General features: G+C 71.1%; 226 protein-coding genes, 2 tRNA genes, 3 pseudogenes and 2 riboswitches (2 of these 233 cut by a window edge). Of the genes and pseudogenes, 113 read left to right on the forward strand and 118 right to left on the reverse strand.

The window, feature by feature from the left end; all coding sequences use genetic code 11:
- Positions 1–498, forward strand: partial view of a TetR/AcrR family transcriptional regulator gene (locus QWU11_RS11620; RefSeq protein WP_290105175.1) — the 3' portion only. 66 nt of this gene lie to the left of the window's left edge; the window shows 498 of its 564 coding nt (coding positions 67–564); the start codon falls outside the window, past its left edge; it ends in the stop codon at positions 496–498.
- A gap of 5 nt (positions 499–503) precedes the next feature.
- On the opposite strand, the gene QWU11_RS11625 is transcribed toward QWU11_RS11620, so the two are convergent.
- The 4 genes from QWU11_RS11625 to QWU11_RS11640 all read right to left on the reverse strand — a co-directional run bounded on the left by QWU11_RS11625 (position 504) and on the right by QWU11_RS11640 (position 3,157).
- On the reverse strand, positions 504–1,076 hold the full coding sequence (locus QWU11_RS11625) for a hypothetical protein (protein ID WP_290105176.1): 573 nt from the start codon (positions 1,074–1,076) through the stop codon (positions 504–506).
- Between the two features lies 1 nt (position 1,077).
- Complete coding sequence (gene htpX / locus QWU11_RS11630; RefSeq protein WP_290105177.1) at positions 1,078–2,004, reverse strand: zinc metalloprotease HtpX; 927 nt, start codon at positions 2,002–2,004, stop codon at positions 1,078–1,080.
- A 68-nt stretch (positions 2,005–2,072) separates the two neighbouring features.
- Complete coding sequence (locus QWU11_RS11635; protein WP_290105178.1) at positions 2,073–2,351, reverse strand: hypothetical protein; 279 nt, start codon at positions 2,349–2,351, stop codon at positions 2,073–2,075.
- Positions 2,348–3,157: a PspA/IM30 family protein gene (locus QWU11_RS11640; protein WP_290105180.1), complete on the reverse strand. Its 810-nt coding sequence runs from the start codon at positions 3,155–3,157 to the stop codon at positions 2,348–2,350. The genes QWU11_RS11635 and QWU11_RS11640 overlap by 4 nt, the downstream gene beginning before the upstream one ends.
- Before the next feature lie 124 nt (positions 3,158–3,281).
- Between QWU11_RS11640 and QWU11_RS11645 the strand changes: the two genes are divergently transcribed.
- Both QWU11_RS11645 and QWU11_RS11650 read left to right on the forward strand, forming a co-directional pair.
- Positions 3,282–3,869: a DUF3043 domain-containing protein gene (locus QWU11_RS11645; protein ID WP_290105181.1), complete on the forward strand. Its 588-nt coding sequence runs from the start codon at positions 3,282–3,284 to the stop codon at positions 3,867–3,869.
- A gap of 21 nt (positions 3,870–3,890) precedes the next feature.
- Positions 3,891–4,892, forward strand: coding sequence for an aldo/keto reductase family protein (locus QWU11_RS11650; RefSeq protein ID WP_290105182.1), 1,002 nt, complete (start codon positions 3,891–3,893; stop codon positions 4,890–4,892).
- 42 nt (positions 4,893–4,934) lie between these two features.
- Here QWU11_RS11650 and QWU11_RS11655 read toward each other — a convergent pair whose 3' ends face one another.
- A complete protein-coding gene (locus tag QWU11_RS11655; RefSeq protein ID WP_290105183.1) occupies positions 4,935–5,147 on the reverse strand; it encodes a hypothetical protein in 213 nt (70 codons plus the stop codon).
- A 16-nt stretch (positions 5,148–5,163) separates the two neighbouring features.
- The gene (locus QWU11_RS11660) at positions 5,164–6,054 is read right to left on the reverse strand and encodes a thioredoxin domain-containing protein (protein WP_290105184.1); all 891 of its coding nucleotides are present in this window, start codon (positions 6,052–6,054) and stop codon (positions 5,164–5,166) included.
- Between the two features lie 85 nt (positions 6,055–6,139).
- Positions 6,140–6,222: riboswitch (cobalamin riboswitch) on the forward strand.
- Between the two features lie 112 nt (positions 6,223–6,334).
- On the opposite strand from QWU11_RS11660, the gene QWU11_RS11665 reads away from it, so the two are divergent.
- The 12 genes from QWU11_RS11665 to lipB all read left to right on the forward strand — a co-directional run bounded on the left by QWU11_RS11665 (position 6,335) and on the right by lipB (position 20,557).
- Complete coding sequence (locus QWU11_RS11665) at positions 6,335–6,967, forward strand: SCO2322 family protein (RefSeq protein WP_290105185.1); 633 nt, start codon at positions 6,335–6,337, stop codon at positions 6,965–6,967.
- A gap of 4 nt (positions 6,968–6,971) precedes the next feature.
- A complete protein-coding gene (locus QWU11_RS11670; protein ID WP_290105186.1) occupies positions 6,972–8,012 on the forward strand; it encodes an energy-coupling factor transporter transmembrane component T in 1,041 nt (346 codons plus the stop codon).
- Positions 8,009–9,619 (forward strand): ABC transporter ATP-binding protein, encoded by a 1,611-nt coding sequence (locus tag QWU11_RS11675; RefSeq protein ID WP_290105187.1) that lies wholly within the window; start codon positions 8,009–8,011, stop codon positions 9,617–9,619. The genes QWU11_RS11670 and QWU11_RS11675 overlap by 4 nt, the downstream gene beginning before the upstream one ends.
- A 283-nt stretch (positions 9,620–9,902) precedes the next feature.
- Positions 9,903–10,682 carry an ECF transporter S component gene (locus tag QWU11_RS11680; RefSeq protein WP_290105188.1) on the forward strand — a complete coding sequence of 260 codons (780 nt, stop codon included), beginning with the start codon at positions 9,903–9,905 and terminating at the stop codon, positions 10,680–10,682.
- Entirely contained in the window at positions 10,679–11,659 is a 981-nt protein-coding gene (locus tag QWU11_RS11685; protein ID WP_290105189.1) for a bifunctional adenosylcobinamide kinase/adenosylcobinamide-phosphate guanylyltransferase, read from the forward strand. The genes QWU11_RS11680 and QWU11_RS11685 overlap by 4 nt, the downstream gene beginning before the upstream one ends.
- Before the next feature lie 106 nt (positions 11,660–11,765).
- Positions 11,766–12,551, forward strand: a complete 786-nt coding sequence (locus QWU11_RS11690; protein WP_290105190.1) for an adenosylcobinamide-GDP ribazoletransferase — start codon at positions 11,766–11,768, stop codon at positions 12,549–12,551.
- A gap of 893 nt (positions 12,552–13,444) precedes the next feature.
- On the forward strand, positions 13,445–14,938 hold the full coding sequence (locus tag QWU11_RS11695; protein ID WP_290105191.1) for a leucyl aminopeptidase: 1,494 nt from the start codon (positions 13,445–13,447) through the stop codon (positions 14,936–14,938).
- Positions 14,939–15,130: 192 nt separating this feature from the next.
- Entirely contained in the window at positions 15,131–16,504 is a 1,374-nt protein-coding gene (lpdA, locus tag QWU11_RS11700) for a dihydrolipoyl dehydrogenase (RefSeq protein WP_290105192.1), read from the forward strand.
- 38 nt (positions 16,505–16,542) lie between these two features.
- On the forward strand, positions 16,543–17,991 hold the full coding sequence (gene sucB / locus QWU11_RS11705) for a 2-oxoglutarate dehydrogenase, E2 component, dihydrolipoamide succinyltransferase (RefSeq protein ID WP_290105193.1): 1,449 nt from the start codon (positions 16,543–16,545) through the stop codon (positions 17,989–17,991).
- Positions 17,992–18,041: 50 nt separating this feature from the next.
- Positions 18,042–18,929, forward strand: coding sequence for a TIGR01777 family oxidoreductase (locus tag QWU11_RS11710; RefSeq protein ID WP_290105194.1), 888 nt, complete (start codon positions 18,042–18,044; stop codon positions 18,927–18,929).
- 117 nt (positions 18,930–19,046) lie between these two features.
- The gene (locus tag QWU11_RS11715; protein ID WP_290105195.1) at positions 19,047–19,784 is read left to right on the forward strand and encodes a peptidase E; all 738 of its coding nucleotides are present in this window, start codon (positions 19,047–19,049) and stop codon (positions 19,782–19,784) included.
- An 80-nt stretch (positions 19,785–19,864) separates the two neighbouring features.
- Complete coding sequence (gene lipB / locus QWU11_RS11720) at positions 19,865–20,557, forward strand: lipoyl(octanoyl) transferase LipB (protein WP_290105631.1); 693 nt, start codon at positions 19,865–19,867, stop codon at positions 20,555–20,557.
- On the opposite strand, the gene QWU11_RS11725 is transcribed toward lipB, so the two are convergent.
- Entirely contained in the window at positions 20,539–21,030 is a 492-nt protein-coding gene (locus tag QWU11_RS11725) for a DUF1877 family protein (protein ID WP_290105196.1), read from the reverse strand. The two genes, lipB and QWU11_RS11725, sit on opposite strands and share 19 nt — an antisense overlap.
- 321 nt (positions 21,031–21,351) lie before the next feature.
- Between QWU11_RS11725 and QWU11_RS11730 the strand changes: the two genes are divergently transcribed.
- Positions 21,352–21,759, forward strand: coding sequence for a PaaI family thioesterase (locus tag QWU11_RS11730; protein WP_290105197.1), 408 nt, complete (start codon positions 21,352–21,354; stop codon positions 21,757–21,759).
- Between the two features lie 58 nt (positions 21,760–21,817).
- Here the strand turns inward: QWU11_RS11730 and QWU11_RS11735 are convergent, their stop codons facing one another.
- Positions 21,818–23,128 carry a C39 family peptidase gene (locus tag QWU11_RS11735; protein WP_290105198.1) on the reverse strand — a complete coding sequence of 437 codons (1,311 nt, stop codon included), beginning with the start codon at positions 23,126–23,128 and terminating at the stop codon, positions 21,818–21,820.
- A 154-nt stretch (positions 23,129–23,282) separates the two neighbouring features.
- On the opposite strand from QWU11_RS11735, the gene QWU11_RS11740 reads away from it, so the two are divergent.
- Complete coding sequence (locus tag QWU11_RS11740; protein WP_290105199.1) at positions 23,283–23,978, forward strand: DUF4191 domain-containing protein; 696 nt, start codon at positions 23,283–23,285, stop codon at positions 23,976–23,978.
- Here the strand turns inward: QWU11_RS11740 and QWU11_RS11745 are convergent.
- Complete coding sequence (locus QWU11_RS11745) at positions 23,975–24,445, reverse strand: RDD family protein (RefSeq protein ID WP_290105200.1); 471 nt, start codon at positions 24,443–24,445, stop codon at positions 23,975–23,977. The two genes, QWU11_RS11740 and QWU11_RS11745, sit on opposite strands and share 4 nt — an antisense overlap.
- Before the next feature lie 136 nt (positions 24,446–24,581).
- On the opposite strand from QWU11_RS11745, the gene glnA (QWU11_RS11750) reads away from it, so the two are divergent.
- From glnA (QWU11_RS11750) to QWU11_RS11780, 7 genes are all read left to right on the forward strand, one after another.
- Complete coding sequence (gene glnA / locus QWU11_RS11750) at positions 24,582–26,006, forward strand: type I glutamate--ammonia ligase (RefSeq protein ID WP_290105201.1); 1,425 nt, start codon at positions 24,582–24,584, stop codon at positions 26,004–26,006.
- A gap of 147 nt (positions 26,007–26,153) precedes the next feature.
- Positions 26,154–26,348 carry a hypothetical protein gene (locus tag QWU11_RS11755; protein ID WP_290105202.1) on the forward strand — a complete coding sequence of 65 codons (195 nt, stop codon included), beginning with the start codon at positions 26,154–26,156 and terminating at the stop codon, positions 26,346–26,348.
- A 192-nt stretch (positions 26,349–26,540) separates the two neighbouring features.
- Positions 26,541–27,026, forward strand: coding sequence for an HAD domain-containing protein (locus tag QWU11_RS11760; RefSeq protein WP_290105203.1), 486 nt, complete (start codon positions 26,541–26,543; stop codon positions 27,024–27,026).
- Between the two features lie 41 nt (positions 27,027–27,067).
- A complete protein-coding gene (locus QWU11_RS11765) occupies positions 27,068–27,466 on the forward strand; it encodes an OsmC family protein (protein ID WP_290105204.1) in 399 nt (132 codons plus the stop codon).
- A 346-nt stretch (positions 27,467–27,812) separates the two neighbouring features.
- Complete coding sequence (locus tag QWU11_RS11770) at positions 27,813–28,268, forward strand: hypothetical protein (RefSeq protein WP_290105205.1); 456 nt, start codon at positions 27,813–27,815, stop codon at positions 28,266–28,268.
- 479 nt (positions 28,269–28,747) lie between these two features.
- Entirely contained in the window at positions 28,748–29,518 is a 771-nt protein-coding gene (locus QWU11_RS11775) for a phosphatase PAP2 family protein (RefSeq protein WP_290105206.1), read from the forward strand.
- A gap of 55 nt (positions 29,519–29,573) precedes the next feature.
- Positions 29,574–30,332 carry a phosphatase PAP2 family protein gene (locus QWU11_RS11780; protein WP_290105207.1) on the forward strand — a complete coding sequence of 253 codons (759 nt, stop codon included), beginning with the start codon at positions 29,574–29,576 and terminating at the stop codon, positions 30,330–30,332.
- A 413-nt stretch (positions 30,333–30,745) separates the two neighbouring features.
- On the opposite strand, the gene QWU11_RS11785 is transcribed toward QWU11_RS11780, so the two are convergent.
- The 6 genes from QWU11_RS11785 to QWU11_RS11810 all read right to left on the reverse strand — a co-directional run bounded on the left by QWU11_RS11785 (position 30,746) and on the right by QWU11_RS11810 (position 39,378).
- Positions 30,746–31,393: a hypothetical protein gene (locus QWU11_RS11785; protein ID WP_290105208.1), complete on the reverse strand. Its 648-nt coding sequence runs from the start codon at positions 31,391–31,393 to the stop codon at positions 30,746–30,748.
- Positions 31,390–32,421 carry a DUF4135 domain-containing protein gene (locus QWU11_RS11790; RefSeq protein WP_290105209.1) on the reverse strand — a complete coding sequence of 344 codons (1,032 nt, stop codon included), beginning with the start codon at positions 32,419–32,421 and terminating at the stop codon, positions 31,390–31,392. The genes QWU11_RS11785 and QWU11_RS11790 overlap by 4 nt, the downstream gene beginning before the upstream one ends.
- Positions 32,422–32,783: 362 nt before the next feature.
- A complete protein-coding gene (locus tag QWU11_RS11795) occupies positions 32,784–33,578 on the reverse strand; it encodes an AfsR/SARP family transcriptional regulator (RefSeq protein WP_290105210.1) in 795 nt (264 codons plus the stop codon).
- A 308-nt stretch (positions 33,579–33,886) separates the two neighbouring features.
- Positions 33,887–36,892, reverse strand: a complete 3,006-nt coding sequence (locus tag QWU11_RS11800) for a bifunctional [glutamine synthetase] adenylyltransferase/[glutamine synthetase]-adenylyl-L-tyrosine phosphorylase (protein WP_290105211.1) — start codon at positions 36,890–36,892, stop codon at positions 33,887–33,889.
- Positions 36,893–36,967: 75 nt separating this feature from the next.
- A complete protein-coding gene (locus QWU11_RS11805) occupies positions 36,968–37,759 on the reverse strand; it encodes an NAD(P)H-binding protein (RefSeq protein ID WP_290105212.1) in 792 nt (263 codons plus the stop codon).
- A 77-nt stretch (positions 37,760–37,836) separates the two neighbouring features.
- On the reverse strand, positions 37,837–39,378 hold the full coding sequence (locus QWU11_RS11810; protein WP_290105213.1) for an MDR family MFS transporter: 1,542 nt from the start codon (positions 39,376–39,378) through the stop codon (positions 37,837–37,839).
- A gap of 169 nt (positions 39,379–39,547) precedes the next feature.
- On the opposite strand from QWU11_RS11810, the gene QWU11_RS11815 reads away from it, so the two are divergent.
- Together QWU11_RS11815 and QWU11_RS11820 are read left to right on the forward strand one after the other, a co-directional pair.
- Positions 39,548–40,114 carry a TetR/AcrR family transcriptional regulator gene (locus QWU11_RS11815; RefSeq protein WP_290105214.1) on the forward strand — a complete coding sequence of 189 codons (567 nt, stop codon included), beginning with the start codon at positions 39,548–39,550 and terminating at the stop codon, positions 40,112–40,114.
- A 117-nt stretch (positions 40,115–40,231) separates the two neighbouring features.
- Positions 40,232–40,867, forward strand: a complete 636-nt coding sequence (locus QWU11_RS11820; RefSeq protein WP_290105215.1) for a hypothetical protein — start codon at positions 40,232–40,234, stop codon at positions 40,865–40,867.
- A gap of 399 nt (positions 40,868–41,266) precedes the next feature.
- On the opposite strand, the gene glnA (QWU11_RS11825) is transcribed toward QWU11_RS11820, so the two are convergent.
- The 5 genes from glnA (QWU11_RS11825) to QWU11_RS11845 form a co-directional block, all read right to left on the reverse strand.
- Positions 41,267–42,625 carry a type I glutamate--ammonia ligase gene (gene glnA, locus QWU11_RS11825; protein ID WP_290105217.1) on the reverse strand — a complete coding sequence of 453 codons (1,359 nt, stop codon included), beginning with the start codon at positions 42,623–42,625 and terminating at the stop codon, positions 41,267–41,269.
- A 111-nt stretch (positions 42,626–42,736) separates the two neighbouring features.
- On the reverse strand, positions 42,737–43,498 hold the full coding sequence (locus tag QWU11_RS11830; RefSeq protein ID WP_290105218.1) for an amino acid ABC transporter ATP-binding protein: 762 nt from the start codon (positions 43,496–43,498) through the stop codon (positions 42,737–42,739).
- Positions 43,495–44,316 carry an amino acid ABC transporter permease gene (locus QWU11_RS11835; protein ID WP_290105219.1) on the reverse strand — a complete coding sequence of 274 codons (822 nt, stop codon included), beginning with the start codon at positions 44,314–44,316 and terminating at the stop codon, positions 43,495–43,497. Before QWU11_RS11835 ends, QWU11_RS11830 begins: the two co-directional genes overlap by 4 nt.
- Positions 44,317–44,318: 2 nt before the next feature.
- Positions 44,319–45,125 carry a transporter substrate-binding domain-containing protein gene (locus QWU11_RS11840; RefSeq protein ID WP_290105221.1) on the reverse strand — a complete coding sequence of 269 codons (807 nt, stop codon included), beginning with the start codon at positions 45,123–45,125 and terminating at the stop codon, positions 44,319–44,321.
- A gap of 109 nt (positions 45,126–45,234) precedes the next feature.
- Positions 45,235–46,041 carry an ABC transporter substrate-binding protein gene (locus QWU11_RS11845; protein ID WP_290105222.1) on the reverse strand — a complete coding sequence of 269 codons (807 nt, stop codon included), beginning with the start codon at positions 46,039–46,041 and terminating at the stop codon, positions 45,235–45,237.
- A gap of 289 nt (positions 46,042–46,330) precedes the next feature.
- Between QWU11_RS11845 and QWU11_RS11850 the strand changes: the two genes are divergently transcribed.
- Positions 46,331–47,599 carry an MFS transporter gene (locus QWU11_RS11850; protein ID WP_290105223.1) on the forward strand — a complete coding sequence of 423 codons (1,269 nt, stop codon included), beginning with the start codon at positions 46,331–46,333 and terminating at the stop codon, positions 47,597–47,599.
- Between the two features lie 40 nt (positions 47,600–47,639).
- Here QWU11_RS11850 and QWU11_RS11855 read toward each other — a convergent pair whose 3' ends face one another.
- Positions 47,640–48,251, reverse strand: a complete 612-nt coding sequence (locus tag QWU11_RS11855) for a TetR/AcrR family transcriptional regulator (protein WP_290105224.1) — start codon at positions 48,249–48,251, stop codon at positions 47,640–47,642.
- A gap of 14 nt (positions 48,252–48,265) precedes the next feature.
- Positions 48,266–49,825 carry an MFS transporter gene (locus QWU11_RS11860; protein WP_290105226.1) on the reverse strand — a complete coding sequence of 520 codons (1,560 nt, stop codon included), beginning with the start codon at positions 49,823–49,825 and terminating at the stop codon, positions 48,266–48,268.
- 198 nt (positions 49,826–50,023) lie between these two features.
- Here QWU11_RS11860 and panB point away from each other — a divergent pair, with 198 nt between their 5' ends.
- Together panB and QWU11_RS11870 are read left to right on the forward strand one after the other, a co-directional pair.
- Positions 50,024–50,866: a 3-methyl-2-oxobutanoate hydroxymethyltransferase gene (panB, locus tag QWU11_RS11865; protein WP_290105227.1), complete on the forward strand. Its 843-nt coding sequence runs from the start codon at positions 50,024–50,026 to the stop codon at positions 50,864–50,866.
- Positions 50,867–50,968: 102 nt separating this feature from the next.
- Positions 50,969–51,955 (forward strand): asparaginase domain-containing protein, encoded by a 987-nt coding sequence (locus QWU11_RS11870; RefSeq protein ID WP_290105228.1) that lies wholly within the window; start codon positions 50,969–50,971, stop codon positions 51,953–51,955.
- Position 51,956: 1 nt separating this feature from the next.
- Here the strand turns inward: QWU11_RS11870 and QWU11_RS11875 are convergent, their stop codons facing one another.
- Positions 51,957–53,762, reverse strand: coding sequence for an NAD+ synthase (locus QWU11_RS11875; protein ID WP_290105229.1), 1,806 nt, complete (start codon positions 53,760–53,762; stop codon positions 51,957–51,959).
- Positions 53,763–54,069: 307 nt separating this feature from the next.
- Between QWU11_RS11875 and QWU11_RS11880 the strand changes: the two genes are divergently transcribed.
- Complete coding sequence (locus QWU11_RS11880) at positions 54,070–56,133, forward strand: SpoIIE family protein phosphatase (protein ID WP_290105230.1); 2,064 nt, start codon at positions 54,070–54,072, stop codon at positions 56,131–56,133.
- A 44-nt stretch (positions 56,134–56,177) separates the two neighbouring features.
- Here QWU11_RS11880 and ppgK read toward each other — a convergent pair whose 3' ends face one another.
- Complete coding sequence (gene ppgK, locus QWU11_RS11885; RefSeq protein ID WP_290105231.1) at positions 56,178–56,927, reverse strand: polyphosphate--glucose phosphotransferase; 750 nt, start codon at positions 56,925–56,927, stop codon at positions 56,178–56,180.
- 111 nt (positions 56,928–57,038) lie between these two features.
- On the opposite strand from ppgK, the gene QWU11_RS11890 reads away from it, so the two are divergent.
- A complete protein-coding gene (locus tag QWU11_RS11890) occupies positions 57,039–57,620 on the forward strand; it encodes a hypothetical protein (RefSeq protein ID WP_290105232.1) in 582 nt (193 codons plus the stop codon).
- Between the two features lie 26 nt (positions 57,621–57,646).
- Here QWU11_RS11890 and QWU11_RS11895 read toward each other — a convergent pair whose 3' ends face one another.
- Entirely contained in the window at positions 57,647–57,820 is a 174-nt protein-coding gene (locus QWU11_RS11895; RefSeq protein WP_290105233.1) for a hypothetical protein, read from the reverse strand.
- A 58-nt stretch (positions 57,821–57,878) separates the two neighbouring features.
- Between QWU11_RS11895 and map the strand changes: the two genes are divergently transcribed.
- The 4 genes from map to QWU11_RS11915 all read left to right on the forward strand — a co-directional run bounded on the left by map (position 57,879) and on the right by QWU11_RS11915 (position 61,744).
- Entirely contained in the window at positions 57,879–58,727 is an 849-nt protein-coding gene (map, locus tag QWU11_RS11900; RefSeq protein ID WP_290105234.1) for a type I methionyl aminopeptidase, read from the forward strand.
- Between the two features lie 34 nt (positions 58,728–58,761).
- Positions 58,762–59,727, forward strand: a complete 966-nt coding sequence (locus QWU11_RS11905) for a DNA polymerase ligase N-terminal domain-containing protein (RefSeq protein ID WP_290105235.1) — start codon at positions 58,762–58,764, stop codon at positions 59,725–59,727.
- A 112-nt stretch (positions 59,728–59,839) separates the two neighbouring features.
- Positions 59,840–60,583, forward strand: a complete 744-nt coding sequence (locus tag QWU11_RS11910; protein WP_290105633.1) for a metal-dependent hydrolase — start codon at positions 59,840–59,842, stop codon at positions 60,581–60,583.
- 96 nt (positions 60,584–60,679) lie between these two features.
- On the forward strand, positions 60,680–61,744 hold the full coding sequence (locus QWU11_RS11915) for a trypsin-like peptidase domain-containing protein (RefSeq protein WP_290105236.1): 1,065 nt from the start codon (positions 60,680–60,682) through the stop codon (positions 61,742–61,744).
- On the opposite strand, the gene QWU11_RS11920 is transcribed toward QWU11_RS11915, so the two are convergent.
- Positions 61,741–62,289 (reverse strand): retropepsin-like aspartic protease, encoded by a 549-nt coding sequence (locus QWU11_RS11920; RefSeq protein WP_290105237.1) that lies wholly within the window; start codon positions 62,287–62,289, stop codon positions 61,741–61,743. The genes QWU11_RS11915 and QWU11_RS11920 overlap by 4 nt on opposite strands.
- A gap of 202 nt (positions 62,290–62,491) precedes the next feature.
- On the opposite strand from QWU11_RS11920, the gene QWU11_RS11925 reads away from it, so the two are divergent.
- A complete protein-coding gene (locus QWU11_RS11925; protein WP_290105238.1) occupies positions 62,492–63,319 on the forward strand; it encodes an MOSC N-terminal beta barrel domain-containing protein in 828 nt (275 codons plus the stop codon).
- A 7-nt stretch (positions 63,320–63,326) separates the two neighbouring features.
- Here the strand turns inward: QWU11_RS11925 and QWU11_RS11930 are convergent, their stop codons facing one another.
- On the reverse strand, positions 63,327–63,710 hold the full coding sequence (locus tag QWU11_RS11930; RefSeq protein ID WP_290105239.1) for a helix-turn-helix domain-containing protein: 384 nt from the start codon (positions 63,708–63,710) through the stop codon (positions 63,327–63,329).
- Positions 63,711–63,924: 214 nt separating this feature from the next.
- On the opposite strand from QWU11_RS11930, the gene QWU11_RS11935 reads away from it, so the two are divergent.
- The 4 genes from QWU11_RS11935 to QWU11_RS11950 are packed head-to-tail and all read left to right on the forward strand — an operon-like array spanning position 63,925 to position 66,836.
- Complete coding sequence (locus QWU11_RS11935) at positions 63,925–64,464, forward strand: NAD(P)H-binding protein (protein ID WP_290105240.1); 540 nt, start codon at positions 63,925–63,927, stop codon at positions 64,462–64,464.
- A gap of 19 nt (positions 64,465–64,483) precedes the next feature.
- Positions 64,484–65,158, forward strand: a complete 675-nt coding sequence (gene npdG, locus QWU11_RS11940) for an NADPH-dependent F420 reductase (RefSeq protein WP_290105241.1) — start codon at positions 64,484–64,486, stop codon at positions 65,156–65,158.
- Positions 65,155–66,117, forward strand: coding sequence for a 2-dehydropantoate 2-reductase (locus tag QWU11_RS11945; RefSeq protein ID WP_290105242.1), 963 nt, complete (start codon positions 65,155–65,157; stop codon positions 66,115–66,117). The genes npdG and QWU11_RS11945 overlap by 4 nt, the downstream gene beginning before the upstream one ends.
- 5 nt (positions 66,118–66,122) lie before the next feature.
- Positions 66,123–66,836 carry a helical backbone metal receptor gene (locus tag QWU11_RS11950; RefSeq protein WP_290105243.1) on the forward strand — a complete coding sequence of 238 codons (714 nt, stop codon included), beginning with the start codon at positions 66,123–66,125 and terminating at the stop codon, positions 66,834–66,836.
- Positions 66,837–66,884: 48 nt separating this feature from the next.
- Here the strand turns inward: QWU11_RS11950 and QWU11_RS11955 are convergent, their stop codons facing one another.
- Both QWU11_RS11955 and QWU11_RS11960 read right to left on the reverse strand, forming a co-directional pair.
- Positions 66,885–68,912 carry a cytochrome c oxidase assembly protein gene (locus QWU11_RS11955; protein ID WP_354670837.1) on the reverse strand — a complete coding sequence of 676 codons (2,028 nt, stop codon included), beginning with the start codon at positions 68,910–68,912 and terminating at the stop codon, positions 66,885–66,887.
- Between the two features lie 163 nt (positions 68,913–69,075).
- Positions 69,076–70,374, reverse strand: a complete 1,299-nt coding sequence (locus tag QWU11_RS11960) for a helix-turn-helix transcriptional regulator (RefSeq protein ID WP_290105244.1) — start codon at positions 70,372–70,374, stop codon at positions 69,076–69,078.
- Between the two features lie 44 nt (positions 70,375–70,418).
- Between QWU11_RS11960 and QWU11_RS11965 the strand changes: the two genes are divergently transcribed.
- The 7 genes from QWU11_RS11965 to QWU11_RS11995 all read left to right on the forward strand — a co-directional run bounded on the left by QWU11_RS11965 (position 70,419) and on the right by QWU11_RS11995 (position 79,547).
- Positions 70,419–70,556: a hypothetical protein gene (locus QWU11_RS11965; RefSeq protein ID WP_290105245.1), complete on the forward strand. Its 138-nt coding sequence runs from the start codon at positions 70,419–70,421 to the stop codon at positions 70,554–70,556.
- Positions 70,557–70,797: 241 nt separating this feature from the next.
- Positions 70,798–73,101, forward strand: a complete 2,304-nt coding sequence (gene pucD / locus QWU11_RS11970; protein WP_290105246.1) for a xanthine dehydrogenase subunit D — start codon at positions 70,798–70,800, stop codon at positions 73,099–73,101.
- Between the two features lie 57 nt (positions 73,102–73,158).
- Positions 73,159–73,800 (forward strand): FMN-binding negative transcriptional regulator, encoded by a 642-nt coding sequence (locus tag QWU11_RS11975; RefSeq protein WP_290105247.1) that lies wholly within the window; start codon positions 73,159–73,161, stop codon positions 73,798–73,800.
- An 80-nt stretch (positions 73,801–73,880) separates the two neighbouring features.
- Positions 73,881–75,350, forward strand: a complete 1,470-nt coding sequence (locus tag QWU11_RS11980) for a potassium/proton antiporter (protein WP_290105248.1) — start codon at positions 73,881–73,883, stop codon at positions 75,348–75,350.
- Between the two features lie 100 nt (positions 75,351–75,450).
- Positions 75,451–76,566, forward strand: coding sequence for an alanine dehydrogenase (gene ald / locus QWU11_RS11985; protein WP_290105249.1), 1,116 nt, complete (start codon positions 75,451–75,453; stop codon positions 76,564–76,566).
- Between the two features lie 101 nt (positions 76,567–76,667).
- Complete coding sequence (locus QWU11_RS11990; RefSeq protein WP_290105250.1) at positions 76,668–78,935, forward strand: FdhF/YdeP family oxidoreductase; 2,268 nt, start codon at positions 76,668–76,670, stop codon at positions 78,933–78,935.
- Positions 78,936–78,944: 9 nt separating this feature from the next.
- A complete protein-coding gene (locus QWU11_RS11995) occupies positions 78,945–79,547 on the forward strand; it encodes a histidine phosphatase family protein (RefSeq protein WP_290105251.1) in 603 nt (200 codons plus the stop codon).
- Between the two features lie 127 nt (positions 79,548–79,674).
- On the opposite strand, the gene QWU11_RS12000 is transcribed toward QWU11_RS11995, so the two are convergent.
- From QWU11_RS12000 to ggt, 3 genes are all read right to left on the reverse strand, one after another.
- The gene (locus tag QWU11_RS12000; RefSeq protein ID WP_290105252.1) at positions 79,675–80,517 is read right to left on the reverse strand and encodes an oxygenase MpaB family protein; all 843 of its coding nucleotides are present in this window, start codon (positions 80,515–80,517) and stop codon (positions 79,675–79,677) included.
- Between the two features lie 94 nt (positions 80,518–80,611).
- Positions 80,612–80,935, reverse strand: a complete 324-nt coding sequence (gene cutA / locus QWU11_RS12005; RefSeq protein ID WP_290105253.1) for a divalent-cation tolerance protein CutA — start codon at positions 80,933–80,935, stop codon at positions 80,612–80,614.
- A gap of 99 nt (positions 80,936–81,034) precedes the next feature.
- Positions 81,035–82,846: a gamma-glutamyltransferase gene (gene ggt / locus QWU11_RS12010; RefSeq protein ID WP_290105254.1), complete on the reverse strand. Its 1,812-nt coding sequence runs from the start codon at positions 82,844–82,846 to the stop codon at positions 81,035–81,037.
- Positions 82,847–83,061: 215 nt separating this feature from the next.
- Here ggt and QWU11_RS12015 point away from each other — a divergent pair, with 215 nt between their 5' ends.
- From QWU11_RS12015 to QWU11_RS12040, 6 genes are all read left to right on the forward strand, one after another.
- Complete coding sequence (locus QWU11_RS12015; RefSeq protein ID WP_290105255.1) at positions 83,062–84,627, forward strand: amino acid permease; 1,566 nt, start codon at positions 83,062–83,064, stop codon at positions 84,625–84,627.
- Positions 84,628–84,711: 84 nt separating this feature from the next.
- A complete protein-coding gene (locus QWU11_RS12020) occupies positions 84,712–85,530 on the forward strand; it encodes an NUDIX domain-containing protein (RefSeq protein WP_290105256.1) in 819 nt (272 codons plus the stop codon).
- Positions 85,527–86,495 carry a molecular chaperone DnaJ gene (locus tag QWU11_RS12025; protein ID WP_290105257.1) on the forward strand — a complete coding sequence of 323 codons (969 nt, stop codon included), beginning with the start codon at positions 85,527–85,529 and terminating at the stop codon, positions 86,493–86,495. The genes QWU11_RS12020 and QWU11_RS12025 overlap by 4 nt, the downstream gene beginning before the upstream one ends.
- Before the next feature lie 13 nt (positions 86,496–86,508).
- A complete protein-coding gene (locus QWU11_RS12030) occupies positions 86,509–87,477 on the forward strand; it encodes a hypothetical protein (RefSeq protein WP_290105258.1) in 969 nt (322 codons plus the stop codon).
- Complete coding sequence (locus QWU11_RS12035) at positions 87,474–88,724, forward strand: adenylosuccinate synthetase (protein ID WP_290105259.1); 1,251 nt, start codon at positions 87,474–87,476, stop codon at positions 88,722–88,724. The genes QWU11_RS12030 and QWU11_RS12035 overlap by 4 nt, the downstream gene beginning before the upstream one ends.
- A 139-nt stretch (positions 88,725–88,863) precedes the next feature.
- Complete coding sequence (locus QWU11_RS12040; RefSeq protein WP_290105260.1) at positions 88,864–90,033, forward strand: cytochrome P450; 1,170 nt, start codon at positions 88,864–88,866, stop codon at positions 90,031–90,033.
- On the opposite strand, the gene hemC is transcribed toward QWU11_RS12040, so the two are convergent.
- Positions 90,020–90,979, reverse strand: coding sequence for a hydroxymethylbilane synthase (gene hemC / locus QWU11_RS12045; protein ID WP_290105261.1), 960 nt, complete (start codon positions 90,977–90,979; stop codon positions 90,020–90,022). The genes QWU11_RS12040 and hemC overlap by 14 nt on opposite strands.
- Positions 90,980–91,090: 111 nt before the next feature.
- Here hemC and QWU11_RS12050 point away from each other — a divergent pair, with 111 nt between their 5' ends.
- Complete coding sequence (locus tag QWU11_RS12050) at positions 91,091–92,113, forward strand: hypothetical protein (RefSeq protein ID WP_290105262.1); 1,023 nt, start codon at positions 91,091–91,093, stop codon at positions 92,111–92,113.
- Here QWU11_RS12050 and QWU11_RS12055 read toward each other — a convergent pair.
- Positions 92,097–92,330, reverse strand: coding sequence for a hypothetical protein (locus QWU11_RS12055; protein ID WP_290105263.1), 234 nt, complete (start codon positions 92,328–92,330; stop codon positions 92,097–92,099). The genes QWU11_RS12050 and QWU11_RS12055 overlap by 17 nt on opposite strands.
- Before the next feature lie 106 nt (positions 92,331–92,436).
- Here QWU11_RS12055 and QWU11_RS12060 point away from each other — a divergent pair, with 106 nt between their 5' ends.
- The 3 genes from QWU11_RS12060 (at position 92,437) to QWU11_RS12070 (ending at position 94,523) form a co-directional block, all read left to right on the forward strand.
- Complete coding sequence (locus tag QWU11_RS12060; protein WP_290105264.1) at positions 92,437–92,748, forward strand: hypothetical protein; 312 nt, start codon at positions 92,437–92,439, stop codon at positions 92,746–92,748.
- Entirely contained in the window at positions 92,745–93,908 is a 1,164-nt protein-coding gene (locus QWU11_RS12065) for an MFS transporter (protein WP_290105265.1), read from the forward strand. The genes QWU11_RS12060 and QWU11_RS12065 overlap by 4 nt, the downstream gene beginning before the upstream one ends.
- A 159-nt stretch (positions 93,909–94,067) precedes the next feature.
- On the forward strand, positions 94,068–94,523 hold the full coding sequence (locus QWU11_RS12070; protein ID WP_290105266.1) for a hypothetical protein: 456 nt from the start codon (positions 94,068–94,070) through the stop codon (positions 94,521–94,523).
- Positions 94,524–94,530: 7 nt separating this feature from the next.
- On the opposite strand, the gene QWU11_RS12075 is transcribed toward QWU11_RS12070, so the two are convergent.
- From QWU11_RS12075 to QWU11_RS12085, 3 genes are all read right to left on the reverse strand, one after another.
- The gene (locus tag QWU11_RS12075; protein WP_290105267.1) at positions 94,531–96,009 is read right to left on the reverse strand and encodes a PH domain-containing protein; all 1,479 of its coding nucleotides are present in this window, start codon (positions 96,007–96,009) and stop codon (positions 94,531–94,533) included.
- Positions 96,006–96,503, reverse strand: a complete 498-nt coding sequence (locus QWU11_RS12080) for a PH domain-containing protein (protein ID WP_290105268.1) — start codon at positions 96,501–96,503, stop codon at positions 96,006–96,008. Before QWU11_RS12080 ends, QWU11_RS12075 begins: the two co-directional genes overlap by 4 nt.
- An 88-nt stretch (positions 96,504–96,591) precedes the next feature.
- The gene (locus tag QWU11_RS12085; RefSeq protein WP_290105269.1) at positions 96,592–97,335 is read right to left on the reverse strand and encodes a response regulator transcription factor; all 744 of its coding nucleotides are present in this window, start codon (positions 97,333–97,335) and stop codon (positions 96,592–96,594) included.
- Positions 97,336–97,774: 439 nt separating this feature from the next.
- Between QWU11_RS12085 and QWU11_RS12090 the strand changes: the two genes are divergently transcribed.
- Positions 97,775–98,941 carry a CocE/NonD family hydrolase gene (locus QWU11_RS12090; RefSeq protein WP_290105270.1) on the forward strand — a complete coding sequence of 389 codons (1,167 nt, stop codon included), beginning with the start codon at positions 97,775–97,777 and terminating at the stop codon, positions 98,939–98,941.
- On the forward strand, positions 98,910–99,545 hold the full coding sequence (locus QWU11_RS12095) for a CocE/NonD family hydrolase C-terminal non-catalytic domain-containing protein (RefSeq protein WP_290105638.1): 636 nt from the start codon (positions 98,910–98,912) through the stop codon (positions 99,543–99,545). The genes QWU11_RS12090 and QWU11_RS12095 overlap by 32 nt, the downstream gene beginning before the upstream one ends.
- A gap of 224 nt (positions 99,546–99,769) precedes the next feature.
- Here the strand turns inward: QWU11_RS12095 and QWU11_RS12100 are convergent, their stop codons facing one another.
- From QWU11_RS12100 to QWU11_RS12150, 11 genes are all read right to left on the reverse strand, one after another.
- The gene (locus QWU11_RS12100) at positions 99,770–101,356 is read right to left on the reverse strand and encodes an FAD-dependent monooxygenase (RefSeq protein WP_290105271.1); all 1,587 of its coding nucleotides are present in this window, start codon (positions 101,354–101,356) and stop codon (positions 99,770–99,772) included.
- Complete coding sequence (locus QWU11_RS12105; RefSeq protein WP_290105272.1) at positions 101,349–101,807, reverse strand: SRPBCC family protein; 459 nt, start codon at positions 101,805–101,807, stop codon at positions 101,349–101,351. Before QWU11_RS12105 ends, QWU11_RS12100 begins: the two co-directional genes overlap by 8 nt.
- A gap of 2 nt (positions 101,808–101,809) precedes the next feature.
- Positions 101,810–103,492, reverse strand: a complete 1,683-nt coding sequence (locus QWU11_RS12110; protein WP_290105273.1) for a tryptophan 7-halogenase — start codon at positions 103,490–103,492, stop codon at positions 101,810–101,812.
- Between the two features lie 22 nt (positions 103,493–103,514).
- Entirely contained in the window at positions 103,515–104,822 is a 1,308-nt protein-coding gene (locus QWU11_RS12115; RefSeq protein ID WP_290105274.1) for a cation:proton antiporter, read from the reverse strand.
- Between the two features lie 19 nt (positions 104,823–104,841).
- A complete protein-coding gene (locus tag QWU11_RS12120) occupies positions 104,842–105,282 on the reverse strand; it encodes an ester cyclase (RefSeq protein WP_290105275.1) in 441 nt (146 codons plus the stop codon).
- On the reverse strand, positions 105,279–105,803 hold the full coding sequence (locus QWU11_RS12125) for a cupin domain-containing protein (protein ID WP_290105276.1): 525 nt from the start codon (positions 105,801–105,803) through the stop codon (positions 105,279–105,281). The genes QWU11_RS12120 and QWU11_RS12125 overlap by 4 nt, the downstream gene beginning before the upstream one ends.
- Before the next feature lie 69 nt (positions 105,804–105,872).
- The gene (locus tag QWU11_RS12130; protein ID WP_290105277.1) at positions 105,873–106,310 is read right to left on the reverse strand and encodes an ester cyclase; all 438 of its coding nucleotides are present in this window, start codon (positions 106,308–106,310) and stop codon (positions 105,873–105,875) included.
- 35 nt (positions 106,311–106,345) lie between these two features.
- Positions 106,346–108,004 carry a tryptophan 7-halogenase gene (locus QWU11_RS12135; protein ID WP_290105278.1) on the reverse strand — a complete coding sequence of 553 codons (1,659 nt, stop codon included), beginning with the start codon at positions 108,002–108,004 and terminating at the stop codon, positions 106,346–106,348.
- Between the two features lie 34 nt (positions 108,005–108,038).
- Complete coding sequence (locus QWU11_RS12140; protein WP_290105279.1) at positions 108,039–108,869, reverse strand: methyltransferase domain-containing protein; 831 nt, start codon at positions 108,867–108,869, stop codon at positions 108,039–108,041.
- A 135-nt stretch (positions 108,870–109,004) separates the two neighbouring features.
- The gene (locus tag QWU11_RS12145; RefSeq protein ID WP_290105280.1) at positions 109,005–109,778 is read right to left on the reverse strand and encodes an SDR family NAD(P)-dependent oxidoreductase; all 774 of its coding nucleotides are present in this window, start codon (positions 109,776–109,778) and stop codon (positions 109,005–109,007) included.
- Between the two features lie 12 nt (positions 109,779–109,790).
- Complete coding sequence (locus QWU11_RS12150) at positions 109,791–111,431, reverse strand: MFS transporter (protein WP_290105281.1); 1,641 nt, start codon at positions 111,429–111,431, stop codon at positions 109,791–109,793.
- Positions 111,432–111,619: 188 nt separating this feature from the next.
- On the opposite strand from QWU11_RS12150, the gene QWU11_RS12155 reads away from it, so the two are divergent.
- Entirely contained in the window at positions 111,620–112,105 is a 486-nt protein-coding gene (locus QWU11_RS12155) for a MarR family transcriptional regulator (protein ID WP_290105282.1), read from the forward strand.
- A 35-nt stretch (positions 112,106–112,140) separates the two neighbouring features.
- Here QWU11_RS12155 and QWU11_RS12160 read toward each other — a convergent pair whose 3' ends face one another.
- The 13 genes from QWU11_RS12160 to QWU11_RS12225 all read right to left on the reverse strand — a co-directional run bounded on the left by QWU11_RS12160 (position 112,141) and on the right by QWU11_RS12225 (position 122,890).
- Positions 112,141–113,892 (reverse strand): biotin carboxylase N-terminal domain-containing protein, encoded by a 1,752-nt coding sequence (locus QWU11_RS12160; RefSeq protein ID WP_290105283.1) that lies wholly within the window; start codon positions 113,890–113,892, stop codon positions 112,141–112,143.
- 20 nt (positions 113,893–113,912) lie between these two features.
- Positions 113,913–114,374, reverse strand: coding sequence for an anthrone oxygenase family protein (locus QWU11_RS12165; protein WP_290105641.1), 462 nt, complete (start codon positions 114,372–114,374; stop codon positions 113,913–113,915).
- 16 nt (positions 114,375–114,390) lie between these two features.
- The gene (locus QWU11_RS12170) at positions 114,391–115,572 is read right to left on the reverse strand and encodes an FAD-dependent monooxygenase (protein WP_290105284.1); all 1,182 of its coding nucleotides are present in this window, start codon (positions 115,570–115,572) and stop codon (positions 114,391–114,393) included.
- A gap of 26 nt (positions 115,573–115,598) precedes the next feature.
- The gene (locus QWU11_RS12175; protein WP_290105286.1) at positions 115,599–115,913 is read right to left on the reverse strand and encodes an antibiotic biosynthesis monooxygenase family protein; all 315 of its coding nucleotides are present in this window, start codon (positions 115,911–115,913) and stop codon (positions 115,599–115,601) included.
- A complete protein-coding gene (locus tag QWU11_RS12180; RefSeq protein WP_290105287.1) occupies positions 115,910–116,236 on the reverse strand; it encodes an antibiotic biosynthesis monooxygenase family protein in 327 nt (108 codons plus the stop codon). Before QWU11_RS12180 ends, QWU11_RS12175 begins: the two co-directional genes overlap by 4 nt.
- 19 nt (positions 116,237–116,255) lie before the next feature.
- Entirely contained in the window at positions 116,256–116,993 is a 738-nt protein-coding gene (locus tag QWU11_RS12185) for an SDR family NAD(P)-dependent oxidoreductase (RefSeq protein ID WP_290105288.1), read from the reverse strand.
- Positions 116,994–117,025: 32 nt separating this feature from the next.
- A complete protein-coding gene (locus tag QWU11_RS12190; RefSeq protein WP_290105289.1) occupies positions 117,026–117,235 on the reverse strand; it encodes an acyl-CoA carboxylase subunit epsilon in 210 nt (69 codons plus the stop codon).
- Positions 117,232–117,963 (reverse strand): SRPBCC family protein, encoded by a 732-nt coding sequence (locus tag QWU11_RS12195; protein WP_354670838.1) that lies wholly within the window; start codon positions 117,961–117,963, stop codon positions 117,232–117,234. The genes QWU11_RS12190 and QWU11_RS12195 overlap by 4 nt, the downstream gene beginning before the upstream one ends.
- A 36-nt stretch (positions 117,964–117,999) precedes the next feature.
- Positions 118,000–119,223, reverse strand: coding sequence for a ketosynthase chain-length factor (locus QWU11_RS12205; RefSeq protein WP_290105290.1), 1,224 nt, complete (start codon positions 119,221–119,223; stop codon positions 118,000–118,002).
- Entirely contained in the window at positions 119,216–120,493 is a 1,278-nt protein-coding gene (locus tag QWU11_RS12210) for a beta-ketoacyl-[acyl-carrier-protein] synthase family protein (protein ID WP_290105291.1), read from the reverse strand. The genes QWU11_RS12205 and QWU11_RS12210 overlap by 8 nt, the downstream gene beginning before the upstream one ends.
- Entirely contained in the window at positions 120,490–120,900 is a 411-nt protein-coding gene (locus tag QWU11_RS12215) for a cupin domain-containing protein (protein WP_290105292.1), read from the reverse strand. Before QWU11_RS12215 ends, QWU11_RS12210 begins: the two co-directional genes overlap by 4 nt.
- Before the next feature lie 25 nt (positions 120,901–120,925).
- Entirely contained in the window at positions 120,926–122,467 is a 1,542-nt protein-coding gene (locus tag QWU11_RS12220) for an acyl-CoA carboxylase subunit beta (protein WP_290105649.1), read from the reverse strand.
- A 96-nt stretch (positions 122,468–122,563) separates the two neighbouring features.
- A complete protein-coding gene (locus QWU11_RS12225) occupies positions 122,564–122,890 on the reverse strand; it encodes a TcmI family type II polyketide cyclase (protein WP_290105293.1) in 327 nt (108 codons plus the stop codon).
- Between the two features lie 223 nt (positions 122,891–123,113).
- Here QWU11_RS12225 and QWU11_RS12230 point away from each other — a divergent pair, with 223 nt between their 5' ends.
- The 3 genes and pseudogenes from QWU11_RS12230 to QWU11_RS12240 form a co-directional block, all read left to right on the forward strand.
- Positions 123,114–123,749 (forward strand): hemerythrin domain-containing protein, encoded by a 636-nt coding sequence (locus QWU11_RS12230; RefSeq protein ID WP_290105294.1) that lies wholly within the window; start codon positions 123,114–123,116, stop codon positions 123,747–123,749.
- Positions 123,750–123,813: 64 nt separating this feature from the next.
- Positions 123,814–124,701, forward strand: a complete 888-nt coding sequence (locus QWU11_RS12235; protein WP_290105295.1) for an alpha/beta hydrolase — start codon at positions 123,814–123,816, stop codon at positions 124,699–124,701.
- A 137-nt stretch (positions 124,702–124,838) separates the two neighbouring features.
- Positions 124,839–125,459: pseudogene (locus QWU11_RS12240) on the forward strand (response regulator transcription factor); the annotation flags it as partial.
- A 1-nt stretch (position 125,460) separates the two neighbouring features.
- Here the strand turns inward: QWU11_RS12240 and QWU11_RS47285 are convergent.
- Entirely contained in the window at positions 125,461–125,772 is a 312-nt protein-coding gene (locus QWU11_RS47285; RefSeq protein WP_354670840.1) for a DUF6059 family protein, read from the reverse strand.
- A 199-nt stretch (positions 125,773–125,971) separates the two neighbouring features.
- On the opposite strand from QWU11_RS47285, the gene QWU11_RS12245 reads away from it, so the two are divergent.
- Positions 125,972–126,931: a questin oxidase family protein gene (locus QWU11_RS12245; RefSeq protein ID WP_290105297.1), complete on the forward strand. Its 960-nt coding sequence runs from the start codon at positions 125,972–125,974 to the stop codon at positions 126,929–126,931.
- Between the two features lie 62 nt (positions 126,932–126,993).
- Here QWU11_RS12245 and QWU11_RS12250 read toward each other — a convergent pair whose 3' ends face one another.
- From QWU11_RS12250 to QWU11_RS12260, 3 genes are read right to left on the reverse strand one after another with little or no spacing between them, the layout of a single operon-like run.
- Positions 126,994–128,022, reverse strand: a complete 1,029-nt coding sequence (locus QWU11_RS12250) for a methyltransferase (protein WP_290105298.1) — start codon at positions 128,020–128,022, stop codon at positions 126,994–126,996.
- Positions 128,023–128,076: 54 nt separating this feature from the next.
- The gene (locus tag QWU11_RS12255) at positions 128,077–128,865 is read right to left on the reverse strand and encodes an AfsR/SARP family transcriptional regulator (RefSeq protein WP_290105299.1); all 789 of its coding nucleotides are present in this window, start codon (positions 128,863–128,865) and stop codon (positions 128,077–128,079) included.
- 30 nt (positions 128,866–128,895) lie between these two features.
- A complete protein-coding gene (locus QWU11_RS12260) occupies positions 128,896–129,414 on the reverse strand; it encodes a flavin reductase family protein (RefSeq protein WP_290105300.1) in 519 nt (172 codons plus the stop codon).
- A 500-nt stretch (positions 129,415–129,914) separates the two neighbouring features.
- Between QWU11_RS12260 and QWU11_RS12265 the strand changes: the two genes are divergently transcribed.
- Complete coding sequence (locus QWU11_RS12265) at positions 129,915–130,784, forward strand: helix-turn-helix transcriptional regulator (RefSeq protein ID WP_290105301.1); 870 nt, start codon at positions 129,915–129,917, stop codon at positions 130,782–130,784.
- 2 nt (positions 130,785–130,786) lie between these two features.
- On the opposite strand, the gene QWU11_RS12270 is transcribed toward QWU11_RS12265, so the two are convergent.
- Complete coding sequence (locus QWU11_RS12270; RefSeq protein WP_290105302.1) at positions 130,787–131,692, reverse strand: helix-turn-helix transcriptional regulator; 906 nt, start codon at positions 131,690–131,692, stop codon at positions 130,787–130,789.
- 518 nt (positions 131,693–132,210) lie between these two features.
- Between QWU11_RS12270 and QWU11_RS12275 the strand changes: the two genes are divergently transcribed.
- The gene (locus QWU11_RS12275) at positions 132,211–132,867 is read left to right on the forward strand and encodes a choice-of-anchor C family protein (protein WP_290105303.1); all 657 of its coding nucleotides are present in this window, start codon (positions 132,211–132,213) and stop codon (positions 132,865–132,867) included.
- Positions 132,868–133,179: 312 nt separating this feature from the next.
- Here QWU11_RS12275 and QWU11_RS12280 read toward each other — a convergent pair.
- Positions 133,180–133,256, reverse strand: a tRNA-Ile gene (locus QWU11_RS12280).
- Positions 133,257–133,501: 245 nt separating this feature from the next.
- Here QWU11_RS12280 and QWU11_RS12285 point away from each other — a divergent pair.
- The 5 genes from QWU11_RS12285 to QWU11_RS12305 all read left to right on the forward strand — a co-directional run bounded on the left by QWU11_RS12285 (position 133,502) and on the right by QWU11_RS12305 (position 141,708).
- Positions 133,502–133,732: a hypothetical protein gene (locus QWU11_RS12285; protein ID WP_290105304.1), complete on the forward strand. Its 231-nt coding sequence runs from the start codon at positions 133,502–133,504 to the stop codon at positions 133,730–133,732.
- An 869-nt stretch (positions 133,733–134,601) separates the two neighbouring features.
- Complete coding sequence (locus QWU11_RS12290) at positions 134,602–135,003, forward strand: ATP-binding protein (protein ID WP_290105305.1); 402 nt, start codon at positions 134,602–134,604, stop codon at positions 135,001–135,003.
- Between the two features lie 230 nt (positions 135,004–135,233).
- Positions 135,234–138,101, forward strand: coding sequence for a LuxR family transcriptional regulator (locus tag QWU11_RS12295; protein ID WP_290105306.1), 2,868 nt, complete (start codon positions 135,234–135,236; stop codon positions 138,099–138,101).
- A gap of 93 nt (positions 138,102–138,194) precedes the next feature.
- Positions 138,195–139,304 (forward strand): alpha/beta fold hydrolase, encoded by a 1,110-nt coding sequence (locus QWU11_RS12300; protein WP_290105307.1) that lies wholly within the window; start codon positions 138,195–138,197, stop codon positions 139,302–139,304.
- A 1-nt stretch (position 139,305) separates the two neighbouring features.
- The gene (locus tag QWU11_RS12305) at positions 139,306–141,708 is read left to right on the forward strand and encodes a GMC family oxidoreductase (protein WP_290105308.1); all 2,403 of its coding nucleotides are present in this window, start codon (positions 139,306–139,308) and stop codon (positions 141,706–141,708) included.
- A 434-nt stretch (positions 141,709–142,142) separates the two neighbouring features.
- Here the strand turns inward: QWU11_RS12305 and QWU11_RS12310 are convergent, their stop codons facing one another.
- A complete protein-coding gene (locus QWU11_RS12310) occupies positions 142,143–143,525 on the reverse strand; it encodes an FAD-linked oxidase C-terminal domain-containing protein (RefSeq protein WP_290105309.1) in 1,383 nt (460 codons plus the stop codon).
- 33 nt (positions 143,526–143,558) lie between these two features.
- Positions 143,559–144,047, reverse strand: coding sequence for an Lrp/AsnC family transcriptional regulator (locus QWU11_RS12315; protein ID WP_290105310.1), 489 nt, complete (start codon positions 144,045–144,047; stop codon positions 143,559–143,561).
- An 82-nt stretch (positions 144,048–144,129) separates the two neighbouring features.
- Between QWU11_RS12315 and QWU11_RS12320 the strand changes: the two genes are divergently transcribed.
- Positions 144,130–144,912 (forward strand): EamA family transporter, encoded by a 783-nt coding sequence (locus QWU11_RS12320; RefSeq protein ID WP_290105311.1) that lies wholly within the window; start codon positions 144,130–144,132, stop codon positions 144,910–144,912.
- Here QWU11_RS12320 and sigE read toward each other — a convergent pair.
- A complete protein-coding gene (gene sigE / locus QWU11_RS12325) occupies positions 144,909–145,511 on the reverse strand; it encodes an RNA polymerase sigma factor SigE (protein WP_290105312.1) in 603 nt (200 codons plus the stop codon). The genes QWU11_RS12320 and sigE overlap by 4 nt on opposite strands.
- 785 nt (positions 145,512–146,296) lie before the next feature.
- Positions 146,297–146,369, reverse strand: a tRNA-Asn gene (locus QWU11_RS12330).
- Between the two features lie 138 nt (positions 146,370–146,507).
- On the opposite strand from QWU11_RS12330, the gene QWU11_RS12335 reads away from it, so the two are divergent.
- On the forward strand, positions 146,508–146,768 hold the full coding sequence (locus QWU11_RS12335; protein WP_290105313.1) for a YtxH domain-containing protein: 261 nt from the start codon (positions 146,508–146,510) through the stop codon (positions 146,766–146,768).
- 438 nt (positions 146,769–147,206) lie between these two features.
- Here QWU11_RS12335 and QWU11_RS12340 read toward each other — a convergent pair whose 3' ends face one another.
- The 3 genes from QWU11_RS12340 to QWU11_RS12350 all read right to left on the reverse strand — a co-directional run bounded on the left by QWU11_RS12340 (position 147,207) and on the right by QWU11_RS12350 (position 149,364).
- Positions 147,207–147,671, reverse strand: coding sequence for a hypothetical protein (locus QWU11_RS12340; RefSeq protein WP_290105314.1), 465 nt, complete (start codon positions 147,669–147,671; stop codon positions 147,207–147,209).
- Positions 147,672–147,694: 23 nt separating this feature from the next.
- The gene (locus QWU11_RS12345) at positions 147,695–148,984 is read right to left on the reverse strand and encodes a hypothetical protein (RefSeq protein ID WP_290105315.1); all 1,290 of its coding nucleotides are present in this window, start codon (positions 148,982–148,984) and stop codon (positions 147,695–147,697) included.
- A gap of 65 nt (positions 148,985–149,049) precedes the next feature.
- On the reverse strand, positions 149,050–149,364 hold the full coding sequence (locus QWU11_RS12350; protein WP_290105316.1) for a TrmO family methyltransferase: 315 nt from the start codon (positions 149,362–149,364) through the stop codon (positions 149,050–149,052).
- On the opposite strand from QWU11_RS12350, the gene QWU11_RS12355 reads away from it, so the two are divergent.
- Entirely contained in the window at positions 149,365–149,547 is a 183-nt protein-coding gene (locus QWU11_RS12355; protein ID WP_290105317.1) for a hypothetical protein, read from the forward strand.
- A 6-nt stretch (positions 149,548–149,553) separates the two neighbouring features.
- On the opposite strand, the gene efeB is transcribed toward QWU11_RS12355, so the two are convergent.
- The 4 genes from efeB to dnaG form a co-directional block, all read right to left on the reverse strand.
- A complete protein-coding gene (gene efeB, locus QWU11_RS12360) occupies positions 149,554–150,777 on the reverse strand; it encodes an iron uptake transporter deferrochelatase/peroxidase subunit (RefSeq protein WP_290105318.1) in 1,224 nt (407 codons plus the stop codon).
- Entirely contained in the window at positions 150,774–151,895 is a 1,122-nt protein-coding gene (gene efeO / locus QWU11_RS12365) for an iron uptake system protein EfeO (RefSeq protein ID WP_290105319.1), read from the reverse strand. Before efeO ends, efeB begins: the two co-directional genes overlap by 4 nt.
- A gap of 217 nt (positions 151,896–152,112) precedes the next feature.
- A complete protein-coding gene (gene rpoD, locus QWU11_RS12370) occupies positions 152,113–153,255 on the reverse strand; it encodes an RNA polymerase sigma factor RpoD (RefSeq protein ID WP_290105651.1) in 1,143 nt (380 codons plus the stop codon).
- Positions 153,256–153,326: 71 nt separating this feature from the next.
- The gene (dnaG, locus tag QWU11_RS12375) at positions 153,327–156,035 is read right to left on the reverse strand and encodes a DNA primase (protein WP_290105320.1); all 2,709 of its coding nucleotides are present in this window, start codon (positions 156,033–156,035) and stop codon (positions 153,327–153,329) included.
- Between the two features lie 217 nt (positions 156,036–156,252).
- Between dnaG and QWU11_RS12380 the strand changes: the two genes are divergently transcribed.
- A complete protein-coding gene (locus QWU11_RS12380; protein ID WP_290105321.1) occupies positions 156,253–157,509 on the forward strand; it encodes an ABC transporter ATP-binding protein in 1,257 nt (418 codons plus the stop codon).
- A gap of 323 nt (positions 157,510–157,832) precedes the next feature.
- On the opposite strand, the gene QWU11_RS12385 is transcribed toward QWU11_RS12380, so the two are convergent.
- On the reverse strand, positions 157,833–159,536 hold the full coding sequence (locus QWU11_RS12385) for a hypothetical protein (protein ID WP_290105322.1): 1,704 nt from the start codon (positions 159,534–159,536) through the stop codon (positions 157,833–157,835).
- A gap of 156 nt (positions 159,537–159,692) precedes the next feature.
- Between QWU11_RS12385 and QWU11_RS12390 the strand changes: the two genes are divergently transcribed.
- The 6 genes from QWU11_RS12390 to QWU11_RS12415 are packed head-to-tail and all read left to right on the forward strand — an operon-like array spanning position 159,693 to position 163,979.
- Positions 159,693–159,995 (forward strand): urease subunit gamma, encoded by a 303-nt coding sequence (locus tag QWU11_RS12390; protein WP_290105323.1) that lies wholly within the window; start codon positions 159,693–159,695, stop codon positions 159,993–159,995.
- Positions 159,992–160,282 carry an urease subunit beta gene (locus QWU11_RS12395; RefSeq protein ID WP_290105324.1) on the forward strand — a complete coding sequence of 97 codons (291 nt, stop codon included), beginning with the start codon at positions 159,992–159,994 and terminating at the stop codon, positions 160,280–160,282. The genes QWU11_RS12390 and QWU11_RS12395 overlap by 4 nt, the downstream gene beginning before the upstream one ends.
- A complete protein-coding gene (locus QWU11_RS12400) occupies positions 160,275–161,972 on the forward strand; it encodes an urease subunit alpha (protein WP_290105325.1) in 1,698 nt (565 codons plus the stop codon). Before QWU11_RS12395 ends, QWU11_RS12400 begins: the two co-directional genes overlap by 8 nt.
- A complete protein-coding gene (locus tag QWU11_RS12405; protein WP_290105326.1) occupies positions 161,972–162,607 on the forward strand; it encodes an urease accessory UreF family protein in 636 nt (211 codons plus the stop codon). Before QWU11_RS12400 ends, QWU11_RS12405 begins: the two co-directional genes overlap by 1 nt.
- A 14-nt stretch (positions 162,608–162,621) precedes the next feature.
- The gene (gene ureG / locus QWU11_RS12410; RefSeq protein WP_290105327.1) at positions 162,622–163,275 is read left to right on the forward strand and encodes an urease accessory protein UreG; all 654 of its coding nucleotides are present in this window, start codon (positions 162,622–162,624) and stop codon (positions 163,273–163,275) included.
- Positions 163,272–163,979: an urease accessory protein UreD gene (locus QWU11_RS12415; RefSeq protein ID WP_290105328.1), complete on the forward strand. Its 708-nt coding sequence runs from the start codon at positions 163,272–163,274 to the stop codon at positions 163,977–163,979. The genes ureG and QWU11_RS12415 overlap by 4 nt, the downstream gene beginning before the upstream one ends.
- A 12-nt stretch (positions 163,980–163,991) precedes the next feature.
- Here the strand turns inward: QWU11_RS12415 and QWU11_RS12420 are convergent, their stop codons facing one another.
- Entirely contained in the window at positions 163,992–164,294 is a 303-nt protein-coding gene (locus QWU11_RS12420; protein WP_290105329.1) for a ribosomal protein L7/L12, read from the reverse strand.
- 46 nt (positions 164,295–164,340) lie between these two features.
- Entirely contained in the window at positions 164,341–164,604 is a 264-nt protein-coding gene (locus QWU11_RS12425) for a hypothetical protein (RefSeq protein ID WP_290105330.1), read from the reverse strand.
- Positions 164,605–165,195: 591 nt separating this feature from the next.
- Between QWU11_RS12425 and QWU11_RS12430 the strand changes: the two genes are divergently transcribed.
- Positions 165,196–165,483, forward strand: coding sequence for a chorismate mutase (locus QWU11_RS12430; protein WP_290105332.1), 288 nt, complete (start codon positions 165,196–165,198; stop codon positions 165,481–165,483).
- Here QWU11_RS12430 and QWU11_RS12435 read toward each other — a convergent pair.
- A complete protein-coding gene (locus QWU11_RS12435) occupies positions 165,462–166,553 on the reverse strand; it encodes an alkene reductase (RefSeq protein ID WP_290105334.1) in 1,092 nt (363 codons plus the stop codon). The genes QWU11_RS12430 and QWU11_RS12435 overlap by 22 nt on opposite strands.
- Before the next feature lie 71 nt (positions 166,554–166,624).
- Here QWU11_RS12435 and QWU11_RS12440 point away from each other — a divergent pair, with 71 nt between their 5' ends.
- On the forward strand, positions 166,625–167,491 hold the full coding sequence (locus QWU11_RS12440; protein ID WP_290105337.1) for a sigma-70 family RNA polymerase sigma factor: 867 nt from the start codon (positions 166,625–166,627) through the stop codon (positions 167,489–167,491).
- On the opposite strand, the gene QWU11_RS12445 is transcribed toward QWU11_RS12440, so the two are convergent.
- A complete protein-coding gene (locus QWU11_RS12445; RefSeq protein ID WP_290105338.1) occupies positions 167,488–167,928 on the reverse strand; it encodes a MarR family transcriptional regulator in 441 nt (146 codons plus the stop codon). The genes QWU11_RS12440 and QWU11_RS12445 overlap by 4 nt on opposite strands.
- A 93-nt stretch (positions 167,929–168,021) precedes the next feature.
- Here QWU11_RS12445 and QWU11_RS12450 point away from each other — a divergent pair, with 93 nt between their 5' ends.
- Positions 168,022–169,458: an MFS transporter gene (locus QWU11_RS12450; RefSeq protein ID WP_290105340.1), complete on the forward strand. Its 1,437-nt coding sequence runs from the start codon at positions 168,022–168,024 to the stop codon at positions 169,456–169,458.
- A gap of 59 nt (positions 169,459–169,517) precedes the next feature.
- On the opposite strand, the gene QWU11_RS12455 is transcribed toward QWU11_RS12450, so the two are convergent.
- The 5 genes from QWU11_RS12455 to QWU11_RS12475 all read right to left on the reverse strand — a co-directional run bounded on the left by QWU11_RS12455 (position 169,518) and on the right by QWU11_RS12475 (position 174,803).
- Positions 169,518–169,958 (reverse strand): carboxymuconolactone decarboxylase family protein, encoded by a 441-nt coding sequence (locus QWU11_RS12455; protein ID WP_290105342.1) that lies wholly within the window; start codon positions 169,956–169,958, stop codon positions 169,518–169,520.
- Positions 169,959–169,986: 28 nt separating this feature from the next.
- Entirely contained in the window at positions 169,987–170,880 is an 894-nt protein-coding gene (gene sigJ, locus QWU11_RS12460) for an RNA polymerase sigma factor SigJ (RefSeq protein ID WP_290105343.1), read from the reverse strand.
- 17 nt (positions 170,881–170,897) lie between these two features.
- Positions 170,898–172,145, reverse strand: a complete 1,248-nt coding sequence (locus QWU11_RS12465; RefSeq protein ID WP_290105345.1) for an FAD-dependent oxidoreductase — start codon at positions 172,143–172,145, stop codon at positions 170,898–170,900.
- A 91-nt stretch (positions 172,146–172,236) separates the two neighbouring features.
- Positions 172,237–173,439: a hypothetical protein gene (locus tag QWU11_RS12470; protein ID WP_290105347.1), complete on the reverse strand. Its 1,203-nt coding sequence runs from the start codon at positions 173,437–173,439 to the stop codon at positions 172,237–172,239.
- A 140-nt stretch (positions 173,440–173,579) separates the two neighbouring features.
- Positions 173,580–174,803 (reverse strand): deoxyguanosinetriphosphate triphosphohydrolase, encoded by a 1,224-nt coding sequence (locus QWU11_RS12475; RefSeq protein ID WP_290105348.1) that lies wholly within the window; start codon positions 174,801–174,803, stop codon positions 173,580–173,582.
- 112 nt (positions 174,804–174,915) lie between these two features.
- Between QWU11_RS12475 and QWU11_RS12480 the strand changes: the two genes are divergently transcribed.
- From QWU11_RS12480 to QWU11_RS12500, 5 genes are all read left to right on the forward strand, one after another.
- Positions 174,916–176,394 carry a M48 family metallopeptidase gene (locus QWU11_RS12480; protein ID WP_290105349.1) on the forward strand — a complete coding sequence of 493 codons (1,479 nt, stop codon included), beginning with the start codon at positions 174,916–174,918 and terminating at the stop codon, positions 176,392–176,394.
- A gap of 101 nt (positions 176,395–176,495) precedes the next feature.
- The gene (locus tag QWU11_RS12485; protein ID WP_290105350.1) at positions 176,496–177,425 is read left to right on the forward strand and encodes a hypothetical protein; all 930 of its coding nucleotides are present in this window, start codon (positions 176,496–176,498) and stop codon (positions 177,423–177,425) included.
- Between the two features lie 7 nt (positions 177,426–177,432).
- Complete coding sequence (locus QWU11_RS12490) at positions 177,433–178,383, forward strand: MmpS family transport accessory protein (RefSeq protein WP_290105352.1); 951 nt, start codon at positions 177,433–177,435, stop codon at positions 178,381–178,383.
- 193 nt (positions 178,384–178,576) lie between these two features.
- Positions 178,577–178,819 (forward strand): hypothetical protein, encoded by a 243-nt coding sequence (locus tag QWU11_RS12495; RefSeq protein WP_290105353.1) that lies wholly within the window; start codon positions 178,577–178,579, stop codon positions 178,817–178,819.
- A gap of 144 nt (positions 178,820–178,963) precedes the next feature.
- Entirely contained in the window at positions 178,964–179,326 is a 363-nt protein-coding gene (locus tag QWU11_RS12500) for an Appr-1-p processing protein (RefSeq protein ID WP_290105354.1), read from the forward strand.
- On the opposite strand, the gene QWU11_RS12505 is transcribed toward QWU11_RS12500, so the two are convergent.
- Together QWU11_RS12505 and QWU11_RS12510 are read right to left on the reverse strand one after the other, a co-directional pair.
- Positions 179,316–180,866, reverse strand: a complete 1,551-nt coding sequence (locus QWU11_RS12505) for a cellulose binding domain-containing protein (RefSeq protein ID WP_290105355.1) — start codon at positions 180,864–180,866, stop codon at positions 179,316–179,318. The genes QWU11_RS12500 and QWU11_RS12505 overlap by 11 nt on opposite strands.
- A 78-nt stretch (positions 180,867–180,944) precedes the next feature.
- Positions 180,945–181,934 carry a chitinase gene (locus QWU11_RS12510; protein ID WP_290105356.1) on the reverse strand — a complete coding sequence of 330 codons (990 nt, stop codon included), beginning with the start codon at positions 181,932–181,934 and terminating at the stop codon, positions 180,945–180,947.
- 265 nt (positions 181,935–182,199) lie between these two features.
- On the opposite strand from QWU11_RS12510, the gene QWU11_RS12515 reads away from it, so the two are divergent.
- A complete protein-coding gene (locus QWU11_RS12515) occupies positions 182,200–182,742 on the forward strand; it encodes an MOSC domain-containing protein (protein ID WP_290105358.1) in 543 nt (180 codons plus the stop codon).
- Positions 182,743–182,748: 6 nt separating this feature from the next.
- Here the strand turns inward: QWU11_RS12515 and QWU11_RS12520 are convergent, their stop codons facing one another.
- Positions 182,749–183,237 carry an Lrp/AsnC family transcriptional regulator gene (locus QWU11_RS12520; RefSeq protein ID WP_290105361.1) on the reverse strand — a complete coding sequence of 163 codons (489 nt, stop codon included), beginning with the start codon at positions 183,235–183,237 and terminating at the stop codon, positions 182,749–182,751.
- Positions 183,228–183,824, reverse strand: a complete 597-nt coding sequence (locus QWU11_RS12525; RefSeq protein ID WP_290105654.1) for an Lrp/AsnC family transcriptional regulator — start codon at positions 183,822–183,824, stop codon at positions 183,228–183,230. The genes QWU11_RS12520 and QWU11_RS12525 overlap by 10 nt, the downstream gene beginning before the upstream one ends.
- On the opposite strand from QWU11_RS12525, the gene QWU11_RS12530 reads away from it, so the two are divergent.
- Entirely contained in the window at positions 183,789–185,147 is a 1,359-nt protein-coding gene (locus QWU11_RS12530) for an MFS transporter (protein ID WP_290105656.1), read from the forward strand. The two genes, QWU11_RS12525 and QWU11_RS12530, sit on opposite strands and share 36 nt — an antisense overlap.
- A 29-nt stretch (positions 185,148–185,176) precedes the next feature.
- On the forward strand, positions 185,177–185,527 hold the full coding sequence (locus QWU11_RS12535; protein WP_290105362.1) for a hypothetical protein: 351 nt from the start codon (positions 185,177–185,179) through the stop codon (positions 185,525–185,527).
- Position 185,528: 1 nt separating this feature from the next.
- Here QWU11_RS12535 and QWU11_RS12540 read toward each other — a convergent pair whose 3' ends face one another.
- Both QWU11_RS12540 and ppdK read right to left on the reverse strand, forming a co-directional pair.
- Complete coding sequence (locus tag QWU11_RS12540) at positions 185,529–186,326, reverse strand: YdcF family protein (RefSeq protein ID WP_290105364.1); 798 nt, start codon at positions 186,324–186,326, stop codon at positions 185,529–185,531.
- A 71-nt stretch (positions 186,327–186,397) separates the two neighbouring features.
- A complete protein-coding gene (ppdK, locus tag QWU11_RS12545; protein WP_290105367.1) occupies positions 186,398–189,043 on the reverse strand; it encodes a pyruvate, phosphate dikinase in 2,646 nt (881 codons plus the stop codon).
- A gap of 231 nt (positions 189,044–189,274) precedes the next feature.
- Here ppdK and QWU11_RS12550 point away from each other — a divergent pair, with 231 nt between their 5' ends.
- Positions 189,275–191,158: a glycoside hydrolase family 15 protein gene (locus tag QWU11_RS12550; RefSeq protein ID WP_290105369.1), complete on the forward strand. Its 1,884-nt coding sequence runs from the start codon at positions 189,275–189,277 to the stop codon at positions 191,156–191,158.
- A gap of 6 nt (positions 191,159–191,164) precedes the next feature.
- Here the strand turns inward: QWU11_RS12550 and QWU11_RS12555 are convergent, their stop codons facing one another.
- A complete protein-coding gene (locus tag QWU11_RS12555) occupies positions 191,165–191,689 on the reverse strand; it encodes a hypothetical protein (protein WP_290105371.1) in 525 nt (174 codons plus the stop codon).
- Between the two features lie 121 nt (positions 191,690–191,810).
- Complete coding sequence (locus QWU11_RS12560) at positions 191,811–192,260, reverse strand: carboxymuconolactone decarboxylase family protein (protein WP_290105373.1); 450 nt, start codon at positions 192,258–192,260, stop codon at positions 191,811–191,813.
- An 83-nt stretch (positions 192,261–192,343) separates the two neighbouring features.
- Between QWU11_RS12560 and QWU11_RS12565 the strand changes: the two genes are divergently transcribed.
- Positions 192,344–193,207, forward strand: a complete 864-nt coding sequence (locus tag QWU11_RS12565) for a sigma-70 family RNA polymerase sigma factor (protein WP_290105374.1) — start codon at positions 192,344–192,346, stop codon at positions 193,205–193,207.
- A 185-nt stretch (positions 193,208–193,392) separates the two neighbouring features.
- On the opposite strand, the gene QWU11_RS12570 is transcribed toward QWU11_RS12565, so the two are convergent.
- Positions 193,393–193,917, reverse strand: a complete 525-nt coding sequence (locus QWU11_RS12570; protein ID WP_290105376.1) for a helix-turn-helix domain-containing protein — start codon at positions 193,915–193,917, stop codon at positions 193,393–193,395.
- A 60-nt stretch (positions 193,918–193,977) separates the two neighbouring features.
- On the opposite strand from QWU11_RS12570, the gene QWU11_RS12575 reads away from it, so the two are divergent.
- Positions 193,978–194,928, forward strand: coding sequence for an alpha/beta hydrolase (locus tag QWU11_RS12575; RefSeq protein ID WP_290105377.1), 951 nt, complete (start codon positions 193,978–193,980; stop codon positions 194,926–194,928).
- On the opposite strand, the gene QWU11_RS12580 is transcribed toward QWU11_RS12575, so the two are convergent.
- Positions 194,843–195,766, reverse strand: a complete 924-nt coding sequence (locus QWU11_RS12580) for a LysR family transcriptional regulator (RefSeq protein WP_290105379.1) — start codon at positions 195,764–195,766, stop codon at positions 194,843–194,845. The two genes, QWU11_RS12575 and QWU11_RS12580, sit on opposite strands and share 86 nt — an antisense overlap.
- A gap of 23 nt (positions 195,767–195,789) precedes the next feature.
- A complete protein-coding gene (locus QWU11_RS12585) occupies positions 195,790–196,716 on the reverse strand; it encodes an NADP-dependent oxidoreductase (RefSeq protein WP_290105381.1) in 927 nt (308 codons plus the stop codon).
- 48 nt (positions 196,717–196,764) lie between these two features.
- On the opposite strand from QWU11_RS12585, the gene QWU11_RS12590 reads away from it, so the two are divergent.
- A complete protein-coding gene (locus QWU11_RS12590) occupies positions 196,765–197,334 on the forward strand; it encodes a TetR/AcrR family transcriptional regulator (RefSeq protein WP_290105382.1) in 570 nt (189 codons plus the stop codon).
- A 266-nt stretch (positions 197,335–197,600) separates the two neighbouring features.
- Here the strand turns inward: QWU11_RS12590 and QWU11_RS12595 are convergent.
- Positions 197,601–197,771 (reverse strand): annotated as a pseudogene (locus tag QWU11_RS12595) (helix-turn-helix domain-containing protein); the annotation flags it as partial.
- Positions 197,772–197,776: 5 nt separating this feature from the next.
- Positions 197,777–198,031 carry an ATP-binding protein gene (locus QWU11_RS12600; RefSeq protein WP_290105384.1) on the reverse strand — a complete coding sequence of 85 codons (255 nt, stop codon included), beginning with the start codon at positions 198,029–198,031 and terminating at the stop codon, positions 197,777–197,779.
- 325 nt (positions 198,032–198,356) lie between these two features.
- Here QWU11_RS12600 and QWU11_RS12605 point away from each other — a divergent pair, with 325 nt between their 5' ends.
- Positions 198,357–199,172: a helix-turn-helix transcriptional regulator gene (locus tag QWU11_RS12605; RefSeq protein ID WP_290105385.1), complete on the forward strand. Its 816-nt coding sequence runs from the start codon at positions 198,357–198,359 to the stop codon at positions 199,170–199,172.
- Positions 199,169–199,324 (forward strand): DUF397 domain-containing protein, encoded by a 156-nt coding sequence (locus tag QWU11_RS12610; protein ID WP_290105386.1) that lies wholly within the window; start codon positions 199,169–199,171, stop codon positions 199,322–199,324. Before QWU11_RS12605 ends, QWU11_RS12610 begins: the two co-directional genes overlap by 4 nt.
- Here QWU11_RS12610 and QWU11_RS12615 read toward each other — a convergent pair.
- From QWU11_RS12615 to QWU11_RS12635, 5 genes are all read right to left on the reverse strand, one after another.
- Positions 199,314–199,961: a DJ-1/PfpI family protein gene (locus QWU11_RS12615; protein ID WP_290105387.1), complete on the reverse strand. Its 648-nt coding sequence runs from the start codon at positions 199,959–199,961 to the stop codon at positions 199,314–199,316. The two genes, QWU11_RS12610 and QWU11_RS12615, sit on opposite strands and share 11 nt — an antisense overlap.
- Positions 199,961–200,914 (reverse strand): GlxA family transcriptional regulator, encoded by a 954-nt coding sequence (locus QWU11_RS12620; protein WP_290105389.1) that lies wholly within the window; start codon positions 200,912–200,914, stop codon positions 199,961–199,963. The genes QWU11_RS12615 and QWU11_RS12620 overlap by 1 nt, the downstream gene beginning before the upstream one ends.
- A 68-nt stretch (positions 200,915–200,982) precedes the next feature.
- Positions 200,983–201,780 carry an alpha/beta fold hydrolase gene (locus tag QWU11_RS12625; protein WP_290105391.1) on the reverse strand — a complete coding sequence of 266 codons (798 nt, stop codon included), beginning with the start codon at positions 201,778–201,780 and terminating at the stop codon, positions 200,983–200,985.
- 309 nt (positions 201,781–202,089) lie between these two features.
- Positions 202,090–204,255: an MFS transporter gene (locus QWU11_RS12630; protein WP_290105392.1), complete on the reverse strand. Its 2,166-nt coding sequence runs from the start codon at positions 204,253–204,255 to the stop codon at positions 202,090–202,092.
- 62 nt (positions 204,256–204,317) lie between these two features.
- Positions 204,318–204,755 (reverse strand): MarR family transcriptional regulator, encoded by a 438-nt coding sequence (locus QWU11_RS12635; RefSeq protein ID WP_290105393.1) that lies wholly within the window; start codon positions 204,753–204,755, stop codon positions 204,318–204,320.
- An 89-nt stretch (positions 204,756–204,844) separates the two neighbouring features.
- A riboswitch (SAM riboswitch) is annotated at positions 204,845–204,932 on the forward strand.
- A 7-nt stretch (positions 204,933–204,939) separates the two neighbouring features.
- Here QWU11_RS12635 and QWU11_RS12640 point away from each other — a divergent pair.
- Positions 204,940–205,551, forward strand: a complete 612-nt coding sequence (locus QWU11_RS12640; RefSeq protein WP_290105394.1) for a GNAT family protein — start codon at positions 204,940–204,942, stop codon at positions 205,549–205,551.
- A 60-nt stretch (positions 205,552–205,611) separates the two neighbouring features.
- On the opposite strand, the gene QWU11_RS12645 is transcribed toward QWU11_RS12640, so the two are convergent.
- The 4 genes from QWU11_RS12645 to QWU11_RS12660 form a co-directional block, all read right to left on the reverse strand.
- A complete protein-coding gene (locus QWU11_RS12645; RefSeq protein ID WP_290105395.1) occupies positions 205,612–205,833 on the reverse strand; it encodes a hypothetical protein in 222 nt (73 codons plus the stop codon).
- A 144-nt stretch (positions 205,834–205,977) separates the two neighbouring features.
- Positions 205,978–207,366 carry a glycine--tRNA ligase gene (locus QWU11_RS12650; RefSeq protein WP_290105396.1) on the reverse strand — a complete coding sequence of 463 codons (1,389 nt, stop codon included), beginning with the start codon at positions 207,364–207,366 and terminating at the stop codon, positions 205,978–205,980.
- A 188-nt stretch (positions 207,367–207,554) separates the two neighbouring features.
- Positions 207,555–208,733 (reverse strand): DUF1906 domain-containing protein, encoded by a 1,179-nt coding sequence (locus QWU11_RS12655; RefSeq protein WP_290105397.1) that lies wholly within the window; start codon positions 208,731–208,733, stop codon positions 207,555–207,557.
- 113 nt (positions 208,734–208,846) lie between these two features.
- Entirely contained in the window at positions 208,847–209,137 is a 291-nt protein-coding gene (locus QWU11_RS12660) for an antibiotic biosynthesis monooxygenase family protein (RefSeq protein WP_290105398.1), read from the reverse strand.
- A 65-nt stretch (positions 209,138–209,202) separates the two neighbouring features.
- Between QWU11_RS12660 and QWU11_RS12665 the strand changes: the two genes are divergently transcribed.
- From QWU11_RS12665 to QWU11_RS12695, 7 genes are all read left to right on the forward strand, one after another.
- Positions 209,203–209,478: a DUF6703 family protein gene (locus QWU11_RS12665; RefSeq protein WP_290105399.1), complete on the forward strand. Its 276-nt coding sequence runs from the start codon at positions 209,203–209,205 to the stop codon at positions 209,476–209,478.
- A 50-nt stretch (positions 209,479–209,528) separates the two neighbouring features.
- Positions 209,529–210,419 (forward strand): metal ABC transporter substrate-binding protein, encoded by an 891-nt coding sequence (locus QWU11_RS12670; RefSeq protein WP_290105400.1) that lies wholly within the window; start codon positions 209,529–209,531, stop codon positions 210,417–210,419.
- Positions 210,416–211,171, forward strand: coding sequence for an ABC transporter ATP-binding protein (locus QWU11_RS12675; RefSeq protein ID WP_290105401.1), 756 nt, complete (start codon positions 210,416–210,418; stop codon positions 211,169–211,171). Before QWU11_RS12670 ends, QWU11_RS12675 begins: the two co-directional genes overlap by 4 nt.
- On the forward strand, positions 211,168–211,989 hold the full coding sequence (locus QWU11_RS12680) for a metal ABC transporter permease (RefSeq protein ID WP_290105402.1): 822 nt from the start codon (positions 211,168–211,170) through the stop codon (positions 211,987–211,989). Before QWU11_RS12675 ends, QWU11_RS12680 begins: the two co-directional genes overlap by 4 nt.
- Complete coding sequence (locus QWU11_RS12685; RefSeq protein ID WP_290105403.1) at positions 211,986–212,354, forward strand: transcriptional repressor; 369 nt, start codon at positions 211,986–211,988, stop codon at positions 212,352–212,354. Before QWU11_RS12680 ends, QWU11_RS12685 begins: the two co-directional genes overlap by 4 nt.
- Positions 212,355–212,508: 154 nt before the next feature.
- Positions 212,509–213,048 carry a transcriptional regulator gene (locus QWU11_RS12690; RefSeq protein WP_290105404.1) on the forward strand — a complete coding sequence of 180 codons (540 nt, stop codon included), beginning with the start codon at positions 212,509–212,511 and terminating at the stop codon, positions 213,046–213,048.
- Positions 213,045–214,352, forward strand: coding sequence for an MFS transporter (locus tag QWU11_RS12695; protein WP_290105405.1), 1,308 nt, complete (start codon positions 213,045–213,047; stop codon positions 214,350–214,352). Before QWU11_RS12690 ends, QWU11_RS12695 begins: the two co-directional genes overlap by 4 nt.
- A gap of 17 nt (positions 214,353–214,369) precedes the next feature.
- Here QWU11_RS12695 and QWU11_RS12700 read toward each other — a convergent pair whose 3' ends face one another.
- Positions 214,370–215,086 (reverse strand): SDR family NAD(P)-dependent oxidoreductase, encoded by a 717-nt coding sequence (locus QWU11_RS12700; RefSeq protein ID WP_290105406.1) that lies wholly within the window; start codon positions 215,084–215,086, stop codon positions 214,370–214,372.
- A gap of 80 nt (positions 215,087–215,166) precedes the next feature.
- On the opposite strand from QWU11_RS12700, the gene QWU11_RS12705 reads away from it, so the two are divergent.
- Together QWU11_RS12705 and QWU11_RS12710 are read left to right on the forward strand one after the other, a co-directional pair.
- Entirely contained in the window at positions 215,167–215,799 is a 633-nt protein-coding gene (locus QWU11_RS12705) for a TetR/AcrR family transcriptional regulator (RefSeq protein ID WP_290105407.1), read from the forward strand.
- 167 nt (positions 215,800–215,966) lie between these two features.
- On the forward strand, positions 215,967–216,167 hold the full coding sequence (locus QWU11_RS12710; protein ID WP_290105408.1) for a hypothetical protein: 201 nt from the start codon (positions 215,967–215,969) through the stop codon (positions 216,165–216,167).
- Between the two features lie 23 nt (positions 216,168–216,190).
- Here QWU11_RS12710 and QWU11_RS12715 read toward each other — a convergent pair whose 3' ends face one another.
- Both QWU11_RS12715 and QWU11_RS12720 read right to left on the reverse strand, forming a co-directional pair.
- The gene (locus QWU11_RS12715) at positions 216,191–216,472 is read right to left on the reverse strand and encodes a hypothetical protein (RefSeq protein WP_290105409.1); all 282 of its coding nucleotides are present in this window, start codon (positions 216,470–216,472) and stop codon (positions 216,191–216,193) included.
- Positions 216,473–216,511: 39 nt separating this feature from the next.
- Positions 216,512–216,643: a hypothetical protein gene (locus QWU11_RS12720; protein WP_290105410.1), complete on the reverse strand. Its 132-nt coding sequence runs from the start codon at positions 216,641–216,643 to the stop codon at positions 216,512–216,514.
- A gap of 109 nt (positions 216,644–216,752) precedes the next feature.
- On the opposite strand from QWU11_RS12720, the gene QWU11_RS12725 reads away from it, so the two are divergent.
- Positions 216,753–217,202 carry a hypothetical protein gene (locus QWU11_RS12725; protein ID WP_290105411.1) on the forward strand — a complete coding sequence of 150 codons (450 nt, stop codon included), beginning with the start codon at positions 216,753–216,755 and terminating at the stop codon, positions 217,200–217,202.
- Between the two features lie 62 nt (positions 217,203–217,264).
- Entirely contained in the window at positions 217,265–217,900 is a 636-nt protein-coding gene (locus QWU11_RS12730; protein ID WP_290105412.1) for a TetR/AcrR family transcriptional regulator, read from the forward strand.
- Here QWU11_RS12730 and QWU11_RS12735 read toward each other — a convergent pair.
- Together QWU11_RS12735 and recO are read right to left on the reverse strand one after the other, a co-directional pair.
- Positions 217,887–218,681, reverse strand: coding sequence for an isoprenyl transferase (locus QWU11_RS12735; RefSeq protein WP_290105413.1), 795 nt, complete (start codon positions 218,679–218,681; stop codon positions 217,887–217,889). The genes QWU11_RS12730 and QWU11_RS12735 overlap by 14 nt on opposite strands.
- A 249-nt stretch (positions 218,682–218,930) precedes the next feature.
- Positions 218,931–219,653: pseudogene (gene recO / locus QWU11_RS12740) on the reverse strand (DNA repair protein RecO); the annotation flags it as partial.
- A gap of 89 nt (positions 219,654–219,742) precedes the next feature.
- On the opposite strand from recO, the gene QWU11_RS12745 reads away from it, so the two are divergent.
- From QWU11_RS12745 to QWU11_RS12755, 3 genes are all read left to right on the forward strand, one after another.
- On the forward strand, positions 219,743–220,093 hold the full coding sequence (locus tag QWU11_RS12745) for a hypothetical protein (RefSeq protein ID WP_290105414.1): 351 nt from the start codon (positions 219,743–219,745) through the stop codon (positions 220,091–220,093).
- A gap of 106 nt (positions 220,094–220,199) precedes the next feature.
- The gene (locus tag QWU11_RS12750) at positions 220,200–221,237 is read left to right on the forward strand and encodes a M4 family metallopeptidase (RefSeq protein ID WP_290105415.1); all 1,038 of its coding nucleotides are present in this window, start codon (positions 220,200–220,202) and stop codon (positions 221,235–221,237) included.
- Positions 221,238–221,239: 2 nt separating this feature from the next.
- A complete protein-coding gene (locus tag QWU11_RS12755; RefSeq protein WP_290105416.1) occupies positions 221,240–221,488 on the forward strand; it encodes a protealysin inhibitor emfourin in 249 nt (82 codons plus the stop codon).
- A 58-nt stretch (positions 221,489–221,546) separates the two neighbouring features.
- Here the strand turns inward: QWU11_RS12755 and leuA are convergent, their stop codons facing one another.
- From leuA to QWU11_RS12770, 3 genes are all read right to left on the reverse strand, one after another.
- The gene (leuA, locus tag QWU11_RS12760) at positions 221,547–223,223 is read right to left on the reverse strand and encodes a 2-isopropylmalate synthase (protein ID WP_290105417.1); all 1,677 of its coding nucleotides are present in this window, start codon (positions 223,221–223,223) and stop codon (positions 221,547–221,549) included.
- Positions 223,224–223,437: 214 nt separating this feature from the next.
- A complete protein-coding gene (ddaH, locus tag QWU11_RS12765; RefSeq protein ID WP_290105418.1) occupies positions 223,438–224,220 on the reverse strand; it encodes a dimethylargininase in 783 nt (260 codons plus the stop codon).
- Positions 224,217–224,397 carry the end of a zinc-ribbon domain-containing protein gene (locus QWU11_RS12770; RefSeq protein WP_290105419.1) on the reverse strand. The gene runs 434 nt beyond the window's last position, so the window shows 181 of its 615 coding nt (coding positions 435–615); its start codon lies beyond the right edge, outside the window; its stop codon occupies positions 224,217–224,219. Before QWU11_RS12770 ends, ddaH begins: the two co-directional genes overlap by 4 nt.

Here is a 224,397-nt window from a genome sequence, read left to right on the forward strand (position 1 = left end):
AACGCGGCCGCCGCGGTCTTCGTCGCGTCCGGCGTCGAAGCGCCCATCCGTGACATCGCGGCCGAGGCCGGCGTCGGGACGGCCACGATCTACCGTCACTTCCCGACGCGAGCGGACCTCATCATCGCCGTCTACCGGCACCAGGTCGAGGCCCTCGCGCTGGCCGGCCCGGACCTGCTGGAGACCAGCGCGAGCCCGCATGCCGCGCTGGCGCAGTGGATCGACCTGTTCGTCGACTTCCTGGTCACCAAGCTCGGGCTCGCCGCCGTACTCCAGTCCGACGACCCCTGCTTCGACCCCCTGCACTCCTACTTTCTCGAACGGCTCGAGCCCGTCTGCGCCGAGCTGCTCGACGCCGCCGGGATCCGCTCCGGCCCGGACGCCTATGAGCTCATGCGGGGCGTCGGCGGCCTGTGCGCGGGCGCCGGCGGCAACCACCACTACGACGCGCGCCGGCTGGCCCGGCTCCTCATCGCGGGGCTAGGCGGGCCGCACTGACAGGGCTACAGGCCCGGTGCGCCCCAGACGGGGAACCAGCGGCTGAGGTCGCTCTCCACGGGCAGGTCGGCGCCGACCGCGCCGCGTACCTGGAGTTCGAGGGCGTTGTCCCGCTTTTCCCCCGACGTCGGGGCGAAGGGGTAGAACGTGCCTCGCTTGTAGAGGTAGACGAGGCCGATGCGACGGCCGTCGGGGCCGGCGAAGGCGACCACCGAGCACAGGAGCTGCGGGCCGAACCCGCCGGACTCCAGCGAGGCGTTCACCGCGTGGATGTCGGTGACGAGACCCTCGAGGTCGGTGGGCTCGTGCCGGGTGACCAGCCAGGTGTAGCCGTAGGAGTCGGTGCTCAGCTCGATCTTGGGCCCGTCGCCGCCGGAGTCGAGCAGCTCGCGTACGTCGCTCTCGATCTGGGCGAACGCGGCGCCCTCGGCGGCACGGAAGCAGACCGCGCCCACGCCCGTGGGCTTGAGCGCGGCGGCGGCCTCCAGCGTGATCGCCGCCGTGGGCAGCGCGAACAGCCGGTCGAGGTCGGGCTTCTTCGGTTTGGAGCGCCCGAGCAGGGCGTCGAGGAAACCCACCTCAGACGCCCTGGCCGAGCTGGGCGGAGATCGACGCGAGCTGCTCCAGCCGCTTTTCCAGCGGCGGGTGGGTCGAGAAGAGCGAGGAGATGCTGAACCCCTTGGAGAACGCGGGCGCGAAGTAGAAGGCGTTGAACGGCTCGGCCGCCCGCAGGTCCTTGGTCGGGATGCGGGCCATGTCGCCGGTCACCTTGGTCAGCGCGCTGGCCAGGGCGGACGGCCGCCCGGTCAGCACCGCCGCCGCCCGGTCGGCGGACAGCTCGCGGTAGCGCGAGAGCGCGCGGGTCAGCAGGAAGCTGACCGCGTAGACGGCCGCGCTGACCGCGATGACGATCAGGAGCACGGTCGCCGTGCTCTGGTCGTTGTTGTTGCGGTTGCGGTCGCTGAAGCCGCCCCACAGGCCCCACTCCAGGCCGAACCGCGTGAGCAGGCCGGCCAGGATGCCCAGGAACGACGCGATCGTCATCACCGCGACGTCGCGGTGGGCGACGTGCGCGAGTTCGTGGGCGAGCACGCCCTCCAGCTCGGTGGTGTCGAGCCGGCGGAGCAGCCCCGTGGTGACACAGACGACCGCGTTGTCCTGGTTGCGTCCGGTGGCGAAGGCGTTCGGCACGTCCGTGTCGGCCACCGCCACCCTCGGCTTCGGCATGTCGGTCATCGCGCAGATGCGGTCGATGACCCCGTGGAGCTCCGGCGCCTCCTGCTCGGAGACGACTTTCCCGTGCATCGCGAACAGCGCGAGCTTGTCGGAGAAGAAGTACTGCACGAGCAGGAAGATCACGGCTATGACGAGGACGAGCACCCACAACTTGGGCACGAAGACGATGAAGAAACCGACGAAGGCGACGTAGAGCAGCCCCAGCAGGAACATCGTCACCAGCATGCGCGCCGTGAGTCCTCGATCCGGTGCGAAACGAGAACGCGCCATCGTGTTTCCTCCAACCCCCGCCTGCATGTATCCGTTAGAACGCCGGAGCACCTCGTAAGGTGCCAGGGTCAGTCGGGAATGAGTCCCGCGTCCCCGAGCATCGCGCGTACTTCGTCCATCGTGGCGTCGGCCGGCGGAAGGATCAGCTCGGACGGGGCGAGGTCCTCGGCGGGCAGCGTCTTGCCCACCGTGCGGACCTGCTCCAGCAGCGCGTGGAGCGCGCTGCGGAACTTTTCCTCGTCGCCGGAGTCGATCGCCGACTCCAGCTCGGCGTCCAGGATGTTGAGGGCGGCGAGGTCGCCCTCCTGGACGTCCAGCTGCCCCTCACCCATGACTCGGACGATCACTGGCCCTCCCCCGGCTGCTGGGGACGGGGCGCCTGGTACGGCTGGGCCTGCTGCGGCTGGCCCTGCGCCTGGCCGGGCGCGGCGTCGAGCTGCTTGGGCGCCGGGGCCATGCCCAGCTCCGCCTTCATCTGCTCCAGCTCCAGGTCGACCCCGGGGCCCGTCGAGCCCACGCGGTCCAGCTCGGCCTGGATGTCGTCACGGGGCCCGGAGTAGTCCTCCAGGGCGCCCGAGGCGAGGAGCTCGTCGATGGCGCCGGCGCGCGCCTTCATGTTCTCGGTCTTCTCCTCGGCGCGCTGGATCGCCAGACCCACGTCGCCCATCTCCTCGGAGATGCCGGAGAACGCCTCGTTGATCTTGGTCTGCGCCTCGGCCGCGGTGTAGGTCGCCTTGATGGTCTCCTTGCGCGTACGGAAGGAGTCCACCTTGGCCTGCAGCCGCTGCGAGGCCAGCGTGAGCTTCTCCTCCTCGCCCTGAAGCTGCTGGTACTGCGCCCGGAGGTCGTTGAGCTGGCCGTCGAGGCCGCCCCGCCGGGACAGCGCCTCGCGCGCCAGGTCCTCGCGGCCGACCTGGAGCGCCTTCTTGCCCTGGTCGGTCAGCTTGTTCTGCTGCTGCTCCAGCTGGTTGATCTGCAGCTCCAGCCGCTTGCGGGAGGTGGCCACGTCGGCCACGCCGCGGCGGACCTTCTGAAGCATCTCAAGCTGGCGCTGATACGAATAGTCAAGGGTCTCGCGAGGATCTTCCATTTTGTCCAACGCCTTGTTGGCCTTGGACTTGAAGATCATCGACATACGTTTCATCACGCTCATCGCGCGTGGCCGGTCCCTTCGTGCTGGTGCCTCTGCAAACGCTGCTGGGGTTAGCCACCACCCTACGCGTTAACGCTCAAGACAGTCATTATGTTCGCGTCCTGACGCCGGTAGGCTGATCTGCGTGTTCCGACGCCGTACCGATACCGCAACCGAAGAGCCGCCGCAGCCCGTCGAGCCTCCCAAGGCCGAGGGCAAGGGCCGGCCCACGCCCAAACGCCGCGAGGCCGAAAAACGCAACCGGCAGCCGATAACGGCGCCGCGCACGCGTAAGGAGGCCTATCGCCAGGCGCGCGAGCGACAGGCCACCGACCGCAAAAAGTCGCGTGAGGGCGTCGCGCGTGGCGACCAGCGCCACATGCTCAAACGCGACAAAGGACCGGTGCGTCAGCTCGCCCGCGACTTCGTCGACTCCCGGCGGACGTTCGGCGAGTTCTTCATGTACCTCACCATCCTCATCGTCGTGGCCTCGATGGTCGCGCCACTCGCCGTACGCGTCTACCTGCAGACATTCGGCCTGCCGGTGATGCTGGTCGTGATCATCGGCGAGTCGGTGTGGATCGCGAACCGGGTCAAGAAGATGTCCCACGAGCGGTTCCCGGACGAGAGCACGCAGGGCGTCGGCATCTACGCCGCCACCCGCTCGATGCAGATCCGGCGGCTCCGCATGCCCCAGGCGCGGCTGAAGCCGGGCCAGAAGGCCGAGGTCTGACCCGGGCTTAGGCTCGGGCGCATGGAGTTTCGTCATCTCGGCCGCAGCGGCCTCAAGATCAGTGAGCTCGCCTACGGCAACTGGATCACCCATGGTTCGCAGGTCGAGGAGGAGGCCGCCGCGGCATGCGTGCGGGCTGCCCTCGACGAGGGAATCACGACGTTCGACACCGCCGACGTCTACGCCCGTACCCGCGCGGAGGAGGTTCTCGGCCGCGCGCTCAAGGGCGAGCGCCGCGAGTCGCTGGAGATCTTCACCAAGGTCTACTGGCCGACCGGCAGCGGCAAGAACGACAGCGGGCTGTCCCGCAAGCACATCTTCGAGTCGATCCACGGCTCGCTGCGCCGGCTGCAGACCGACTACGTCGACCTGTACCAGGCGCACCGGTTCGACCACGAGACGCCGCTCGAAGAGACCATGAAGGCGTTCGACGACCTCGTGCGCCAGGGCAAGGTCCTCTACGTCGGCGTGTCGGAGTGGCGCGCCGAGGAGATCGCCCGCGCGCTGAAGATCGCCGATGAGATGGGCCTCGACCGGATCATCTCCAACCAGCCGCAGTACAGCATGCTGTGGCGGGTCATCGAGTCCGAGGTCGTGCCGCTGTCGGAGCAGGAGGGCATCGGGCAGATCGTCTTCTCCCCGATCGCCCAGGGCGTGCTGACCGGCAAGTACAAGCCGGGCCAGGCCCCGCCGCCCGGTTCGCGCGCGACCGACGAGAAGAGCGGCGCCGGCTTCATCGAGCGCTACCTCACCGAGGAGATCCTCACCCGCGTCCAGGAGCTGAACCCGATCGCCGAGGACGCGGGCCTGTCGATGGCCCAGCTCGCGGTGGCCTGGGTCCTGCAGAACCCCAACGTCTCCGCCGCGATCATCGGCGCGACCCGCCCCGAGCAGGTGCGCGACAACGTGCGCGCGGCCGGGGTCACGCTCGACGCCGAGATCATGAAGCGCATCGACGACGCCCTCGCGCCGGTGGTCCAGCGCGACCCGGCCCGTACGGCCAGCCCGCGGCACCGCCCCTGAGCCCGAGCGCCGGCGTGGCCCGCGGGCCACGCCGGCGGCCGGTCAGCCCTCCGGCGGGTGCAGACTCATCGGGCCGTACACCACGCGTCCGTCCTCGATCAGGTGGACCTGGTCGACCCCGGCCTCGACGAGACCGCGCCAGTTCTCCCCCACCCACGACTCGGCGTCGGCCTGTGTGGTCCACGTCTCGTCGCCGAGGTCGGGCGCGTCGATCTCCGTCCCATCGGCCTTCTCGTACCGCCAGCTCCAGGGCATTGGTCTCCTCTGTCCGTCATCCGGCCGCGATGATCCCGTTGCGCAGCCCTTCGGCGGTCAGCGTCTCATTCGTCGGGAGCGCCGTGCCGTTCACCTTCACCGTCGGCGTGCCGAGGATGCCGCCCGCGATCGCCAGGCCGCTCGTCTGCCGCACCTGCGCGGCGTACCGCTGGCTCCGTACGCAGGACGCGAACCCGGACGCGCCGACACCCGCCGCGCCGCCGTAGGAGACCAGGTCGGCGGCGCTGAAGCCGGCGGACCCCTCGGGCGGCTGGTGCAGGAAGAGCTGGTCCTGGAAGGACAGCCACTCCGCTCCGTCGGTGACGCAGTGCGCCGCCGCCGACGCCCGCGTGGAGTTCCCCGCGAGCGGCTCCTGGCTGAAGATCACGATCGGATGGTAGACGACCTTGGCCTTGCCCTCGCCGGCGAGGTTCTTGAGCGTGGAGTCGTTGACCCGGTGGAACTCCTTGCACACCGGGCACTGGAAGTCCTCGTAGACGTCCACGAGCGGGGTGGTGACGCCACTCTTCGCCATCGCGACGGTGCCGTCGGGCGCCACGGTGGCCGTGACGCCGGCCGGCAGCGCCACGGCCTTGCCCCGCTTGCCGTCCTGGGAGACGAGGACGGCGGTGACCACGATGCAGATCACGAGCACGAGGAGGCCGGCGGACAGGCCGACGATGAGCCCGCGGCGGCCGCCTGCGGGCGGCGGTGGCGGGCCGTAGTAGGGCTGGCCGTACGGAGGAGCGTCGTACGGGGGCCGGCCGTACGGCTGCGGGCCGTACCGGGGAGGGGGTGGTCCGTACGGTGGCGGCTGCCAGTTCCCGTAGGGCGGCGGCGCTCCGGGGGGCAGGTCGTCCGGTGGTTCGGGGCCCTGCTGCGGCGGGCCGCTCGGGGGTTGGCTCACGGTCTCCCAGATTACCGGTGCGGGCCGTTTTGACGAGGTCTCGGCGTCCGTGGTCAACTCATCGGCAGCAGCACACGCGCCGACGTGGGGAAAGCCGGTCCGAATCCGGCGCTGACCCGCAACCGTGGACCGTACGGGCACGACGCCCGAACGGTGAGCCGGACGCCCGCCCAGGCGCGAGCGGCTCCGATTTTTCCGTCGTGGTCTGCGGGTGGAGTCCGGGCGCGTGCGGCTCATGGTGCGCCCGTCCCGCCGGGACCACACCCTCAGAAAGGCGCCCATGCTGAAGGTTCGATCCGGCGTCGCCGCCGTGGCGGCGCTCGTCTTCGGGCTCGTTCTCGCGCTCTCCGCCCCCGTGTCCGCCGACACCACCGCGTTCTGGGGTTACTGGCAGGCGGACGGCTCGCACTGGGCGTTCGCCAAGACCGGCCCGGCCACCGCGCACCCCAAGGACGGCGCCGTCGAGGGCTGGCGGTTCGCCAAGGCGAGCGGGAACACCGGCACGCCGCCGCACGCCAGGCCCGACTTCACCGCGGTCTGCGGGTCCGCCCCCGCGCCGGCCGGCAGCAAGCGGGTCGCGGTCGTCCTCGACTACGGCGAGCCGGCCGAGGCGCCGTCGGGCGCCACGCCGCCCGCCGCCAAGACCGCCTGCGCGATCGTGGCCAAGGACGCCACCGGCTCCGACGTCCTCGCCAAGGTCGCCCGGCCGCAGGCGGACAAGTCCGGCCTGATCTGCGCCATCGACGCCTTCGGCCCGTGCGCCAAGGCCGCGCCCGCCCCTTCCTCCTCTGCGGCGCCCGCCAAGCACAAGAGGAGCGCCGGGTCGACCGCGCTCACCATCGGTGTCGGCCTGGTCCTCGTGCTCGCGGCCGGCGGCAGCATGATGGCGGTACGCCGCCGCGCCAACCAGTGACCCGGTGAGCGGACGGCAGCTCCACCCGGGCGCCTGGTGGCTGTGGGCGCTCGGGCTCGCCACCGCCGCCACCCGTACGGCCGATCCCCTGCTCCTGCTGCTGGTCGTGGCCACCACCGGCCTGGTCGTGGCGGTCCGGCGCACCCGCGAGCCGTGGGCCGGCGCGTACGGCGTGTTCCTGCGCCTCGGGCTCGTGGTGATCGTCGTACGCGTCGTGTTCTGGGTGGTGTTCGCGGCGCAGGCTCCGGGTCCCGCCCTGTTCACGCTGCCGTCGGTGACGCTGCCCTCGTGGATGGCGGGCACTCGTGTCGGCGGCCCGGTCAGCGCCGACGGCCTGAGAGCGGGCCTCTACGACGGGCTGCGCCTGGCCGCCGTCCTCGTGTGCCTGGGCGCGGCGAACGCCCTGGCCAGCCCGAGCCGCCTGCTCAAGGCGGTCCCGGGCGCGCTGTACGAGATGGGGGTCGCGGTCGTGGTGGCGATGACGTTCGCGCCGCAGGCGGTGACGCACGTCCGCCGCGTACGCGCGGCGCACCGGCTGCGCGGCCGCCCGGACCGGGGGCTGCGCGCGGTGCGCGGGCTCGTCATGCCGGTCATCGAGGGCGCGCTGGAGCGGTCGGTCGAACTGGCGGCGGCGATGGACTCGCGCGGCTACGGCCGGAAGGCGGCGGTTCCGGCCGCGCGGCGGCGTGCCACGGCGGCGCTGACGCTCGCCGGCCTGCTGGCCGTGTGCGCCGGGCTGTACGGGCTGCTCGGCGCGGACTCGCCGGCCGCGCTCGGCGCGCCGCCGCTGGTCCTGGGCCTGGCGGCCGCGTCGGCGGGCCTGTGGCTGGGCGGCCGTCGTTCGCCGCGGACGCGGTACCGCCCCGACCCGTGGCGCTGGCCCGAGTGGGCCGTGTCCGCGTGCGGCGCGGCCGTCGCCGTGGCGACGCTCGCCGGGCACGGCGGCGGCTCGCCGGGCCCTCCGCCGGTCCCGGCCGCCGCGCTGGTGCTGGCGCTCGCGGCGGCGCTGGTGTCCGCGCCGCCCGTACGCCGGGAGGCGGCGTGATCCGGTTCGAGCAGGTGGGCTTCCGCTACGCCGAAAAGGCCGCGCCGGTGCTCGCCGGCGTGGACCTGGAGATCGACGAGGGCGAGCTGTGCCTCGTCGTGGGCCGCACCGGCACGGGCAAGTCGACCCTCTTGCGCGCCGTGAACGGGCTGGTCCCCCACTTCACCGGCGGAATCCTGTCCGGGCGGGTCACCGTGGCCGGCCGTGACACCCGCGACCATCCGCCGCGCGAGCTCGCCGACGTCGTCGGGTACGTCGGCCAGGACCCGCGTGCCGGGTTCGTCACCGACGTGGTCGAGGAGGAGCTCGCGTACGGGATGGAGTCGCTCGGCCTGGCGCCCGCGGTGATGCGGCGGCGCGTCGAGGAGACCCTGGACCTGCTGGGCCTGGAGGGCGTTCGCGACCGGCCGCTGGCCACTCTCTCCGGCGGGCAGGCGCAGCGCGTCGCGATCGGCTCGGTGCTGGCCGCGCACCCGCGGGCGCTCGTGCTGGACGAGCCGACGTCCGCGCTCGACCCGGTCGGCGCCGAGGACGTGCTCGCCATCCTCCAGCGGCTCGTCCACGACCTGGGCCTCACCGTCGTCCTGGCCGAGCACCGCCTCGAACGCGTGGTCCACCTGGCCGACAGCGTGGTCCTCCTGCCCGGCGGCGGCCGCCCGGTCGCGTACGGCCCGGCCGGAACGATCATGGCGACGTCGCCGGTGGCTCCGCCGGTCGTCCGGCTCGGGCGGGCCGCGGGCTGGTCACCGCTGCCGCTGTCGGTCCGCGACGCGCGCCGCGCCGCCGCGCCCCTGCGCGCCCGTCTCGGCGAGGTGCCTGTGCCTTCTCCCCGTACGCCGGCGTCGTCGCCCGTGGCCTCGGTACGCGGCCTGGAGGTGCGGTACGGGCCGGTGGCGGCGCTGCGGGGCGTCGACCTCGCGGTGGCGCGCGGCGAGGTCGTGGCACTGATGGGCCGTAACGGCGCGGGCAAGTCCTCCCTGCTGTCCGCGCTGGTGGGCCTGGTGCGCCCTTCCGCGGGGCGCGCGGAGGTCCTCGGCGCGGTGCCGCACGAGCTGCGGGCCCGTGCGATGGTGCGGCACGCGGGACTGGTGCCCCAGGACCCGGGCGACCTGCTGTACGCCGAGACGGTCGCGGCCGAGTGCCGGGCCGCCGACCGGGACATGACCACACCGGAGGGAACGTGCCGCGCGCTGTTCGAGCGGCTCGCCCCCGGCGTCGGCGACGCGGTCCACCCGCGCGACCTGTCGGAGGGACAGCGGCTGAGCCTCGCGCTGGCGGTCATCCTGACCGGCCGGCCTCCGCTCGTGCTGCTCGACGAGCCGACCCGCGGCCTGGACTACGCGGCCAAGGCGCGGCTGGTGGAGATCCTGGAGGATCTCGCGGAAGACGGCCACGCGATCGTACTGGCCACGCACGACGTGGAGATGGCCGCCGAGGTGGCGACCCGCGCGGTGGTGATCGCCGAGGGCGAACTCGTCGCGGACGGCCCCGTCGAGGAGGTCCTGGTCTCCTCACCCGCGTTCGCGCCGCAGGTCAGCAAGATCTTCGCCCCGCTGCCACTGCTGACCGTGGCACAGGCCACCACCGTCCTCGGAGATCCGGCATGACCCCGGCACGAGCACGTTCGGCGATGGCCGCCGCGCTCGCAGCGGCCGGCCGTTCTCTCCTCCTCAGCCCGCGCGGCGACGTCAGCCGGATCCGGATCGATCTCACTCGCGGATCCACCGTGACGGCAGCGCGTTCCGCCGTCGCGCCGGCGCTCCCGGCTGGGTCGGGCGCGTTCGGCCGGCGCCTCGGTGTCGCGCCGGCCATCGGCCGCGCCCGACGCGGGTTCGCGACGTGATCGTTCGTGGTGGGGGGCGCCGGCCTGGGCGGGCCACCGTGAGTGCGGTGCGGTTGCGGCCGCGTTCGGCGATCGCGGTCGCGCTGGTGTCCCTGGCCGGACTGGTGGCCTTCGGCTGGCCTCTCTTCGTCGCGCCGGGGGCCGGGCTCACCCAGTCCGGGCCCGCGTCGTGGCTGTTCGTGCTGATGCTGCCGCTGCTGCTGCTCGTGGCGCTCGCGGAGATCTCCGAGGGCGGCGTCGACGCCAAGGCGATCGCCCTGCTGGGCGTGCTCGGCGCGATCGGCGCGGCGCTGCGACCCCTCGGCACGGGCGTGGCCGGGTTCGAGCCGATGTTCTTCGTGCTGGTGCTCGGCGGGCGCGTGCTCGGCCGCGGCTTCGGGTACCTGCTCGGGTCGGTGACGATGTTCGCCAGCGCGCTGCTGACGGCGGGCGTCGGCCCCTGGCTGCCGTTCCAGCTGCTCGGCGCGGCGTGGGTCGGGTTCTTCGCCGGATGCCTGCCGCGCCTCGGCGGCCGGGCGGAGATCGCGCTGCTCGCCGCGTATGGCGCGGTGGCTGCATTCTTCTACGGTTCGTTGCAGGATCTGGCGCTGTGGCCGTTCGCGACGGGAGTATCGACTTCGATCGCTTATGAACCAGGTGCACCGGTGACCACCAATCTCGGCCGCTTCGTGGCGTTCGACCTGACCACGTCGCTGGGTTTCAACGTGCCCCGGGCGGTCACCACGGCAGTCCTCGTGGCGGTCACCGGCCGCCCCGTACTCCTGGCGTTGCGCCGCGCCGCGCGCCGCGCCGCCTTCGAGGCCCCTGTAGATTTCCGGCGCCCGTGATCCGCGCCGAAGGGGGGCCGGCCAGGGACGCCCTGGAGCTTCAGCTGCTCGGCACGGCCGGCCCGGCCGGATGGCCGGAGGTCGGCTGCCGCTGCTCCTCCTGTACGCGGATGCGCGCCGCCCGCCGCCGCCTCGAACCCACGCGCGTCCTGCTCGACGGGGTCCCGCTGGACCGGTGCCGGCGCGAGGAGGTGGACGGCGGGTACGACGTCCGTACGCCGCGGGGGCACCGGGTGCTGTTCGCCTCGCGGCCCGGCGGCCGGCCCCGGCCCTCCTCCCCCGGCCCGTACGACGCCGTGCTGCTCGACCTGGTCGGCGACCCGGCGCACCTCGGCTGGCTGCGGCACGTCGGCGCGGTGACCCCGGCGACGCGCATCGAGGCCGTCCAGGTCGACCACCGCGTCTCCTCCCCCGCCGAGCTCGAACGCCGCCTCGAACGGTGGCGGCGCCCGTTCACCGCCCCGTGGCGGACGCTGGTCCTGGGCGGGGCGCGGTCGGGCAAGTCCGAGGAGGCCGAACGGCGGGTGCTCACCTGCCCGGAGGTGACGTACGTGGCGACGGGCGTGATGCACGCCGAGGACCCGGACTGGCGCGCCCGGATCCGCGAACACCGTGTGCGCCGCCCCCGATGGTGGGAGACGGCGGAGACGATCGACGTCGCGGGCCTGCTGCGCACGGCGTCCGGCACGCTGCTGATCGACGGCATGGGAACGTGGCTGACGGCGATGTTCGACGCCCTGGGCGCCTGGGAGTACCCCCGCGCGGTCGAGCCGCGCGTGGACGAGCTCGTGAGGGCCTGGCGCTCCACCGAGGCACACGTCGTCGCGGTCAGCGACGAGGTCGGCCTGTCGATCGTCCCGGAGACGCCCGTGGGCCGGGCCTTCCGCGACCTGCTCGGCCGCCTCAACCAGCGCCTGGCCGCCGAGTCGGAGGAGACCGCCCTCGTGGTGGCCGGCCGCGTACTGGAGCTCCCGTGAGACACCTCGGAACGTGGCCCCGCCGTGAAACCGCACCGCCGCGCACCGAGGCCGACGGTGACCGCACCGGGCCGGTCCCGGATCCCCGCCGCGTACCGGAGAGGCCATGAGCACCGCTGAACGCACCGATCCCGCCGTTCGTGCCGGGCTCCGCCTCGCCGTGTCCCTCCTCACCATCGTCCCGGTGCGATCCGGGCCGGTGGACCGCGGCACCGCGCGCTGGGCGATGACGCTCGCGCCCGTCGCCGGGCTGCTCGTCGGCGCCGTGGCCGCGGCCGTGCTCGTCGTGTCCGGCCGGCTGGGCTTCGGGTCGGGACTGGCCGCGGCCCTGGCCGTCGGGGCGATGGCGCTGCTGACCCGCGGCCTGCACCTGGACGGCCTGGCCGACCTCGCCGACGGCCTCGGCAGCGGCCGGCCCGCCACCGAGGCATTGGCGATCATGAAGAAGTCCGACATCGGGCCGTTCGGAGTGATCACGCTCGTGCTGACCCTCGCCATCCAGGTCGCCGCGATCGCCGAGGCTCCGGTCGCGGGGGTCGTCGTGGCGGCCATGACCGGACGGCTGGCGGTCACGTGGGCCTGCCGATCCCGCGTACGGGCCGCGCGGCCCGAGGGGCTCGGCGCGCTGGTGGCGGGCACCGTGCGGCGTCGCGACGCGGTGGCGGCCACGGCCGTCACGGCGGCCGTGGCCGCGGTCGCGGCGCTGACCGGACCCGGAGGCGGCGTCTACCACGCGATCCTCGGGGCCACCGCCGTCCTGGCCGGCCTGGCCGCCTCCACCGCCCTGCTGCGGCACGCCGTACGCCGGCTGGGCGGCGTCACCGGCGACGTCCTCGGCGCACTGGTCGAGACGAGCGTGACCGCGGCGCTGCTGGTGATGGCCCTGCGGTGAGCACCGCCACGGCCCGGTACGCGGCCGGATGTGGTCGCCGCGGCGCGGGCGTCCGATCGGGCTCATCGGACGCGGGTCGCCTACGCACGGACACGCCCTTTCCCGATTGCGCCTGAATTCGCGGGCCGCTGCCCGCATCGCGAACTTGAGCCGGGAACGGCGCGCCGTTTCCGAGCCGCGGATCGTGGCCTTTCGGAGCCCGGAGAAATCGGCCGGAAGGAGCGAGGCCCGCGCGCCGGGCGCCGGGGTCTGAGGGCCACGTTCCCACTGTTCTCAAAGGGTTCTTGCGGCCCGCGTGGCCGTTCCGGCCACGGCGGAGAACCCCGTGCCGTGGCGGCGCCGACGCCTTCGGCCCGGTATCACCTCATTCGGGCGGCGAAGCGAGGCCGCCGCCCTCTCACGTCGCCAAATTCACGCCAATCGGCCGATGACCTGGACGAAAGACGTACTTCCCGCTCCAGCGAATGCGGCGATCGCGTTGTGCGGGAGCCCGGCCCTCCCGGACGAGCCGGGCAGCGTAATAGGCCGGACCGTAAGACGGCCACGGCGGCGGACCCGGGGAGCGGGACCACGTCCGGCCAGGCCCGGAACCCCGCACGGGGGCCGGCGACCGGCGGGCGAGGTGAGCCGCGGCACGACCCGGCACGTACCCGCGAAGCCTCCCGCCGAGCCGCGACCCACGTCCTAGCAGGGCCGTCGCGTCAACCGGGCGGTCCCTCGCGCGCACGACGCCCCATACCGCGGAGTATGACCGCTATGCGGCAGACCTTATGGAACACCGCTTTCCGTGGCCGGTCGCGGACAGCCGAACGGGACAACGTCGCAGGCAGTCGAGCAACCCGAGTTGATCGAATTGACGAAACCAGTCAGCAGTGCGACTAGCATCGGGCCACGTGACGAACCTCAGGCTTGGCAACCCCGAAATCGCATCCTTTGACGCCGACGCGGTGGTGATCGGCGTCGTCAGCACCGACTCCGACGTCGGCCTCGCGCCCGGCGCCGAGAGTGTCGACCGGGCGTTCGACGGCGGTCTCGCCGCCGTGCTGGCCGGCCTTGGTGCGACCGGTGAGGCCGGGGAGGTCACGAAGATCCCGACGTTCGGCAAGCTGGCCGCGCCGGTGCTCGTGGCCGTCGGGCTTGGCGCGTCACGTGAGTCCTTCGACGGTGAGACCCTGCGCCGCGCCGCGGGAGCCGCGCTGCGCGTGCTCGCCGGCTCGGGTTCGGCCGCGGTCGCGCTGCCCGCCACGACGGTGGAGGAGGTCACCGCGGTCACCGCGGGCGCACTCCTGGGCAACTACGCCTACCTCAACTACCGCACCGGCAACGGTCACAAGCAGCCGGTCGCCGAGGTGACGGTCCTCAGCGAGGGGGTGGAGGGGGCCGACGCCGCGCTGCGCCGGGCCGAGGTTCTCGCCGAGTCCGTCACGCTGGTCCGCGATCTCGTCAACACCCCGCCCTCCGACCTGAGCCCGGAGATCCTCGCCGAGACCGCCGAGCAGGTCGGCGCGGACGCCGGTCTGTCGATCGAGGTCCTCGACGAGAAGGCGCTGGTCGAGGGCGGCTACGGCGGCATCGCCGGCGTGGGCCAGGGCTCGGTCAACCCGCCCCGGCTCGTACGCCTCGCCTACGACCACCCCGAGGCGAGCCACACCGTCGCGTTCGTCGGCAAGGGCATCACCTTCGACTCCGGCGGCCTGTCGCTCAAGCCCGCCGACTCCATGGACTGGATGAAGTCCGACATGGGCGGCGCCGCCGCCGTGCTCGGCGCGATGAAGGCCATCGCCGCGCTCGCGCCGAAGGCCAAGGTGGTCGGCTACCTCGCCATCGCCGAGAACATGCCGAGCGGCACCGCGCAGCGCCCCTCCGACGTGATCAACATGTACGGCGGCAAGACCGTCGAGGTGCTCAACACCGACGCCGAGGGCCGTCTCGTCATGGCCGACGCCATCGTGCGCGCCGGCGAGGACGACCCCGACCTGATCATCGACGTGGCCACTCTCACCGGCGCCCAGCTCGTGGCCCTCGGCACCCGCACGGCCGGCGTCATGGCCAACGACGACGCCGTGCGCGACCGGGTGGTCGCCGCCGCGGGCCGGGCCGGTGAGGCCGCCTGGCCGATGCCGCTGCCCGAGGAGCTCCGCAAGGGCCTCGACTCGGCCGTCGCCGACATCGCCAACATCAGCGGCGAGCGCTGGGGCGGCATGCTGACCGCCGGCGTCTTCCTGAAGGAGTTCGTGCCGGAGGGCGTGCGCTGGGCGCACCTCGACATCGCCGGCCCGGCGTTCCACAAGGGCGAGCCGTACGGCTACACCCCCAAGGGCGGCACCGGCGCCGCGGTCCGCACGCTCGTGCAGATCGTCGAGGACGTCGCCGCCGACGGACTTTAACCGGTGCCTCGCGCGTTGGAAGGACCGTAACGGGAGGCGTTCGCCGGCGACCGGCCGGTACGGTCGTGGTGGCCGGCACGGTGGCGTGAACGGGAGGCACTGTCACCGAGGGGTGGCCACAGGTGGAAGGATGCCTCCCGGGAACAATCGCGCCGTCCTGCGGCGCCCGAGTGAGCATCGAAGGAGCGTCTCGTGTCGAATAGCACCTATGACATCGTCGTCCTAGGTGGCGGCAGCGGCGGCTACGCGTGCGCGCTGCGCGCGGTGGAGCTGGGCAAGAGCGTCCTGCTGGTCGAGAAGGACAAGCTGGGCGGCACGTGCCTCAACCGCGGCTGCATCCCGACGAAGGCGCTGCTGCACGCCGCGGAGGTCGCCGACCAGACGCGCGAGGCCGCCACGTTCGGCATCAAGGCGCGGTTCGAGGGCATCGACCTGCCGGGCGTGCACGCCTACAAGGACAAGGTCGTCAGCACCACGGTGAAGGGCCTGACCGGGCTGATCAAGTCCAAGGGCATCACGATCGTGGAGGGCGCGGGCCGCGTGACCGGCCCCAAGACGGTCCAGGTCGGCGACACGACGTACGAGGCCGGCCACATCGTGCTGGCCACCGGCTCGGTGCCCAAGTCCCTGCCCGGCCTCGACATCGACGGCGAGCGGGTCATCTCCAGCGACCACGCGCTGACCCTCGACCGGATCCCGCAGTCCGTCGTCGTCCTCGGCGGCGGCGTGATCGGCGTGGAGTTCGCGAGCGTCTGGCGCTCCTTCGGCGCCGAGGTGACCATCGTCGAGGCGCTACCGCACCTGCTCCCGCTGGAGGAGGAGTCCAGCTCCAAGCGGCTGGAGCGGGCGTTCCGCAAGCGCGGCATCAAGTTCGAGCTCGGCGCGCGCTACGAGAGCGTCAAGCACACCGACTCGGGCGTCATCGTCACGCTCGAGGGCGGCAAGACCCTCGACGCCGAGATCATGCTCGTCGCCGTCGGCCGCGGCCCGGTCTCCGGCGACCTCGGCCTGGAGGACGTCGGCGTCGAGACCGAGCGCGGTTTCGTCAAGGTCGACGACTACTGCCGCACCAGCGTGGAGTCGATCTCCGCGGTCGGCGACCTGATCCCGACCCTGCAGCTCGCGCACGTCGGCTTCGCCGAGGGCATCCTCGTCGCCGAGCGGCTCGGCGGGCTCGACCCGGCGCCGATCGACTACGACGGTGTGCCGCGCATCACCTACTCCGAGCCCGAGGTCGCGTCGGTGGGCGTCACCACCGCGACGGCCGCGGAGCGCGGGATCGAGACCACCTCGTTCACCTATGACCTGGCGGGCAACCCGCGCAGCAAGATCCTGGGCACCCAGGGCGAGGTCAAGGTGATCGCGCGCAAGGACGGCCCGGTCCTGGGGATCCACATGGTCGGCAGCCGCGTGGGCGAGCTGATCACCGAGGGCCAGTTGATCTACAACTGGGAGGCCCTGCCCTCCGAGGTCGCCCAGCTCATCCACCCGCATCCCACCCAGTCCGAGGCGGTCGGCGAGGCTCACCTCGCCCTCGCCGGCAAGCCCCTGCACGTCCACGGCTGATAACGCCCGAAAAAGCACCAGAGGAGTCGCTGAGAACCATGTCGGTCTCCGTAACCATGCCCCAGCTCGGCGAGAGCGTGACCGAGGGCACTGTCACCCGCTGGCTCAAGAAAGAGGGTGAGCACGTCGAGGCCGACGAGCCGCTCCTCGAGGTGTCGACCGACAAGGTCGACACCGAGATCCCCTCGCCCGCCGCGGGGGTCCTGAGCAGCATCACCGTCGCCGAGGACGAGACCGTCGAGGTCGGCGCCGAGCTCGCGGTCATCGGCGAGGAGGGCGAGGCCTCTTCGGGCGGCGGGTCCGAGGCCAAGGCCGAGCCGGAGCAGGCCCAGGCCGAGCCGGAACCCGAACCGGAACCGGAGCCCGAACCTGAGCCCGAGCCGGAGCCGCGCCAGCAGCAGGCGCCGTCCTGGCCGCCGCCCGCGCCGTCGAGCCCGGAGCCGGCCCCGAAGCAGGAGCAGGAGCAGCCCAAGCCCGAGCCCGCCACCGCCCAGGCCGCGCCCTCGGGCGACAGCCCGTACGTCACGCCGCTCGTCCGCAAGCTGGCGAGCGAGCACGACGTCGACCTCGGCTCCATCAAGGGCACCGGCGTCGGTGGCCGCATCCGCAAGCAGGACGTCCTAGAGGCCGCGCGGGCCAAGCAGGCACCGCCGCCGCAGCCGGCGGCCCCCGCACCGTCCCAGGGCCAGGCCCCGGCGGCGCAGGCGCCCGCTCAGCGCTCCACGCCTCCGGCGCCCTCGCAGGCCCCCGCGGCCGCCGCGCGCCTGCGCGGCACGACCGAGAAGATGTCGCGGACGCGTCAGTCGATCGCCCGCCACATGGTCGAGTCGCTCAAGGTGTCGGCGCAGCTCACCACGGTCGTCGAGGCCGACGTGACCAAGATCGCGCGACTGCGCGACCAGGCCAAGGCCGACTTCCAGGCGCGGGAGGGCGCGAAGCTCAGCTTCCTGCCGTTCTTCGCCCTGGCCGCGATCGAGGCCCTGAAGATCCACCCGAAGCTGAACGCCGTCATCAACTCCGAGACCAACGAGGTCACCTACCACGACGTCGAGAACCTCGGCTTCGCGGTGGACGCCGACAAGGGCCTCATGGTGCCGGTGATCCACAACGCCGGTCAGCTCAACCTGGGCGGCCTGGCACAGCGGATCGCCGACCTCGCCGAGCGCACCCGTACCAACAAGGTGAGCCCGGACGAGGTGACGGGCGGCACGTTCACGCTGACCAACACCGGCAGCCGCGGCGCGCTGTTCGACACGCCGATCCTGAACCAGCCCCAGGTCGGCATGCTCGGCACCGGCACGGTCGTCAAGCGACCCGCGGTGATCGACGACCCGCAGCTCGGCGAGGTCATCGCCGTACGCTCGATCGTCTACCTCGCGCTGACCTACGACCACCGCCTGGTGGACGGAGCGGACGCCGCGCGGTTCCTCACCACGGTCAAGAACCGCCTCGAAGAAGGCAATTTCGAGTCCGAGCTGGGAATCTAGGCCCGTCACGGCAGTACTCCCGTGGCCTCCGGCTAACTAGGGTGGCGGTCGTGCAGATCGCCATCACCGGTTCCACCGGTCTCATCGGGAAGGCCCTCGTCCGCGCACTGCGCGACGAGGGCCTTACTGTCATCCGGCTCGTGCGCCGTCCCGCCGCCGCCGAGGACGAGATCCGCTGGGATCCCTTCGGTGAGGTCGACTCCGCCGCCCTGGAGGGCGTGGACGCGGTCGTCCACCTCGCGGGCGCGGGCATCGGCGACCATCGCTGGACCGAGACCTACAAGCGGCAGGTACGCGACAGCCGCGTCGAGGGCACCCGCACCCTCGCGCGCGCCCTGGCCGGGCTCGACCGCCGGCCGGCGGTGTTCGTCTCCGGCTCGGCGGTCGGCTACTACGGCGACACCGGCGACGTCACGGTGGACGAGTCGGCCCCGGAGGGCGAGGGGTTCCTCCCCGGGCTGTGCCGCGACTGGGAGGCGGCCGCACAGCCCGCTGTGGACGCCGGGATCCGCGTCGTGCATCCGCGTACGGGTCTCGTGCTGTCGCGCGAGGGCGGGCTTCTCGGCAAGGTGCTGCCGCTGTTCCGGCTGGGCCTCGGCGGCCGGCTCGGCGGCGGGCGGCAGTGGATGAGCTGGATCACGGTCGCCGACCAGGTGGCCGCGCTGCGCTTCCTGCTTCACGACGGGCTCTCGGGCCCGGTCAACCTCACCGCGCCCGAACCCGTGACCAACTCCGGCTTCACCGCCGCCGTGGGGCGTGCCCTGCACCGGCCGGCGCCGTTCATCGTGCCCGCCCCGGTGCTGCGGCTGGCGCTGGGGGAGTTCGCCGACGAGGGCGCACTGGTGAGCCAGCGGGTGCTGCCGGACCGCCTCACGAAGGCCGGATTCACCTTCCGCCACCCCGACATCGACACCGCGCTCGCCGACGTCCTGGCCTGAACGATCTCACGAACCGGCAAGGAACCTTCCACTCTCCTGCGCGCGTCCGCTCCTCCGCGTACGGTGACTGAGGCGGGACACCACAGGGGGACGTTCCTCGAAGGGCGGCAGCGACCAGTGAGCACCGACGGAAAACCGCACATTCTGGCGATCGGCGGCGGCAGCTTCATCCCGACCGACCGCTACGGCCTGACGCCGAGCCCGCTTCTGCGCTACGCCCTGGACCTCACGGGCCACGACCGTCCCCGTGTGTGCTTCGTCACCACCGCGCTCGGCGACGGCTTCGAGGCGATCGCGCGCTACTACTCCGCGTTCTCCCAGCTCGACGCCGAGGTCAGCCACCTGGCGCTGTTCCCGATGCCCAACCACGAGGACCCGGCGGCCCACCTGCTCGCCCAGGACCTGATCTACGTCTCCGGGGGCAGCGTCGCCAACCTGCTGGCGCTGTGGCGCCTGCACGGCCTCGACGACGCGTTCGCCGAGGCGTGGCGGGCCGGGGTCGTCCTGTGCGGGCAGAGCGCGGGCGCGCTGTGCTGGCACGCCGGCGGCAACACCGACTCCTTCGGGCCGCGGCTCCGCCCGCTCACCAACGGGCTCGAGCTGCTCCCCTACTCCTGCGGCGTCCACTACGACAGCGACCCGCAGCGCCGGCCGCTGCTGCACAGGCTCGTCGCCGACGGCACGCTGCCGGCCGGTTACGCCGCCGACGAGGCCGTGGGCCTGCACTACGTCGGCATCGAGTTCGTGCAGGCCGTGAGCTATGTCGACGGGCGCGGCGCCTACGATGTCGCGCCGGACGGCGCGGGCGGGGTCAAGGAGACCCGCATCGAGCCTCGGCTGCTCGCGTCGCTCTGAAGGGTCGTACGCTCGTGTTCGTGAGCGAGACAACGATAGAGCAGGCCCCGGGCCGGGGCCCCGCGCCGGACGGCGAGCTCGTGTTCGTCCATGCCGGCTTCGGCGAGCACGCGGTGCCGTACGAGAAGGCCTGGGATCTGCAGCGCCGGCTGCACGAGCGCCGGGTCGCGGACGAGATCCCCGACGTCTGCCTGCTGCTGGAGCACCCGCCGGTCTACACCGCCGGAAAGCGCACCGAGCCGCTGGACCGGCCGATCGGCGACCCCGGCGCGCCGGTGATCGACGTCGACCGCGGCGGAAAGATCACCTGGCACGGCCCCGGCCAGCTCGTCGGCTACCCGATCATCAAGCTCAAGGACCCGGTCGACGTCGTCGCCTACGTCCGTACGATCGAGGAGGCGCTCATCCTCGCCTGCGCCGACCTCGGCCTGGAGACCAAGCGCGTCGAGGGCCGCAGCGGCGTCTGGGTGCCCGGCGTGCCCGACCGCAAGGTCGGGGCGATCGGCATCCGCGTGTCGCGTGGAGTGACGATGCACGGATTCGAGATCAACTGCGACTGCGACCTGTCGTGGTTCGACCGGATCGTGCCGTGCGGAATCCGCGACGCGGGGGTGACGTCACTGTCGGCGGAGCTGGGCCGCCAGGTTCCGGTGGCCGAGGCCCTCGCGCTGTCCGAACAGCGGCTGGCCGAGGTGCTCGGCGCCGCGGAGACCACACACCGCACGCTCGGCCCGATGCTGGGTCTGGCGGAGGGTCAGCCCATCGCCTTGTAGATCGCCTGGCCCTCGTTCGCGGCGGCCTTGAAGAAGCCCACGAGGTTGACGTACGCGGCGCGCAGATCGCGGTCGCGTACGGCCTCGACGGGCTTGCGGGCCCATTCGTCGGCGCCCTGGACGCCGAGCTCGGCCATCCGCCTCGGGTCATAGCGTCCGGCGATCTGCCTGAAGTCGGTGGCCGCCAGGTGGTCCGCGGCCGGCTTCACCCGCTGGGGCGCCAGGTAGATGACGTCCATGCCGAGTTCTTCCGCGCCGTTCTCGGTCAGCAGCCGGCCGCCGCAGACGACGTCGGCGGCGGGGTGCGGGCCCTCCCACGGGTCACCCGTGATCAGGTAGTGGAGGCCCTGCCACGTGCCGGCGATGGGGAGCACGGCGTACTGGTCCCGCCAGCCCCTGTTCGCGAATACCGACCTGGCGACGGCGCCCGGATCGCCTCCGCCCTCGGCTTCCGGAAGCCTGAGGTACGTCATGGCAACTCGCAAGCCCGACCTCCCGTTATGCGCAGATGTGCACGCGACATCCCAGTTACCTTAGAGAGATCGACAGCTACGTATGGTGAGAACGCGAGAAAAGTCCGATCTCAACCTTGCGTCGGCGCCGCGCATCACCCGGCGCACCGGGGAGCGGGCGCCTCACGGCTGCCGCCTCAGTATCTCGGGAGACACTCCCCCATGTCCGGCGCTTGCGCAAACTGAACGCCCCGCCCTTTCCCCTCATGACGTGAACGCGCCGTCCGGGGCCGTGCCCTCCCGGTCCTGACACGCTCGCGTCTCCCCGGGGATGATGGGCGCATGACGCTGAGCGCCGCCGACGGCAACGCCATTCTGAAGGAGAACTTCGCGCCCTGGGTGCAGGACCTCGGCCTGGTCGTGGAGGAGACCGGCGACCTGACCGCCGTGCTGCGCCTGCCGTGGTCGCCGCGGCTCGCCCGCGAGGGCGGTGCCATGTCGGGCCAGGCGCTGATGGCCGCCGCCGACACCGCCACCGTGATCGCGGTGTCCGCGGCGCGCGGGGAGTTCGTCCCGATGACGACGGTGCAGCAGTCGAGCACGTTCCAGCGGCCCGTCGTGGACGCCGACGTGCTCGTCTCGGCCCGCCTCACCAAGCTCGGGCGCACCCTGGCCTTCGCCGACATCGCCATGACCGCGAACGGGGCCCTGGCCGCCCACGCGACCACCGTCTACGCACTCCTGGGCTGACCCCGGAGACGCCGACGCCCCGGCCGACCGGGCCGGGGCGTCCGCGCTCTCGCTCAGCTCACCAGTTCTTCTCCATGCCCCGGACGTTCTTGGGGAGGCGGTGACCCGGGGGGTACATGATGTACGCGATGCCGCCGCTGGAGGAGCTGCGCAGCCAGACGTTCTCGAAGTTGGCGCGCGGGTAGACGTTGCGGACCACCGCGTCCGAGGACGACGCCGGGTCGTTGATGATCGGGTCGCCCGCCTTGGTGAACCCGACGACCACGAACAGGTGCCCGTTGGTGCTGTAGTTCGAGCCGGGCAGCTCCTCGGCCTTGAACGACTGCGAGGTCACCACCGGGATGCCGGCCTTGATGAACTGCTCCAGCTCGTTGACCGACCGCAGCCGGGTCACGAAGCCGTTGAGCCCGTACCTCCCGGCGTACGCGGGGTTGAACGGCCAGTTGCCGGTCCCCTCGTAGTTGTAGTCGTAGGCGTGGCGCGCGGCGAAGTCCACCTGCGGATCCGCGTACGACGGGTCGACCCAGGCCATGTCCTTCTTGGACGGCCCGCGCTTCCAGTAGCCCACGACCATCGAGGTCGACGTGGGGCTGCACCACGCCTCGCCGCCGCCGTCGTACTCGGGGTACTGGCCCTTGTGGATGTTCTGGGAGTACGCCGGGACCTTCAGCTCGATGCCCTCGGCGCCGCCGAGCGGGCTGACCGGCACCGTGGTGCGCTGCGCGACGAGCGAGGCCATCGCGCCGACCGACCGCAGCACCGGCTGGGCGTGCCCGCCGGGCGTGCGGTACAGCGTCACGCGGAGCTGGTAGGAGGTCAGCGTGTTCTTGGCGATGAACGTGTCGATGTCGACGTTGCCGTTGTCATCGGCCTGGCCGGGCACGGTCGTACGGTTGATGTCGCCGCCCTCGCCCGGGTCGTCGGAGGCCCAGCGGCCCATGACGTACCACTTGGTGTCCGCGCCCGCGCCCGTACGGCCGCGCATCTCGACCTGGAGCCAGCTCCCGTGCGGGGTGCTGGCGGTCCAGGAGGCGACGAGCTGGCTCGCGCCGAAGCCGACCGTGACCTTCGGCGACGTCCAGCGGGCGTAGTCCCAGGTCTTGGTGCCGGCGCCGTACGGATCGGTGTAGGACGCCGAGCCGACCGTACGGGCGATCGTGATGGCGCCGGAGCCGGAAAGCCGCACGCCCTCCGACGAGCCCTTCGCGAAGTCGCGGGCCGACGTCCACTGGTGGTAGGCCACGCGCGACCGCACGGGAGCGTCGGACGCCCCCGCCTGCGGCGCCGCGGCCACGGTGGTGGTCGCGAGACCGACCAGTACGAGAAGAGAGACCCTCCGCGCCGAAGCACGGGCACCCGACCACAGCATGGCTACTCCAAGGATGGCGACGATCTGCCCGGGACGCTAAGACGAGCGGACGCAGGTGTCAACGCTTTACGAGGCAACGTGTTGCATGGAAATTTGTTTACGTAGGCGGGCTCCGCTTTCGCATGCGCGGCCGAAGCCTCGTATCCTTCGGTCCATGGCAAAGAAGTCCCAGGACGGACAGGACGAAAGCCCCGGCCGCCTCAAGCAGATCCGCATGGTCGCCTCGCTGGTCCACCAGGCAAACCGCAAGGCGTTGCCGATGGTGTTCGCGTCGGCGATCGGGACTCTCGTGGTGTTCGTGGTCCTCGGTCTGCTCCTGGGCCAGGCGCTCCTGCTGATCCCGCTCGGCGTGCTCGCGGCGGTCGCCGTCGGCATGATCGTGTTCGGCCAGCTCGCGCAGCGGACGCAGTACTCCATGCTGGAGGGACGCCCGGGAGCCGCCGCCTCGATCGTGGAGAACATGCGCGGGCGCTGGGTCGTGACCCCGGCCGTGCAGGCGAACCGCAACATGGACGTCGTGCACCGCGTCGTCGGCCAGCCGGGCGTGATCCTGCTCGCCGAGGGCCCCGGCTCGCGGGTCGGCAAGCTCATCGGCGCGGAGAAGAAGCGCATCTCCCGCGCGGCCTCCGAGGTGCCGATCTATGACATCCAGGTCGGCAACGACGAGGGCCAGGTGCCGATCGGCAAGCTGCAGCGCCACCTCACCAAGCTGCCACGGAACCTCAAGAAGGACCAGGTCAGCCAGCTGATCGACCGCCTCAACGCCCTGCCGCAGGCGATGCAGATGCCCAAGGGCCCGATGCCCAAGGGCGCCCGCCTGCCGAAGGGCCCCCGGCCGCGTACGCGCTAGCGGGACGTGACGACGACCGTGCCGGCGGCGCGGTCGTGCAGGCCGCGGTGGTCGCGGTCCCACAGCACCGCGGGCACCAAGAGCACGAGCAGCACGGCGCGTTCGAAGGCCCACATGGCCCCGACGCGCCGTCCGCCGTCCAGCCCGGTCACGCGCAGCCCGGCAAGGCGTTTGCCGAGGGTCGTCCCGAAGATCGCGGTCAACAGCCACGCCAGGACGCCGAAGACGGCGAGCGTGGTGAAGCTGCGCGTCATGGGGCTCCAGTGGAAGGCGGCCGTGAGCGCCCCGGAGATCAGCATGGCGAGCAGCCAGTCGACGACCAGCGCGACGAGCCGGCGGCCGTAACCGGCCACGGCGCCGGGCCCTTCCTCCGGCAGGCCGATCCGCTCCCCCGGGTATCCGAGGTCGGCGCCCGCCGCGCGGGCGCCCGAGAGCCAGGATCCGGCCGTACGGCGAGGTTCGCTCATGGCCTCAAAGTTATCCACCAGGGGTGATCATCCGCCCCAGGGGGGCATGTAACACATGCGAAACACATGGGACATGGCCTCGAAACCGCTGGCTCGTAGCGTTCTAGACGCCATAAAAGCACCCCAAGGAGGTTGGATGTTCAGCAGCGCCGGCGAGGTCCTGAAATACATCAAGGACGAAGGGGTGCAGTTCGTCGATGTCAGGTTCACCGACCTGCCGGGCACGACGCAGCACTTCACGTTCCCTGTGGAGAATTTCGGTGACAACGTTTTCACCGATGGCCTGATGTTCGACGGGTCCTCCATCCGTGGTTTTCAGGAAATCCACGAATCGGACATGCTGTTGCTGCCGGACCCGACGACGGCTGTGATCGATCCGTTCCGCCAGCACAAGACCTTGAACCTCACGTTCTTCGTGCACGACCCGCTGACCGGCGAGGCGTACACGCGTGACCCGCGCAACATCTCCCGCAAGGCCGAGGAGTACCTCCGCGGCACCGGGATCGCGGACACGGCGTTCTTCGGTCCCGAGGCGGAGTTCTACATCTTCGACGACGTGCGGTTCGAGACGAGCCAGCACGAGTCGTACTTCCACATCGACTCCGTCGAGGGCGCGTGGAACACCGGCCGCGCCGAGGACGGCGGCAACCTGGGATACAAGCAGCGGTACAAGGGCGGCTACTTCCCGGTGCCGCCGATGGACCACTTCACCGACCTGCGCTCGGAGATGGTCCGCCAGCTCATCGCGGCGGGCGTCGAGACCGAGATGCAGCACCACGAGGTGGGCACCGCCGGGCAGGCCGAGATCGACATCAAGTTCGACTCGATGCTCAAGATGGCCGACAAGCTGATGCTCTACAAGTACATCGTGAAGAGCGTCGCGCGGCAGGCCGGCAAGACCGTCACATTCATGCCCAAGCCGATCTTCGGTGACAACGGCTCCGGCATGCACTGCCACCAGTCGCTGTGGAAGGACGGCTCGCCGCTCTTCTACGACGAGGTCGGCTACGCCGGTCTGTCGGACATGGCGCGCTACTACATCGGCGGCCTGCTCAAGCACGCGTCGTCGCTGCTGGCCTTCACGAACCCGACGGTGAACTCCTACCACCGCCTGGTCCCGGGCTACGAGGCACCGGTCAACCTGGTCTACTCCCAGCGCAACCGCTCGGCCTGCGTCCGCATCCCGATCACCGGTTCGAACCCCAAGGCCAAGCGCCTGGAGTTCCGCGTGCCGGACCCGTCGGCCAACCCGTACCTCGCCTTCCCGGCGATGCTGATGGCCGGCCTCGACGGCATCAAGAACAAGATCGAGCCGGTCGAGCCGGTGGACAAGGACCTGTACGAGCTGCCGCCGGAGGAGGCCCGCAGCGTCCCGCAGGTGCCGGGTTCCCTGGACGCGGTCCTCAACTCGCTCGAGGCCGACCACGACTACCTCCTCGAGGGCGGCGTGTTCACGTCCGACCTCATCGAGACGTGGATCAGCTACAAGCGCGAGAACGAGCTGGACCCGATCCGCCTCCGCCCGCACCCGCACGAGTTCGAGATGTACTACGACTGCTGACCTCGACGGGTCCGCCCGTGGGGTTTCTCCGGCCCGGTCCGCCGTTCTGGCGGACCGGGCCGGCACGTTTTCTCCGAGCCCTCCTGACCTGCGATGGTCTCGGCCGCCACGCTCGCGCGGCCGGCGCCGTGCCGTACATGCAAGATCGTGAGGTTCGCCGACGATGGCCCGTCTGGAGATCTGTCGGCACAGGCAGGGCAGCTCGATGACATCGCCGTGTACGTCACCGCGCAGCATGTCTTCCAGGTCGATCACCGTGCCCGCGCCGACGTACGGCGGCCGGATGCTCGCCCACGTGCACGTCCGGGTGTGCTCCTCGCCGTCCTCGGGCAGCCGGCCTGATGCCCGCCCTCGGCGGGCTCATGGTGGCCGCCGGCCATGCCCGTGGCCGGACGCCGGACACCCCGCGCGGTGCTCGACCGGTGGGGCGGTACGTTTCTCCGGGCCATCCTGACCTGGGGCGGTTTCGGCCGGTTATGGACGATCACTCATCGGCTCTAGGCGGACGGACCGTGCTGACATAGCGTCCTGACCATGGACACGCCGCTGGTGCTGCTCGACGTGGACGGTGTTCTCAACCCTCTTCAACGCTCTCCCGGCTATCAGCGGTATCGCGCGACGCCCAACGGCATCACCTACCGCCTGCTCCTCAACCCCCGCCATGGACCCCTGCTGACCGGGCTGGCCGAGGAGACCGGCGCGGAGCTGGTCTGGGCGAGTTACTGGACCGATTCGGCCAACGACTGGATCGGGCCGCGGGTCGGGCTGCCGCCGCTGCGGTCGATCCCGATCCCGCCGCGCGACCCGGAGTTCTCCTACGGCGGCTGGAAGGCCCGGCACGTCGCGGAGTGGATCGGCGAGCGGCCCTTCGTCTGGCTGGAGGACGAACCCGACGTACCCGACGCGCTCGCGGGCGGGCCTCCGCTGGGGCCGCACCTCATCGTGGCGGTGGACCCCGCGGAGGGGCTGACCGACGTGCACGTGCAGCAGGCGCGCGGCTGGCTGGAACAACTCCACTGACGCGCTCGTTACGACGAAGTCAGCGACACATAGGAGTGATCATGACTTCGGTCCAGGTCGAGCGTACCGACGACGGGGGCTTCGTCGCCCGCAACGGCCGTGGCGCCGAGGTCGTCATCGGCGGTTCCGACAAGGACGGCGTCTTCAGCCCGGTGGAGCTGCTGCTCGCCGCCCTGGGCGGCTGCGAGATCGTGACGGTCGAGCCGCTGACCGCCGACCGCGGCCACCGGCTGGTCCGGCTCGCCGCCACCGTCGAGGCCGAGAAGGTCGCGCCGACGCGGCTGGGCAAGATCACGGTCACCTACGACGTGGAGCTGCCCCCGGGAGACGACGCCGCCGCGAAGGTCTTCGCCGACGTCGCCCACCGGGTGCACGAGAACCACTGCACGGTCGGACGGGCGCTGCGCGAGGTCACCCCGACCGAGCAGGTACTCCCCTGACGATCTGGCCGGTCCCGCACCACCTGGACGAACGCCCCGACGGCCTCGCGATCCCTTCCACGGCCGGCCTCCGGACACCGACGGCCCCGCCCTGCGTACGGCGCGGTAGGCGCTGCGTGCGGCGGGGGCGGCCGATCTCCGCAAGTCCGGGGCCGACCCCGGCACGGACGTGACGGTGGGAATCGCCGGCATCGCGCCGGTGCTGGAACGGCTCGGCGTCGCCGGCCACACCCAGGCTCGCCGAGGGCCACGTGCTCGCGGCGGGACGTGACGGCGACCGGGGGCAGTCGTCCTGGACTGCGCCGACAGAACAGGCGCCCGCTAAGCCGCCCTCACGCTCGCCCAGGTGACCGGGAAGGGCCGGATGCCGGGAGTTGGCCGTACGCGACCGGTCCTCGCTGCGCCGCCGGGCCCCATCGAGGGCTCCTACGGCATGCCCTGGTCCCATGGCGACCGGCTGGACCACATCGGTCACCGCCGTTCGGCCTGGTCCGCCGCCCTCACCGAGCGCGCCGGCGACGACGCAGGTACAGACCGGCGCCCTGCGGGCGTCTCGTCCTACGGCGGCCGGCTGCACCGCACGCAGGCGCCCGAGCCGGCAGCGGCCGTGAGCGCCTTCTGGCGGCTCGGGACGGCCGGCGACCGCGAGAGTGCGCTTGGAGGGTCCGCGCCCGCGCGTACGGGCCCTGGCGACCGTGCCCGCGGCGATCCCGCGCGGGCGTCGCCGACCCGGCCTCCGCCGGCGGGGCCGGAAGCCTGGCTGGACGCGACGGAGCTGTGGGCCGCCGCCATGGACCGCTGACCGCATCGACCGAGCGCGCTCCCAAGAGCGCGTCGAGGCCCTCACCGATGCCCTTCGCGACGCCCGGAAGCCGCACCGAAGATCGGCGACGGCGTGATCGACCGTCTTCCCCGACCGGGTCGGGGCGGTCGCCGGCGCCTGACCGCCTCGTCCATTCGGGTGAGCCGTCCCGTCACACCGGTGACTTCCGTGCGCCCCCGTACCGGCCCCGTACGGAAAGCGCCGTTGAACTGCGGCCTCGTCCCGGTGGCGGCTCCCCCGCGGGCGGGCCGGGGCCGGCGTCGTGTGTACGCCGCCCGGTCGGTACGGGCGTCCGTATCCACCCTGAGGACTAGGGCCCGTACTCAATTGGGCCGAGTCACAGACCATTCCTGGAGGTGATCACAAACGTGCAGGTTTCCTCCAGGATTTAACTCATGGTCCAGCTCGCCCCTCCATGTCGCCCGATTCCGCCGGCGCCGCGCCACACGTCCCGCGCGGTGGCGTGGTCGCCGCGGCTCTGGCGGGAGATCGCCCTGATCGCCGTCTTCTACGGCGCGTACACCCTCGTCCGCCTGCTGATCCCCCACAACGACGCGGCCGCGTACACCCACGCCGGGCAGGTCATGCGGCTGGAGCACGCGCTCGGACCCAACATCGAGCTCAAACTCAACCACGCGCTCCTGCACGCTCCGCTGCTCGCCAAGGCCGCCAACATCTACTACGCGACCGCGCACTTCGCGGTCACGCTGATGGTGCTCGTGTGGCTCTACCGCGCCCGGCCGGAGCTCTACCGCTGGCTGCGCACGTCGCTCCTGCTGGCCACCGGGGTCGCGCTGATCGGCTTCTGGGTCTACCCGCTCGCGCCGCCGCGCTTCCTCGGCGGCTCCGGCTTCGTCGACCCGGTGACGGCGTTCCACAGCTTCGGGCTCTACTCCTCGCCCCAGGCGGGCTCCCTCACCAACCAATTCGCCGCGATGCCCTCGATGCACGCGGGATGGGCTCTCTGGTGCGCGGTGGCATTGATCGTGAGCGTACGGCGGCCATTGATCAAGGCACTCGCGTTCCTTTACCCGATCGTCACCATCACGGTGATCTTCTCGACGGCCAATCACTACCTGCTCGACGCCGTGGCAGGTGTCCTGGTGATGACGTTCGCCCTGTTCGTAGGCCTTATCATCCATCTGCGGGAAAACCGGCCACGGACAGCGAAGGATCACGAAGTGACAAACAAGACAACTATTGTCGAGAGCATGAGCCGTTCGATCTGACACCATGGAGATCATGTCGAGTTCGGCCGTTGCGCCAGTCGCCACGGGCGACGTGATGAAGGCGCCAGATGACCAGTCGGCCGGGCAACGACCACGGCTCTACCGCGAGATCCTGCTCATCGCCCTGTGCTACAGCGCGTACTCCTTCGTCCGTAACCTCGTGCCCACCACGCACACCGAGGCGCTGCATCTGGGCGCGCAGATCCTGCGGCTCGAGCACACGCTGCACCTGGACCCGGAGATGTCGATCAACCGGCTCTTCCTCCACGTCCACTGGCTCGGCGTGCTCGCGAACTACTACTACTCGACGCTCCACTTCGTCGTCACCCCCTTCGTGCTGGGCTGGCTCTACCTCCGCCACCAGGACCGCTACGTCTTCTACCGGCGGCTGATCTTCGCGACGACGGTGCTGGCGCTGATCGGCTTCTATCTGATGCCCCTCGCGCCCCCGCGGATGCTGCCCGGTTTCGTGGACACCGTCCTGGCCTTCCACACGCAGGGCCTGTACGCCTCGGGCGCCTCGCCGGTCGGCTCGGTCTCCAACCAGTACGCCGCGATGCCGTCCCTGCACACCGGCTGGGCGCTGTGGTGCGCGATCGCCGTCGCGGACGTGGTCCGCCGCCGCTGGCTGAAGATCCTCATCTTCTGCTACCCCGCCGCGACCGTGGTCGTGATCCTGGGCACCGCCAACCACTATCTCCTCGACGCCGTCGGCGGAGCCGTCACGCTCGGCGCGGGCTACCTCGCCGCCCGGAGCGTACGCTTCGTGATCCCCCGCCTGGGCCCGGTGGCCCGCGTGTTCTCCACCGACTGACCCAGGAGGCGGGGATGGCCCCCCGTACGACCGAAGACGGCGTGATCGCCGTGCGCTACCGGCGATCGGCGCTGGGCCCGCCCGGCGCCCTCTCCCTGATCCTGGTGCTCGCGACCGCCTGCACCGGACACCTCGCCCTGGGCTCGGGTTCCGGCCCGGCCACCGCGGCGGTCACCGTGAGCGCGCTGCTGACCCTGGTCTTCGTCCCGCTCTACCTGCGCGCCGTCGTCCGCACGCTGCGCGGTGCCCCGCTGCTCAGCCTGGACCGTGACGGGGTCACGCTGCACTCGGCCCGGGTCACGCTGCCGTGGTCGAACGTCGCGGAGATCCGGATCGTCCACAAGCCCGGCCACGCCGACCTGCTCGTGTTCGTCCCGGTCGACGGACGTCAGGCGGTGGAGTCGCTGCACGGGCTACCGAGGAGGTTCGCCTCCGACGGCATCCGGCGCGTCGGCGGCCCGATCTTCCTGCGCGTCCCACAGCTCGCCGACCCGGTCGAGGATCTCCTGAGCGCCGCCCGGCGCCTGACCACCGCGCCAGTACGCCACCAGCACGCCCTCGCCGGCCGCTGACCTCAGAGCCGTCGCGCGACGGCGGTCATCCAGTCGTCCGGTACGGCGAATCCGAAGCTCCAGCGGTGCACGGGGTGCGGGGTTCGCGACGCAGTGCCACAGGAGCCGCCGCGGGTCCTGCTCGATCTTGAAGAACCGCACCGTCCGCGGCCGTTCGCGCAAGGTCACGATCTCGTGGGTCCGCGGGTCCATGTAGCGGAAGAACGACGCCTCGGGCCGCTCGTCGAAGTCGACGACGTGCATGCGCCAGCCCGGCTGCGTCTCGTCGGTGTGCCACAGCCGGTAGCCCGACGGCGGGTACCAGAGGCTGCACGAGAAGCGGATCTCCGAGCCGAAGAAGTCCTCGAGCGTGCGGATCACCCGGTGCTTGGCCTCGAGGTAGCCGTCATAGCCCGGGTGGTCGGCGTGCTCGTCGAGGTTGACGAGATGGAGGTCACGCCGGGGCGCGCCCGAGCCGAGCGCCGGGTCGCGCCAGTGCGCCCGCGTCATCGTCTCGTGCCGCCGCCGAGGACGTAGAAGATCGCGAGGTGCCCGCCGAGCTCGGCGAAGACCCGGTCGGCCTCCTCGCGGGTGTTCAGGCGGTTGTGGCCGGCCGGGACCAGCGCCTCGTAGCCGTAAGATGGCCGGGCCAGCACCCGCCGCGTGGCGAAGCCGAGGACCCCGTCGGCGCGCAGCCGGGCGAGCAGCTCCTGCGTGGCCGCCTCGGAGCGGACGCAGCGGGGCTTGTAGACGAACGAGCCGATGCCGCCGCAGGACTGCTCGGCCTCGACGACGGCGACGCTCCGCGCGCCGGCGCGGTGGCCGGACAGGCCGAGGCGCAGCGAGCGGAACGAGGTGATCTTCGCGCCGAGGATCTCGCGGCCGATCTCCTCGCGGTCGGCGGCGAGGCGGTCGATCAGCTCGCCGCCGAAGCCGGCGAGCAGGGCGGTGACCTCGGCCAGCCAGCGTCCGAGGACCGGGAACCGGAGGTAGAAGCGGTGGTACGCGACGGTGTCGGCGAACGTCGCGTCCGCCTCCACCGCCTGAGCCAGGGACGGCCCGAAGCGGTCGAGCAGATGCCGCTCGACGTCACCGGCCAGCCGGCGCTCGAACCGGCCGGGGTGGCGTGCCCGCGCGATCTCCAGCCGGCGGCCGAGCTCGGCCAGGAACGGCGCGCAGGCCGCCGCCGGCCGTCCCCGGCGGGCCGCCGCGGCCGGGCAGCCGTTCAGCGCCGCCTGGTAGGTCGGCAGCCAGGAGGCGTGGACGCCGGCGAACACCTCACGGGTCGCGGCGTTCGCGTCGTCGAGGCCGAGCTCGTGGTGGCGGTAGGCGGTCAGGACGGCCGCGATGTCGTCCCTGCTACGCCCGGAACGGCGGGACAGCCGGCCGGCCAGCCGGTCGATCCTCCCGGTCTCCAAACGCGGAAGCACCCGCGGGGTCGCGGTCGTGCCCGCGGCACGCAGGGCGGCCACCACTCGCGTCCGCTCGGACAGGTTGGCCGCGCGGGCGGCGAGGTCGAGGAAGGGATGGTCGCTCATGGGGAGAAACTGCTCCTGCGGTCGCGAGGGGGACGGTGGGCCGGCGCTCGCCGGCCCACCGCCGACGCACGGGGTGTGGGCCCCCTGTGCCGCTTACTTGGTCATGCCGTCGCAGGTCGCCGTGGCCGGGCGCCGCCGCCTTCGTCAAGCGCCGTCAGGCGCAGATCTTTCTCGCGGCGGTGCCCTTGAACGGCGTAATGTCGGACATCAACCCCTCCTTACCGAAAAACGGGCTACTGACATTTTCCGGGGACGACGCTCGATATCGTCTGATTTCCGGTCGTCACCGCTGTTCTGTCGGCGGACAAGCCCCCTTTTGTGATCGGCGAGTCCCAATCTAGAAAGGGGTTCTTTCAGTCCGCTTACAGTTCGCCTTCAGGCGGCGTTGACGAGAGCCGGGGGTCGTCGCGGAGGATGGCGATGTGCAGGTCGCGCACCTCGTGCCCGGGGCGTACGCCGAGCCTGTTGCGCAGCGACTTGGTCACCTCGGCGTACACCTCGAGCGCCTCGGCGGGCCGGCCGCAGCGGTACAGCGCGACCATGAGCTGGCCCCAGAATCGCTCGTGGAACGGGTGCTTGCCGGTCAGCGCCCGCAACTCGCCGACGAGCCGGTCGTGCCGGCCGAGCGCGAGGTCGACCTCGTGCCTTCGTTCGAGCGTGCGCAGGTGCTCTTCGACCAGGCTCGGCACGACGTCGCGGTGCAGCGAGTCCGAGCGCACGTCCGGCAGGACCGGCCCGCGCCACAGGTCGAGCGCCCGGGTCAGGCCGTCCGACTCCGCCGGGAGGTCGCCCCGCTCGCCGGCCGTACGCGCCGCGCCGACCATGTCGCGGAAGCGGATGAGGTCGAGGCCGCCGGCGGAGACCTCGATGCCGTAGCCGGCCGCCGAGGTGCGGATCGGGCCGTCGCCGCCCCGGGCCGCGAGGGGGTCAAGGGTCTGCCGCAGGCGGGTGACGTAGGTGTGCAGCGCCCCGCGCGGAGCGCGGGGCGGGTCGCCGCCCCAGAGGCGTTCGGTGAGCTCCTCGACCGCCACGAAGCGGTTGGCGCTCAGCAGGAGCGTGGCGAGGAGCACACGCTGTTTGCCCGCCGCCACGGGAACGCGCCGCGTATCGATGGAGACCTCGAGCGGACCGAGAACGCGAAAATCCAGACCATGCACGACGGACTCCAGGCTCGCTTTTCGTACCGCGATCCGGCTGTTTTCGACGCACCATGGTCCACGCGGAACTGCCGAGTGTCACGGGTTTCGGGCTCGTACGATACAGGCCATGACGTTGGCGGACAATCACGATCAATGGCCGATGGCCTGGGGCGATGACGAAGCTTTCCACACTTTGCCACGATCGTTAGACCAGTCGTTTCTCACCGGCCGTTCCGGTTGTTCGTGACCGACCGTGAGCGACCGTCGAATTCCGGCATCATCCGCCTGAATAAAGCGTATTAAATGCCTTATCTCCGGGCAGAAAGTCAATCCAGGTCATCGTTGCCGTAGAAGACGCGTTCCATCACCCGGCGGGCGTGCCGGGCGTGGCGGCGGTAGTCCTCCAGAAGGGCGCCGGACGCCGGGTAGCCCAGCAGGCTGGTGACCGCGGACCGTTCGCGGTGGTGTTCGGTCGGCAGCAGGTCCGAGGCACGCCCGCGCACGAGCATGGTCGCGTTGCGGATGCGCGTGGCCATCCGCCAGGCGTCGGTCAGCGTCGTCGCGTCGTCGCGGTCGAGCACGCCCGCGTCCGCGGCCGCGTCGAGGGCGGCGAGCGTGCGGGTGGTGCGCAGGCCGGGCACCTCGTGGGCGTGCTGGAGCTGCAGGAGCTGGGCCACCCACTCCACGTCCGACAGGCCGCCGGGCCCCAGCTTCGTATGGAGGCGCCGGTCGACGCCCCGCGGAAGGCGCTCGGCCTCCATGCGGGCCTTCAACCGCCGGATCTCGCGCAGCGCGGTCTCGTCCACCCCGCGCTCGGGCCAGCGTACGGGGTCGATCAGCTCCTGGAACCGCGAGCGGAGCCCCTCGTCGCCGATGAGCGGCGCGGCGCGCAGCAGCGCCTGACTCTCCCACGGAGCGGACCAGCGGCGGTAGTAGGAGGCGTACGAGTCGAGGGTGCGGACGAGCGGTCCCTGCCGTCCCTCGGGCCGCAGGCCGGGGTCGATCACCAGCGGCGGGTCGGAGGCGGGCAGCGCGAGCAGCCTGCGGAGTTCTTCGGCGACCGCGTGCGCGGCCGCCGACGCCTCGCGGTCGACGGCGCCCGGCAGCGGCTCGTGCACGAACATGACGTCCGCGTCGCTGCCGTAGCCCAGTTCGAAACCGCCGTACCGGCCCATGGCCACGATCGCGAACCGCGTCGGCAGCGGCCCGCGCAGCTCGCCCTCGATCTTGTCGATGGCGACCCGCAGGGCGGCGTCGAGCGTGACCGTCGTGATCGAGGTCAGCGCCTCGGCGGTGGCGCGCTCGTCCAGGAGGCCCAGCAGGTCGGCGACGGCCGTACGGAACAGCTCACGGCGGCGCAGGCCGCGTATGGCCGCGACGGCGTCGGCCGGGCGGTCCTGGTGAGGGCGCGCGGCGGCGGACTCGATGTAGCGGCGCGCCGCGGCCTGGGCCTCACTCTGCAGCGCGGTGGCCGGCCGCGGCACGAGACCGGTCTCGCCGCCGAGCATGGCGACCGCCTCCGGCGCGCGCAGGAGCAGCTCCGTGGCGTACCGGCTGGAGGCCAGCACGTGCGCCATCCGCTCGGCCACCGACACGTCGTCGCGGAGCAGCCGGAGGTACCACGGCGTGGTGCCCAGCTCGTCGCTGACCTGGCGGAAGCCGAGCAGCCCGGCGTCGGGGTCCGGGCAGTCGGCGAACCAGTCGAGCATCACCGGGAGGAGGGTCCGCTGGATCGCGGCACGGCGTGAGACGCCGGAGGTCAGGGCCTCCAGATGCCGGAGCGCGCCGGCCGGGTCGGTGTAGCCGAGGGCCTCCAGGCGCGTACGCGCGGCCTCGCGGGTGAGCCGGGCCTCCTCTCCGGGCAGCCGGGCCACGGCCTGCAGCAGCGGGCGGTAGAACAGCTTCTCGTGCAGCCGCCGCACCTCGCGGGCGTGCCGGCGCCACTCGGCGGTGAACTCCCGAACGGGATCGGCGCGGAAGCCGAGCGCGCGGCCCAGCCGCCGCAGGTCGTCCGGCTCCTCGGGAACGAGGTGGTTGCGCCGCAGCCGGTGCAACTGGATCAGGTGCTCGACGCGGCGCAGGAAGCGGTACGCGGTGCCGAGCGCGGCGGCGTCGCCCCGCCCGACGTAGCCGCCCCACGACAGCTTCTTCAGCGCGATGAGGGTGCCCGGGCCGCGCAGCTCCTCGTCGGCGCGGCCGTGCACGAGCTGGAGGAGCTGTACGGCGAACTCCACGTCGCGCAGGCCGCCGGGGCCGAGCTTGAGCTGGCGCCCGGCCTGTTCGGGCGCGATGTGCTCCACCACGCGGCGCCGCATGGCCTGGACGTCCTCGACGAAGTGGTCCCGGTCCGCCGCGTTCCACACGAGCGGCGCCAGCGTCTGGACGTACTCCTCGCCGAGCTTGCGGTCGCCCGCGACGGGCCGTGCCTTGAGCAGCGCCTGGAACTCCCAGGTCTTGGCCCAGCGCTCATAGTAGGCCTGGTGACTCGCGAGCGTACGGACGAGGGGCCCGGACCGGCCCTCCGGGCGCAGGGCGGCGTCGACCTCCCACAGCGAGCCCTCGGAGGTGGTCTCCGAGCAGGCCCGCATCATGCCGGAGGCGAGCTTGGCCGCGGCCCGCAGCGCGGCGTCCTCGTCCTGGCCGGGCATGGGCTCGGCGACGAAGACGACGTCGACGTCGCTGACGTAGTTGAGCTCGCGTCCTCCGCACTTGCCCATGCCGATCACGGCGAGCCGGCAGAGCCCGGCCTTCTCGCCGAGGTCGGTACGCGCGATGGCCAGGCCCGCCTCCAGCGCCGCGGCGGCGAGGTCGGCCAGCTCGGCGGCGACGTCCTCCACGCCGATCTCGTGGGCCAGGTCACGGCCCGCGAGGTGCAGCAGCGCCTTCCGGTACGCCACGCGCAGCGCCGGCATCGGCTCTCGCACGCTCGCCCGCGGCATCGCGTCGGCGGGGTCGGCGCCGACCGCGCCCAGCAGCGTGTCGCGCAGCTCGTCGGCCCCGGGCCGGCGTACGGCGCCGGGGCCGGCCAGGACCCGCCAGTCGTCCGGATGCCGTACCAGGTGGTCGGTGAAGGCGGCGCTCACCCCGAGCACGGCGAGCAGGCGGTCGCGCGCGGCGGTGTCCTCGGCCAGCCCCGCGCGTACGTCCGTGGTCTCGATCAGGCGGAGTAGACCGGTGAGCGCCAGGTCGGGGTCGGCGACGGTCCCCAGGGCGTCGAGGAGACCGTCACCGAGGTCGTGCCCTTCGAGCCGGCGTTCGGCACCTTCGGCGTCGGTGACGCCGAGCCTGGCCAGCCGGCCGGCGAGACTCTCAAGTCGGCGTTCGCTCACCAACAAAAGGTATCGGGGCCGGTCGGGCACTCATAGCGACCGACACAAGCCGTTTTCTCCGAGGTAGTCCGCTTTCGGTCAGGTCGCAGGTGATTCGAGCGTGCCGTCGGCCCGGACCCGGCTCAGCAGCTCCTCGGTGAAGCCGCGGACGCCGGTCGCGCCGGCCGGGGTCGTGTGCCGGCCCTCGCGGTAGGCGGCCGCGGTCCGGCCGGGGATCGGCAGGCGCAGGATCGGGCGCCGGCGGCGTACGGCGCCGAGGTAGGTCCGCATCAGGTCGTCCAGGCCCTCGACGCGGGGGCCGCCCATGTCGGGCATCCGGCCCGCGGGTTCGCCGAGGGCGAGCGCCGCGAGACGCCCGGCCACCTCGCCGGTGTCGACGGACTGGACCGCGATGCCGCGCGGCACGATCGCCACGGGCGGCTTGGCGAGCGCGGACAGCGCCATCAGGACGAGGTCGTGGAACTGCGTCGTACGCAGGATCGTCCACGGGAGCCCGGACTCCTCGACCAGCCGCTCGGTCGCGAACTTGGCCTTGAAGTAGGGCAACGGGATCTCGTCCACGCCGACGATCGAGATGTAGACCAGATGCGGATCGCCGGAGATCGCCTCCAGCAGCCGGCGCGTGGCGCCGACGTCGCGGTCGGGCCGGCGCCGGTCGAAGCCGGAGCTCGCCGCGTGCACGATCACGTCGGCGCCCGCCAGCGCCCCGGGGAGCCCGGCGCCGGTCTCCAGGTCGCCGCGGACCGTCGTGGCGCCCTCGACGGTGCCGGTCCCGCGCGTGAGCACCCGTACGTCGGCCCGGCCGGACAGCGCCGGGACGAGGCGGCGGCCGAGGACGCCGGTGCCTCCGGTAACAAGAATTGTCGTCATGCCCACACGACGGGACCGGCGGCCCGTACGTGACATCGCCCCGCGCCCCCGTGTCGGCGGGCGCCGGGCGACCATGCTCAGATGACGGGCTCGGCCAGTGCCTCGGGGGCCGCGTCCTTCGAGGCCTCGGGCCCGCGCCCGCTGCGGAGCGGTACCTCGCGGACGAACCAGGCGACGACGAAGCCGAGGAACGCGAGCACCGCGCCGCCGATCATCGTGCCGTGCAGGCCGTTGGTGATGCCCGTCTTGAACGCGTCCTGCACCGGGGCCGGCAGGGTCTGGAGCAGCGCCGGGGTCACGTGGGTGCCGCCGGAGGCGATCGCCTGGCCGGCCTTGTCACCGAGCCGCGAGGTCAGTGAGTCCTCCAGGCGGCTGGTGAAGATCGACCCGAGCAGGGCGATGCCCAGCGAGCCCCCGATCGTACGGAACAGGGTGACCGCGCCGCTGGCCGCGCCCATGTCGCGCAGGGTCACGCTGTTCTGGGTGATCAGCGTGGTGTTCTGCATGATGAAGCCCATGCCGAGCCCGGCCACGAGGGTGAGCGCCGATGCCTCGAAGGTGCTGGTGTTGACCTTCAGCAGGAGCATGACCAGCATGCCGGCGGTCAGCACCGCCCCACCGATGATCGGGTAGACGCGGTAGCGGCCGTTGCGCATGATGAGCTGGCCGACCGTGAGCATGACGGCGAGCATGCCGAACATCAGCGGAAGCAGGAGCAGCCCGCTGGCGGTCGCGGAGGCGCCGCGTACGTCCTGCATGTACTGCGGGAGGAAGTTCACCGCGCCGAACATCGCCGCGCCGACGAGGAAGCTCAGGATCTGCGCGATGGTGAAGTTGCGGTTGCGGAACAGCCGCAGCGGCAGGATCGGCTCGGGGACACGGCCCTCGACGAAGACGAACAGGACCAGCGCGACGACGCTCACGACGGCGAGCCCGATGATCTGCGCCGAGGCCCAGGGGTACTCCGTGCCGCCCCAGGCCGCCACCAGCGTCAGGCAGACGATGCCGCCGGTCAGGAGCAGCGCGCCCCAGTAGTCGATCTTGGCCTTGAGGTGCGGCGTGTGCAGGTGCATGCCCAGGCCGGTGACGAGCAGCGCCACGGCGCCGAGCGGCAGGTTGACATAGAACGCCCAGCGCCAGCTCAGGTGGTCGGTGAGGAACCCGCCGAGCAGCGGGCCGCCGACGAACGCGACGGGCATCATGCCGCCGATGATCGCCTGGAAGCGCCCGCGTTCCCGCGGCGGCACCAGGTCACCGATGATCGCGAACGCGCCGACCATGAGGCCGCCGGCGCCCAGGCCCTGGATGGCACGGAAGCCGATGAGCTGCCCGATGTTCTGCGACAGGCCCGACAGCATCGACCCGATCAAGAAGATCACGATCGAGGACATGAACATGCCCTTGCGGCCGTACAGGTCGCCGAGCTTGCCCCAGATCGGGGTCGCGGCGGCGGTGGCGAGCGTGTACGCCGTGACGACCCAGGACAGGTGGCTGATGCCGCCCAGCTCACCGACGATCGTGGGAAGCGCGGTGCCGACGATCAGGTTGTCGAGCATCGCCAGGAACATTCCCAGCATCAACCCGATGATCGCGATGTAGATGGACCGAGTACTTCTCACCGACTCGGAGTCCTCGGTGTTGCTCCCCGACATGGATAACCTCTCCCCTAGATGGACGGCGTCCTTACTTGCCGACCGGCTAGCAAGCTTACTTGCCGTACGGTAGGCTATCAAGCCTAGCCGGGCGGCAAGTAAGTCTTATTCCAGGTTTGCAGCAAAAGGTGGAGACATGGGCGAGCGACGAAGCGGCACGCGCGAGAGGATCCAGGCCGTCGCGGTCGAACTGTTCGCCGAGCACGGCTACGAGAAGACCTCGCTGCGCGAGATCGCCGAGCGGCTGGACGTGACGAAGGCGGCGCTGTACTACCACTTCAACACCAAAGAGGCCATCGTCGTCAGCCTCTTCGAGGACCTGATCGCGGGCATCGACGAGATCATCACCTGGGCGGAGGCCCAGCCGCGCACGCTGGAGACCCGCGAGGAGATCCTCCGCCGCTACGCCCGCCTGGCCCGCGCGCGGCCGAAGGGCATGATGCGCTTCATCCAGGAGAGCAAGACCACCATGCAGGAACTGGCGCCCGGGGAGAACCTCCAGTGCCGCTTCCGCACGCTGTCGGGCCTGCTGCGCGATCCGGACGCGTCGCTGACCGAGCAGCTCAAGTCGTCCCTGGCCCTGATCACGGCCAGCGCCTCGGTGTTCATGCTGAAGGACACGGACTCGACGGACGAGGAGCGGTACGACGCCGGCCTCGAGGTCGCCCTGCAACTGGTCGCCGGCACCCCGGTCCACAGCTGACGACGCCGTGGCCGACCTGGGCCGGACGGTGGCGATGACCCTGTCTCCTCTGGTGAGATCGTCCCGTGAGGGCGGCGCGGGAAGCGTCGCCGGGTGACGACCGAGGGCGGGGGCGCCATGGCCGCCAGGCGAGAGCCGATCCGCCGGCGGTCCTGGACGGGACCGGCCGCCGCCGCGGGCCTCGCACTCGCGCTGTCGGGCGGATGCACGACGGAGAGATCCAGTGTGGCGGTTCCGCCCAAGGGCCACGAAGCACCGCTGCCGACGGTGCACTACTCGTTCGGGACCCAGCCTCCGCCGTGGACCAAACCGCTCAACGTGCTGGGAGGCGCCGACGCCGCCGGGCTCGCCAGCGGCCCGGTGGAGGGCACCGCCCGGCACTTCTACGGCCATCTCGACGTCTTCGCGAACGGCAGACCCATCAAGGTCGCCACCGGTCTCGGGGTGGACGGAAAGTTCGCCTCCGAAGTGCGCACGCGCGGCAAGGGCGTCCTGGTCGTCGCGTCGTCGGACGCCGGCAAACGCTTCACCCTCGGACAACTGTTCCTCGAGTGGGGCGTGCGCCTCGACCCGGCGCACCTCGGCGGCTTCACCGCCGACACGAGCCACCCGCTCACCACCTACGTCGGCGGCGTCGAGCGGACCGGCGACCCGGCGATGGTCGAGCTTCTTCCGCACATCGAGATAGCGCTGGTCTACGGAGCGCCCCCGCCGAAGATCCCCGCGAGCTACGCCTTCCCGCGCGGAGAGTGATACGCCGAGTCCGTACGGTGGACGCACCCCGCTCCGTCGCCAGTCACGATCGCGCCGACAGGAGCACGCGTGGAAGTCCACGGCTGGGCCCACGACCTGTACCTGGTTCTTTCGCGACCTGGGGAGCCTTCGCGACCTTCTACGGAGGATGGTTCCTCCGTGGAGACCCGGTCCGGCCCGAGGAGTCTCCCCGCGTAAGTGAGACCATCGAGGTCTTCTACGATCCCCGCGAACCGCAGGACATGTTCACGGCGCCGGGCCGGCGTGATGACCGCCATGGGCGCGGAGAGTGACCTCGGTGCCGTAACGGAAGACCGTCCGCGTGCGCAGGTCCGGGCCGACGGTCAGGTGACCGTCGGCCCGGTCGGCCGTACGGGTCCGATCAGCGCGGAGCCGCGCTTACAGGATCGCGAGGTAGCGCTTGCGCTCGTACTCGGTGACCTGGCGGCGGTAGTCCTCCCACTCCGCGCGCTTGTTGCGCAGGAAGAAGTCGAAGACGTGTTCGCCGAGGACCTCGGCCACCAGGTCGCTGCGCTCCATCGCGGCGATCGCCTCGTCCAGGCTCTGCGGCAGCGGCTCGATGCCCATCGCGCGGCGTTCGCCCGGGGTCAGGGCCCACACGTCGTCCTCGGCGCCCGGCGGCAGTTCGTACCCCTCCTCGATGCCCCGCAGGCCCGCTCCGAGGATCACCGCGAACGCGAGGTACGGGTTGCACGCCGTGTCCAGTGAGCGGAACTCGATGCGGGTCGCGTGACCCTTCTGCGGCTTGTACATCGGCACGCGTACGAGGGCGGAGCGGTTGTTGTGGCCCCAGCAGATGTACGGCGGCGCCTCGCCGCCGGCGCCCGCGGAGGCGCCGACGCCGCCCCAGAGCCGCTTGTAGGAGTTGACCCACTGGTTCGTGACCGCGGTCAGCTCGGCCGCGTGCCGCAGCACGCCCGCGATGAACGCGCGGCCCACCTTGGAGAGCTGGAACTCCGCGCCGGGCTCGTAGAAGGCGTTGCGGTCGCCCTCGAACAGGGACATGTGCGTGTGCATGCCCGAGCCGGGCTGGTCGGTGAACGGCTTGGGCATGAACGAGGCGAACACGCCGTGCTCCAGCGCGACCTCCTTCATCACCAGCCGGAACGTCATGATGTTGTCGGCCGTGGTGAGGGCGTCGGCGTAGCGCAGGTCGATCTCCTGCTGGCCGGGGCCGCCCTCGTGGTGGCTGAACTCCACCGAGATGCCCATCGACTCCAGCATCATGATCGCGCTGCGCCGGAAGTCGTGGGCGGCGCGGTGCGGGGTGTGGTCGAAGTAGCCGCCCGAGTCGACCGGCTGCGGCTCGCCGCCTTCCACCTGCTCCTTGAGGAGGTAGAACTCCAGCTCAGGGTGGGTGTAGAAGGTGAAGCCGAGGTCGGCCGCGCGCGCCAGGGTGCGCTTGAGGACGTAGCGCGGGTCGGCGAAGCTCGGCGTGCTGTCCGGCATGAGGATGTCGCAGAAGATGCGCGCCGTGCCCGGGGACTCGGCCCGCCACGGCAGCACCTGGAAGGTCGAGGGGTCCGGCTTGGCGAGCATGTCGGCCTCGTGGATCCGCGCGAAACCCTCGATCGAGGATCCGTCGAAGCCGATGCCTTCGGCGAACGCCTGCTCGAGCTCGGCAGGCGCGACAGCGACCGACTTGAGGAACCCGAGCACGTCGGTGAACCACAGCCGGATGAAGCGGATGTCGCGCTCCTCGAGAGTGCGGAGCACGAACTCCTGCTGACGGTCCACAACCGATCCCTTCGTAAGCCGGGAGACATCTTTGGCAACTTACATTCTGCCGCCTCCGTGTTTCCCCCACGTTACGGGTCCACGGCGTGCGTTTCGTCACACCGGCCCAGGTCAGGCGTCCTCTACCTCGCCGACCTGCGCCGCCGCCGGGTCGAGCACGCGGGACAGGAACGTACGGGCGCGGTCGCTGGCCGGGGAGCCGATCACGTCGGCGGCCGGGCCCTCCTCGACGATCACTCCGCCGTCCATGAAGACCACCCGGTCCGCGACCTCGCGGGCGAAGGTCATCTCGTGGGTGACCACCATCATGGTCATGCCCTCGACGGCGAGCCCGCGCATGACGGCCAGCACGTCGCCGACCAGTTCGGGGTCCAGGGCCGAGGTCGGCTCGTCGAAGAGCATCACCGACGGGCCCATGGCCAGGGCGCGGGCGATCGCCACCCGCTGCTGCTGTCCGCCGGACAGCTGCGCGGGGTAGGCGTCGACCTTGTCGCTGAGCCCGACGCGCTCCAGGTTGGCGCGCGCCACCTCGTCGGCCTCCGCCGCGGACCGGCGCAGCACCTTGCGCTGGGCGATGGTGACGTTGGCCAGCGCGGACAGGTGCGGGAACAGGTTGAACTGCTGGAACACCATGCCGATACGGCGGCGTACGGCGTCGATGTCGCACTCGGGGTCGGTCAGCTCGACGCCGTCGACGGTGACCGAGCCCGAGGTCGGCACCTCCAGGAGGTCCACGCAGCGCAGCAGGGTCGACTTGCCGGACCCGGACGGGCCGATCACGCAGACGACCTCGCCGGCCGCGACCTCCAGGTCGATGCCGCGTAGCACCTCCAGGTCGCCGAAGGACTTGTGCAGATCGCGTACCTCGATCATCGCTGTCCCCTCTTCTGCCGGGCCTCCAGGCGCCGCGCCAGGTAGCTCAGCGGGATCGTGACGATGAGATAGCAGAGCGCGGCGGCGATGATGGGGGTGGTGTTGCCCTGCGTGCTGGCCGCGTCCTTGGCGAACTTCGACAGCTCCCGCTGCTGCAGGGTGATGCCGAGGTACAGCGCGAGCGAGGAGTCCTTGACCAGCAGGACCAGCTCGTTCGTGAGCGGCGGGATCACGAGCCGCAGCGCCTGCGGGATCACGATGGAGCGCATCGCCTTGCCGTGCGACATGCCGAGCGTGCGCGCGGCCTCCATCTGCCCGCGGGGCACCGACTCGATGCCGGCCCGGATCGTCTCGGCCATGTACGCGGCGGAGACCAGCCCGAGCGCGAGCGCGGCCTGGCCGTAGACGCCGCCGGGCAGGTTGGCGCCGGGAAAGGCGAGCGGGACGCCGGTGCCGACGAAGATGAAGATCAGCAGTGCCGGCAGCCCGCGGAAGATCTCGATGTAGACGAGGGCGAACCAGCGGTACGGCGCCGCGGACGACAGCCGCATCAGCGCCAGCACCAGTCCCCCGGCGAGGCCGAGCGCGAACCCGGTGACCGTGAAGACCAGCGTGTTGCGCAGCCCGACCGTGATGACGTCGGGAAAGAGCTGCTCGGCGATGCTCCAGTTGGCGAAGTTGGTGTGGATCTCGCCCCAGTCCGCCGAGGACAGCAGCGCGACGACGATGACCAGGAAGATGCCGTACTCGCCGCCGAGGACGAGTTGTCTCCGGCGGCGCCGCGTGAGCCGGGGCGCCGCCTCTTCGGACACGGCCATTGTCAGGCGCCCGCCGGCAGCGGGCCGATCCACTTCTCGTAGATCTTCTTGTACTCGCCGTCCTGCTTGGACTGGTCGATGGCCTGGTTGATCATCGCGAGGAGCTTGGGGTTGTGGCCCTTGCGCACGGCGAAGCCGTACTGCTCACCGGTGTTGAGGTTGCCCGCGACGCCGTACGCGGAGTTCGCCGAGTCCTTCAGCCAGCCCTGCACGACCGGGTAGTCCTCGACGATCACGTCGACCTGGCCGCTGCGCAGGCCGTTGAGCAGGCTGGCGGAGTCCTCGAAGGACTTGGAGTCGATGCCCTTGCCCTGGACGTACTCCTCGCCGGTGGTCTGGGCCTGCGAGCCGACCTTGATCTTCTTGGCCTTCACGTCGTCGAGCGAGGCGAAGGTCGTGCCCTTCTTGCCCATGAGCGCCTGGGTCGCGTCGAAGTAGGGCTTGGAGAAGTCGATGAACTTGGCCCGCTCCGCCTTGATCGTCATGCCCGCGGCGGCGACGTCGCACTTGCTGCCGTTGAGCGCCGACCCGGTCTTGATGGTCTCGAAGGGGGTGTCGATGACCTGCTGGGTCACGCCGAGCTTCTTGGCCACCAGGTCGATCATGTCGACGTCGAAGCCGACGACCTTTCCTCCCACCGCGGACTGGAACGGCGGGTACGGCAGGTGCGTGCAGGTCGTCAGGTGCCCCTTCTTGACGAGCTTGGCGCCCTGGACCGTCACCCCCTTGCTTCCGCTGCCGCACGCGGTGACGACGAGGGCGGTCGCGCAGATCCCCGCTGCGGCGGCCAGCCGGCGACGTATGGGCACAGTTCCTCCAGGTTCGCTGCAAGCAATGCCCGAGACTATGTCATATCTGCCGCTACCAGGAGAGACGTCACTCGGTCACCGCCTCGCCACGATGGGAGACCGGGCCTGCTCAACCGGCGTCCGGCGGCATCGGGCCCATCCATTTCTCATAGATCCCGCGGTAGGCGCCGTCGGCCTTGCTCCGGGCGATGACCTGGTCGATCATCCGCAGCAGGCCGGGGTTGCGCCCCTTGCGCACGGCGAAGCCGTACCTCTCGCGGGTACGGAGGCCGGCGACGATGGTGAAGTCGGCGTTGTCGCGGTCGGTCAGCCAGTAGCGCACGACGGGGTCGTCCTGGACGAGCACGTCGACCTGGCCGGTGCGCAGCGCGCCGAGTTCGGTGACGGAGTTCTCGTACGCCTTCAGCGCCCAGCCGCGCGCCCGCGCGTACTCCTGGCCGGTGGTGCCGACGACGACGCCGACCCGCATGCCGCCCGCGCCGATGCCGGCCTCCGTGAGACGCGGCTGCCGGCGGGCCATCAGCACCTGGCCGGAGTCGAAGTACGGGCGGGAGAAGTCGACCCGGCCCGCCCGCCGCCGGTTGATCGTCATGCCGGCCGCCGCCACGTCACACTCCCCCGTGGCGAACACCTGCCCGGAGGTGATCGCGGTGAAGTCGGTGTCGACGACCTTCTGGCGGAGTCGCAGCCGCCGCGCCACGAGGTCCATCAGGTCCACGTCGAAGCCGACCACGGCGCCGCGCCGCTCGAACTGGAACGGGGCGTACGGCAGATGCGTGCAGGTGGTCAGCAGTCCCCTGGCGACCAGGCGTACGCCCTGGACGGCCTCGCCGCCGGCCACGGTGCCGCAGGCGGCCAGGAACAGCGCCGCGAACGCGAGGACGGCGGGCGTCCGTGACGGAGCGAAGGGGTGCACGGGGGCCTCCGAGGGGTTCGGATTTCGGCGGGCGGGCAGTCGTCCCGGTCACTGAGATGAGTCAACCAGTTGCGCGGCGTTACTGCCAGTCGGGCGCGGGAGGCCGTCGGCGAGCGGGATGAGACAGTCGCGAAATGTCCGGCCCGTTGGGGCCGATACTCCGCGACGTGCGCCGGGTCCGTTCTGACCGCGCCGGCGGTGCGACGGAGACGAAGGCAAGCCTTGACCGGTTAGCCACTAAATGTCTAACTTCGGAAGTTGATACCCGAAGAGACGGCACGCGAGCCGAATGGTGCAAGCATCAAGCTCGGCCGACCCGGCGAGTGGGCTGAATGTCCTCCGCGAGCGGAACTTCCGCTGGTTCTTCCTCGGCCAGTGCGCTTCGATGCTCGGCGACGGCATGGTGGCGCCGGCCCTGGCCTTCGCGATCCTCAATCTCACCGGCCACGTGTCCGACCTCGGCCTGGTGCTGGCCGCCGGGACCGCCTCGCAGGTCCTGTTCATGCTCGCCGGCGGGGTGATCGCGGACTGGCTCCCCCGCAACGTCCTCATGCTCGGCTCCGACCTCCTGCGCACGGTCAGCCAGGGCCTCATGGCGACCCTGCTGATCACGGGTTCGGCGCGGGTCTGGCAGCTCCTCGTGCTGCAGATGGTGCACGGTCTGGCCGCGGCGCTGTTCATGCCCGCGGTGCCGGGGCTCATCCAGGCCACCACCGCACCCGAACAGCGGCAGCAGGCCAACGCCCTGCGCGTGCTCGCGCTGTCCGGCTCGCTGATCGCCGGCCCGGCGGTGGCGGGCGTGCTCGTCGTGGCGATGGACCCGGGCTGGGCGATCGCCGTCGACGCGGCCACGTTCGCGGCGAGCGCCGCGTGCCTGTCCCGGGTGCGGCTGCGCTATCCGGTCCGCATGGGCCGGTGCCGGTTCGGCCGCGACCTGGCCGACGGGTGGCGGGAGTTCCGGTCGCGGCGGTGGGTGTGGAGCATCATCCTGGCGGCGTCGGTGATGAACCTGCTGTACGCGGGCTTCTCGGTCCTGGGCCCGGCGGTGAGCGTGGCGAGCTTCGGCGGCGCCGGCGCGTGGGCGCTCATCTCGGCGACCTTCGGCGCGGGCTGCCTGGGCGGCAGCCTCGTCGCGCTGTGCGTCCGCCCGCGCTTCCCGCTGCGTTCGGCCCTGATCGTGATGGTGGCGTTCGCCTGCCCGACCCTGACGCTGGCGGCCGGGTCGACGCTGGGCGTGGTCGCGGCGGCGGCGTTCTTCGGCGGCCTGGTGATGATGGTCTTCAACACGCTGTGGGAGACGACGCTGCAACAGCACATCCCGGCGAGAACGCTGTCCCGGGTGAGCGCGTACGAGTGGGCGGGCTCGGTCGCCTGCCAGCCCCTGGGCCTGGTCCTGGTCGCCCCGATCGCGGCCCGCCTCGGCCTGCACGCGACCCTGTGGACCGCGGGCGCCCTCCAGATCCTGGTCGCGCTGTGCCCCCTCCTGATCCCGGAGGTCCGCACCCTGCCCTCGCCGACCACGGACCGGGTCTGTGCCGTACCGCCCGGCCGCGTGTAGGCCCCGGTAGGAGCATCACGGCGGCCGCCGTCACGCCGGGTCAGGGGCCGGTGATCCCGGCCATCAGCGTGTCGACCACCGAGACGGCGAAGTCGTCCGGCATCGGGCCGGCGGCGCGGGCGCGGGCGCGCTGGGCGACCGCGCCCAGCATCAGCCACAGGGTGACCTCGACGTCGAGGTCGGCGCGGAGCTCGCCCGAGGCGATGCCGCGCCGCAGGACCATGCGCAGCACGTCGCGGCGGGGTTCGATGACCTCGCGGGTGAAGCGGGCCATCAGCTCCGGGTAGCGCTCCGCGCCCCCGATGATGCTCCAGTAACAGTCGAGGCGCTTCTTATCGGTCTTGTCCGTCATGAATGCCCGCGCGATGGCGACCAGGTCGTCCCGTACGGAGTCGCCGACCGGCGCCGGGAACGGGGCCTTCAGCGCGGCCAGCGCGTCGATGATGAGGGCTTCCTTGTTGGGCCAGCGGCGGTAGATCGTGGTCTTCCCGACACCGGCGCGTGCCGCGACCGCCTCGATCGAGACGCCCGCGACACCGCCTTCCTCGGCGAGCAGGTCGAGGGTGGCGTCGATGATCGCCTTGTCCGCGCGCTCACTGCGGGGCCGTCCGGGCGGCCGTGCCGTGGTGAGCTGGTCACTCGTCTGGGTCATCGCGCATCACCGTCTCATACCTCGGCGGTCTCGCGCTGCTCGACCGAAGGCGCGGGGGTCTCCCCTGATCTCTTCCCCGGCATCCACCGCAGAACCACGAGCGCGCCGAGCAGGGCCACGGCCGACGAGATGGCCGAGGTGACGTGCATGGCGTGCACGAAGGAGTGGTGCGCCGGATCCATGATCAGCCGTCCGGCCGGGCCGAGGTGGTCGGCGACGCCCGCGGTGGCGCCGATCGACTCGCCCGCGGTCTCGCGCAGCTTCTCCGGCAGCGCGGTCAGGTGCGGTTTCATGCCGGACCGGTAGATCGAGGTGACCAGCGAGCCGAGCACCGCGACGCCGAGGGCGATCGCGACCTGACGGGCGATGTTGTTGATCGCCGAGCCCGATCCCGCCTGCTCGCGCGGGAGTACCGACATGACGGCGGTCGTGGCCGGCGGCATGACCATGCCCATCCCCGCGCCCTGGATGAAGAAGGTGATCTCCAGCAGCCAGATCGGGCTGTCGACCGTGGCGGTCACGTGGTAGCTCAGCAGCGCGAAGGCGACCAGGACCAGCCCGGTCGCGGCCACCGCCCTCGCGCCGTACCGGCCGACGAGCGTCGCGCTGCGCGGTGAGACGAGGAGCTGGCCGACGGCCAGCGGCAGGGACAGTGCGCCGGCCTCCAGTGGCGAGAAGCCGCGGACGCTCTGCAGGTACAGCGAGACGAACAGGACGACGCCGCCGAGCGCGAAGAAGACGAGCGCGATCGCGCCGACCGAGGCCGACAGCCGTCCGTCGCGGAAGAGCCGGACGTTCAGCGAGGGGTGGGAGATGCGCGACTCGTACCAGACGAACACCGCGAGGAGCGCGAGGCCGGCGATGATCGGGCCGTACACCTGCGCGGCGGTGACGGAGGCCTTCTCTCCGCCTTCGATGATCCCGTACGTCAGCAGCACGAGGCCGGCGATCGACAGCAGCACGCCGCCGAAGTCGATCTTCATGTGCCGCCCGCGCGACTCGGGCACGACCAGCGCGATGGCGACGATTCCGGCCGCGACGACCGGGACGTTGATCAGGAAGACCGAGCCCCACCAGAAGTGGTCGAGCAGCAGGCCGCCGGTGATCGGGCCGATCGCGATGCCGACGCCGACCGCCCCGGCCCAGATGCCGATGGCGCGGCCGCGCTCCTCGGGCTCGAAGACGTTGGCGATGACCGACAGCGTCTGCGGCATGACCGCCGCGCCGCCGAGGCCCATGGCCGCGCGCGCCAGGATCAGCTGTCCCGGCGTCTGCGCGTACGAGGAGACCAGCGACGACAGGCCGAAGAGCACCATGCCGATGATCAGCATGCGCCTGTGGCCGACGCGGTCGCCGAGCACACCGAAGGTGAACAGCAGGCCCGCGAAGACGAGGGTGTAAGAGTTGATCGCCCACTCGAGCTGGCCCTGGGAGGCGCCCAGGCCCTCGCCCGGATCCGCGATCGTCTTCAGGGCGACGTTGAGGACGGTGTTGTCGAGGACGATGACGAGGAGGCAGACGACCAGGACGTACAGGATCGTCCAGCGCCTCTTGTGGATGGTCTGCGGATCCATCTGACCCTTCTGACGGTATCGATACGATGCTGTTTCGTTTCTGAACACCGGCGAGCTCGGATCTCTTCCTTAAGATACGAGACCGTTTCGTTTCGATACACCGGCCGGAAATTTCCGGGGTGTTCCGCCCGTTGCGTCCGTGTAATCATCGGTGTCGTCCGGGGACGCCAGAGCGGCGCCTCGAGGCTGGAGGTATCGATGTCTGCTGCAACGAGTCGGCCCACCGCCCTGTACGGCGGCCAGACGGGACGCCGGGTGACCGTACGCGACCTCGCGACGGCCAAGGAGAACGGCGAGAAGTGGCCCATGCTCACCGCGTACGACGCGCTGACCGCGCGGGTCTTCGACGACGCCGGGATCCCGGTCCTGCTCGTCGGTGACTCCGGCGGCATGGTCGTGCTCGGCTACGACTCGACCATCCCGGTGACCGTCGACGAGCTGCTCCCCCTCACCGCCGCGGTCGTCCGCGGCACGTCGCGCGCGCTCGTCGTCGCCGACATGCCGTTCGGCTCCTACCAGACCGGCCCGGAGGAGGCGCTGCGCAACGCGGCGCGCTTCCTCAAGGAGGCCGGCGCCCAGGCCGTCAAGCTCGAAGGCGGCGAACGCGTGCTCCCGCAGGTCGAGACGCTCGTCTCGGCCGGCATCCCGGTCATGGCGCACCTCGGCCTCACGCCGCAGTCGGTGAACGCCTTCGGCGGCTACCGCGTCCAGGGACGCGGCGAGTCCGGCGAGCGGCTCATGGCCGATGCCAAGGCGATGGAGGCCGCCGGCGCGTTCGCGGTCGTGCTCGAGTGCGTCCCGTCCGAACTCGCCGAGCGGGTCACGAGCGCGCTGTCGATCCCGACAATCGGCATCGGGGCCGGGGCGGGTACCGACGCCCAGGTCCTCGTGTGGCAGGACATGGCCGGGCTCACGCCGCGTACGGCCAAGTTCGTCAAGCGGTACGCCGACGTGGCGGGCGTTCTGCGCTCGGCCGTGGAGGAGTACGCCGCGGACGTCGTGTCCGGCGCGTTCCCGGCCGAGGAGCACGGCTACCGCTGAGTCGGCGCCCGCGAGATGCGATCATGCAATAGGTTGCCATGTATCGCATGATCACGGAGCGGACGCTTCGGCGCCGCCCGACGCCGGAGGACGCACACCGTCATGACCGTTTCCCCGGGGCCGCCGCCTTGGCCACTTCCGCCGTCGTGGACGCTGACGCCGCCTCGGCAGGCCGAGACGACCGAGGAACTCACGCCGCCCGCTCCGGAGCCCGTGGCTCCGGAGCCGGTGGTCCTCACCGCACACCGCACGATCGCCCTGCTCGCGCCCGACGACGCCGGAGCGCGTGAGGTCCTCGGCGCCGTCCCGGGCGTGAAGGTGGACACCCGGACGGTCCGCACGCCGTCCCCCGGCTTCGCCGGCGTGTACGAGCTCGCCGACGCCGCGGCGCGCGCCATGAGCGAGGGCGCCGACGGCGTCGTCATCGTCCAGGGCGCGGACGCTCCGGAGGAGACGGCCTGGGCGCTCGACCTGCTCCACCCCGGCGACGCGCCGCTCGTGCTCGCCGCCGACCCCGGCCACGCCGGCGACGTGGCGGACGCCATCAGCGTCGCGGCGGCCGCGCCGCCGCGCTCCGGCTGCCTGCTCGTCGCCCGCGGCGAGATCCACGCGGCGCGGCACGTGCGCCGGACCGGTTCGCCCCTGCCCGAGCTCACCTCACCCGGCGCCGGCCCGCTCGGCCACGTGACCGACGGGACCGTACGCCTGCTGTGGCGCCCGCCGGAGCGCATCACCGTACGCGACGGCGCGAACGGCGGGCGCGTCCCGCGCGTCGGCCTGCACACGGCGGTCCTCGGCGACGACGGCCTGCTCCTGGGCGCGCTGGCCGAGCGCTGCGACGGCCTCGTCGTCGCGGCGGCCACGACCGGCGGCGTCCCGGAGGAGATCGCGCTCGTCCTGGCCGAGGCGTCCGCCCGCATGCCGGTGGTCGTGGCCTCACCCGTCGGGTACGACTCGATCCCGATGACGTCGCTGGACCCGCTGAAGGCCCGCGTGCTCATGCACCTGCTCCTGGCCGCGGGCCGCGGCCGCGACGCCGTGCTGGCCGCCTTCGCCGCGGCCGAGCGACCCGGTCCCGCGCAGCTGTAGGTCAGGCGGTCGGCTCCGGGGCCGCGGTCTCGCGCCAGCGGCTCGTGATCGGCAGGCGGCGGTCCCGGCCGAAGTTCTTCGGCGTGATCTTCGGGCCGGGCGGGTACTGGCGGCGCTTGTACTCCGCCAGGTCGACCAGCCTGATGATCCGCTCCACCAGCTCCCGGTCGTGGCCCGCGGCGATCAGCGCGTCGTGGCCCAGGTCCTTCTCGACGTAGTCGTCGAGCACCGCGTCCAGGATCTCGTACGGCGGCAGGGAGTCGGTGTCGAGCTGGCCCGGCCGCAGCTCCGCCGACGGCGGCTTGTCGATGATGTTCTGCGGGATCGGCGGCGTCGCCGAGGGCCGTACGAGCGGAGGCAGGCCAGCCGTCTGCTCGTTGCGCCACCGGCAGAGCGCGAAGACCGTGACCTTGGGCACGTCCTTGATCGGCCCGAAGCCACCGGCCGAGTCGCCGTACAGCGTGGAGTAGCCGGTGGCCAGCTCGCTCTTGTTGCCGGTCGTGAGCACCAGGTGGCCGTGCTCGTTGGACAGCCCCATCAGGATGTTCCCGCGCACCCGTGCCTGGAGGTTCTCCGCGGCGAGCCCGGTCAGATCGAGTTCGGCCTCGTAGGCGTCGACCATGCCGCGGATCGGCACCGTACGGCCGTGGACGCCCTGGCGTTTGACCAGGTCCTCGGCGTCGGTGATCGAGTGGTCGCTGGACCAGCGGCTCGGCATCAGCACGGTATGGACGTTGGCCGCCCCGATCGCGTCGGCGGCGATCGTGGCCACCAGCGCGGAGTCGATGCCGCCCGACAGTCCGAGGATCACCGAGCGGAAGCCGTTCTTGCGCACGTAGTCGCGTACGCCGAGGACCAGCGCGCCGTACACCTCGCCGAGGTCGCCGAGCGGCTCGGCGTGCGGCGGCGTCTCGACGGGGTACGGGGCCACGGGCTCGTCGGACAGGCGGACCCGCTCGATGGTGATCGTCGTGCCGTCGTGGGCGTCGGCCGGGGTCTCGCCGGGCGTGAACTCCGCGGGCGCGCCGGGCAGCTCCAGGTCGGCGACGAGGAGGTCCTCGGCGAACTGCGGGCCCCGGGCGAGCAGCCCGCCGTCGCGGTCGACGACGAGCGAGTCGCCGTCGAAGATCAGCTCGTCCTGGCCGCCGACCAGGTTGACGTACGCGAGCGCGCAGCCCGCCTCGCGCGCCCGGCGGGCGCACAGCTCCAGGCGCACGTCGTCCTTGTTCCGCTCGTACGGGGAGGCGTTCGGCACGACGAGGAGCTGCGCCCCGGCCTCGCGCGTGACGGTCACCGGGCCGCCGTCCTGCCAGAGGTCCTCGCAGACGGCGACGGCCACGTCGACGCCGTGCAGGCGGAAGACCGGCAGCCGGTCGCCGCGCACGAAGTAGCGGTATTCGTCGAAGACGCCGTAGTTGGGCAGGTGGTGCTTTGCCGTACGGGCCACGACCCGCCCGTCGTACAGGACGGCGGCGGCGTCGAGCGGGGCCCCGGCGGGCTGCCCGACCCGGTCGACGACGTCGGGCCGCCGGTCGAGGTAGCCGGCGACGACGGGGATGCCGCCGAGCCCGGCGTCGGCGAGCCGCCTCGCGGTCTCGGCGAGCGTCTGGATGGAGGCGTCGACGAAGGACTTGCGCAGGGCGAGGTCCTCGACCGGGTACCCGGTCAGGAACATCTCGGGGAAGACGATGAGGTGGGCGCCGCGCTCCGCGGCGCGGCGGGTCCGGTCGACGATGAGTTCGGCGTTCCCCGTGAGGTCACCGACGGTCCCGTTGACCTGTGCGAGGGCGATGCGCAACTGTGCCACGGCACGAGCCTAGACCGCCCCCGTGCACGGCCACCGACGGCGTCGCCCTCCCGGCGACCGCATGGAGTCGCCGCGCCGGGGAAGGACGACTCCAGGTTCGTACCGAGATGGGATGATTCACGGCCCGCGATCGTCAGGAGAGGTCTCGATTCATGTAACAGAGGATCTTCAACTGTGATCAACTAGTAACGGTTCTCTCGCGCCCTGGACTCGACACATGCGATTTGTCTCGTATTTAACGGCGATTTCGACATACTTGGCCTGATACAAGGATGCGGTGGCGGGACAACGGAAGGGTTCGTCAGCCATGGCCGATTCTTCGGCGAGAACACTCGTGCTCGGAATCGGGCGCAACGGCGAGATCCTCCAGTGCGGTCAGAACGCCCCCGGTGTGGTCGGGCGCGCGCCCGAGGAGATCGTCGGCACCGACGCGGCCGAGCTCTTCGCCGTTGACGGAAAAGAGGCCCTGACCGGCCTGTTCGACGCGCTCGACACCAGCCAGGAGCGCACCGCGGTCCTCAGCGTCCCCGGCGACGACGGCACGGCCTGCGACGCCGTGGTCACCGTCGTGCCCATGCACTCCGGCGCCGGCGACGTCGGCGGCCTGATGATGATCCGGGTCGCCGTGACCGACCTGGAGCGGTTCACCGACCCGGCCCTGATGCGCTGGGCCCTCCTCGACGACGCGCTCCCCCGCATCAGCGCGATGCTCGACCTGGAGCAGATGGCGCACGAGCTGGCCGGCGTGCTCGTCCCGCACTTCTGCGACTCCGCCGGCGTGCTCATCCGCGAGAGCATCATGGGCGCCGACGAGGTGCCCTCGTTCTCCCCCGAGGGCACGGCCGTGCTGCACCGGCTGGCCGTCGCCGCCGACAACGACTTCCCCAGCTGGAGCGCCGCCTTCCCGGCCGGCGAGGTCCTCGCGTATCCGCCCGGCACCCCGTACGTCCGCTGCATGGCGACGGGCGCGCCCGTGCTCGAACCCCACGTCGACACCAAGGCCGCGCGTCGTATCGCGCGGGCCTGGCGGCGCGCGCCGGTCGCCCGGCTGCTCGACGGGGTCTCCATGGTCCTGCTGCCGCTGATCGCCCGGGGGACGACGCTCGGCTTCATCGTCTGCACCCGGAGCGACACGCACCGGACCTTCGACGCGTACGACGTCGAGATCGGGATGGACTTCGCGGCCCGCGCCGCGCTCTACATCGACAACGCGCGCCGCTACAGCCGGGAGCGGGCGACCGCGCTCACCCTCCAGCGCAGCATGCTGCCGACCGGGCTGACCGCGCCGTCGAGCGTCGAGATGCGGCACCGCTACCTGCCCGGCAACCAGCTCATCGAGGTCGGCGGCGACTGGTACGACGCCATCGCGCTGCCCGGCGGGCGCGTCGCCCTCATCGTCGGCGACGTGGCCGGGCACGGCGTGCGCGCCGCCGTCACCATGGGGCGGCTGCGCACCGCGCTGCAGACGATCGTCAACCTCGAACTCTCCCCCTCGGAGGGCCTCCAGCAGGTCGACGCGCTGATGCGCGGCATCGGCGAGCGCGAGCCCGCCTTCGCGACCTGCGTGTACGCGGTGTACGACGCGACGGACGGCACCTGTGAGATCGCCTCCGCCGGCCACCTCCCGCCGTTGCTGCTGCGGCCGGACGGCACGAGCGAGTTCCTCGACGTGTCGCCGGCGCCGCCGCTGGGCGTCGGCGAGGGCATGATCGAGTCCCGTACGTTCGACATCGAGGACGGCGGCATCCTGGTGCTCTACACCGACGGACTCGTGGAGAACCGCGGCCAGGACATCGACGACGGGCTGGCCCGGCTGCGCGGCGTCTTCGGCCCGGAGGCCCTGCTCAGCCCGCTCGAGGACCTCGCCAAGGCGACCCTCGACGGCGCGTACTCCGACCACGACCGCGATGACATCGCGGTGCTCATCGCCCGCCTGCGCCAGCTGCCCGACGATCACGTGGTGACGATGACGCTCCCCGCGCGGCCCTCCGCCGTACGCGAGGCGCGCGGCCGGGTGCGCGCCACGCTGGAGTCCTGGGAGCTGGAGGAGCTGTCCTTCACCGCCGAGCTGCTGGTCTCGGAGCTGGTCACGAACGCCCTGAGGTACGCCACGAGTGACATCGGGCTGCGGATGCTGCTCGACCGTACGCTCGTCTTCGAGATCCGGGACGGCTCCGACGCACTGCCGCGGGCCCGCCAGGCCGCCGACGACGACGAGAACGGCCGCGGCCTGCAGGTCGTCCACCGCCTCGCGAAGCGCTGGGGCGCGCGCCTCGCGGGCAAGGGCAAGATCGTCTGGTGCGAGATGGACCTGCCGGGCGGCGGCGAGCGCCTCATGGAGGCCTGGCCCGGCGAGGCACACCACCTCTGACCTGCTCCTCGACCCGTGGCACCGCGTGACCCACCGGACCGGCCCTAGCCGGTCCGGGTTCTCGGGGCGGCGGCCATGGCGGCGCCGACGATGCCGGCCGCGTTGTGGAGTTCGGCGGCGACCACCTCGGCGCGTACCTCCTTCAGGTGCGGCAGGAAGTGCTCGGCGTGACGGCTCACCCCGCCGCCCACGATGATCAGCGAGGGCCAGACGAGGTCCTCCACGCGCCGCAGGTACTCATCGAGCTTTCCCGCCCACTTCTCCCAGCTCCACTCATGCTTCTCGCGGGCGAACGCCGAGGCGCGCTTCTCGCCGTCCTTGCCGCGGATCTCGATGTGGCCCAGCTCGGTGTTGGGCATCAGGCGGCCGTCGGTGAACAGCGCGGAGCCGACGCCGGTGCCCAGGGTGACCACGAGCACGGTCCCCTCGCGGCCCCGCCCCGCGCCGTACGTCATCTCGGCCACGCCCGCCGCGTCGGCGTCGTTCAGCAGCGTCACCGGCACGCCGCACTCCTCGGCGAGCAGGTCGCGCGCCTGCAGGCCGACCCACTTGTCGGTCAGGTTCGCCGCGGTACGGGTCACGCCGTCGATGACGACGCCGGGAAAGGTCACGCCGACCGGGCCGTCCCAGTCGAAGTGGTGGACGATCTCCGCCACGGACTTGGCGACCGGGCCGGGCTTGGCGGGCTCCGGGGTCTCCACCCGCATCCGGTCGCGGGTGAAGTCACCGGTCTGGGTCTCCACGGGTGCGCCTTTGATCCCGCTCCCGCCGATATCGATGCCGAGTATCTCCATATGTCATGCGTACACCAGATGACGGAAGTTAATCCGGTTCGCGACACGCCACTTCTTCCTGATGCCGCAGATGAGGGTGAGCCACCCTGGGCCGTACGGCACGATTAGGCCATGGACGCGAGTCAGGTCACCGCCCTGCGGGAGCTGCTGTCGATGACCGGCTGGCCGGAGCGCACGCAGGACTTCGCCCGCTCACTGCGCGCCTCGGCCCGGCTTCCCGGCAGCCTGCTGCTGTTCGGGCCGGCCGGCGACGAGCCGTGGCACCTGGCCGCCCACCTCGACGACGAGAGCCGGTTCAACGAGATCCCGGAGATCTCTCCCACGCTCGTCCGCTGGGATCCGCCCGACGGCGCGCCTCCCCACCTGCGGATCGGCCTCGACCGGCTGCGGGAGACGCGGCGCGGCGAGTCGCTGCTGGTCGTCTCGGAGGAGGCCGCCCCGGAGGGCCTGCTGGAGCGGGTGGACGACGCCCGGCGGACCGGCGCGACGATCTTCACGCTGGACGGCGACGACCGCGAGCTGCGTGGTCTGGCCCACGAGTCGCTGACCGTGCCGGCCGGCGACTCCCTGGTCTCCTTCGACGCCGCCCAGCATCTCGTGAGCGTGGCGGCCGGCGAGCCCCGCACGCGCCGCGGCCTGCGCGACCGCCTCGCCGGCCTCCTCGACACGATCACCGGCCCGCCGGCCGGCTGACCGGCGGCCCGGCTGACCGGATCAGGTCAGTCGTCCTCCCGGGCCTGCCACTGCTCGTTGCGCTCCCGCGCGTGCTCAAGGGCGTTCGCGGCGGCGGTCTCAGAGTCGTACGGGCCCATCCGGTCGCGGTCCGGGCAGCCCGGGCCGTGCTCCACGCGCTTGTGCTTGAGGCAGAAGAACCACTTGCCGTCATCGCTCATCGTCGTCTCCTGATCATGTTGTCATCGTGCCCATAGGGGGCAACTACACTCCAACACCATGACGACGCAACTCCGGCCCGGCCACGTCTCACCGATCCGCAAGGTGCCCGCGGAGATCCCGCGGCCGGAGTACGTCGGTAAGAAGTTTCCCCGCACCGGAGAGCCCGACGTCAAGACGCCGGAGATCATCGAGAAGATGCGGGTGGCCGGCCGGATCGCGGCGCGGGCGATGGCCGAGGTCGCCAAGAACATCGAGCCCGGCGTCACCACCGACGAGCTGGACCGGATCGGGCACGAGTACATGCTCGACCACGGCGCATACCCCTCGACGCTCGGCTACCGCGGCTTCCCCAAGTCGCTGTGCACCTCGCTCAACGAGGTGATCTGCCACGGCATCCCCGACGACACCGTGGTCCGTGACGGCGACATCATCAACATCGACATCACCGCGTTCAAGGACGGCGTGCACGGCGACACCGACGCGACCTACCTCGTCGGCGACGTGGACGAGGAGTCGCGACTGCTCGTCGAGCGCACCCGCGAGGCCCTCGACCGCGCCATCAAGGCGGTGCGCCCCGGGCGGCAGCTCAACGTCATCGGCCGCGTCATCGAGTCCTACGCCAAGCGGTTCGACTACGGCGTGGTGCGCGACTTCACCGGGCACGGCATCGGCACGACCTTCCACTCCGGGCTGATCGTGCCGCACTACGACGACACGACCGCCACGACCGTCATCGAGACGGGCATGACGTTCACGATCGAGCCGATGCTCACGCTCGGCACGATCGAGTACGACATCTGGGCGGACAACTGGACCGTCGTGACCAAGGACCGCAAGCGCACCGCCCAGTTCGAGCACACGCTTCTGGTCACCGACGACGGCGCCGAGATCCTCACCCTGCCGTGAGATAACGGCGCGCGCGGAGGGTACGTACCGCGCCGTGGCCGACAGACTCGGGACCTATCGCAGCAAACGCGACGCGCGGCGTACGCCGGAACCGGTGCCGCGGGAGGGGCCGCTCCCCGAGGGACGCGACGACACGTTCGTGATCCAGGAGCACCACGCACGGCGGCTGCACTGGGACTTCCGGTTGGAGCGCGACGGCGTGCTCGTCTCGTGGGCGCTGCCCAAGGGCGTCCCGGACGACCCGAAGACCAACCACCTCGCCGTCCACACCGAGGACCACCCGCTGGAGTACGCCGCGTTCGCCGGCGAGATCCCTCAGGGCGAGTACGGCGGCGGCCAGGTGAAGATCTGGGACCGCGGGACGTACGAGACCGAGAAGTGGGCCGAGCGCGAGATCAAGATCGTGCTGCACGGCGGGCGGGTCTCCGGCCGCTACGTCCTCTTCCCCACCAAGGGCAAGAACTGGATGATCCACCGGATGGACCCGCCGGTCTCCCCTGACGCCGAGCCCATGCCCGGGGACGTACGCCCGGTGCTGCCCGAGGAGCGCAGGCGGCTGCCGCGCAACAAGGAGGAGTACGGCTATGAGTTCGCCTGGGGCGGGCGCCGGATGATCATGTACGCCGACCGCGGGCCCGCACGGCCCGTCGCCGCGGACGGGAGGCCCGCCAAGGCCCCACGGGGGCTCGGTGAGGCTCTCGGCTCGCGCCGGGCGGTCCTGGACGGTGAGATGACCGACGCGGGCGGCGAGACGTACATGATCTTCGATCTGCTGTACCTCGACGGGCGGACGCTGTTCGACGAGCCGTACGAGCGGCGCCGCGAACTTCTCGAGGAGCTCGGCCTGTCCGGGCCGCGCTGGCAGACCGCTCCGGTCTTCGACGACGGCGACGCCGTCCGCGAGACGGCGCGTGAGCAGGGATTGCCCGGCATACTCGCCAAACGGCTCGACGCCCCGTACCGGCAGGCCAAGGCGGACTGGCGGCTCATCCCGGTCTGACCCTCCGTGAACGCCTCGATCTTCTCCGGCGCGTCGTGCGGCGCGGGGCGTCTCCTCTTGGTTACAGTCCGCGCGTGGCAATTACCCGGGCAAAGCGAGTGATGCACGCATGATGGGTCATACCCACGCACTGGCGGGGGCTGTCGCGTGGTTGGGGCTGGTCCCCTTCCTCGCGGACTACGGAATGAAGATGACGGCCGGCGAGATCGTCGCCGGTTCCGTCGTCTGCGCGGGGGCGGCGCTGCTGCCCGACATCGACCACCACGACGGCTCGATCGCCAACGCGCTCGGGCCGATCACCCAGGGACTGTGCAAGGCCGTCGCGTGGATCTCCGGCGGACACCGGCACGCCACGCACTCCCTCTTCTTCATCCTGCTGGGGACGTTCGGCACCGACCTGCTCGCGCAGTACTTCAGACCCGGCTGGTGGGTGGAGCTGTTCCTGCTCATCTGCCTCGGGCTGCGGGGCGTCGGCATCCACGTCCCCGAGAAGGAGCACTTCAACCTGATCCTGAACGGCGCGCTCGCGCTGGGCCTGACCTACCTGATGATCGGCATGCACTTCGCCGGGCCCGGGATCGACCTGTTCATGGGCCACTACTACCTCGGCTGGGCGGGGCTCGCGGTCGGGCTCGGCTGCTTCATGCACGTCTTCACCGACTGCCTGACGCCGCAGGGGTGCCCGGTGTTCTGGCCGCTGAAGACGAGGTTCGAGGTCCCGATCATCCCGCGTACCGACGGGGTCGTGGAGAAATGGGTGGTCACCCCGATCCTGACCCTCGGCGTGGTCGTCCTGGCGATCCGGACGTCGGCGGGCGGCTTCGCGATTCACTGGCTGCAGCACAACCGGACCTGAGGGCAAACCGCCCGCGCTCCTCAGTCCGGCAAAGGATGGCCTCGTCAGGGCCGCCGTACGGCTTGCCGCCGGTGACTGCTGGGAACAGCACTGTGCATGAAGCGACAGATGCGGCCCGCGGCGGCCCTGGCCGGGGCGTTGATCGTCGGACTGCCCCCGACCGCGGGCTGCGGCAACGGGGTGCGCCGGGACAACACGCCCACGACGGCGAGCGCGGGCACGGGCTCGCCCGGTTCCGCGGCCGCACTGGAGCAGCAGTTCGAGCAGGTCGTCAAGACGGTGCTGCCGTCCGTCGTACAGATCAACACCGACTCCGGGCTGGGGTCGGGGGTCGTGTACGACACAAAGGGCGACATCGTCACCAACGACCACGTCGTCGCGGGCGCGCACCGGCTGCAGGTGACCACGCCGAGCTCCAAGTCGCCGCTGCCCGCCAGGCTCGTCGGTGAGTTCGCCGCCAACGACCTCGCCGTCGTACGGGTGAAGGACGCGCGGCTGACCCCGGCGACGTTCGGCGACTCCAGCCGCCTGGCGGTCGGGCAGCTCGTCATGGCGATGGGCAACCCGCTGGGCCTGTCCGGGAGCGTCACCAACGGCATCGTCTCCGCGCTGGGACGTACGGTCAGCTCACAGCGCGAAGGGTCCTTCCCCGGCGCGACCATCGCCGGCGCCGTGCAGACGAGCGCGCCGATCAACCCGGGCAACAGCGGCGGGGCGCTGGTCACCCTGAGCAACCAGGTGGTCGGCATCCCGACGCTGACCGTCTCGGACCCGCAGATCGGCGGCGCGGCGGCCGGCATCGGGTTCGCGATCCCGAGCAACACCGTGAAGCTCATCGCCGCCCAGCTCATCGCCTCGGGCCGGGTGAAGGAGTCCGGACGCGCCGCGATGGGGGTCAAGGTACGGACCGTCGTCGACATGCAGGGCAACGTCGCGGGCGTCGGCGTCGTGTCGGTGACCACGGGCGGCCCGGCGGACAAGGCCGGCGTCAAGGCGGACGACGTGATCGTGTCGGTGGGCGGCGTACGCACCTCGACGACCACCGCGCTCGCCGAGGCGCTCGCCGGCCTCAAGCCGGGGCAGCGCGTACAGGTGGAGCTCCAGCACCCCAACGGCTCCAAGAACACCGTCACCGTGACCCTGAACCAGCTCCCGGGTTAGCGGCGCTGGATGACCAGCCGGTTGTGGCGGAAGTCCAGGATGACGTTCCCGAAGCGGCACAGCTCGTCCGAGCCCAGCAGGCCGGCGACGCCGATGCCGAGGTCGACGACCGACAGAGACGTGCCGTGCATCGGCAGGCCACCGAGCGTCCAGCGGTGCACGCGGACGACGGGCACGACGCCGCTGCCCGTAACGCCCTGCACGGGATGCTGCTGGCCCGTACGAGGGAGCCCCAGCCTGCGGACGAGGCTGCGGTCCACCGAGGAGTTGGACGACCCGGTGTCGAGCACGAACTCGTACGGCCCCCGCCCGTTGACCCGCATCGGGACATAGACGAGCGTGCCGCCGTTGCCGCGCACCAGGCGCATGGGCAGCGTGATCTGGTCGGTGTGCGCCGCCGCGGGCGTCGGCGTGGGGGTCGGGCTGGGGGTGGGCGCCACCGACGGCGGCCGGGGCGCCGCGACGTCGACGCGCTCGTCGGCGCAGCCCACGGCGATCTGGAGCGCCGCGGTCAGCAGCAGGCCGGTGGTGACGGAGCGGGACACAGACCGGATCCTCCCCGCGCGCGGCTCGGCTTACCCGTGGCCGTTCGCCCTGGTCACGTGACCGCCGGGCGCGTCCGGCCGCGATCCGCGCCCGTCCGTACGGCCCTGACGCCGGCCGATCGTGGTGAATCTGACGAATCAGTGTCAGATACCGACGTCTTCCCTGGCATCGCGGCTGGAGCGCCCCCTAGCGTGGAAAGCGATGACAGCGATGATCAGCGGGCTGGTGTCGTACCCGGTCAAGGGCTGCGCCGGCGTGCCGCTCGGCGAGACGGTGCTGACCGACGGGGGCTTGGCGCACGACCGCACCTTCATGGTGATCGACGGCGACGGGACGTTCCGCAGTCAGCGCCGCGACCCCCGGCTGGCCGTGATCCGCCCCGGCATCGCCGACGACGGTGAGCGGCTCACCCTGAGCGCGCCCGGGTTCCCCCGCCTGGACGTCGCGGTCGACCTGAACTCCTCCCGCCGGGAGGTACGCCTGTTCGGCGAGGGCTACCGGGGCATCGACCAGGGCGAGACCGCCGCCGAGTGGCTGTCGTCGGTGCTCGGCAGGGCGAGCCGCCTGGTGCGGGTGCCCCCGGAGCACAGAAGGGTCACCGGCGGCCGGACGCCCGGAACCTCCGGCTACGCCGACAGCGGCCCGCTCCACGCCATCTCACGCGCCACGCTGAACGAGCTGAACCGGCGCCTGACCGGTCCCGCACTGCCGATGTCGCGGTTCCGCCCGAACCTCGTGATCGGCGGGTGGGACGAGCCGCACCTGGAGGACCGCGCGGGTCACGTCGTCGTCGGCAACGCCGAACTCGCCTACGCCAAGCTCACGATCCGCTGCGCCGTCACCCTGGTCGACCAGGACCGCGGCGAGCGCGCCGGCCCCGAGCCGCTCCGCACCCTCGCCGCCTACCGCCGCGCCGCCGCCGGCGGGGTGGCGTTCGGCGTCATGTTCTCGGTCCTGCGCCCCGGCAGGCTCACCGTCGGCGACGAACTGACCGTCACCTCCTGGATCGACTCCGAACCGCGCGGCTGAACCCGCACTACGACCCCGGCCCGATGGCAGTCGCGTCGTGCGCCTCCCGGGCGCGCAGCAGCGCGGGGAGATGGTCCCTGCTCCAGGCGCGTGCGGCCTCGACGAGGGTCAGCAGGCTGCGTCCGAGTGGCGTCAGCTCGTACTCCACCCGGGGCGGGTTCTCGTCGTACGCGGTCCGCGTGACGAGGCCGTCGCGTTCCATCGCCCGCAGGGTCTGGGTCAACACCTTCGGGGTGATGCCGCGCAGCGGCACCCGCAGCTCGGTGAACCGCCGCCGGCCTCCTTCGAGGCACAGCACCACCATCCCGGTCCACTTGTCGCCGATCTGGATCGGCATGGCGCTGGACGGGCAGACCGGGTCGAACATCTCCGGATCCAACGGCTCGGCCATGCGGCCAGTATCGTTGAGGTAACCGGTATCCGCTGGATACCGTTCCTGACCGGCGGCGACAGGCACCGCCGGAGGGAGTTCGGCATGAGCGGCATCGTCATCTTCGGCGCGGGCGGACGGGCCGGGCGGGCGGTCACGGTGGAGGCGCGGGCGCGCGGGCATCGCGTGACGGCCGTGGTCCGCGATCCCGCGAGGCACCCCGGCGGACGGCGTCGTGGTGGCGCGGGGCGACGTCACCGACGGGCCGGGCGTCGCCGCCCTCGTGGCCGGGCACGAGGCCGCGGTCCACGCGGTGAGCCCGTTCACCGGCCCCGAACAGGGCTTCGCCGGCCTCGACCCCGCGTTCTTCGTCAGGGCGGCCGACGCCCTGCTCGGCGCGCGGGCGCCCCGGCTCCTGCTCATCGGCCTGTTCGCGAACCTGCGCGACGCCGGCGGGCGCCCGGTCATGGACGACCCGTCGGTCTTCCCGGCCGAGATCCGGCCGTTCGCCGTCGCGCACGCCGCCGGCCTCGACCGGCTCAGGGAATCGGAGTCCGCGGCCGACTGGCTCATGCTCACCCCGCCCGCGCGGCTGGAGGCGGACGGCCCGCGGACCGGCCGCTACGAGATCGGAGACGAGACCGCGCGCCCGTCGGCCCACCTGTCGTACGCCGACCTCGCGGTGGCGGTGGTCGACGAGATCGAGACGCCACGGCACCACCGCACCCGCGTCTCGGTGTTCAACCGAACCCCGGGCACGCGCGGGCCGAGGTGACCCTGGCAGGATCTTGCCCATGACCACATCGTTGCCTGAAGCACCGGACGTCGGCGGCCTGTCCATCGGGATCCTCGGTGGCACCGGGGACCAGGGCAAGGGCCTGGCGCGCCGGTTCGCGCTCGCCGGCCACGACGTCATCATCGGCTCCCGCAGCGCCGGGCGCGCGCAGGAGGCGGCCCAGAGCCTCGGGTCCGGCGTCCGCGGCGAGGAGAACCCCGTCGCCGCCCGCGAGGCCGACGTGGTGATCGTGGCGGTGCCGTGGGACGGCCACAAGGCGCTGCTCGAATCGCTGCGCGACGAGCTCGCCGGCAAGATCGTCGTCGACTGCGTCAACCCGCTCGGCTTCGACAAGCAGGGGGCCTACCCGCTGCCGGTCGAGGAGGGCAGCGCCGCCCAGCAGGCGGCCGCCGTGCTCACCGGCAGCACCGTCGTCGCGGCGTTCCACCACGTGTCCGCGGTCGTCCTGCTCGACCCCGGGGCCGACGAGGTCGACCTCGACGTGCTCGTGCTCGGCGACGACCGCGAGGCCACCGGCACCGTACAGGCGCTCGCGAGCCGCATCGCCGGCATCCGCGGCGTGTACGGCGGCCGGCTCCGCAACGCCCACCAGGTCGAGGCGCTGACCGCCAACCTGATCTCCGTCAACCGGCGATACAAGACGCACGCGGGCGTACGGGTGACCGGGTTGTGAGATTCGTCGTCTACGGCGCCGGCGCCATCGGCGGCGTGATCGGCGCGCACCTGTTCCGCGGCGGCCACGACGTCACGCTGATCGCGCGCGGCGCGCACCACGACGCCATCCGCGAGCACGGCCTGCGGCTCGACACCCCGGACGAGAGCGTCACGCTGCCCATCCCGGTCGCGGCCCGGCCCGCCGAGGTGGAGTTCGGCGACGGCGACATCGTGATCCTCGCGATGAAGACGCAGGACACCGCGCCCGCGCTGGCCGAGCTGTCCGCCGTCGCGCCACCGGGGATCGTCGTGGTCTCGGCGCAGAACGGCGTGGAGAACGAACGGCTGGCCCTGCGGCTGTTCCCCGAGGTGTACGGCGTCTGCGTCGTGCTGCCCGCGACCTTCCTCGAGCCCGGCGTGGTCGAGGCGTCCATGGCGCCGGTCGGCGGCCTCCTGGACGTGGGAAGGTATCCGCGCGGGGACGACGACACCGCACGCGCCCTCGCCGCGGCATTCCGCGAGTCGCGGTTCGAGGCCGAGGCGCGCCCGGACATCATGCGCTACAAGTACGGCAAACTGCTCAACAACCTCAGCAACGCCGCGCAGGTCATCATCGGCCTCGGCGAGCAGAGCCGCGAGGTCGTCCGGCTGGCCCGCGAGGAGGGCGTCGAGTGCCTGCGCGCGGCCGGCATCGAGGCCGAGCACGTCGAGCCCGTGCTGGCGCAGACGCGGCCGGTCCAGGGGCGCGAACGCGGCGGCGGCTCGTCCTTCCAGAGTCTCCAGCGCGGCACCGGCACGATCGAGACCGACTATCTCAACGGTGAGATCGTCCTGCTGGGCCGCCGGTACGGCGTGCCGACGCCCGTCAACGAGCTCCTGCGGTCCGTGGCGAACCGGATGGCGCGCGAGGGCCTGCCGCCCGGCCTGATGACGGCGGAGGAGTTCCTCGGACGGCTGGACGGGCGCGCGCGGCGGTGAGCGGCGTGCGGCGGGTCGTCTCGCTCGTGCCGTCGCTGACGGAGGCGATCGCGGCGACCGCGCCCCGCCTGCTCGTCGGCGCGACCGACTGGTGCACGCATCCGCCGGGGCTGGACGTCGTACGGGTGCGGGGCACCAAGAACCCGGACGTCGACCGGATCCTGGCCCTGGAGCCGGACCTCGTCGTCGCCAACTTCGAGGAGAACCGCCCGGAGGACCTGGGAGCCCTGCGCGCGGCCGGCGTCCCGGTCCACGAGACGGTCATCCGCACGCTGCCCGAGGCGCTGTCCGGCCTGGCCGCCATGCTCGGCGCGTGCGGCCTCTCGTCTCCGCGGTGGCTCGCCGGCGCGCGGGCGGCCTGGGCGGACGTGCTGGACGAGCCGCCGCCGGCCACGCGCACGGCGGTGATCCCGATCTGGCGGCGGCCGTGGATGGTGCTCGGCCAGGACACCTTCGCGGGGGACGTGCTCGCGCGGCTGGGCGTCGCGAACCTGTACGCCGGCGACGCCGAGCGCTATCCGAAGGTGAGCGCCGCCGAGATCGCGGGGCGCGGCCCGGAGCTGGTGATCCTGCCGGACGAGCCGTACGCCTTCACGGCCGGCGACGGCCCGGAGGCCTTTCCCGGCCTGCGGGCGGTCCTGGTGAGCGGACGGCACCTGGAGTGGTACGGCCCGTCACTCACCGACGCACGCCAGGTCCTGACGCGGAGCCTCGCCTAGGACCGGGCCGGACGGTGCGCCATCGACGCCTCGCCTGGACAGATCAGGCTAGTCCTGGGACTCCTTGGAGCGCTTGTCGAGTGAGGCGAGGTAGGCGTTGTAGTCCGACAGCTCGTCGTCGGCCTGGGCGGCCTCGGCGCGGTCGGCGTTGCGCTCCAGGCGGCGAGCCAGGCGGCGGTCCTCGGCGAACCACTGGAACACCATCGCGACCAGCACGATGAAGGTCGGGATCTCCCCGAACGCCCAGGCGATCGAGCCGCCGGTGTGCTGGTCCGACAGGATCGAGGCGCCCCACGGGCGGCGCAGGGCGGTGTACCACCCGAGCGCCAGCGGCCTGCCGAGGTTCATCAGCGCCAGGCCGAAGAACGCGTGGAACGGCATCGTCACGAACAGCAGGAGCATCCTGGCGAGGTACGGGAGCTTGCGCGGGGTCGGGTCGACGCCGATCAGCACCCAGAAGAACAGCGACCCGGCCACCAGGAAGTGCACGAGCATCACCAGATGCCCGACATGGGCGCGCATGAGGTAACCGAACAGCGGCGTGAAGTACACGAGGTACGTGCTGCCGATGAAGATCACCGTGGCCGTGGCGGGGTGCCCGATGATCCGCATGGCCCGGCTGTGCAGAATGATCGTCAGCCATTCGCGCGGCCCTCGGTCGCCGCGGATCGCGGCCGGTTTCAAGGCGCGCAGCGCGAGGGTCACCGGGGCGCCCAGCACGAGCAGGATCGGGCTCAGCATCGACAGCACCATGTGCTGGATCATGTGCGTGCTGAACAGCACCGGAGAGTAGGTCGCGACGCCGGTCATGGTGACGGCGACGATCGTGACCAGGCCGAGGGCCCAGGCGATCGTACGGCCGACCGGCCAGGCGTCGCCCCGGCGGAGCAGGCGCGTGACCCCGGCGGCGTACAGGCCACCGAGCACGACGACCAGCACCGCGAAGAACAGGTCGGGCCTCCACATCGTGGCCAGCCGGGCGAACGTGATCGGCGGCGGCATCGGGAAGCCGATCACCGAGGTGACCGGGTCCTCGTCGACGGTCGAGGCGGGCGGCGCGGTACGGGCCAGCGCGACGGCGACGCCGAGGGTGGCGGTCATCACGATGACCTCGACCCCGGCGAGCCGGACGAACGCCCACGGCGGCCGGATCACCGCCCGCCGGGCGTACCCCTTGGGGCTGTGCGCCATGAGGGCCGGCAGCGTGCGCCCGCGGTGGAGGTAGCCGAAGATCCCCAAGATCGTGAACAGGGCCACCTTGACCAGGACCAGCCGGCCGTAGTCGGTGGTGTAGAGCAGGGACGGGTCGGGCAGGCGGGACACGACGTTCGCGGCGCCGCTGCCCCCGACCGCGATGTAGCACCAGAGCGCCATCCGGCTGAACCGCGCCGCCGCCACGCCGAGGTGGTCGCCGCCGTGCGCGGCGTGCCAGACGAGCAGCAGCAGGCCGCCGACCCACGGGGCGAGCGCGGTGATGTGCATCGCGAGGGCGCTGATGGCCAGCTCGTGGTTGGGCGAGGCCGAGGAGTGCCCGGTGAGCGGGGGCGGCAGGAGGGCGATGATCGAGACGACGAGCAGCCCCGCCGCCGCGCCCGGTGTGGCCTCCGTACGGGCCAGCAACGCGATCATCGCCGCGATCAGCACGACGAACATCAGCGCGGTGCCCTGCGGGAGCTGGCCGACGTAGCTCGACAGCTCGCCGCCGCTCACCACCCGGTCGGCCGGCACGCCGAGGATGTCGGAGACGGTGAAGATCAGCGTGGCTCCGGCGCCGGCCGCCCAGACGGCGGCGATCCAGGAGGCGCCCCGGAGGTAGCGGACGGCCTGGGGGTCGAGCGTCCCGCGCGTGGTCGGCAGCAGCACCGCGGCGCCGAGGAGGACGCCGACGGTCAGCGTGCCGCCGGCCTCCATCGTGAAGCGCGCGACGGGCAGGCCCCAGCGGGTCAGGGTGCCGGCGTCGCCGAGACCGGGGATGACCTGCTCGCGCAGCGCGCCGCCGGCGAGGCCGGCGACGACCATGGCGGCGATGCCCGCGAGCGCGGCCGCCGCCGCGATGTACAAGCCCTGCCTACGCACGGGACACCGGCCGAGGAATGTTCGTCATGGAGGCGAGGATCGATCTCTCAGGAATGGGTGGGCACCACGGACGCTCCCACCTTATTAGCGACCTGGCAACGGCCTGTCAGGACCCGGCCGGGCGAGGAGTCGTGCGGGCGCGACGGGCCCGTGAGCACGGGCCTCACAGCCCGGCACAGCTCAGGGCGTGGCGATAGGCCTCCGCCCGGTGCTCGTCGTCACCGGTCTCGGACAGGAGCTCGGCCAGGTTGAACCAGCCCTCCGCTACCTCGCGCGACGGCTCCATCTGCTGCAGGCACGTCATCGCCTGGCCCAGCACGTCGGCGGCGTCCTCCTCCCGGCCGAGCCGGATGCGGGCCTCCCCCAGCACGATGAGGGCGCCGGCCGTCGCCGGGCGCGGCTCGGGGCCGAGCATCTTCAGGGCCTCGTCGGCGCGGTCGGCGGCCTTGCGCGGCTGGCCCATCGCCAGCTCGGCCCGCGCGAGCTCGGTCAGGCAGCGGGCGATGTCGATGCCGCCGGCCGCCGTCGCCGTCATCTCACGCGTGGCGCGCTGCAGCTCGTCGCGGGCGCGTTCGGCCTCGTCCGGGCGGGCCAGCAGCATCAGCGTGCCGTACTCCCCGCGCAGGCGGCTGAGGTTGCGCAGGTCGGCGGCCTCGCCCAGCAGGGCCAGGGCGCGCTCCCCGTACGCCACCGCCTTCTCGAAGTCGGCCTGGTAGCGCGCGACGATCGCGGCCTCCCAGTAGGCGGCCATGCGCGCGACCGAGCTGCCCATCGCGTCCGCGTGCTCGATCAGGCGGTCGGCGAGCTGGCCGCCGCTGACGAGGTCGCCGCGCTCGAGGTAGGCCCCGACCAGCGTCGCGCCGAGCTTGACGGTCTCGTCGCTCCACGGGCCCGCCTTGGCGGTCACCCGGGCGAAGGCACCCTCGGCCACCGCCACGCTGCGGGCGGCGTCGCCCTTCTCCCGGTGGCAGCGGGACATGGCGATGTTGAGCCGGATCCACTCCTCGGTGTCGTAGTCGGGCGAGAGCACGGCGGTCAGCGCGGCGAACTCGTGCAGCGCCTCCTCCAGCTCGCCCGTCGCCTCCAGCGCGAGCGCGTGGCCCCAGCGTGCCCGGCGCGCGTACTCCGGCAGGGAGGCCAGGTCCGGGTCGGCCAGCAGCTCGGTGAGCCGGTCGCGCGCCTCGGCGGCCTCGCCGTTCTGCAGCGCGATCTCGGCGTACTCCAGGGTCACCCGCATCCGGTCCTGGGCGTCCTCGTCGATGCCGCTTGACAGATATGAGGCCGAACAGCCGAGTTTACGGGCGAGTAGGCGAACGACATCGGGCGTGGGGATGCGCTTACCGCTCTCGATGAGGGAAACGTAGCTATCGGACAGCTCGGGGAGGGCCAACTGCGCCTGTGAGAGGCCTCGGCGAATCCGCGTCGACCGGATTCGATGACCTAGTGATCCTTGACTGTCCACATTGACCCGCTTTTACTCGAATTTATAGACGGAGAGGTACGCGCATGAACGGACTCAAGCGAGTCGCGAGCACGCTCGTGGTGGTGACCGGTATTTCGATCGGTGCCTGGACCGCCCCCGCGATCGCCGCCGTCACCAGCGACGGACACCCCCGCTCACCCGAAGTGTTCCACTGCTGCTGACGTCCTTCTCGTCAAAAGGATAGTTTTCTCCGGCTTCTTCCAGAAGCACCTTCGGAAAGATGACGGAGACGCGCGCCTGTGCGGCCGGACGCCGGGCCCCGTAGCGGAACCACCAAACCGACCATATCGGGAGATCTCACCAAAGAGCGCCGGGTGATTCGTGAGATCGTCCCTGTTCCTTTCTCCGCGGCGCCTGCTCTACTGCCCTGGAGACCGGGTAGGGGATGAGGAGGTGGATGTCGTGACGAAACAGCACGATCCGCGCGCCAGGGAGGGCGCGCCGGTCACCGGGCGCTCATTCACGGGCGGCGTCGGTGAGAGTGCCGCGCGCCCGGACGGGGTGCTCAAGGTACGGGGGGCGTTCGCCTATTCGTCGGACCTGTGGATGGACGGCATGCTGTGGGGCGCCACGCTCCGCAGCCCGCACCCCAGCGCCGACATCCGCGGCATCGACATCACCGAGGCGGTCAAACTGCCCGGCGTGTTCGCCGTCCTCACCCATGAGGACGTCCCGGGCGCCCGTCACTACGGCCTGGACCTGAAGGACCAGCCCGTGCTCGCCATCGACCGGGTCCGCTACCAGGGCGAGGCGGTGGCCATCGTCGCCGCCGACCACCCGGAGACCGCACGCCGGGCCTGCGACCTCATCACGGTCGACTACGCCGTACGCGAGCCGGTGACCGACGCGCGGGCCGCCGCCCTGGACCCCGCCTGCCCGAAGGTCCAAGAGCGCGGCAACGTCGTACGCCACCAGCCGGTCCGTACGGGTGAGGTCTTCACCGCCGACGTGGTCGTCACGGGCGACTACGAGGTCGGCATGCAGGACCAGGCCTTCCTCGGCCCCGAGTCCGGCCTCGCCGTGCCGGCCGAGGACGGCGGCGTCGACCTGTTCGTCGCCACCCAGTGGCTGCACGTCGACCAGGAGCAGATCGCCCCCGTCCTGGGGCTCCCCCAGGACAAGGTGCGGCTGACCCTGTCCGGCGTGGGCGGCGCGTTCGGCGCCCGTGAGGACCTGTCCATGCAGATCCACGCCTGCCTGCTCGCGCTGCGCACCGCCCGGCCGGTCAAGATCGTCTATGGCCGGGAGGAGTCGTTCTCCGGTCACGTGCACCGGCACCCGGCCACCCTCCGCTACGAGCACGGTGCCGACCGGGACGGGCGCCTCGTCTACGTCAAGGCCGAGATCATCCTGGACGGCGGCGCGTACTGCTCCTCGACGCCCGCGGTGGTCGGCAACGCCGCCTCCCTCGGCGCCGGCCCGTACGACGTGCCGAACGTCGCGGTCGACGCCTACGGCGTCTACACCAACAACCCGCCCTGCGGCGCGATGCGCGGTTTCGGCGCCGTGCAGGCGTGCTTCGCCTACGAGTCTCAGATGGACCGGCTCGCCGAGGCGTGCGGGCTGGACCCGATCGAGATCCGCGTGCGCAACGCGCTGTCGGAGGGGTCGCTGCTGCCCACCGGGCAGGTCGTCGACATGCCCGCGCCCCTCACCGACATGCTGCGCCGCGCCGAGGCGTTCCCGATGCCCGGCCCCGCCGACACCCGCGACGTGCGCAACCTGCCCGGCGGCGTGGCCAACACCACGCACGGCGAGGGCGTCAGGCGCGGCGTGGGGTACGGCATCGGCATCAAGAACATCTGCTACTCCGAGGGCTTCGACGACCTGTCCACCGCCCGGGTACGCCTGGAGGTGTCGGGTGGCGAGGTCACCGCGCTGGTGCACACCGCCGCCGCCGAGGTCGGGCAGGGCCTGGTCACGCTGCAGGCGCAGATCGCCCGCACCGAGCTCGGCGTCGAGCTGGTCACGGTCGCGCCGGCCGACACGACGGTGGGCTCGGCGGGCTCCTCCAGCGCCTCCCGGCAGTCGTACATGACCGGCGGCGCGGTCCGCACCGCGTGCGAGGCCGTACGGGAGCGGGTGCTCCGCCTCGCCGGGATGCCCGGCGGGGCCCTCGTCGGCGGCCACGTCGTCTCCGGCGGCGTCTCGATCCCGCTCGCCGAGGTGCTCGGCGACCGGGCGGTCGAGGAGACGCGGGAGTTCCACCACCGGCCGACGAGCCCCCTGGACCCGGTGACCGGCCAGGGCGACTCGCACACGCAGTTCGCCTTCTGCGTGCACCGGGCCGTCGTCGACGTGGACGTCGAACTCGGGCTCGTGAAGGTGGTCGAGCTGGCCGCCGTGCAGGACGTCGGCCGGATCCTCAACCCGATCGCGCTGGAGGGCCAGATCCACGGCGGGACCGCGCAGGGCCTCGGCCTGGCGCTGATGGAGGAGATCCAGGTACGGGACGGGCTGATCCGCAACCCGTCGTTCACCGACTACCTCATCCCCACGATCCTCGACATGCCGCCGATGAACCTGGAGATCCTGGAGAACCCGGACCCGTTCGCCCCGTACGGGCTGCGCGGCGCGGGCGAGCCGCCCACGCTGTCCTCCACCCCGGCGATCGTGGCCGCGGTCCGCGACGCCTGCGGGGCCGAGCTGATGCGGGTGCCCGTGCGCCCGGAGGACATCCTCGCCAGGGCCGGGGTTCCGGCCTGACGCGTCTCCCCGTCGCGGGACGACGGGGGACTCGCCTACTCTGCTCCGCATCGAGGCATGATCGATCGGAGGCCCGCAGTGCTCGTACACCCCTGGGATTCGGCCGAGGACACGGAGTGGCGGACCTGGCTCGCCGAACGCGACTTCGGCCAGCTCATCGCCGGCGGGAGCGGACGCGACGTGCCCGTCGTCGTGCCCACCCACTTCGTCTTCGACGGAGAGCGGACGGTCTGGCTGCACCTGGCCCGGCCCAACCCGGTCTGGGAGCCCCTGAAGGAGCATCCGCGCGCGCTGCTGACCGTGATCGACGACTACACCTACATCCGCGCGGAGTGGAACGCGAACCCCGGCACCCCGGTAGATCGCGGTACGCCGACGTCGTACTACGCGACCGTGCAGCTCGTCTGCGACGTCCGCGTGGTCGACGACGCGGCGGAGAAGGCCGCGATCCTCGACCGGCAGCTCGGCCACTTCGAGCCGGGCTCCGGGCGGCTTCCGGTCTCGCCGGACGAGGACCCGGACCGGCGGCAGCTGCCCGGCATCCGCGGAATCGAGCTCACCGTGACCGAGGTACGGGCCAAGTTCAAGTACGGCGGCAACAAGGACGCCGCCCACGTACGGGAGATCGCCGACCGGCTGGAGGAGCGCGGCAGCAGGGCCGACATCGCCGCCCGCGACCACGCGCTCCGCCGCCTGTAGATACTGTTGGGACCGGTGAGCCGGGAAGTCTGGTCGGCACTGTCCTTCGTGACCCTTCAGATGAGGGAAGAGGCCGTGCCGTGACCGACGTGGAGCCCTTCGGCCGCGCACTCCTGCTGATCGCACTGATCGGCACACTCGCCGTGCTCTCCAACCGGTTCGGCGAGCGCCTGCGCGTCCCGGCTCCCGCGATCTTCCTGGTCGGCGCCGCGGCCGCCTCCGACATCTGGCCCGGGCTGGGCGCCCTGCAGATCCCGCTGGTGGAGAAGGTCGTCACCGTGGCGCTCGTGGTGATCCTCTTCGACGGCGGCATGCACATCGGGCGGCGCCGGTTCCGGGAGGCGGCCGCCGCCACGGTCTGGGTGGGCGTGGCGGGCACGCTCGTCACCGCCGTGGCCCTGGCGCTCCTGGCGCACTACGCGTTCGGCCTCGAGTGGCGCATGGCGATGCTGCTCGGAACCGCGCTCGCCCCCACCGACCCGGCCGTGGTCTTCTCCGTGCTCGGCCGGCGCGAGATCACCGGGCGCACCGGCACGCTGCTGGAGGGCGAGTCGGGCGCCAATGACCCGGTCGGCATCGCGCTGATGGTGGCTCTGCTGAGCGCGGGCGGTGCGGGTCTCTCCGCCGTCGGGCAGGTCACGCTGGAGTTCCTCCAGCAGATGGCCATCGGGGCGGCGGTCGGCGTCGCGGGCGGCCTGGCGCTGCTGGCGTTCATGCGGCGGGTCCCGCTGCCCAGCGCGGGCCTGTACGCCCTGCGGGTCCTGTTCGGCGCCCTGGTGATCTACGGGCTGGGGACCGCCGCGCACGGTTCGGGCTTCCTCGCGGTCTTCACGGCCGGCATCGTGCTCGGCGACGAGCGCGCGCCGTACAAGCGGGAGATCGAGCGGTTCCACTCGGCGCTGGCCAGCCTCGGGGAGATCGTGGCGTTCACCCTGCTCGGCCTGACGATCAGCCTCCACGACCTGGCGAAGGGCGGAGCGTGGTGGATCGGGCTGGTGCTGGCGGTCGCGCTGGCCTTCGTGATCCGGCCGGTGTTCGCCGGGCTCGTGCTGTGGCCGGTACGGCTGCGGCGCGGCGAGCGGGTCTTCGTGCTCTGGACCGGGCTGAAGGGCGCGGTGCCGATCCTGCTCGGGACCTTCATCCTGCAGGATGGCCTGAAGGACGCCCACCGGGCGTACGAGATCATCTTCGTGGTCGTGGCGTTCTCGGTGATCGTGCAGGGCGGCTTGGTGCCGACGCTGGCCCATCGGCTGGGCGTCCCGCTGCGCACCGTCGATCCCGAGCCGTGGAGCCTGGGCGTGCGGTTCCAGGAGGAGCCGGAGGGCCTGCACCGCTACCAGGTCGTGGCCGGCTCCCCCGCCGACGGCGCCACGGTGGACGACCTGCCCTGCGGCGAGGACGCCTGGGTCAGCTTCGTCATCCGCGAGGGACGGCTGGTCACGGTGCGCGGCGGCACCGAGCTGCGGGCGGGCGACGAGGTCCTCGTCCTGGCCGACGACGCGTCACGGCTGGCGGACCTGTTCAAGTCCGGCGAATCCCCCGAAGACTGACACTGTGTCAGCATCCTTTGAGGTAGCAATACATACTGACCATCGCGGCCCTGGGCCTCCACGCCTCACCCTGAGAGAGGAGCACAAACATGGAGGCATTGTGAAGATCGGCGTACCTCGCGAGATAAAGAACAACGAATACCGGGTCGCGATGACGCCCGCCGGTGCGCACGAGCTGGTGCGGCACGGCCACGAGGTGTTCGTCGAGCGGCAGGCGGGCGCGGGCTCGTCCATCCCTGACGAGGACTACATCGGCGCCGGCGCCAAGATCCTTGAGACCGCCGACGACGTGTGGGCCACGGGTGAGCTGATCCTGAAGGTCAAGGAGCCGATCGAGCCCGAGTACACGCGGATGCGCAAGGGCCAGACGCTCTTCACCTACCTCCACCTCGCCGCCTCGCGCGCCTGCACCCAGGCGCTGCTCGACTCCGGCGTGACCTCGATCGCGTACGAGACCGTGCAGCTGCCGAACCGGTCGCTGCCGCTGCTGGCCCCCATGTCCGAGGTGGCCGGGCGCCTCGCTCCGCAGGTCGGCGCGTACAACATGATGCGGTCCAACGGCGGGCGCGGCGTGCTGCCCGGCGGCGTGCCGGGAGTGGCGCCGGCCAAGGTCGTCGTCATCGGCGGCGGGGTGTCCGGTCTCAACGCCGCGCAGATCGCCGTCGGCATGGGCGCCGACGTCTCGATCATGGACGTCAGCATCGACCGGCTCCGCCACATCGACTCGATCTACCAGGGCCGGCTGAAGACCCTGATGTCCAGCACGTACGCCATCGAGCAGGCCGTGCTGGAGGCCGACCTCGTCATCGGCGCGGTGCTGATCCCCGGCGCCAAGGCGCCCAAGCTCGTCTCGAACGACCTGGTGGCGCGGATGAAGCCGGGCTCCGTGCTCGTCGACATCGCCATCGACCAGGGCGGCTGCTTCGAGGACTCCCGCCCGACCACGCACGACGAACCCACCTACAGGGTCCACGACTCGGTGTTCTACTGCGTCGCGAACATGCCGGGCTCGGTGCCGAACACCTCGACGTACGCGCTGACCAACGTCACGCTGCCGTACGCCATCGCGCTCGCCGGCAAGGGCTGGCGATCCGCCGTCACCGACGACCACGCCCTGGCGCTCGGCCTCAGCACGCACGAGGGCCGGCTCACGAGCTTCCCCGTCGCCGAGGCGCACGGGCTCGACCACGTGGAGCTCGACGAGCTTCTCGTCTGAGCCTCACCCGGGGTTCACGCGCGGCTCACCAGGCACTGATCGATGATCTCTGATATCAAGGCTGGAAGGTGACACCCCCACACCGACCAGCGAGGATGCCGATGAGCCGCGACGCCCCGTCCGATGACTCCGACGAGGCCCATCTGAAGGTGTCACCGCCGAAGACCTCCGCGGCCGGCGTCACGGGCGTCGCCGTCGCGCTCGCGAAGTCCTTGGGGCAGATGGGCGCCGGGCGTACGGTGCGGACGCTCCTGCGGGTCAACCAGAAGAACGGTTTCGACTGCCCCGGCTGCGCGTGGCCCGAGGGCGATCGCCGTCACGTCGCCGAGTTCTGCGAGAACGGCGCCAAGGCGGTCGCCGAGGAGGCCACCTCCCTGCGGGTCACGCGGGAGTTCTTCGCCGCCCACCCGGTCTCCGAGCTGGCCGGACGCACCGACCACTGGCTGGGGCGGCAGGGCCGGCTGACCGAGCCGATGCTCCTCGACGCCGGCGCGGACCACTACGAGCCGGTCTCGTGGGAGGACGCGCTCGCGCTGGTCGCCGGCGAGCTGCGCGGCCTGACCTCCCCCGACGAGGCCGTCTTCTACACCTCCGGCCGTACGAGCAACGAGGCCGCGTTCGCGTACCAGCTGTTCGTCCGCGCCTTCGGCACCAACAATCTGCCGGACTGCTCCAACATGTGCCACGAGTCCTCGGGCTCGGCGCTGACCGAGACGCTCGGCGTCGGCAAGGGCTCCGTGCGGCTGGAGGACCTGGCCAAGGCCGACCTGATCTTCGTGGTCGGGCAGAACCCCGGCACCAACCATCCGCGGATGCTGTCCGCGCTCGAAGCGGCCAAGCGTGCGGGCGCGCGCATCGTGGCGGTCAACCCGCTGCCCGAGGCCGGGCTGATGAGGTTCAAGAACCCGCAGCGGCCCTCCGGGCTCGCCGGCCGGGGCACCGCCCTGGCCGACCGCTACCTCCAGATCCGGCTGAACGGCGACCTCGCGTTCTTCCAGGCCCTCAACTGGGCGCTGCTGGAGACGGGCACGGTGGACCGGGAGTTCCTGCACGACCACACCGACGGGTACGCGGAGTTCGAGAGGCACCTCCACGACCTCGACCACGACGACGTGGCCGAGGCGACCGGGCTCACCGGGGAGGAGCTCGACGCGGCGCTCGGTGACGTCCTCGGCGCCGAGCGGATCATCGTCTGCTGGGCGATGGGCCTGACCCAGCACCGCAACTCCGTGGCGACCATCCGGGAGGTCGTCAACTTCCTGCTGCTGCGCGGCAACATCGGCCGCCCCGGCGCGGGCGTCTGCCCCGTACGCGGGCACTCCAACGTCCAGGGCGACCGGACCATGGGGATCTACGAGAAGCCGGCCGCGGCGTTCCTGGACGCGCTGGAGAAGGAGTTCGGCTTCGAGCCGCCGCGCGAGCCCGGCCTGGACACCGTCGAGACGATCCGCGCGATGCGCTTCGGGCTGGTGAAGGTCTTCTTCGGCATGGGCGGCAACTTCGTGCGCGCCTCACCGGACTCGGCGGTGACCGAGGAGGCGATGCGCTCCTGCCGGCTGACCGTGCACGTGTCCACCAAGCTCAACCGCTCCCACACGGTCACGGGCGAGCGCGCCTTGATCCTGCCGACGCTGGGCCGTACGGACCGCGACGTCCAGGAGGGCGGGCCGCAGTTCGTCTCGGTCGAGGACTCCATGGGCGAGGTGCACGCCTCCCGCGGCCGGCTGGCGGCGGCCTCGCCGGACCTGCTGTCGGAGGTCGCGATCGTGTGCCGGCTGGCCCGCGCGACGCTCGGCGACGACCTCGGCTGGACGGCGATGGAACGCGACTACGACGTGATCCGCGACCACGTCTCCCGCGTCGTCCCCGGCTTCGACGGCTACAACGAGCGGATACGGGAGCCCGGCGGGTTCACGCTGCCGCACGCGCCGCGCGACAGCCGGACGTTCCCCACCGCCTCCGGCAAGGCGCGGCTGACCGTCAACCCGCTGGAGGTGCTGCGGGTCCCCGAGGGGCGGCTGCTGCTGCAGACCGTGCGCAGCCACGACCAGTACAACACCACGATCTACGGGCTGGACGACCGCTACCGCGGCATCAAGGACGGCCGCCGCGTGGTGTTCGTCAACCCCGATGACCTGGCCGAACTCGACATCGCCGACGGCTCGATGGTCGACCTCGTGAGCGAGTGGCCAGGCCAGGACGACCGCCGCGCGCCGGGCTTCCGCGTCGTCGGCTACCCGACCGCGAAGGGCTGCGCCGCGGCCTACTTCCCCGAGACCAACGTGCTCGTCCCGCTCGACAGCACCGCCGAGATCAGCAACACCCCGACCTCGAAGTCCATCGTCGTACGCCTGGAACCCCTGCCGTAGTGTGCCCTCATGGGGGAATTGATCCTGGTGCGGCACGGCGAGACCGAATGGGCGCGTGATGGCCGCCACACGGGCCGTACGGACGTGCCGCTGACGCCACGCGGCGAGGAACAGGCCCGTGCGCTCGCTCTCACCGGCCGCCGGCCCGCGCTGGTCCTGGTCAGCCCGGCCTCGCGGGCCCGGCGTACCGCGGAGCTGGCCGGGCTGACGGGCTTCGAGACCGACGAGCGCCTCTGGGAGTGGGACTACGGCGCGTACGAGGGACGCACGACCGCGGAGATCCGCGAGGATCGCCCCGGCTGGTACCTCTGGCGCGACGGCGTGGTCGACGGCGAGTCGGCAGAGCGGGTCGGGGCACGCGTGGACGGCGTACTGGACCGCGTACGCCCGAGTCTGGACGCGGGCGACGTGATCCTCGTGGCCCACGGCCACGTCCTGCGCGTGCTGACCGCCCGCTGGCTGGGCCTGCCGCCGGAGAACGGCCGCCTGTTCAAACTGGGCACCGGCACGCTGTCGACCCTGGGCACCGAACACGACGAGCCCGTCATCGACACCTGGAACCTCAGCTGTGCCGGCCCGGCGGGACGAGCCCCCCGGAACCCCCCGGTGTGAGGGGCTCCGCCTCCCACGCCCCCACGGGCCGGGGTCGGCGGGCGGCATTCAGGTTCGTGTCAGCCTCAACGTGACGACCGGACGGCACGCCTGGACCCATCACGCCGGGCCCGTGGTGGCCTGAGGGTCAGGACACGGCGGCCAGGTCCGGGCCGCCGGTGCCGCGGCTGAGTTCGCGCGCGCGGCGGGCGTCCGGGGAGTAGCGCCAGGACTCCGGGACCACCTGGGTGCCCCGGTGCAGGGTCTTGAGCCAGGCCGTGGCCCAGAGGTCCTCCAGCGGCGTCGCCGGCAGGCCGTACATCCGCCGGGCCCAGCGCGGCAGCGTCGCCACCACGAGCGTCGCGATGCCCGGGGCCGCCAGCTTGAGCGGCAGCCACTGACGCGGCACCGCCGGGTTGAACAGCCGCCGCATGCCCTCCTTGGCCTCCTTGCAGGCGTAGATCCGCGTCCGCATGTCCGCGTAGTAGTCGCGCATCTCCCCCACCGAGGCGGGAATGTCCGCCGGGTCCAGGCCCACGACCGCGCCGGCCCGGCGCTGTTCGTCCACGAACGCGTCGGCGTCGGTGCGCGAGAGCGGGACGCCGGCCCGCAGCGCGACGTCGAGGTAGGAATCGACCTCGCCCATGTGCACCCACAGGAGGTTCTCAGGCGCGTCGACCGGGAAGACCTCGCCGGTGTCGAGGTTGAGGCCGGTGAGGCGGGAGTGCAGGTTGCGGACGCGGCGGCCGACGCGTTCGACCTCGTCGTGCGTGCCGTAGGTGCGGACGCGGACGAACTCCACCGTGCGGCCGAGCCGGGCCCAGGCCGTACGCGGGTCCATCAGCTCGGAGTTCTGCGCGGTCCCCCACATGGACGGCGGGTGGAGCGCCTGCAGGAGGAGGGCGCGGAAGCCGCCGACCATCTGCACGGGCTCGGCCATCACGCGCCACGTCACCGAGCCGGGGCCGAACAGCCCGAAATCCTCGCTCACCGTCCACCTCCGGATAAGTGATGACTTATTACCCGAAAATGCTAACTTTCACACCCGAATTGATCGGCCCACGACAATCCATAGCAATAAGGATCTACTCGGCGGTCTGCTCGCGTACCCATGACAGGTATTCGGCGCTGCCCGCCACGACCGGAGTGGCGATGATCTCCGGCGTGTCATAAGAGTGCTGCTCGGTGATCTGGGCGGCGAGGTCCTCGAAGCAGTCGGTGGTGGTCTTGAAGAGCACCATCCATTCCTCCGCCGATTCGATCTCCCCCTCCCACCAGTAGGTGCTGGCGATCGGGCCGACCAGCTGGGCGCAGGCCGCGAGACGCTCGGTGACCGCCGATCTCGCGAGCTCGGCGGCCTCTTTGCGCGAATCGGTGGTCGTCGTCACCTGGACGTACCCCTCGGCCATCAGCGACTCCTTCCCCGCCCGATCGTAGCCCGCCGACCTGCCCGGATCGCGGAGTGATCGCACAGTCGGTTTCGATACGATCACCTCACCTCCGCGCGGTCAGCGGGCGGGAACCGCCACCAGCGCGCTGCCGCCGTGGCGGCGGACCCTCTCGGCGACCGCCTCGATCTTTCCGCCGCCGAGGAACTCCAGGCCGGTGGCCGAGCCGATCACACCGGCGGGCGGGCCGGGGAACACGATGAAGTCCTGTCCCCTGGCCTTGAGCGCCGCGCCGTATCTGTCGATGAAGGCCTGCTCGGCAGCGGTCTGCGCGGTGTTGCGCTGGGTGGCGCGGGGCGCCTCGACCGCCTCGGGCAGGGTCATGCCGAGGTCGATGCGGTTCATCAGGATCTGCAGCACCGTCGTGATGATCGTCGATCCGCCGGGAGAGCCGACGGCGAGCAGCGGACGGCCGTTCTTCACCACGATCGTCGGCGCCATGCTGCTGCGCGGGCGCTTGCCGGCCGCGGGGAGGTTCGGGTCGGCGAAGCCGGCCGGCGTCGAGGAGGTGAAGTTGAAGTCGGTCATCTCGTTGTTCAGCAGGAACCCGCGGTGCGGCACGGTCAGCGCGCTGCCGCCGAACTGCTCGATCGTCAGCGTGTAGGAGACGACGTTGCCCCACTTGTCGGTGGCGACGAGGTGCGTGGTCTGCGGCCCCTCGTACGGCAGCTGCTGACCGGCGCCCGAGGGCGCCTGGCATCCGCCGCCGCTCAGCGCACCGGGCGCCACGGGGGCGGTGAGCGCCTTGTCCGGCCGGATCAGGCAGGCCCGCGACCGGGCGAAGCCGTCCGAGAGCAGCGTCTTCAGCGGCACGTCCGAGTAGGCGGGGTCACCGACGTACGCGCCGCGGTCGGCGTAGGCGAGCTTGGACGCCTCCAGGTAGACGTGCAGCGCCTCGACCGGGTCCTTGAGCTCGAACCGCTTCATGATGTCCAGCGCCTCGCCCACGGTCGAGCCGCCGGAGCTGGAGGGCGCCATGCCGTAGACGTCCAGTCCCCGGTAGCCGACGTGCGTGGGCTCGCGCGGGATGACCTTGTAGCGCGCCAGGTCGGAGGCCTGCACCACGCCGGGCCGCACGTTGCGGGTGGCCGCCGGGTCGACCGGCGGGTGCTGGGAGGTGTCGGCGATCTCCTTGCCGAGCTCGCCGCCGTAGAACCAGCCGAGGCCCTTCTTCGCGATCTGCCGGTAGGTGTCGGCGAGGTCGGGGTTGCGGAACGTCGAGCCGACCGCGGGCGGCCTGCCGCCCGGCAGGAACAGCTCACGCGTCGGCACGATGTCCTTGAACCGGGCCTCGTTGACCGTGGTCTGGTCGACGAACTCCTGGTCGACGGTGAAGCCGTGCCGCGCGACCTCGATCGCGGGCTGCAGGAGCGTGGAGAGGCGGCGGGAGCCGAAGCGGCGCAGGGCGGAGTCCCAGGTGGCGAGCGTGCCGGGCACTCCGACGGAGAGCCCGCTGGTCACGGCCTCGTCGAACGACAGCGGCTTGCCCGTCTTCGGGTCGATGAAGAAGTCCTTGGTCATCTTCGCCGGGCCGGTCTCGCGGCCGTCGAAAGTGGAGACCTTGCGCGTGCGGGCGTCGTAGTAGGTGAAGTAGCCGCCTCCGCCGATCGCCGAGACGTACGGCTCGGTCACGCCGAGGGTGGCGGCGGTGGCCACGGCCGCGTCGACGGCGTTCCCGCCGCTCCGCAGTACCTCGATGCCGGCCCGGCTCGCATCGAGGTCGACGCTGGAGACCGCTCCGCCGTATCCCACCGCGACCGCCTGCTTCCGGTCCGGTGGCGCGTGGCCGGCCGCCTGACGCGCCTGGGCGGGAACGACCACCGTCGCCAGCGCGGCGGCGGTGAGTCCGATGACCGCGGTGCTCCGTCGCATTGCATCTCCTGAGTCAGGGGATCGCGTCCTCCAACCTTGCCACTCGGCGCCATGAAGATCTACAAGATCGCGTGCATACCGCCGTCCTTATCCGGCAAACCGAATTAACGTCGACAACCTTGTGACAAAGGGGAAATTCGGAAATTCTGGATGGCCACTCGCGACACGGGGGTCGCGCGGTAGCCGGCCGGCCGAGCACATGGGGTCAAACAGCGTTGAGCACAGAAGCGCCTTACCGCAACAACCTCCCGCGCCGGCTGCCGGTCGAGGAGACCATCGGCCCGCGCCAGGGTGGCCGTCACCGCCTGTCGCTCGTCTACGGAACCCGTGACCTCGTCGTCCTCGGCTTAGGCGTCATGATCGGTTCTGGCATCTTCAACATCGCCGGGCAGCAGGCGGCGACGACCGCCGGCCCGGCCGTGATCCTGTCCTTCGTCATCGCGGGCCTGGCCTGCCTGCTGTCGGCCCTGTCCTACGCCGAGCTGTCCTCGACGATGCCGGTGGCGGGCAGCGCGTACTCCTTCACGTACGTGGCGTTCGGCGAGATCTGGGCCTGGGTGATCGGCTGGGCGCTCATCCTGGAGCTGCAGCTCGCGGCGGCCGTCGTGAGCCGGGCCTGGTCCCTGTACGCCACGCGGCTCGTCGACGACGTCGGGAACGTGGCCGGGATCTCCTGGGTCCGCATCCCCTCCGCGCTGTCCGGCGTCGCCGGGCGGCCGACCGGCCTGGACCTGTTCGCGCCGGCGCTGCTGCTGGTCCTGGCGGTGATCGTGGCCATCGGCGCGCGGCTCAGCCTGTACACGCTGTGGTTCATGGTGCTGACCAAGGTCATCGTCGTCGGCTTCGTGATCGGCGGCGGCCTGCTCTTCTTCCACGCCTCGAACCTCAGGCCGTTCGTGCCCCCACCGGGCCACGCGTCGGCGGGCGACGGCCGTACGGTGCTGGACGCGTTGATGGGCGGCAGCCCGCACGCGTTCGGCCTGGTCGGCATCTTCACCGCGACCTCGGCGATCGCGTTCGCCTACATCGGCTTCGACCTGATCGCCACCGCCGCCGAGGAGACGAAGGACGCGCAGCGCCGCGTCCCTCGGGGGATGATCGTCAGCCTGCTCATCGCGATCACGCTCTACGTCGGCGTCGCGGTCGCGATGGTCGGCATGGTCCCGTACCGGACGCTGAACCCCGAGACGCCGCTGACCGCCGCCTTCCACGCGGTCGGCTCGACGGGCATGGGCGTCGTCATCGACGTCGGCGCGGTCATCGGGCTGGCCACCGTGGTCCTCGTGGTGATGATCGCCCAGACCCGGGTGCTGTTCGCGATGGCGCGCGACGGCCTGATGCCCGCGCCGCTGGCCGTGATCAACCCACAGTACAAGGTGCCGACCCGCGCGGCGGTGCTCGTCGGTGCCACCGGCATCGCGCTGTCGCAGGTCGACGTGTGGACGTTCGGCAAGGTCGGCGTCCTGGCGCTGCAGCAGATGATCGTGATCGGCACGCTGTTCGCGTTCATGTTCGTCTCGGCCGGCGTGATCACGTTGCGGCGGACCCGCCCGGACCTCCCCCGCGGCTTCCGCGTCCCCGGCGTGCCGCTGACGCCCCTGCTGGCGATCGGCGCGACCGGCTGGCTCATGCTCAACCTCCACCTGCGCACCTGGGCCTACTTCGGCGTCTGGATGGCCTTCGGGCTGGCCGTCTACCTGGCGTACGGGCGGCGGCACAGCCGCCTCCGGCAGGCGCTGGGCGGCCGTCCGGTGCATCCGCAGGGTCGCCACCGGCGCTGATCTCCGCGTGAAAGGACTCGACATCCGCCACTTCATGACGTACGTTCTTCTCAAGTAGAGATTATCTCGATATGAGAAGGACTCATGAGCGAGCGCAGACCCCACTCCGAAAAGGAGTTCCTGGCGACGTACGACCCGCGGGCGTACGACCCCGTGGCCGTCGCCATCGACGTGGTCGCGCTGACCATCCGCGACGGCACGCTGCACGTGCTGCTCGTCCGCCGCGGCGCGCCCCCGCAGGAGGGGATGTGGGCGCTGCCCGGCGGTTTCGTCAAGAACGCCGGCAGCGCGGGGGCCGAGGGTCTCGACGAGGCCGCCGCGCGTGAGCTCGCCGAGGAGACCGGCGTACGCACGGACTCCCTCGGCCGGGTCCACCTGGAGCAGCTCGCGGCGTACGGCGCGCCCGGCCGCGACCCGCGCATGCGCGTCGTCTCGGTCGCCTACCTCGCCTTCGCCCCCGAGATGCCCGAGCCGCGGGCCGGCAGCGACGCAGCCGACGCGGCGTGGACGCCGGTCGACGCCCTCGGCCTGACCGGCACCGGCGCGCAGCGGCCCGGCACGACCCGGCGGCTGGCCTTCGACCACTCGGTGATCCTCACCGACGGGCTCGAACGGGCCCGCTCGAAGCTGGAGTACACCGCGCTGGCCACGACGTTCTGCGCGCCCGAGTTCACGGTCCCGGAGCTGCGCGCCGTCTACGAGACGGTCTGGGGCGAGGAGCTGCACGCCGGCAACTTCCACCGGAAGGTGCTGTCGGTGCCGGGGTTCGTGGAGAGCACCGGCACGACCTCTGAGCGGGGCGGGCGGCGCGGGGGCCCGCGCGCCCGGCTCTACCGGGCCGGCGACGCGCGGCTGCTCCACCCGGCCCTGCTGCGGCCCTCACGAGAGGAGGAGATCCGATGACGCGTTCCGAGGCCGTACGGCTCATCGAGGCCGCGCGGACCCCGGTCGACCTGTTCGGCGACGACGGGACCCGCGCGTACCGGCGGCTGGCCCGGCTCGTCCACCCGGACGCCGGCGGACCGCGCGAGGCGTTCGACCGGCTGACCTCGCTGTGGCGCGCGTACGGGCCGGTGACGATCACGACCCGCCGCGGGACGTACCCGCTGGGCGCGACCCCGGTCCGCGGCGACCTGGCCAACCTCTACGACGCCGGCGAGGCCGTGGTCAAGATCGCTCGCGACCCGGCAGTGAACGACCTGCTCGAACGCGAGGCGATCGCGCTGCGGCAGCTCCCCAAGGACGGCGACGGGCGGTTCCTGCCGTACGTGCCGCGCCTGGTGGAGAGCTTCCGGCACCGCGACGAGACGACCGGCCTCGAACGCCGGGTCAACGCGATCGGCCGGCTCGAGGGATTCCGCCCGCTCACCGAGGTGCGCGCCGCGTACCCGGACGGGGTCGACCCGCGCGACGTCGCGTGGATGTGGCGGCGGCTCCTGGTCGGGCTGGGCTTCGCGCACGGCGCGGGCGTCCTGCACGGCGCGGTGCTGCCCGAGCACGTGCTCATCCACCCGCGCGAGCACGGCCTCGTCCTGGTCGACTGGTGCTACTCGGTGCCCGGCTGCCACCCCGACCGCGGCGACCGGGTGCCGGCGATGGTCACCCGCCGCGCCGACTGGTATCCGCCGGAGGTCGCCGCGCGGCGGCCCGCCGGGGCCGGCACCGACATCTACCTCGCCACCCGGTGCATGACCTACCTCATGGGCGACCGGGCGCCCAGGCCGCTGCGGGCGTTCGCCCGCGGCTGTCTCCTCACGGCGGAGAACCGCCGTCCCCAGGACGCCTGGCGGCTGCTCGGCGAACTGGACGACCTGCTCGAACGGCTGTACGGCCCGCGCCGGTTCCGGCCGTTCCACCTGCCCGGCTGAAAGGACACATCTCATGGGAAGCGGATCCTGGTCCACCAACGTCTACGACGCCGCCGCGAGCTACCGCGCGGCGACCGGCGCGAGCGCCTTCGCCTACAGCGACGGCGGCGCGACCGCCGTACACGACGACCTCAACCCGTTCGGCGTCACCGTACGGGAGAGCCGCGACGGCGACGAGCACCCCGACTCGGTCGCGATCGCCGTCCTGTTCGACGTGACCGGCTCGATGGGGAACGTGCCGCGCACGCTCCAGTCGAAGCTGCCCGGGCTGCTCGGCCTGCTGATGCGCAAGGGCTACGTCGAGCACCCGCAGATCCTGTTCGGCGCGGTCGGCGACGCCACCTGCGACCGCGCGCCGCTGCAGATCGGGCAGTTCGAGTCCGACAACCGGATGGACGACGACCTCGGCAAGATCCTCCTGGAGGGCGGGGGCGGCGGTCAGATGACCGAGTCGTACGAGCTGGCGATGTACTTCATGGCACGGCACACCGCCATGGACTGCCTCGACAAGCGCGGACGGCGCGGCTACCTGTTCCTGATCGGCGACGAGCTCGCCTACCCGAAGGTGAAGAAGCGCGAGGTCGGCAAGGTCATCGGCGACGAGCTCACCGAGGACATCGGGGTCGCGGAGATCGTCGCCGAGCTCAAGCTCAAGTACGACGTCTACTTCATCATCCCCGAGGGCTCGTACAACTCCGGCGACGACCGGCTGGCCGACTTCTGGCGCACCCACCTCGGCCAGAACGTCATCCGCCTGGACGACCTGGACGCGGTCTGCGAGACGATCGCGCTGACCGTGGGCCTGGCCGAGGACGCCGTCGACCTGGAGGAGGGCCTGGACCATCTGCGGGAGTTCGGCTCGGACGCCGGCGGCTCGGTCTCCCGCGCGCTCGCGCCGCTGAACTCCCGGCGCGGCGCGGTCTCGGTCTCCCCGACGCCGACCGGCCTCGACCTGTCCGACACCGAGGTCACCCGGCTGTGAACGTCATCGTGGCCGACCTGGGGTACGGGGACGCGGGCAAGGGCACGGTCGTCGACTGGCTCTGCGCTCGCGGCCCGTACTCCACGGTCGTCCGCTTCAACGGCGGCGCGCAGGCGGCGCACAACGTCGTGACCGCCGGCGGGCGCCATCACACGTTCGCCCAGTTCGGGTCGGGCATGTTCACGCCGGGCGTGGTGACGCACCTGTCCCGGTACATGATGGTCGACCCGCTGGCGCTGGCCGCCGAGGCGGACCATCTGGTCGCCGTGGGCGTCGCCGGCGCGTTCGAGCGGCTGACGGTCGACCGCGACGCGCTGCTGACCACGCCGTACCACCGGGCCGCGAACCGCGCCCGCTCGACGGCGGTACGGCACGGGTCGTGCGGGGTGGGCATCGGCGAGACGGCGTCGTACGCCCTGGAGTGCGACGACGCCCCCCGTGCCGACGACTGCCGCTCCCCCGTGGTGCTGCGGCGGCGGCTGACGCGGCTGCGGGATCACGTCCTCGACTCGCTGGGGCCCCTTGACGTCCCGGAGGTGGCGGACTGCGTGGACGCCTTCCGCGCGTTCGGGGGGCGGGTGCGTCTCACCGGAGAGGGTTTCCTCGCGTCGCTGCTGCGGCGTGGGCCGGCGGTGTTCGAGGGCGCGCAGGGGGTGCTGCTGGACGAACGCTACGGCTTCCACCCGTACACGACGTGGTCGACGACGACGTTCGCCAACGCCGTGACGCTGCTGGCGGAGGCGGGCATGCCCGGATTCCGGCTGGGCGTGACCCGGGCGTACCTGACCCGGCACGGCCCGGGCCCGTTCGTGACCGAGGACGCCGCGCTGCACCGCCCGGAACCGCACAACGCGTACGGCCGCTGGCAGGGCGCCTTCCGCGTCGGCCACCTGGACGCGGTGGCACTGCGTTACGCCCTGGAGGCGTGCGGAGGAGCGGACGCGCTGGCGGTCACGCACCTCGACGCACCGGCCCCGCTCATCGCGACGGCGTACGACGCCGGGACCCGGCTGACGCCCGCCGCCGACCTGGACGGCCAGGCGCGCCTCACCGCTCGTCTCATGACCGCCCGCCCGCTGTACGCGCAGGTCGGCCCGGACCCGGCCGCGACGATCGAAGAGACGCTGGGCGTGCCGGTCGCGCTCCGCTCGTACGGGCCGACGGCCTTGGACAAGACGGCGACCGGCCTGCTTCCCGGGCCGGCGGTGAGTCGAGCCAGGGTGTTGACATCCCTCCGCGGTGACTGATCATCTGACGGCTTGTCCAGGCTCACCGAGGAGGGCGAACCAGATGCGCCGAAGCGGAACTCCACGTCCCTTACCCCACCGCCCGGAAGGGGGCCGGCTCCTGAGCCATCCGTTCCCGACGGACCAGGACCCGCTGAGGGTGAGCCCTCTCTTCGCCTCCCTGCCGGGCGTCGTGAAGGTCCGGCTGCACCCGAGCGGCGAGGAGGCATGGCTCGTCCAGGACTACGACCTGGTCCAGTACGTCCTCAGGTCGAGCGTCTTCAGCCGGGAACTGGCCAACCTGCGGCGGCTCGACGGCTTTCCGCCCCTCGCGGAGAAGGGCTCCCTGCTCGGCAGCGACGGAAGCGCCCACACACGCTTGCGCGACGCGCCGAGGGCCGCCTTCAGCCCCGCGCGTGTCACGGCGCTGCGTCCCCGGATCGTGGAGGACGTCAACGCCCTCCTGGACGCGATGACCAGCGGCGGGGGGCCGGCCGATCTGGTCGAGCGGTTCGCGCTGCCGCTCGCCCTCCACGTCGTCGGCGAGCTCCTGGGCGTACCCGCCGGCGCACGGGAGCGTTTCCGCCGCTGGGGCGACGCGTTCCTCTCCACCTCCACGGCCAGTCTCGACGAGGCCGGGAAGGCCCAGCTGGAGATGGGCGGATACCTCGCGGGCCTCCTCGCCGAGCGCCGGGCGGCGCCACGGGCCGACCTGCTGTCCGACATGATCGCTCCGGACAACGAGGTCAGGCTCGATGACCAGGAGGTCATCACGGTCGCGATCGAGATCATGCTCGCCGGCTGGGAGACGACCGCCGCCGCGATCGCCGGCTTCACGTACTGGCTCCTCACCAGCTCCACCGACGCCGGCGTCAGCCACTACCGGCACCTGGCCGACCACCCCGACCAGGTCGAACGCGCCGTCGAGGAACTCTTCCGGGCGATCCCGATCGGGGCGGGCGACGGCCTTCCCCGGGTCGCGCGCGAGGACGTCTCACTCGGCGACGTCACCGTACGCGCGGGAGACCTCGTCCTGGCCAGCCACGACGGCGCCCACCTGGACGAGGAGCGCTTTCCCGGCGCTTCGGCGATCGACCTGACGCGGCACCCGAACAAGCACATGGCGTTCGGCTACGGGAAGCACTACTGCCTGGGCGCCGCCCTCGGCCGGCTGGAGACACAGATCGCGCTCGCCGAGCTCCTCCGGCGGTTCCCGGGCCTCGGTCTCGCGACGCCCTCCTCCGAGGTCGCGTTCAAGACCGGAACCTCGATTCGAGGGCCGGTCGCGCTTCTCGTCCGCTGGGACGGCGCGCGTGTCACCCGGCGATGAGCCGGCGGGCACCCTTGCGGGCGAGGGTGGCGGCCACGTACGCGCCGAGTTCGTGCGCGTGGTCGGGGGTGTCCCATTCCTGGGCGTAGGCGAACTCGGCGCCGTCCTGGCTGAAGACCATGCCGAGCAGTGAGAGCCGGCCGTCGGCCGTGGTCGTGCAGTGGCCGGCGATCGGGCTGTTGCAGTGGCCTCGCAGGCCGTGCAGCATCGTGCGTTCGGCGGTGACGTGGGTGCGGGTCCGCCGGTCGTCGAGCCGGCGCAGAAGCTCGACGATGCCCTCGTCGGCCGTACGGCACTCGATCCCGATCACGCCGGCGCCGACCGGCGGGCACATCACGTCGAGGGGCAGGACCTCGGCCGCCCGGTGCTCCATCCCGATCCGGCGCAGGCCCGCGTAGGCGAGGACCAGTGCGTCGAAGCGGTGTTCGGCGTCGAAGCGGGCGATGCGGGAGTTGACGTTGCCGCGGATCCGGTCGACGGTCAGGTCGGGACGTTTGCGCAGGATCTGGGCCTTGCGGCGTACGGCCGAGGTGCCGATGCGCGCGCCGGGCGGCAGGCCGTCGAGCCCGCGGTACGGGGAGCCGGCGGGGAACAGCACGGCGTCGCGCACGTCCTCGCGCGGCAGGTAGGCGGCGAACGTGGTGCCCTCCGGCATCGGGACGTCGCCCGGTACGTCCTTGACGCAGTGCACCGCGACGTCGATGGCGTCCGTCACCAGTTGCCGGTCGATCTCCTTGAGGAACGCGCCCTTGCCGCCCAGCTCGGCGAGATCGCCCTGCCACCGGTCTCCCGAGGTCTCGATGCCGACCAGCTCGACGTCGACGTCCTCGGCGAGCTTGAGCAGGAGGTCCCGCACGTGTTCGGCCTGGGCGACGGCCATCGGCGAGGTACGGGAACCGATGCGGATGCGGGGACCTGGAAGCACCCGCTCAACATAGGCCGTCAAGGGAGCATCCCCCTGCGGTACCCCTCTCCAGGGGCCCGCCCGCCGGGTAACGACCTGCTGACCGTGGGCGATTAACGTCTCGACCATCGGCCGAAATCAGGGGGCTCCGCGGTGGCGACCGGGGAACGGCCCGCACCGAACCCACGGAACGGCCGCGGCGAGGGCCTGCGGGAGTGGCACGCGCACCAGGCCTTCGCGCAGATGGTCGACCAGGCCCGGTATCGCGGGTTCCGGCGGAAGGCGGGCCGGCCACGGCGCAGGCGGACGATCACCAGCAACGAGGAGTACTGGGATCAGGTCCGCCGCGATCGCCTCGACGAGAGCGCGCCCGTCCGCCTCAGCGACTTCTACCTCACCGAGTGGGTTCCCCTCACACCCGGCCGGTTCCACACCTCCGAGGCCGCCGCCGCGCGTACGGTGGCCCGCTACCACGTCGACTCCGAAGATCCGGCGCACGGAGTCGACTACCGGCCTGCGGGCAAGCGATCGATGATCCAGGGCGGCATAGGCACGGTCCGGCTGCCCCCTCTGGACGTCGGCGGCGGGCCCGTCCGCGTCCTGTCCGCCACCTCCGACGGCGTCTGCCATTCGGGCGTTCCCCTCCTGCTCGGCGACGAGGGGTACGGATCGGTGATCCCCGAGATCCGGGAGCGCGGCGGTCTCATGGCCGACGTCTCCGGCGTCATGCGCCTGGTCCCCGAGGTCGTGCGGCACCACACCGAACGCCTGGTGCTCGACGTCACCGACATCCGGCCCCGCCGGACGCCGGTCTCCGTCGAGGCGACCGCCTGCGTCGCCTTCTACACGTCGGCCGAACGCCGGGATCCCGACGCCTACTCCTACATCACCTTCCGCCCGGGGCTGGACGGCGCGCTCGAGACCGCGGTGGAATGGCTCGACCGCTACGCCCGGCGGTTCTCCGAGGACGACACGGCGCGGATCGTGGGCGACTTCGACGCCTTCCACGATCACTTCCCCGACGTCGAGATCCCGCTCGACGACGTCGCGCGCGGGGTGTTCGACCCGGGGAGGCTGCGAAGAGATCATCCGCGGCTGGTCCAGGTCTTCGGCGACCTGTTCTCCGGCGTGAACGACGCCACCATCATCAACCGCTCGGTCACCGGGGAGCCGTGACCCCCAGCGGCTCCGCGGTACGGAGGAACGGCCGGTCGAGGTCCTCGGCGTCCAGGCTCAGCAGGTACAGGCCGGTGGAGACCCGTTCGAGGTGGCCCCACTCCCAAATCGTGTCCTCGTCCAGCCCGGTCTCGGCCGCCATGAGCCGGCAGTAGCGGCGGGCGAGCACGGCCGGATCCGCCGCCGCGAGGAGTCGCGGGCACCAGTCGCGCAGCACGACGCCGAGGTCGTAGGCCGGATCGGCGGGAACCCGTCGGGATCCACGAACACGAACCCCGATTCCGCTCCCGGACCCGCAGCGCGTTGCCGGGGTGCGGGTCGCCGTGGACGACGACGAGCCGATCGGGGTCGAACGCGTCGGCGCGGCGCCGCGCGAAGTCGAGCGCCCGATCGATCACCGCGCCGGGGCAGGGCCGGTCGAGGTCCCGCCCGAGCCGGCCGACGAGGGCGGCGAGCTGGACGGCCTTCCCCTCTTCCGTGCGCACACGGTCCGCCATGCGCCCGAGATCACCGACGGGCCATCGTCGCCGCAGAACCGTTTTCCCGGCTCGCGGTCGCCTGACCTTCGCGTACGGGATCGGTGCCCGTGCGGCTGGATCACGCACCCGTACAGGTCCGCGAAGATTGACGCATGACGATGACCCCGGTCGCCACCGTCCCCACCCGTCGTGACCGCCGGGCCCGGCTCGCGGTCGCCATCACCTTCGGCGTTCACGGCGTGGCCGCGGGAAGCTGGGCCGGCCGCATCCCCTGGGTCAAGGAGGTGCGTCACCTGTCCTCCGGCGGCCTGGGGCTGGCGCTGATGGGGGCGGCGATCGGCGGCCTGCTGTCCGCGCCGCTCGCGGCCTGGGTGATGTCGCACTTCGGCAGCCGCGCCGTGACCAGGGTCGCCGGGCTCGCGATGGCGCTGAGCGTGCCGTTCGTGCCGCTCGCGCGGACGGTGCCCACGATCTTCGCCGCGCTCGTGGTGTTCGGGATCGCCGCCGGGGTGCTCGACGTCGCGATGAACGCCAACGGCGTGGTCGTGCAGGAACGCTACGGGCGTTCGATCATGTCCGGCCTGCACGGCATGTGGAGCATCGGCGGCCTGATCGGGTCCGCGACGGCCGGCCTGGCCGCGCGCCTGGACGTCGGCGCGCCGGCCCATCTGCTGATCGTGGGCATCGTGTTGCTCGTGGCCAACGCGGTGAGCGGGTTCTGGCTCATTCCCGCGCCCCGCTCGTCGGTCGGCGCGGTCTTCGCCCGGCCGGACCGTACACTCATCCTGCTCGGCGCGGTCGTCTTCTGCGGGCTGTTCGCCGAGGCCGCCGCCGCCGACTGGAGCGCGGTCTACCTGCACACCGCCGCGCACGCCGGCGAGGACGTCGCCGCGTGGGGGTACGCCGCGTTCTCCCTGGCCATGGCCATCGCGCGGCTCTTCGGCGACCGTCTCGTCGAGCGCTTCGGCGCCGCCCGGCTCGTACGCGCGGCGGCGCTCACCGGGGCGGCCGGCCTGGCCCTCGGCCTCCTGGTCCCCGTCACGCCGGTGGTGATCGTCGCGTTCGCGATCCTGGGGCTCGGCATGGCCACCGTGGTGCCACTGACGTTCAGCGCCGCGGGCAGCACGCCCGGCCACGACCCGGGCACGTCGGTGGCGGCGGTCGCCACGGTCGGGTACGGCGGCTGGATGATCGCGCCGCCCGTGATCGGTTTCGTCGCGCAGGGCACCTCCCTGACGGTCGCCCTCGCCCTGGTGGCCGTGATCACCGCGCTCATCGCGGTGCCGGCCGGCGCCCTGCGGGCCTCGCGCACCTGACCCTTGGGGTCAGGCGGGCGGGGGCGGGTATCTGACCAGGGAGAACACCTCTGGCCGCCAGCGCAGATTCCGAGAGCGCGCTGGACCCTCGGCGTCGGTAGGGACAGGGCGCCGGCGGGCACTCACGGCCAGGCACCCGACAACAAGGAGTGGGCAGATATGACTGTCACGACCGCGCGGCCGACCCGCCATGACGACCCGGAGACCCAGGTCCCGGCTGCCCTGTTCGCCAAGCTCGTCGCGCGCGTCGAGCGCGACGCGAAGGTCGACCGGGCGCACGCCGAGCGCATCATGCGGCAGGCACTGGTGTTCCTCCTCGCCTGCGCCCGCAACCCCGGGACGCCGCTCGCGCCGTCGCGCGAGGTCGACCACGGGTGGCACGCCTTCATCCTGCACACCCGGGAGTACGCCGACTTCTGCCACCGGATCGCGGGGCAGTTCATCCACCACGCGCCCGAGGACCCGGGCGCGGACCGTGACCGCGCCGCCGCGCGTACCGAGTTGACCGCCGAGGTCATCCGGCGGACCGGGCTGCCGGTCGATGAGGAGCTGTGGGCCTCCGGCCAGGGCAAGTGCTCGGCCAACTGCGAGCGCTGCTGCTCCGGCGGTCACTGACCAGAGATCAGCCTTCGAGGAAAGGGGTGAGGAGCCCCGGCAGCGCCGCGTCCGCGACGCGGAGCGCCTCATCCAGCGGCACGTCCTGTACGTCGATCCGCTGGCGGCCGGCGGCGGTCGTCGCGACGAGCGTCGCCAGGCCCGCCCGGCGCTGGAAGAACGACCGCCGCAGGTTCCAGCCGATGATGCCGTCGCAGGAGAGCACGGCGCGGCGGCGTACGAGCGAGCCGCGGCGGCTCACGAGGGTCCGCTCGACCAGGGCGTGGCCCAGCGAGCGCGTGCGGTCGTACGCGAGCAGCGCCGCGATCACGAGCAGGACCGGCGCGACGTGCCAGGTCCAGGCGGGCAGCACGTCCAGCCCGGAGAGGACGAGGCAGGCCGCCGCGATCAGCGCGGCAAGGCCGACGGCGCGGGTGTAACGGCGCCCGGTGGCGCGCGGCCCGTGCGGGGTCAGCGGGCAGGTCAGGGGCGTCGTACGCCCCAGGACCAGCGCCGCGACGCGCTCGGCCTCGGCGCGCGGCGCCGGGGGCAGCAGCAGCGACCCGCCGCGTTCGGCGCCGCGGCCGACGCGCAGGCCGGTGGTGATGGCGAGGCAGCGGGCGCCGCGTACGGCGCGCAGGAGCAGCGGCTCGCTGATCTCCACGCCGCGCAGCCGCCGCTCCTCGATCGTGATCGACCGCGTGGTGATGAGCCCGCGCGTGACGTGCAGCGTGCCGGCGGTGTTGCGGGTGAGCCGGAACCCATAGAACGCCAGGACGTACCCGAGCGTGGAGGCGAGGGCGACCGCGACCAGGAGCGCCGCCGCGAACACCCCGATCTCCACGGGCAGGGCGGCGTGCTCCCAGCGGTCCAGCAGCGTGCTGACCGGCCCGAGCCGCCCCGGGTCGATGTGCGCCTCGTTCACCGCCCGGCCGGCGACGCCCGCGACCACGCCGACGGTGACCAGGCCGGTCAGCGTGAACGGGCCGTACCGCACCCACGCGGGCGGCACGCTGACGATGAGCGACTCGCGCGGGAGCCTCGGCTCGGCGGCCCGCTCCGGCGACCGGTGCAGGAGCTCCTCCCGCAGCCGCGTGGCCTCGCCGGCGTGCAGGGCGTCCAGCTTGACCGCGTCGTCCTTGCGGTCGGTACGGCCGGTGCCGACCTCGACCTTGGCCAGCCCGAGCGAGCGGTGCAGCGCGTTGGCCGTCACGTCGACCGTACGGATCCGGTCGCGCGGGACGGTCAGGAGCTGACGCCGTACCAGGCCCTTGCGGACCTGGATCTGCTCGGCCGACACGCGGTACGTCGTCGTGAACCAGCGCAGCATGCCCGCCACCACGACGAACCCCGCGCCCGCGAGGCTCCACCAGGAGCCGTGGCCGCCGGCCGTGCCCGCGAAGACCAGGCCGATGAGCACCGGCCAGGCGCGCAGCAGCTCCTGGATGGGATGGATCACGAGCATGCGGGTGGACAGCCGCCGCCAGCCGTCCGCCCCGGTGGTCACGTCGCGTCTCCGGAGCCGGCCTGGGTGCCCTCGGTCAGCTCGTCCACCAGGCGCTGCGCGGTGTCGCGGTCGAGCCCGTGGATCTTGATCGGCCCGGCCGCGGAGGCCGTGGTCACGGTGACGTTCGCCAGCCCGAAGATCTGCTCGAACGGCCCGCGTTCGCTGTCGACGGTCTGGATGCGCGAGACCGGCGCGATGCGGCGCTCCTGGTTGATCCAGCCCGCCTGGGTGTAGACGGCCTCCGGCGTCGACTCCCACCGGTGTACGCGGAACCGCCACTGCGGCATGACGGTCACATGGGCGGCGGCCAGGACCGCCGTGACCACCAGGGCCACGACGTGCAGGCCCAGGTCCGCGTCGTCGGCGATCATCCAGATGACCTGCGCGGCGGTCGGCACCAGCCAGCCGGCCAGGGCGCGGACGGCCCAGTAGGCCCGCGCCCGGGGGCTGACCCGATGGCGCGGTGGCCGCAGGCCCGCCTCCGTTGACTCCATGGTCTTGATCCTGGCAGAGGCCGGGGCGCCGGCGAACAGCGGCACGTCCTGGATTAGACCGGGACAATTGTCCTGGTACGGCGCCGGGTCACTCGGCGCGTTCGGCGACGTGCGACAGGCCCGGTCCGACGGCCGCGCGTACGCCCTGCCAGCCCGATTCGCCCGTCGGCCCGCCGTGGCGCCGGCCCGCCAGGCCGAGCCGGTAGGCGAGGATCACCAGTTGCACGCGATTGCGCAGCCCGAGCTTGGCCAGCGTGCTCCGTACATGGGACTTGACCGTGCTCTCGCTCACCGAAAGTTCGACCGAGATCTCGGAGTTGGACAGGCCGCGGGCGACCAGCCCCAGAACGTCGAACTCCCGCCCCGTCAGCCCCTCCAGCCCGCCATTGGCAGCCCAGTCGTCGGGGTCCGCCAAGGCACTTCGCAGGCCAATTGAAGGAACCTGCGAGGGCGCCATCAGGACATATCCAGCGGCGACCATCTGAACAGCGGCAATAAGCTCGTCGGAGCTCGACTGCCTGAACAGCAACGCCCGCACGCCGTTTCTGAACGTTTCCAGAAGACGATCCTCAGGCACATTTGCCAGCAACATTATGGCCGGGAGCTCGACACCAAATTTACGGGCCATGCGGCCGGCGAGCTCGACGGCGTCGATGCGGTACGCCAGCGCGTCGATGACCACGACGTCGGGGCGCAGCTCCTCGACCAGAGTGAGCGCCTGCTCCCCTTCCCGCGCCTCGCCGACGACGGTGACGTTGGCCTCGCTGTCCAGGATGGAGCGCAGTCCGGCCAGCGAAAGTGATCGATCATCCACCAGCAGGACCCGCGGCATGACCTCCCCTTTCGCCGCTCGTCGCGCCCCCGTCGCCCGCCGGGCGAGTTGCGCTTCTTGTCAGGAAACATACTTGCGCGTGCAGTGTCAATGGACAAGTTAAAGGAGCCAACGCCAATTCAACTGTCACGGCACCGAACACGTACGGTGACGATTTGGTGCTTATACAGCGCCTTTGCCGACGGAGACGTCAAGAGATATGACACCCACTGTACGGTTACGTAACATCATCGTCACAAAGTTAAGTGATGGGCACCGTAAGTCACCTACTCCTAAAGTACGACGCTCCCCCGAAAGACGGCGCCGAGATTCCGTACTTCGGCAGAAGAGGCCCACTCGCAATATACGTAGGCTTATCGCGATTCGCGACCACCGCGCACACGTTCCGTCATGACGGGCGATCGGTGCGTTGCCCGTCTCACCAGAAGGGGATACGAAGGTGGACGTCCGAAGTGCGACTCGGAGAGAACCGACCGAGGCCGAATCCGTCCGTTTCAAGTTCGGCCTGCGGATCCCGACAGAGGATGGCCAGTTCCTCAGCGCGACCGCGTATCTGCCCAAGAGCGACGGGCCCGTTCCGGCGATCGTGGAACTGAACCCCTACACCAGCGATTCGAGGCACGACGACGGCGTCTTCTACGCCGCGCGCGGTTTCGCGTTCGTGATCGTGGACGCGATCGGCCGCGGTGACTCCGAGGGTGAGTACTTCGGGTTCATCCGCGACGGTCAGGACGGCTTCGACACGATCGAGTGGGTCGCCGAGCAGCCGTGGTGCGACGGCCAGGTCGGCATGCACGGCTCGTCGTACACCGGCTGGAACCAGTGGCGCGTGCTCGGCGAGCTGCCGCCGTCGCTGAAGACGATCGTGCCGGCCGGCGCCCCGATGGGCGCACTGGACCAGCCGCGCGGCGGGATCCCTTCGCTGTACGGCCTGGTGTACGCGACGGCGACGCTGGGCCGGGCCCCGCACTGGGAGGCGTTCCGCGAGACGGGCGCGTGGCACGACCTGCTGCACGAGGCCTGGCTCGCGAACCGTTCCGAGGCGGCCGTACGGGAGCAGATCGGCTTTCCCTCCGACCCGTACGAGGGCATGGAGGACCAGATCTACCCGGGCAACCCGTGGATGGAGTTCCTCATCCCGTCCGACGAGGCGCTGCGGGACACCGACGTGTCGGTCCTGTCGATCACCGGGATGTACGACGACTCCCAGCTCGGCGCGCTGTACCACCACCAGAGGTTCGCCGCGAACGCCGGCGAGGCGACGAGGGCGCGCTCGCACCTGCTCATCGGCCCGTGGGACCACTACGGCACCGAGACCGGCGAGCCGCGGGTGGGCGAGCTGAGGTTCGGCCCGGCCGCGGAGGTCGACCTGCGCGAGCTGCGCGCGGAGTGGTACCGCTACACGATGAAGGGCGGCGAGAAGCCGGCGCTGCTGACCGACCCGGTCGTGTACTACCAGACCGGCGACGAGGAGTGGCGCGGCGGCGCGTCCCTGGAGGAGATCAGCGGAAAGGTCCAGCCGTACTTCCTCGGGTCGGGTTCGGGCAGCGGCGACGGACCACTCGGGGAGCCTGCTGGAGAAGCCGGAGAGCGGCCCGGACTATGAGTTCACCGCCGACCCGTCCGACGATCACACGCTGCGGCTGGAGATGGTCCGGCGGCCGGACGAGCACCCGGACGTACCGGCCGTGCCGCGGACGTTCAACAGCCTGTTCCTCACGTCCTCCGGCCACGACCCGACGAACGGCATCTTCACCATCGACCTGGGCGGCGAGGGCGTGGTCTACCACACCGACCCGTTGACCGAACGCCTCCCGCTGGTCGGCCGCCCCCGCCTGCGGATGCGGATGACACTGGACGTACCGGACGCCGACCTGATGGTCCTCCTCCACGAGGCCCGCCCCGACGGAACGGTCGTGTTCCTGTCGTCGGAGCTCCTGCGGCTGCGCTTCCGCGCCTTGCCCGAACAGCCGTGCTTCGCCTCTCCAGGAGAGGCGTTCGACCTGGACCTGACGGGATTCCGCTTCGTCACCCGCACACTGGCGGAGGGCTCGAGGCTGCGGCTGACGGTACGGAACGCGTCATCGCTGCTGCTGGGCAAGAACCCGCATACGGGCAAGCCGGCCGACATCGAGGAGGCCCGCGTGGCCCACTACCGCATCCACCACGACGCCGACCAGGCCCCCTACCTGGAGATCCCCATCGCCTGACGGTCGCGCCGCGGGCCAGGGCCCTTCTCCCGCCGGGGGAAGGGCCCTGCTCGCCGTGGTGGCGCGGCGGCGCAGCACGGAGAGTCTTCTCGCGATCTGCCGACGCTCGAAGGAGCCGAATGCCGCCGACCGGACTCCGCCGGCGAAGCCTCGGCGCCACCGGCGAAGGCCCGTTCCGGTGCGGAACGGGCCTTCGCCGCCGGCTCGCCGGTGCGGCGAGTGGGTCAGCGCTGCAGGACCTGGGCCAGGACCTTCTCCAAGACCGCGCCCGGCTCCACGGCGCCCTCCGTCGAGCGCCACGCGACGTAGCCGTCCGGGCGGAGCAGGACCGCGCCGGCCGGGCCGACGCCGTACCGCTCGGCCCAGTTCCCGTCCACGTCGACCAGGTCGCCGCCCACCCGGTAGACCGTGATCGGCAGCGCGCCCGCCGCCTCCGTCCACGCCCCGCCTTCCGGACCGGCCAGCAGCACGAACGACGACCCGATCAGATCCAGGGTCGAGATCGGGATGCCGTCGCGCTCCAGCCGGACATGAGCCCCGCGGGTCCCCGGGCGACCCGACGGCGTGCGCGGGTTCTCCGCCGGCATACCGTCGTCCGGCTCCTCGGTGAGCACGGCGCGCGACCGGTAGCGGTAGCCGATCGTCACCCCGATGTTGTCCGCCTTCACGTCGCGCGGCACGTCCGTACGGTGCGGGGCGAGGCGTTCGATGTAGTTCAGCACCGTGCGGGCGACCGTCACCTCGGCGACCGGTTTGCGCTCGTCCTCGTAGGTGTCCAGCAGGCCGGGGCCCGCCTCGCCCGCGAGGACCGCGGCCAGTTTCCACGCGATGTCGTACCCGTCCTGCATCGCCGTCTGGCCGCCGAGACCGCCGGCCGGGGTCATCTGGTGCGCCGCGTCGCCGATCAGGAACACCCGTCCCTCGCGGAACCGGTCGGCCACCCGGGAGGCCATCTCCCACGGCAGGATCTCCACGACCTTCGCCTCCAGGTTCCACACGCCGAAGGCGGCGCGGACCCGCTGGATGCACTTCTTGTCGTCGAAGGAGGACAGTTCTTCCTTCGACGGGTCGTAGTCGAACGACACGCTCCCCCGCTCGGGGATGTGCGTGCCGATGTAGGAGCCGGTGAACTTCGGGTTCCGCAGGTAGTAGAGCGTCGCCTCCTTGCCCTTCATGAAGCGTGGCAGCGCCGGGGACTCGAAGGTCACGTTCACGTTGTGCGACAGCGTCCCGACACCGTGGGTGCCGATGCCGAGCGCCGAGCGTACGGCGCTGCGGTGGCCGTCGGCGCCGATGAGGTAACGCGCGTGGACGGTCTGGGTGGATCCGCTCGTACGGTCGCGGATGACCGCCGAGACGCCGGAGTCGTCCTCGGTGAAGGACACGAGTTCGGTCCCGAACCGGATGTCGGCGCCGTGGTCCTTGGCGAACTGCAGCAGCACCGGCTCGATCTGGTCCTGCCCGGCGCTGCTCACGGGCACCGGTGTGATGGACGCGTCGATCACCGCCTCGGCCTCTTCGGCGAGGTTCAGCCGGTGCATCTCCGGCCCGGTGACGGTCATGCCGATCACCATGGCGAAGTCCTCGAGCGCCCACGGGCCGGCCTCGACCAGGGCCTCCTCCAGACCGGGGACGGTCCGCATCAGCTCCATGGTCCGCTCGTTGACCCGGTGGGCGCGCGGGTGGAACGAGGGCCCGGAGTGCCGTTCGACCAGGAGGGCGGGCACGCCCCTCCAGGCCAGGAACAGCGCCGTGGTCAGCCCGGACAGACCGCCGCCCACGATCAGGACCGGCGCCTCTTCGTCACTCATGAGATCCTCCGTTAAGCTCCGCCGTGCTCTTGACCTTCTCCAGGGTCTGGCGCATGTCCTCGACCAGCAGCCGCTCGCGGTCGCGGCCCAGCAGCCCGGTCGCCGCGATGACGCGGAACGGCAGGGGCAGCGGGGCCACGTGCGACCGCCACTCGGTGACGCGGGTGCCGCCGGCCTCCGGTTCCAGCCGGTAGCCCCAGCGCATCCTCGACTCGGCCACCTCGAACCCGAACCGGCTCGGCCACTCGTACTCGATGACCTCGCACTGCGTGGACCACCGCATCACGCCGCGGCGGTTGGAGCCGGTGAACCGCGCGCCCAGGGCCGGCCCGCCGTTCGCCCAGGCGCCGCCGCGGTTCTCCGGGCTCCACTCGCCGTAGCGGCCGACGTCCGTGACGAGCTCCCACACCGCGGCCGGGGCCGCGTCGATCCACACCGATACCTCGTCCATGATCAGCCCGGGATCGCGAGCTCTTCGCGAGCCAGCGCCTCGGTCACCGGGCGGCCCAGGTCGTCCACGCCGCGCGTCAGGTAGCGCATCTCGGCCGGCGCGTCCGTCGCGAGCCACCGGGCCATGTCCTTCAGCTCGGGGCCGCCCGGGTACAGGAAGCGCCGCTCCGGGTCGTGCAGGCCGATGCCGCGCAGGACCGAGTCGGAGCCGGAGATGCGGGCGAGCAGGTGGCGGCCCGCCTCGGCGGCGTCCCGCTCGCCGCGGTCGACGGCGTCGCAGACGCGCACCATCTCGCCCCACAGCTCGGCATATCCGTTCAGGTCGGGCATCAGCAGCCCGGGGTAGGGCACATCCTCCATCGCCTTGAGCACGTCGTCGTCACGCGTCTCGGCGAACCGCTCCAGGTAGCGGTCGAACCGCAGGTTGATGGGCACCTCGGCGGCGCACCACACGCGGTACACCGCGTTCCACAGCTCGTACGCCGTCATGCCGATGAACGAGCAGTTGACCAGTTCGTCGTTGTAGCGGATCAGCCCCTGCTGCAGCCGCTCGACGTAGGAGAACCGCGTGACGGAGAAGTCGTCGTCCTTCAGCGCCGCCAGCAGCCGCCACGACAGCGAGTTGATCACTTCCATCGTGTTGGTCAGGCCGCGCGAGAACAGCGGGTCGATGAAGCCGGCCGCGTGCGACATCAGGCACCAGCGGTGCCCGACCGTCTGCGTGGAGGTGTACTGCAGGCGCGGCGTGGACACCCACGGGCGTACGGTCTTGGCCTCGGCGAAGATCCGCTCGACCGCCGGGAACCGCGCGGCGTGGTGGTAGAAGTCCTCCTCGGGCGTCATGCCCTCGGGCTTGGGGTACATCCGCTCGTCCAGCGTCAGCCCGACGCTGACCAGCGGGTTCTTCGACCGCGGGTCGTTGTTGAACGGGATGACCCAGAACCATCCGCGGTCGAACATGTGGTGCATCGTGCCCTGCACCCACGGGATCGGCGGCATGTCGCCCGGGTCCATCCACAGGCACTCGTCGGTCGGCCGTACGTCGAGCATGTGCGTGAACAGGGACCGTGAGTGGTGCTTGAGCGCCGACGGGCCGGCGCGCAGGCCGAGCTTGTCCGCGATCGGCGAGCGGAACCCGCTCGCGTCCACGAGGTAGCGCCCGGTGTACCGCTCGCCGCCCGGCCCGGTGATGACGACCTCGTCGTCGCCCAGGTCGATGTCGCTCACGCGGAAGCCCTGCTTGGCGACGCAGCCGTACTTGATCGCGGTGTGGAACAGGTACGAGTCGCTGTCCTGGCGGTGCAGGTGGCTGGTCTGCAGCGCCTTGGACGGCGGGCTGAACTGGTTGACCTCGGCCGGGTCCGGCTCCTCGCCCTCGTGGTGGAGCATGAAGCCGAAGTGCCGCTTGGTGCCCGAGGTCGGGCCCACCGTCTCCAGGCAGTCCTCGTAGGAGGTGATCGGCTCCAGCTCGGGCACGCCGTAGCGCGCGGCGAGCAGCCGCATGGCCTTCAGGGTGTAGAGCGTGGTCGACTCGCCGACCGAGAACCGGGGATGGACCCCGGCGTCCACCAGGAGCACACTCGCCCCGTTGCGGGCGAGTACGGCCCCGAGCACGGAGCCGGCCATGCCGGACCCCAGGATGATGACGTCGTACGGGCCGCTCTTCGGGCTCCGCGCGTAGGACATGGTCTCCTCCGGATGATTCGGCTTACGCCCGCGAGCCGGTGTCGGCCATCTGCGTCTCCGGCGTCGCGAGCGGGATGAGTTCGTCCACCCGGGCCGGTGCGTTCGGCAGGAGGGGACCGGTCATCATCGTGGTGACCAGCGCCATCAGCACCATCATGGTGAACATCTGGCCGTCCAGGACGCCGAGGCCGACCCCGACGTTGAGAATGACGAACCCGGTGAGTCCCCGGGTGTTCATCAGCAGACCGAGGGTGCCCGCCTCGTTCCAGGGCATCCCGAAGAGGCGGCCGGGCACCGCCGCGCCGACGAGCTTGCCCGCGCAGGCGACGAGGATGATGCCGCCCAGTTCGAGGTATCCGCGCCCGGACAGCGCGCTGACGTCCACGTTGAGGCCGGTGACGATGAAGAACACCGGCAGCAGAACGAGGCTGATGTGGTCCAGCGGCCGTTTCACGCCCTCGTACAGCACCTCGAACGGCTCGCGCGGCATCACGAACCCGAACGCGAACGCGCCGAAGATGGCGTGCACGCCGATCCACGTCGTGGCGTAGGACGAGAGGAAGAGCCCGGAGACGATCACGACGATCAGCAGCGGCTGGACCCGGTCCCGCGCCCACCGGCGTACGAGGTGGGCCATCAGCGGGCGGACGATGAGGACGAGGGCGGCGACGTAGAGCACGCCCATGACGGCGATCTGCAGCAGGTCACCCGGACCGCTCGCCGTGACGATCGCGGCGACCACGGCCAGCAGGCACCAGGCCAGCACGTCGTCGACGGCCGCGCTCGCCAGCGCCAGGGCGCCGACGGTCGTCGTCATCATCCGGTGCTCGGTCAGCATCCGGGCCAGCACCGGGAACGCCGTCACCGACATCGCGGCCCCGATGAACAGCGCGAACGCGGTGAACGAGATGGGGTGACCGTTGATCGTGGAGTGCCGCCGGTACAGCATCGTCGCCAGGCCGACGCCCAGGGCGAACGCCAGCGCGATGGAGCTCAGCGAAACCGCGCCGGCGGCGCTGCGCCGCCCGTGCAGGAGCCGCTTGTCGAACTCCCAGCCGATGCCGAACATGAAGACGAGCAGCCCGACCTGGGCGACCGCCGACAGGTACGGGCGGGCCTCGGGCGGGAAGAGCCGGTGGGTGAGGTCGCCGGGCAGCAGCCCCAGCAGGCTCGGGCCCAGGGCGATGCCCGCGATGATCTCTCCTACGACCGGCGGCTGGCGGAAGTGCCGGGCCCACCGGCCGAGCACCGCCCCGGCGAGCAGGACGATGGCGATGTCGGCCATGACGGCCGCGATGATCAGGTCGGAGTGCTGGGCAAGGCTTCTCATCAAGACCCCCTCTCTACGTTCAGCCGGCGCGAACGTGGGTCATCACCGGGTCGATCTGGGAGATGACCGCCCACCGGTCGAAGGTGTTGCGGTCCTCCACGACCCGGCCGTTCTCGATCCGCCAGATCACGATCCCGGTCGCCGTCACGACGCGGCCGGTGGGAGGCACGCCGCAGAACTCGCCGACGTGCCGCGCGTGGGTGGTGAAGTGGGTCACGACCGTGTCGCCCTCGGCGACCTGCAGGTCGATGTCGACCGTCATGTCGGCGAACGCGGTCCGCCGGTGCACGACACTGCGCTTGGGCCCCTCCGGCCCGACGCGCCGGCCGCGGAGCATGAGGTCGGCGGCGAAGATCTCATCGGCGATGCCGGTGTCGCCCCGCTCCCAGCCCTCGCGGAACCAGCGGCGGGCGAGCGCCTTGTTCGCCTCCTGAACGCCGACGCCCGTCTGCGTGCTCATCGGCCCACGGGCCGGCCGGCCGGCTGCCCAGGCCCACCGGGCCCACCGGGCCCGCCCGGTCCGCCCATCGGCCGGAACCCGCGCACCTGGTGCTTGGTGGCGTGCTCGACCATCTCCTCCCACTCGGGGCGGCGCCCGCCGGCGAGCAGCTTGCTCAGCCCGACGAAGAAGTCCTCCACCCCGCCGGGCGTCACGATGACGAGCATCTTCGACGGCGTCTCGGCGATGTTGCGGAACTGGTGGGAGACGCCCCGCGGCCCGTACGCGAGGGTGCCCGGCTTGGCGATGTGCAGCTCGCCGTCCACCCGGATCTCGTACTCGCCCTCGGTCACGAAGAACGCCTCGTCCTCCGCGTCGTGAATGTGCAGCGGCGGGCCGCCGCCGGGAGGTGTCGTGACCTCCATGAACGTGTACAGGCCGCCGGTGTCCTCCTTGCGGAGCAGGAACCGGCCCTGCTCGCCCATCCACAGGACCGGGTCCACCTCGTCCCTGACCACGAGCTTCGGGGGCGCCAAGGTCATGTCAGAACTCCTTCTGTACGTGGAGCCGAGCCGGGCGGCGGAGACGGGCCCCGCCGCCCGGCGGTGCGCTCATGCCGGGTCGGGGATCACGCCGAGCTGGCGCATCATGGTCAGGTCGTCTCGTACGGCCCAGTGGTCGCTGATCTTGCCGTCGACCACGCGGATCATGTGGAGGTGCTTGACCGCGACCTCCTTGCCGGTGGCGGGCAGGCCCATACCCATCAGCGGGCCCTTGTGGGTGCCGCGCATGAGCAGCCGCAGCGACACGAGCTCGTCCTCGGCGATGGCCGCCTCGACCTCGTACCGCAGGTCGGGGAAGGTCTTCATCACCTGCTCGGCCACCTCCAGGACGCGCTTGTTGCCCTGGGTCGCCCCCGCCGGGGCGTTGTGGTCCCGGTAGTCGGCGTGGAACAGCTCGTCGAGCCTCTCGGTGTTATCACCGGTCAGCAGCGTCATCGCGGTCAGCACGATCTGCTTGTTCTTCTCACTGAGGGCGACATCGACCACGGTTACTCCTTCGAGGGGTTGTGAGGGCCTGCCGGCTAGAGGAGCTTCTTGCGGCGTACGGCCGAGGTGGCGAGGCCGCGCAGGGTGTCGCGGCCGAGTTCCTTGATCTCCGGCGGCGCCTTCGTCGTCGCCCAGCCCATGAAGTGGGCCATCTGACGGGACGAGGGGAAGATGTAGCGCTGCTCGGGGTCCTTCCACCCGAACGGGTGGGGCACGATGTCGGAGTCCTGGATCATGCTCATGAGGCGGTCGGCCGCAGCGTCGCCGTCCATCTCGCCGACCTCGTACTTCTCGCAGGTCTCGACCATCGTGTCGACGATGCGGTTGAGCTTCTCGCTGTCCGGCCACGGCAGACCGGTGTACGGCGCGTTCTCCAACTCCTTGAAGTGCTCGTCGTTGTCGTCGTCGAGGCGGTAGCGCATCAGCGCCCGCGTCAGCCGCATGGTCGCCGGCGTGGTCGCGAACCCCCAGATGCGGAACACCGCGTTCCAGAGCCTGAAGTGGGAGAAGGCGATGAAGGAGCAGTTGACGATGTCGTCGTGGTAGTCGAGCAGGCCCTGCTCGAGCTTCTCGACGTAGGCGAACCGCTCGGCGGAGAAGTCGTCGTCCCGGATCGCGTCGATCAGCCGCCACGCGAGCGCGTTGATGACCTCCGCGGTGTTGGACAGCCCGCGGGAGTAGAGCGGGTCGATGAAGCCGGCCGCGTGCGCCATGAGGCACCAGCGCTCGCCGATGGACTGCTTGGAGGAGTACTGCAGCCGGGGCGTGGAGACCCACTCGCGGACGCGCCGGGCGTTCGTGAACTGGCGCTTGACCGCGGGGAACTTGTCCAGCCAGTGGTTCCAGTCCTCTTCCGGCGTCAGGTCGTCGGGCTTGGGGTAGAGCCGTTCGTCGAAGGTCAGCCCGACGCTGCACAGCGGGTTGCGCGAGAGCTTGTAGTTGTCGAACGGGATGATCCAGAACCAGCCGCGCTCGAACATGTGGTGCATCGTGCCCTCGTGCCAGGGCACCGGGGGCCGCTCCGCGCGCGGGTGGTTGCTGACGTCGTCGAACGGCGTGACGCCGATCATGTGGGTGAACAGCGAGCGGGAGTGGTGCTTGAGCCGGGACGGCTTCTCCCGCAGGTCGAACTTGTCCGCCAGCGGCGAGCGGAACCCGCTCGCGTCCACGATGTACTTCGCGCGGAAGCTTTCCCCGTTCTGGCCGACCACGGTGACGCCGTCGTCGTCGAAGTCGACGTCCATCGCGCGCCACTGCTGCCGCGTCTCGCAGCCGTACTTGGCCGCCACCCGGAACATGTAGGCGTCGCTGTCCTGGCGGAACAGGTGGCTCGCCATGGTCAGCGTCTTGGGGATGACGAACTGGTTGGACTCGCGCGGGTCCGGCTCCTCACCGGGCCGGTGCACCATGAAGCCGAAGTGGCGCTTCACGCCGAAGGTGTTGCTGATCTCCTCGTTGATGGTCTTCACGTCGCACAGCGCGGCGATCTCCGGCACGTTGTACCGGACGGCCAGGATCTGCAGGTACGCCGCGAACTGCGGGATCATCGACTCGCCGACGGCGAACCTCGGGTGGGTCGCGGCGTCGACGAGGGCGACCTTTGCGCCCGCCTTGGCCAGGATCGCGCCGAGCATCGAGCCGGCGATGCCCGAGCCGAGGATGACGACATCGCACTGATGGGTCTTTTCCGGCACCAGACTCATCTCCCTTCCGGGTTTCTCTCGGACATCAGGCGGGGACCCGCCCGTGCGTGACGAGCATCGCGCCGCACATGAAGAAGGAACCGTCCGCCTGCCGGCTGCGCAGGTCGTCGTCCCAGGCCTGTGCCTGCTCGGCGGTGATGCTTCCCTCGGCCGCGATCAGCTTGGCCGCGCGGCCGAGGCCGGTCATCGCGTCGGCGGCCTCGAGGTCGGTCATGATCACGGGCAGGACCGTGACCTGGATGTCCTCGACGCCGGCGGACCGGAACAGCCCGGGCACCTGCCGGGCGATCCACGGGTTGGCGATGTAGTCGAACCAGCGGGCCAGGACGGTGCGCGTGGTCTCACGGTCGGTGGCGTCCGGCGCCCACATCCCGTGGTCGAGGTCGGCCGCCAGGACGCGCCCGCCGGGCTTGGTGACCCGGAGCAGCTCGGCGACGACGCGGGAGGGGTCGGCGACGTGCTGCAGGACCCGCTCGGTCCGCGCGGTGTCGAAGGTGGCGTCGGGGAAGGCCAGCTCGTGCGCGTCGCCCACGGTGAACTCCGCGGGCAGGCCGCGCTCGGCCGCCTGTCCGCGGGCCGCGTCGACCATGACCTGGCTGTTGTCCATCCCGACCGCCCAGCCGTCGGGGCTCACCAGCTCCGCGATGGCCAGGACGTCGACGCCGGTGCCACAGCCCACATCGAGAATGCGCTGCCCGGGCCGCGCCTGCAGGAGCCCGTGCATGGATCGCTTCACGGCCGCGAGATCGGTCGCCATGCGCTCCAGGTATTCGGGGAACGCCCCGCTGATGGAGGTCTTGTCGACGTCGTCGAACCCGGTTTCACGCTGCTCGAACTGATCAAAGATGGAGGTCATGGGCAGCTCCTGTTTTGGCATTGCCAACAGGATGCCGGGCACCGATTAATTCTCGATTAGGACTCGAATAGGCGTCCGCATAACGACAAAGGAAAAGGCCGGGAATCATCCCGGCCTTTTCTGCGAGACGAGAACTCAGATCATCGCCGTGCCGCCGTCAACGAGCATGTACTCACCGGTGAGGTAGGACGCCCGGTCCGAGGCGAGGAAGGCGATCACCTCCGCGACGTCCTCGGGCCGCCCGTTCCGCCGCACCGCGGCACGCTCCGCCGCCGCGCGCCGCGCGCCCTCCGGCATCCGCTCGCCGATCGGGCTCAAGATGAGGTTCGGCCCGACGCCGTTCACGCGGACGCCCTGCGGGCCCACCTCGCGGGCGATCGTCTTGACGGCCGCCTCGACCGCGGCCTTGGCGAGCGCGACGGCGAGGAAGCCGGGGGCCTGCCGGCGCGCGAGCGCCGCCCCGACCATGACGACCGAGCCGCTCCCCCGCCCCGTCATGCCGGGCAGGGCGGCCTTGACCGGATGGAAGATCGCCTTGAGCTGGCGCTCGGAGACGAAGGCGACGTCGGCCCAGTCGAGCTCGACCGCGGGCGCGATCCGCGCCTCGTGCCCGCCCACGCCGGCCGCGTTGAGCACCAGGACGTCGAGGGGCCCGAGGCGCGTCTCGGCCTCCGCGACCATGGCGCGTACCTGCTCCTCGTCGGTCACGTCGGCGTGGACCGCGATGGCCCGGCCGCCGCCGGACAGGATCTCCTCGACGAGTTCCTTGGCCCGGTCCTCCGACCGGTGGTAGTTGACCGCGACCGCCGCGCCGCGCACCGCGAGCAGCCGCGCCGTCGCGGCGCCGATGCCGCTGCTCGCGCCGGTGACGAGCGCGACCTTCCCGGCGAAGGGTGGTGGTTCGTTCATGGGACCGCCTCCTCAGTGACCGTGCATCTCGCCGCTCGTCCGGCGCGGCAGGAAGAACACCAGCAGGAACGTGCCGGCGAAGACCGCGATCTGGAAGTACATGCTCGGCACGAACGAGTCGGAGAAGTCCTGCCGCTGCACCTCGGGCCGGATCTTGTTCACCGCCGCGGTGACGACCGGCGCGGACTGCGGGTCGGCCGATATGCGGCCGCAGCTCGCGGGCGTCTGCGTCGGGTCCTTGGCGTGCGCGATGTCGTGGTAACAGGTGCGGAAGCCGGTCACCACCCCGTCGATCGCCGGCGCCGGAAGCCCGGCGGCCTGCAACTCGTGCCGCAGCTTCGGCACGCTCGCCGCGGTCGCCTCGTCGGAGCGGTTCGCGAGCTGGCCGAAGAAGATCAGGCCGATGACCGCGACGCCGACGGCGCCCGCGACCTGGCCGGCCGTGTTGAGCACGCCGGTCGCCGAGCCCGCGTCGTCGTTGCGGACGCCGGTGAGGATCAGGTCGTTCAGCGTGGCGATGAGCATGCCGAGGCCGATGCCGAAGACCACGAACGACGGCGTCAGGTCCCACGTCGTCAGCGACGTGGTCCGGCCGTGCACCGTGACCATCAGCCAGACGATGCCGGCGATGCAGATCAGGCAGCCGAGCTGGACGACCGTACGGCCGATCTTGGGCGCCAGGGGTACGGCGACGCCGGAGCCGATGACGGACGCCGCGGCGAGCGGCAGGAAGGTCAGGCCGGCGTGCAGCGGGGTGTAGTCCCACCCGGCCTGCAGGAAGATCGTCAGGACCAGGAAGACGGACGCGATCGCGGTCCAGAACAGCAGGCTGACGACGAGCCCGACGCTGAAGGCCCGCTGCAGGAACAGCCGCAGCTCGACCAGCGGCGACCCGCCCCTGCGCTTGCGTGCGTGCTGCCACCAGGCGAACAGCGCGAACACCGGCACCGAGACGGCCATCGAGATCCAGGTCCAGGCGGGCCAGCCGGCGTCGCGGCCCTGGATCACCGGGTAGACGAGCAGCACCACCGCGGCGGTCACGAGCAGCGCGCCGGTCAGGTCGAGCTTGACGCGCTCGCTCGACCGCGACTCCTTGACCAGGCTCGGCGCCAGGGCGAGCGCGACCACGCCGACCGGCAGGTTGATGAGGAAGATGGTCCGCCAGCCCCAGCCGAAGACGTTCGCGTCGACGAGCACGCCGCCGAGCAGCGGCCCGGCGATGCCGGAGAGGCTGGCCATGGCGCCGAACGCTCCGAAGACGGCCGCACGCTTCTCTTCGGGAAACGAAACGTGCATGATGGCGAGTACCTGCGGGAACATCGCGGCGGCGGCCAGACCCTGGATCACACGGAACAGGATGAGCAGGCCCGCGCTGGGCGCCAGCCCGCAGAGCAGCGAGGCGACCACGAAGGCGAAGACCCCCGTGATGAACATGCGCTTACGCCCGAAGATGTCACCGAGACGGCCACCAGTGATCATCCCGGCGGCGAAGGCGAGCTGGTATCCCGCGAGGGTCCACTGGATCTGGGCGTAGGTCGCGTCGATATCTCGCTGGATCGCGGGAATGGCGACGCTGACGACACTGACGTCCAGGAGTTCCATGAAGGCGGCGAGAAGGATGATGATCAGGCCGATCCAGGCCCTCGCGTCCATGGGACTGGGACGAGAGACGGTTTGCGCCGAGTCGGTGCTCAGCGCCGGTTCGCCGGCTGTCACAGCCGTTCTCCAATTCAGCAGAGTGCTATGATGAAAGTACTTAGTAAGCTAACTAGTTGTTTGTGGACCGTCAAGCCATACCGGGCGACCGGCCGCCGGCAGGACGAGCACACAGGGAGTTGAAGATGCGGGACGAGGGCGCCCCCGGCTCGGGTGCGAAGCACAATCTGGGACGTCAGCTGAACTTCGCGGCCAAGTCGGCGCGAAGCTATCTTGAGCAGCATCTGTCCGGCGCCGGGTCGAGCTTCGCGGTGTGGACCGCGCTGTTCGCGCTGAAGGCCGAGGGCCCGCTGATCCAGCGGGAGCTCGCCGAGATCCTGGGCGTCGAGGGTCCTACGCTGACCCGTCACCTCGCCCGGATGGAGGCCGAGGGCCTGATCGAGCGCCGCCGTACGAGCGCGGACCGCCGCGCCGCCATCGTGCACGTGACCGACGCGGGCGAGGCGATGCACGAGCGGCTGTCCGCCATCGTCAGCGCGAGCGGCGACATCGTCCTCAAGGGCTTCTCGCCCCAGGAGATCGCGGAGTTCGTGAGCTACCTGAACCGCATCGTCGAGAACGTCGAGGCGGCCACCCCGTCGCGCCGTACCGCACCGGCGGCCCATCACTGACCTCGGCTCTTCGTGACCCGGCGCCACATCGCGTGTCAGTCGAGGATGCGGCAGATGAGGGCGCCGGCGGAGAGGGTGTCACCGACCGTCGGCGCCAGATCCGCGACCACGCCGCCGCGGTGGGCCGGCACCTGCTGTTCCATCTTCATCGCCTCGATCACCATGACCAGGTCGCCCTCCTCCACGCGTCCGCCCTCGGCCACCGCGACCTTGACCACCGAGCCCTGCATCGGGCTGACCAGGGCCTCCCCGGCCGGTGCCGTCAGGGTGGCCGTACGCGACGACGCGCGCCGCAGCGTCCGGCGGGCGGCCGGCGCCCGTGCCCCCGCGAGCACCAGCTCCGGCACCACGACCTCGACCCGGCGGCCGTCCACCTCGACGGTGAGGCTCTCGCGCGCCGGGGGTTCGGGCGTCTCGGCCGGTGGCGGGACGATCCGCGCCGGGATCCGCCCGGCGAACTCCTCCTCGATCCAGCGCGTGTACACGCCGAACGGCTCGCCGGTGAACGCCGGGTCGCGGACGACCGCGCGGTGGAACGGCAGCACCGTCGCCAGGCCGCCCACCTCGAACTCCTCCAGCGCCCGCCGCGCCCGCTCCAGCGCCTGCGCCCGGTCGCGGCCGCTGACGACCAGCTTGGCCAGCATCGAGTCGAACTCCCGCGCGATCGCGGTGCCCGCCACCGCGCCGGAGTCCACCCGTACGCCGGGGCCCGACGGCGGCTCCCAGTGCGTCACGACGCCGGGCTGGGGCAGGAACCCGCGTCCCGGGTCCTCGGCGTTGATCCGGAACTCGATCGCGTGGCCGCGCACCGGCGGATCGTCGTAGCCGAGCTCCTCCCCGGCCGCGATCCGCAGCTGCTCGCGGACCAGGTCCAGGCCGGTGACCTCCTCGCTCACCGGGTGCTCGACCTGGAGCCGCGCGTTCACCTCCAGGAAGCTGATGTCCCCGGCGGTCCCCACGAGGAACTCGCACGTGCCCGCACCCACGTAGCCCGCCTCCCGCAGGATCGCCTTGGAGGCGTCGTAGAGGCGGCCGGTCTGGTCGTCGGTCAGGTACGGCGCGGGCGCCTCCTCGACCAGCTTCTGGTGCCGGCGCTGCAGCGTGCAGTCGCGGGTGGACACGACGACGACGGCCCCGTGGGCGTCGGCCAGGCACTGCGTCTCGACGTGGCGGGGCCGGTCGAGGTAACGCTCGACGAAGCACTCGCCGCGGCCGAACGCGGTCACGGCCTCGCGGGTCGCGGAGGCGAACAGCTCGGGGATCTCCTCGAAGGTCCGGGCCACCTTCAGCCCGCGCCCCCCGCCGCCGTACGCGGCCTTGATCGCGATCGGCAGGCCGACCGTGCGCGCGAAGGCGACGACCGCGTCCGGGTCGGCCAGCGCCGAGGGCGAGCCCGCGACCATCGGGGCGCCCACCCGCGCGGCGATCTCCCGCGCGGCCAGCTTGTCCCCCAGCGCGCGCATCGCGGCGGGCGGCGGGCCGATCCAGGTCAGTCCGGCGGCCAGCACCGCCTCGGCGAAGTCGGCGTTCTCGGACAGGAAGCCGTACCCGGGGTGCACGGCGTCCGCGCCGGAGCGCTCCGCGACCTCCAGCATCTTCCCGATGTCCAGGTAGGTCTCGGCGACGGACGAGCCGCCCAGCGCGTACGCCTCGTCGGCGCGGCGGACGTGCGGCGCGTCGCGGTCCTGGTCCGCGTACACCGCCACGCTGCCGATTCCGGCGTCGCGGCAGGCGCGGGCCACCCGTACCGCGATCTCCCCACGGTTGGCGATCAGCACGTTGCGCATGGCTCCTCCAAGACGACCGGTCATGACAGGGCGAACGTCGCGCCGAAGATGGCGGCGGCGAATCCCGCGGCGGCGAACAGCGTCCGGAGCCGGTTCGCGCGCGCCCATCGCGCGCGCAGGCGGGCCCAGTCGTCCGGGAGGCCGGCGGCCGCCCAGCCGTCGATGCGGCGGTTCATCGGCACGTTGCGCAGCTCCGAGACGAGGGCGACGCCGATGATCCCGGCCGCCGCGAGGCCGAAGGACACGCGGGCGGGCGTCGAGGGGACCACCACGATGAGCACGAGGCCCACGGCGAGCACGATCTTGTTCACCCGGGGCATCAGCGGGTCGAACCCCGGGTCCAGCAGCCGGTGCACCTCGATCCAGCGCTCGCCGCCCAGCGCGCGGAGCATCGGCACCATCGCCATCTCCACCGCCATGAGCACACCGGCCAGCGCCCCGGTGCCCAGCAGGAACAGGCCGATCAACGGCACGCGCAGCATCACGGACCCTCCATGGTCAGAACTCGAAACCGGTGTCGAGCATCAGTGAGTAGCTCTGGCGGTAGGCGAACGTGCCGAACGTCGCGCGCATGAACGCGTTGCGCAGCCCGCACGCGAGGGCGCCGCGCGGCCGGCCCATCGAGCCGATCCACCAGGAGGTGTCGACCATGTCGGCCGTACGGTCGCGTCGCCGCTCCTCGTAGTCGCGCAGCGCGGCCTGCGGCGACGGCGCGGACGCCAGCAGCCCGCCCAGCGTGATCGCGCTCTCGATGGCCTGCCCCGCGCCCTGGCTCAGGTTGAGCGTCATCGGGTGCGCCGCGTCGCCGACGAGCGTCACGCGGCCGTCGCCCCACCGCTCGCCCGGCGGCCGGTCGAAGATCTCGATCGGCAGGATGGCGTCCTCGGCGGTCGACGCGACGATCCGCGGGATCGGCCCCGGCCAGTCCCGGTACGCCTCGGTGAGCGCGTGGCCCTTGCCGTACCGGATCGTGTCGAAGCGGTCGCGGACGCGATCGCTGGTGATCGCGTCCCAGTAGACCTCGTGCTCGTTGAGCCGGCAGTACAGGAAGCGCAGCCCCCGGCCCCACAGGTTGAAGAAGGTGCCGGTCGGCACCAGGTCCTCGCCGGGCAGCCGGGTGATGGCCTGCCAGGCGGTGTAGCCGGCGTGGCGCGGCGGCGCCTCGTGCCAGCGCCGCATCGCGCCGCGCACGCTGGAGCGCAGCCCGTCGGCGCCGATCAGGACGTCGCCGCGGACGCTGGAGCCGTCCTCGAAGTGGGCCGTGACACCGTCGGCGTCCTGGTCGAAGGAGGTGAACCGCGCGCCCAGATGGACCGCCTCCCCCGCTTCTTGCATCAGGATGCCGTTGAGGTCCGAGCGGCGCAGCGCGATCGCCGGCGCGCCGCACTCCTCCGCCTTCGGGTCGATCCGCCAGCGGGCGAGGCGGCGGCCGGAGGACGAGCGGAACTCATGGAAACTGATCCGCTCGCCCGCGGCCGCCACCCGGGTGTCCAGGCCGACCCTTCGCAGCGCGAGGATCGCGTTGTGCCAGAGCATGAAGCCACCGCCGGTGAGGAGCCGGCTCGGCTCCTCACGCCGCTCGAAGACCTCGGCCTTCACGCCCTCGCGGCGCAACGCGATGGCCGTCGTCAGGCCCCCGATCCCGGCGCCGATGACGATGACTCTGTCTGCTCCAGGCATGTGACTTCCTCCGCGCCGCGTGGTGGTCAGGCCGGCTGGCTGTCGAGCGTCGCCCGCACGTCGAAGATCTTGCGGACGATGCCGCCGTCCGCCCAGTACGGGTACATCGGGGCGGCCATCTGGCGGTGCACCGGGTCGTCCTCCCAGGCGCGGAAGGCCTCCTCGCTCTCCCACTCGGCGAGCAGGATGTAGGTGTTCGGGCTCTCGGTGTCGCGGATGAGCTGGTCGCGCAGGTGCCCGGGGGTGCCGCGTACGGTCTCGGTGACCTGGCGGTACGCCTCCTCGAAGGGCTCGCGGTGCTCTTCCTTGATCGTGGCGTGCACCATGATGCGGACGGTCATGACTGGGAGTTCCTTCCTTGGGGGGCGGCCGGCTCGCGCGCGCCGACGTCGTCCAGGATCGTTTTCTGCGCGGCTTCGCGGAGCGGGGTCAGGGCGGCGCTGAGCGCCTGGCGTACGGGACTGTTCTCGAACGCCTCGAGGTGGGCGGCGGTCTCCCAGTCGGCCATGATCATGTACGTCCTGGGCTGGTCCTTCTCCCGCAGGAGCGACTGTCCCAGCAGGCCGGCGTACTCCTTGATCTTCGGAGCCGCCTCCGCCCACACGTCCTCGAAGGAGCCTTCGCATCCCTCACGGACGCGCATCTTGAGCACCGTACGGACCATGATGATCTCCTTCGGGGGGCTAGATGCCACCGTCGACGTTGAGGGTGGCGCCGGTGATGTAGGAGGCCGCTCCGCTCGCCAGGAACAGGACCGCCTGCGCGACCTCCTCGGGCCGGCCGATCCGGCCGACGGAGATCATCTGGTTGTAGCGGGCACGGCCCTCGGCGTTGACCGCGTTCATCTGGTCGGTGTCGATCAGGCCGGACGCGATCGCGTTGACGCGGATCCCGCGCGGTCCCAGCTCCTTGCAGAGCGCACGGGTCAGCCCCATGACGGCCGCCTTGGAGGCCACGTAGTGCGAGGCCGCGGGCATGCCGTGGTTGGCCACCGCGGAGGTGATGTTGACCACCGAGGCGGTCGGCGCGAACACCGACAGGGACTTGCGGATGGTGTTGTACATCCCGGTCAGGTTGGTGTCCAGGACGCGCTGCCACTCCTCGGGCCCGAGCTTCTCCAGCGGCAGGTGGCTGATCACGCCGGCGTTGTTGACCAGCAGGTCGACCGGGCCGAAGCGCCGGTGCGCCTGCTCGACCAGCCGGTCCACCTCGCCCGTTTTCGTGACGTCGCAGCGCGCGATGAGCTTGTCCGAGCCCATCTGCTCCAGTTCCTCGGCGAGGGTCCCGACGTCGTCGCTGTCCCGTACGTAGCAGGTGCTGATCATCGCGCCCTGCTGGGCCAGCGCGAGCACCGTCGCCCGCCCGATGCCGCGGCTGCCGCCGGTGACGATGGCGTGCTTGCCCTTCAGCTCGTAGTCCATGGCCTTCTCCCTACTCGCGGTGTGGTCGGTTACTACGCGGCATCGGCCCAGCCCCCGCGGGACCGCTGCCACGAGCGGGCGCCGGGCCGGGCGGCGGGCTGCCAGCGGGCCGGCTCCACGCGCGGCGCGGCGTCGGGCGGGCGGCGGCGCGCGATCGCCGTCAGCACGGTGACCAGCGCGGCCAGCTCCGCCGGGTCGAGCCGGCCCGCGGTCACCTGGCAGAACGGCTGCTGGTCGCTCACTGGGGGCTCTCGACCCGGCTGGCCAGCGCGGCCTGCTCCACGATCTGCTTGATCCGGGCCATCTGGACCGCGCTGTTGGTGTTGATCCGGTCGGTCATCTGCGCGTCGTCGACCGGCGCGGCCGGCTTCATGTGGAAGTCCTGGGTCCAGCGCATCTCCACGCCGTCCTCGACCTCGCGGTAGGCCCAGTGGATGTTCATGTACTCGAACGGCCCGGTCTCCACGCGGCGTGCGTTGACGACCTGGCCGGCCCGGTCCGGCGTCCGCTCGGAGACCCAGCTCCAGACGATGCCGTTCTCGTCCGGGTGCATGGCGAGGCGGAACCGGACGGTGTCGCCCGCCCGCTCCAGGACGGTCGCCTCGGCGTACTCGCTGAAGAGCGTGACCCAGGACGGGACGTCGTTGGTCATGTCCCAGACCAGGTCGAAGGGCGCGTCGATGACGATGGCGTTCTCGGTGTGACCGGCGGCGGCCGGGGCGCCGAGCGCCTCCTCCACCGCGTCGATCAGGTGGCCGAACGTCTCACACTCCTCGACGTCGACGCCGAGCTCGACGCCGTACTGCTTCTCGAGTGAGGCGATGACGCTGAGCAGGCCGAGCGAGTCGACGTCGAGCTCCTCGAACGTGACCGCCGGGCGGCGCTCGACCTCGCTCATGTCGATGTTCACTCCGGTGGAGGTGCGGACGATCTCGCCGAGTTCGGCGAGCGTCGGAGTCGTACCGGGCATCTGCTTCGTCCCTTCGCTGAGTTTCGGTGCGGCCGTTCAGACCGCCCGCACCACCAGTGCGGCGTTGAATCCGTCGAATCCCCGTGCCACCAGCAGCGCCGTACGGACCCGGCCGTACCGGGCCTCCCGCACCAGGTCGATCTCGCAGCCGGGGGCCAGGTGCGTCCCGCCGTACGTCGGCGGGATGACGCCGCTCCTGATGGCGAGCAGCGCGGTGACCGCGTCGAGCGGCGGGCCGCCGGCGTACAGCCGTCCGTAGAGCGACTTCGGCACGGTCACCGGCACGCCGCGCGGGCCGAACACGGCCGCGAGCGCCCGTGCCTCCCGGCGGTCGAGCTCGGGCACCCCGGCGCCGTCGGCGAAGACCACGTCGACGTCGGCGGGACCGATCCCCGCGTCGGCGAGCGCACCCTCGATCGCGCGCCGCAGCGTGGGCGGACGGCCCGAGCCCGGCCGCGGGTCGAATGACGCGGCGTACCCCGCGACCTCCCCGTACGGCCGGTCCACCCCGCGTGCGAGGGCGTCCTCCTCGTTCTCCAGGATCAGGATGGCGCCGCCCTCGCCCGGCACGTAGCCGCACGCGTCCACGTCGAAGGGCAGGTAGGCGCGCCGCGGGTCCGGCTCACGGCTCAGCAGGCCGGAGGCCAGCTGGCAGGTCAGCGCGTACGGGCCCACGGGCGCCTCGGTGCCGCCGGTGACGACGACCTTGGCGTCCCGGCGCAGCGCGCGCTTGGCCTGCCCGAGCGAGTCCAGCCCGCCGGCCTGCTCGGAGACCAGGACCCCGCAGGGCCCCTTCATGCCGTTCTTGATGGACAGCTGGCCCGTCGTGGCGGCGTAGAACCAGGCGATCGACTGGAACGGGCCGACCGACCTGGGGCCCTGGCTCCACAGCGCCTCGATCTCGCGCTGCCCGAACTCGTTCCCGCCCGAGGAGCTGGCCGTGATGACCGCCATGTCGTACGCGGGCGTCTCGGCCGGCACCAGGCCGGCGTCGGCGATCGCGCGGTCCCCGGCGACGAGCGCGAGCTGGGTCCACCGGTCGGTCTGCACGTTGAGGCGCGGCTCGCAGTGCTCGCCGTCCTCCAGGCCGACCAGCCCGGCGATCTTCACCGGATAGTCCTCGGCGTTGAAGCGGCTGATGGTCCGCAGCCCGCTCACCCCGGTGAGCGTCGACTCCCAGAACGTCGTCGTGTCCGCGCCGTTGGGGGCGATCGCCGCGATCCCGGTGACCAGGGCGCGCCCGCGCGAGGCCTCAGCCACCTGCGGCCACCGCCCCGGGCCGGGCCAGCAGCATGGCGGTCTGGAACCCGCCGAAGCCGCTGCCCACGCTCAGCACCACGTCGCTGCGCTGGTGGCGCGCGGTGAGCGGCACGTAGTCCAGGTCGAGCGCCGGGTCCCGCTCGCGCAGGTTGGCGGTCGGCGGCACCACGTCGTGCTCGATGGCGAGGGCGGAGGCCGCGATCTCGATCGCGCCGATGGCGCCGAGCGAGTGCCCGACCATCGACTTGATCGAGCTCATCGGGATCTCGTTCGCCCGCGCGCCGAGGCTGGCCTTGACCGCGGCGGTCTCGTGCCGGTCGTTCTGCTTGGTGCCCGACCCGTGCGCGTTGACGTAGTCGATGTCGCCTGGCACCACGCCGGCCCGGCCCATCGCCACGCGGATCGCCTCGGCCATCTCGAGCCCGTCCGGTTTGAGGCCGGTCATGTGGAAGGCGTTGCTGCGCTGCGCGTACCCGGCGATCTCGCAGTACACGTGCGCGCCGCGCCGCCGGGCGCGTTCGGCGTCCTCCAGGACGAACACCGCGGCGCCCTCGCCGAGGACGAAACCGTCGCGGTTGGCGTCGAAGGGCCGGGAGGCGTGCGCGGCGTCGTCGTTGTTGGGCGACGTCGCCTTGATCGCGTCGAAGCAGGCGACCGTGATCGGGGAGATCGGGGCGTCGGTGGCGCCGGCGATGACGACGTCCGCGCTGCCCTCTTCGATGAACTCGGCGCCGTGCGCGACCGCGTCCAGGCCGGACGTGCAGCCGGTGGAGATCACGCTGACCGGCCCCTCCGCGCCGCAGTCCCAGGCGACCTCGGCCGCGATCGTGCTGGGGACCAGGGCGCGGTACAGGTGCGGCGAGGCCTTCGTGTGGTCGACCACCCACCGGCTGCCCGAGTCGCTGACCACCACGTACTCCTGTTCGAGCGTGATGGTGTTGCCGACCGCGCTGCCGATGCTGACGCCGATCCGCCCCGCGTCCAGCGCTCCCAGGTCGATGGCGCTGTCCTGGACCGCCTCGCGGGCGCAGACCAGCGCGAACTGCGAGCACCGGTCCGTACGCTCGATCTCCTCCTCGGTCAGCCCCTCGGCGACCGGCTCGAAGTCGACCTCGGCGGCGATGCGGGAGCGGAACCCCTCGGGGTCGAACAGGGAGATGCGCCGGGTGGCCGTGCCGCCCGCCGTGAGCATCGCCCAGAACGCCTTGGCACCGATGCCGCCGGGCGCGACCACGCCGATGCCGGTGATGACGGCGCGCCGTCCCGTCATCGGACCTCTCCCGCGGGCTCGGGGTACGGCTCGGTGTCCACGTGCCCGAGCTCGGGCCGCGGGGCGAGCGGCCCCAGGTGGAAGACGACGAACGCCGGCTCCTCCCCCTTGTTCTCCAGCCGGTGCCGGACGTTCTTGGGGATGAACAGGCCCTCGCCCGGCGCGACCGGCACCGGCTCGCCGTCGAGCCGTACGGTCAGCCGCCCGCTCACCAGGAAGAGGAACTCCTCGGAGTACGGGTGGTAGTGCTCGCTGACGCTCTCCCCCTCCTCCAGGGTGAGCACGCCCATGAAGCCCGAGGTCGACTTGACCGTGGCGGGGCTCAGCAGCGTCCGCAGGTCACCGCCGCGGCGGCGGTTCGATGGCACGTCGGACGCCGCGATCTTCGTCCAGCCTGCAGTGGTCACTGGCATTCCCTTCGGTGTTCCGCCCTCAGAGCGGCTGGTTTCCGTGCTTGCGTACGGGCAGCGACTCGCGCTTGGACCGGAGCATCTCCAGCCCGGCGCAGATGACCGACCGCGTGTCACGCGGGTCGATGACGTCGTCGATGAGGCCGCGCTCGGCCGAGTAGTAGGGGTGCATGAGCCGCTCTCTGTATTCCGTGACGAGCGTGGAGCGGAGCGCGTCGGGGTCGGCGGCCTCGGCCAGGCGCCGCCGGTGGATGACGTTCGCCGCACCCTCGGCGCCCATGACGGCGATCTCGTTGGTGGGCCAGGCGAAGGACAGGTCGGCGCCGATGGACCGGGAATCCATGACGATGTACGCCCCGCCGTACGCCTTGCGCAGGATCACCTGGATGCGCGGCACCGTCGCCTCGCAGTAGGCGTACAGCAGCTTGGCGCCGTGCCGGATGATGCCGCCCTTCTCCTGGTCCACGCCGGGCAGGAAGCCGGGGACGTCGACCAGCGTGACCAGCGGGATGTTGAAGGCGTCGCAGGTGCGCACGAAGCGCGCGGCCTTCTCCGAGGCCTCGATGTCGAGCACGCCGGCCAGGACCGCGGGCTGGTTAGCGACGATCCCGACGGTCCGCCCGTCCATCCGCGCCAGGACGCAGACGACGTTGCGCGCCCAGTCGGCGTGGAGTTCGAGGAACTCCCCGTCGTCGACGATCTCGGTGATGACGGCGTGCATGTCGTACGGCTTGTTCGGCTCGGCCGGGACGATGTCGGTGAGCGCGTCGCACCGCCGGTCCCGCGGGTCGTCGGACGGGTGGCTCTGCGGCTCCTCCCGGTTGTTGGGCGGCAGCAGGGACAGCAGCGCGCAGATGCCCTCGAAGCAGCTCTCCTCGTCGTCGTAGACGAAGGTCGCCAGGCCCGAGGTGGAGGAGTGGACGTCGGCTCCGCCGAGCCCCTCCTGGGAGATCTGCTCGCCGGTGACCTCCTGGATCACGTCCGGACCGGTGAGGAACATGTACGAGATGCCGCGCACCATGAAGACGAAGTCGGTGAGCGCCGGCGAATAGGAGGCGCCGCCCGCGCACGGCCCGAGCATCACGCTGATCTGCGGGATGACGCCCGAGGCGCGGACGTTCCGGCGGAATATCCCGCCGTAGCCGGCGAGCGCCGCGACGCCTTCCTGAATGCGCGCGCCGGCGCCGTCGTTGAGCCCGACGAGCGGCGCGCCCACCGACTCCGCGAGGTCCATCACTTTGTGGATCTTCTGCGCGTGCGCCTCGCCCAGGGAGCCGCCGAAAATGCGGAAGTCGTGGGCGTAGAGGAAGACCTTGCGGCCGTCGACGGTCCCCCATCCGGTGACCACTCCGTCGGTGTGCGGGCGCCGTTTCTCCAGGCCGAATCCGCTCCCCTGATGACGGCGCAGCATCTCGAGTTCGTTGAACGATCCGGGATCGCACAAGCGCTCGATCCGCTCGCGGGCGGTGAGCTTGCCGCGCCGGTGCTGCCGTTCGGTGGCCTCGGGCTCGGGGCCCAGGTAGACCTCCTGCCGGAGCAGGGCCAGGGCGTCCACCCGGTCCATCAGCCAGGCGGCGGAGGGGGCCGCCGCCGGGCGGTGCCCGTTCGTCGGCTCCGTGCCGCGGGTCACTGTCATGGGAACTCCCGCCTTATGGATGTCTCACCGGGATGGGCGCCAGAGGTAGAACTCCTCGGCCATCGCGTCCCTCGGGCTCCGCCACGTCGGCGGGTCGTACGCCGAGATGAGTCCGGACAGCTTCTGGTTGACGTCGATCCACAGCGGGTTCTCGCGGACCTCGGCCAGCGGAGCGGCGAGCGAATCGTCGCTTTCGATCGAGTGGAAATAAAGATCGTGGAAGCGGTAGAGCCGGCGTTCCCGTACCCCCAGGAGATGCGGAAGCTCGCTATTGTCGGATTCGGCGAAGATGCGCTTCACCGCCTCCGCGTTCTCGCGGTCCATCTTGGCGACTATGAGCGTTCGCGACATCACAGCCTCCTTCCGTTTTCAACCTGCCGGGCTTCATCGTGGGGGAAAGCAATAAAGCCCTCGTTAAGGTCCCGTTAGCGATGAACGGGAAACGTCCTGAGGCGTACGCGAGGCCGGGAACACGGCTTGACATCCGGGCGCAGACGACTAGCTTTGATTACGTAGCTTGCTATCTAGTTGCCGGCGGCTACCCCGCCGCCCTCCGGCCGAGCGAGGAAGATCGATGAGCTCAGACGCCATTGACATGACGATGATGATCGTTAGCCACGACGCGTTCCGCCGTGACCTCGGGCATCTGGGGCGTGCGGTCGAACACCGCAGCGCCGAGGACCCCGACCGCCGCCAAGCGGTGCGTACCGGCTGGGAGATGTTCAAGCTCCAGCTCGAGAACCACCACACCAACGAGGACAAGAGCATCTGGCCGCGGATGCGCAACGGCCTGCGCGACCGCCCCGACGACCTGCTCGTCCTGGACGCCATGGAGGCCGAGCACGACCAGATCGACCCGCTGCTCGCGGCGGTCGACGGCGCCCTGGCCGACCCTGAGGCCAGCCAGGACAGGTTCGCCCAGGCGATCGCCGCGCTCGACGCGTCGCTCACCGGCCACCTGACCCATGAGGAACGCGACGCGCTCCCGCTCGTCGACGTGGCGCTGACCCCGGCCGAGTGGCAGGAGACCGCCAAGGACATGCGGGACCTGATCGGCCTGAAGGGCGCCGCGGACTTCTTCCCGTGGCTCCTCGACGGCGCGCCCGACAAGGACGCCGACACGATCCTGAAGCTGATGCCCGCGCCCGCCCGCATGATGTACCGCCGCATGTGGGTCCCCAAGTACGCCAAGGAACAACGCTGGGGGTGACCCCGCCGAGATGCCGGGCCCGCCGCACGCCACAGGGGTGGCGGGCCCGCGAGATGGAGTCACTGTGCGATCCTGGCTGGTCGACATCGATGGCCCGGTCCACGTCGCCGACTTCGGCGGCACGGGGCCGACCGTGATCCTGCTGCACGGGCTGGGCGGCTCACACGCCAACTGGCTCGCGGTGGGCGCGCGGCTGACCCGGATGGGACGGGTCCTCTGCCCCGACCTGCCCGGCTTCGGACGCACCCGGCTCGCCGGCCGCAAGTCGTCGCTGGAGGCGAACGAGCGCCTGGTGAACCGGCTCCTGGACCTGATGGGCCGGCCGCCGGCCATATTGGTCGGCAACTCGATGGGCGCCACCATCGCGCTCCGCCTCGCCGCGGCGCATCCGCTGCGGATCGCCGCGCTCGCGCTGATGGCCCCCTGGGTGCCGTTGCCGCGCGCCGCGCACGCGGCGGCCGCCGACCCGGCCCTTCGCACCATTCTGGAGAGCCCGTCCGCGGTGCGCGCGCTCCTGCGCGCCCAGGGCACCCGGACCCCCGACGCGACGCTGCGCCAGATCATCAAGATCGGCTGCGTCCGGCCCGACCGGATCCCGCCGGAGGTCCTCGCGGCCGCCCATCAGATCGCCCGCGAACGCGCCCTGCTGTCGCGCACCGAGGACGGATTCGCCCCGGCGGTCTCCTCGCTCATCGAGTTCACCCGGCACTCGGACGCGCTGCCCACGTCCATCGGCGCGATAAAGGCCTCGACCCTTGTCATGCAGGGCACCGAGGACCGGGTGGTGCCACCCTCGGTCATCCAACGATTGCGGCAGAGCCGGCCGGACTGGACTTACCATATGCTCGAAGGCGTCGGCCACGTTCCGCAGTTCGAGGTGCCGATACAGGTGGCCGACACCATCGTCGACTGGGCGCACAACGGCTATGTTCCGCAAGCCCCGGCCACATAAGGCCAAATCCTGAAGAATAGTTGATGTTAGTCTTCTATTCCACCCGAGTACGAGATTCCTAATACCGGCTCACGGTTCGTATTTTCAGATTTCCAGATGGGTCCAGCAGGCTCTATGTGTTATATCTGAGGGCGGCAATGTCGGAGATTCGTATCCTCCTCGTGGACGATCGTGCCATTACGCGTCATGGACTGACCGCGACACTCCGGAACATCCCGGACCTGGCCGTCGTGGGAGAGGCCGCCGACATCGCGGGCGCGGTCCGCCAGACCGGAATCCTGGGCCCGGACGTCATCCTCGTGGACGGCATGGCCGAGCGAGCCGAGCCCATCGAGCTGATGAAGGCCCTGACCCGCAGCCTCGGCTCGTCGGTCCCTGCGGTGCTGATCCTGGCCGACGCCCCGGAGGAGCGCTTCTACCAGGCGCAGAACGAAGGCGCCCGCGGCCTGCTGCTCAAGCAGTCCAGCACCGACCACCTCTGCACCGCGATCCGCATGGTCGCCGCCGGGTACTCCCTCTTCCTGGCCTCGGCCTTTCCTCCTTCGGCACCGGAACGGAACGCTCCAATGTCGCCGGCGAAGGCTCCGGCCGACCGGCTCTCCGAACTGACTCCCCGCGAGTTCGACGTGCTCCAGAAGGTCGTCCAGGGCTACACCAACGCCGAGATCTCGCGGAAACTCTCGCTCAGCGAGGGCACCGTGAAATCCCACATCCAGCACATGCTGACCAAGCTCAACCTGAGAAACCGCGTTCATGCGGTCATCTATGCCTTCGAAATCGGCTTAGCCCCCGCGGCGGCGCCGAGGCCGTTCCCGGAAGCCGGACCCTCCCCTCGAGCTGACGCCAGACGGTCAGCTCGGCCGGGCTTGGAGGTACGTCCGGAATCAGCCGCTCAGGGTGAGCCGGCGGAGGTTCCCCGAGCCGAGCCCCGTCCGCTTCTACCTCCGGCTCGTCCTGCTCGTCCGAGTGTCCGTGCTGCGCAACGATCAGGCCCGCAGCTGCCCCGAGAATCGCGGCACCCTCAAGGAGATAACGCCCGATACTGCGCCATAGACGCGTAGGCACCCGCATTTTTCCTCGCCTCCGCACAACCCGGCGTTATCCGTCCCCATCAGTGTGCCAATCGCCTGTTAAGAGTCGATGAAGTCTTTACTTTTACAAGACGAGTCATGTATCTCTTACAAATATGAGAACAGATGGGAAACGGCGACTTCCGTGAAAGATACTTAGCATGCTAAGTTGTTGCGTAAGGACGTATCGGAGGTCAGGGATGAGCAAGCTCTCGTACGGCGATGCCGTGAACGACGCACTCGACCGCCTGCAGGGAGTGGGGTTCGAATTCGGGCCCGGCTTCGTCAACCACGCGCCGATGGTGGCCGAGACGCTCGCGACGATCGGCTGCCGCGACCAGGTCGCCGCCTGGGTGGAGGACAACAAGCAGCTCCGCACGTACCTCGACCCGCCCGAGGGCGGCACGCCGCTCGACGGCGACGACCCCGCCGAGTGGAAGGCCGCCCTCGGCGACTTCCGGCGCGTCGTGGACTGGGTCGAGATGTTCGACGCCCGGTTGCGCCGCCGGCCCTGGACCGAGGTCCTGGTCGAATGGTGGCCGCGCCTGCTGCCCGGCATGTTCGGCATGCTCACCCACGGCTTCATCCGCACGGCGCACGCCGTTCGCAGCCTCGACGCCACGTCCGAGCCGGGCGCGCTGCAGCTGCGCGAGCTCGCGCAGGGGCTCGGCTACTGGGCGGCGCGCTACACGCCGGTCCCCGCGGCCTCGGAGCGGAGCCTGCTGCTCCTGCCGGCCGCGCGCGAGCACGTCGGCTCGTCCCTGAGCGCGTTGACGGTCACCGCCGCGGGGCTCTACGCGGAGCGGGCGCCGCGCCCGTCCATCCCGCTCGTGCACTCGGTGACCGCGCCCGCCGCGCTCCGGTTGTTCCTCCCCCGGCTGCCGGCCGACCTTCACCGGCCCGCGTACGACACGCTCCGCCAGGCGGCCGCCGCCATGTGGGACATCTTTCCCGGCGGCGGCACCGGCGCGCCGGCCGCCGCGCCGGACTACGTGGCGCCCTCGACCGAGCGCCTGCTCGTCGACGCCGTCGACTTCGGCGACGAGCACACGATCAAGCTGGCCGAGGCGTGCAAGCGGGAGAACGCCCTGCTGCCCGACGAGCGCTACCCCGCCGCGGCCGACACGCTCCTGACGAAGATGAAGGCGGACGGCTTCTGAGCCACCTGCCACGAAGAAGGCCTCCCGGAGGACCGGGAGGCCTTTCGCGTCGCCCATTCCCTCTACTCGGCCTTGTAGCCGATCACCACGGTCTCCTTCGCGGGGAGCGGAAGCGCGGTGATCCCGGTGAAGCCGGCCTCCTCGAGCCAGCCCTCGCAGGCGTCGGAGGTGTACTCACAACCGCCCGGCGACGACGTGAGCATGTACATGCTGAGCAGCAGGTTGTCGAGCCGGCGCCGCTCGGGGTCGAGCATGGGGTCATAGACCAGCAGGGCGCCGCCGGGCTTGATCGCGTTGAAGGCCTTCTTGATGAGCTCCTTGCGCTGCTCCTCCGACCAGTCGTGCAGCGCGTTGCCGAAGATCAGCACGTCCGCCTCGGGCAGCGGGTCCACGAAGAAGTCGCCCGGGTGGAACGTCAGCCGGTCGGCCACGCCGCGGTCGGTGACGAGCTGCTTGAAGAACGCCGCCACCGGCGGCAGGTCGAACACACCGCCGCGCAGGTGCGGGTGCGCCTGCGCGATCGCCGAGGCCAGGTTGCCGCGCGCGCCACCGCAGTCGACGAAGCTCTCATAGCGGCTCCAGTCGAACACCCTGGCCAGTTCCGGGCCGATGGTGCCGTTCATGGTGTCCATGCCGGTGAAGAAGAACTGCAGCGCCATCGGGTTCTGCCAGATCTGCGCGAACGGGACCTCGCCGTTCTCGTCCTCGCCGTGCGCCCGGCCCGTCTTCAGCGTGTCCACCAGGCCGTCGAACGCGGGTGAGAGGAAGTTGACCGTCATGTCGAGGAAGCTGCCGAGGTAGGTCCTCTGGTCCTGGGCGAGGTAACGCGCGGCGTCCGGGGTCGTCGAGTAGCGCTCGCTCTCGTCGCGCTCCAGAACCTCCATCGCCACCAGGGTGTCGAGGAAGTCGCGGAAGGCGCGCGGGTGCACGCCGAGCCGGTCCCGCAGCTCCGGCTCGGTCAGCGGCCCCTGGGACAGCGGCGTGAACACGTCGAGCTGGATCGCCGCCTGCAGGATCTTGGTCTTCATGAAGGACCAGCCGGACAGCATGATGTTCAGCGGGTCCACCTGGTCAGTGGTGATCGCGGTCATTGCGTCATCCTCCTGTTCGGTGCCGGCCTTCTCACCGGCCGTTTTCGTGGTCCGTCACAGAGTCCACAGGTCCGCCCGCGCCAGCGCCTCGTTGTCGGCGGCGAGGATGGCCTGCTGTACGAGCTGCACCTCGTGGCCGGGCTCGATGCCGAGCTCCTCCACGAGAGAGGCGCGTACGGTCCGGTACACGCGGAGGGCGTCGCCGGTACGCCCGGTCCGGTACAGCGCGACCATGAGCCGGGCGCCGAGCCCCTCGTGCAGGGGGTTCTCGGTGACGAGCTCGCGCAGCTCTCCGACGAGGTCGCGGTGGCGCCCGAGGTGGAGGTCGACATCGATCCGCCGTTCCAGGGCCGCGAGCCACATCTCCTCCAGGCGCAGCCCCGCGCCCTCCAGTACCGGCCCCATGCGCAGGTCGCCGAGGATCGGCCCGCGCCGCAGGGACAGGGCCTCCTCGTAGTACTTGGCGGCGAGCTCCAGCGAGCCCTCGGCCCAGGACTTGCGACCGGCCGCGCAGAACTGTTCGAAGTCGACGACGTCGAGCCCGCCCTCGTCCACGTCCAGCCGGTAACCGGGCGGTTGGGTGACGAGCCGGCATCCCGGCGGGGTGCCGTCGTGGGCGGCGAGGAACTTCCGCAGCTGGGAGACGTACACCCGCAGCGCACAGAGCGCCGTCGCCGGCGGCACGTCGCCCCACAGCTCCTCGATGAGCGTGTCGACGGAGACGATCGTGTTCGCCCGGACGAGCAGGGTGGCCAGGATCGTGCGCACCTTGTTGGCGCCCGGCCCCTCCACGACCCCTGTGCCGTCATGGACCTCTAGGTTTCCGAGAAGTGCGAACCTCATCGTGGCTCTCCTTTTCGCCAGGCGGCGGATTCAGATCTCGAGGCGAAGGTGTCCGCTCCGGAAGAACGTCAGCGGCCCGTCTTCGCGCTGGGCGCCGAAATCGACGACCCGTCCGATGACGATGAGATGGTCACCACCGTCGATCACCCGGTGGAGAGTGCACTCGAGATAGCCGAGCGCATCGTCGAGAATGGGGACTCCGGTGGCCCCGTATCGCGACTTCACGGTGGAGAAATGAGGATGTGCCTTGGTGGCGAAGGCCCGGCAGACCTCGGCCTGGTCCTCGGCGAGGATGTTGACCGCGAAGGACTCGGTCTGTTCGATCACCGGCCATACGCGGGACAAGTGGTGGATACAGAAGAGTACGAGCGGCGGATCGAGGGATACGGAAGTGAAGGAGTTGACGGTCACCCCTACCGGCTCGCCTCCCGCCTGGCTCGTGATGACCGTCACTCCGGTGACGAACAATCCGCACACTCCGCGGAATGCCCGCGTGTCGAGAACACTCGAATGTTTCGCTGAATCGTTACGGGAAGCAATCATGTCCATCTTCAGACGACTCCGTCACACAGCGATGTTTCCGGAACGACGTAAAGTCCCGGCTAACAATTGATAAGACTAACCAGCGACCGGTCGGCTGGCTTCAGCAGTTGTGATGAAGTTCGCCCGGCACCTGAAGGCACTCGACCCGTACTTTCTCCTTGCCGTCCTAAGCCATTCGGCGGAATCTCCGCCTTTCGGAGGAGGGCCGCGGGGCGGAGCCCCGGTGGTGCGGCGGCGCTCAGAGCGTCCTCACGGCCGGAGAGGGCGTCACGGACATCTCGGCATGCGTGATCTTCTCCGAGGCGCTCCGGCAGGCTCTGATGGCCTTCTTCGCGTGATCGCACCGACCGAGGCGCGGCGGGCCTTGGTCGTGGCCCCTGAAAACGGACGAACGCACACACCCGGGTCGATGAGTACCGCCCGCGATGGTTTTATCGCCGGGACTGTTCACGGATGGTCATCAATGGCAGACTCTGCCCGCGTTATGGTGATCGGAGGTGGAGTCCGTGGCGCTTGGCGCCCACTCGGCGAGCCGGCCCACCGTCCGCCGCCGGATCGTGGGAGCTCAGCTACGCCGGCTGCGTGAGGCCTCCGGCGTCTCACGCCGGACGGCGGCGGGTTCCATCGGGGTCGGCGAGTCCAAGCTCGGCCGGATCGAGGTCGGCCGTACGGGCCTCGAAGAGCACGACGTGAAGCAGCTGCTCGAGCTGTACGGCATCCACGACGCCCAGGAACGCGACGCGCTGCTGGCGCTCGCCCGCGAGGCGAACCGGCCAGGCTGGCTCCAGGAGTTCAGCGGCGCGATGCCGGCGTGGTTCCGCCCGTACGTGGACCTCGAAGAGGCCGCCCAGGTCATCCGGACGTACGAGGTGCAGTTCATCCCCGGGCTCCTCCAGACCGAGGACTACACCCGCGCGGTCGTCAGGCACGGCCTGGCGGACCCGTCCGAGGACGAGGTCACCCGGCGGGTGGAGCTGCGGCTGCGGCGGCAGCGCATCCTGACCGCGCCGAACCCGACGCGCCTGTGGGCCGTCATCGACGAGGCGGCGCTGTGGCGCCCGATCGGCGGCTCGGACGTGGCACGGGCCCAGCTACGGGCGCTGCTGGACTCCGCGCGGCTCCAGAACATCACGGTGCAGGTGATGCCGTTCCGCGTCGGCGGTCACGCGGGTGAGGCCGGCGCGTTCACGATCCTGAGGTTCCCCGAGCCGGAGCTGCACGACATCGCGTACGTGGAGCAGCTCACCGGCGCGATGTATCTGGAGCGCGACGACGACATGGACCACTACGGCGCCGCGATGGAGCGGCTGTGCGTGCAGAGCGCGTCGCCGGAGGAGTCGATGGACCTGATCAGCAAGATCATCCGGGAACTCTGAGCTCAGAGCTCCCGCATGATGCGGCTCACGGTGTCACGGATGGCCGTCGCCGGTTCGGCGTCGATGCAGAGCCGCTCCATGACCGCCAGGTAGTGGTCGATGTCCTCGCGCTTGTCGAGGTAGAGAGCGCTCGTGAGCTGCTCGAGGTAGACCACGTCGGGCAGGTCGCGCTCGGCGAACCGCAGGATGCTGAACGGCCCCCCGGCCGCCGCGTGCCCGCCCAGCTCGAACGGGACGACCTGCAGTGTGACGTTGGGCGAGTCGGTCAGGTCCAGCAGGTGCTGGAGCTGCTTGCGCATCACCGGGACGCCGCCCAGCGGACGGCGCAGCACCGCCTCGTCGACGACCGCCCACAGGTGCGGGGGCTCGTCGGCCTGCAGGAGCGACTGGCGCCGCATGCGGAGGCCGACGCGGCGCTCCACCTCGTGCCCGGGGGCGTCGGGGTGGCCGAGCAGCGTGACGGCGCGTGCGTAGTCCTCGGTCTGGAGAAGCCCGGGGACGAACTGCACCTCGTACGCGCGAATGCGGGACGCGGCCTCTTCAAGGCCGATGTAGACCTCGAACCAGTTGGGCAGGATGTCGGAGTAGCTGTGCCACCAGCCCGGCTCGTTCGCCTGGTCGGCGAGCGCCAGCATCGCCTCGCGCTCGTCTTCGCCCATCACGCCGTACAGGGTCAGCAGGTCCGCGACGTCACGGCGGCGGAACCGTACGCGGCCCAGCTCCATCCGGCTGATCTTGGAGTGGGACGCGCGAATCGCTTCGCCCGCCACCTCACAGGTGATCTGCCGTTGCTCGCGCAATCGACGCAACTGCGAACCCAGCACGATCCGCAGCACCGTCGGACCACCGCGGTGGTGACCGAACATGTCGCTGACGGCTGCCTCGCCGCCAGGCTGGGACCCGATCATGTGCTTCCCCTAAGGACACTGGAGTCGGCCCAGTGTCCCACTCGCAGTTACTGATGCAACCCCCAAGGTAGCGTCGCTTCGTCACCGCTCCGTAGAACGTCATCCGGAGCGGGCTCCGCTGCCAGGCCCGTCGCGTGCCGGAAACGTCCGGCCTGCCGTTCGCGAATCGGGACAAGGGCGCGCACCTCACGTGGCGTGCGTCACCCACCGTACCCATCTCCCTCACCCGGTCCAGGGCCCCCGCTCAGGCCGATTCCGCCCGGCATTTCCCGCCGCGTGGCCGAATCCGGTCAATGGGCCGTACGGGTGGTGCATTTCCGCTTCTTGTGACTCGATCAGCCGCCATTCCCGTCGTGGCCCACCTGAACTGCGGCTTCGTACTCTCCGCACGGCGAGCCTCCCGTCGATCACGGAGAGCTGTTGTTCAATGACGACAAGTGCCCGGAGGGGCTTTGAACTGCGGTTTCACGTTCAATCGTCCGTCCGGGAACAGATCGCAAACAATCAGGAGAAAGATCATGACTGTCCCGTTGCGTCGTATCTCCCGGCTGACCAGTGCGCTGCCGCCGGTCTGCGCCGTCGCACTGTCCATCGCCGCCGCCGTCGCACCCGCGGCCCAGGCCCGCGCGGCGGTGCCGGGTCCGGGTCCGCTGGCCATCAACGGCGGCTTCGAAACCCCTTCCATCCCGGCGAACGCGTTCATCCGGTACGGCGTGGGAAGCTCGATCGGCCCGTGGCGGGTCACCCAGGGCAACGTGGACCTGACCGGAGCCAACTTCTGGCAGGCCGCCGACGGCCGCCAGTCCCTCGACCTCGAGGGCAGCGACTCCGGAACGATCGAGCAGCCGGTCTCCACCCGCATCGGCGGCTGCTACACGGTCGCGTTCGCCTTGGCCGGCAACCCGGACGGAGGGCCGACCGTGAAGCGCGGCTACGCCCGGGTCTCCCAGCGCACTCTCGGCCACCCGACGGTCCAGAAGAACTTCATCTTCAACACGACGGGTAAGACGCGGGCGAACATGGGATACGTGTCACAGAGGTTCCGCTTCCGCGCATTCGCACCGAGCGCGACACTGACCTTCGCCAGCACGACGGGCGGCGGTTACGGCCCGGTCGTGGACGCGGTGACCGTCACGTTGTCCAACCCGATCGAATGCCGCCTCGTACGGCCGTAGCCTCTCGCCTGGTTTCGGCACGATGAAAACCCCTGCTCACTTGGTGGTGAGCAGGGGTTTTTCACATCAGTCCGGAAATGTCTTGACCGTTGATGTAGCGGGCAGTGGGGGTGCGGGGGCGGGGCCGGCCGTGGCCGTCTTTCTGGAAAGGCGCGGCGGGCCGGGCCGAACCGCTTCGGAGATGGGCGAGTAAGGCCCGTCATCAGGGAAGTTCCGCCTTGAGAGGTGAACGACAAGGCTGGTCCGGGGAGGTCCTCTGCGCAAAGGCGCGGCGAGCCGACCCTGGAAAGCGGTCGAACAGTAGGAGATGCCTGGTGGGGCGGGTGGGACTCGAACCCACGACCCAAGGGTTATGAGCCCTCTGCTCTGACCGGCTGAGCTACCGCCCCGAGGTATTCGGCACCAAGCCCCACTACCTTGCCCGCCTGGCGATGCCGGACGCAACTCGGACACACCAGCTCAGGTCAGGACCTCCCTGCGCGTCCCTGCCGGCCACCCATCCACATCAGACCCCCACCGCCCGAAATGAGAAGTCTCCTCTCTTCTCCCTGGCATAGACGCCCCCCTCCGGCGCGCCCCTCCACTCAACGCCTGCACGACCCCGGTCCCCCGCGCACCAACCGCATGAGCAGAGATGGAGATCGGGGCGGCCTTGGGGTCGCAGGCGGTGGCGCCGGGCTGGTCCGTGATGTACCGCGTGCCGCCCGGGCATGCCTACGGGTCGCACGCCAGGCTGCCGGACCTGCGGGACCTGCGGGACCTGCGGGACCTGCGGGACCTGCGGGATGGGACGAACTATCCGTCCGACGCGCAGTCGCCCCATAACCCCGGCGCCACGAACCCCCGGCACCACGAACCCCGGTAACGCTGTGGAGGGGTCCGCCCTGGCCGCCGTCACGCGTACCTCGATGGCCAAGCGCACCTTAGAAGCACCGATACGACGAGCGTGGTCGCCTCGCGTCCCCCCGCCGGCCCCCAAACACCCGGGCAGCCCCGCGTCCCGGCCGGCAGGGGCCGCCGCTCCTGTCCTTCTGTCCTTCCCGCCTTCCCGCCTTCCCGCCTTCCCGCCTTCCCGCCTTCCCGGCTGCCTTCCTGCTTTCCGGCCTTCCTGCCGTCCCTCCGCCGGTCCGCCGTCCTGTCGGCCCGCCGATCGCCACCGTTTGCCCGTGAAGCGCGGCCTCATGTCCATTTGGTAACAAGACCGCTCCCCCACCCGCCGGATGCGGATCAGGGCCACCTCTTTCCCCAAGGGCACCAAAATCTCACCTAAAGACCGCCTGAAACCCCCCACCCACGGGACCTCCATCACCATCCCGCCAGGTCACCCCAGTCCGCGCCCTAACACCAACCCCACCCCGTTCGCGGCAAAACAGGCGTCTCGGCCGCGATCGGCCGTGACAGTCGTGATCCCGGCCCTGTCACCACCCCGTCAAGGCTCCCACCAGCGTATTCACCCGGAAAACCAGCTCCCGCACTCAAAAACGAGTGGGCAAATGCACGTGCATCTGAGAGTGCATCAGTTCTTGCATCTGCATGGCCGACGGAGGAAGATAGCCGATCTAGCCACACTCGGTACCCTTCCGAGTTCGTCTGGAGGCCCGCCAGATGCCCGTGTACAGCACCACGTGCAGTTCCGGCGTGGACGGTCGCCCCGAAATACGCTGTTCACCAGGGGCGACGCACGACCGGACCCATGTGCTGCCGCCACTCGCAGCCTTTGATCCCGGCCGGGCGATGCCCGACGGTGCGGTGTGTGCGCTCCGGCCCACGAGCACCTCGTCCCGTACCGCGCGCGAGTTCGCCACGAAGACGCTGCACTCCTGGGGCCTGGCCGATCTGGTCGATGACGCCGTTGTGATCATCTCCGAGCTCGTCACCAACGCCGTGCGCCACGGTCTGCCGCCGTACGCCGCCGCTGCCGGGGACGCGCCGATCAAGTTGTCCCTGGTCCGCCAGGGGCGCTTCGTCGTCTTCATCGTCGCCGACCCCAGCGACCAGGATCCCAAGGTCCGTCCGGCGGACGACGTCTGTGAGAACGGCCGTGGCCTCCACGTGATCGAGGCGCTCAGCCGGGTGTGGGGGTGGACGCCGCTTCCCGGTACGGGCAAGGCCGTCTGGGCGGCGCTGTCCGTGTAGAGCGGCCGGTTTCAGCCAGTCGCGACTCGGCTATCGTGCGTTACGATGTCGTCGGTCATGAACAGTCAATGCTTTGCCCCGACACGTGACATCCTTGGCTCTGTAAACTGCCGCTTACGGTCTTTCGGACCTCGGTAAGCCGCGAAGCATCGCCACCTCAGGGATTCGTTATGGAAGGGCGTGTCAGCGGACCGACCGGTGCACCGCCGACAGCGAGCACGGGCAGCCGCATGACGCCACCGCTGGTCGGCCGCCGCGACGTCCTCGACCAGTTCACACGCCTGCTCGGCGCCGTTGGCGAGGGCAGGTTCGAGCTGATCGGCCTGGCCGGAGAGCCCGGCACCGGTAAGACACGCCTCCTTCAGGAGCTGGCCTCCCGCGCCAAAGAACCCAAAGAGCTCAAAGAACCCCGCACCAGAGACGCCAGAGAACACGGCCTCCTCACGCTCACCGGCCGGGCCGCCGAGTACGAGCAGGAGATGCCCTTCGGCGCGGTGGTCGACGCGCTCGATGACCACCTGGAGTCCGCCGACCTTGCGGGCCGGCTCGGCGCGCAGGCCATCCGCGTCCTCGCGGCCGTCTTCCCCTCCCTGTCCGGCGACGACGGCCCGGAAAACCAGGAGGGCCTGGTCAGGTACGGCCTCTACCGTACGTTCAAGCGGCTGCTGGAAGAGCTGGCCGAGCCCGGGGGGCTCGTGCTGGTCCTCGATGACCTGCACTGGGCCGACGACTCCACGATCGAGCTGCTCGACCACCTCGTACGCCATCCGCCCCGCGGCGCGATCCTCATCGCGGGCGCCTACCGCCCCGCCCAGGCCTCCCCGCGCCTGGCCGCGCTCGCCGAGACCGCGGTCCGCATCGACGTCGGCCCGCTGAGTGAGGCCGACGTCGAGGAGCTGCTCGGCCCCGGCGTGACCCGCGGCCAGCGGGCCGCCCTGTACGAGGCCAGCGGCGGCAACCCGTTCTACCTCGATGCCCTGGCCCGCGCGGGCGAGGCCCGCACCGGCCGCGCGGACGGCGTCGACGACTCCCACGGCATCCCGCCCGCCGTACGCTCCGCGCTCGCCCTGGAGCTGACCGGCCTGTCCCCCCAAGCGCGGCTGGTGGCGCAGGCCGCCGCCGTCGCCGCCGACGAGTTCGACCCGGCGCTGGCCGCGATGACCGCCGAGGTGAGCGAGGAAGAGGCCCTGCGGGCCATCGACGAGCTGGAGCGCCGCGACGTCGTACGCCCGATGCGCGGCGGCCGGTTCCGGTTCCGGCATCCCCTCGTACGGCATGTGGTCTACGACTCGACCGCGGCCGGCTGGCGCGTCGCCGCGCACGGCCGCATCGCCGACCGGCTCGCCGAGCTGAACATGCCCGCCACCGAACGCGCCCGCCACGTCGAACGCTCCGGCCGCATCGGCGACCCGGCCGACATCAAGACCCTGGTCGAGGCCGCCGACGTGGTCGCCACCCAGGCCCCCGCCACCGCCGCGCACTGGCTCAAGGCCGCCCTCGCCCTGCTGCCGGACGACCCGGACGCCCACGTCGAGCTGCGCCTCAAGCTCGCCCAGGCCCAGACCGTCAGCGGCCAGCTCATGGAGGGCCGGCAGAGCGCGCACGACGTGCTGCGCCTCCTCCCGCCCGACGACTACGACCGCAGAGCACGCGTCGCGCGGTTCGGCGCGGTGGTCGAGCGGATGCTCGGCCGCACGTACGAGAGCCGGGCCCTGCTGCTCGCCGAGCTGCGCCGCATCCCCGACCCGCAGTCCTCGGTGGCGGTGCCGCTGCGCATCCGGCTCGTCGCGGACAGCCTGTTCCGCAGCGACTTCCGCGCCGCGCAGGCGGTGCTGGACCTCATGCCCGAAAACCCCGAGGAGTGGGAGCCGAGCCTGGCCATGGCGGTCGCCTCGCTGCGCCCGCTGCCCGCCTACGCCGCCGGCCGCTTCGGCGAGGCCGCGCGCCACATCGACGCCGCCGACCGGCTCGTACGCGCGGCCCCGGACCACGACGTCGCCGAGTGGCTCGACGCGATCGCCTGGCTGTGCTGGACCGAGACCTATCTCGGCCGGCTCCGCAGCGCGCGCGAGCGCTCCGACCGCGCGGTCGCGGTGGCCAAGAGCACCGGCCAGCTCTACATCGTCACGACCCTGCTCACCGGCAACGCCCGCGCCAAGACCATGCTCGGCCTCCTGGACGAGGCCGACGCCGCCGCCGAGGAGGCCGCCGAGGTCGCCCGCCTGATCGGCTCGACCCAGCAGCTCGTCTTCGCCCTCACGCAACAGAGCCTGGTCGCCTCCTGGATCGGCCACCACGACGAGGCGCTGAAGCTGTGCGAGGAGGCGCTGCGCACCGGCGACGGCGGCAGCGGCGAGTGGTCCGGCTCGGCCGCCCGCTACGCCAAGGCCCGCGCCCTGATCAACGCCGGACGCCTCGACGAGGGCGCCGAAGAACTGGCCGGATTCGGCGACATGGACACCTCACGGCTCGACCAGGGCACCAAACTCGCCTGCTACGAGGCACGCGCCTACGTCGAGGCCGAGCTCGGCCGCCCCGCCGAGGCGCTGCGCTGGGCCGACCGCGCCGCCAAGCTCACCCACCCGCGCCTCGGCATGACCATCGGACGCGCCAAGGTCGCCAGGGCCCACGCTCTGCGCAAGACCGACCCCATCGCCTCCGCCGAGCTCGCCACCGAGGCCGCGACCGTCTTCACCCACGCCGAGATGCGCCTCGAACACGGCACCGCACGCCTGTACGCCGGCCTCGCCTACGCCGCCGCCGGCGAACGCGCCACCGCGCGCGAGGAACTGCGCGCCGCCGCCGAGACCCTCCGCGAGTGCGGGGCGACCGCGCTCCACGCCCAGGCAGTACGCGAACAGCGCAAACTCGGCGTACGTGTGCCCGGCACCAGCCGCCGCTCCACCGGCCCCCACGGCCTGTCCAACCGCGAGCTGGAGGTGGCCACCCTCGTCGCCGACGGCCACACCAACCAGCAGATCGCCGAGAAGCTGTTCCTCAGCATCCGCACGGTCGAGACGCACCTGTCGCACATCTTCACCAAGCTCGGCGTGACCTCGCGCGTCGGCGTCGTGAGCGTACTGAACCAAAACCCGTAGTTGGGGCGTCGAAGAATCAGGGTTTACCACGATGCCGCATGCCCAGGCCTCTTTGCCATTGTTAGCCGGGGGCCAGACGGGGAGGGTACGAAAATGGAGCGCAGTTTCCCAGCGCGGTTCACGAACGAGGGCGTGCCGGACGCCACGGTCTCCGAGCACCCGTTCTGGACCGAAGACGGCCTGGGTCTCAAGCTCACCCGCTTCCACCGCGCGACCTGCGACGACGTCGTCCTTCTCCTGCACGGGCTGCCGGCGTCGACGGACATGTTCATCATGCCCGAGCACCGCAACATCACCGCGTACCTCCTGGACAACGGCTACACCGACGTCTGGTCGCTCGACTTCCGCATGAGCAACCGCTTCCCCTACGACACCGAGACCCACCGCTACACGCTCGACGACATCGCGCACTACGACCACCCGGCGGCGCTGCGCGAGCTGCGCCGGCACGTCGGCGACCGGCGCGTGCACGTGATCGCGCAGTGCCTCGGGTCGGTGTCGTTCTCGATGAGCCTGGCGGCCGGGCTGGTCGACGACGTCGCGAGCATGGTGTCCAACAGCGTCTCGCTGGTCACGCGCGTGCCCACCTGGTCGCGGCTCAAGCTCATGTTCGGGCCGGGGTTCTTCGAATACCTCTGCGGCTACTCCTTCGTCGACCCGCGGTTCGCCGGGGCGCCGGCCCTCACGCGCGGCTGGCTGCTGTCGCGCGGTGTCTCCCTCTTCCACCACGAGTGCGGCGTCCGCGAGTGCCACATGATCAGCTTCATGTGGGGCGCCGGGCACCCGGGCCTGTGGCAGCACGAAAACCTCGACCCGGTGACCCACGAGCGCGTCGCCGACCTGTTCGGCGCCAACGGGGTCCACTACTACCGCCACATGAACAAGATGGTGAAGGCCGGGCACGCCGTGCGCTACGCGCCCGGTGACCCGCGGCACGCGGCTCTGCCCGCCGACTACCTGGCGGACCCGGCCACGATCACGACGCCGATCCTGTTCATGACCGGCGACCACAACCACGTCTTCACCGACTCCAACATCGTCTGCCACGAGATCCTGTCGAAGGCCAGCCCGGGGCTGCACGAGCTCGCGATCCTGCCCGGCTACGGTCACGTCGACCCGTTCATCGGCAAGAACGCTCACCGGGACGTGTTCCCGCGCATCCTCGATCACCTGCGCAAGCACAGCCTCGAGAAGGTCGCCTGAGATGGACGTCATCGAGCACGTGGACGCGGTGGTGGTGGGGTCGGGCTTCGGGGGCTCCGTCGCCGCCTACCGCCTGGCCGAGGCGGGTAAGTCGGTGGTCGTGCTGGAGCGCGGCCGCGACTACCCGCCCGGCAGCTTCGCCCGTTCGCCGTCGGAGATGAGCCGTGCGTTCTGGGACCCGACCGAGCAGTTGTACGGGCTGTTCGACGTGTGGAGCTTCCGCGGCTTCGACTCGGTCGTCTCCAGCGGGCTCGGCGGCGGCTCGCTGATCTACGCGAACGTGCTGCTGCGCAAGGACGAGCACTGGTTCGTCAACGAGGAGGCGCTGCCCGGCGGGGGCTATGAGACCTGGCCGGTCACGCGCGCCGACCTCGACCCCCACTACGACGCGGTCGAGAGCATGCTCGGCGCCAAGCCCTACCCCCTCGACCATCCCGCCTTCGCCTCGACGCCCAAGACCCACGCGATGCAGGACGCCGCCGCCGAGCTCGGGCTCGACTGGCAGCTCCCCCCGCTCGCGGTCAGCTTCGCGCCGAGCCCGAAGGCCAAGCCGGGGCTCGGTCTGCCGCTGATCACCCCGTCCTACGGCAACCTGCACGACACGCCGCGCGCGACCTGCCGGCTGTGCGGCGAGTGCAACATCGGCTGCAACGACGGCTCCAAGAACAGCCTCGACCACAACTACCTGTCCGCGGCCAAGCACCACGGCGCCGACCTGCGCGTCCTGCACGAGGTGCAGGCGATCCGGCCGCGGCCCGAGGGCGGTTACGAGGTCGACTACGTCGTCCACGACACCGACGAGAAGGCCCGCAAGCTCAAGCGGCACACGATCACCTGTGACCGCCTGGTGCTCGCCGCCGGCACCTACGGCACCTCCTACCTCCTGCTGCGCGACCGCGAGCACTTCCCCGGGCTGAGCGACACGGTCGGCACCCGGTTCTCCGGCAACGGCGACCTGCTGACCTTCCTGCTGCGGGCCAAGGACCGCGCCCGCGTACGGCCGCTCGACGCCAGCAAGGGGCCGGTCATCACCAGCACGATCCGGCTGCCCGACGAGCTCGACGACGGCACCGGTTCGGGGCGGGGCGCCTACATCCAGGACGGCGGCTACCCGGGTTTCGTCAACTGGATGGCCGAAGAGGCCGACATCGGCAAGGAGCTGGGCCGCGTCGTTCGCCTGCTGCTCGAACGCTTCCGCAACTTCATCTCCCATGCCCCGGACACCAACACCTCCAAGGAGCTGTCGGACCTCATCGGCGACGGCGCCCTGTCGATGAGCTCGCTGCCGCTGCTCGGCATGGGCCGCGACGTGCCGGACGGTGTGCTGCGGCTGCGGAGCAACCGCCTCGACGTGAAGTGGAACGCCGCGACCAGCGAGGCCTACTTCAGCCGCGTACGGGCCGCGATGGAGCGGGTCGCGCACGTCCTGGGCGCGAAATACGTCGACAACCCGATCTGGTTCCGCAAGCGGATCGTGACCGTGCACCCGCTGGGCGGCGCACCGATGAGCCACCACCCGGGCGAGGGCGTCTGCGACCCGTGGGGCGAGGTCCACGGCTATCCGGGGCTCTACATCGCCGACGGCGCGGCACTGCCGGGACCGGTCGGCGCCAATCCTTCACTGACCATCGCAGCGCTGGCGGATCGCATGTCCACCCGCCTGCTGGAGACGGCCGAACGCGTTCACGCGGGTTCGGCTCGGGGGGCGATGAACGGCACGACGCGCGAGACGGATGAGCACGGGGGCTCCCCGGCTCGCACGTCGTTGTCGTTCACCGAGGAGATGAGCGGCTTCTACGCCGAGAACGAGAACGCTCCTGGACCGGGAGAGGAAGCCGGACGGGAGGCCGGGCAGTCGCTCGGTTTCCGGCTCACCATCACGGTCGATGACGTGGAGCGTTTCCTGGAGGAGCCCGAGCACACCGCTCAGGCTGAGGGATGGATTGACGCCGTCGGCTGCGGGGGCCGGCGTCAAGTCGAGCGGGGCTGGTTCAACTTGTTCTCGCCGGGAGGCGCACCGGATCGCAGACTCATGCGATACCGGCTGCACTTCACCGACGCGGCGAACCGGCCCCGCACCCTCTCGGGCTGGAAGGACATCCGCCGCCACCCGGCCACCCGGCTCTGGCCCGACACCACGACCCTCTACTTCCGCCTGCTCGACGGCCACGTGCTCGACGGCGAGGACGACAACGCCCGCATCGTGGGCGCGGGCATCCTGCACCTGGGCGTCGACGACTTCGCCCACCAGCTCACGACGTTCCGTACGAAAGGTCCCCACGGCTTCGCCGCCCTCGAACGCTTCGCCGAGTTCTTCCTCGGCGAGCTGTGGGACCTTTACCGTCCGAGGCTGACCGCTCCCGAGGACGCGGACCCGCGTCCCACCGAGAACACCACGGCCTGAATGCTCGCGACGGACACCGGCGGGACCGGCACGGCAGAACCGGCGAACGGCCCGGCCTGGTCCCCCGACCACGCCGAATGCCTGTGCTGGTCCTCCGCCGACGGTGAATGCCCGGCCACCTGACACACGCCCGCCGAAGCCACGCACCCGCCGGACCACCGGGCACGGGGCCGTCGGGCCACGCGGCCGAAGGACTGCCGGGGGCGCAGATCCGCAGGACTGCGGGCCTGCCGGGCCGCAGGACCGCCAGGCCGCCACCCTGCAAAGCCACCGGGCCACCGGACCGCAGCACTGCCAGGGCCGCAGATCCACAGACTGCGCGACTGCCGGGCCACTGCCACCGGGCCGCAGGACTGCCAGGACTGCCAGGACTGCGGGACTGCGGGACTGCGGGACTGCGGGACTGCGGGACTGCGGGACTGCGGGACTGCGGGTCAGACGGCGAAGACCTTGCCGGGGTTGAAGATGCCGGCCGGGTCCAGGGCCTGCTTGATCGCGCGGTGCATGGCGAGCACCTCCGGGCCGGCCTCCGCCTCCAGGCCCCGGCGTTTCAGCAGGCCGACGCCGTGTTCGCCGGTGACCGTGCCGCCGATGGCGATCGCCTCGTCCACGATCCGCTCGAACGCCTCCTGCGCCCGTACGCGCGCTGCGTCGTCGTCCTGGGAGGTGATCATCAGCGGGTGCAGGTTGCCGTCGCCCGCGTGGGCCACGTTGGCGATGTGGATGTCGTGTTCCTTGGCGATGCGCTCGATACGGGACAGCATCTCCGGGACGAGCATCCGGGGCACGCAGATGTCCTCGGTGAGGACCGGACCCAGCCGCTCCACCGCCGGATACGCCAGGCGCCGGGCCGAGAACAGCGCCTCGGCCTCCTCCGGGTCGGTCGAGCGGGTGCTCCACGTCGCGCCGGCCGACTCGAAGCACGCCAGGATCGCGTCCGCCTCCTCCTCGCCGGCCTGACCGGGGGCGTCGGAGCGGCCCAGCAAGAGCACGTCGCCGCCGTCCGCCAGGCCCATGTGCTTCCACTCGTCCACCGCGCGCAGGCAGTGGCGGTCGATGAGTTCGAGGGCGCTCGGCACGACTCCGGCCGCCGACACCGCCGCGACCGCCTCGCCCGCGGCGACCAGAGAGTCGAAGTAGCCGACGATCGTACGCTCGGCGGCCCGCGCACCCCGCAGCCGTACGGTGATCTCGGTGATGACGCCCAGCGTGCCCTCGGAGCCGACCATCAGGCCCGCCAGGTCGTACCCCGCCACGCCCTTGGCCGTACGGCGGCCGAGCCGTACGACGTCGCCGCGGCCGACCACCGCCTCCAGTCCCAGCACGTAGTCGCGGGTCACGCCGTACTTCACGCAGCACAGCCCGCCGGCGTTCGTCGCGACGTTGCCGCCGATCGTCGACCACGGCGCGCTCGCGGGGTCGGGCGGGTACCACAGGCCATGCTCGGCGCAGGCGGCGCGCAGGTCGTCGTTGACCACTCCGGGCTGGACGACGGCGAGCCGCTCGTCGGAGTCGATCGACAGAATCGCGTTCATCGCCTCGAAGGAGATCACCACGCAGCCGTCCAGCGCGTTCGCACCGCCGGACAGGCCGGTGCCCGCGCCGCGGGCGACGACCGGGACGCCCCGCGCCGCGCACAGCGCGACGACCTCACGTACCTCCGCAGTCTCCCGGGGCCGGACGAGCGCGGCCGGACTGCCGTAGGGCGCCCACTCCGCCTCGTCATGCGCGTAGGACGCGAGGACGTCCGCGTCTCGTACCACCCGGCCTGCGGGAAGTACGCGCTCCAGCTCGGCCACCACGTCTCCGGACACCATAGATGGCACCCTATTCGACCGAAACAGACCCGCTTACGGCCGGCCGAGCGGCAGCGGGCGGCGCGGCACCGGGGAGGACTGCACGACCGACGTCGTCGTACGGCCGAACGGGGTGAACAGGTCGAGGATGCCCTCCAGGTCGCCGATGGCGCGCAGGCAGAGCTTGATGACGAAGCAGTCCTCGCCGGTGATGCGGTGGCACTCGACCACCTCGGGGATGTCGACGGCGATCTTGGCGACGCGCGGGATCTCACGGACCGCCGGGCTGATCCGGACGATCACGGTGAGCGGGAAGCCGAGCGCCTCCGGGTCGACCGCGGCGTGGTAGCCGGTGATCACCCCGGTCTCCTCGAGGCGCTGGACGCGGTCGGCGACCGCCGGAGCGGACAGGCCGACCCGGCGGCCCAGCTCGGCCAGGCTCGTACGGGCGTCGGTCTGCAGCTCACCGACGATCCTCAGGTCGATCGCGTCGAGCGGCTTGGATGCGTAGCCCTCGCCGGGTCTGGGTCGTCGAACCGCCATTCACGCACGGTATCGCCGGGACGACCATTCCGTCATGGCGATTTCACGGCGATCGAGATCCGTTCCCGGATGGTCCTTTTTCGTGGGCAGCGCGGTGTTCCACTACCTCGGGCCGGCGTTCGCGGTGCTCCTGTTCACCCGGCTGGCCCCGGCGGGCGTCGCCGGTCTCCGCATCTGGACCGCCGCGCTGGTCTTCGCGCTCTGGCGCCGCCCGTGGCGCCGGCCGATGGATCTTCGTACGCTCGCGCTCTGGGGCCTGGTCCTGGCGCTGATGAACTCCTGCTTCTACGAGGCCGTCGCCCGGCTGCCGCTGGGCACCGTGGCCGCGATCGAGTTCGTCCCGGTGATCGCCCTGGCCGCCGCCGGCGCGCGTACGGTGCGGAACGTGGTCGCGCTGGTGGCCGCCGTGGCCGGGGTCTACGTGCTGACGGACGTACGCCTGGAGGGGGCGCCGCTGGGTTTCGTCTTCGCGTTCGCCAACGCCGCGCTGTTCGGGCTCTACATCGTGCTCGCGCACCGCGTCGCGAGCGCTCCGGGCGATGGCCTGGACGGCCTGGCCGCGGCGATGCTGATCGCGGCGGTCTTCGTGGCACCGCTGAGCGCTTGGGCCGCGGCGCCCGCGCTCACCCATCCGGCGCTGCTGGGCGCGGGCATCGGCGTGGGGATCAGCTCGTCGGTGATCCCGTACGTGTGCGACCAGCTCGCCATGGCCCGGATGGCGCGCGCGACGTACGCGCTGCTCGTGTCGCTGCTGCCCGCGACGGCGACGGTCATCGGCGCCGTCGTGCTGGGCCAGCTGCCGATGCCCGCCGAGGTGGCCGGCATCGGATTGGTGGTCGCCGGGACCGCCCTCCATCGGAGTTAGGGCGTGGTGAACGCCGGGTTGGTGCGCATCCGGCCGACACGGCGCGGTTTGCGGCGGGTGGTGGTACGGACCTCGGGCGCCCGGTGTTCGAGCGCGGCGCGAAGCTGGGCCCGGCCGCGGTGGATGCGGCTGCGTACGGTGCCCATCTTGACGCCGAGGGTCGCGGCGATCTCCTCGTATGAGAGGCCCTCGATGTCGCACAGGACGACCGCGGCGCGGTATTCCGGGGCGAGGGCGTCGAGTGCCGTCTGGATGTCGCCGTCGAGGTGCTGGTCGTCGTAGGCCTGCGCCGGGCTGGGCTCGCGTCCGCGGAGCCGTTCGGCGGCGTCGTCACCGAGCCCTTCGAACCGGATGCGCTGCTTGCGGCGTACCTGGTCGAGGAAGAGGTTGGTCGTGATGCGATGCAACCAGCCCTCGAACGTGCCGGGAGTGTAGTTCGACAGGGAACGGAACACCCGTACGAAGACCTCCTGTGTGAGATCTTCGGCGTCGTGCTGGTTCCCCGTGAGCCGATAGGCCAGGCGGTAGACGCGCGCGGAGTGTTCGCGCACGATCCCGTCCCAGCTGGGCGGCGTCCATGCCGCCGTTTCAACCTTCACCTGTCACCCCCGAAAGCGGTGTGTACATCAGAGTGTTGCCTGCGGGAGGTAAGGGCGATGTAAGGTCGCCCGTTCTCTCTCACGATCTCCAGCATGGCACTGCCGACCTCCCGCAACGTCGCCCGCCAGGCGGGTCTTAACAGCCCCTTCATCCACCGCGGGACGGAGAGACCCACCGGACTCTTCATCCTCTGGAAGTAGAGCCGCGAACACTCCTTGTTCATGGACATACGGTGCCCGAAACCAAAAGGTTCAACACGAACAAGCCCAACAAGAACCAAAGAGACACCCGATCCCGAAAAACCAAAAGAGTCAGCAGCTCAGAGCCCGATACCAAGTGGATCCAGGGACCGAGCCCCCGAAGCCGGCCGCAGGCCGACGAACGAACAACCACAGAGCGGGGCAAAGCCATACCGCAGAGGTCCGAGGACTCGGCCGACGACAAGGAGAGGCCGCCCCGGCGAGGCGAAGCCACGCACCAGGAGTCCCAGACAGTCGCCCCTTTGGGAGGACATCACAGGCCCGAGGAAAGCCGACCAACGGTCGGCGACTAGGGCAACCCGCGCCGGCGAGGCGAAGCCACGCACCGGGGGTTCCAGGGGGTCGCCCCCCTGGAAAGACACGGCGGGCCAAAGGGAAGCCGACCAACGGTCGGCGACTAGGGCAACCAACGCCGGCGAGGCGAAGCCACGCACCGGGGGTTCCAGGGGGTCGCCCCCCTGGAAAGACACGGCGGGCCAAAGGGAAGCCGACCAACGGTCGGCGACTAGGAGAGGCCGCCTCGGCTCCCCCGACTGGACTCGAACCAGTAACCTGCCGGTTAACAGCCGGCTGCTCTGCCAATTGAGCTACGGAGGACCGTCGCCAGAGCGCCACCTACGTGCGACGGTCGCCCAGCGGCTTCCAAGGTTAGCGCATTCCGGGGGTACTCGTTTCCTCCCGACTGTGAGAGCAGACGAGGGGTATGTCTAGGGACGACCGGCAGAGGAGATGGCCATGAAGTATCGCTTTGGGTTCCTCACGGGAGCAGCCGTCGGCTACGTGCTGGGTACGCACGCGGGACGCGAACGCTATGAGCAGATCAAGCGGCTGTCCCGGCGTGTCGCTGAGAACCCGAGAGTCCAGGAGGCCGCCGGCCTCGCACGTGCCCGGGCCGGTGAGCTGGCCGGTTCGGCGCGGCAGAAGGTGGGCGACAAGGTGTACGACAAGGTCCCGGGCGTCCGCCGCGACCACTCGGACACCGCCGACATCAACTGACGGACCCCGAGGAACACCACCGGCCCGCCTGGCACGGACACCCCGCCCAGGCGGGCCGCCGCTTTCCCCGGGCACCCAGGCGGCCGAACGCCTCCCCGCCCGCGCAGCCGCACCCAGGAGGATGCCCTGGCCGCCGCTTTCCCAGACGCCGAGGCGGCCGAACGCCTCCCCCGGCCGCGCAGCCGCACCTGGGCACTTGCCGGAGTACGCGGGCACGGACAAGGCGATCTCGGTGTTCGAGCTGCTCACGCACACCCGGCCGCGACCCCGCCCGGCGCTCCCGGACGGGTCACCGTCATCCGCCCCCGGAAACCGGCGAACGTCCAGGAAAACACGACCCGCCCCAGAGGCGACGGCGACGCATGCCGGCTACGCCCCGGCGAGCCGGCCACCGGCCCTGCGGCGCTTGGAGGCCCGTACGGCAAGACCCGGAACGACTCACAGACCCGTCTGGCGGCGGAGTTCTTCCATCGCCTGCTCGGCCTGGGCCAGCAGGCCCGGGTCGGACGCGTCCAGGCCCGAGTCGAAGATCAAGGTCCAGCGTGGCTCTCCACCGCCCTTGGCGGGGCGGCGGGCCGTGATGCGGACGCCGCCGGCCGGCAGTTTCACGTGCGTGCTCACCACCACCGTCGACGTCACCCGCTCCCGTACCGTCTCCGGCACCGACCCCGGGTCGGTGAGCCGCACGACGTGACGCCCGCCCCCGACCTCCCGTACGACCAGCACCCCGTCCTTCCAGACGGCCTGTTCGACGCGCTCCCACGGCAGCCGGACGAACGAGGATTCGCCCGGAAAGTGCAGCGCGGTGGCGGTCGCGACCGTGTCGTCGCCGACGGCCAGAACCCGTTCGCCCTTTTCGAGGGTCAGGCCCTCCGGCAGGTTCTTCCGCCGCGTCAGTCGCATGCGATCACGCTACCGGTAAACGCTCAGGTGCAGCGCCGCGAGGCCAGCAGGTCCAGGACCAGCGCGGCCGACCAGCTGTAGTCGTGGCTGCCCCGGCCGGTGCCGTCGAACGGGTCGAAGCACTCCCGGAAGCCCGACTGGCGGACCAGCCGCAGCGTCGAGCCGAGCAGCAGGTCCGACACGGCGTCGAGCCGGTGGGTGAGCGCGCCGAGCCACACCAGCCAGTTGGTGTTCACCCAGGTCGGCCCGCGCCAGTACGCGCCGCGGTCGAAGGCCGCGGACTGCACGTCGCAGGTCGGCACCGGGTAGCCGGTCGCCCCGGCGAAGCGGGCGGACAGCAGGAGTTCGGCCAGCCCGCCCACGATCGCGGGCGGCAGGTCCGGGTCCAGCAGGGGCGCGAAACCGCTGATCGTCGCGGCCGGGATCAGCTGTCCCGTACGCACGTCGCGGGCGCGGAAACAACACGTCTCCCGGTCCCAGAGCCGCTCCAGCAGCGCCTCGTGGATCCGCTGCGCCTCCTCGCGGTGCGGCGCCGGGTCGGCCCCGGCGAGCGACGCGACCTCGGCCAGGGCATGCGTCGAGGCGAGGAAGACCGCGTTGAACAGCGGGTCCTCCACGACGAAGGGGTGATCGTCGCGAAGGTACTCCGACCGGTAGCCGGCCTCGCGCATCGACCGTACGAGCGACACGTGCCGGTCGGCGTCGGCGCGGTCGACGCCGCCGCCGCGGGCGTACGGCGAGATGAGCGGCTCCACGGCCTCCAGCGGGCGGTCCCAGGCCGGGCTGTTCTCCAGCCCCGACTCCCACGGGTGGCACAGGCTGACCAGGCCGAGGCCCGCGACGTCGCGCTCTCGGGAGAGATAGGCGTGCTGGGCGGCGAGCTGCGGATAGAGGCGCGCCAGGAACGGCCCGTGCTCCCCCGGGCCCTGCGCCAGCCGCAGCGCGGCGAGCGCCTGCAGCGGCGGCTGGGACAGGCCGGAGGTCTCCACGCCGCGCGGTGCGCCCGGCTGTGCGCGGCTGCGCCAGAACTCCGGGCCCGGGAAGTACGCGCTGCGCGAGACGCTGGAGCTGAAGACGATGTGCGGGACCAGCCCCGTCTCCCACTGCCCGCGGAACACCGACAGCAGCTCGATCCGTGCCCTGTCGGGGCGATGGCGGGCCAGGCCGAGGCTGACGAAGGATGAGTCCCAGCTCCACTGGTGCGGGTACAGGCCCGGTGAGGGCACCGTGGCCGTACCGGTCCAGTTCGCGTCGAGTACGCGTGCGGCGGCCGCCCATACGGCGGTCTCGTCACCCGTGAGCCGGAGCCCCATTAACACAGAGTACGGTCCGGATTCACTCTCGGCGATGCCCGATTTGCCCGAGCGGTGAACGGCGGCTACGGCTGGAAGTACTCCGACATGAGGCGGCTGACCCATTCCGGCTGCTTGACGCCGACCGCGAGGAACTCCGTCATCGTCGGCTTCAGGTCGATGACCGGGGTGCCGGAGACCGCGTCGAGACCCACCACCGTCAGTTCGCGGCCGTGGACGGACTCGATGGCGCAGGAGGTCACCCCGATGCGGTTCGGCCTGCGGGGGCCGCGGCCGGCGAAGACGCCGACGGGCGGGAGGTCGGCGCGGCCGCGGTAGGGGCGGGGTTCGCGGTGGTCGTCGTGTTCTGGGAACTGGTCGAAGACGAAGAGGACCTCCACGTGGGAGAAGCCCTCCAGACCTTGGAGGCATGCCTCGCCGAAGCGCTCGTCGACGTGATCGTGCTGCGGACGGCACCCCAGTTGTCCGTGTCCTGGACGTCCGTCCGGTTGTTCCGGACCGTACCTATCGGCGTGATCTCGAAGTTCGGCATGGTCAGTTTCTACCGCGTCCTAGCCGGGTGAGGCGCCTTAGGCGAAAAGGCTCTCCCCCCAGAACCCGCCCTTGCGCACGCCCGGCGGGCAGGCGAAGATCCCCGAGCTCACGTGCTGGACGTACTCGTTCATGTGGTCGTTGGCGGCGAGGCGGTTCTGCAGCGTGACGAACTGCGTGCGCGGGTCGCGCTGGTAGGCGATGAAGAACAGGCCGGCGTCGAGGCGGCCGAGCCCGTCGCTGCCGTCGGTGAAGGAGTAGCCGCGCCGCAGGATCCGGACGCCGCCGTTGCTGTCGGGGTGTGCCAGCCGTACGTGGGCGTCGGCGGGCAGCTCGGCCAGCGGCACCGGGTCGTGCTCGCGCTTGGCACCGTACGCGTTGCCCTCGCCCTTCGTACGGCCGAAGACGTCTTGTTGCTCCTTGAGAGAGGTGCGGTCCCAGGTCTCGATGTGCATGCGGATGCGGCGGGTGACGACGTACGAGCCGCCGTTCATCCAGGCCGCGCCGTCCTTGGCCGCGGCCCAGACGTGCTGGTCCAGGGCGGTGTGATCGTCACCGGAGATGTTGCGGGTGCCGTCCTTGAAGCCGAACATGTTGCGCGGCGTCTGCTGCTGCGGCGTGGTCGAGGAGGTCTTGCCGAAGCCGAGCTGGGACCAGCGCACCGCGACGACGCCGAAGCCGATCCGGGCCAGGTTGCGAATGGCGTGCACCGCGACCTGCGGGTCGTCCGCGCAGGCCTGGACGCAGATGTCACCGCCGCTGCGGTCGGCGTCGAGGTTGTCACCGGGAAAGTGCGGCAGGTCGATCAGGGCGGCGGGGCGCCGCGCCTTCAGGCCGAACCGGTCCTCACCACCGGACTCGAACAGCGCCGGCCCGAACCCCACGGTGAGGGTGAGGCGGGCCGCCGGAAGGCCCAGCGCCTCGCCCGTGTCATCAGGCGGCGATTCGGGCAGGCCGCCGGCCGCGGCGCCGTACGGGTGGCCGGCGGTCAGCGCCGCACCGGCCGCGGTCCACTCCTTCAGCATCCGTACGAGGCGCGCCTTGTCGTCGGTGACGACGTCGAACGAGGCGAAGTGCAGGCGGTCCTGTACGGGGGTGGCGATCCCGCTCTGGTGCGCGCCGAAGAACGGCACCGGCCCGTCGTCTTCCGCCGCGCCCACGTGCGCCTGCGCGACGGAGACCAGGCCGGCCCCGGCCGCGGCACCCGCGGCCAGGGTCACACCCGAGTAGCCGAACAATCGGCGTCTGGAGACCTCTGTCACTTGGCGACCACCCCGGCCAGCTTGGAGAGCGGCTCACCGAGGGCGTTCACCTCGTCGGAGAGCTCCTTGCGCTGCGACTTGCCGACCGTGTCGTAGGAGACGTAGCCGTCGCCCTTCTCGTACTTGGTCAGGAGCTTCTGCACCTTGGCGAACTCATCGGTCAGGTCCTGGCCGAGCGCGGCGTCGCGCTCCTGCACGACCGGCTTGAGCAGCTCGAACACCTTCTGCGCGCCGTCGACGTTGGCCTTGAAGTCGCTCAGGTCGGTGTGGGAGAAGGTGTCCTCCTCACCGGTGATCTTGCCGGTCGCGACCTCGTCGAGGAGCTCCTTGGCGCCGTTGGCCATCGAGGTCGCGGTGATCGACGCGGTGCCCACCCGGACCTTGAGGGTCTCGACGTTCTTGACGAGGTCGTCGGCGTACGGGCCCTCGCCCTTGAGCGACTTCGTCTTCCAGAGCGCCTTCTCGATCTGGTGCCAGCCGGTCCACTTCTGGCCCTTCTCCAGGTCGGCCTCGCGGGTGTCGGTCTTAGGGTCGATGTCGCCGAACGACTCGGCCACCGGCTCGATGCTCTCCCAGCCGAACCGCGACGGCGCGAACTCGGCCTTGGCGCCGGCCATGTCGCCGGCGGAGACGGAGGCGGCGAACTTCTTGACCTTGGAAAGGGTGTCGTCCACCTGGTCGCCCACGTAGATCCGGTACGCGGCGACGGCCTGGTCCAGGCGCGGGTCGGTCGCCTTGCCCTTGCCGGTCACGGTGAAGGCCTGGGACGGTCCCTTGCCGGTCATCCCCGCGCTGCACAGGACCTTGTAGGTGCCCGCGCTGAGCGTGACCGTGATCTCGGTGCCGGTGCCCGGGCCGACGTTCTCACGCTCGGAGACGATCTTGCCGTCGGGGGCGAGGATCTCCAGCTCGTTGACCTGCGAACCCTTGTTCGTCATCTTGAACGTGGTGGCCCCGGCGGCACCGGACTTGGCGCTGACGTCGCAGGAGGAGTCGGTCGCGGTGACCGCGATCGCGCCGTCCTTACCGGAGGAGGAGTCGTCCTTCCCGCACGCGGACAGCGCCGAGAGCGAGACGAAGACGGCGCTCGCGGTGACGAGCAGGTGGGCAGGGCGCATCAGGACTCCAGCGACAGGCGACGAAACAGGTGAGGTCGGGACTTAGTTAGCCTAGGCGTGCCTAACTTAGCCTTACCTAACCTCTCCTCGTCAAGTTGCCGACACGCTCGACTTTGTGACCCTGCACACCGGAAACGAAAACACCCGCGCACCTCAGGACGGCGCACGGGTGTGACGCGGCGGGCCGGCGCCCCACCAGCGCCGGCCCGCGATCGCGCTACTCGAGATACTCCCGGAGCATCTGCGCACGCGTCGGATGCCGGAGCTTGGCCAGCGTCTTGGACTCGATCTGACGAATGCGCTCGCGCGTCACGCCGAACTCCCGGCCGACCTCCTCGAGGGTCCGAGGGTGCCCGTCCGTGAGGCCGAAGCGGAGCTGGATGATCCGCTGCTCGCGGTCGGACAGGGACCCCAGGATGCCGTCGAGCTGGTCCTGGAGCAGGATGAACGCCGCCGCCTCGATGGGCACGACCGCGTCGGCGTCCTCGATGAAGTCGCCGAGATCGGAATCCTCCTCTCCGATCGGCGACTGCAGGGACACCGGTTCCTGGGCGACGCGCTGGATCTCGACGACCCGTTCGGAGGACAGGCCCATCTCTGTGCCGATCTCCTCGGGTGAGGGTTCGCGGCCGAGATCCTGGTGGAGCTGGCGCTGCACGCGCACCAGCTTGTTGATGGTCTCCACCATGTGGACCGGGATCCGGATGGTCCGGGCCTGGTCGGCGATCGCTCGCGTGATCGCCTGGCGGATCCACCAGGTCGCGTAGGTCGAGAATTTGTAGCCCTTGGTGTAGTCGAATTTCTCGACGGCACGTATAAGCCCGAGATTCCCCTCCTGGATGAGATCGAGGAACAGCATTCCGCGACCGACGTAGCGCTTGGCGATGGAGACCACCAGGCGCAGGTTGGCCTCGATCAGTCGTTGCTTCGCCCGCACTCCATCGCGGGCGAGCAGTTCGAGGTCGGTCCGTTCTCCGGGAGAAATGATGGCCGCACGGGCCACCTTCTCCTCGGCGAACAGTCCCGCCTCGATCGATTTCGCGAGTTCGACTTCCTCTTCTGCCGTTAGTAGCGGAACGCGGCCGATTTCTCGCAGATAGATACGGACCAGATCGCTCGTCGGCGCGCGCCGGGAGACGTCGTCTCCGTCTACGCGCGCCGAGTCCTCGTGCCCACTGTGGGACTCGAGGACTTCGACACCCTGCTCTCCCAAGATCCGGACGACTCGATCCATCGAGTCGGCCGGCAGGTCAGAGCGGTCGATCGCGGCAGCGACGTCGTCGACTGTTACTCCACGCTCTCTGCCGCGTGCGACAAGGTCCGCCACCTGCTCAACCGATGGCGTCTCACTTGGCAGCACCGAAGGGCCCACGATGACAGTGTGCGTCAAGGTGACCGCGTAACGGGGGACCTATTTTTGTGTCCCGTGCGTCACAGTGACCCGATCGCTCGCTCGCGCAACGTGCGTCTCTGCTGCTCAAGCGCGACAAGATCACCGAAGAGGCGGTTGTACTCCTCTTGGTGCTCGACCGGATTCAGCCGTCCGAGTTTGGACTGCAGCTGCGTGATCACTCGGGTGACCTGCACTTCCTGCAATCTGGACAGCATTGCGTGCGCATATCGGTTGTCCGGATCTCCGGTGGATTGCAGGGGCTCCACTGCGAGACTCGTCACCAGGTCCCTGACCTGGTCGTTCGGCGCGGCCTCACGCAGCCGCCCGGCCCATTCCGGTCCGGTCGCGGCGGCGGTGCCGCCGAGGTCGGCGATCAGCTGCCGTACGGCGGCGTGGCCGGGGACCACGAGCGCCTCCGAGGGCACGGCGTCGAAGCCGGGACCGAGCAGCGCGGGACGCTGCACCGCGAGCTTGAGCGTCTCGCGCTCGACCCGGGCGATCGGGTCGTTGGGGTCATAGGGCGGCGCCGCCGGGGCCGTACGGGTCTCGGCGGGCTCGTTCGGGCGGCGGCGGTTGTCGCGGGTGTCCCCCCGGCGGCGGGAGGCGTGGTCACGGACCCGGCGCAGCACGAACTGCTCGTCCAGGAAGCCGGTCCACTTGTCCAGGTCGATGGCGTACCGGTCGCGCATGCCGCGGTCGCGGATGCCCGCGATGATCGGCGCCGCCGCGTCGATGGCGGCCAGCCGCCCCTCGGTGGTGTCGAGGTCGTACTTCTCGATCGTCGCGCGGATGGCGAATCGGAACAGCGGCACGCGGGAGGCGACCAGGTCGCGCACTGCCGCGTCGCCGTGCTTCATGCGCAGGTCGCACGGGTCGAGCCCGTCCGGCTGGACGGCGACGAAGGTCTGCGCGGCGAACTTGTGCTCGGACTCGAACGCCCGCAGCGCGGCCTTCTGCCCGGCCGCGTCGCCGTCGAAGGTGAAGATGACCTCGCCGCTCGCCTCGTCCTGGTCCATGAGGAGCCGGCGCAGGATCTTGATGTGCTCCTCGCCGAAGGACGTACCCGACGTCGCGATGGCGGTGCCGACGCCGGCCAGGTGACAGGCCATGACGTCGGTGTAGCCCTCGACGATGACGGCCTGCCGCCGCCGGGCGATCTCCTTTTTGGCCAGGTCCGCGCCGTACAGGACCGAGCCCTTCTTGAACAGCGGGGTCTCGGGGGTGTTGAGGTACTTCGGCCCGTCGTCGCGCTCCTCCAGCCGCCGCGCGCCGAACCCGACCACGTCGCCGGTGAGGTCGCGGATCGGCCAGATCAGCCGCCCGCGGAACCGGTCGATCGGCCCGCGCCGCCCCTGGCTCGCGAGCCCGCCGGTGATCAGCTCCTTGTCGCTGAAGCCGCGCCCGCGCAGGTGGCCGACCACGGCCTCCCATTCGTTCGGCGCGTAGCCGACGCCGAAGCGCGCGGCCTCCTCGCGGCCGAACCCGCGCTCGGCGAGGAACCGGCGGCCGATCTCCGCGGCCGGGGTGAGGAGTTGCTCGGCGTAGTATTCCGCCGCCGCGCGGTGCGCCTCGACCAGCCGGGTGCGCTCGCCCTTCTGACGCCCGGGGACGTAGCCGCCCTCGGTGTAGCGGAGCTGGATGCCCGCCTTGCCCGCGAGGTGCTCGATCGCCTCGGCGAACGACAGGTGGTCGATCTTCTGGATGAAGGCGATGGCGTCGCCGCCCTCGCCGCAGCCGAAGCAGTTGCCGGTCAGGATCTCGTCTTCGAGGACGAAGGCGTGGCCCGCCTCGACGACGGCGCAGTAGACCTCCTCGACCCGGCCGGTCGGGGTCACGGACTCGACCGCCCAGGCGAGCCCGGCATCGCCCGCGAGGCGGTGCTCGTCGAGGAGGAAGAACGTCTCGCTCAGGCCGGTGAGCAGGAGCCCGCCGGGCTCGTCGTACGTGCCGATGCCCAGGCGCGCGCAGAGCGTACGGACGAACTCCCGCGTCTCCTCGCCGGCGCACCCGAGCACGGCGGAGCCGTCCTCGGACACGTGGCCGGCGACGGCGAAGTGTCCGGCGAGCCAGCCGTAGAGGTACGCGTCCGTTTCGCCGGGCGGCGGCAATTCACCGAAGAAGGCGGGAAGGTCGAGAACGCGGATGACTTCGTCTTCACGCTGAGTGGTCCGGTTGAAAGGAAACCATTTCAGCAACCGCGCTTGTTCGCGGCCGCGGAGATCGGCATCGCCTCCGGAGGCGATGCCGTGCGCGATCCCGAAAGGCGACGGTTCGAGGCCCGGGGCGGGTGTGACCGGGAGCACCCTGGCGAGGCGCTGACCAGGCCGGAGGTCGCGGGTGAGGACCTCGCGCTCGCCGACGAACCAGCGGTGCTCGGCGGTGGCGTGGATCTCCTTGCGCCGCCCGCCGCGCGTCAGGACGATTCGCGTGAGCGGCTGCACGCCGAACGAGTGGAACGGAGCGTCGTGCCACCGGGCGTCACGGCCGAGAACGCGGTGCGTGCCGCCGGCCATCTCGCGGATCGGGCGGAGCCCCTCCCACGTGAGCACGCGCGTCTCACCGGCCAGGCAGTGCCACAGGCCGTTGGAGACGTTGAACGACGGCGACTTCTCGTCGTGGAACGGGCACAGGCCCTTGAGCGCCCCGCCTCCGGCGTTGCGGAGCTGGACGTACTCCCCCACGACCGCGTCGATCGGCGACCGTTCACGTACGAGGGCGATGTCTTCATCGCGGATCCGGCCTGCCACGTCGGCAGTCTAGTCGCGTCACACGGCAAGCGACGCCACGAGTGACCATTCCCATTGACTGGACAAATCACGGACATACACGGTGTACTGGCTCAACTTCGGCGGGACACGCGGATTCGCCGGCCTCATCCCCGGGGGTTTCGAGAATCCCGGCGATCGGAACACGCGCGCCTAAGTCATATTCCTTGACTAAGGCAGTAAGTACGAGGTGTCAGCGATGACCGAAGTCGTCCTCGACGCGGTTAACAAGATCTTTCCCGATGGCTTTCACGCGGTCCGCGACGTCACTCTGCGCATTCCCGACGGCGAGGTGTTCGTCCTGCTCGGCCCGTCCGGCTGCGGCAAGTCGACCATCCTGCGCATGGTGGCCGGCCTGGAAGAGATCACCTCGGGCAGTCTGTGGCTCAGCGGCCGTCTCGCCAATCATCTGCCGCCCCGCGAGCGGGACCTCGCCATGGTGTTCCAGAACGGCGCCCTCTATCCGCACCGGAGCGTACGCGGCAACATCTCCTTTCCCCTGGAGGTCGCCGGCGAGGACATGTCGGCCTCGGCGGAACGCATCGTCGAGCTCTCCCGCGCGCTCGGCATCGAGGAGACGCTCGGCCGGCTGCCCTCGACGCTGTCCGGCGGCCAGCGCCAGCGCGTGGCGATGGGACGGGCGCTGATCCGCCAGCCGGGCATCTTCCTGATGGACGAGCCGCTGTCGAACCTGGACGCGGGCCTGCGCACCGAACTCCGGATGGAGATCGGCGCCCTCGTACGCTCCCTCGGCGTGACCACGCTGTACGTCACGCACGACCAGACCGAGGCCCTGACCCTCGCCGACCGCGTGGCCATCCTGCGCCGCGGCGTCCTGCAGGACGTCGGCACGCCGCAGCAGGTGTACGACGACCCGGCGACGATCTTCACCGCGGCGTTCCTCAGCGCCCCGCCGATCAACCTCGTACGCGCCTCCGTGCGCGCCGACCAGACCGAGGGCGTCGTGCTGAGCTTCGGCGACCAGCAGCTCAGCCTGCCGTGGTCGGACGACCGCGCCACCGCGCTGGTCGCCCAGCACGGGGCCTCCGTCACGCTGGGCATCCGCGCCGACGCCCTGCGCCCGGACCCGGAGGGCCTGCTCGCCGGACGCGTCCGCACGCTGGAGTTCCACGGCCACGAGTGGCTGGCGCACGTCGAGGCGGGCGTCGCGCTGGTGGACGCGGACGCGTTCCGCGACGACGAGCCCGCCCACGCGGAGACCCCGGGCGACAGGGGCCTGCTGCGGCGGCTGCTGAAGACGACCAAAATCATCTCCGAGGACGCACCGGCCGCCCGCGTCCCGCATGACGGTACCCACCGCCGCTCGGACCTGGTCTTCCGCCTGGAGTCGCGCGCGGGCATCTCGGCCGGCGACAACGTACGCCTGGCGATCGACACCGACCGCATCCTGCTGTTCGCCGAGGACGGCCGCCGCGTCGACAAGGTCGAGCGTTAGCTCAGCCCGCCGTGGTACGGACCGCGGGCATGCCCAGGTCGGCGGGGCCGGCGAGGTACACCGGGGAGACCACGAACGCCGGCACGATCGCGATGAACGGTAGGAACGCCTTGGCGTACTCCCCGTACTCCCCGTACTCCCCGTACTCCCCGAACGCCCCGAACGCCCCGAAGAGCGCCCGGCGCGCTGCCGACGTTGAAGCGGAAGGACTTGGGGGCGTACCTCAGCGAGTAGTCCTCCAGCGTCTCGTTCCCGGCCCGGTCTCCGTGCCCCCGTGATTTCCCGGCCGTTGAACGGGAGTCACGTTGTTCTCACCGGCTCTGTCAGGGCGGGGAGCCGTTTCGGCGGCGCAGTTCGTCGGAAAGGGCGCCCAGGCAGTCGGCCAACTCTCTCGTGCTCAACCGGCCCGGCGGTTTCCCGCACCCGGTCACGGCCGTGGCCTTCTCCGGGGGCGTGCCGGAGACGTTGACCGTCTTCGGGTTCGTACGGCCCGTGATGGACAGGTCGACGTAGAACTCCGTCAGCCCGCGCCGGACGCCGTACACCCTCCACATGTCGCCGCCCAGCGGCGTGAACTCCTCCAGCCGGCCGCCGGTGTTGAGGAACGTCGGGTCCAGGCCCCGTACGGCGTCGGTGGCCTTGTTCGTGAGCGCGTTGAGGTTGGCGACGTTCGGGTCGCCGTCCGGCAGGACGTACACGTCGAGCCGGTTCAGCCGTCCGTCGTCCGCCGCGTCGGCCGGGGACACCGCGTAGGCGATGAAGGCCTGGCTCTTGCTGGCCCGGGGCGTCAGCGGCGTCACGTAGTAGAGATGGCCGTCGGGGCCGCGCAGGAGGTACTCGGCGGTGTTGCCGCCCTGGACGTCGTCGACCGTCGGCTTGAAGCCGAAGGAGGCGCGGGACCTCCACTTGCGGCCGGCCGCCCACTCGGTCGCCTCACGCTGCTTCTCGGTCAGGCTGTCCGGGTAGGCGGGGCCCGGCAGGTCGCCCGGCCGTACGGTACGGCGGTACGCGGCGCGGACGCCGTGGTCGCCGGTGAGGACCAGGACGCCCGCCGCGGTGACGACGGTGCGGTTCCCCATCGGGATCTGCCGTTTCACCGGGACGATGATGACCGGCCTGCCGCCCTGGCAGTAGCCCCAGACGTCCCCGGAGTCCCACAGCAGGTTCGGGTACTTCTGGCCGAGCCAGTTCCCGAGGCTGTTCCCCCGCGCGCCGTGGAAGGCACGGTCGAAGTCGCCCGGGGCGAAGCGGCACGCGACCTTCACGGTGTTGGAGGCGCCGTCCCAGGACGCGATGCCGTACGTCGCCGTGGCCTTGCCCGAACCGTCGAGGACCGCGGTCCACTGGCCGGGTCCGCTCTCGCTGCCGGGCCGGGGCGGCGCGCCGTACAGGTAGGTGAGAGTGTCCTCCCAGAAGTCGACCTTCGGCGCCGGGGAGGCGGCGTGCGCCATCATCTGCTGCGCCGAGGCGAAGGAGGAGGTACGGCCCTCCCAGGACGCGAGGCCGGGCAGCCGGTCGACCCGTATGCAGGTGGGCACGTCGGCGGGGCTGCGATACGCGCAGCCGCGGTCGTCCCGCCGGGCGCCGCGCATGAGGTACGCGAGCGAGGCGGGCGGGTTCGCGCCGTCGGTGATGTGCCAGATCGTGGTCCGGTTGTAGTAGCGGCCCGCGTCCTTGTCGTTGTCCCAGATCGCCTTGATGAACGGCACGACCAGCACGCCGATCCCGGCGATCACCGCCACGGTGGCCAGGGGCCCGGAGCCGGGCGACGGGCGGTCGGAGGACAGGCAGATGACCGCGGTGCCGAACAGGCCGATGGCGACCCACAGCCAGAACAGCGCGGTGGGGTGGCTGAGCGAGCCGCCCGGCAGCCACATGCGCTGTACGACGGTGAGCCGCCACGACTGCGACCAGGTCCCCATGCCGGCGAAGCCGTACCGGAGGAGGACCCAGACCAGGAACGCGCCCGCCGGCATCCACGCCCACCAGGCGAGCAGGGCCGGGAGCTGAGCCTTTAAGGACCTCATGCGGGCCGCCTTAAACCGGGGGGGACGGTCCCTTAGATGATCACCTGCCCGGCTCACCGGCGGGAGACCTGACGGGATGTTTCCGGTGTGAAATTCCTGTTACATCGTCAGGCGAGCCGTTCTCCTGCGGCACCGCCTGGACGTAGCGTCCAGAGTGTGCTGATCACCCCACACGAGCAGGAGCGCCTGCTGATCCACGTGGCGGCCGGGCTCGCCCGGGACCGCCGTGCCCGTGGCCTGCGGCTCAACCATCCCGAGGCGACCGCGATCATCGCCGCGTACGTCCTGGAGGGCGCGCGCGACGGGCGGGGAGTGGCCGAGCTGATGGAGGCGGCCCGTACGGTGCTGACGCGTGAGGACGTGATGGAGGGAGTGCCGGAGATGCTCGACTCCGTCCAGATCGAGGCGACCTTCCCCGACGGCACCAAGCTCGTCACCGTCCACCGGCCGATCCCGTGACGCCCGGGGAGGTCGTGGCCGGCGCGGGCTCGGTGGAGCTGAACCCCGGCCGGCCGCGTACGACGGTGACCGTGGTCAACACCGGCGACCGGCCCGTGCAGGTCGGGTCGCACTATCACTTCGCCCAGGCCAACGACGCGCTCGCGTTCGACCGCGAGGCGGCGCGCGGGCAGCGGCTCGACGTGCCCGCCGGCACCGCCGTGCGGTTCGAGCCGGGCATCACCCGGGAGGTCTCCTTGGTCCCGCTCGCCGGACGCCGCACCGTACCCGGGCTGCGCGATGACTGAGATCTCGCGCGAGCGCTACGCCCAGCTGTACGGGCCGACCGCCGGCGACCGGGTGCGGCTGGCCGACACCGACCTGTTCATCGAGGTCACCGAGGATCTGAGCCGCGGCGCCGGGGCCGGCGACGAGGCGGTCTTCGGCGGCGGCAAGGTGATCCGCGAGTCGATGGGCCAGGCCCTGGCGACCCGCGCCGAGGGCGCGCCCGACCTCGTGATCACCGGGGTCGTGATCCTGGACCACTGGGGCATCGTCAAGGCCGACGTCGGCGTGCGCGACGGGCGGATCGTCGCGATCGGCAAGGCCGGCAACCCGGACACGATGGACGGGGTGCACCCCGACCTCGTCATCGGGCCGGGCACCGAGATCCTCGCCGGCAACGGCAAGATCCTCACCGCCGGGGCGGTCGACTCCCACGTCCACCTGATCTGCCCGCAGCTGATCGACGAGGCCCTCGGCGCCGGGGTGACCACGCTCATCGGCGGCGGCACCGGGCCCGCCGAGGGCACGAAGGCCACGACGGTCACGCCCGGCTCGTGGTACCTCGCCCGGATGCTGGAGTCGATGGACTCCTGGCCGGTCAACGTGGCGCTGCTCGGCAAGGGCAACACGGTCTCTGAGGAGAGCATGTGGGAGTCGCTGCGCGGCGGCGCCTCGGGGTTCAAGCTGCACGAGGACTGGGGATCGACGCCGGCCGCGATCGACGCGTGCCTGCGGGTCGCGGACGCCTCGGGCGTGCAGGTGGCCCTGCACTCCGACACGCTCAACGAGGCCGGGTACGTCGAGTCGACGCTGAACGCCATCGGCGGCCGGTCGATCCACGCCTACCACACCGAGGGCGCGGGCGGCGGGCACGCGCCGGACATCATCACGGTCGCCGCGCGCCCGAACGTCCTGCCGTCCTCGACCAACCCGACCCGGCCGCACACCGTGAACACGCTCGACGAGCACCTCGACATGCTCATGGTCTGCCACCACCTGAACCCCTCGGTGCCCGAGGACCTGGCGTTCGCCGAGTCGCGGATCCGCCCGACGACGATGGCGGCCGAGGACGTCCTGCACGACCTCGGCGCGATCTCGATGATCGGCTCGGACTCCCAGGCCATGGGCCGGATCGGCGAGACCGTGATCCGCACCTGGCAGACCGCGCACGTGATGAAGGGTCACCGGGGCGGCCTGGATGACAACCTGCGCGCCCGGCGCTACGTCGCCAAGTACACGATCTGCCCGGCGATCGCGCACGGCCTGGACGACGAGGTCGGCTCGGTCGAGACCGGCAAGCTCGCCGACCTCGTGCTGTGGGACCCGGCGTTCTTCGGCGTACGGCCGCACGTGGTGATCAAGGGCGGCATGATCGCCTGGGGCCAGATGGGCGACGCGAACGCCTCGATCCCCACGCCGCAGCCGGTGCTCCCCCGCCCGATGTGGGGCGCCTGGACCGCGCCCGCGACCTCGGTGCACTTCGTGGCGCCCGCCGCGATCGAGGACGGCCTGGCCGGGCGGCTCGACGTACGGCGGCGGCTGGTGCCGGTCAAGGACACCCGGCGGCTCGGCAAGGCGGACATGCCGCTCAACGACGCGCTGCCCGACATCAAGGTCGATCCCGACACGTTCACGGTGACCGTGGACGGCGACGAGGTCGAGCCCGCGCCCGCGTCCGTCCTCCCCATGGCCCAGCGCTACTTCCTGTTCTGATGGACGCCTCCCTGCTGCTGCTCGCCGACTCGCGGCTGCCCGCCGGCGGGCACGCGCACTCCGGCGGCCTCGAACCCGCCGCGACGGCCGGGGCCGTACGGGACCTGGACACCCTCGCCGACTTCCTGCGCGGCCGTCTCGCCACGGCCGGGCTGGTCGCGGCGGGCCTGGCGGCGGCGTCGGTGTCCGGCGACCGGGCGGCGCTCGACGCCGAGGCCGACGCCCGTACGCCCTCGCCCGCGCAGCGGCGTGCCTCACGGGCCCAGGGACGCGCGCTGCTGCGGGCGGTACGCGCGGCGTGGCCGCACCCGGAGCTGGACGAGCTGAGCGCGCCCCACCACCCGGTCGTGCTCGGCGCCGCCGTCCACGTCGTCGGCGGCACGGCGAGGCAGGCGGCGGAGATCGCGGCGTACGGCGCGGTGACCGGGCCCGCGTCGGCGGCGGTACGCCTGCTCGGCCTGGACCCGCTCGGCGTCCAGCACGTGCTCGCGGGCCTGGCCGGGCGGGTCGACGCGGTCGCGGCGGAGGCCGAGGAGACCGTACGCGCGGGCGTTCTGCCCGCGGCGTCCGCGCCCGTCCTCGACCTGCTCGCCGAGCTTCACCAGCAGGCCGACCTGCGCCTGTTCGAATCCTGAATCGGGAGAACGCCATGGGCCTCGACCACAGCCACGACCCGTACGAGCCGGCGCCGCACCGGGCGCTCCGGCTCGGCATCGGCGGGCCGGTGGGCAGCGGCAAGACCGCGCTGACCGCCGCGCTGTGCCGGCTGCTCCGCGACGAGATCGCGCTCGCCGTGGTCACCAACGACATCTACACGACCGAGGACGCCGACTTCCTGCGCCGCAACGCGGTGCTGGACGACGACCGGATCATGGCGGTGCGCACCGGCTGCTGCCCGCACACGGCGATCCGCGATGACATCTCGGCCAACCTCGACGCCGTCGAGGCGCTGGAGGAGCGCCACGGGCCGCTCGACCTGGTGATCGTCGAGAGCGGCGGGGACAACCTGACCGCGACGTTCAGCCGCGGCCTGGCCGACCGGCAGATCTTCGTCCTGGACGTCTCCGGCGGCGACAAGGTGCCGCGCAAGGGCGGCCCCGGCGTCACGACGGCGGACCTGCTGGTCGTCAACAAGACCGACCTAGCGCCGCTGGTCGGAGCCGACCTCGGCGTGATGGCGCGCGACGCGGAGCGGGTACGGGACGGCCTGCCGATCGCGTTCACGTCGCTGCGCGAGGAGCCGGACGTGCCGCAGGTCGCCACCTGGGTGCGCTCGATGGTCCGGGAGCGGACGCCCGCGTGACGGGCTTCCGGGCGCGGGCGGCGGTGGTCGCCTCGTGTGACGCCGGCGGGCGCACCCGGGTGACGCGGCTGCGTTCGGACGGCCCGCTTGCCCTGCGCGAGTCGGGCGGGGCGGTCTACCTGGTGGGCGCGGGCGCGGGCCCGCTGGGCGGCGACGACCTGGAGCTGACGATCGTTGTCGAGCCGGGCGCGCGCCTCGCGGTGCGCTCGGCCGCCGCCTCCCTGGTCCTGCCGGGCCGCCGGCCGGGCGCCTCCCGCCTGACCGTACGCGCCGAGGTCGGCGCCGGGGCCCGGCTGGACTTCACCCCGGAACCGGCGATCGCCGCCGCGGGCTGCGACCACCGGGCGTTCGCCGACGTGACTCTTTCCGAGGGGGCGGAGCTGGTCTGGCGGGAGGAGATCGTGCTGGGCCGCCACGGCGAGCGGCCGGGCCGTTACGTCAGCCGCTTCGACGTCACGGACTGCGGCTTCCCGCTGCTCCGCCACGAGCTACGCGTGGACGAGGACGCGACGAGCCGGGCGATCCTCGGCGACGCGCGTGCGGTCGGCACCGTGCTGGTGGCCGGCAAGGACCTCAGGACGGAGCCGTACGCCGCGGAGGGCCTGTCCGTCCTGCCGCTCGCCCGCGCGGGCGTCCTGGTGACGGCGCTGGCGGGCGACACCGTACGGCTGCGTGACCTGCTGACCCGCGGGCTCTCGGTCTGAGCCGTCGCGGCCTTACAGCCCGCGCTCCCTGGCCATGGTCTCCACGGCCTCCTTCGCCTCCGCGAGACCGGCGCCGGTCTGCTCGCGGTAGAGCTTGATCGCCTGGATCTTCCGGCCCTGCTCGATCTCGGCGACGACCGCGGTCAGCGGCGTCTCCGGCTCCTCGATCTCCAGCCGCCGCATGATGAGCGTGAGCTGCCGCTCGACCCGCGCGAGCCGCTTGTCCAGCGCGGACGTCCGCGACGAGGTGAACGATGAGGCGAGCACGCCGACGATGAGGACGACGAAACCGAGCAAAGGCAGCCAGAATTCCATGACAGGCAGTAAACCAGTGATCGCCCGGCCAGGCGGAGAAAGACGCTCAGGACGCGGCGGCGAGCACCGTCTGAATGACGGTCGCGACCGTGCCGGCGAACGCGAGCACGACCGTTATCACGGCGAATGACAACTGCTTGGGTTCCACGGTCGGGGGCTCCGGCATTTGCAACTCCACCGTTTCGGGGGCCGACGTATCCGAATACGGAGCCGGGGCCGTGATCGGCCGGGGATCACGCCGGAAACCGGCCAGGCGCAGAAGCGCATCGTTCTTGTACATCCCGTGCAATGGCTGATCTTTGCAGGCCATCAGCCTCCCGTACGCCCGATTCCTGCAGGGATACCCCCGGGTTGTCTCCACCCCGCAGAGCGTCGGGACGGCGCAGAGCTGATAGTAGGCCACGACCAGCAGCGGAAATAACCACATTCCTGCATATCCGTAGTGCCAGGCGAGAATTCCCGAGAGGACGACCGCCCCCGAGTAACCCAGCCTGATGTTGCGTTCTCTTTGGGCCCGCGACTTTCGCCGTCCCATCTCCGTCCTCCAGGTAGCGATCGCCGAAGCATAACCAGAGGACCGGCCCAGGATGTGTGCATTTCGGAATATCCGCACCACGACCGGGGGGCACGTGTGACGTTTGTTGTCATCGCCGCACAGGGTGACTGATGATCCATTATCCGAGTAGGCGAATAGGACCCCCGATCCCGTCGAAACCCCTCATGCCGTCGCCCGGCGGCGCCTCCGTGCTACGTTCGGCGGCGTGACGACTCTCTCCGCCTCCTGGTGGCGCCGCCGATAACGGTGGCCTGTCGTCCGTGCATCCAGACCGCCGCCGCTGAGCGCCGGTCTGAGGGCATGAGGAGCCGCGCGCCCGGTGGCCGATCGAAGGGCTCCACGATCATGACCGACATCCAGCACGTCCGCACTCAGGTCGATCGGCTCGACCGGCGGATCGTCGGCCTGCTCGCCGACCGGGAGCGGCTCGTGCGCCAGGCCGGCCGGCTCAAGACCGGCACCGCGGCCGTACGGGCGCCGGGGCGCGTCGAGGAGGTCGTCGCCCGCGTACGGGCGATCGCCGCCGAGGCCGGCGCCTCCCCCGACGTCGCCGAACGCACCTACCGGGCGATGATCGCGGCCTTCATCGACCTCGAGCTCGCCACCCTCGCTCACCCCGAGGAGATCGGATAGTCCACATACCCCCGAGCCCCGCCCGAGTAATGGGTGCCCCGGTCGCTCACGGCCGGCGCGTGGCCGAAAGCGAAGCGGCTCACCAGGTCCGGGTTGGCGATGAAGAGGCGCGCGAACGACACGGCGTCCGCCAGACCCGCCTCGACGACCGCCGCACCCGTCGACCGGGAGAAGCCGTTGTTGGCGATCAGCGGGCCGCCGAAAAGCTTCCGGTAGCGGGCGATCGCGTCGAAGTCCACGTCCGCGGGGCCGCGCAGGTGCAGGTACGCCACCGGACGCTCGTCGAGCGCGGCCACGACCGCGTCGTACTCGGCGAGCGTCCGGTCGTCCGCGGCGTACGGGTACCCCTCGCGCGGCCCGGGGCGGTCCCGTGCGTTCCAGTACGGCGAGAGCCGTACGCCGACGCAGGAACCCCAGACCGCGGTCACCGCGTCGACGATCTCCAGCAGCAGCCGGTCCCGGCTCGTCCCGTACGCGTCGGTGCGCCGGTTCAGCCGCGGGTTGAGGAACTGCGCGATCAGGTACGTCCCGTTGGCGGCGATCTCCACCCCGTCGAAACCGGCGCGGCGGGCGTTCGCGGCCGCCGCCGCGTACTCCTCGATGGTCCGCTCGATGTCCGCGACGCTCATCTCCCGCGGCGTGACGGTCTCCTTGTATCCCGCCGCCGTCGGCGAGAGTTCGCCCGGGTCGATCGCCGACGGCCCGGCGGGCAGCGCGCCGCCGAGGTGGTCGGGGTGGGAGTTGGCGCCCGTGTGCCAGAGCTGCGCCACGATGCGGCCGCCCAGCGCGTGGACGAGGCCGGTGACCCGGCTCCACGCGGCGACCTGCCGTTCGCCGTACAGGCCCGGGACGTGCGGGTAGCCGATCGCCCGTTCGCTCACCCACGCGCCCTCCGCGACGATCAGCCCGGCGGTGGCGCGCTGGCCGTAGTACGCGGCGTGCAGGTCCGTCGGCACGAGGTCCGCGTTGGTCGCGCGGCACCGCGTCACCGGCGCCATCACCACCCGGTTCGGCAGCCGGAGACCGCCGAGGCGGACGGGCCGCAACAGCGGCGTACCCTGTTGGGTCATTGACCTCTCCCTGTCGTTTTCGTTCAGCCGATGCCACCAGGCAGACGGAACGCGACGAGGAAAGGTGACCGATGCACGAACACGATCTGCTGGCCCGGCGATTCGAGGCGCAGCGAGGCCGGCTGCGGGCGCTCGCCTACCGCATGCTGGGCTCACTCGCCGAGGCCGACGACGCCGTCCAGGAGGCCTGGCTCCGGCTCAGCCGCACCGATTCCGACGGCATCGAGGACCTGGAGAGCTGGCTCCGTACGGTCGTGTCCCGCCTCTGCCTCGACACGCTGCGTACGCGCAGGTCACGACGCGAGGAACCCCTGGAGGAGCACGCGTCCGCGCCGGGCGGCCCCGAGGAGGAGGCCGAGCTCGCCGACTCGGTCGGCCGCGCGCTGCTCGTCGTCCTGGACCGGCTGAGCCCCGCCGAGCGGGTCGCCTTTGTGCTGCACGACCTGTTCGCCGTGCCCTTCGACCGGATCGCCCCCATCGTCGGCCGTACGCCGGTCGCCGCCAAGAAGCTGGCGAGCCGGGCGCGTCACCGGGTGCGCGGCGACACGGAGGTGCCCCCGGCGGAGCTGGCCCGCCGGAAGCGGGTGGTCGAGGCCTTCCTCGCGGCCGCACGCGGGGGCGACCTCGACGCCCTGCTCGCCGTACTGGCGCCGGACGTCGTACGCCGCGCCGACCCGGCCGCCCTCACCCCGGGCCGGGCGGCCGTGGTCCGCGGCGCGGACGCCGTGGCACGGGAGATGCAGGCGTTCGGGCGGCGCTCGGCCGTCGCGGAACCGGCGCTGGTCGAGAGGACGGCCGGCCTCGTGGTCGCCCCGTACGGGCGACTGCTCCTCGCCCTGGCGATCAGGGTGGAGGACGACCGGGTCGCCGCGTACGAGATCATCGCCGACCCCGTACGGCTGCGCGGCCTCGACCTGGCCGTCCTCGACGAGGTCTAGGGCCGGTGGTGATGGTCGAAGACCCGGCCGAGCAGTGCGACGAGTTGCTCGCGCTCGCGGGGTGACAGCGGGGCGAGCAGTTCGGCCTGCACCTCGGCCAGTACGGCGTCGAGCTGTTCCAGGCGGCTCCGGCCGGCCGGGGTGATGCTGATGATGTTGCGGCGGCGGTCGCCTGGATCCGGTTCCCGGACGACCAGGCCCTGCTCGGCCAGTTCGTTCAGCATGGCGACGGTGTCGCTGCGGTCGATACCGCACGCGTGGCTCAGCGCGGCCTGGCTGCCCGGCCCGAACTCCTCAAGGGCCGCCAGCAGCGCGAAGTGGTGACCGCGGGCGTCCACGCCGGACAGCGTCTCGGCGAGCAGCCGGTGCGCGACCGCCCCGGTCTTGTTGATCAGCCAGCTGGGCTTGCCGCGCAGGCGGCCGGGCGGCGTGTCCATACGAGAAAGTCTAGCCAATTCGTTGGCCAGACCCACGATTCTTGTTATCGTTGGCCGCGCCAACATTGGTGTGACCAATAATCTGAGGTGACCATGAACACAGCAGTCGGCTCGGCCCGGCTTCCCGCCGACGCCGCCGTCCCCGACCCCCGGCGCTGGTGGGCGCTGGGCGCGGTCGCCACCGCGCAGCTCATGATCGGGCTGGATCTGACGATCATGAACATCGCGCTGCCGTCCGTGCAGCGGTCCCTGCACATGTCCGACAACAGCCGCCAGTGGGTGATCACCATCTTCGCCCTCGGCTATGGCGGGCTCCTGCTGCTCGGCGGCCGGCTGTCCGACCTCATCGGGCACAGACGCAGCCTGATGATCGGGCTGACCGGTTTCGCGCTGGCCTCCGCGCTGGGCGGAGCGGCCCCGAACACCGGAGCGTTGCTCACCGGGCGCGCGCTGCAGGGCGTCTTCGGCGCGCTGCTCACCCCCGCCGTGCTGGCCACACTGGCCGCGACCTTTCCGGCCCCCGCCGAGCGCGGCAAGGCCTTCGGGATCTACGGCACCGCGATGGGCAGCTCGTCCGGGCTCGGGGTCATCCTGGGCGGGGTGCTCACCGACTATCTCGACTGGCGCTGGTGCATGCTCGTGAACCTGCCGATCGCCGTGGCGGCCGGTGCCGGGGTGCTCTACGCCGTACGGCCCGTGCCGCGCACGGCCGGGCTCCGGATCGACATCGCCGGAGCGCTGCTGGCCACCACTGGGATGATGGCGCTGGTGTACGGGTTCGCCCGGGCCGAGCCGGACGGCTGGGGCGCGGCCTCGACCGTCGGGCCGCTGGCGACCGGGGTGCTGCTCCTCGCCGCCTTCGTCGGAGTGCAGGCCAAGGTGCGCAACCCGCTGCTGCCGCTCCGGGTGGTGCTCGACCGGCGGCGCGGCGGCTCGTACCTCGCGGTGCTCAGCCTCGCCGTGGGCATGTTCGCCGCACTGTTCTTCCTGACCTTCTATCTGCAGAACGTCCTGGGCTACTCCCCGGTCAAGGCCGGGCTGGCCTTCCTGCCGCTCACCGCCGGGCTGATGATGGGAGTACGCGCGGTTAGCAGGCTGCTGGCCCGCGCCCCGGTCCGGGCGCTGCTCTGCCCGGGTCTGCTCACCATCGCCGCCGGGCTGGGGCTGCTCGGCCTGATCCGGATGGACGGCGGCTACTGGCTGCACGTCATGCCGGTGTTCCTGCTGGTCGGCCTCGGCACCGGCTGGGTCCTGGTCACCGCGAACAGCACCGCCACCCTGAACGCCGGAGCGGACACCTCGGTGGCCGGCGCGTCGGTGATGACCTCGCAGCAGATCGGGGCCTCACTGGGCACCGCGCTACTCAGCACGATCGCGGGCACCGCGGCCGCCCGCTATCTGCACACTCACCCCGGCGCAGGCCCGAGGGCGGCGGTCCACGGCTTCAACGTCGCCGGCCTGTCCGCGGCGGCCGCCCTCTGCGTCACCGCCCTCGTCGTCTACCTGATCACCGGCCCAGAGCACCCCTGACCCGCGCCGTGATCATGCGATGACCCGTCGGTCATCGCATGATCACGGCTTCTGACGCTCTAGTCGCGCTCGGCCGGTGGGGTGTGGGACGGGGCGGCGATGCGGTTCCAGGCGTTGATCATCGCGACCTGGCCGACGAGGTGCGCGGCCTCTTCCGGCTTGTAGGCCGCCGCGACGGCGTTCCACACCTCGTCCGACACGCCGCTCGGCAGCTTGGTCGCCGCGTCCGCGTACGCCAGGGCGGCCCGCTCGGCCTCGGTGAAGAGGCTCGACTCCTGCCAGGCGGAGATCTGGTAGATGCGGTCCGGGGTCTCGCCGCGTTCGAGCGCCTCGTGGATGTGCGTGTCGATGCAGAACAGGCAGCCGTTCGTCTGCGAGACACGGATCTTGACGAGTTCCCGCACCGTCGGGTCGAGCGGTCCCTTACGGATGACCTGTTCGGTGTGCGCGAGGGCCCGGTAGAGCTCCGGAGCGACCTCGGGGACGCTGATGCGTGCCATGGTGTCTTCCCTTTCTCTGCTGTGTTCGTCAGGGAGACGAGACGGCGGGCTCCGGTGTGACGGCCTCCTCGTTGGAAATTCGTGGAAGCTTGTCCGGGTTCAGCACCCGGTTGATCGCCACGATCCGCCCGTCGCCGTCAATGTCGAACGTGTCGATCGCCACGAGCCGGCCGTCCCGTCGTACGGCCGAGGCCGGCTCACCGCCGACCTCGACCGGGGAGGTCGCCGCGAGCCCGAGCCTGCGCGCGACGCCGGCGAGCACCGCCGCCACGCGTTCGCCGCCGGTGATCGGCTTGCGGGCCGCCTTGACCTTGCCGCCGCCGTCGGTCACGTAGACGGCGTCGGGATGCAGGAGGGCCACCAGCCCGTCGATGTCCCCGGCCTCGTACGCCGCGCGGAAGGCCGCCAGCACGCGCTCCCGCTCGGGCCGCCCGGCATGGGGCGCCTCGCGTACCGCCGCGACCCGGCGCCGGGCGCGCGAGGCGAGCTGCCGCCCCGCCGCGGCGGTCGTGCCCAGCACCTCGGCGATCCGGTCGAAGGGCACCTCGAAGACGTCGTGCAGGACGAGCGCGACGCGTTCGGGCGGGCTCAGCCGCTCCATGACCAGCAGCATCGCCGTGCTCACCGAGTCATCGACGAGCACCGGCTCGGCCGCGTCCGCGCCGGTGAGCAGGGGCTCGGGGAGCCAGGGGCCGACGTAGCTCTCCCGCCGAACGCGCGCCGAACGCGCGATGTCGTACGCCCGGCGCGCGGCCACGGTGACGAGCCAGGCCCGCAGGTCGCGTACGCCGGTCAGGTCGGCCGAGGCGGCGCGCAGCCAGACGTCCTGCTCGACGTCCTCGGCATCGCCGACCGTGCCCAGCAGCCGGTACGCGACGCCGAAGACCGCCGGGCGATGCGCCGCCCATTCCTCCTCGGTCACGCCTCCGACGTTAGTATCTAGACCTCCGCGAGCGGAACGCCGGTGTCCGCGAGGCGCTTCGGGTCCACGGTCTTCCCGGACCGGATCAGCGCCTGGATGTCGTCGGTGACGTCCCAGACGTTGACGTTCATCCCGCCGACGACGCTGCCGCCCTTGAGCCAGAAGGCGACGAACTCCAGGTCGTCGGAGTCGCCGGAGACGTACGCCGCCGGGTCCTTGCCCCGGTAGACGACCTCGTCGTAGTCACCGGCCCAGTCGCCCGACGCCTCCATGCCGAGCTCGAACTGGTCGGTGTAGAAGTAGGGAACGCGGTCGTAGACGACGTCGCGGCCGAGCATGGACCGGGCCGCCTCGGGCCCGCCGTTGAGGGCGTTCGCCCAGTGCTCGACGCGCAGCCGCCGCCCGAGCAGCGGGTTGTGCGCGTTGGCGACGTCACCGGCCGCGAAGATCTCCGCGTCGGAGGTCTGCAACGCCTGGTCGACGAGGATCCCGTTGTCGACGTCGAGCCCGGCCTGCTCGGCGAGCGCGGTGTTCGGCACGGCGCCGATCCCGACGATCACCACGTCGGCGGGCAGCTCGGCACCGTCGTTCGTACGGACGGAGTCCTCGGTGATCTCCGCGACCCCGTCGCCGAGGGTGAACTCCACCCCCTGCCGCCGGTGCACGCTGGCGAACACCTCGCCGAGCTCCTTGCCGAGCGCCCGGTGCAGCGGCGTGGCCTCGGGTTCCACGACGTGAACCTGGTTGCCGTACCCGCGCGCGGCGGCGGCCGCCTCCAGCCCGATCCAGCCGGCGCCGACCACGACGACCCTCTTGTCACCCTCTGCCAGTGCGCCCCGCAGGCGCTCGGAGTCGTCGGCCGAGCGTACGTAGTGCACGTGTCCCAGGTCGGCGCCGGCGATGTCGAGGCGCCGCGGCGAGGCACCGGTCGTGAGCAGGAGCCGGGTGTACGGGATCCGCTCCCCGTCGGCGAGCACGACCTCCCGCCGCGCCCGGTCGATGCCGGTCGCGGCCGTGCCGAGCCGGAGCTCGACGTCATGGCCGGCGTACCAGTCCTCCTCGTGCACGTACGCCTTGTCGATCGGGTCCTTGCCGGTGAGAAACCCCTTGGTGAGCGGCGGCCGCTCGTACGGCCGGCGCGTCTCGTCCCCGACCAGCACCACGCGCCCGGTGAAACCCTCCTCACGCAGCTTCTCCGCCGCCTTCGCACCGGCCAGACTGGCACCGACGATCACGAAGCTCTCTTCGAGGGTCTCCTCGGGCATATCGCGCACCTCCATAGGGGGCTGAACGGGCCCCCTCAGTATGTCCCGCGACCGCCCCCCATACACGAATCCACACACCTCCCGGCGCCCTCTAGAGGAAGTGCTGAAGGAGAAGCTGGTAGGCCCCGTTCCCGGCGACACCGACGGCGATCTCGCCACAGATCTCCTTGAGTTTCACGATCGCCTGCTTCAACCCGGACGCGTGCGGGTCGTCCCGCTCGACGGCGTCCTCCATGACGCGCCGGACGGACACCAGCTCCGAGTCCGCCCAGGGGATCTCCGGCGAGGCCAGCACCTCGCGCAGGGAGGCGAGTAACCGAGGGTCGGGAATCCCGTTGTGGTGCAATGTGTACGTCTGGTCCCCGGATATGTCATTGCCGGCGTAGTTGACGACACCCGAGTTATGGATATTAATGCGCGGTGCACCGTTCGACATTTTCTTCCTTTCCGCGGCGTGGGCCGCCTGGAACTCTCTCGACGCGCGATGCCAGTGCGATCCCGCATCAGTGATCTGGAAGGCAAACCGTCCATCCTTGGAGACCATCCGCCACCATTTCGCGGCGTCCAGCGCCCGATCGACGTCCGTTTCGCGATGGTCTCCCAGCCGCTCATGGATGACCCGCACGCTCTTACCCTGTTCCTCCGCGTAAAGGAATTCGATCAGCTCGCAGAGCGCCGCCGCCGCACCGGCCTCAGGGTCGCGCCCGGGGCGCCACCACGACTCCTTGAGACGACGGTGGAGGACCTTGCTCGCCGGATGCCAAGCGGCGGACGTGCCGTCAGAAAAGGCGAACCGTCGTTCGTTCCCGTTCACCCGGTAAGCGGCCAGCACCAGACGGTACGGGACTTTGGGCAGCTCAGCGGACCTGCCATGCCTCGCACGATGATCCACGCGCAGCCGCTGGTAGTCCTTGTCGAGATGGACCAGCGAGCCCGCACCCACGCCGCTGGCGGCCGACGTACGGTGGTGCGGCTTCTTGAAAGCCACCGGCAGTCGCCGCCGCAACAACATCAGGGATCGATGAATCACGGCCGCCGGCAGCGAACCGCTGATCTTATGATCGCAGTACGCCGGCAGCCCGATGACGACCGGCACCATGACGATCACCCAGAAGCCGATGAAGCGTAACTCGACGCAGATCGCGATCACACAGAGAAAGAAACAGAGAGCACCGACGACGCACCGCCCCGTGCCATCCGAGATCTCCGGAACCACAGGCGTACGCCTGACAAGATCGACAGCCTCGACACGAGAATCGGCTCGCCGAAAACCGTTCGAAGGCACCACCGCCACCTTTCCTCCGCCACCTGGCAGCCGCTACCGGCCGCACTACCCGCCTCAGGGTTCGCTCACTGTAACTCGACCCCTGTCGCCATTCATGGCATTTCAGATTGACCGGTACGAATGATGCGGAAGTAGAGCGACGAAAAGGATCAGCCGGCGAGTTCGGCGTGCCAGGCCAGAGCGGCCGTGTCGGTCAGCGACGCGACCTGGTCGACGACCGCGCGGAGGCGGCCGGCATCGTCCGTCGCCTCCTCGTAGAAGTCGCGGAACACCGGGGCCAGCACCCCCGGGGCCCCCGCCGTCAGCGCCGCTGCCAACTCCCCGATGATTTCCCGCTCGCGCGCCTGCGCCCTCTCATGGCTCGCCCGGCGCATCACGTAATACGCCGCCAGCCCCTTCAGCAAGGCGCATTCCAGGCGCTGCGCACGCGGCACCACCAGATCAGCCGCGTACCGCGTCAGCGGACCCCGCCCGTACGCGCAGTGGGTCGCCTCCTCCGCCGCCCGGCAGAAGCGGCCGATGAGCTCGCTCGTCAGGTTCTTCAGAGCGGCCAGCGTCCGTAGCGTCCCGTCGTAGGCCTGAGGCCAGTACGGCTCGGCCAGCAACGCCGTGAACCGCTCCTCCAGCTCGCCGGGCTCCGCGTCGCAGTACAGCGACGCGGTCAACTCGCACACCGCGCGCCGTTCGGCACGGTCGGCGAGGGCGGTCAGCAGGATGTGCCCGGCGTGCAGCCCGTCCTCCAGGTCGTGCACGGAGTAGGCGACGTCGTCGGACCAGTCCATGACCTGCGCCTCGAAGCACAGCCGCTCCCCCGGCGCACCCGAGCGCACCCACGCGAACACCGGGACGTCGTCCCCGTACACCCCGTACTTCACCGAACCTCGATGCCGCGCCCACGGATACTTCACCGCGGCGTCCAGCGCGGCGCGCGTGAGGTTGAGGCCCGCGCTCCGGCCGTCGGCGCCGAAGGACTTGGCCTCCAGCCGGGTCAGCAGCCGCAGGCTCTGCGCGTTGCCCTCGAAACCCCCGCACTCCGCCGCGATGGCGTCCAGCGCCGCCTCGCCGTTGTGCCCGAACGGCGGGTGGCCGAGGTCGTGCGACAGGCAGGCGACCTCGGTGAGGTCGGGGTCGCAGCCGAACGCCTTGCCCAGCTCGCGGCCGATCTGCGCGCACTCCAGCGAATGCGTCAGCCGCGTACGCGGGCTGTGGTGGCCCCCGCTCGCGGCCAGGTCGACCACCTGCGTCTTGGCGGCGAGGCGACGCAGCGCGGCGCTGTGCAGCACACGCGCGCGGTCGCGCTCGAACGGGGTGCGTTCGCGGCGCTTCGGCGGCTCGTCCACCCAGCGCTCCCGGTCACGGGCGGTGTAGGTCATGAGACCCCCGAGCGTATGCGCTGCCGCCGACACCGGCGGAACCGGCGACCAGCACAACGAGTCTGATCCCCTAAAGTCCTGCTATCTCCATCGATCGTCCCCGGGGCCGTACATGATCACCACCTTCCGCGCGGCGGTCGCCGTCATCCTGCTCGCGGGCTTCTATGTCCTCGTGGCCGCGATCACGGTCGGCGTCGGCTTCTTCGACTACTACGCCGTCCGGTACGGGCACGCCGGCGGTTTCAAGGTCGCGGCGTTCGCCACGATCGGCGGGCTGGCGATGCTGCGCGGCGTGTTCGTCGTCGGCCGTCGCCAGGACGCCGAGCAGCCCGGCGTCGCGGTCTCCCCCCGCGACGAGCCCGAACTGTGGCGTACGGTCACCGAGCTCGCCCACCAGGTCCAGACCCGGGTGCCGGACGAGATCAGGCTCGTCCCGGACGTCAACGCCGCCGTCAGTGAGGACGCGCGCCTGCTCGGGCTGATCCCCGGGCAGCGTCACATGTACGTCGGCGTCCCCCTGCTGCTGACTCTCAGCGCCGACGAGCTGCGCGCGGTGCTCTGCCACGAGCTCGGTCACTACAGCGGCTCGCACACCCGCCTGGGCGGCATCACCTACCGGGGCCGTACGGCGCTGATCCGCACGATCCAGCGGTTGCAGGGGCACGCGATCATCCGGGCCGTGTTCCTCGCGTACGCCAAGCTCTACCTGCGGGTGTCCCAGGCGGCGTCCCGGCGGCAGGAGCTGGAGGCCGACGCCGCCGCGGTCAAGATCTCCGGCCGGCGGCCGATGGGCGACGCGCTGCGTAAGGTACGGGCCAGCGCGGCGGCGTGGGAGTTCTACGTCAACACCCACTGCCGGATGATCGGTCCTGCGCAGGCGCGGCCGGCCGACCTGTTCGCGGGCTTCTACACGCTCTTCCACGAGCCCGCCATGGGCGCCGAGCTGGCCAAGGTGATCGACGCCCCCGAGGAGCGCTCGCCGTATGACTCGCATCCGAGCCTGGCCGAGCGGCTCGCGGCGATCGAGCGGCTGCCCGAACCGCACGTACGGCCGGACGGCCGGCCCGCGCTGACGCTGCTGCGCGACCCGCGGAGCGCGGCACTGGCCACCCAGGTGTCGATGCTCAGCGAGGAGGCCATGCGGCTGCCGATCCTGGAGTGGCCGCAGATCGTCGAACGGGGCCTGTGGACCGCCTCCAACGCCGAGGCGCTGAAGGACGTGTTCGAGGCCGTCGCCCAGATGACGAACACCCCGCAGCCCACGGTCGACACCGTTCTGCGCGTGCTGGCCGGCGGTGGCGCCGGCGACCTCGGCGCCCGGCTGCGGCGGGTGGGCTGGCAGGGCGACGACACCGCCGAGCTGGTGTCGCGCGTCGTCGCCCGCGCCTTCGAGGGCCTGCTCATCCAGGCCGGCCGGGCCCGCTATGCCTTCTCCTGGTCTGACCTGGCCAAACTCCGCGACGATAACGGCACGGAAATCGACCTGAGCGGCGTCGTACGGCGCGCGGTGGACGATCCCCGGCAGGTGAACGCGTTGCACGAAGAACTGACGCGGCGGGGCATCTCCGCGTCCGCCGCTCCCCGTCTGTGATCACGGCAGTCCTATTTACGAAATATCGGTTCAGTTGGCTTTTCGGCATGGTTGGATACCCGCCAAGAATCGGCCTTTATTCATCACGGGGAGCTCGGGTCATGGGACGTCGTACAGCTGCGCTTTCACTGGGATGCGCGCTGTTGCTCGCTCTGGCGGGTTGCGGCACGAAGGTGACAGGTGGCGGCGGGGGCGGCGCCGAGGCGGCCGGTCCTCCGGCGGGCGGATGGCCGCAGCCGGTGAACGGCAAGCTGACCACCGCGATGTGCGGCCTGCTGACCGACGCCGACTACAAGAAGTTCGGCCATGACCGGCTTCCGTCGGTCTCGCAGAAGATGGTGGACGGCGAGCCCAACGCGGTCGACTGCCTCTACACCGTCCAGGACGACCTGTACCTCAGCCTCCAGCCGACCGCCGAGGCCGCCAAGCTGGGGTTCGCCGCGCGCCTGAAGGACCACAAGGACCGGCTGGCCGAGGACCAGCGCCCGACGGTGCTGGCCACCAACGTGGTCCAGGGCGCCGACGAGAGCTGGTTCGACTACTGGACCCTCGGCACCGCGGACTCCAAGTTCAAGGAGTACGAGCTCCAGCTGCGCCGGGGCGCTCTGCTCGTCAACATCACCCTGAGCGGTCTCAAGGGCAAGACGGAGCAGGACCCGCGCACGGTCCTGTCCGGCCTGGCCGGCCTGGTCCTGCAGCGCATCCCGACCGTCGGCAAGACCGACACGGGACGGACGCTGAAGGCGAAGTTCACGGTGATCGGCCCCGGCCGGGCCCGGCAGATCATCTACAACGACCCGTCCACGCAGAAGTCGGTCACCGTGAAGAACGTGAAGCTCCCCTGGCACGTCGAGAAGCCGCTGATCACCCTGGGCCAGCCCACCGTCATGCTGACCCTGAACGCCCTGGACAGCTCGCCGATGGCGGCGGTCGGCTGCAACATCTCGGTCGACGGTCAGACTGTGGTCCAGGAGTCGCCCCAGATGGGTCTCGCCAACTGCATGGGGAACTACACGCCGCCGAAATCCTGAATTCACTGTGACGCAGCGTTTCTCGCATCTGGCGGTATTCGTACTGCTGGTCGCGCTGACGGGGTGCCGTACGGCCGAGAGCGGCGGGCCGCCTCCGGGCGGCTGGCCGCAGCCGGCCGGCGACCGGCTCACCGAGGCCATGTGCGGCCTGCTGACCGACGCGGACTACACCAGGCTCGGGCATGCCCGGCAGGCCAAGACCTCGGGCAGCGTCGCCGTACGGGCCAACTCCCTCGACTGCCAGTACCGCTCCAACGACGAGATGTCGCTGGACCTGGTGCCGACCGCGGGGTTCGCCAAGTACGTCTTCGCGGCCGGCCTGAAGGACCACAGGGGTCAGCTGGCCGAGAGGCACCGGCGACCGGCCCTGGTCAGCGGCGTGATCGGCGCCGCCGACGAGAGCTGGTTCGACTACTGGACGCTCGGCGACGCCGACGACCGGCCGGTGGCCCACGAGATCCGCGTACGCCGGGGCGCGCTGATCCTCGGCATCACGCTCAGCGGCGTACGGGGAAAGCGTGAGAAGGATCCGCGCAGCGTGCTGGTCGACCTGGCCGGCCTGGTCCTGCGGCGCCTCCCGCACGTCGGCGCGAAGGACACGGGCACGCCGCACCGGATCGAGTACGAGGTGATGGGCACGGGCCGGGCCAAGCAGATCCAGTGGACCGACTACACCGGCGTCCAGAGCGCCGGCACGCTGACCGGCGCACGCCTGCCGTGGGCGCGAACGGTGCCGATGGCCGCCGCCGACGGCACACAGCCGGACATGCCGGACGTCAGCGCGGAGACGAGCTCCCCCACGGCGAAGGTCGGCTGCCTGATCGTGGTGGACGGCGTCCCGGTGGCGGCGCAGCGTCCGCAGCGGCGCTTCGTCCGCTGCCAGGGCACGTTCCCCGACGCCGGCGACGACACCCAGCCCGCCTCCTTTCGAGGGCCGTTTACCGCCTCGTCCGAATAGCGGGTCTTTTGCGCGGATTGGTGTGGGACACCGGGCCGAAACGCCTTACTTCCGATCGTGAACCCCGCCTAGATCTTCGCCAAAACCAATCCCCAATGCGGGCGAAGGCCGAATCTCTGGGTAATCAGCGAAAGGCGTGGCGATGCAGGTAGCAAGCAACTGGCCTGCTACTACTCACACCTATGGGGGACATATGGGACTCAAAGCAATGGTCTTCGCCGGCGCGACGCTGGCGGCCGTGACCGCCGGCCTCGCCACGCCCGCCTTCGCCGCGACGCAGACCGCGCCGAGGACGGCGATCCAGCACCAGGGCGGCGACGACGACAACGACGTCTCGGGCCTCGTCGGTGAGTCCCCCGTCTGCTCCGCCCTGGGGACCGAGACCGTCCCGACCGGGGAAGACATCGCCAAGTGCCTGGGCGGCGGACTCGACTGACCGGCGTGAGGGCCGCCCCCGAGCACGGGGCGGCCCTCACTGCATGTCGCCGCCTGGCCTCCCGTGGCCGGCCTCATGCTCATGCGCCTCTGACCCTGCCCCCATCACGGCGGTCTGTCAGTGGGCCTCAATACGATGACGATCATGGCTCGGATCCACTACCTGCAGGGCGACGCGACCTGTCCTCAGGTCAAGGGACCCAAGGTCATCGCGCACGTCTGCAACGACCGCGGCGGGTGGGGCAAGGGCTTCGTCGTCGCGGTGTCGCGACGCTGGCCGGAGCCGGAGGCGGCCTACCGACAATGGCACCGAGACCGCGCCGGCAACGACTTCCGGCTGGGCGCGGCGCAGCTCGTCCAGGTCACCCCGGACACATGGGTCGCCAACATGATCGGCCAGCACGGCACCAGATCCAGCCGCAGCACCGGCCCCCCGATCCGCTATGACGCACTGCGCCGATGCCTCCACACCCTCGCCTCCCACGCCAGCGGCGACGTCAGCCCGTGAAGGCCTTGAAGATGTTCGTGAACTCGTACGTGCTCTGACTCAGCCCGCTGCACGTCGGCGACAGGGTGCCGTTCGGGCAGCCGCCGTTGTCGCGGCCGACCGACCAGAAGCCCACGTACCCCACATGGTTCGTCTGGGCGTAGCTCAGGATCTGCCGGGCGATCGCCTGCGTGGTCAGCGGACCCGTGTCGTTCTTGCCGATCATCGGGGTCAGGCCCAGCATCCGCTTCAGGTCCGCGTCGCTCTTAGAAGGCCAGACCTGCCTCATCTGGCCCAGCGTCGCGTTGGCGGCCGAGATGATCGCGTTGCCCCAGTCGCCCGAGTAGCCGAAGTCCATCAGCATCGGGTTGACCGTGACCGAGAGCCCGCGCGAGGCGGCGTCCTGCAGGATCTGCACCGAGAACGGGTCGACGCCGTAGTCCTGCCCCTGCACCCGCAGCGTGTACGTGATGGCCGTGCCGCGCGCGGTCTGCAGCTGTTTCAGCGCCGCGTTCACCGTGGCGATCGGGATGGACGCCTCCACGTCCACGTCCAGGCGGTTGCCGCCCACCGCGTCCAGCGCCTTCTCGTACGCGGCCAGCAGCGCGGCCGTGCTGCCGCAACTGTTCTCCAGGTACGGGCCCGCGGCGCCGCCGGTGGACACGGTCACGTCGCCGCCCACGCCCTTGAGGTCGTTGACCTCCCCGATGACCCGCGAGTCGTTCAAGGGGATCGTGCCGCCCCACGAGGGGTTGCAGCCCGTACTGTCGGCCAGCGCGAACGCGAGGTTGAAGTGCTTCTGGCCGGTGGCGTTCGCCACGTCCCGCAGTGTCGGGGTGGCCATCGTGATGTCGATGTACGGCGAGAAGCGGCCGGCTCCCGGAGTCCCGCCCGAGGCGTCCGTCGTCGCGCTGACGGAGGCGCCGAACGCCGACAGGTTGCCCGCCGCGTCCTTCGCGCGCACCTTGAAGGTGTACGCGGTCGAGGCGCTCAGGCCCGCGACCGTCGCGCTCGTGCCGGTGGCCGTCGTGGCGAGCGCGGAGCCCTGGTACACCTCATAGCCGGTCACGCCGACGTTGTCGGTCGAGGCGCTCCACGACAGCGACACGCTGGAGGAGGTGTGGCCGCTCACCGTCAGGCCGCCCGGCACCGAGGGCGCCTGGGTGTCCGAGCCGCCGCCACCGCCCGTACACCCCGCTCCGTTCAGCTTGCACCCCGTCGGCGCCCCGGTTCCGGAGGCCACGAAGCCGAAGGAGGCCGAGGCGCCGGGCGCGAGGGTCCCGTTGTAGTCGCGGCTCCTGAAGGCGTAGTGCGACCCGGTCTGGGTCAGCAACGCGTCCCAGTAGGTCCCGGCGGTCGTGCCGGAGGGCAGGTCGAACTCCACCACCCAGCCGTTGACCGTGGACGTGCCGTTGTTGGTGATCGTGTACTGCCCCTGGTAGCCGCTGTCCCAGGTGGACGTCTTGACGAAGGCCGCGGTGCCTGCCGCCGCGTACGCCGAGGCGACGGGCAGCGCGAACAGCGCCAGCGGTAGCAGCAGCAGGAGGATGGCTCTCTTCATGGGCGGGGGACCTCTCTCAGGGGGTGGATCCGGCTCCCGGCCGCCGTCTGGCGGGACACCGCGGCCGGGAGCCGGGGCTCAGCCCGTGTAGCGGGCGACGATCCGGGCGAAGTCGTACGGCTGCTGGTCCACGCTGCTGCACCTGCCGTCGACCCAGCCGGTGGTGCCGGTGCACACGCGGTCCCGGTTGAGCGACCAGAACGACAGCCGGGCGAGGTGGTGGCCGCTCGCGTAGCCGAGCAGGGTGGTGAACGTGTCCTGGGTGAACAGCTCGCTGGGCTGGTCGGTGTGCCCGTTCATGAGGGTCAGTCCCGTACGGGCGTAGACCTGGGCGGAGGAAAGGTCGGGTCGCAGCGCGGTGAGCTGGGCGTGCGCGTCCTCCATGACCTTCTCCACGTCGGCGGCCATCGAGGCGGCCGGGCCTCCGTAGTCGAAGGCCATCACGGCGTACGTGTCGATGTCCGCGCCGTTGTCCTCGGCCCGCTGGATCTCGGCCCTGTCCAGGTCGCTCAGCCCGACCGTCGTCACCGGCATGGTGAGGGAGACCTCGAGCGCGCGGCCCGCCGCGGCGGCGTTCTGCTTGAGGATCCGTACGGCCTGGAATCTCTTGGCCGCCCCGCTCGCGTCGCCGAGGTCGTCGCCCTCGATGTCCAGGTCGATGTGGGTGAGCGCGTACTTGTCGATCACCTGCTGGTACGCCCGCGCGAGCGAGGACGCGTCCGGGCAGGCGGCGCCCAGCTCGACGCCGTTGTAGCCGCCGAAGGAGACGGCGACGTCGCCGCCGGCCGAGCGCAGCGCGCCGACGTCGGCCGCCACGGTGGTGTCGCCGGCGACCGGGGCGGAGCCGTCCCAGGTCGGAGTGCAGCCGCCGCCGTTCGGCGCGAGGACGAAGGCGAGGACCAGTTGCCGCAGGCCGCTGCCGGTGATGTCCGAGATGGGCTGCGGGTCGTTGTCGAGCGGCATGAAGTACGGCGCCGCCGTGAGCGAAGGGGCGGCGGAGGCGGGGGCGGACAGCCCTGCGAGGACGAGCAGGCAGGCGGTCAGGGCGATCCAGGCGCGGGGACGCATGGGTCCTCCAAAACGAGCGGCAGCCGGGACTGTCGCGGTCATCGGAGCGCCCCCGGCCCCTGACGCGGCAGTAACCCGAGTGGACTAGATCCGGTCAGGATCCGTCAATATCTAACAGGAAAGTTTCCTATCAGAGTTTCCCGCTGCTGGTCGATGCCCAAGTCAACACCTAGACCGCCTTTTGGGCTTTTTGCCGAAAACCTTCATTTACGGATGCCCGAAAAAGCCATCGCCCGCCGGGGAGGCCGCTGGTTAGGCTTCGAGCATGGGCGGAACAGTGACGGCGGTCAGCAGCAACGGGAAATACTCCTTCACCAAGCCGAACCGCGACGGCATCACCCTGCTCGCCGGATTGGGGGTCGAGGGCGACGTCCACGCCGGCGTGACGGTCAAGCACCGCTCCCGCATGGCACAGGACCCGACCCGGCCGAACCTCCGGCAGGTCCACCTCATCCACGAGGAACTGTTCGCCGAGGTCGGGGCGGCCGGGTTCACGGTGGCGCCCGGCGAGCTCGGCGAGAACGTCACCACGCGCGGCATCGACCTGCTCGCCCTGCCCGTCGGCACGGTGCTGCGCCTCGGCGACGAGGCGGCCGTGGAGGTGACCGGCCTGCGCAACCCCTGCCGCCAGATCGACGGCTTCCAGGACGGCCTGCTGAAGCAGGTCCTCGGCCGCGACGAGGCGGGGAACGTCGTCCGCAAGGCCGGGATCATGAGCGTCGTGATCGTGGGCGGCGTCGTACGCCCCGGCGACGTGATCAAGGTCGAGCTCCCCGCCGGGCCGCACCGCCCGCTCGACCGCGTCTGACCCGCGTCAGCGGCGGTCGTCCTTCAGCCGTTCACCGGCCACGAGCGTCGCGGCCTGTTTGATCTGGCGGTGGACCGGGCTCAGGTCCGCCGACTCGACGCCGGGCAGGGTCCCGACGCGGTCGGAGGTGAACTCGAAGAGTTCGTCCAGGTCCCGGCAGTGGACGGCCGCGAGCAGGTTGTTCCGCCCCGACAGGGCGACGGCGAAGCCCACTTCGGGCATCCGCGCCAGCACGCGTCCCACCGCCTTGGCGGACGGGTGTACCCGCAGCCAGAGGTTCGCCCGCGCGTGGTACCCCAGTGCCGCCGGTGCGAGCTCCAGGTGGATGTGGACGACGCGTTCCGCGATGAGCGTCTCCAGCCGCCGGGACGCCCGGCCGGGGGTGAGGCCGGCCGCGGACGCGAGGTCGACGAGGCTGGCGCGCCCGTCGGCGGCGAGGGCCGCCAGCAGCTTCTCGTCGTGGTCCGGGAGATGGGGCGATCGGTTCACGACCATGGCCGACTCGCCGAAAGCCCGTCGGCCGGGCCCAGCCGCGCCTCCTGCTCGGGCGTCAGCACCCCGGTGAGCGCGGCCCAGTAATGGCCCCGTCCGCCGAGGAACTTTCGGAGCATGACGGACGCCTCGAGGTCGAGTACGGCCGCGGCGCGCGGGAGCCTGCGGCCGAGCAGGTCCTCGCGCTCCTCCTCCGACCGGGACCGGACCGCGCACGTGACCTCGGCGCCGAAGTCGTTGAGCGCGACCCAGGTGACGTCGTCCCGGTCCGCGAGCGCCTCGGCGATGGCCGCGCCGCTGCCGGGCCGGCACCGAAGCCGCACCATCCACTGGCTCTGGCCGAGCGCGCCCGGGTCGACGGCCCCGGTCACCCGCAGCACGCCCGTACGCCGCATCCGCCTGTACCGGCGGGACACGGTCGGCTCCGACAGCCCGAGAACCGACGCCATCGTCGCGAACGGGACGCGCGGATCGACCTGGAGGGCCCGGATGACTCGTTCGGCGCGCTGCAGTGGGTCGTCGACGGCTACGCGCTGGCGCTGGCCGCCCTGCTGCTGGGCGCCGGCGCGCTGGCCGACAGGTCCGGTCACCGCCGGATCTACCTGGTCGGGATCGCCGTGTTCGCGCTGGCCTCGCTGGCCTGCGGCCTCGCGCCGGACCCCGCGGCGCTCATCGGCGCCCGGGTGGTGCAGGGCGCGGGCGGCGCGGCGATGATCGCCACGACGTTCGCGCTGCTGAACGGCTCCTACACCGGCCGGGACCGGGGCACGGCGTACGGGATGTGGGGAGCCGTGTCCGGTGCCTCCTCGGCGGTCGGGCCGTTGCTCGGCGGCCCGCTGACCGAGGGCCTGTCGTGGCGCTGGATCTTCCTCGTCAACCTCCCGGTGAGCGCGGTGGCCATCGTCATGAGCGCGCTCGTCCTGCGTGACGCGCCCACCGGTCGGGCGCGTCGTGTCGACGTGCCGGGTGTGGTCCTCTTCTCGTCCGCGATCGGTCTCCTGACGTACGGGATGATCCGCGCCGGCGAGTACGGCTGGGGCGCCCCGACCTGCTGGCCGGCGCTCTGCGGCGGCGCGGCGCTGCTGATCGCGTTCGCGATCGCCGAGACGCGCGTCGCCGAGCCGTTGCTCGATCCGGTTCTGCTGCGCAACCGCGTCTTCGGCGGCGTGCTGATCGCCGCCCTCCTGCTGAACTTCGCCGCGTACGTGTCGCTGACCTACACCTCGATCTGGATGCAGTCGGTCCTGCGGCTGTCCCCGGTGACCGCCGGTCTGGTCGCCCTGCCGATGTCGGGGGCCGCGTTCGCCGTCTCGGCCTCGCTCGGGCGGGTCATGCACCGGCTGCGGCCCGGGCGGCTGATCGGCGGCGGGATCCTGCTCATCGGGGCCGGTGACCTTCTGGGCTTCGCGCTCGTGCGCGCGTGGCCGTCGTGGCCGGCGCTGCTGCCCGGCTTCTTCGTCCTCGGGCTCGGTGTCGGCCTGGCCACGCCGCCGATGAGCTCGACCGGCACGGCGGCGGTGCCGGCCGGGCGCGGCGGGATGGCGGGCGGCGCCGTCTACACGGCCCGGCAGGTGGGCTACGCGTTCGGCATCGCGCTGCTGGGCAGCGTCTTCACGGCCGGCGCGCACCACACCCTCACCGGCCGGCACGTCGAGTCCTCCGGCGCGGTCGCCCACGCCATCGCCGGCGCGCGGAGCGCCGACGTGCTGCGCTCGGCGCCCGCGGGCTCACGCCACGTCCTCGGCGAGGCGGTCCACGCCGCCGCCGCGAACGGCATCGCGGTGCTCCTCCTCGTCGCCGGGCTCGTCGGCGTCGCCGCGGCCCTGAGCTCGTTCGTCCTGCTCCGGGAGCGCCCCGCGGCCGAGACCGCCGCCGGCGCTCCCGACCCGGAACTCGTCCGGGACCGCCCATGACCGTCGGTACCGGCGTGGATGATGTCGGCGTGGATGATCTGGAGCTGTTGCGGCGCGAGTTCTCCGCCGAAGAAGGCACGTTCTTCGGCCGGCTGCGCCCCGATCTCGTGTGGGACAAGGCCGCCTTCGGCCGGCTGGAGCAGGCCATGCGCCGGGTGTGCGCCGCCTTCGAGGGCCGCGACGACCTGCCCCGGTGGCTCGTCGAGGGTTTCTGGGACTGCCACGACTGGGTCCCCGGCTGGACCGGGCACCCGAACTTCCCCCGGCCCGAGCCGCCCGAATACTACGAGGAGGCGGTCGAGCGACTACGGGACCTGCAGTACTGGTTCGTACGAGGCGAGTCGCTCTACCTCCCCGGGCACGAGTGGAAGGACCTGTGACCTACGGCTCGTCGCGCCAGCGGCCGTACAGCTGGAAGTACAGGTAGCCGCCGGTCTCGCGGACGATGTAGTGGAACTGCGTGTCACGGGAGTAGACCGTCGGGCCGCTGCGGGTGGGTGAGGTGGCCGCGTTGATGCCGTTCGCGCGGGCCATGGTACGGGAGCGCAGCGCGTGCGGCGGGTCGGTGACGATCGTCGCGGTGTGCCAGCCCAGCTTCTTGAACTCACCGCCGGCCGCGATCATGCTCTGCAGCGTGTCGCTGCCCGCGGGCACGGCCACCACCTGGCTCGACGGCACGCCGTGCTCGGCCAGCCAGGCCTTGCCGCTGCCGGCCTCGGTGTAGTTGTCGCCGGGCCGCTTGCCGCCCACGGTCACGATGTGCTTGGACACGCCGGCCTTGTACAGGTTGAGCGCGTGCCGCAGCCGCCAGGCCAGCACGTCGCCCGGAGTTCCGTTGAACTGCGCCGCGCCCAGCACGAGGATCGCGTCCGAGTGCGTGCGGACGTCCTCGCGCGCGACGTACCAGACGTACGCTCCGGCGGCCAGGGGAACGCCGATGATCAGGGCGATCACCAGGTAGAACGCCCGCTTCACCCAGCGCCACGGCGTGCGCGGCCGCGGGCGGCCGGGATCCTCGTCGTAGGGGACCAGGGGCTCCGCGGGCGACTCCGGCCGCGCCCGGCGCGGCAGGTCCTCGCAGGTCGGGTCGGCCCGCCGTACGGGAAGGTCGACCCGGGTGCGCGGCGAATCTTCGTCCTTCTTCGTGGCGTCCCGGTCGATCTCGACGGTGGGATCCACATCGTCCGGCCGTTCCGTGATCGCTCCTCCATCTCTCACGACCGGTCAGACGATCTAGCCGGGCCGAAGGTTCACGAGGTCTCGTTCGACTCTATAGCCGCACGTCCCGCTTCCAGGCGAGCCACGGGGATGCGGAACGGTGAGCAGGACACATAGTCCAGTCCGGCGTCGTGGAAGAAGTGCACCGACTCCGGGTCTCCGCCGTGTTCGCCGCAGATGCCCAGCTTGAGGTCCGGGCGTGTCCTCCGGCCCTCCTCGACGGCGATGCGCACCAGCCGCCCGACGCCGTCGACGTCCAGGGTCTCGAACGGGGAGACGCCGAAGATGCCGAGCTCCAGGTAGCGGCCGAAGAACGCCGACTCCACGTCGTCGCGGGAGAACCCCCAGGTCGTCTGGGTCAGGTCGTTGGTGCCGAAGGAGAAGAACTGCGCCGCCTCGGCGATCTGGCCGGCCGTCAGCGCGGCGCGGGGCAGCTCGATCATGGTGCCGATCAGCGCCTCGACGCCGATCTCCGCCAGGATCCGCGTCGCCTCCTCCCGTACGATCTCCAGCTCCTGCACGGCCCCGACGAGCGGGATCATGATCTCCGCGTGCGGGTCCCGGCCGGCCTCCTTCAGCTCGGCCGTGGCCTCGGCGATGGCGCGTACCTGCATGGCGAACAGCCCCGGGATGACGACGCCGAGGCGTACGCCGCGCAGGCCCAGCATGGGGTTCTGCTCGTGCAGCCGCTGTACGGCCTCCAGCAGGCGTTCGTCGTCGTCGGAGGCGTGGCCCGTGGCGACCTTGACCGTCAGGTCGGTCAGGTCGGGCAGGAACTCGTGCAGCGGCGGGTCGATCAGCCGGATCGTCACCGGCAGCCCGTCCATCGCCTCGAAGATCTCCTTGAAGTCCTGCTTCTGCAGGGGCTCCAGGGCGTCCAGGGCGGCGCGCCGGTCGTCCTTGGTCTCGGCGAGGATGAGGTCCTCGACGTACTGCCGGCGCTCCCCCAGGAACATGTGCTCGGTCCGGCACAGCCCGATCCCCTGCGCGCCGAACCTCCGGGCGCGGGCCGCGTCCTCGCCGTTGTCGGCGTTGGCGCGTACGGCGAGGCGGCGGCGCTCGTCGGCGTGGCTCATCACCCGGTCGACGGCCTCCACCAGCTCGTCCTGGGCCTCGTCGCCCTCGAAGTAGCGCACGACCGGGGAGTCGACGACGGCGACCTCGCCGAGGTAGACCGCGCCGGAGGAGCCGTCGATCGACAGGACGTCGCCCTCCTTGATCGTGACGTTGCCGGGGCCGTTGGCCTGCCGCGCCTTGACGTCGATCTCGAGTTCTTCGGCACCGCAGACGCAGGTCTTGCCCATGCCGCGGGCGACGACCGCCGCGTGTGAGGTCTTGCCGCCGCGCGAGGTGAGGATGCCGCGTGCTGCGATCATGCCGTCCAGGTCGTCGGGGCTGGTCTCGCGGCGCAGGAGGATGACGTCCTCGCCGTCGCCGGCCAGCTCGACCGCGCGCCGGGAGGTGAAGACGGCCTTGCCGACCGCCGCGCCGGGCGAGGCGCCCATGCCCGTCGTGAGCTTCTCGGCGCCTGCGGTGTCGCCGAAGCGGGGGAACATCAGCTGGGCGAGCTGCTCGCCGGTCACCCGGCGTACGGCCTCGTCCTCGTCGATGAGCCCCTGGTCGACGAGCTGGAACGCGATGCGGAACGCCGCCGCGGCGGTGCGCTTGCCCACGCGCGTCTGCAGCATCCAGAGCTTGCCGCTCTCGATGGTGAACTCGATGTCGCACAGGTCGCGGTAGTGGTTCTCCAGCTTCTCCATGATCTGCAGGAGCTCGTCGTACGAGGCCTTGTCGATCTCTTCGAGGTCGGTCAGCGGCACCGTGCTGCGGACGCCCGCGACGACGTCCTCGCCCTGGGCGTTCTGCAGGTAGTCGCCGTAGATGCCCTGCTGGCCGGTTGCCGGGTCGCGGGTGAACGCCACACCCGTACCCGAGTCCATGCCCAGGTTGCCGAAGACCATCGCCACGATGTTGACCGCGGTGCCGAGGTCGGCGGGGATGCGCTCCTGGCGGCGGTAGAGGATGGCGCGGGGGGCGTTCCAGGAGCCGAAGACGGCCTTGACCGCGAGGTTCATCTGCTCGCGCGGCTCGGTGGGGAACTCCCGCCCGGCGTGCTCACGGACGATGTCCTTGTACGTCCCGACCAGGGCGCGGAAGTCCTCCGCGTCCAGGTCCACGTCATTGTCGACGCCCTTGGCCTCCTTGGCCGCGTCGATCGCGTCCTCGAACAGGTCGCCCTCGATGTCCAGCACGGTCTTGCCGAACATCTGGATCAGCCGGCGGTAGGAGTCCCAGGCGAACCTCTCGTTGCCGGAGCGCTCGGCCAGGCCGTGCACCGACTCGTCGTTCAGCCCGATGTTGAGGACGGTCTCCATCATGCCCGGCATGGAGAACTTCGCGCCCGAGCGGACGCTGACGAGAAGCGGGTCGTCGGGCTGGCCGAGGCGTTTGCCCATCTCCCGCTCCAGCGCCTCGAGGTAGCGCTCGATCTCGGCGTCGAGCCCGTCGGGCACCGATCCGTGCTCGAGAAAGTGCCGGCAGGCCGCCGAGGTGATCGTGAAGCCGGGCGGCACGGGTAGTCCGAGGTTGGTCATCTCGGCGAGGTTGGCGCCCTTGCCACCCAGCAGATCCTTGAGATCCTTGTTGCCCTCAGTGAAGTCGTACACATACTTCGGCATGGGGACTCTTCCTCACTCCGGCGCGCTGAATGCGGTGACTCTACCCAGCTCTCGGTGAATCTTCGGTCACTGTGGGCTTTGATGATTATTCGCGCAGGTCACACCGGGTGGAGTGGTCTATTCCAATACCGACATTCCCGGGCATTTAGCCCAATAACCCCCACGCAGAGTCTTCTTTCCTCGACCTGCGACTATGCGCTTACCGCGCTCCATGCCGGAGATGATGGCGGCATGAGGCCCGTGACGGACGGGGGCACGGGCGAGCCCTTTGCCCCGATCGCAGAGTACGGATTCCTGTCCGACGCCGAGACGACGGCGCTGCTGGCACCGAGCGGCACCGTCGAGTGGATGTGCCTGCCGAGGTTCGACTCCCCCAGCGTCTTCGGCTCCCTGCTCGACCGCGACGCCGGCTACTTCCGCGTCGGCCCGGCGGGCGTCGAGGTCCCCGCCGCACGCCGCTATATCCCTGGAACCCTGGTGCTGGAGACCACCTGGTGGACGCCCGGCGGCTGGCTGGTCGTGCTCGACACCCTCCTGATGGGCCCCTGGCACCACGAGACCGAGCGGTCGCACACCCACCGGCGCGCGCCGACCGACTACGACGCCGACCACGTGCTGCTGCGCATGATCCGCTGCGTGAACGGCCAGGTCCAGGCCCGGGTCGACTGCCTGCCCAACTTCGACTACGGCCGCACCTGCCCCCAGTGGGAGTACACCGGGCCCGGCTACCACGAGGCACTCGCGACCGGCGCCGGCGTCGAACTACGGCTGAACACCGACATGAACGTCGGCTTCGAAGGACCGCTCGCCACCGCGCGTACGCTCCTCAAACAGGGCGACACGAGGTTCGTCACGCTCTCGTGGAGCGAGCACCGGCCGCCGGTGACCTACGACGAGGCGCAGCACCGCCTGCTGTGGACCGTGCACCACTGGCAGCACTGGCTCGACCGCGGGCACTTCCCGGACCACCCGTGGCGTAGCCACCTGCAGCGCAGCGCCCTCACGCTCAAGGGCCTGACGTACGCGCCGACGGGCGCCGTCGCCGCCGCGCCGACCACCTCCCTGCCCGAGACGCCGGGCGGCGACCGCAACTGGGACTACCGCTACACCTGGATCCGCGACTCGACCATGGCGCTGTGGGCTTTCTACACTCTCGGCTTCGACTGGGAGGCCAACGACTTCTTCTACTTCATCGCCGACGTGGCCGAGGCCGCCGGCGGGCACCTGCAGGTCATGTACGGCGTCGACGGCCGGGCCAACCTCGACGAACATGAGCTGGACCACCTGGTCGGCTACGACGGCGCCCGCCCAGTACGCGTCGGGAACGGCGCTTACCTGCAGGAACAGCATGACGTGTGGGGCGGCATCATCGGGTCGATCTTCCTGTACGTCCGCAAGCGCGACCGCCTCGACGACCGGCTGTGGTCGATCATCGTCAAGCAGGTCGAGGTCGCGCTCGAACACTGGCGGGGCCCGGACCACGGCATGTGGGAGGTACGCGGCGAGCGCCGGCACTTCACCTCCTCCAAGGTCTTCTGCTGGATGGCCGCGCACCGGGGCGCACAGCTCGCCCTGGTCCGCGGCGACACCGACCGGGCGATGGAGTGGCAGGAGGCCGCCGACGAGATCCACGCCGACATCCTGGACAACGCCGTGGACGAGCGCGGCGTCTTCGTCCAGCACTACGACACGACCTCGCTGGACGCGTCCGCGCTGCTCATCCCGCTGGTCGGCTTCCTGTCCCCCGACGACCCGCGGGTCCGCGCGACGATCTTCGCGATCGCCGACGAGCTGACCGAGGACGACCTCGTCTACCGCTACCGCGCGGCCGAGACCGACGACGGTTTCGGCGCCGATGAGGGCACGTTCACGATGTGCTCGTTCTGGCTGGTGTCGGCGTTCGTGCTCATCGGCGAGCTGGACCGGGCGCGGGCGCTGTGCGAGAAGATCCTGTCCTACGCCAGCCCGCTCCAGCTGTACGCCGAGGAGATCGACGTGCACAGCGGCCGCCACCTGGGCAACTTCCCGCAGGCCTTCACGCACCTGGCCCTGATCAACGCGGTGATGCAGGTGATCCGCGCCGAACGCCGCGAACGCCACGCCCCCTTCGCCTAGGGCCGTTCACGGGGCGAGCTTGCGCATCACCTGGGTGACGACGAGCGCCGGTACGACGCACGCGAGGGCGAGCTGCGGCCAGCGGAGACCGTGCGGGAGCGGTAGGGCGATGATCGCGAGAGCGCCGGACAAGAGCATGAGCAGGGCGAGCAGGCCGGCGAGGGACTCGGACGGCGCGGTGGCCCAGCCGACCCGGCGAACGAGCCAGATCAGGATCACGAGGGCCAGGACGAGGCTCATCGTCGCGGCCTGGCCGGTACGGCTGTCGACGAGCAGGGACACCACCGCCACCAGGACGATTCCGGCCACGAGTGCGATCCACCCGTTGGCGAATCCTCGTGGCCGGTGTGGTGGGGGTGCCGGCTCTTCCGGGCGTGCGTGCGCGCCTTGCCGGCCGGGCGCGGGCGCGCCGCTCGACGGGCCGAGGCGCTGCCAGCGGGCTTCGCGTAACTGCGAGGCCGACAGGATCGTGCTCGTCACGCCGAAGACGATCGTGAGCACGATGGAGATCACGTTGGTCGCGGTGGACACGCACCAAGTGTCCGCCGCGCCGGGCGCCTCCACCAGCCCTCGGAAGGGAACAGGATCGGGCTGATCAGATGGCGTTCACGGGCCTCCGCGAACACGGCTCGGGGCGTAGGCCCCGCCCGGCTCACCAGGTCTTGCCGGCCTGCTCCCGGGTCGTACGGTTGATCCGGTTGAAGAAGTTGGTCAGTGCGATCTCCAGGATGATCGCGGACAGCTGCCTCTCGTCGAAGTGCGCGGCGGCCGCGGCCCAGATCTCGTCGGTCACGCCCGGCGCACCGTCCTGGATGCGGGTGGCGGCCTCCGTCAACGCGAGCGCGGCCCGCTCCTCCTCGGTGAAGAAGGGCGTCTCGCGCCACGTGACCACGTTGTGCAGCCGCTCGTCGGTCTCCCCGCGCTTCTTCGCCGAGGCGACCCCCGCGTACACGCACGGGCTGCAGCCGTTGATCTGGCTGGCCCGCAGGTGGACCAGCTCGAGTACGAGCGGGTCGGCGCCGCCGGAGTGGATCGCCTTGCCCAGCTGCTGGATCGCGCCGATCACGTCGGGATTCGCCGGGCTCGTCACGCGTGCTTCCATCGGTCCTGCTCCTTCGTCGGTTACCCGAGCCCGTCCGGGCCCGTCATCTCCCATGACGGAACAGATCCGAGGAAGGTAACGACATGTCCGACACCAGCCCGATGGCCGAGGCGTTCGAGGCCCAGCGCGGCCGGCTGCACGCGGTCGCCTACCGCATGCTCGGGTCGCACGCCGACGCCGAGGACGCGGTCCAGGAGGCCTGGCTGCGGCTCTCCCGCCAGGACACGGTGGCCATCCACAACCTCGCCGGCTGGCTGACCACGGTGGTCGGCCGGATCGGCCTCGACGTCCTGCGCGCGCGCCGGGCCCGCCCCGAGGCGTCCTACGACGTCCGGCTGCCCGACCTCGTCGTGACGGCCGACGACGCCCCCGCGCCGGAGGACGACGTGGCCCTCGCCGACTCGGTCGGGCTGGCGCTCCTCCTCGTCCTGGAGTCCCTCGGCCCGGGTGAGCGGCTGGCGTTCGTGCTGCACGACCTGTTCGCGGTGCCGTTCGAGGAGATCGGCCGGATCCTCGGCAGGTCCGCCGACGCCACCAAGATGCTCGCCAGCCGCGCCCGCAAGAAGGTACGGGCGGCGGAGCGGCCGGCCTCCGCCGTACGGGAGCAGCGCGAGGTGGTCCAGGCCTTCCTGGCGGCGGCCCGGCACGGCGACTTCGAGGGCCTGCTGCGCGTGCTCGACCCCGAGGTACGCCTGACGGTCGACGGTGGCGCGGCCGTCGTCCTCGGCGCCACCGAGGTCGCCGCGAACGCGCGCCTGTCCGCCGGCGCGGCCGCGCGGGGACGCCCGGTGCTGGTCAACGGCCTCCCCGGGGTCGTGTCCTGGCGCGCGGACGGTACGCCGCTCTCGGTCATCGCCTTCACCGTGACGGGCGGCCGGATCACCGAGATGACGGTCGTGACCGACCCGTCCAGACTCGCGTCCCTGGACCTGCCCGACCCTGGGTGACGCCCCACCGGCGATCGGCGGCCCTGGGGCCTGTCTCGAGGTCTCCGTTCGTGACGAGCGGTGTCCAGGCGGCGCGTCGCAAGGCGGAGGAGGAGTCGGCCTGGTGCTGGCCGGCGACCGACGACAACGCGGCGAGGCGCCGCCTGGGCGTCGCGCAGTAGGACAGCGGGACTTCGAGACAGGCCCTAGCCTCCGGCCGGGAACAGGATCGGGCTGATCAGGTGCCGGGTACGGCCCGGGCCCGGGCCGCCGCGCATCTTCTCCACGATGACGGCGCGCAGCCCCTCGATCAGCTCGGCGCGCTCGTCCTCGGTCAGCCAGATCGCGTGCTGGCGGTAGCCCACCTGGTCGGCGAACGGGTCGGGATCGCGGTCGAGGTAGGCGTTGAACTCGGCCAGCAGCGTCGCCATCGCCACCGCGAACACCCGGCGGTGGTCCTCGGCCGAGACCGACGCGGCCGTCTCGGCGTCGATAACGGCGCGCTCGCGGTGCAGGCGGTACCGGCGTTCGACCGCGCCGCGTACCCGCTGCTCGCCGTCGACGTCGAGCAGGCCCCCGTCCGCCAGCAGGCCGACCTGCCGGTACACGGTCGCCTTCGACACATCCGGCAGGAGGGCGCACAGCTGCGCGGTCGTCAGGGCCTGGTCGCCGGACATCGCGTGCACGATGCGCAGCCGCACCGGGTGCAGGAGCAGGTCCACCGTGTCCATCGACGTACGATCTCATGGCTGATACCTTTCTCAAAATTGAGAATGATCGAGGAGTCACCCATGTCCTTTCCCACGCCCGAACCGCCCCCGCGAGGACGCCTGTACGACGTCGGCGGCCGGCGCCTGATGCTCCACCGCTCCGGCACCGGGGGCCCGCCCGTGGTCTTCATCCCCGGCTCCGGCCTGATCGGCCTGGACTACGTCAACATCCAGGACCGCGTCGCCGGGCTCACCACCGCCGTCGTGTACGACCGCGCGGGCACCGGCTGGAGCGACCCGGCCGACCTCCCCCGCACCGCCGCCGAGGTCACCGACGAGCTGCGCGCCCTGCTGGACGCCGCCGGGGTACCCGCCCCGTACGTGCTGGCCGGTCACTCACTCGGCGGCGCCTACGCCCGCCACTACGCGCAGCGCTTCCCCGAAGAGGTGGCCGGGCTCCTGCTCCTCGACCCCTTCCACGAGGAGATGGTCACGCGGGCGCCGAAGCAGGTCCTCGACATGCTGGCCGAGATGAAGGGCCGTGACCTGCCCGAACCCACCGACGAACAGCTCCAGGCCGCCCGCGAGCAGCTCGCGCGGCACTTCGCCGCCTGGCCCGAGCCCGTACGCGGCCCGCTCGCCGAGCGGCACCTCTCCTCGTGGCGGACCGCCTGGAGTGAGGACGGCAACCTCTACGACGAGGTCGCCGGCGAGCTCCGGCACGCGCCGGCCCTGCCCGACGTGCCGCTGATCGTGCTCAGCGCGATGGGGCACGACGCCGTCCAGGCCCACCTGTGGCCCGAAGACGTCCTTCGCGAGATCAACGAGGGCAAGCGCGCGCTGCACGCCGAGCTCGCCGCGTCGGTGCCCCGCGGCGAGCATCGCACCGTCGACGCCGGGCACGGGTGGGTCCACGAGGAGCGCGCGGACGACGTGTTCGCCGCGGTCAGAGAGCTGCTGGGGCCGCCCACGCCGGAGTCCACGTCCCCGCGTCGGGCCGTACGGAGCCCAGGTGGTCACGGAGCGTCCTGAGCGCCGGGTGCGGGTTGTCGCCGCGCCAGATCAGCGAGTGCGGGTACACCGGCGTCGGGCCGCGTACGGCGATGCGCCGCAGGCCGTAGTCGGCGGGGTAGACGAGGTGGGTCTGCTCGCCCACGAACGTCGCCAGGGCGGGCGACCCGGCGAGCGTGTCCAGGAGGGGTTCGGTGCCGGAATGCGGGCCGACCCGGTCGATGGTCAGCCCGAACGCCTCGGCCAGGTCGCCGTAGTAGGCGGCCCACTCGGTACCGGGGACGATGCCGGGCATCCAGATCGCGTGCCCGGCGAGCGCGCCGGGCGTGACCGCGGGCGCCCCCGCGAGCGCGTGGGCCGGTCCGGTCAGGAACTCCACCGGCTCGTCGTGCACCCGCACCGCCTCGACGCCGTCCGGCGGCCGCCGCGTGACGGCGCGGAACGACGCGTCGATCGCGCCGGAGCAGACGGCGGCGATGGCCGAGTCGGCGTCGAAGAGGGTCACGATGTCGAGTTCGGTCCCGGGGTGCGCGCGGTAGAAGTCGCGCAGCAGGGCCGCGGGGCCGAGCCGCCGGCCGATCACGTCGACGCGCAGCGCTCGCCGGCCGGGCCGTACGGACGCGGTGGCCCGTTCCCCGGCCCGGAGCAGGTCACGGGCGTGGGGCAGGAACGCCTGCCCGTCGACGCTGAGCCGCGCCCCGCGCGCCGTACGCGTGAACAGCCGTACGCCGAGGTCCCTCTCCAGCGCGGCGACCCGTTTGGAGACGGCCTGCTGGCTGATCGACAGGTCGGCCGCCGCCGCCTGGAACTGCCCCGCGTCCGCGACGGTGACGAAGGTGCGCACGGCGTCGAGATCCACGCCGCCTGACCCTAGTCCTGTCCTCACGCGCCGACCCGCAGGACCACCTTTCCGCGCGCGTGACCGCTCTCGCTGAGGCGATGGGCCTCCGCGGCCTCCGCGAGCGGGTACGCCCCCGCCAGCGGGATCGCGAACCGGCCCTCCCGCGCGAGGTCCGCGGCCACCGCGAGACCGTACAGCGCGGGTTCGGCGTTCGCCCGCGGACCTGCGATCCGGGAGAACTCCACGCCGTACGCCTCCGCGCGGGCGTCGGCGATCGTCACCACGCGCTCCGGGCCTCCCGCGATCGCGACGAGATCCGGCAGCGAACCGGAACCCGCGCAGTCCAGAACGGCGTCGACGGGCACCGCGACCCGCTCCGCCAGACCCTCGCCGTACGTGACCGGGACGGCGCCGAGGCCCTGGAGAAAATCGTGGTTGACCGTACGCGCCGTCCCCACGACCGTGGCCCCGCGAGCGCGGGCGAGCTGCACCGCGACCGTGCCCACCCCGCCCGCCGCACCCTCGACCAGCAACGTCGTCCCGGGGCCGACGCCCAGCCGGTCGAGGGCGCGCGTGGCCGTCTCGACGTTGGCGGCGGCGCCGCCGGCCTCCTCCCAGCTCAGCTCCGCGGGCTTGGCGGCCCAGGCGGTGAGCACGGCGTACCCGGCCACCGCGCCGCCGAGCCGGGACACGTCGGTCCAGCCGAACACCGCGTCGCCCGGCCGTACGTCCGTCACTCCCGCACCGATCTCGTCGACGATCCCGGCGGCGTCGATCCCGGTCACGTGCGGCAGCGTGAGGGGCACGAACTCCTTCAGCCGCCCGGCGCGCAGGTTGCAGTCGCCGATGTTGACCCCGGCCGCCCGTACGGCGATGCGTACCTGGCCGGGGCCCGCGTGGGGTTCGGCGACCTCGGCGAGTTCGAGCACGTCAGGGGGGCCATAGGCGGAGAAACTGACAGCGATCATGCGCCCGACGTTAGGGGGATTTTCGCTCTCCCGGCTAAAGTGAGAGCGGTGACGGAACGTTTGCCCCACTACGCCCGCTCCGACGCGCGTGACAACCGCGAGCGCATCCTGGAGGCGGCCGGCGCGGCGTTCGCCGCCGAGGGCGTCGACGTCACCATGCGCGACCTCGCCCGGCGCGCCGGTGTCGGGACGGCGACCCTCTACCGCCACTTCCCGACCAAGGAGATCCTGGCCACCGAGGCGTTCACCCGGCGGATGGCCGCGTGCGCGGACGCGGTCGAGCGAGGGCTCGCCGACCCCGATCCGTGGCGTGGTTTCCGTACGGTGGTCGAGGAGGTCTGCGTACTGCACGCCCTCGACCAGGGGTTCGCCTCCGCGTTCACGGCCACGTTCCCCCGGGCGGTCGACCTTTCGCGCGTACGCGAGCGGGGGCTGCGGTCGCTCGCGCTGCTGGCCCGGCGGGCCAAGGACGCCGGGGCGCTGCGCGCCGACTTCGTCCTCGACGACCTGATCCTGGCGCTCATGGCCCACCGCGGCATTCGCGCGGAGTCGCCCGCCGCGACGGCCGCCGCCGCCCGGCGGCTGGCCGCGCTGCTGATCCGGTCGTTCCGCGCCTGAGGCGAATCCTCCGCCGGTGTCCCTGACGGCCCGGGTCGTACGGTGGAGGCGCTCTTGACCTGCCGGTGTGGTCAGTCGTTCTCGTGGCCGGGGCGGCGTCCGCCGCGGGTTCTGAGGGTGGTCCGGCCGCCGAGGACGCGCCGCATCACGCCATAACTCGTGCCGAACCTCTGCGCGACCTGGCGAATCGTCCAACCCTGGTCGTACAGGCGCGCGGCGTCCTCGGCCATCATCCGCTCGGCGGCCTGGTCGGGCGTCTCCTGGCCGAGGATCGCCAGAAGCGTCGCCCGGCTGTAGCGGCGGTGGCCGCCGGGCGTGTACAGCGGCGTGAGTTTCCCTTCGCGGGCCCATCGGGCGATCGTCGTCGGGCGTACGCCGAAGAGTTCGGCGACCTCGCGCGGCCTCAGGAGGTCGTCCCGGGGGTCGGGTGCGCTGATCGTTCTCACATCCTGCGCCCGGAACTCACGGTGGCCGGGGTCTCCTCGCCGCCGGCCACCGCCCAGACAGTTTTGCCGCCCTGGTCCTCCAGCCGCCAGCCCCAGTCCTTGGCGCACGCGTCCACGAGGAGCAGGCCGCGCCCGTCGACGCGCTCGACCGAACGCCGTTGGCGGTCCGGCAGCGCCTCGCTGCCGTCCCACACCTCGATCAGGGCGGTACTCCCCTGCCTCGACAGCGTGAGGTGAAAGACCTCGCCCATTTTCAGGGCGTTGGTAACGAGCTCGGCGACGATGATCAGCGCGTTATCCGCTATTTCTAGAATGTCCCAATCAGCGAGCGCTATCTTCGTCAGCAGCCGGGCCTGTTCGGCCGCGATGGGATGCGGCGGGAGTGGGAACCTATACGTAGGGCACCCGCCGCTATCGACTTCTGATATCGCCCGCATTCCTCGCCCTTTTCTTTTGCCGATTCGGTGACTAGACTCACATGGGCGGTTACAGTTAGCGACTAACCGGTGTACACCGCTTCGTAACCCCCGTTAAGACGGACTAAACCCCCCAAATCGGTTTGTTGTGGAGGTCACCATGGTGGCTCAGAAGGACCCCTACGAATTCCCCGCGATGCGCGCCTTCGCCACCGAGCTCGAGGCCTGGCGCGGCGTTATGTCAAAGGTCGAACTCGCCGAGTCTCTCGGCTACACGCCCCAGCTCATCGGGCAGATCGAGGGCGGCAAGAACATACCGTCCAAAAAGTTCGCCGAAGATCTCGACACGTTCTTCGAAACCAACGGAGTCTTCGTACGACTCTGGAAGCTCATCGCCGAAACCAAGCACATATCAGCCCTCCCACCAGGCTTCCCCCGGTTCCTGGAGTTGGAGGGAGAAGCGAGTGCGATGCGGGCCTTCGGCGTTCTACTGGTCCCCGGCTTGGTTCAGACAGAGGCGTATGCTCGCGCGATCCTCAGGACCATCCAGCAGTCTGACGCCGTCGAGCAATTCGTGGCCTCTCGCATGGAGCGGAAGGCGATCCTAAACCGCGAGAAACCGCCACGCCTCTGGGTGACGTTAGACGAGCGTTCTCTGCGTTCCGGTATCGGCGGTCCTGATGTCATGCGCGGTCAGCTCGAACATCTCCTAGAGATATCCAAGCGGCCTAACGTCATGGTCGAGGTCGTGACCGAGACTGAGGGCGAATACGCCGGCCTAGAAGGTGACCTCGTCCTGCTGAGCTTTGAAAACCAACCCGACGCCGCCTACACCGAAGCGTCCGGACGAGGGCAAGTCGTGGAGGACCCGGCCGGGGTCGCCGAGTTCCACGTAAGGTACGACTTGATCAGAGGACACGCCCGACCGGTTAATGAGTCCCGGAAGTTGATCGAGTCGATCCTGGAGAGCCTATGAACACGCCAGACTGGCGAAAGAGCAGTCGCAGCGGAGGCAGCGGCGGTAATTGCGTCGAGGTGACCCTGCTCCCCTGGCGAAAAAGCAGCCGCAGCGGAGGCGCATGCGTCGAGGTGGCCGAGGTCGGCACGCTCCCGAATGTCACTCGCTGAGCGAGGACTGCACGACGAGGTCGCTCGTGCGTAGGGCCTCGACGAGGGCGGCCGGGGCGGTGCCGGTCGAGCCCATGGTGTAGGGCGGCTTGGGGTCGTACTCCACCACGAGCTGGATGGCCTCGGCGATCCGGTCCCCCGCGATCCGGCCGGTCAGGTCCAGGGCCAGGTCGATCCCGGCCGAGACGCCGGCCGCGGTCGCGTACTTGCCGTCGACGACCACCCGTTCGGTGACCGGTACGGCACCGAACACCGGGAGGTACTCAAGGCAGTTCCAGTGCGAGGTGGCCGGACGCCCGGTGATCAGCCCGGCGGCGGCCAGCAGCAGGGAACCCGAGCAGACCGAGGTCGTCCAGGTGGTGGCGGCGTCGACGGTACGGATCCAGTCGAGGATCGGTTCGTCCGCGATGAAGTCCCTGGTCCCGGGACCGCCCGGGACCAGGACGATGTCCGGGTCCGTCACCTCGCCGAGCGCGGCGTCGGCGGTGAGGGCGAGGCTGCCCATCTCCGTTCGCACGGGGCCGGGGCGTACGGCGGTGAAGACCACCTCGGCGCCCGGGATACGGGAAAGAATCTCGTACGGGCCGACGGCGTCGAGCGCGGTGAAGCGCTCGTACAGCAGGATGGCGATCTGCATCAGTTCGCTCCTCGGAAGCGGTTTCGGTATTCGGTGGGCGGCACGTGGAGGACGCGGACGAAGGCGCGCCGGAGGGACTCGGGGGTGCCGTAACCGCAGGAGCGGGCGATCTGCTCGACCCCGTCCTCGGTGTCCTCCAGCCGCCGGCGCGCGGACTCCAGCCGTACGCGATCGACGTAGTGTCCGGGCGTCACGCCCACCTCGGCACGGAACGCACGGGCGAACTGCCGGGGCGACAGCGCGGCCCGCCGGGCGAGCGCGTCCACGGAGAGATCGGCGTCGAGGTGCTCGGCGATCCAGTGCTGCACCTCGCGCAGAGGGTGCCGTTCGGCGAGCTGCGCCGCGAGCTGCGTACTGAACTGCGCCTGCCCGCCCGGCCTGCGCAGGAACATGACGAGATGCCGGGCCACCGACAGCGCGACCTCGCGTCCGAGATCCTCTTCGACGAGGGCGAGCGCGAGGTCGATCCCGGCGGTGACGCCGGCGGAGCTGGCGATGTTCCCGTCGCGTACGTAGATGGGCTCGGCCTCGACGCGGGTACCGGGAAACCGGCGGGCGAGCGAGTCGCAGTACGCCCAGTGCGTGGTCGCCCGCCGCCCGTCGAGCAACCCGGCCTCGGCGAGCAGGAACGCCCCCGTACAGACGGAGACGACGCGCTCGGCGCCGGCCGCCAGTTCGGAGATCCGCCGGACGACGTGTGGATCGGGCAGGGCGGTACCCGCCCCGCCGGGCACCAGAAGCGTGTGCGGCGGTTCCGCGCGGTCGAGGTCGGCGTCGGGCAGCAGCCGCAGCCCGCTGGAGGTCCGGACGGCACGCCCGCCGATACCGGCGGTGGTGATGCGGTACGCGCCCGGCCGCCCGGCGGAGGTCCCGTCGAACACCTCCAAGGGGCCGGTCACGTCGAGACTCTGCAACCCGTCGAAGAGGACGATGAGCACTTCGCGCGGCGACATTCCTCAAGCGTGGCAGCGCCGGTGGATGGCAGCAATGACGCGTTTCCCACCTTTCCTGCCACGAGCTTTCACTCGGTGAGGAAGCCGGTGATGGCGGCGGCGATGGCCGGGTAGTCGTCGCCCAACCAGATCATGTGACTGAGCGCGCCACTCTCGACCAGCCGCGCGCCGGGAATGGCCGAAGCCAGCGCCTCGGCATGAACGTACGGAACGGACCCGTCGCTACGCGTGGCGATCACCAGGGTCGGCTGCCGCACCTGAGCGGCCGGCCGTCCGGGCGCGGCCGTGATGCGGAGGTCGTTACCGAACCCGGCCCCCGAACGCATCCGCCCGAACATCGCGAGCAACGCCGCCCGCTGCGGGGCGGTGAGACCGGCCAGCACCTCGGCGACCGGCCGGGTCGTCAGGGGCGACATCAGGAGCCGCTGCGCCAGGCCGGGGGCCCGGCGGACAAGGCCGTGGATCAGCGCCCAGATCACGGGTTCGAGCAATCGCCCGAAGACCACCCGGCCTCCGAGGCGGGTAAGCCGGTCGGGCCAGGGGACGGGCCCAACGGCACTCTGCAGGATGAGCCTCCGCACCAGCCCGGGATGCCGCGCCGCCAGCGCCACCGCGACCGGCCCACCCGCCGACTGCCCGACGACGTCGACGGCCCCGAACCCGAGCACCCCGCACAGCTCGGCGAGAACGTCGGCGAACCGATCGGGCGAGGCCCCGGTGGCCAGCGGAGTACGACCGTAACCGGGCCGCGACGGAGCAAGAACCGTGTACCCGGCGTCGGCGAAGACCTCTTCCCCAAGCGGCAACCCCGCCCGCATGTGCCCGCCATGCAGCATCAGCACGACGCCCGGCCCACGCTCGGCCAACCGATACTCCACCGGCCCACCGGAAAGCCCGATCACCCGCGTCGCACACTCCACCTCAGCCCGCCCTCTCAGCCATCGTCAGTACCGCAACCCGCCGCACGAGCCGGCCCCTGACCGGGCGGCACTCGCCGTACGTTGAGGCAACATGAGCTAAATGCAACCACCGGAATGGGTGCTGGCGGACGGCACCCGGCTTGATCTGGAACTTGAGGCGAGCGAGTCAGGCGGCCTATCAGCAGGGCGACGTCCAGACCGCCCGCGAGCTCCTCCAGCGTGAGGCCGAGGCCGACCCGCTCGAGCGGAGTTGACCTAGACGTTCGCCGGGCGAGGGCGGTCGACCAGCTTGAGAATCTCCGTGGTCGTGGCCGTCTCCCCGAGCTTGGGGAAGATGCGTTCGACGCTGTTGCGGTGCGCGCCGGCGTCGAGGTCCGTCATCGCGTCCGTGACCAGCACCACCTCATAGCCGTGCTCCCGCGCCGCGCGGGCGGTCGACTCCACGCCTCCGCTCGTCGCGACCCCCGTCAGCACGAGCTGGGTGACGCCCAGCTCCTGCAGCTTGGCGTGCAGCGGCGTGTCATGGAACGCACCCCACGTCCGCTTCGTGACGAGGTGGTCCTCCGGCCGTACGGAGAGTTCGTCCACGAGGTCGGCCCAGTCCGGCGAAGACGTGACGTCCGGAGACCCCGACTCCGTGCGGCCCGGCGCCCGGCCCATCACGTTGACCAGCACCACCGGCAGCCCCTGCCGCCGGAACGCCTCTGCCAGGCGAGCCGACCGGCGTACGACCTCCTCCACCGGATGCACCGCGGGCAGCCCGACGACGCCCTTCTGCAGGTCGATCACGACGAGGGCCGCCTTCGGACCGATCACCGGCGGCGGGGGTACGGGCCGGCCGCCGCGCAGCAGCGAGGCCACGGCGGCCAACGCCGCCAGGCCCGTCGACACCGCGAAGACCACCACCAGCCCATGGTGGAACGGTGCCGCGATCAGATGCGGGAAGAACTCCCGGCCCGTCAGGGTCCGCCGATCGGCGGGAGACAGCGACCCCAGCGCCCCGCTCGGCGCCAGCAAGGTCTGGATCGGGTTCACACCCAGGATCGCCGCGAACAGCGATGACACCGGCGGCAGCGCCCCGACCTGGTGCGCGACCCCAGAAGGCACGCCGTTCTGCTGAAGGCCGCCGGTCAGCGTACGCGGCAGGCTCCCCGCCAGGCCGGCGATCATGAGGGAGAAGAACACCCCGATCGACAGCGACGTCCCGGAGTTCTGGAACGTCGACCGCATCCCGGACGCTGCCCCCCGATGCCGCGCCGGCACGCTGCTCATGATCGCTGAGGAGTTGGGCGAGCTGAACATGCCCGTACCCACGCCGTTGGCGGCGATGAACAGGGCGAACGCCCAGTACGGGAAGTCGACCGGCAGCAGCATCAGGCCGACGAAGCTCAGGCCGAACACCACCATCCCTGCCGTCGCGAAACCCCGGGCGCCGAACCGGTCCGACAGCAGCCCCGACACCGGCCCGGCCACCAGGAACCCACCGGTCAACGGCAGCAGGAAGATGCCGGCCCACAAAGGCGTGTCGCTGTAGTCGTACCCGTGCAGCGGCAGCCAGATCCCCTGCAACCAGATGATCAGCATGAACTGCAGGCCGCCCTGAGCGAGCCGGGTGGCGAAGCTCGCCGCGTTGCCCGCCGCGAACGCCCGGATGCGCAGCAGGCCGATCTGGAACATCGGCTCGGCGACATGAGTCTCGATCACGACGAACGCCACGAGCAGCGCGACGCCGCCGGTCAGGGTGCCGTACACGAAGGGGTTCGCCCAGCCCATGGCATGACCGTGGTACGGGTGGATGCCCTCGGTGATCGCGATCAGGACCGCGCTCAGGCCGACGGCGAAGGTGAGGTTGCCCCACCAGTCGATGCGGGCGGGGTGGCGTTCGCCGTTGTCGCGGAGCCTGCGGTACGCCCACCAGGTGCCGAACAGACCGACCGGAACGTTGACCCAGAAGACCGCGCGCCAGTCCCAGATCGCCAGCAATCCCCCGGCGACCAGGCCGATGAACTGCCCGGCCAGCCCGGCGACCTGGTTGATGCCCAGCGCGAAACCACGCTGGCGCGCCGGGAACGCGTCGGTGAGGATCGCGGCGGAGTTCGCGGTGAGCATCGAGCCGCCGATCGCCTGGAGCATCCGCCAGCCGATGAGCCACAGCGCCCCGTGCCTGCCCTGGTACGGGTCGAAGGACAGCAGGATCGAGGCGATCGTGAAGACCAGGAACCCGGCGTTGTAGATCTTCACGCGCCCGAACATGTCGCCGAGGCGCCCGACGGGGACGACGAAGACCGCCTGGACGAGCCGGTAGCCCATGATCATCCAGAGCAGGTAGCCGACGTTGGCGGGCGCCAGGGGGTCCAGGTGGATGCCGCGGAAGATCGCCGGCAGTGCGATGAGGACGATCGAGCCGTCGAGCACGGCCATGAAGACGGCGGCCGTGGTGTTCGAGAGCGCGACCCACTAGTAGCGATCCTCGGACGTGGCCGTCACAGGTTCAGCGCCAGCCGCTCGATCAGCGGCGCCGCCGCCATGAGCTGCCGGTGTTCCTCGGGGGTGAACCCGCCGGACAGGGCCTGGGCGATCTGCTGGATGCGCGCGGTGCGCTTGTTGCGCAGGTGGTCGCGGCCCGCGTCGGTCACCGACAGGACGACGCGCCTGCCGTCGTCGGCGTCGGGGCGGCGGTCGATCAGGCCGCGGGACTCCAGGGTGGCGAGCGTGGCTCCCATCGACTGGGGGCTGATCTGCTCGGCCCGCGCGAGCCCGCTCGCCGTACTCGGCCCCGCGCGGTCGAGGCGCGACAGCGCCGCGGTCTCGGGCAGCGTGAGCTCGCCTGAGACCGGCGCCTGCCGCAACCGGCGGCGAAGCAGCCCCACGCTCACGACCAGCGCCGCGGCGACGTCATCCACATCCAGCTCGTCCGACATATGCTCAACATAGACTGATAAGGCCAGACTTAGCAACTCCTGGAACCCGTTTGACGCCGCCCCGGCGCCAGGGCACGATCTCCAGCGGAAGATCATCCAGAGGATCCGAGGGACCTGGCCCTGTGACGATCCGGCAACCTCCTGCGGGAAAGGTGCCAACGCCAGGAACGATGAGGAGAGCCCGATGAGCCTGCGGCTCGATGTCCCCGTGCTGCGTGGAGCGAACGTCCGGCTGGAGCCACTGACGATGGGGCACGCGGCGGACCTGGCGCTGGCAGCGGAGGAGGACCGTTCCTCCTACGCGTTCACCGTGGTCCCCCGTGCCGACGAGGTCGAGCGGTACGTGGCGACCCAGCTCGCCCGCGACGGGCTGACCCCCTTCGCGCAGATCCGGTCGCGGGACGGCATGGCGGTGGGATGCACCGCGTTCTGGGATCCCCGGACGTGGCCGGAGCGGCCCGATCTGCGCGCGATCGAGATCGGCTGGACCTGGCTCGGGGCGTCGGCACAGGGCACCGGGATCAACGCCGAGGCGAAACTTCTCCTGTTCACCTACGCGTTCGAGACGCTGGGCGTGGCACGCGTCGACCTCAAGACCGACGCCCGCAACCAGAGGTCGCGCCGGGCCATCGAGCGCCTCGGCGCGCGCTCTGAGGGCGTACTGCGCAGGTGGTCGCCCTCATGGGCGCCCGGCGAAGCGGGCATGCTTCGGGATTCGGCCATGTTCTCCGTGCTGGCCGACGAATGGCCGACCGTGAGGTCGGCGCTGCGGGCCCGCCTCGGCAGCCTCACCTGACGAGAAAGAGCCCAGGCCAGAGACGTGCTCCCCGGCCTGGGCCCGAACGCGTGCCGCTCGTTACTTGTTGGCCGCGTGGAGCTCGGCGAGAGACTGGGCCGCGCGAGCGTACGGCAGGTTGCCCAGGTCGGCGATCGTCTTGATGCCGAGCGCCTCGTACAGGGCCTCGCCGTTACGCTCCGAGACGCCCTTCAGCGCCGACACCGGGGCGGCCATGATCTCCGGAAGGCTCTTGTCCGCCCATGCCTTGTCGAGCACGTTGGTCAAGTCGATCTCAGCCACTGATGTCCTCCAGGGACGTGTCGGGGGTTGGGCTTCCGGACAACTGCCCGCGTCGCGCGGACAAATGCCCGCATCGCCCGCTTTTCTACCGCGTCATGGGCGTACGCGGGTCCGAAACACCCGGAATGACCCCCGCGGGCCAGGTCAGCAGCCCAGGAGACGCGTGGCCAGAAACGCCTCGACCTGGTCCAGGCCGATGCGCTCCTGCGCCATCGAGTCGCGCTCCCGCACGGTCACCGCGTTGTCCTCGAGGGTGTCGAAGTCGACCGTGACGCAGTACGGCGTGCCGATCTCGTCCTGGCGGCGGTAGCGGCGGCCGATCGCGCCCGCGTCGTCGAAGTCGACGTTCCAGTTGCGGCGGAGCCGGGTGGCCAGGTCCTTGGCCTTGGGCGACAGGTCGGTGTTGCGCGACAGCGGCAGCACCGCGACCTTGACCGGCGCGAGCCGGTGGTCGAGCCGCATGACCACGCGCTTTTCCATCTTGCCCTTGGCGTTCGGCGCCTCGTCCTCGTTGTAGGCGTCGAGCATGAACGTCAGCACGCACCGGTCGACGCCCGCCGCCGGCTCGATGACCCAGGGGACGTAGCGCTCGTTCTTCTCCTGGTCGAAGTAGGACAGGTCCTGGCCGGACGCCTTGGCGTGCGTGGAAAGGTCGAAGTTGGTGCGGTTGGCGATGCCCTCGAGCTCGCCCCACTCGCTGCCGGGGAAGTTGAAGTGGTATTCGACGTCGACGGTGCGCTTGGCGTAGTGGGCGAGCTTTTCCTTCGGGTGCTCGAACAGCCGGAGGTTGTCCTTGGCGATGCCCAGGTCGACGTACCACTGGAATCGCGTGTCGATCCAGTACTGGTGCCATTCTTCGTCGGTGCCCGGCTCGATGAAGAACTCCATCTCCATCTGCTCGAACTCCCGCGTACGGAAGATGAAGTTGCCCGGCGTGATCTCGTTGCGGAACGACTTGCCGATCTGGCCGATGCCGAACGGCGGCTTGCGCCGCGCGGACTGCTGCACGGCCGCGTAGTTGATGAAGATGCCCTGCGCGGTCTCCGGGCGCAGATAGGCGAGGCCGGACTCGTCCTGCACCGGGCCGAGGTAGGTCTTGAGCAGCCCGTTGAACATCTTCGGCTCGGAGAACGCGCCCTTGGTGCCGCAGTTGGGGCAGCCGAGGTCGGCCAGGCCGTTCTCCGGGGGCCTGCCGTGCTTCTCCTGGTACGCCTCTTCGAGGTGGTCCGCCCGGTAGCGCTTGTGGCAGGACTGGCACTCGGTCAGCGGGTCGACGAACTCCTTGACGTGACCGCTCGCCTCCCACACCTCACGGGCGAGGATGACGCACGAGTCGAGACCGACGACGTCGTCGCGACCCTGCACCATGGACTTCCACCACTGCCGCTTGACGTTGTTCTTCAGCTCGACGCCGAGCGGTCCGTAGTCCCACGAGGCGCGCAGCCCGCCGTAGATCTCACTGGAGGGAAAGACCAGGCCCCGGCGCTTGCTGAGGCTGACAACGGTCTCCATCACATCGGAACGACGGGCCATGAGTGATCTCCATCCGGCTGGCAGTCGGCGGTGTTCGGTGCGGAATATGACGTATGGCGCCCGGCCCCGCCGATTCGCGGCTGGAGCCCGACGCCCTGGATCTTCAGCTTAGGACACCGCAGGTCATGCCGCGCCCCGAAACGCCTCGGAGCGTCACTGGAGTGTCACTGCGCATCACCGGCCCCGGATCAGTCGACGTCTCCGTCGACGGCGTCGCTGTCGATCTTCAGCCGTACGCCGCCGTGCCGCTCGACGTGGTCGCCGCGGTACTGCTTGATCCGGTGGTGGCCCGGCCACCAGGCCTCGTTCATCCAGCGGTCGGCCCACACGTCAGGCTTACGGTTCCAGTGTGCGAACCAGATGGCCGTCGGCTTGTTGATCCCCTCGGCCTGGCCCAGGTCGCGGATGCCCGACGCGACGCTGCTGTAGATCCCCGGGGTGTACTCCAGCGCCCGTACGCCCCGGCTCCAGGAGTCGACGAACGTCAGGACCGCCTGCCGGCAGGACGCGCCCCCGCCGTACGCCTCCAGGTCCATGTAGAGCGGCGTCCTCGGCGCCAGGCCCAGGGCCACCGCGTGGTTCACCGCGTCGACGGCGGACAACTGGCCGGCGAGGGCGGCGTTCCCGGGCGAGAACCGCGGCCGCGAGGCCGTGCACGGCGCCTGCGGCCCGACGTACGTCGGGATCAGCCGCCAGCCCATCGCCCGTACGGCCGTCACCCAGCCGCGGGTCAGCCGCTCCTGCGAGCACGCGCGCGCCGGGCCGCCGATGTAGATGTTGGCGGCCACGAAGTCGCCGCGCCACGCGCGCATCGCCGCCAGCGACGGCGCCGTGCACGTGTCGAAACCGGGGCCGGTGACCCAGTGGCCCCGCTCGCCACTCCTGCGCTCGGCGCTCTGCGGGGCGGTGCGCCTGATCCCGCCGATCACCCGGTCCAGCTCGCGGGAGTCGCCGCCGTACGAGCCGGTGATCAGCACCCCCGCTCCGGGGACGGCCGCGCGGACCTCTCTGGTCGCCGGGTCCCGTACGGTCACCGCCGGCAGCCCGGCCACCCGGTCCGCCGGGCGCCCGGCGAGCAGGCCGGTCGCCAGCGAGGCGGTCTGGTCGGTGAGCGGCTCGATGTGGAGCGCCTCCGTACGGCCGACCGCGTGGGCCGGGCAGAGCTGGTTCTCCCCCGCCGGGCCGAGGTAGAGCGCGTGCCGGTCGAAGCGCACGCACTCGGTCGAGGAATGACCGAGGCGGTGGACCGGCCAGCCGGCCGGAACGGTGATCCGCAGTCCCTGATAGTCGACGGTCGTGTCCGCGTGCGCCGGCGTTCCCGGGATCAGTGCTCCCAGGATGCAGGCGAACAGGCCGGCACGAAGCATCGCGTCCCCCCGAGGTCGTGGTCCCGTACGGCGACGATCGTCACAGGTGGGGCACCGCGATCCGGGAGCGCGCGGCGTACTTGTGCGGTATTTCGGCGGCCTCGCCCGGATCTTTACCCTTCGGGGGTCTCGACGATCTCGTACGCGCCGGCCTCGTCGATGGCCAGCGTGGACAGCGGGATGAGCGCCACCCGCACGTCGTACGCGCCGAGGGCCCGCCGGTAGTAGCCGGCGCCGTCCCAGTCGGTCACCATCGCCCACAGGTCGGGGTCGTCGACCGCGCGGCCGAGGCGGCCGGAACGGTGACCAGGGCTCTTCTCCACGGCGCTCAGGACCTCCTGGGCCGTACGGACGAAATCGTCGGTCTGCGTCGCGGGAACGCGATAACGGGTGATGGCCAGCACCCGACCATGATGCCGGACCCGTGGCGGCGCGCACACCGGTGACATGGATGCGCCACCATGGAGGTGTGTCATCCAAAACCACGGTCCGGCGGCAGAGCGCCGTCTTCCTCGCCTACGTGCACCAGTTGCCCCGGTGGGCGCCGCTGATCCTGCTGCCCGCCCTGCTCATCGCCGGGATGGCGATACCCGGGCCGGTCGGCGCGATCCCGCTGATCCTGCTGGCGTTCGTCGTCTGGTTCCTGTTCATGGCCACGCCGCCGCGCAACACGTCGCACCTGCTGATCCGGTACGCCGTGCCGCTGCTCCTGGTCGCCGTGGCGGTCGCCAAACTTCTCGCCTGACCAAACATCTGGTTTTGACAACCATTTTCATGTTCATTCATACTCAATGGGTGGTAACCCGTCGATTCCTGTGCCTCGCGCTATCCGCCGCCCTGCTGGCCGGCGGATGCGGAGCGCGAGCGAGCGGCGGAGGCAAACCCAAGATCGCCGCGGCGTTCTACCCGCTCGCCTGGCTGGCCGGACAGGTCGCCGGGCCGGGCTTCCACGTCCAGAACCTCACCAAGCCCGGCGCCGAGCCGCACGACCTGGAGCTCACGCCGCGCCAGGTGATCGACGTCGGCGAGTCCTCGCTCGCCTTCTACGTCAAGGGCGTGCAGCCGGCCGTGGACAAGGCCGTGCGCGAGCACGCCAAGAACCACTCTCTCGACGCCGAGACCCTGGTCACGACGTTGCCCGCGCCGCAGGACGAGACGCACGACGGCGCCCACGACCCGCACCTGTGGCTCGATCCGACCCGCTTCGCCACGGTCGCCACCGCCCTCGGCGAGCGCCTGGCCCGGATCGACTCCGCCGGCGCCGCGGGCTACCGCGCCCGCGCCGCCCAGGTCGTCACCCGCCTGAACGCCCTCGACGGCGAGTTCCGTACGGGCCTGCGTACGTGCGCGCGCAAGGACATCGTCACCGGCCACTCCGCCTTCGGCTACCTCGCCGCGCGCTACGGACTCCGGCAGGTCGGGGTGTCCGGGCTCGACCCCGAGGCCGAGCCGTCGCCCCAGCGCATGGCGGACCTGACCGACCTCATCCGCCGTACGGGCGCGACCACGGTCTTCACCGAGACGCTGGCCAGCCCGAAGACGGCCGCCACGCTCGCCCAGGAGGCCGGGGTGCGCACCGAGGTGCTGGACCCGGTCGAGGGCGTCAAGCACGGCTCCCACGACGACTACTTCTCGATCATGCGCCGCGACCTCACGACGCTCCGCACCGCACTGGGATGCTCATGAACCTTCCCTTCTCTGTGACCGGCGGCGAGGTGCGGCTCGACCGCCGGCTCGTCCTGCGCGGCATCGACCTGGCCGTACGGCCCGGCGAGGTCGTCGCGGTGATGGGCGCCAACGGTTCGGGCAAGTCGACCCTCGTACGCGCGCTGCTCGGGCTGATCCCGCTGTCCGCCGGGCGGGCCGAGCTGTACGGCGTGCCGCCGTCACGGTTCCGCGACTGGAGGCGCATCGGGTACGTCCCGCAGCGGCTGTCGATCGGCGGCGGGGTGCCGGCGACCGTACGCGAGATCGTCGCCTCGGGCCGGATCGCCCGCCAGTCGCGGCTCCGCCCGGCCTCGGCCGCCGACCGCCGGGCGGTCGACCGCGCCCTGCAGGCGGTCGGCATGGCCGACCGCGCCCGCGACCCGGCGCAGGAGCTGTCCGGCGGCCAGCAGCAGCGCGTGCTCATCGCGCGCGCCCTGGCCGGCGAGCCCGACTCCCTCGTCATGGACGAGCCGACCGCCGGCGTCGACTCCCGCAGCCAGGAGACGCTGGCCGGCACCCTCCGTGAGCTGGTCGGGCTGGGCCGTACGGTCGTGCTCGTCGCCCACGAGCTGGGCCCGCTGGAGCCGCTGATCACCCGCTCGATCGTGCTCGACCAGGGCCGGATCGTGCACGAGGGGGTCCCGCCGTCCCCGCAGGGCGACTGTGCGCGCCCCGGCCACGACCACGTACACCCGCACGCGCCCGCCGAGGAGCCCGGCCTGCTGTCATGATCGAACTCCTGTCGTACGACTTCCTGCGCCGCGCGCTGATCGCCGCCGTCCTCGTCGGCGTCTCCGCGCCGGCCGTCGGCACGTTCATCGTGCAGCGGCGCCTCGCCCTGCTCGGCGACGGCATCGGCCACATCGCCCTGACCGGCGTCGGCCTGGGCCTGCTGACGCGCACCTCCCCCACGATCTTCGCGCTGCTCGTGTCGGCCCTCGGCGCGGTCGCGATCGAGCTCCTGCGCGTGCGCACGCGTACCGGCGGGGACGTCGCCCTGGCGCTCCTGTTCTACGGCGGACTGGCCGGCGGCGTACTGTTCGCCAACCTGTCGGCGGGCAGCGCGAGCCTGAACAGCTACCTGTTCGGCTCGATCAGCAGCGTCAGCACGAGCGACCTGTACGTCGTGGCGGGGCTGGCCGTGGCCGTGCTGGTCATCCTGGCCGTGTTCGGCCGCGAGCTGTTCGTGCTGTGCCAGGACGAGGAGGTGGCCCGCGCGAGCGGCCTGCCGGTGCGGTTCCTGTCGCTGCTGATCGCGGTGACCGCGGCGCTGACCGTGGTCGTGGCGATGCGCGCGGTCGGCCTGCTGCTGGTCAGCGCGCTGATGGTGGTCCCGGTCGCCGCCGCGCAACAGGTCACCCGCGGCTTTCGCGCGACGGTCGGCCTGGCGATGGCGGTCGGCGTGATCGCCGCCGTCGGCGGCCTGTGGGTGTCGGTGGACGCCGACATCGCCCCCGGCCCCACGATCGTCCTCCTCGCGATGGCCGTCTTCCTCGCGGCCGTCGGGGCTGGAAGACTGATCCGCATGCGCCGTACGGAGACCCCATGACGGGCAGACGGGACGACGTACGCCAGGCCCTGGCCACCACGGACGGTTTCCGCAGCGCCCAGGACATCTACGCGGGCCTGCGGGCCGCGGGTTCGAGCATCGGCCTGACCACGGTGTACCGCGCGCTGCAGAAGCTGAGCGACGCGGGCGAGGTCGACGTCCTGCGCACCGACGAGGGCGAGGCGGTCTACCGCGCCTGCCGTACGGACGAACACCACCACCACCTGGTCTGCCGCGTCTGCGGCCGCACGGTGGAGATCGAGGGCCCGGCGGTGGAGAAGTGGGCCGAGGCCATCGGCGCCGAACACGGCTTCAGCGACGTCACCCACACCGTCGAGGTCTTCGGCACCTGCTCGGAGCACTGAGCCGTTCTACGGTTCGGCGGGATGGTCCTGGCCGCCGGGCGCCTCCGCTCGACGATGCGCGGCCGGCCTCTGCCCCGACCTCCGTCTCGGCCTCGGCCGAAAAAGTCCGCCAAAACGGTTGCCGAATGGTCAAGAGTCGTTGACCATTGGGGGCGTGCCTACCGATGATCTCCCCGAGACGTTCCACGTGACCAATGACGAGCAGCTCCGCGCCGTCTCCAACCTCACGCGTCACCGGATCATGGCCATGCTCCGCTTCGAGCCGGCGACGATCACGCAGATCGCCCAGCGGGTGGGTCTCGCGAAGGGGAGTTCCAGCTATCACGTGCGACTGCTCGAGCGGGCCGGCCTGGTGAAGGTGGTGCGGACACGGAAGGTGAGAGGGGTCACCGAGCGGTACTACGCGATGGCCGCGCGGTCGATCGAACTGCCGGATCCGGGGCCGGGGCAACCGGACGTACTGCTGCGGAACGCGGTGGCGGACCTGGAGGCGTCGCCGGCGGACGGCGAGAGGCACGTGCGGATGGCGCATCTGCGGCTCACCGAGGAGCAGTTCACCGAGCTGGGGGCGCGGCTGGAGGCACTGGCGGATGAGTACCGGGCGCTGTCCGATCCCTCACTTCCCGACGCGTCGCTGGTCTTCGCGCTGTTCCAGCCGGCCCCGCGCCGGCAGGTCGAGGGGGACGCCAAGTGACCTCGAATCCGAAACTGCCCGCCGGCTTCGGGCGGCTGTGGACCGCGCAGACGGTGTCCTCGCTCGGTGACGGCGTGACGCATGCCGCGCTGCCGCTGCTGGCACTGACGTTGACGCGGGATCCGATGGCGCTGGCCGTCGTCACGGCCGCCGGAACGCTGCCCTGGCTGCTGTTCGGAGTCCTCGGCGGTGCGCTGGTGGACCGCTGGGACCGCCGCCGCACGATGTGGGTCGCGGACACCGCGCGTGCCGTACTGCTCGCGATACCGGCGGCCGCGGCCGCGCTCGACGTACTCAGCATTCCGCTGCTGTCGGCCGTAGCCTTCCTGCTCGCCCTCGGCGGGCTCTTCTTCGACACGGCCGCCACGGCCTATCTGCCGGATCTGCTCGGCCGCGACCCCGCGCTCCTCGAAGGCGCCAACTCCCGCCTGCGCGGCACCCAGACCGCCGCGTCCGGCTTCGCCGGGCCACCCGCGGGCAGTGCGCTGCTCGCGCTCGGGCGGGCGGTTCCGCTGCTCACCGACCTGGCCTCGTTCGTGTTCTCCGCACTGCTCGTACGGTCGCTGCCCGCCGTGCCGCGGTCCACCGCCGGCGTCGGCGAATCACTGCTCCGCCAAGCGCGGGCCGGGGCCTCCTACGTCTTCCAGGATCGGTTGCTGCTCGGCCTCGCGCTCCGTCCGGCGGTCGGGAACATCGCCTTCGTCGCCGTGGAGACCGTACTCGCCCTCTTCGCCCACGAGCGCCTCGGCATCGGCCCCTTCGGCTTCGGGCTGCTCCTCACGGCGGAGGCCACCGGCGGCCTGCTCGGCGCGGGCGTCGCCTCCTTCCTCGGCCGGCGGCTCGGCACCGGCACCGCACTGACCTGCACGGCCGCGATCGAGGGGCTCGCCATCCTGGGACTCGCCGCCGCCCCGGATCCGTACGTGGCCGGGCTCGCACTCGCCGTCTGCGGAGCGGGCATGGGCGCCACGATGGTGCTCGGCCCCTCCCTCCGGCAGGCGATCGTCCCGGCCCATCTGATGGGCCGGGTCGCCTCCACCTCCCGCATGCTCGCCATGTGCGCCGCCCCGTTCGGCGCCTTCCTCGGCGGCTGGCTGGCCACCACCTATGACCTGCGCACTCCGCTCTACGCCGCCGCCGGCCTCCTCCTGTCCATGACCGCCGTCACGGCCACCCTGACCAGCAATCGCCGAGTCGAGACGGCGCTGCGCGACACCGCCTCGACCGGCGGACCGGGTCAACCGGAACCAGAGGATCGCGTTCGGGAGGGCGCCCCCGAACCCGCCGGGACTCCGGCACGCTGAACTCCCCGCGCCTCCGCCTAGAATCCGGCGTTGAAGGTCGCTTCGGGGCGGTCGCGGTCGGTGTAGAGGGTCCAGGCGGTTTCGGCGATCTTGTCGGGGTCGAGGGTGCCGATGCCCTTGAAGGCCTCCTGCGAGGTCAGCAGGGTGTGGATGTCGCCGCGCTCGATGAGGCCGCCGATCGTCAACGTGCCCGCGTAGACGCCGTGTTCGGCCAGGCCCGCGTTGAGTGTCAGGGCGTAGTTGCGGAGCGCCGCCGAGGCGACGGCCAGGTCGCCGAGGGCGGGCATCGGCACGACGGAGCTGAGGCCTCCGGCGAACAGCAGCCCGCCGTCCCCGCGTTCCGTCATGGCGGGCAGCACCTTGGCGACCACGTCGACGGCCGGGTACACCCAGCTCATCGCCTGCCGCACGCCGTCGGACGTGGTCCCGGTGATCGGCACCGGCCGGACGCCCGGGTCGGCGGCGCCGGGTCCGTAGTAGACGACGTCGATGGTTCCGTGCCGCTCGGCGACGGTGTCCAGGACGGCGAGGAGCCGGTTCTCGTCGCGTACGTCCGCGGTGTGGGAGGTGGCCTCGATGCCCGCCTTGTCCAGATCAGCGACGTAACCGGCGTGGCGGGTGTCGCTGCGGGACACGAGGGCCACGGTGAAGCCCTCGCGGCCGAACCGGTGCGCGATGGACATGCCGAGGCCCGGGCCCGCTCCGATGACGAGCGCGGTCCTGTGTGAGGACATGGTGTCTCTTTCTCTTATTATGAGGTAACCCTCAAGTTAGCATGAAATTGAGGGTTACCTCGACTTTCTATGATGGGGTGATGACACCCAGGCCGCTGCGGGCGGACGCCGCGCGTAACCGCGACAAGCTGCTGGCCGCCGCCGTACAGGTCTTCGGCGAACGCGGCCTCGACGCGCCGCTGGAGGAGATCGCCCGCCGCGCCGGGGTCAGCATCGGCACGCTCTACAACCACTTCCCGGCGCGGGAGACGTTCTTCGACGCGATCTTCCCCGAACGCCTGGCCGCCCTTGACCGCGTCGCCGAGGCGGCCCTGGAGGACCCCGACCCGTGGAACGGTTTCGCGAGCTTCCTCGAGGGTCTGTTCGCGCTCCAGTCGCAGGACCACGCCCTGAATGACGCGCTCGCCCTGCGGTTCCCGGTGAGCCCGGAGGTACGCGAGGCGTGCCATCGCGGCTTCCAGCACGCGGACCGCATCATCGAGCGCGCCAAGGAGAGCGGCCGGCTGAGGGCGGACTTCAAGCCCCAGGACCTGTCGACGGTGATCTGGGCGATGTCCCAGGTGATCCGCGAGTCGATGGACGTGGCCCCCGAGGCGTGGCGCCGCTGCCTGGCCTTCTTCCTCGACGGCCTGCGCGCCGAGGCCGCCCACCCCATCGAGGTCCCGCCCATGACGGAGACCCAGCTCGCCACGATGATGCGCCGCCGACGATAAACGCGCGCCCTTTATAGCCCCTTAGCGAAACATCAGGACATAAGCGACCTATTGGAAAGCATCATATTTCAGCGGTACGCCGATAAAACTTTGCTATAGAGTCCAGCCTGAACCCGGCAAGAACGTGAATCGATCTTGAATTAACCGCATCGCCACCGGAGGCGGATATGTTACTGGCGTTCGTTGGACTTTCCGTTGCCGCCGCCCTCGGCATAGGAGGCCCGGCCCTCATCTTCTACGTCGGCGCGTACGCGGAGGGGTGGTCCCTCAACTGGATCGGCCTGATCGCAGCCGGACAGCTGCTGGCCTCACTGCTGGTCCTGGCGATCATGCTCTGGCGCCCGTCGGCCAGCAGGAGGAGCGGCTGACTTTCGCGCTGCTCGCTTTGAATTCACCTTTCGCCGAGCCAGCGCTCGTCCTGAAACTCGGCCGGGACATCGTCCTCCCACGGGTCGATCCCCCGGCTTTCCAGTTCCGCGAACCACCGTTCGCGCCGGGACTCCGGTAGCCGTTTCCCGCACCACGGACAGAACATGATTCCCAGGCTCGACGTGCCGCCGTCGTGCACGATGAGCCCGTACTCCTGGAGCTTGGGAATGAACACCACCACCGCGTCCGCGCATTCGTACGGATCCGCGTGCCGGTCACAGTCCCAGTCGACATTCCGCGCCATGTCCTCACAACAGTGCCGAGCCATGCCACCGATCTTTCCCTAGGCGCGGCGTTCGATGGTCGCCGGCCGGGGCGCCGTTCTCACGCCACCGCCGTCGAAGCCCGGCACCGGCACGCCCAGCGCGGCGGCGTGCAGGGCGTTCTCTCCGGTACCGCAGCCCGCATCCAGCATGGCTCCCATGAGGACGCCGCATCACGTCCAGTTAGCCGATCTTGTACGCCTTCATCACTGGCTGGCTGTACAGTCAACGTTCCCGAGAAGCGAAACGGAGAACGAATCAATGGCCGCACGTGACTGGGCCGTCAAGAAGGCGGCGTCGAAGATCCTGGGTCCCGACGAGAGGCTGGTGGCGAGCTGCATGGCCAACCTCCCGGGCACGCTGAAGCGTGAGGGCTACTACTCCGCCCTGCAGAACGTCGTGGGGATCAGGTTCGTCGACGTGGCGGGCGACGGCGGTCTGCCGCCGAAGATGAACCTCGCGGTCACCGACCGGCGCGTGCTGCTGTTCGAGCAGTCCATGCTCGGCCGCGCCAAGGACCTCGTCGCCGAGATCCCGATCGGCCAGGTCGCCGAGGCGCGCCTCACGGAGTCGAGCCGGGCGCAGGTGTCGATCAAGGTCTACAACTTCGCCATCACCTTCACCGGTGGCACGGACCTCGAGCTCGAGTCGCCCGACAAGGGCGGGGTCACCAACGTCATCGGGGCCATCAACGGCCGCGTACGGAGCTGACGGACCCACCGTCGTGGCGACAGGCGACAATGGAGTCCGTCATCGATCTGTCGGGGGTCCGCTTGTCGCCACGTTCGGCCCAGGTCAACCAGGAAATGCGGGAGCAGTCCCAGCAACGCATCCTCGAGGCCGCCCTGATGGCGTTCGCCGAACGAGGGTACGAAGGCACCACGATCGCCCAGATCGCCGAGCGCGCCGGGGTCGCGCGCGGCCTGGTGTCGTACTACTTCCCGGCCAAGGAGCAGTTGCTGCAGGCGCTGCTCGGACAGGCGCTGGCGGGGTTCCTCGCGCTCACCGACCCGGCCGAGGACGAGATCACCCCCGACCAGCGGCTGGCGGGCTGCATCAACCGCACCCTGACCTCGGCCGCGGGCACCATCGGCATCCAGCGGCTCGTCCTGTGCCTGATGCTGCAGCCCGGCACCCGGGAGATCTTCGTCGGCGTCGAGGCCGCCCAGGCCGAGGTCGTCGGGGAGCTCGAACGCCGGCTACGGGCGATCTTCGCCGAGCGCGGCGCCGAGAACCCCGCCCTGGAGGAGGTCATGTTCCGCAGCGTGCTGGAGGGTGTCGTCTTCAAGATGGCCGTCTATCCGCAGACCTATCCGCTCGCCGCCGTACGGCACCGCCTGCTCACGATGTACGGGCTGCCGGCCGGCGACCCGCCCGACGAGCCCGTCCAGCCGCTCAGGGCGATGTGACGGCGCCGACCTCGTTGGGCAGCGCCCCGCCGAACCTCCGGTCGCGGCGCGCGTACGACTCGCACGCGTCCCAGAAGTTGCGCCGGTCGTAATCGGGCCACAGGACGTCCTGGTAGACGAACTCGGCGTAGGCCGCCTGCCAGACCATGAAGTTGGAGCTGCGCTGCTCTCCCGACGGACGCAGGAACAGGTCGACCTCGGGGATCTCGGGGCGGTAGAGGTAGCGCTGGAAGACCTTCTCGGTGATCTTCTCCGGGCGCAGCTTGCCGGCCTGGACGTCGCGGGCGATCGCCGCGGCGGCGTCCGCGATCTCGGCCCGCCCGCCGTAGTTGACGCAGAACTGCAGGGTCAGGACGTCGTTGTGCTCGGTCATCCGCTCGGCGTCCTCGAGCTCCTTGATGACGCTGCGCCACAGCTTGGGCCGGCGGCCGGCCCACCGGACGCGTACGCCCATCGAGTGGAGCTGGTCGCGGCGGCGGCGGATCACGTCGCGGTTGAAGCCCATCAGGAACCGCACCTCGTCCGGCGAACGCCGCCAGTTCTCGGTCGAGAAGGCGTACGCGGACAGGTACGGGACGCCGATCTCGATCGCGCCCATGATCACGTCGAAGAGGGCGTACTCCCCCATCTTGTGACCCTCGGTACGAGGCAGCCCGCGGTCCTTGGCCCACCGGCCGTTGCCGTCCATGACGACGGCGACGTGGCGCGGGATCAGCTCCTTGGGCAGCTTCGGCGGCCGAGCGCCGCTCTCGTGCGGATCCGGCGGCTGTACGACCCTCATGTTCTGATTCGTCTCCTAGTCATGTACGACGTTCCTCGGCGCTTCCCGCTCGGGCAGGCGAGGCGCCTCGCGCTCGGGCTCAATGGTCGCGCTCGGCTTCTCACTCACTCCACGGCCGGCCTCGTCCCTCAGCCGACCACTCCGCTCGCTCGGCACCTCGCGCTCGGGCTCAATGGTCGCGCTCGGCTTCTCACTCACTCCACGGCCGGCCTCGTCCCTCAGCCGACCACTCCGCTCGCTCGGCACCTCGCGCTCCACGTGCCGGAGGGAGCGGATGCCATGCTCTAGATGCCACTGGAGGTAGGCGGCCACGAGGCCGCTGCACTCTACTCGGTGGCGGGACTCGCTCGAGTCCGCGCGATCCCAGTCGCCGCGCAGCAACGCGATCATCAGCCCGATCGTCGCCTCCGCCGGGCTCGCCGAGCCCGGCGGCCGGCACGACCCGCACACCATTCCGCCCGCCGCGATCGCGAACGACCGGCCCGTACGCTCGCCGCAGCGCGCGCAGTCCTCCAGCGCCGGCGCGTAGCCCGCGATGGCCAGGGACCGCAGGAAGAAGGCGTCGAGGACCAGCCGGGGATCGTGCCCGCCCTCGACGAGCGTCCGCAGACCCCCGACGACCAGCAGGAACTGCCGCAGCGCGGGTTCCTTCTCGACCGGGGTGAGCTTCTCGGCCGTCTCCAGCATCGCGGTGCCGGCGGTGTAGCGCGGGTAGTCGGTGGCGAGGCGCTCGCCGTACGGGCGCAGCGTCTCGGCCTGGGTCACGAGGTCGAGCGAGCGGCGTTCGTACAGCTGCAGATCGACGTGGGTGAACGGCTCCAGCCGCGCGCCGAAGCGCGACTTGGTCTTGCGCACGCCCTTGGCGGCGGCCCGCACCCGCCCGGTGCGGCGAGTCAGGATCGTCACGATGCGGTCGGCCTCGCCCAGCTTCTGGGTGCGCAGCACGACGCCCTCGTCACGGTAGAGACTCACCTTCTCATTGTCCCGCACGAACCGGGTGGAACCGGCGCGACGCCCGCAGGGGTCCAAGGGGAGTACGAACGAGATCGCAGGGGGAGAACGTGACCTGTTTCTTCGATGCCTCGCACGGCCCCGGCCGCCGGGAGATCACGTGGTCGCCGCAGTGGGGCGCGCCGCGCCCGGTGCTCGCGTGCCCGGCGTGCGCCCAGCGCTGGAGCGACCATCTGCAGGGCCGCGGCGGCTACGCCCAGCAGGCCGGATACCCGCAGCCCGGCTATCCGGACTACGGTGGCTACCCGCAGCGGCAGGGGTACGGTGCTGGCTCGATGGTGGCGGCCGGCGCGGCGGGCTTCGTCGGCGGCATGATCGTCAACGAGATGTTCGACCACGACGAGGTCGTGGAGCAGGTCGATGTCGTCGACGACTACGGGGACTACGGCGGTGACTGGTAAGAACCTGCGTTTGTCAACTCTTCGTAGGTGAAAATTTACGTATGGTGACCACATGCGGTCGAGTCACCGGTGGTGTGGATCACAGCCCTCGTGCAAATGTGACTTCATGAGATGCACAATCGTCCCGCCGCACGTACTCGAGCACGTCGCCGACAGACACGGCGACGAGCAGGTGCGCGAGCTGGTCCAGCGCACCCTCACCCTTGACAATGAGCAGCGACTCACCCGTGACGCCGCACAGCTCATCGCGCAGCCGCCACCGGCCACCACGCCGGTGGCCGCCAAGCGCACGCTCCACGACGCCGCGCACCAGGAGACGCTGCCGGGCCGTACGGTCCGCGCCGAGGGCGCCCCGGCGACCGGCGACCAGCAGGTCGACGAGGTCTACGACTGGCTCGGCGTCACGTTCGACTTCTACAACGTGGCCTACGGCCGCAACTCCATCGACGGCGGGGGCCTGGCGCTGGTGGCGACCGTGCACTACAGCAACGGCTACGACAACGCCTTCTGGGAAGGCTCCCAGATGGTCTACGGCGACGGCGACCAGCAGATCTTCAAGACCTTCACCGGGCCGCTCGACGTGACCGGGCACGAGCTCACGCACGGCGTCACGCAGTATTCCGGCGGCCTGGAGTACCAAGGTCAGAGCGGGGCCCTCAACGAGTCGCTCTCCGACGTCTTCGGCTCGCTGGTCAAGCAGTACCACCTCGGCCAGACCGCCGACCAGGCCGACTGGCTCATCGGCCAGGGCATGTTCGCCGACTCGGTCCACGGCGTCGCGCTGCGCTCGATGAAGGCGCCCGGCACCGCGTACGACGACCCGGCCCTCGGCAAGGACCCGCAGCCCGCCACGATGGCCGACTACGTCGACACCGACAGCGACAACGGCGGGGTGCACATCAACTCCGGCATCCCCAACCACGCGTTCTACCTCGCCGCGGCCGCGATCGGCGGCAACGCGTGGGAGAAGGCCGGCCGTGTCTGGTACGACACGCTCACCAGCAGAAGGGTGCCGACGGGCGCGGATTTCGCGACATTCGCCGGCATGACCGTCGCGACCGCGGGCACGCTCTTCGGTGTGAGCAGCACCGAGAGCGACGCCGTACGCGACGCGTGGACGCAGGTCGGAGTCAAGATCACGTGAAGGTGGCCGTCACCCGCAGCGGCGGGTTCGCCGGGCTGGTCCGTCGTGCCGAGGTCGACTCGGCGGACCATCCGGCGGTGGCCGGCCTCATCCACGACGTAAGCCTGGACGAACTCCCCGAGCCGAAGCGGCAGCCCGACCGCTACATGTACGAGATAAAGATCGGCGACCGATCCGCCCAGATCGGCGAGGCCGACCTCCACGGTCCCCTGCGCGACCTCGTGGACCATGTCATGACCCACGGCAGCTGATCCCCCGGCGCCGCCGACCGCCTCCGTAGAAGAGGCGGTCAACGGCGGCGGGCCTCGCTCAGCGCGTCGCGCGGTTGACCGCCGACAGCACCGCCTTCAGCGACGCGGTGACGGTGTTCGCGTCGATGCCGACACCCCACAGAGTCCGGTCCCCGACCTGGCACTCGACGTACGCCGCGGCCTTCGCGTCGCTGCCGGCCGACAGCGCGTGCTCGGTGTAGTCGAGCACCCGGGCCTGGACCCCGATCGCGGCGAGCGCGTTGACGAACGCCGAGATCGGGCCGTTGCCGATGCCCTCGACCTCGCGGATCTCCCCGTCGACGCGTACGTCGACGTTGAGCAGGTCCTTCTCGTCCACCCGCGACACGGCGCGGTGCGCCAGGAGCCCGACCTTCGGCCCGTTGGTGAGGAACTCCGCCTCGAAGATCTGCCACATCTGCTCGGGCGTGACCTCGCCGCCCTCGCCGTCGGTGTGCTCCTGCACGACGCGCGAGAACTCGATCTGCAGCTTGCGCGGCAGGTCGAGCGAGTGCTCGGTCTTCATGATGTACGCGACGCCGCCCTTGCCGGACTGGCTGTTGACCCGGATCACGGCCTCGTAGGAGCGGCCGACGTCCTTGGGGTCGATCGGGAGGTACGGCAGCGCCCAGCGGAACTCCTCGACCGGCACGCCGGCCTCGGCCGCGTCGCGTTCGAGGGCGTCGAAGCCCTTCTTGATCGCGTCCTGGTGGGAGCCGGAGAACGAGGTGTAGACCAGGTCGCCGGCGTACGGGTGGCGCTCGTGCACGGGCAGCTGGTTGCAGTACTCCACGGTGCGGCGGATGCCGTCGATGTCGGAGAAGTCGATCTGCGGGTCGACGCCCTGGGAGAAGAGGTTCATGCCGAGCGTGACCAGGCAGACGTTGCCCGTACGCTCGCCGTTGCCGAACAGGCACCCCTCCACCCGGTCCGCGCCGGCCATGACGGCCAGCTCGGCCGAGGCGACCGCGGTGCCGCGGTCGTTGTGCGGGTGCACCGACAGGGCGACGTGCTCGCGGCGGGACAGGTTGCGGCCCATCCACTCGATCTGGTCGGCGTAGACGTTCGGCGTGGAGCGCTCGATCGTCGACGGCAGGTTGAGCACGATCTCGCGGCCGTCGCCCGGCTGCCAGACGTCCATGACCGCCTCGCAGATCTCCAGCGCGAAGTCCAGCTCGGTGTCGATGAAGATCTCCGGGCTGTACTCATAGCCGAAGTCGCAGTCGCCGAGGTACTGCTCGGCGAACTTCATGACGTGCTCGGTCCCCCGTACGGCCAGGGCCTTGCACTCATCCCTGCCGATGTCGAAGACCACGCGGCGGAACAGCGGCGCGGCGGCGTTGTAGAGGTGCACGGTGGCCTGCGACGCACCGGCCAGCGACTGCACGGTCCGGTCGATCAGTTCCTCGCGCGCCTGCGTCAGGACGGAGATCTGCACGTCGCCCGGGATGCGGTCCTCTTCGACGAGCTGGCGGACGAAGTCGAAGTCGGCCTGGCTGGCGGCGGGAAAGCCGACCTCGATCTCCTTGTAGCCCATGCGCACCAGCAGCTCGAACATGGCCAGCTTGCGGGTCGGGCTCATCGGGTCGATCAGCGCCTGGTTGCCGTCGCGCAGGTCGGTGGACAGCCAGCGCGGCGCCTTGGTGATCGTGTTGCCCGGCCAGGCGCGGTCCGGCAGGTCGACCGCGGGGAACGCGGAGTAACGCCCGACGGGCATGGAACTCGGCTGTTGCTTGAAGTGAGGCATGTGAAGGGTGCTCCCGGTGAAGTGCCTGCGGCCAGCAATGCCGAAGCCCCGCGACGAGGGAGCCGGCCTTTACAGGCCCCCGTCGCGGCCGCTAAGGAGGAGCAGCTCACGCAGCACCCGACCAAGCTAACAGACCGTCCGCGCAACCCCGCAATCGCGTCCCACCTGATGAGACGCGTGTGGGTCAGGGGATCAGGACGCTCAGGCAGGTCACGCAGCCTTCGAGCTTCTCGAACTCGCTGATGTCGACGACGATGACGTCGTACCCCTCGGCGGTGAGCTGCTCGGCCGTACGCGGCGCCGAGGCGCTTACGAGCACCTGCTTGTCGCCCAGCACGAGGACGTGGGCGCCGGCCGGCTCGTGCGCGACGCGGAGGTAGGGCAGCGCGGACGTGTCGACCAGGTCCGGCACGCCGATCAGGGACCCGTCCGGTAGCGCCGTCATCGCCGTCTTCAGGTGGAGGCAGTCGTTCAGCGTGACCGGGACCACGCGGCGGCCACGAGTGGCGAGCAGCCGGGTGAGCTGGCAGAGCGCGTCCTCGTTCGTACGGGACGAGCGGCCCGCGTAGACCGTCGTGCCGACCTGCAGTACGTCACCGCCGTCGAGGTTGCCCTCGTCGATCCGCGTGACCTCCAGCCCCATGTCGGTGACCGTGCGCTCCACCGAGGCGACCTCGGGGACGCGCTCGGGCACGCTGGGGCTGGCGAGCACCGCCAGGTCGCCGCAGACCACGACCGTGTCCTCGACGAAGACACCGTCGGGCAGGTCGTCGGCGGGCGGCAGGGTCAGGACCCGCCAGCCGGCCGTCTCCAGGGCCGTGACGTACGCGTCGTGCTGACGCGCCGCGAGCTCGGCGTCGACCGGCTGCCGGTCGACGTGCGTGACGATCCCCTCCGCCAGGCGGGGGCTCGGCCGGCGGACCAGCGCGGTCCGCGGCCGTGTCGCGGCGTCGGGCGGCGCGTTCACTCGCGCGCCGCCCCTTCGGTCGTGGTGATCACGCCGACGGCGTGCGCCGGCGTCATGCCGAGCCGGCCCGCGATCTCGTGCAGCGCCTGCCGCTCCCCCGGGCCGATCGCGCCGTCGGCGAGCGCGACGCGTACGACCTGGGCGAGGAACCACTCGCGGGCCTCGGTGGTCAGCTGC

Origin of the sequence: Actinomadura sp. DC4 (assembly GCF_030406325.1) — a bacterium.
GTDB lineage: Bacteria > Actinomycetota > Actinomycetes > Streptosporangiales > Streptosporangiaceae > Actinoallomurus.

Bases quoted from the DNA above. Each gene is read 5' to 3' on its own strand.
- htpX (WP_290105177.1), bottom strand. From the start codon at position 2,004: ATGGCGCGTTCTCGTTTCGCACCGGATCGAGGACTCACGGCGCGCATG.
- QWU11_RS11640 (WP_290105180.1), bottom strand. From the start codon at position 3,157: ATGAGCGTGATGAAACGTATGTCGATGATCTTCAAGTCCAAGGCCAAC.
- QWU11_RS11650 (WP_290105182.1), top strand. From the start codon at position 3,891: ATGGAGTTTCGTCATCTCGGCCGCAGCGGCCTCAAGATCAGTGAGCTC.
- QWU11_RS11655 (WP_290105183.1), bottom strand. From the start codon at position 5,147: ATGCCCTGGAGCTGGCGGTACGAGAAGGCCGATGGGACGGAGATCGAC.
- QWU11_RS11665 (WP_290105185.1), top strand. From the start codon at position 6,335: ATGCTGAAGGTTCGATCCGGCGTCGCCGCCGTGGCGGCGCTCGTCTTC.
- QWU11_RS11690 (WP_290105190.1), top strand. From the start codon at position 11,766: ATGAGCACCGCTGAACGCACCGATCCCGCCGTTCGTGCCGGGCTCCGC.
- sucB (WP_290105193.1), top strand. From the start codon at position 16,543: ATGTCGGTCTCCGTAACCATGCCCCAGCTCGGCGAGAGCGTGACCGAG.
- QWU11_RS11725 (WP_290105196.1), bottom strand. From the start codon at position 21,030: ATGACGTACCTCAGGCTTCCGGAAGCCGAGGGCGGAGGCGATCCGGGC.
- QWU11_RS11730 (WP_290105197.1), top strand. From the start codon at position 21,352: ATGACGCTGAGCGCCGCCGACGGCAACGCCATTCTGAAGGAGAACTTC.
- QWU11_RS11735 (WP_290105198.1), bottom strand. From the start codon at position 23,128: ATGCTGTGGTCGGGTGCCCGTGCTTCGGCGCGGAGGGTCTCTCTTCTC.
- QWU11_RS11740 (WP_290105199.1), top strand. From the start codon at position 23,283: ATGGCAAAGAAGTCCCAGGACGGACAGGACGAAAGCCCCGGCCGCCTC.
- QWU11_RS11745 (WP_290105200.1), bottom strand. From the start codon at position 24,445: ATGAGCGAACCTCGCCGTACGGCCGGATCCTGGCTCTCGGGCGCCCGC.
- glnA (WP_290105201.1), top strand. From the start codon at position 24,582: ATGTTCAGCAGCGCCGGCGAGGTCCTGAAATACATCAAGGACGAAGGG.
- QWU11_RS11760 (WP_290105203.1), top strand. From the start codon at position 26,541: ATGGACACGCCGCTGGTGCTGCTCGACGTGGACGGTGTTCTCAACCCT.
- QWU11_RS11765 (WP_290105204.1), top strand. From the start codon at position 27,068: ATGACTTCGGTCCAGGTCGAGCGTACCGACGACGGGGGCTTCGTCGCC.
- QWU11_RS11780 (WP_290105207.1), top strand. From the start codon at position 29,574: ATGAAGGCGCCAGATGACCAGTCGGCCGGGCAACGACCACGGCTCTAC.
- QWU11_RS11785 (WP_290105208.1), bottom strand. From the start codon at position 31,393: ATGACGCGGGCGCACTGGCGCGACCCGGCGCTCGGCTCGGGCGCGCCC.
- QWU11_RS11790 (WP_290105209.1), bottom strand. From the start codon at position 32,421: ATGAGCGACCATCCCTTCCTCGACCTCGCCGCCCGCGCGGCCAACCTG.
- QWU11_RS11805 (WP_290105212.1), bottom strand. From the start codon at position 37,759: ATGACGACAATTCTTGTTACCGGAGGCACCGGCGTCCTCGGCCGCCGC.
- QWU11_RS11815 (WP_290105214.1), top strand. From the start codon at position 39,548: ATGGGCGAGCGACGAAGCGGCACGCGCGAGAGGATCCAGGCCGTCGCG.
- QWU11_RS11820 (WP_290105215.1), top strand. From the start codon at position 40,232: ATGGCCGCCAGGCGAGAGCCGATCCGCCGGCGGTCCTGGACGGGACCG.
- QWU11_RS11830 (WP_290105218.1), bottom strand. From the start codon at position 43,498: ATGATCGAGGTACGCGATCTGCACAAGTCCTTCGGCGACCTGGAGGTG.
- QWU11_RS11835 (WP_290105219.1), bottom strand. From the start codon at position 44,316: ATGGCCGTGTCCGAAGAGGCGGCGCCCCGGCTCACGCGGCGCCGCCGG.
- QWU11_RS11850 (WP_290105223.1), top strand. From the start codon at position 46,331: ATGGTGCAAGCATCAAGCTCGGCCGACCCGGCGAGTGGGCTGAATGTC.
- QWU11_RS11855 (WP_290105224.1), bottom strand. From the start codon at position 48,251: ATGACCCAGACGAGTGACCAGCTCACCACGGCACGGCCGCCCGGACGG.
- QWU11_RS11860 (WP_290105226.1), bottom strand. From the start codon at position 49,825: ATGGATCCGCAGACCATCCACAAGAGGCGCTGGACGATCCTGTACGTC.
- panB (WP_290105227.1), top strand. From the start codon at position 50,024: ATGTCTGCTGCAACGAGTCGGCCCACCGCCCTGTACGGCGGCCAGACG.
- QWU11_RS11870 (WP_290105228.1), top strand. From the start codon at position 50,969: ATGACCGTTTCCCCGGGGCCGCCGCCTTGGCCACTTCCGCCGTCGTGG.
- QWU11_RS11880 (WP_290105230.1), top strand. From the start codon at position 54,070: ATGGCCGATTCTTCGGCGAGAACACTCGTGCTCGGAATCGGGCGCAAC.
- ppgK (WP_290105231.1), bottom strand. From the start codon at position 56,927: ATGGAGATACTCGGCATCGATATCGGCGGGAGCGGGATCAAAGGCGCA.
- QWU11_RS11890 (WP_290105232.1), top strand. From the start codon at position 57,039: ATGGACGCGAGTCAGGTCACCGCCCTGCGGGAGCTGCTGTCGATGACC.
- QWU11_RS11895 (WP_290105233.1), bottom strand. From the start codon at position 57,820: ATGAGCGATGACGGCAAGTGGTTCTTCTGCCTCAAGCACAAGCGCGTG.
- map (WP_290105234.1), top strand. From the start codon at position 57,879: ATGACGACGCAACTCCGGCCCGGCCACGTCTCACCGATCCGCAAGGTG.
- QWU11_RS11910 (WP_290105633.1), top strand. From the start codon at position 59,840: ATGGGTCATACCCACGCACTGGCGGGGGCTGTCGCGTGGTTGGGGCTG.
- QWU11_RS11915 (WP_290105236.1), top strand. From the start codon at position 60,680: ATGAAGCGACAGATGCGGCCCGCGGCGGCCCTGGCCGGGGCGTTGATC.
- QWU11_RS11925 (WP_290105238.1), top strand. From the start codon at position 62,492: ATGACAGCGATGATCAGCGGGCTGGTGTCGTACCCGGTCAAGGGCTGC.
- QWU11_RS11930 (WP_290105239.1), bottom strand. From the start codon at position 63,710: ATGGCCGAGCCGTTGGATCCGGAGATGTTCGACCCGGTCTGCCCGTCC.
- npdG (WP_290105241.1), top strand. From the start codon at position 64,484: ATGACCACATCGTTGCCTGAAGCACCGGACGTCGGCGGCCTGTCCATC.
- QWU11_RS11965 (WP_290105245.1), top strand. From the start codon at position 70,419: ATGAACGGACTCAAGCGAGTCGCGAGCACGCTCGTGGTGGTGACCGGT.
- QWU11_RS11975 (WP_290105247.1), top strand. From the start codon at position 73,159: ATGATCGATCGGAGGCCCGCAGTGCTCGTACACCCCTGGGATTCGGCC.
- QWU11_RS11990 (WP_290105250.1), top strand. From the start codon at position 76,668: ATGAGCCGCGACGCCCCGTCCGATGACTCCGACGAGGCCCATCTGAAG.
- QWU11_RS11995 (WP_290105251.1), top strand. From the start codon at position 78,945: ATGGGGGAATTGATCCTGGTGCGGCACGGCGAGACCGAATGGGCGCGT.
- cutA (WP_290105253.1), bottom strand. From the start codon at position 80,935: ATGGCCGAGGGGTACGTCCAGGTGACGACGACCACCGATTCGCGCAAA.
- ggt (WP_290105254.1), bottom strand. From the start codon at position 82,846: ATGCGACGGAGCACCGCGGTCATCGGACTCACCGCCGCCGCGCTGGCG.
- QWU11_RS12020 (WP_290105256.1), top strand. From the start codon at position 84,712: ATGAGCGAGCGCAGACCCCACTCCGAAAAGGAGTTCCTGGCGACGTAC.
- QWU11_RS12025 (WP_290105257.1), top strand. From the start codon at position 85,527: ATGACGCGTTCCGAGGCCGTACGGCTCATCGAGGCCGCGCGGACCCCG.
- QWU11_RS12030 (WP_290105258.1), top strand. From the start codon at position 86,509: ATGGGAAGCGGATCCTGGTCCACCAACGTCTACGACGCCGCCGCGAGC.
- QWU11_RS12065 (WP_290105265.1), top strand. From the start codon at position 92,745: ATGACGATGACCCCGGTCGCCACCGTCCCCACCCGTCGTGACCGCCGG.
- QWU11_RS12070 (WP_290105266.1), top strand. From the start codon at position 94,068: ATGACTGTCACGACCGCGCGGCCGACCCGCCATGACGACCCGGAGACC.
- QWU11_RS12080 (WP_290105268.1), bottom strand. From the start codon at position 96,503: ATGGAGTCAACGGAGGCGGGCCTGCGGCCACCGCGCCATCGGGTCAGC.
- QWU11_RS12085 (WP_290105269.1), bottom strand. From the start codon at position 97,335: ATGCCGCGGGTCCTGCTGGTGGATGATCGATCACTTTCGCTGGCCGGA.
- QWU11_RS12100 (WP_290105271.1), bottom strand. From the start codon at position 101,356: ATGAGTGACGAAGAGGCGCCGGTCCTGATCGTGGGCGGCGGTCTGTCC.
- QWU11_RS12105 (WP_290105272.1), bottom strand. From the start codon at position 101,807: ATGGACGAGGTATCGGTGTGGATCGACGCGGCCCCGGCCGCGGTGTGG.
- QWU11_RS12110 (WP_290105273.1), bottom strand. From the start codon at position 103,492: ATGTCCTACGCGCGGAGCCCGAAGAGCGGCCCGTACGACGTCATCATC.
- QWU11_RS12115 (WP_290105274.1), bottom strand. From the start codon at position 104,822: ATGAGAAGCCTTGCCCAGCACTCCGACCTGATCATCGCGGCCGTCATG.
- QWU11_RS12120 (WP_290105275.1), bottom strand. From the start codon at position 105,282: ATGAGCACGCAGACGGGCGTCGGCGTTCAGGAGGCGAACAAGGCGCTC.
- QWU11_RS12125 (WP_290105276.1), bottom strand. From the start codon at position 105,803: ATGACCTTGGCGCCCCCGAAGCTCGTGGTCAGGGACGAGGTGGACCCG.
- QWU11_RS12140 (WP_290105279.1), bottom strand. From the start codon at position 108,869: ATGACCTCCATCTTTGATCAGTTCGAGCAGCGTGAAACCGGGTTCGAC.
- QWU11_RS12145 (WP_290105280.1), bottom strand. From the start codon at position 109,778: ATGAACGAACCACCACCCTTCGCCGGGAAGGTCGCGCTCGTCACCGGC.
- QWU11_RS12150 (WP_290105281.1), bottom strand. From the start codon at position 111,431: ATGGACGCGAGGGCCTGGATCGGCCTGATCATCATCCTTCTCGCCGCC.
- QWU11_RS12155 (WP_290105282.1), top strand. From the start codon at position 111,620: ATGCGGGACGAGGGCGCCCCCGGCTCGGGTGCGAAGCACAATCTGGGA.
- QWU11_RS12160 (WP_290105283.1), bottom strand. From the start codon at position 113,892: ATGCGCAACGTGCTGATCGCCAACCGTGGGGAGATCGCGGTACGGGTG.
- QWU11_RS12165 (WP_290105641.1), bottom strand. From the start codon at position 114,374: ATGCTGCGCGTGCCGTTGATCGGCCTGTTCCTGCTGGGCACCGGGGCG.
- QWU11_RS12170 (WP_290105284.1), bottom strand. From the start codon at position 115,572: ATGCCTGGAGCAGACAGAGTCATCGTCATCGGCGCCGGGATCGGGGGC.
- QWU11_RS12175 (WP_290105286.1), bottom strand. From the start codon at position 115,913: ATGACCGTCCGCATCATGGTGCACGCCACGATCAAGGAAGAGCACCGC.
- QWU11_RS12180 (WP_290105287.1), bottom strand. From the start codon at position 116,236: ATGGTCCGTACGGTGCTCAAGATGCGCGTCCGTGAGGGATGCGAAGGC.
- QWU11_RS12185 (WP_290105288.1), bottom strand. From the start codon at position 116,993: ATGGACTACGAGCTGAAGGGCAAGCACGCCATCGTCACCGGCGGCAGC.
- QWU11_RS12195 (WP_354670838.1), bottom strand. From the start codon at position 117,963: ATGCCCGGTACGACTCCGACGCTCGCCGAACTCGGCGAGATCGTCCGC.
- QWU11_RS12210 (WP_290105291.1), bottom strand. From the start codon at position 120,493: ATGACGGGACGGCGCGCCGTCATCACCGGCATCGGCGTGGTCGCGCCC.
- QWU11_RS12220 (WP_290105649.1), bottom strand. From the start codon at position 122,467: ATGGACCGGGTGGACGCCCTGGCCCTGCTCCGGCAGGAGGTCTACCTG.
- QWU11_RS12225 (WP_290105293.1), bottom strand. From the start codon at position 122,890: ATGTCGCGAACGCTCATAGTCGCCAAGATGGACCGCGAGAACGCGGAG.
- QWU11_RS12230 (WP_290105294.1), top strand. From the start codon at position 123,114: ATGAGCTCAGACGCCATTGACATGACGATGATGATCGTTAGCCACGAC.
- QWU11_RS47285 (WP_354670840.1), bottom strand. From the start codon at position 125,772: ATGCGGGTGCCTACGCGTCTATGGCGCAGTATCGGGCGTTATCTCCTT.
- QWU11_RS12245 (WP_290105297.1), top strand. From the start codon at position 125,972: ATGAGCAAGCTCTCGTACGGCGATGCCGTGAACGACGCACTCGACCGC.
- QWU11_RS12250 (WP_290105298.1), bottom strand. From the start codon at position 128,022: ATGACCGCGATCACCACTGACCAGGTGGACCCGCTGAACATCATGCTG.
- QWU11_RS12255 (WP_290105299.1), bottom strand. From the start codon at position 128,865: ATGAGGTTCGCACTTCTCGGAAACCTAGAGGTCCATGACGGCACAGGG.
- QWU11_RS12260 (WP_290105300.1), bottom strand. From the start codon at position 129,414: ATGGACATGATTGCTTCCCGTAACGATTCAGCGAAACATTCGAGTGTT.
- QWU11_RS12270 (WP_290105302.1), bottom strand. From the start codon at position 131,692: ATGATCGGGTCCCAGCCTGGCGGCGAGGCAGCCGTCAGCGACATGTTC.
- QWU11_RS12275 (WP_290105303.1), top strand. From the start codon at position 132,211: ATGACTGTCCCGTTGCGTCGTATCTCCCGGCTGACCAGTGCGCTGCCG.
- QWU11_RS12285 (WP_290105304.1), top strand. From the start codon at position 133,502: ATGGAGATCGGGGCGGCCTTGGGGTCGCAGGCGGTGGCGCCGGGCTGG.
- QWU11_RS12290 (WP_290105305.1), top strand. From the start codon at position 134,602: ATGCCCGACGGTGCGGTGTGTGCGCTCCGGCCCACGAGCACCTCGTCC.
- QWU11_RS12295 (WP_290105306.1), top strand. From the start codon at position 135,234: ATGACGCCACCGCTGGTCGGCCGCCGCGACGTCCTCGACCAGTTCACA.
- QWU11_RS12300 (WP_290105307.1), top strand. From the start codon at position 138,195: ATGGAGCGCAGTTTCCCAGCGCGGTTCACGAACGAGGGCGTGCCGGAC.
- QWU11_RS12305 (WP_290105308.1), top strand. From the start codon at position 139,306: ATGGACGTCATCGAGCACGTGGACGCGGTGGTGGTGGGGTCGGGCTTC.
- QWU11_RS12310 (WP_290105309.1), bottom strand. From the start codon at position 143,525: ATGGTGTCCGGAGACGTGGTGGCCGAGCTGGAGCGCGTACTTCCCGCA.
- QWU11_RS12315 (WP_290105310.1), bottom strand. From the start codon at position 144,047: ATGGCGGTTCGACGACCCAGACCCGGCGAGGGCTACGCATCCAAGCCG.
- QWU11_RS12335 (WP_290105313.1), top strand. From the start codon at position 146,508: ATGAAGTATCGCTTTGGGTTCCTCACGGGAGCAGCCGTCGGCTACGTG.
- QWU11_RS12340 (WP_290105314.1), bottom strand. From the start codon at position 147,671: ATGCGACTGACGCGGCGGAAGAACCTGCCGGAGGGCCTGACCCTCGAA.
- QWU11_RS12345 (WP_290105315.1), bottom strand. From the start codon at position 148,984: ATGGGGCTCCGGCTCACGGGTGACGAGACCGCCGTATGGGCGGCCGCC.
- efeO (WP_290105319.1), bottom strand. From the start codon at position 151,895: ATGCGCCCTGCCCACCTGCTCGTCACCGCGAGCGCCGTCTTCGTCTCG.
- QWU11_RS12380 (WP_290105321.1), top strand. From the start codon at position 156,253: ATGACCGAAGTCGTCCTCGACGCGGTTAACAAGATCTTTCCCGATGGC.
- QWU11_RS12385 (WP_290105322.1), bottom strand. From the start codon at position 159,536: ATGAGGTCCTTAAAGGCTCAGCTCCCGGCCCTGCTCGCCTGGTGGGCG.
- QWU11_RS12400 (WP_290105325.1), top strand. From the start codon at position 160,275: ATGACTGAGATCTCGCGCGAGCGCTACGCCCAGCTGTACGGGCCGACC.
- QWU11_RS12405 (WP_290105326.1), top strand. From the start codon at position 161,972: ATGGACGCCTCCCTGCTGCTGCTCGCCGACTCGCGGCTGCCCGCCGGC.
- ureG (WP_290105327.1), top strand. From the start codon at position 162,622: ATGGGCCTCGACCACAGCCACGACCCGTACGAGCCGGCGCCGCACCGG.
- QWU11_RS12420 (WP_290105329.1), bottom strand. From the start codon at position 164,294: ATGGAATTCTGGCTGCCTTTGCTCGGTTTCGTCGTCCTCATCGTCGGC.
- QWU11_RS12425 (WP_290105330.1), bottom strand. From the start codon at position 164,604: ATGGCCTGCAAAGATCAGCCATTGCACGGGATGTACAAGAACGATGCG.
- QWU11_RS12430 (WP_290105332.1), top strand. From the start codon at position 165,196: ATGACCGACATCCAGCACGTCCGCACTCAGGTCGATCGGCTCGACCGG.
- QWU11_RS12435 (WP_290105334.1), bottom strand. From the start codon at position 166,553: ATGACCCAACAGGGTACGCCGCTGTTGCGGCCCGTCCGCCTCGGCGGT.
- QWU11_RS12440 (WP_290105337.1), top strand. From the start codon at position 166,625: ATGCACGAACACGATCTGCTGGCCCGGCGATTCGAGGCGCAGCGAGGC.
- QWU11_RS12445 (WP_290105338.1), bottom strand. From the start codon at position 167,928: ATGGACACGCCGCCCGGCCGCCTGCGCGGCAAGCCCAGCTGGCTGATC.
- QWU11_RS12450 (WP_290105340.1), top strand. From the start codon at position 168,022: ATGAACACAGCAGTCGGCTCGGCCCGGCTTCCCGCCGACGCCGCCGTC.
- QWU11_RS12455 (WP_290105342.1), bottom strand. From the start codon at position 169,958: ATGGCACGCATCAGCGTCCCCGAGGTCGCTCCGGAGCTCTACCGGGCC.
- QWU11_RS12465 (WP_290105345.1), bottom strand. From the start codon at position 172,145: ATGCCCGAGGAGACCCTCGAAGAGAGCTTCGTGATCGTCGGTGCCAGT.
- QWU11_RS12475 (WP_290105348.1), bottom strand. From the start codon at position 174,803: ATGACCTACACCGCCCGTGACCGGGAGCGCTGGGTGGACGAGCCGCCG.
- QWU11_RS12480 (WP_290105349.1), top strand. From the start codon at position 174,916: ATGATCACCACCTTCCGCGCGGCGGTCGCCGTCATCCTGCTCGCGGGC.
- QWU11_RS12485 (WP_290105350.1), top strand. From the start codon at position 176,496: ATGGGACGTCGTACAGCTGCGCTTTCACTGGGATGCGCGCTGTTGCTC.
- QWU11_RS12495 (WP_290105353.1), top strand. From the start codon at position 178,577: ATGGGACTCAAAGCAATGGTCTTCGCCGGCGCGACGCTGGCGGCCGTG.
- QWU11_RS12500 (WP_290105354.1), top strand. From the start codon at position 178,964: ATGGCTCGGATCCACTACCTGCAGGGCGACGCGACCTGTCCTCAGGTC.
- QWU11_RS12505 (WP_290105355.1), bottom strand. From the start codon at position 180,866: ATGAAGAGAGCCATCCTCCTGCTGCTGCTACCGCTGGCGCTGTTCGCG.
- QWU11_RS12510 (WP_290105356.1), bottom strand. From the start codon at position 181,934: ATGCGTCCCCGCGCCTGGATCGCCCTGACCGCCTGCCTGCTCGTCCTC.
- QWU11_RS12515 (WP_290105358.1), top strand. From the start codon at position 182,200: ATGGGCGGAACAGTGACGGCGGTCAGCAGCAACGGGAAATACTCCTTC.
- QWU11_RS12520 (WP_290105361.1), bottom strand. From the start codon at position 183,237: ATGGTCGTGAACCGATCGCCCCATCTCCCGGACCACGACGAGAAGCTG.
- ppdK (WP_290105367.1), bottom strand. From the start codon at position 189,043: ATGCCGAAGTATGTGTACGACTTCACTGAGGGCAACAAGGATCTCAAG.
- QWU11_RS12550 (WP_290105369.1), top strand. From the start codon at position 189,275: ATGAGGCCCGTGACGGACGGGGGCACGGGCGAGCCCTTTGCCCCGATC.
- QWU11_RS12560 (WP_290105373.1), bottom strand. From the start codon at position 192,260: ATGGAAGCACGCGTGACGAGCCCGGCGAATCCCGACGTGATCGGCGCG.
- QWU11_RS12565 (WP_290105374.1), top strand. From the start codon at position 192,344: ATGTCCGACACCAGCCCGATGGCCGAGGCGTTCGAGGCCCAGCGCGGC.
- QWU11_RS12570 (WP_290105376.1), bottom strand. From the start codon at position 193,917: ATGGACACGGTGGACCTGCTCCTGCACCCGGTGCGGCTGCGCATCGTG.
- QWU11_RS12575 (WP_290105377.1), top strand. From the start codon at position 193,978: ATGTCCTTTCCCACGCCCGAACCGCCCCCGCGAGGACGCCTGTACGAC.
- QWU11_RS12585 (WP_290105381.1), bottom strand. From the start codon at position 196,716: ATGATCGCTGTCAGTTTCTCCGCCTATGGCCCCCCTGACGTGCTCGAA.
- QWU11_RS12600 (WP_290105384.1), bottom strand. From the start codon at position 198,031: ATGGGCGAGGTCTTTCACCTCACGCTGTCGAGGCAGGGGAGTACCGCC.
- QWU11_RS12605 (WP_290105385.1), top strand. From the start codon at position 198,357: ATGGTGGCTCAGAAGGACCCCTACGAATTCCCCGCGATGCGCGCCTTC.
- QWU11_RS12610 (WP_290105386.1), top strand. From the start codon at position 199,169: ATGAACACGCCAGACTGGCGAAAGAGCAGTCGCAGCGGAGGCAGCGGC.
- QWU11_RS12615 (WP_290105387.1), bottom strand. From the start codon at position 199,961: ATGCAGATCGCCATCCTGCTGTACGAGCGCTTCACCGCGCTCGACGCC.
- QWU11_RS12620 (WP_290105389.1), bottom strand. From the start codon at position 200,914: ATGTCGCCGCGCGAAGTGCTCATCGTCCTCTTCGACGGGTTGCAGAGT.
- QWU11_RS12630 (WP_290105392.1), bottom strand. From the start codon at position 204,255: ATGGCCGTGCTCGACGGCTCGATCGTCCTCATCGCACTGCCGGCGATC.
- QWU11_RS12635 (WP_290105393.1), bottom strand. From the start codon at position 204,755: ATGTCGGACGAGCTGGATGTGGATGACGTCGCCGCGGCGCTGGTCGTG.
- QWU11_RS12640 (WP_290105394.1), top strand. From the start codon at position 204,940: ATGAGCCTGCGGCTCGATGTCCCCGTGCTGCGTGGAGCGAACGTCCGG.
- QWU11_RS12650 (WP_290105396.1), bottom strand. From the start codon at position 207,366: ATGGCCCGTCGTTCCGATGTGATGGAGACCGTTGTCAGCCTCAGCAAG.
- QWU11_RS12655 (WP_290105397.1), bottom strand. From the start codon at position 208,733: ATGCTTCGTGCCGGCCTGTTCGCCTGCATCCTGGGAGCACTGATCCCG.
- QWU11_RS12675 (WP_290105401.1), top strand. From the start codon at position 210,416: ATGAACCTTCCCTTCTCTGTGACCGGCGGCGAGGTGCGGCTCGACCGC.
- QWU11_RS12680 (WP_290105402.1), top strand. From the start codon at position 211,168: ATGATCGAACTCCTGTCGTACGACTTCCTGCGCCGCGCGCTGATCGCC.
- QWU11_RS12685 (WP_290105403.1), top strand. From the start codon at position 211,986: ATGACGGGCAGACGGGACGACGTACGCCAGGCCCTGGCCACCACGGAC.
- QWU11_RS12700 (WP_290105406.1), bottom strand. From the start codon at position 215,086: ATGTCCTCACACAGGACCGCGCTCGTCATCGGAGCGGGCCCGGGCCTC.
- QWU11_RS12705 (WP_290105407.1), top strand. From the start codon at position 215,167: ATGACACCCAGGCCGCTGCGGGCGGACGCCGCGCGTAACCGCGACAAG.
- QWU11_RS12710 (WP_290105408.1), top strand. From the start codon at position 215,967: ATGTTACTGGCGTTCGTTGGACTTTCCGTTGCCGCCGCCCTCGGCATA.
- QWU11_RS12715 (WP_290105409.1), bottom strand. From the start codon at position 216,472: ATGGCGCGGAATGTCGACTGGGACTGTGACCGGCACGCGGATCCGTAC.
- QWU11_RS12720 (WP_290105410.1), bottom strand. From the start codon at position 216,643: ATGCTGGATGCGGGCTGCGGTACCGGAGAGAACGCCCTGCACGCCGCC.
- QWU11_RS12725 (WP_290105411.1), top strand. From the start codon at position 216,753: ATGGCCGCACGTGACTGGGCCGTCAAGAAGGCGGCGTCGAAGATCCTG.
- QWU11_RS12735 (WP_290105413.1), bottom strand. From the start codon at position 218,681: ATGAGGGTCGTACAGCCGCCGGATCCGCACGAGAGCGGCGCTCGGCCG.
- QWU11_RS12750 (WP_290105415.1), top strand. From the start codon at position 220,200: ATGAGATGCACAATCGTCCCGCCGCACGTACTCGAGCACGTCGCCGAC.
- leuA (WP_290105417.1), bottom strand. From the start codon at position 223,223: ATGCCCGTCGGGCGTTACTCCGCGTTCCCCGCGGTCGACCTGCCGGAC.